Consider the following 223,884-nt stretch of genomic DNA (forward strand, 5'->3'; position numbering starts at 1 on the left):
CCAAGGGAACAACAACCTTGGTACGGTTCGATTACGCGAGTAAAAAAGCGGTGCGTATACCTGATGATATTCGAGCAATGCTTGAAGAGCATAAAATAGATCTTGAGTAGAATCGCACAACTTAAAGTAAAGACAATCGTTTTAGATAGGACATCATCTTGAAGAATACAGATTTCATTAGCGTAATAGACAACGCGCTCTCGCCTGAGCTGTGCCAAGACATCATCAAGATCTTCGAGTCAAGTAAGCATCTAGCGCCCGGCAAAACGGGTGGCGGCGTGGATACAAGTAAGAAACGTTCAACGGATGTCTCTATATCTCGTCACGAAGAATTTAAAGAAGTGTACCAACAAGTAGCCGCTGTCACTGGCCAGCACTTGCTCGACTACTTTAAAACCTATTACTTCGCTTTGATTGGTCCTATTGGCTTAACGATGGCCGATTTAAAAACCGGCGAACCGGTAAAAATCACTGCCGATAACTTCGATGAGCAATTACTACCCCGTTTACCACAAGTTGTTAACTACTTATTTCGACTAGGCGAAATTAACGCCCAAAAATATACTTTAGGCGACGGTGGTTATCCGTATTGGCATTCAGAGAATTACCCCCAGCAAGGCTCCAATGATGCGCTTCACCGTAACTTGTTATTTATGTTTTATTTGAATGATGTAGAAGAAGGTGGAGAAACCGAGTTTTATTATCAGGATAAGAAGATTAGTCCTAAAGCAGGCAGAATGGTAATTGCGCCAAGTGGTTTTACACATACTCATCGCGGCAATATTCCAATATCCAACGACAAATACATTCTCACGTCATGGGTATTATTCAATCCCGCTGAACGCATTTACTCGCAAGGCTAAAAAAGAAAAAACGCCGCGTCAAACTAAATGAAGCGGCGTTATTTTTTAGCGAAGTAAAAATCTTAGTATTTAAATTGCTGCATGATTCGGTTGAAATCTTTCGACAACTGCTCTAGCTCTGCACTCACTAAAGTAAGCTGTTCAGAACTTGAAGTCGTATCTTCGGTACGGTCATTGATCTCATCAACGTTAGACGAAATCATATCGGCAACTCTCTGTTGCTCACTGGTCGAATTGGCAATTTGATCATTCATGCGAGTAATACGACTAATTGTATCCGTAATGGCATTTAAGCTAGTGCCCGCTTTGTTAGCTTCATCAACACTAATAGTTGCTTGCTCTGTTCCTTTCGCCATTACTGATACCGCTGAACGCGCTGCGTTTTGTAATTGCTCAATCGTTGCTTGTATTTCTTCCGTCGATTTCTGTGTGCGTGATGCTAATGTTCTAACCTCATCGGCTACAACAGCGAACCCGCGACCTTGCTCACCGGCTCTCGCTGCTTCAATGGCCGCATTCAGGGCAAGTAAGTTAGTTTGCTCTGCGATGCCTTTTATCACATCTAGTACTACGCCTACTTGATTTGAATCTTCTTCTAGCTTTTTGATAACAACAGCGGTTTCTTCTACCCGAGCCGCTAAACTTTGAATACTGTTAACTGTTTGATTCACGACACGTTGACCATCATCTGCCGCAGTTGAAGCTTCACCGGCTGCCATAGCGGCCTCATTCGCACTATTCGCGACTGCATCAACACTTGTTGTCATTTCATCAACCGCTGCCTTAGCATCTGCCGCAGCCGTTTGTTGCGAAGAAATTGTTTGTCGAGCTTGGTTTGAAACTTGATTTAGATTTTCAGCAAGGTTCGATAAAGGCTTACTTGAATTACCAATATCTTGGACTACACCCTGAAGTTTCTCGATAAATTGATTGAACCAGTAAACTAAATCACCAATCTCATCAGCATTTTCAGTTTTGATGCGTATAGTTAAGTCACCATCCTCTTGCGCCATATCTTTGAGTGATTTAACGACGTCGACAATGCTTTTTCGAAGGTTATTAATGATAGGCAAGGCCGTCAAGAACAGTATCACCATTGTCGCGAGACCCATTATGATACCAAGTGTAATCAATGATTTAGCTGAGTCGTTAGCGCCGGAAATTGCTTCTTCAAACGAAATTTCGCGCTGATCACTAAATGCTTTTAGGTCTGCGCTTGCTTTGTCGTATAAAGCATTCATTTCTAATAGCGAGGACTGCAGCTTCGAAAAATCTGCAGTATTGTCAACCATCGACTTACTCACGTCGTAAGCAATTTGAAAATAAGAATCGAAATCTTGTAATATTGGGCTAACCTCTGATGCCATACTGTCATCAAGGCGGACAATGAATTTAAGGTTATCAGAGGTTTTTGTTGCAAGGGTTTCGGCTTTCAGCAAACTTTCTTCGTCACCGGTGGTCACTGCTGCACTCAAGCTTTCCTTCACACTTTCCATTGAATTCAGGGCTTCGCGTGATTTCAATAGAGCGGGAGTTTGCTTAGTACGTGCGTCGTCTAGCAGTGCAACATTATTGTAAGCAGTGTAAGTACTTATACCAATGTACGTCGCAAAACTGAGTGTTCCAATAATTGGAATCAAAAACAGTTTCTTAGCAATCGAAAGCTTAGCCAAAAAATTCATACTTCACCTAACTTATTTTATGTTTGCGCACTTTTACTAGTACAAAATTGGTGTATGTCTATCCCTCGAACTCAGTAACTAGTTGACCTTTTAAGGTATAGCCTACTGTTGCGATATCCCCTTTCCAACCGTCTGTAGAGAGTATGCCTGTTACCCAAACGGCGTCGTATAGATTGTTTATCGGCACACCTTCAGAAAATTTTACATAAACTATCTGATTTGACGGTGGCGGTGGTACATGGATGCAAGCACCAAAATAAGGAACTAGCAAAAATTCCGTAATATTATCGGCATCGCCTTCCAAAGGAACCACGAAGCCAGGAATCTTCACAAACTGCCCATTTAATTCTTCAAGCAGGGGAGCGTCAGGTTCAAGCTGGGTCATTTGTCCGTTATGATCGACGGCACTAGGCGGAACAATATAGTCTTTAGGAACCATATCTTCCCAGTACAATTCTTTAGGTTTTTCATCCGCCGTTGCAGAAAAAGCTACGGTAAACAAGCACCAAGTGATTAATAATAACCCAAATTTAGATTGATTTTTCAACAAGCTGTCCTTTATCACATATTATTATTGGATCAATAGTATAGACTTTAGTACTCAAATATCGAGCAAAAAAAAGCTCGCTAAAAGCGAGCTTCTATATTCTTACTATTGAGGGTGTACAAAAACGACGCTTAAGCCGTCTTATTATAACGCTCAATGCTTTCTGTAATTTCAGCTTTAGCAGCATCAATATCAGCCCAGCCTTCAATCTTAACCCATTTGTTTGGTTCAAGATCTTTATAGTGAGAGAAGAAATGCTCAATTTGATTCTTTAACAAACCAGGGACATCTTCAATATTCTGAACATCATCGTAAATTTTAGTTAGTTTAGATACTGGCACCGCAATAACCTTCGCATCTTCGCCTGACTCATCAGTCATTTTAAGTACGCCAACAGGACGACACTTAATAACTGAACCCGCAATAAGTGGGTGTGGAGACATCACTAGTACATCAACTGGATCGCCATCGTCAGACAAGGTCAAATTTACATAACCGTAGTTCGCTGGGTATTGCATGCAAGTTGCCATAAAACGGTCAACGAAAAGTGCGCCAGTGTCTTTATCTACTTCGTACTTAACTGGCGTTGAGTATGCTGGGATTTCGATGATAACGTTCACTTCATCAGGTGCGTTTTTGCCTACTGGCACATCATTTAAGCTCATGGATATTTCCTATTAATAAAATAATTGCCGCGATTATAAGAAAATATCGGCATACTATCTACATAAAGCGCCTAAGAGTTTCGTCTCATGCGCTTCAAGCTCCTATATCTTTGTTATTTCTTTGCTAATTCTTTATTTCGCCGACTTGTAATATTCCAAGCAAGCTAATATTTCGTTTTTCGAACCTAACAATGTGGGTACGCGCTGATGAATTTCTTCAGGCATCACTTCAAGAATACGGCCGCTTCCAGTATCAGCTAATCCACCTGCTTGCTCCATTAAGAACGCCATTGGGTTTGCTTCATAAAGAAGGCGCAATTTACCCGGCATTTTGGGGTTACGCTTGTCAAAAGGATAGGCAAAGATACCGCCACGACAAAGGACACGATGAATATCACCTACCATCGCTGCCACCCAACGCATATTGTAATCTTTTCCACGAGGTCCTTCTGAACCCGCGATTAAATCCTTAACATATTGCTGAATTGGTTCTTCCCAATGGCGCTGGTTAGATGCATTGATAGCAAACTCTGACGTGTCTTCTGGCACTTGGATATTCGCCTCTGTCACTAGGAAACCACCATGGGTTTTATCAAGCGTATAAAGGTGTGTGCCTCGGCCTGTGGACATCGCTAACATCGTTGAAGGGCCATACAATACGTAACCTGAGGCTACAATTTGTGTGCCTGGTTGTAAGAATGCTGATGGGTCATCTGGCTTCATCCACTGTGGCGCATGAGTAATAGAAAATATCGTGCCTATAAGACTATTGATTTCGGTATTAGAAGAACCATCTAATGGGTCGAAACTAACTAAATAATTTCCATCTGGATTACACGGAACAACGGTATCTTCTTCTTCAGAAGAAATGGCTTTAACGTAGCCTGATTCTCTTAAAGTATCTTTCAAAATTTGGTTGGAGATAACGTCTAACTTCTTTTGCGTTTCACCCTGAACGTTTTCAGACAAAGTAGAACCTAAGACACCAGCCAAAGCACCTTGGCTTACGCGGAAAGAAATTTCTTTGCAACCGGCTAATATAGTACGTATTAAAAGAATGAGTTCGAGTGGGGCGCCATCTTGTTGAAGCTGGGAGTTTAAGCGTTTCATATTACCAAGTGTTCCTTAGGTGAGAGATCAAACCATTGAGTTTTTGCAATTTACACAGCTTGCTACTTGCACAGGCAATGTGTGTAAAAGGGTGTTTCCTTGCATATCTTGGTTAACAATTGTATCTGGGAAGTGCTTAAAATGCGACCTTGTTATTGCATACGTATGCAAAAAATAGCTGTTTAAGCATAAGTGAATACTAGTAAAAGTTCGGAAAATCCAAAATTTAATAAAAAGACGATCCTCAAGTCCTCATGATTTGATACAGTTAAACAAATAATGACTAAACAAATTAATAAAAACATGCACGTACATATTTTGGGCATTTGCGGTAGTTTTATGGGCGGTATCGCAGCCATTGCAAAGTCACTCGGCCATACTGTGACCGGTTCCGACACCAACGTTTATCCGCCAATGAGTACTCAACTTGAACAGTTGGGCATCGAATTGACAGCGGGTTTCGGTACTGAGCAATTTGATCCCGCTCCAGACATGGTAATTATCGGAAACGCGATGTCTCGAGGAAACCCCGCAGTGGAGTATGTCCTTAATCGCAATCTTCCATATACCAGTGGCCCTCAGTGGTTATTAGATAATTTACTCACTAATCGCTGGGTGATAGCCGCTTCTGGCACGCATGGTAAAACAACGACTTCAAGTATGATTGCTTGGATACTTGAGGATGTTGGTCTCAATCCTGGCTTCTTGATTGGTGGTGTACCTGAAAACTTTGGTGTTTCTGCTAGAGTTGGCGACTCTCCTTTCTTCGTAATTGAAGCTGATGAGTATGATTCGGCGTTTTTCGATAAGCGTTCTAAATTTGTGCATTATCGTCCTCGTACACTAGTGATGAACAACTTAGAATTTGATCACGCAGATATTTTTGAAAACCTTGATGCTATTAAGAAACAATTTCACCATTTGGTGCGTTGCGTGCCATCCACCGGCTTGGTTATTTCGCCCTTCGAAGATCATAATCTTGATGAAGTGCTACAAAAAGGTTGTTGGAGTGAAGTTCAAAGCGTCGGACTTACTGATGCTAGTGATTGGCGCACAGAGTTAATTGAAGCTGACGGAAGCGAGTTTAAGGTATTCCAAAAACAACAGCTTGTAGGTTGTGTAAAGTGGGACTTGATTGGCGATCACAACATTAGCAACGCTGTGATGGCTATTGCTGCGGCACACCATGCAGGAGTGCAAACTGCGGATGCAATAAGCGCATTGAGTCGTTTTAAAAACGTAAAACGCAGAATGGAAACCAAAGGAACCATCGCGCAGATAACTGTTTACGACGACTTTGCGCACCACCCTACCGCTATTCAAACCACATTAGCTGGGCTACGAAAAAAAGTCGGAGATGCGAAAATAATCGCAATTTTGGAGCCTCGCTCAAATACAATGAAGATGGGTGTGCACAAGGAAACCCTTGCGAATTCATGGCAACAAGCTAATCAGGTATACTTGTTTGAACCCGCTAATGTTGATTGGTCGATGCAAGAATTGGTCGAAACGAGTATCGCCCCCGTACATCTATATCAAGATACAGATAGCATCGTTGAAAGTGTTGTAGAACAAGCTGAGCCTGGCGACCAAGTGCTTGTAATGAGCAATGGCGGCTTCAACGGTATTCATCAAAGTTTACTCGATGCATTAGCGTCGAAATTTAAGGATTCACATTGAATAAATCAATCACGCTGGCAATAACAGGTGCTTCTGGCGCTCCATACGCCTTAAGGTTGCTGGAGCAATTAGTGAAAGCTGATTATAAAGTGTTTTTACTTATATCATCGGCTGCTAAAGTAGTATTTGCCACTGAAGAAGACTTAAAGATCCCAAGCAAGCCCGAGGACGCCGGACGTTTCTTTGCTGAAAAATTCTCAGCGCAAGAAGGTCAAATAACCGTATGCGGTAAAGAAGAATGGTTCTCCCCCGTGGCATCTGGCTCTGCCGCGCCAAAGCAAATGATTGTATGCCCATGCTCAACAGGCACTTTATCTTCAATTGCCGTAGGTGCGAGTGACAACCTTATTGAACGAGCGGCAGACGTTGTGATAAAAGAACGAGGGCAGTTAATTTTGGTCCCAAGAGAAATGCCATTTTCAACAATTCATTTAGAAAATATGCTGAAATTATCACAAATGGGTGTCACTATTATGCCAGCAGCTCCAGGCTTTTATCACCAACCAAAAACCATTGAAGACTTGGTTGATTTCGTTGTTGCACGCATTCTAGACCACGTGGGTCTTGAGCAAGGATTAGTGGCACGTTGGGGCTATGGAAAAAAACATAAATGAATAACAGCTTTGGCCTGATTACAGCCCGGAGCCAAAAACAGCCATGAGCTATTAACAGCCCTGAGCTATTAACAACCCTGAGCTAATAACAGCCCTGAGCCAATAAGAGCCCTGAACCAATAAGAGCCCTGAACCAATAAAACACCAGACAAATAAGTACAATAATCAACGAGACAAACTATGAAAAAACTATTAATCGCTTCAGCCATACTAGCCGCGAGTTCGTTCCAACAAGTGCATGCTTGGGGCCAAACTGGGCATCGTATAACAGGTGCAATTGCCGAACAGTACCTCAGTGCTGAAGCAAAAGCCGCTATTGCAAAGTTACTACCTAATGAAAGCCTAGCTGAAGCATCAACTTACGCCGATGAAATGCGTTCAAACCCTGATGATTTTTGGCAAAAAGAAGCTGGTCCGTATCACTACGTAACCGTTCCGGAAGGAAAGCACTATCATGAAGTAGGCGCTCCTGAACAAGGCGATGCATATACCGCATTAAAGAAATTTTCTAAAATTGTAAAAGATAAAAATGCCTCACTTGAAGATCGCCAAGTTGCCTTGCGCTTTATTGTGCATATTATCGGTGATTTGCATCAACCTCTTCATGCCGGTAATGGCACTGATAAAGGTGGTAACGATGTGAAAGTATCATTCTTCTGGGATGACTCAAACCTGCATCGTGTATGGGATTCTGGCATGCTAGATAGACGCCAATTGTCTTATACAGAATGGACTAATTGGTTAAGCCAAAAAATCACCGCTGAACAAGAAGCAAAGTGGAATACGAGTGACCCACTCGTCTATATTGCTGAAAGCGCTGCTATTCGTGATGTGATTTACCCTGAAACTGAAAAACTCAGCTGGGACTACCTGTATCAGTATTTACCTGTTGCAAGTGAGAGACTTCAAGAAGGTGGTGTTCGTATCGCAGCGTATTTAAACGATCTTTTTAAATAAGAAAGTAGTTTTAAAAAAATGAGAAGTACCCGTTAATTAACGCAGGTTTTATTTAACGCAAGCGCATTAGTTAACGGGGAAATCAAACTTTCCAAACTCCGAGCGAAGTTGTTCAATCAACTTTTCATCAGTGCCTAGGCTGACTGCTAAGTAAAATTCTTCTGATAGATCTTTAAATGTATAAATCGTTTTGAAGTCGGATCTTGAACAGCCCGCCGTTTGACAGTAAAAATCAATGACTTGCTGGTTCGAAGGGACGGTTTCTATTCGGCCTCTTTCCAGCATTCTCATAGTCGACATGGTGTATGCAATCGCAACTAAATTCTTATCATACTCAAAACCTTTTTCACTGAGTAAAGTAGCTACAGCATCTTGCCGTTTTACACCTATAGTCAGATTTTTTAGTTCATCAAGAGATTTTACAGGATCTATCTTACTGTCTTTTAGAACAATTAACTCTGTCGTTACATCTGCAACCTTGCCAATCCAAATAAACTTATCTTCACGTTCAGGCGTTCGAACTAATGAAAATATAACAGTGTTGGGTCGCCCTAATGCAATTTGGTACGTCCGTGCCCAAGGCATCACTTCTATATTGGTATTCGGTAACACTTTGCTTACTAGCTTTTGCATTTCAATGCCAACAGTTCCACCAATCAACTTATTATCCATATTGATTTGATAAGGAGGAAGATGCTCAGTAACAATACGAACTTCAGGTGTTGTGACTTCAGCGTTACTTTCGACGGCCATCAGTAAAAACAGAGCACATATTGCGAACTTCAAAAATGAAAACATAAATCTAAAAGCCTTAAAACAACTCGCTGTAATGGTAGATTAAAAAAAATGCTGATATTTTCTTCTATGTTCCTATTAATAATGATGAAACAATAAGCTAATAAGCCGGATTCTAATCAATATCTAACGCTTCAGGTGACAAGATGATTCCCGTTCCGTCAGCATATAAGTGATCTTCAGGTAAGAAAGTGACGCCAGCAAAATTAACGGCAATATCAAGATCACCAATTTCTTTACTTTCTGAATTAACCGGAATGGCCGTTAATGCGTGGATACCTATTTCAACATCTTCAAGTACATCAATTTCGCGAACGCTACCGTAACAAACGATCCCTTCCCAGCCATTTTCAGCGGCCATTTGTGCATTGTAGGCATCAATGAGTGCGCGCCTTGTTGAGCCACCTCCATCAATCAACAGTACTTTACCTTTACCATTAGTGGCTAAGACCTTGTCTACTAGACCTTTGTCTTCAAAACATTTGATAGTGGTGACTTCTCCGCCATAAGAATAACGGCCACCAAAGCTAGTAAAGATAGGGTCAAGTACATCAACACTATCTGCGAATAAGTCACATAATTCAGAAGTATTGTATTCCATGATTTTCCTTAAACTGTTGTTTTAGCGTGTATTCTGGAAAGTCTCCAAAAGCACTTTTCATAATACTAGCACTTTTACTCGTAGATGAAAGGCAATTAGCAGAGCAACTTGCTTGAATACACTCGTTTTACGTATTCCCGGTGAATTTAACACACACGCGGCAAGTGCTTAAATTTATAGACGAATAAGCTATAAAACTCAATATTCTAAGCTAGCAATTATTTACTTTTACGCCTAGAAAGGTATTGCTTTTTAAGCCATTGCAGTGCAATGTTAGACGCATATTAAGCTAGTTATTTTCCGTCCATGAATCGAAATTATAAATTAGCACTTCTGATAGTGCTGGGCCTATTTTTAGGCGCCTGTGGCCAACGCGGTCCACTTTATCTTCCAGAGCAAGCACCGAGCAATGAGCCTAGCTCGGAGAAAGCCCCTGAAGCTTCCCAAAACCCTAGTATTAAAGAGGGTCAATAACATTGGATTTTTTCACCTATAAAGATAATCAACTGTTCGCCGAAGATGTAGCGGTTGCGGATATTGCAAAAGCTCATGGCACACCTGTTTATATTTATTCACGTGCAACTATCGAGCGTCATTGGCATGCATTCAATAATGCCGTTGCAAAGCATGATCATTTAGTTTGTTATGCGGTAAAAGCAAATTCAAATTTAGGCGTGTTGTCTGTATTAGCTAAGCTTGGTTCTGGTTTTGACATCGTTAGCAAAGGCGAGCTCTGCCGGGTGATAGAGGCTGGCGGTGAACCAACGAAAGTCGTATTTTCTGGAGTAGGCAAAACTTCGGAAGAAATTCGCTTTGCTCTACAGCAAAATATTATGTGCTTTAATGTCGAATCAGACGCTGAGCTTGATCGAATTAACACAGTTGCAGGTGAACTTGGGTTAAAAGCCCCAATCTCGATTCGAATTAATCCAGATGTTGATGCGAAAACTCACCCATATATTTCCACAGGCTTGAAAGCTAACAAGTTTGGGATTGCTAGAGATGACGCACTGCGCGTATACAAACGTGCTGCAGCAATGCCGCATTTAGATGTAAAAGGAATGGATTGTCATATTGGTTCTCAATTAACCGACATTAGTCCTTTTGTTGATGCTTTAGAACGCCTGTTAGTTCTAATTGATGAACTTGCGCAACACGATATTATCATTTCTCACTTAGATGTTGGCGGTGGTTTAGGCGTTCCATATAACGACGAAACACCACCGCACCCAAATGAATACGCAGCAGCCATGGCAGCGAAAATGCAAGGGCGCGAGCATTTAAAACTGATTCTGGAGCCTGGCAGAGCAATTGCAGCAAATGCCGGTATCCTTGTGACAGAAGTTGAGTTTTTAAAGCAAGGTGAAGAGAAAAGCTTTGCGATTGTGGATGCCGCCATGAATGATTTATTACGCCCAGCTTTATATAGCGCCTGGCAAGCAATTATTCCCGTGCAACCGCGCCAAGATGTCGCTACACAAAAATACGATGTTGTGGGTCCCGTGTGTGAAACCGGCGACTTTTTAGGAAAAGACCGTGATTTAGCTATCGCACCGGGTGACCTGCTTGCTGTTAGAAGTGCTGGTGCTTACGGGTTTACTATGGCGAGTAACTATAATAGCCGTTGCCGACCACCAGAAATAATGATCGATAAAACAAACACCATTGTTGTTCGTGAAAGAGAAAAACTAAAAGATCTCTGGAAAGGTGAGCATAAAATTACGTAAACTAAGGTAACAAGCCTTAAATTCATAATAATAATTATAAGAAGCAAATGCTGTTAAATTTTTCAAAAATGCACGGGCTCGGCAATGATTTTGTAGTTGTCGATAACGTAACTCAAAATGTGTTTTTCTCGAAAGAGAAAATACAGCAACTTGCTGACCGTAATTTTGGCATTGGCTTCGATCAACTATTAATTGTCGAACCGCCCTACGACCCCGACCAAGACTTTCATTATCGAATCTATAACGCGGATGGCACCGAAGTTTCACAATGCGGAAACGGTGCACGTTGCTTCGCTAAGTTTGTGAAATTAAAAGGCCTAATAAATCGCAACAAAATTGTCGTGAGCACTAAAGCGGGTCGCATGGTCTTGTATCTTGAAAGAGATGGCAATGTCACCGTTAATATGGGTCGCCCAGTGTTCACACCTGAACGCATTCCATTTAAAGCCAACAAACAAGAAAATATTTACATCATACGTGATCAAGAACACACTTTTTTCTGTGGCGCAGTGTCCATGGGAAATCCTCATTGTGTCATTGAAGTCGAAGACGTCGATACGCACGATGTAGAAGGGATAGGGAAAATCATTGGCAGCAACGAGCGCTTTCCAGAAGGCGTAAATGTTGGTTTCATGCAAATAATTAGCCGCAACGAAATAAAATTACGAGTATTTGAACGCGGTGCTGGCGAGACATTAGCCTGTGGTAGCGGGGCTTGCGCAGCCGTTGCAGTAGGTATTATTCAAGACAAGTTAGATAAAGAAGTGAATGTCACGCTTCCTGGTGGTAGACTAAGTATAAAATGGCATGGGGAAGACAGTCTTTTAAAAATGACGGGCCCCGCAGAACACATTTATGACGGACAAGTAACGCTATGAATAAATCAGGTGTTAAGGGAAATACTGCGCAAGCGCTTGCGCGAGACTTCACTTCAGAAGAATTTTCTACAAAAGCAGTCACGGAAGAAGAAGTGCGCGAGTACATTCTTAATAACAGAGATTTCTTTGTTAAAAATCCAGACCTTGCAGAAAAAGTGCAGATCCCACATAAACAAAAAGGTTCAGTCTCTCTTGTTGAACTGCAAAGCGATCAACTTCGTAAAAAAGTCCGTCAACTCAGCTTTAAACTTAGCCAACTTATCTCCATTGCGAAACAAAACGAAGAAATCTACCGTGTCTATGCCGACTTAAATCTGCGTTTATTGCGTTGTACTGATTTTGCTGAAATGCAATACACCATTGAAGAAACCCTACAAGACGAACTGGATATGTCAGCAGCTGCTATAAAACCATTTAAAGGTTTATTCGCACTACCGGAAATTCAGCAACGCTTGTTTATGGAAAAACGTTTTAAAGATAGTGACTTCTTTTTTGGTCGTTTAAGCCAACATGAAAAGCAGTTACTGTTTGGAGATGCAACTGCCGAATCTGTTGCTCTCGTATTGTTGGGTGATAAACGCGATCTTGGCATTTTGGCCATTGGCAGTGCCGACCCAATTCACTTTACACCAGACATGGATACCTTGTTGATTAAACAACTTCAGGAGTTCCTCAATGTTTCAATGCCAGACTTGCTTCACTATTAGTCAGCTCACTATTAGCCAGCTCACAACTAGTCAACTCACTACTAGTCCGATTATTATTGCTAAAGCCACTAGCATTCGTCAAAGTCAGTTTTGATAGACACAAGTTCGAAGAAAATGGAAATATCACCACAGCTAAACTCTTGGCTTGTCGATTTTATCCACCATATCCGAGTTGAACGCCAGCTCTCAGAACACACTTGCAAAAATTATCAACGTCAAATAATAAGTGCTTCAAAAGATCTCAATATTAATAGTTGGTCTGATCTGACTGCCGGCCATATTAAAATGATGTTGATGCATTGCAGTAAAGCAAAGCTATCAACAAGAACTATCAACCTCAGACTTACTGTTTTACGTAACTTTTGTGAGTTCATGGTAAGCAAAGAGTATCTCAGCAATAATCCCGTCGCTGCTATTCAATCGTTAAAACAGTCTAAGCCCCTACCGAAGCAACTTAACGTTGATGAAATGAATAGCTTACTTAACTTTGATACTACAGAGTTTCTAGGTGTGCGAGACAAGGCCATGTTTGAATTGCTGTATGGTTGCGGCATGCGTTTATCAGAATTGACCGGTCTTAAATTAAGTGACATTCTAGCAAGTGATGAAATAAGAGTGATAGGTAAAGGCAACAAAGAGCGTCGACTGCCTATCGGTAGGCAAGCAAAAGCGGCCATTAATCTATGGTTAATTGAACGTGATAAACTCGTACCTGCTGATGATGAAGAGGCACTCTTTTTATCAAAGCGTAAAACGCGAATTTCAAACCGACAAGTACAAAATAGACTCGATCATTGGGCCAAGCAACAAACGCTTTATCAGCAAATAAGTCCGCATACTTTGCGCCATTCTTTTGCAACCCATGTACTTGAGTCTAGTAATGATTTAAGAGGGGTTCAGGAATTGTTAGGGCACGCGAATTTATCGACCACACAGGTATACACACATCTGAACTTCCAACATCTCTCTCAAATTTATGATCAAGCACACCCGAGGGCAAAGAAGAAGTGATTATTTACAAACCTACGCCAAAAATTAAGGCAATGACCTTCGACTTAGATGACACTCTATACGATAACTGGCCATATATTATTGAAGCTGAAAAAGGTTTGCTCAATTTTATAGCCAAGGAATATCCCGACTCCTCACATCTCACGAAGGATGATTGGCAGCAATATAAACGCTCCGCTTTGCGCGATGACCCTGAGCTATTTTCAGACATGGGCGATTTACGTCGCGTTGTGTTAAGCAAAGGTCTTGAAGAGGCTGGATACCGTGGCCAAGCTTTAGAGAGAGCAGTTCAGACATGTTTCGATTGGTTTTACTTTGAGCGGAGCAATTTTAAAGTGGGCGACGCCGAATGTCAGTTATTAGCTAAATTGTCTGAACAGATCCCGTTAATTGCTATCACCAATGGCAATGTGAATACGCAGCAAATTGGCATAGATGGCTATTTCCAAAAGGTCTTAAAAGCAAGTCGTCAAAGCCCAATGAAGCCCAGTCCACACATGTTCGACGAGGCAGCTAAATTATTAAGTATAGAGCGCGCCAGTATTCTCCATGTGGGCGACCATTTAATAAAAGATGTTTGGGGAGCTTGTAACGCAGGGTTCTCAAGTGCATGGCATGCTTGCGATCGCCCAATGAAGTTGCGTAACGAAACCGTCCAAGTTCTACCGAATGTAGAAATTAAACACTTAAACGAGTTACTCGCATTTATTAAGTCATAGGATTAAAAGAATGAATAGACACACAATCAAACGCAGTGCACTTTTCTTGTTATTTTTCAGTGCCATTAACGTGCCCGCTTTTGCACAAATGACAGCATTTAAAACCGGCCCTTTAATTGAAGTTTTCGGTAAAAATGCAGAAGTGACAACACATACCGTAGCTAAAGACGCTAAATTCAAAGTGGCTTTCGATGTTGCTAGCGGCGCAGATGCGGGTGACATAAACAGGAAGTTTGATAGCCTAGCTCGTTTTCTGAACATGCATGTCAATGCTGGAGTGAATAAGGACAACATCGAACTCGCTTTAGTCGTTCATGGAAAAGCGGTTTTTGATTTATTAAATAATGAAAACTATCAAAAGCGAAACTCACAAGATAATCCTAACAAACCGCTTTTACAGGCTTTAATGAATAATAAGGTACGCGTTATTGTATGTGGCCAAAGTGCAGCGGCCAATGGGATTGATATCAGTCAATTTGTAAAGGGAAGTGAAGTAGAACTTTCAGCAATGACTGCGCATGCCCAATTGCAGCAAGCTGGATACACTGTTAATCCATTTTAGTTAAACAGCCCTAGTTTAGGGCAGCTTTTCACCTTGGCATATTGCTAAAAATATCGAAACAATCTAGTCTTTAGTCATTCTCGATTAAAGGCTATCCCATGACAACGAATTCCCCCTTTCCGCATTTACTTGAACCTTTAGACTTAGGTTTTACTACCTTAAAAAATAGAACCTTAATGGGTTCGATGCACTTGGGCCTAGAAGAAGAGAAAGGCGGCTTTGATAAATTGGCAGCTTTTTACGCCGAGCGTGCTCGTGGTGGTGTTGGCCTGATCGTGACCGGTGGCATCGCCCCTAACATCGCTGGTTGGGTTGCTCCGTTCGCTGGGCGTATGAGTAGTGCCAAGCACGCTAAAAAACATCGCGTCATTACCGATGCCGTGCACAAAGAAGACGGTAAAATTTGTATGCAAATATTGCATTCCGGACGCTATGGCTATCACCCTTTAGCAGTTTCAGCTTCTGGCGTGAAATCACCGATAACGCCATTTAAGCCAAGAGCACTTTCATCACGGGGAGTGCGCAGCACCATTAAAGACTATGTGGAATGTGCTAATTATGCGAAATCGGCGGGCTACGATGGCGTTGAAATTATGGGCTCTGAAGGCTATTTAATTAACCAGTTCTTTTGTGAGCGAACGAACCAAAGAGACGATGAATGGGGCGGCAGTTTAGAGAATAGAGCGCGTCTTGCGATTGAAGTAGTTAAACAAACTCGTGAAAGAGTGGGCAGCGACTTCATCATTATCTACCGCTTATCTATGCTAGATTTAGTTGAAGGTGGCGCCCCTTGGGAAGAGGTTGTCTATCTTGCGAAAGAAATCGAGAAGGCCGGTGCGACCTTAATCAACACGGGTATCGGTTGGCATGAAGCAAGAGTCCCTACTATTGCAACCTCAGTGCCTCGTGCTGCATTCACATGGATCACGAAGCGAATGAAAGCGGAGCTTAGTCTTCCTCTGATCACAACTAACCGCATCAACACACCCGAAGTCGCAGAATCGGTATTAGCGCAAGGACACGCAGATATGGTTTCTATGGCGCGTCCATTTTTGGCTGACGCTCACTTCGTTGCAAAGGCAATGCGCAATGAGTCCGATCAGATCAATACTTGTATCGCGTGCAACCAAGCTTGCCTCGATCATGCTTTCGAACAGAAGCGCGCGAGTTGTTTAGTTAATCCACAGGCCTGCTATGAAACCGAACTCATTTTCAAATCCGTCGCTGCACCTAAGAAGCTAGCCGTTGTTGGCGCAGGACCCGCTGGTTTAGCATTTTCAACCTATGCGGCAGAGCGAGGTCACGAAGTACATTTGTTCGAGCAAGCCAGTGAAATTGGTGGCCAGTTCAATTACGCAAAACAGGTGCCGGGCAAAGAAGAGTTTTATGAAACCCTTCGTTATTACGGTAAACGCATTGAAGTCACCGGTGTGAAGCTACATTTAAATACGCGAGTAGACGCCAACTTACTAAAACAACAAAGCTTTACTGAAGTAGTGATGGCAACGGGCATTAAACCGCGTCATTTGGATATTCCAGGCAGCGACCACCCTAAAGTGTTGAGCTACATAGAGGTACTTCGCGATCACAAGCCAGTTGGCGCCAAAGTAGCTGTCATTGGTGCAGGCGGTATCGGTTTCGACGTATCTGAATATTTGGTTGAGCAAGAAAACCTAAGCACTAACCTAGACGACTGGTTAGCTCACTGGGGAATCGACAAAGAATATAAAAACCCGGGAGCGATTACCGAAAAAGATCTGCACGAGCCGCCAAGGCAGGTGTATTTGCTACAACGTAAAACGACCAAAGTGGGTAAAGGCTTGGGTAAGACGACCGGTTGGATCCACCGCAATTCGCTTATAAATCATAAAGTGCAAATGATGAATGGCGTGAGTTACGAAAAAATAGATGACCAAGGGCTTCACATTACTGTTGGTGAAAAAGCCAAAGTATTAGATGTGGACAATATTATTGTATGCGCCGGACAAGAGCCATTGCGCGACTTGCAATCCAGTTTGGAAGAAGCTGGTATGCAAGTACATATTATTGGAGGCGCTGATGTTGCTTCAGAATTGGATGCGAAAAGAGCTATACGTCAAGGAGCGGAGTTAGCGGCTCAGATTTAGTCGCGCTATTTCACAATTAGCTACAGACTTAATAGCGGCGAAAGGCCTACAGCTTCGCCGCTTGAATCGCTAAACCTTCACATACCGAATTAAAAGCATCGCCTTCAATGACAGGTAGGTTCGGCAACATTTCTTCCGTAAGTTGTTTTCTAACAATCGGTGACAAACTCATTCCACCTGTTATAAACAACATTTCCGGTTCTTCGTTACTGTTTTCCAAACATTCAATTACCAGACGCTTAACGCGGCTCAACCAAGATTTCATTGAACGATTCAAATCGTCTACCGACAAATCAACATCATAATCAGGCTCAATGTAATGCAGCGGTAAGGTAATTTCAGTTTTGGAAGAGAGCATTTCTTTTGCCAAACGAGACGAGTTTACCAATCTAGCTGAGAGCTTTTCTTCTTGCACCGTTAGTAAGCGATTCAAAAGGCTTGGGTCTTTTATAATCGACATAGTTTGTGCGATGTCTAAGCCATAATCGTCAGAAAAGAAGCGGTTAAGCTTAGGAATATCATCCACCGCACACATATCTGAGAAATACAAAGGTGGCACTGGCAGACCATTCTGCATCTTTAAGCCCTGCCCCATGGTCGGTGCGATTGACTTAACTATCAGGTTTTTGTCACATTCCATTCCGCCGATCCGTGCGCCCGTTACAGAAAGTACATCTTGCTGACGGTTAAGATTAGCGCGTTTTTCTGGCGAAAGCTGGATACAGCAAATATCTGTTGTGCCGCCACCAATATCCACAACTAGCACATTGGTTGGCTTACTCAAATTTGGTTCTATTTTATAGGCCGCTGCAATTGGTTCTTCTAAAAACTCAACGCGGGAAAAGCCGGCTTCCTTTGCGGCTTCGGCCATAATCTCAATGGCTTGGCTATTCCCTTCTTCCCCTCTTGTTCCATGAAATTTCACAGGGCGACCAATAACCGCAGTATCGACGGTTTTATTCAGTTGTTTCTCGGCACTTTCGCGAAAATATGCTAACTGCTTGGCGATCATCCCAACGAAGGCCTTTTTCTGGCCATCTACCAAATGCGCACCTAAGAAGTTTTTGGGTGAATATATTAAGCGACCTTTATCTGGCATTTTAAGGAAGCGTTTAAAGCCCTCTTCGCCAAAGGCAAACTCACCGGTTTCAACAAGTTGATGCAAAGACAAATCTTGCACTGTCATGTGCTTAAGAAGAAGTTGTATTGCTCGGCGTTGCAGCGCAGGTTTGTTATGGTACTCGGCACGCAAGTCGTCGATTTTTTCGCTAAAAACCCGTTGCTCTCTAGGGTCTTTCGCTTCGTAATAGCTTTGCTTTGCTTTATCTATTTGCTCGTTAATAGCGCGTTGAATTTGAGACACTTTCGCTTCAATCGCAGACGCAGGAGGACGTGGTAATTCATCTTTGTAATAAACGAAAACAGATGAACGGATCTTGTTCGAATTCTCAACATTAGGATCAAGTTTGATAAATTGATGTTGCGTCCCATCAAAGTAGACAACTTCTGAATTTGATGTGCCGTAATCTATGCCTATTGCTGCCATCTGAGTCCCGAACGAATGATAAATGATTAAAAAAAGTGGAGCGCGATTGTAAGGTAAAAGGACGCGCAATTCACTAGTTGATTTGCAATATGCGCCGTTTTGCTTTGCAGTTTAAATTTGCGGCTTTAGCTAAACGTTTAGAATAATAGAATCTTGAACCCAATCACAATGAGAATGACCCCACCTAACACATTTGATATCGGCGCGAGTCTCTTACTACTTGAGCTGCCCAAGTAAAGACCAATCAGGGTAAAAGAGAAGGTTGTCATACCTATAATTAAGCATGCAACTAAGGCCGGTACTGTCAATAAAGCCAAAGTAAACCCCGTCGCCAAGGCATCAATACTGGTCGCTATTGCAAGGATGAGTAAAGCACTATGCGTAAGTGAGCTTGTAAGCTCATTTTCATTGCCTTGGTACGAATCATAAATTGACTTAAGACCCAAAAATACCAGAATGAAAAAGCCTATCCATTGGGAGATGCTCTCAAACCATGAAAATAGTGTGATTCCGCCTAAGTAACCCAAGAGCGGGAAAAATGCGTGAAAAGCACCAAAATAAAACGCGATGATAAAAGCACTGCGTAGCTTCTTTTGATTAATTAAAATTTGCCCGCTTCCATTCGCAGCGACACCAAGACCAATTGAAACCGCGAACACATCCATGCTCAAGCCAAGCGCTAATAAAATTACTTCAATCATGTGCATCATTCATAAGAGACTTTTCACAACAGGTCACGTAAGTTTCTAAACGCCCAATGATACCTATAATCATCTCAAATATCATCGACTAATAATCTTAACTTAATAAGAGTAAGAAATTAAAGAATCCCAAACTTAAATTCTCGAATAAACTCGTTTATGCTGTATAAACACACAGGTTTATTGTTATACTTCGCCCATCTGATGCAAAACAATAAAGAATTTTAATGGACGTAACTCGACTACTCGAAGACCTGAACGACAAGCAACGTGAAGCTGTCGCCGCACCCGCTCAAGACATGTTGATATTGGCCGGTGCTGGCAGCGGTAAAACCCGAGTATTGGTGCATCGTATTGCTTGGTTAATGGAAGTTGAGTCAGTTGCCCCATACAGCATTCTAGCCGTAACGTTTACGAATAAAGCAGCGCGCGAAATGCGCGGGCGTGTCGAGCGATTGATGGGCCAGCCACTAAATAGTATGTGGATTGGTACATTCCATGGCCTAGCCCACCGTTTATTGCGCGCTCACTATGAAGAAGCAGGCTTGCCGGAAAACTTCCAAATACTCGACTCTGACGATCAATACCGTTTAATTAAGCGTTTGTTAAAGTCGATGAATCTCGATGAAAAGCATTGGCCACCTAAGCAAATTCAGTGGTACATAAACGGCAATAAAGACGAAGGCCTGCGTTCAAAACATATCGAAACGCATGGTGATCACACGCAGCAAAAAATGAAAGAAATATATACGGCCTACGAACAAACTTGTCAGCGTTCTGGGCTCATCGATTTTGCAGAATTGTTGTTACGCGCGCACGAACTTTGGGCTAATAATCCTCAGGTATTACAGCATTATCAAAAACGCTTTCGCGCGGTTCTGGTAGACGAATTCCAAGACACCAACAACATTCAATATGCATGGTTAAAGTTGCTGTCTTGTGAAAACAATAACATGATGATTGTAGGCGATGATGACCAATCCATATATGGCTGGCGTGGTGCGAATGTTCAAAACATCTCACACTTTTTGAAAGACTACCCTACAGCCAATACAATTAAGCTAGAACAAAATTACCGCTCCACTTCTAATATATTGAATGCGGCGAATGCTGTGATTGGTCACAATCCTGGTCGTTTAGGAAAGGAGTTGTGGACCGACGATGGTGAAGGCGAGAAAATCGCGCTCTACGCTGGCTTCAATGATTTAGACGAAGCGCGCTTTATCATTTCACAAATAAAAACCCATTATGAGCAAGGTGCGGCCTTGTCAGATTGCGCTATTTTGTATCGCAACAATGCTCAATCACGTGTACTGGAAGAAGCCCTTTTGCACGAAGGTTTAGCTTATCGCATTTATGGTGGTTTGCGCTTCTTCGAACGTCAAGAAATCAAGGATGCCCTTGCTTATTTGCGTCTGATTAATCAGCCAATTGATGACGCAGCTTTCGAACGTGTTGTGAATACACCGACCCGTGGCTTAGGCGACAAAACATTATCAAACATCCGCCAGTTTGCACGTGAAAATGATATTCCAATGTGGCAAGCGAGCAGTAAAATGTTAGCGCAAAATATGCTTTCAGGCCGCGCCGCTAATGCATTAAAAGGATTTGTAGAGATGATCCTACAAATGACCCAGGATGTGAAAGACTTAGCGCTTGAAAAGAAAGCCGATCACGTCATAAAACATGCTGGCTTATATGCAATGTATCAAGCAGAAAAAGGTGAGAAAGCCAAAGCAAGAGTAGAAAACTTGGAAGAATTGGTCACTGCTTGTAAGCAATTTGAAGCACCAGATGAGGCCGAAGAAATGAGCCCTCTTTCTGCATTTTTAGCGCATGCTTCTCTAGAAGCTGGTGATGCGCAAGCTGACGCCAATCAAGATGCCGTGCAAATGATGACGATTCATACTGCAAAAGGCTTGGAGTTTCCATTTGTTACCCTTGCAGGCGTTGAGGAAGGCATGTTCCCTAGCCAAATGAGCAACGACGAACCTGGCAAGTTAGAAGAAGAGCGCCGCCTATGTTACGTCGGTATGACACGCGCCATGGAAAAGCTACTCATTACTTACGCTGAAACTCGTCGCATTTACGGTCAAGATAAGTACCACACGCCTTCACGATTTATTCGAGAGATACCGGGTGATTTCATTGAGGAAATTAGACTGAGAACGGTTATCAAACAGCCTGTGCATAACCGATTTAGCTCAGCCACCTCACACGCTGCGTTTCAAGATAGCGGTTTTAAATTAGGTGAGCGCGTCGAGCACAAGAAATTTGGTGAAGGCACTGTGTTAAATTACGAAGGCTCGGGTGAACACGCAAGAGTCCACGTCAATTTCGATTCAGTAGGCACAAAAATACTGATGTTGGCGTATGCCAAGTTAACTAAAATTGCTTAAGATTTAGTTTGAAAGTCGAATTAATGGGTTTGCATACATCCTCAAAAGCTTCTCTTGCTCTTGAGGATTAAGCATCTCCAAACGTGAATCGAGATAAACTCTCGCCTTTTCAAGTTCAGCAGCTGGCGCAGTGTTAAGCTTAGCAGACACTGTTTCACCTAAGCGTTGAAGAGCGATTTCTGAAGTAGCATAAGTTTGATAACCAGCCAGAATTTCTTTATCAAGGAAGGCAGCGACTTCTTTCGTACTCGCAAACTGATCGCCGACTAGTTTCCCAAAGTGCACATTCACTCTGCCCTTCTTTCCGGTAATACCGTTAACAATACTCTTCATATCTTCGTTGTCGGGCTTATCATAAGCACCGTCTTGTTCTTTCTGGCATAGCTCTTTAGCCTTGCTTACATCGCATGGGTCGAATTCGTAGGAAAGTGAAACAGGTACAATTCTTAGTTCTGCAATATAGTCTGCAAAATCCACACCCTTGGGTTTATTCATTGCGAGCATTGAAACGATGGCTGGGTTAGTCACATCAACTCCATCTTTTGCTCTTCCCTCTCGCTGTGCGATCCAAATATGTTGTTTCTCACTGGTCAATGAGTGATGAATGTATTCACTAAGCAGTTTAGCTGCTGCTAACTTTTCCCTGCGCCCTTCTACCGAACGTTGCACGACAAAACATTTGTTTAAGCGAATGACGTCAGCAACCCAATCCTTGCTAAGTAAGTTATCACCAACAGCAATCCTAACCGTGTCCTGGCCATTGATATGCAATGCCCAATTAACAAAAGCAGGATCAAGGGCGATGTCTCTGTGATTACTCACAAACAAACAAGGTTTTGATAAATCGAGGGTTTCAAGGCCAGTAATATTCAAACCTTTGGTAGTTTTGCTGATCATGCGATGCATGTAAGGTTCAACCAATCGCTGAAATTCACGCAGGCTGTTGATCGTTTTTATCTTTTTACTGACGATACGTTTGATCACGAAGCCAATAAAGGGCTTGGTGATTTTCGGCCAACGCGCAAAACGAAAGGCTACCAGCGTTTGTATAAACTCTTTATTGTTTACGAGTTTTTCTAGTACATCAGGCAAATCTTCGTTGTTGTATGGCCTGATTTCGTCAAATTTAGACGTCATAAATTTATTCTAACCTTTGTTTTTGTTTCTTGAATATAGGAGTTGTACTCCCTATTTCTATCTTCTGCGGTAAGTAAGCGTTATTTCAAAGCTATCCAGTTGACTTCAAACTGCTCACTCGCCGTCGTTACAAAAATTGATTCATCACTAATTGTGATTGACCATGTTGATTTACGTTCAATCTCTTTCGCTAGCAACTTGATTTGCTCCCATTCGAACGCAAAAAATTTTATGGGAAGCGCTTCAAGTTGTTCTCTGTTTTGCTTCCACCAAACATCAGATTTGGAGTTAAAGCTATATACAAATGTACTTTTAGAAAGTCGGCAAGCCTTTTTCATTCTATCAAAACTTGGCTCACCTACATCAATCCAACTAAGCAGTTGGTCATCAAGTGTCTTTTGCCACAAATCTGGCTCTTCAACAGAACTCAAACCTTTAGTAAAGGCCAGCAAGCCTTCATTATCATCGAAGGAGTGAAGGCAAAATACCATCACTCTCACCAACATGCGCTCTAATGTTTCAGAGGGGTGTTGCGCCACCGTCAAACTAAGATTTGGATAATGATGATTGTTTAGGTCCGCTAGCGTGACATTAAATTTGTATATAGTGGGTTTGAGTGCCATTTCTTTTCAGTTCTTCCGTTCAGTTTGGCGATTGCATTGATTTATTAAAAATCAAAATTCAACCCGCTTTTACTCGCTATTTATCGGCGGATTGTACACTACATATGAAATGATTTTTAGAAGATTACATTGCTACACTTAAAAATGTGTGGAATTTTTAAGCTAAAAAGGAGTAGGCTAATAAATGGGTGAAGGCATTCAAGCCTATTGGCTTACATTTCACTTAATCAATTAAAGCCTAACTAAATGAGCTCATTTCATTACCTAGGCTTACAATTAAAAGGAAAATGATTATGAGTAATCCAGTAGGTTGGTTTGAAATTTATGTGAATGATATTGAAAGAGCCCAAAAATTCTACGAGTCTGTGCTGAAAGTCAGTTTTGAGACAATTGGCGACCCAACGGATGCCAGCGTTAAGATGCGTGCGTTCCCAGCAGATATGGAACAGTATGGTGCAAGTGGCGCCTTAGTGCATATGAACGGTTTTCCTGCCGGAGGTAATAGCACTTTGGTTTACTTCTCTTGTGACGATTGTGCACAGGAAGAATCCAGAGTAGAAGAAGCGGGTGGTAAAATTCAGCGGTCGAAAATGTCTATCGGTGAATACGGTTTTATTACCCTTGCGAACGATTCAGAGGGAAACATGTTTGGTTTGCATTCCCAAAAATAGTCACCTTCAAGTGCCAAATATAGAGCGTCTCGTTTTTGGGGCGCTCTAATGATTTTATTTGCGCTAACTTGCGCTGATGCAATTGACTAAAATATTAATAATCGATTCGAAAACACTAAAAAATAGCAAAAATGACCAATTTGAAAAAATAAAAATTAATTAAATTATTGTTTTTATTGAATATATTTTTCTGGTACGAGCTTTGCTTTATCGTAGCATAATCAATCTTTCATCTGACTAAGTGATAAAAAAGGAATATAACCATGACTGTTAAATTAGAAGATAGACCCATAGAACAAGTTAAAGAAGAAGTTATTGACGTTCTAATTCATAATTATAGCCATGGCATTATTTCTAATGCAGCATTTGAACGACGACTTGATGCTGTTATCGCAACTTCATCACACCAAGAGATGATGGACCAAATAGAAGACTTAGGTCCAGCCCCAGACGACACATTGAAGCAGCAAAAAGAGCAACAATTTCAAGTTAACTATAGCAAAACGCCTGCTGAAGAACAGGAAACTATGGTTAACATTCTGGGTGAAACTGACCGTAGCGGCATTTGGACGGTACCAAAAGAAATTAAATTATTTACTTTACTTGGGGGATCAACTCTCGACTTTACCAATGCACTATTTACTGGCCCAAACGTGAAGGTACAGGTCATTAGTATTTTAGGTAGCGATAAAATTTATGTTCCAGAGAACGTAAACGTTGTATCTAAAGCTTTTTGCATTTTAGGTAGTGCAAAAAACAAAGCCCCTTCCGTCGCATCAAAACATGCCCCTACTATCACCATTGAAGGCGTCGTATTGTTATCTGAACTCAGTGTTAAGATTAAAACGACGATGAAAGAAAACTTTGTTGCCTTCGCAAACAAAATGAAAGCGATGTTTGATTCTAATCCTAAGATGTAAACTTAAGCCAAAATAAAGGCTCTCTTAAATCGGTATGAGGTGGATCTAGATCATTAAAATTCAAATTTAGATGATCATTCTTTGTAATTATTTTATTTCGGCTATATGCTAACAACTCATACTTATGAACCACGACTTTACCGTCTAACGTCAACCTAAGAAGAGAAGCCTATGCCATTCAATAAAGAGCTTACAGAAGAATTAAACCTTATCTTAAAATTCCCAAATAAAAGTTTAATGCAAGGCCTGAAAATACATCATGATGCGGATCCTAGTTTAGTATCAGCAGCACAACGCTTATATAGCAAAGGCATTGTTGATCAACCAGATGGCGGTTACCTAACTGACTTAGGTCATGATCTGGCAGAACATGCAGCAGTCATTCAATCAGCGTTGACGCATAAGTAGTGTGAATACGGCGCTGACTAACACTCACATGAGTTGAGAAAGCGTCGTCATTTTACAAGTTATATTGCCTTTGCAAAAACCTTTGTCGTAAAGAAGGTCATGCCGACCAAGTAGCACTCCCCTGAAGCTGAAAGCATCTATTCAAAAAAGGTGTAATTTCCCCATAAGAAACCTCATCTAAATATATAATTCAATGCCTCTGTATCATCACGATACAACACTTTTAGTAATATATTGTTTATCCTGTAGTAGTAAAATTGCCAATGACAGTATCTGATCTCACAAACAAAAATGAGTAAACGCACCACTGTTTTTTCCTAACAAACATAATAAAATAAGTTAATCATAAGCAGTAGTCGTTAAAATGACAGAAGACGCAGCAGTAGCGAACATATATATCGAGATTATTAATAATCAGAATTTACTTCATCGTATGTTCAGAGGGTTATTTGCGTCTGCTCGAATCTACTTAGGTCACCGCCCTAATTGCCATCAATATGTTTTTGAGACTGAGCTGATTTTGCATTACCACTTCCCAGCCGAAAAACTTGAAGAATTAGATAAAGAAAGCGTAATTGTTGTGCCCTTCGCGGGCAAAAAATCCAAAGATCACCTAGTACTCAGGTGTCCTAGTATGGATGCACTCCCCTTAAACAGTTTGTATGCTGAGTGTTTGCAAAGCTTGTTAAAAAAAGGGTTCGATGAGGATAAAATCAACGAGCTGAAACAGGCCTTTTGCCCTAAGAAATTTGCCAAAACAATCATCGGTATGTTTTGGCTAGACATGGTTATTTTTGCCAAAAGCAATACCGATTATGATAAGAATTGGCGTGACTAAGCGAGCTCTCTATCGCCTATTCTGTATTAATAGACGATACTTGAACTCGATTTCGACCTCTTTCTTTAGCTAAGTAAAGCGCTCGGTCTATTCTTTCAATGAATTCGATAGAACTGTCATTTGCATCTCGCATGCCCACACCAATACTAACTGAAACATAATAGCTTTTATTATTAATAATAAACTCGTGTGCGCTGAAAGATTCTCTAGCTCTCTCCGCAATTTCCACTAACTGCTCAACAGAAGAACAGGCGATGAGTAGACCAAACTCTTCACCGCCAAGCCTTGCGGCTAAATCACTTTCCCTTAAAGTGTTACGCAATACATCACTCAATACTACCAGTACGTTATCGCCTTCTACATGACCGTGAGTATCGTTAAACTCCTTAAAGTTATCGATATCGACAAGAAGCAAGCCATAACTGATTTCAAGTTGTTCGTAATATGATAATTGCTTATCAAATGCTCTTCGATTGGATAATTTAGTGAGCGGATCAAGCTGACTTAAGTTTTTATAATGGCTATTACTCGCTTCGAGTAACTCCGTTTGTTCATTAAGGTTCTGAATTCTATATCCAAGCGCTAGGGACAGAAGTACGCTTTCTAAGACAGCGCCAGCCAATAAAGGCAACTCTACGTAGTGATTTAATGGCAGTATCCCCAACCAATAACTTAGCCAAATTGAGCCACCTAAAATATAACCAAGCCAAGCGAGTGCAAAATAGCCAGCCTCTCTTACTCCCTTATATCGAGCCCACAAGGTTAAAACGAGTGAAATAGTCAGTATCGGACCCGATATCAATAACAATAAGTTTAAAGCCGCATTTGCGCTTATGAAGAGCATCGTGACTATTGCCAAGACAACAAAAAGAATCAGTGCTCTAAAATACTTTGCCACCATTGGGAAGAAATAACGAAAATTTGCGTAGCGATAAAGAAAATACATCGCTGCGGCAATTGCCACTAATGATGCCATATTTAATGATTGGTTAACCGAGTCCCAATTCAAATGAAAGAAAATTCGAGCATGTCCATGAGCGAAAAACTGATAATACAATGCAGATAAAATGGCGAAGGAATATAAGTAATAGATGGAGTCCTTGAGATACCAACCTAATATTAAATTGTAAAGCACCATAATTAAGACAACGCCGTATCCTATCGCGTAAATAAAGTTAATTATCGAGGACATCTGCAGGTAGTCGAAGTAGTCGTAGGTATTTACTTGAATATGTAACTTGCTAGAGGATTCAACTCTAATGTATAAGGTTTGCTCCAACATGTTTTCGGTTAAAAGAAATGTAAGGAATCTAGAACGGTAACCATTAAGATATTCTGGATCATCTGTATTAATTGAACGTTGCGTTCCGTCCTGATCTGTATAATAAAGTGAAGCTCTAGTAACACCGCTTGACGCCAGTTCGAACCAATGCTCACTACTTTCAGACGCCGCTTTATACTTAAGCCACGCAACTTTTGGGTGGTCGCCAAGCCAAAAACTTGAGTCGAAAAACACCTCTCTGATCCAGCCATCATCTGAAACTAGCCACTGTCCCTCGGCTTCGATATCCTGCAACTCTAAATGGCTACTCACTCCAATTTGGTATTCTAATGTGCCTGCAAACTTATGTTGGTTTTGTAGAAATTCAGTATCTGAATTTTTCGCGCCATCGGTAGCGACTACATTCGAGCTAAAGCCGAAATGTATGAAGACTAAAAATAATAAAAACACACCTTTGGTGGTTTTGTTCATGTTCTACCTTTTGCTGAATACTTGCGCTTAAGTATGGTATGTCTATTAAGAAAAAAGAGCACCCTTCCTTAAACTATTTGTTTCTTTAACCTTGTAGATGATTAGACCACTACACTCAGCTCTCTTTCTGATGGACCAATATCACCACAGTTACGGCCTCCTGATTTTACGCAATTAATATATGCTTCTTGTCGACGACTGTCAGCTTCCATTTCTTTCAACTTTGAATTTCCCAAATCTTCCGTTTTGTCGGTAAATTTATATACGCCATAACCTACCGCAGCTGCTCCAGCGCATGCCAACGCAGTCCAAGGTGTAAGGCAAACTGGATTTTCGCCATTTGGATCTGTGTATTTGTATGGATTATTGTTTGCATATGCGTAACGGTTAAACCCTTGAATATTTCCTTTTCTTATAAATGTTGCAGCATCTAGCGGGTCATTTGAGTAAAACCGCCCAATCACTGGATCATAGTATCGTGCCTGCATATAAAATAATCCGAAACTTGATCCAGATTACTTTCTTTTTGAAATGGGAATAAAATGCTGTATAAAGAGGGCCTTACTTCCTTGGCAATATTTGAAAGAACAAGTTAATTCGTCACTGAATCGCATCAATCTTAGCATATTTATTGAACAGTTAGTAAGTATTATCTCTTATACATGTCTAACTGCTCACTGACAAAATGGCTCACTTAATCAAGTAAAAACACTTCCTGATATTTATTCTCGATTTCTTTTACTTCGGTTTCAGTTAGTGCTGAAAACTCCTTAGTTTTGGCTCTCTTCGATAATTGCCCATTACTCTGACGCAAAAAATTGAGTAGTAAGCTTAAGCTTTTCTGAGGCATGTCAAATCGATTATTTACATAGTTCCAAACCTCATCGTATCTTTCTAGATAAAGAACTTCCTCTGGAAGAACAGTGTCTACCGTATCTTTTACGCACTCAAATAAAAACTCCACTTGGCGCGTCATATCTCCATATCGATACAAGTCAGCCGTTTCATTGGTTACATGAACATTGTTATCTTCAGTCGGTTGCCATTCAACATACTTCAAACGTGGTTGAGTAAACTGCTCTAACACGGCTTTGTACTCTTCTATTTTTTCTAGAATGACTGCTGATACGGGGAAAATAACCCCTTTAGGCGTGAAGCCACTCTCAGCTAATACGTGATGAATTAAGTAGCGATGAATTCGTCCATTACCATCTTCTAACGGATGAATAATAACAAACGAAAAGGCAATGATTGCAGCAGCTAAAACAGGATGAAATCCTGAATCTTTCATTAATTCATGCGCATTTAGATAAGCAGCGAGCAGCTCATCAAGATCTTCTGGCTTTGCTGATATATGTTCAGGTATTGGTATATTGGTCACACGATCATGCTCCCCAACAAAACCGCCAACGCAACGAATTCCCGGCAGGATAAATCGACCATCAGGAATAACAACTTTCTGTAAACGTTCTATCTCTTCTACGGTTAATGGCTGCATGCCTGCTTGACCGATAATTTTCCCCCATCGCTCTATACGATTATGAGGAGGCGATTCTCCTTCAATGGTATATGAAGCCTTAGAGTCTGAAAGCAGTAAAAATGCAGCCGCTCTTGCAAGTAAGTTACTGTGAACAGTCCCTATATTTTTTGCCGCTTTTTCATCTAGGTTTTCACCAATATACTGAACTAATTTCTCTGTTCTTCTAATTAATGGACAAAACCCATTAACACCCGGTAAGTTATTATTTATTCGTTGGCGTGAAACCTTGGTTTTGGCGCAGCCAAATTGTAGTTCTTCATTTAGCGCGTCAACATAATTACCAGTAGTAACATCCCCAATGGGTAACATATGCGCAGTAAGCCATTCATAGAAAAACCAAATTCTGCGGCTATACGCGCCTGTTATTTCATTTTCAACTGAAGCAGTAATATCTTCGATTGCTAAAGCGCCAAATAAGCTTTTCATAATTGCTAAATCAGCACCTTCATATTTCAACGCAAATGTTAACTGTGCAAACCAATGAGCGTCAGGCTGATAACGGCTTCCCCATATTAACCACCTTCCTTTGCTTCGTTTAGCGTTTATAGCTGGAACAATGGCGCATATCGCATTAGGAGCAGGAACGCTTAGTTGGAATTCATTGATAAGCCAAGCATATCCAACCAGCTCAGCTTCAGGCTCTGGATAAATTTCTTCATCGAAGAATTTTGCGCGTTTAGCCAATACCATATTACCCACCTAAAAATGAGGATTTACCGTGAAAAACGATTACCAATCATGAAAAATGATTATATACAGTGTCATGTCATGAATTATGATTACAAACTATATTATGATTGAAAATTTAAATCAACTGCGTGAAAAACAATTATAAGGTGTGAAATATGATTATATTTGATATCTTGGTGTGAATTATGATTATTTATTAGTAAATATCATAGTAACCCATTACTAACTAAAATTATAAAAAAAGGATAATGCACTCGCCTGTGTGTTCCTTTTTTTGCAAATGGAATTTCGCCCGTTTCGAGTAATTTAACAAGGTAGGGTCTTGACACATTTAGAATGTCAGCGGCTTGCTGTGTAGTTAACTCAGCATGAATAGGCATCAAGGTCATTGCATTACCCTGTGCCATTTGTACAAGAATACTCTTCAACAACTCAAGTGCAGACGCAGGCAATACCACTTGTTCACCTCTTTCATCGACGAACTCTATACGCTCATCAAAATCTAGCTCTTTTCTTTGTTTCCAATCAGGTTATATATTCTCAAATAGACAAATCTTAAAATAGTCGCATTAATTGTAAATCCAATTGCATAACTCGATAGCCTCAAAACCATATAGTCAGCTTTTAGAATTTCGTTAAGTATTAGCTGCAAGAGATCAGACCAAGGCTTTGAACCTAAAACTATTATCAACCCTAAAACATTGTATAACTTTGCCCATTCAGAGCCTCGCCCTAAAAACCACCATAAAAGATAAAACGCGCCAATCAGAAGAATACAAAAAAACGGAAACTTATATGTAAATTCAACTTTTTTATTTCTCATCTGGTTCATCCTTTTCTGTTGCAGCCTCAAGTACATCATCCTCTAAATTTCCTGGCAAAAAACTCGGTTCTGCGTCTACTACACTGTAACCCTCCCTTAAAATCAGAATTGCCTTAGTAGTTCATTAGGTCGATGATGTAATCTTTATATCACAGCCCTGCGTTTGCAGTAACTTTGATTTCAAGTATGTGAGGGCACGCTATTCAGCGATATCTTAATAGTTCAAAGAGGAACATCTATTTGCTTTTGATGAACCTGTTTCGCCGCTTGAAGGTCAATACAGATAAAAGCAATAAAAAATGCAAATTGATTATTCCACCACCGGAACCGTCTTTACCACCAGCATCTGGAGCAGGGCTTGGCGGCGGTTCAATTGCAGGCGGTGCGGTAGCACCAGAAGCATTTTCAAAGCGCGTTGCGTCAAATGGGTATGAATCATTCCAATCGGTAACACCATCATTATCATCGTCTAAGTCAGCTAAGTCACCAATACCATCATTATCATAGTCGGCCCACACCATCGGATCAGTTGGAGCTAAGTCGCTACTGTCGGGAATGCCATCATTATCATCGTCGAGATCAGCAATATCACCTAAGCCGTCACCATCAGAGTCCATTTGCTCTAATGTGTGCAGTGGAAACGCATCGCTACCATCCAGCACTCCATCGCCATCAAGATCGTCTCCAAGCGACTTTGCACTTACGAATATATAGCTAATAAAATCAATAAATTGAGGTATATCCTTTGCTTCTCCCAAAACGAAAAATTTGTTTGCCATAGTGCGATATCTGACAGGTTCCATTTCGCCTTCATAAAGCATCGAAATATCGTTACTTTTAAGGTTTGTTCTATATGTGATTTCTTTGTCGTCAATTCTACGACTGGCCTTAACATACAAATCATCTCCAATTACAGCAATTGGAATGTTAACGTCGTAACCCTCAATTACCGACACCAACTTGGTGTCAGCTCGGTTACCCTCCGATTGCCACAATTCAAACATTTGGTTCGCATTACCGGTCTGATAGAAAAAGTAGTTTGAATTATAGGTTGGTGTAAGATAGCTAAAGTTGTAATCGGGGTCAAAAACATCTAAAAGAACCGTATTTTCCGCACGTCCGTCACTGATATATAGCTCCTGGTCAATGCTAAACAATACCTTGCCATTAGTCTTATAGAGTGTGAAATCATGAAGCGAAGGTCTTGATATCACTTCATGAACGCCTTGGGCATTCCAAAACCACAGTCGACGATTGGCCGGTGAATATTCAACGGTCGTAAAGAAAATGCCATCGTTATAAGCAAGATAATTACCGGCAGTTGCGGCATTAACAATATCATAATCATTGCTATCCAATACTTCGATAGTACCTTCGGTGGTTCCGTCGGTTGAAAACAATTGAGCACTGGTGTTATCTCCGCCATGACCATTTACTGAGTGAAAGTGCATTACATCATTGAGAATATAGTATGCGATTGCACCTGATTGGTTGGCATTATTGTCAGTAAAGTTTGACAATTGAGTAGCGTTATTACTATTGCCGTTAACTGACCAAATCTGGCAATCTCTGGTAGTTTCGCTGGCACCGTCACTAACGAAATAAAGTGTTTCACCTACCGTGCTACCAAAATCAAAATCACAATGAATAGAATCAACTTGGTTAAGCACTTCATTCAATGAATTAGATTGGAAGTCAAAAAATGAGAGTATTCTACTGGTTCCCCCAACATTGGTGTTTGTAGCCCAAATAAAGATCCCATTTGAGGCAAGTTTAAGTGTGACAGAGAAATCTTCGTCGGTATTGATAGTTGACAGTTTTTCTGTTGCAAGTGTCGCGAGGTTGGACCGCCATAACTCTTGTGTATATTGCCTTTCTTGATCGTTTGAAAAGTTAATAGGCGTTTTTATGAAGTAGAAATACTCATCGTTATTTACAAAGTGTTCTTTAGCAAGCGAAACGTGATGATTGCTGGAAAAACCAATATCTTTTGAGATAAAGGTGCCTTCTGCTGTGCCGTCACTTTGCCACAGTTCTAAACCTTGATTTTCAGTTGGAGCTGAATAGTAAAGTCTAGAGTTAAAAACGGACCAAACACGTTCATTGTGAAGCTCAATAGGAACTGAGTTATCTGATATTATTTTTGTGCCGTCTTCAGTTCCATCGCTAACCCAAATTTCTTTGAAGTAGTGTTCGCCATCGCTACTGTGTTCTCGAGTGAAAATAATGCGCTTCCCCTCTGACGCCATTATGTTTACAGAATCATAGGACCTTTGTTGAAAGCTAAAAACAGAGCGTGTTCCTTCTTGTGTGCCATCAGAAACAAACAGTTTAAAAACACTTCGTGTGTTGAGAGGTTCAGTTGTTCGAACAAAAAAGTAAACGAGATCTCCAACCAAAGTGAATGAAAATGGATATGTGGAGTAGCGACTTTCATTAGGATCATCTGAACTTAGATCGAGTTGAATAACATTCTCTGAATCGGCTATAGATACGAATACCTCCGAACGCACTGCCGTAAATATCTTGTCATTTAATTCTAGTAACTCGCGAGCATCATTTTCAGCGACTTCTTCATCTAGGGCAACAACTACGGTTCCATCCACAGTTCCATCTGAGTGATATAATGCTTTATTGGTTTGGAAGAAAATGCCTTCGTTCGCAATTTTGACTGCCGAATTATTTCTGCGAGCGACATCCTGAGGAAGCTCGATACTTGTCCCTTGAGCGTCAATCACCCTAATTTTGGTGCTATCTTCAGCATTTGTGCTAACTATATAAAGCTTATTGTTTGAAGCAAACAATTGCTGAAAATTAGGAGCCCTATCAACTCTACATATATCAGTTTTAGTTGTGCCTTCTGCACTTCCATCTGTTTTCCAAAAACAAAAAGAGCCGGTCTGCATATCGACCCTGCCTTTGAAGTACAAATGCTTATTAAATGCCACAAATGAGAGTTCAGATCCCCAATTAATTTTATCTTCTCCAGATAATAAATTGGCGTGAGAGCCATCTTCGAGTGAAACAGCTTTAAGACCATCCCGTGAAAAATAAACCAGCTGTTGATTCACGATTTGGAAAGGATGACCCCAAGTGTAATTGCCGTAAATTGGGCCAGTATCGATTGAATGTAGCTCGTTTTGCTTATTTAGACGCCAAACTCTGTTTCCGGCCTCGCTAAAAGATCCGTTGCTGGTGAAGTAAAGGTGTTCTTCATGTATTAAAAAGTTGCGCGGAAAGCCCGAACTTGAATAATCCCGAATCCCCTCTATCTCCAGCTCATGCAAAATCGAGTTGGCTTGGGTTTGTTGCGAGAAAGCACTAGCAGAATAAAAAAGGAGTCCAAATATAATAAAGATAAGGTTTTTCACTGTAGCATCCTTGTTCAGTGTTGTAATACTTGCGAGTAAACAGCATATTTCTATCTGCTTCACTTGCATATCAAATTTTGTGTAGGGTGCAAGGTTACCGTCAACAAACTATAAAATGCAAGATAAATACAGAAAGGTAAAGCCTAAGTACCGACTACTCAGGGCGCAAAGCCGCAAGCTTTTTCTCTTTCTTCTCTTTTCGATAATGTTTGAAACTATCGTAAGTAAATAGGGCCAACGCGGCCCAAACAAAACCGAAGGTGACTAGTCTGCCAGTGCTTAAGGGTTCATCGTAAAGTGTTACCGCTAAAATGAACATGAGTGATGGACCGATATATTGGAAGAAACCCAATGTTGAATAGCGAATGCGTCGAGCCGCAGCCGTAAAGCATAACAGTGGTGCAGTTGTTACTACGCCAGCTAGCAACAGCAATATGTTCAAGGATGACGAATTCGTTGTTAAGTCACCTACTTCGCTTGCAAAGAATACCCAGTAAATAACTGCAGCAGGCAAAAGGAATAAGGTTTCAACAAACAAACCTGGTAATGAGTCTACCGACACTTGCTTGCGCAATAATCCATAAATACTAAAACTAACCGCGAGGGTTAAGGCAATCCAGGGTAGATAGCCAAAGTTAAAAATCATGATCAGTACACCCGTTACCGCAATTCCGACGGCGATTTTTTGCGGCATGCGCAAGGTCTCGCCTAAAAATAAACGACCTAGGAACACGTTGATAAGCGGGTTGATGTAATAGCCTAAGCTCGCTTCAAGAATATAATCATTGTTCACCGCCCAGATATATAAAAACCAGTTGCAGGCTAACAGGGCGCTTGCTGCCATTAAAGTAAACATCACACGCTTATTCGTTATCGCGGCTTTCACTTTACTAATATGACGTAAGCCAACTATTAAGAATGACAACAAGACAACCGACCAAACCACACGGTGCACTAGAATTTCGATTGGAGGCACGTGCGCAAGCGCTTTGAAATAGAGAGGCGCGACACCCCACATTGTGTATGCACACAGCGCAAAAATAACGCCTGAACGGACTGAACTGGTTTGGCTCAATTGATTCTCTTTAAATGTTATCGAGAGAAAGTATTAGCTCACTCTCCAGTGTTCACAGATCATTACTCACTAAGCCTTAACAACTGGTATTTTTAAGTTTCCCAAGGGCTGATAGTGTGTAATTTGATATGTTTGTAATCTGATGAATGACGAGTCACTAGGCTCATATTATTCACCAAACAAGTGGCTGCGATCATGGCGTCTCTTTCTGACTTTGGATTCGCTACATGCAACGCGGCGCAATATTCTGCCATTTCGGCATCAAATGCAACAATTCTCCCTTTAAAAGCTTGTAAGACATGCTGTTGTAGCCAAGTGTTGAGAGCTTCACCTTCTTTCGCATTGATTTTTCGTTTCTCTAAGATAGCGATTTTCAATTCCAAAATACTAAGTGAAGAAATGTATAGATTGAAAACTTGTTGCTGACTCGCCCACTCTACAAGTTTGGCGTCATCCTTACCGGGATTTCTCAAGGCCGACAAAACACTGGTATCAAGTAAAAACATCATCGTTTGTTACTCCTATCAGTTTGAGGTATTTAATTTATGCACCTTTAACTCTATATCAGCAGTCTTGGGCGCACTTAATAAATCACAAATGGAATTGGCTTTTCCGCTTACTTCCAAATAATCATCAATGCTCATCATCATGAACGACACAACACCTCGCTCGGTTATTTTAACCGGCCCCTTCTTAGCGGCTCGCTTCACAGAACTGGGGTCTTGATTGAATTGTCGGCTTGTAAAAGTATCTACACTCATATTGGTTGCTCAATTTATGTACACGTAGCTACATTACTACAATTCGTTGAATGTGCAAATAATAAACAAAAAGAAAATAGTCTGTTGGTACAGCATGAATTCGGCAGCAAAAGCGCGTAAAATAGCAAAATTGAATTTGAATGAGATATCCATTGAGCCTAATTGCAGAAAAACCCGGTGATGTTAGCGATACTAGTACTTCTGTAGTGGACACAAGGGCGGCAAAAATAAGCGCACATCCACAAGAGCAACAATGCGCCAAAATCCTAAAGGATACATTCGGTTATTCTGAGTTTCGTCCTGGGCAAATGGAAGTAATTGGCAAAGTACTCGATGGCCAAGATGCGCTCATACTATTACCTACGGGTGGCGGAAAATCTTTGTGTTACCAAGTTCCCGCCTTAGTATTGGACGGTATCACAATTGTCGTCTCCCCTTTGATTTCACTGATGCAGGACCAAGTGCAGCAAATGACCGCACAAGGTGTGAAGGCTGCATATTTGAATTCATCTCAAGATATTGAAGAGTCACAGAAGATTAGTGCGCAGCTATACAACGGTGAACTTGATTTGTTATACGTTGCCCCAGAGAGACTGTTAAAACAGTATTTTTTAAACTCATTACAAAACCTCAAGATCAGCTTAATTGCTGTTGACGAAGCTCACTGTGTTTCACATTGGGGCCACGACTTTCGACAAGACTACCGTCATCTTGGTCGCTTGAAGTCCCATTTCCCAAACACACCTTTTATTGCCCTCACTGCAACAGCCGACCATGCCACTCAGGTTGATATTCAGCATCAGTTGCAATTAGATAATCCTTTTGTGTTTAAAGGGGGTTTCGATCGCCCGAATATTCGCTACAACCTACTCGCTAAATACAAAGGCTTTGAGCAAGTCGTGACTTTTGTGAAGCAGCAAGAAGGTGCCGCAGGCATCGTTTATTGTAATAGCCGAGCAAAAGTAGATGATTTAACACAACGTTTGCAAAGCGCAGGCATCAAATGTGATGCTTACCATGCCGGACATGACACCGACACTCGAGAATTTGTGCAAACTCAATTCCTCAAAGACGACTTGCAAGTTGTGGTTGCAACCGTGGCTTTTGGCATGGGTATCAATAAATCGAATGTGCGTTTTGTTGTGCACCACGATGTTCCCCGCAGTGTAGAGTCATACTATCAAGAAACTGGCCGAGCTGGTCGCGATGGCATGCCCGCAGAAGCATTATTGTTGTTCGACGAGCGTGATTCAGCAAGAATTAAACAATGGATTTCAACTGGTACGGCGCCAGATCGCTACGAAATTGAGATGCATAAGTTTGAAGCGATGGAATCTTTTGCTGAAGCACAAACCTGTCGACGTCAGGTCTTACTAAACTACTTCTCAGATTATCGCCAAGAACAATGCGGCAACTGCGATATTTGTCTTGATCCACCTAAAGTATTTGACGGGACAACCCAAGCTCAACAGATTTTGTCTTGTGTTTTTCGTCTACGCCAAGACACCGCCGTGCAATATGTTATCGATGTACTGCGTGGCAAAAGCATCCGAAAAATATTAGACAATAAACACAATGAATTAAGCACTTATGGCATAGGTAAGGAGCAATCTGATAACTACTGGCATAATATTATTCAACAACTTATTCATCAGGGCTTGTTGCGCATTGACATGACTTTGTCGGGTATCTTACGTATTAACGAATCGGCGCGTTCGGTATTGAAAGCCGAACGTCTGGTACAACTTGCTGTTCCTAAACTCAGTGTCGATACAAGTAAGCGTAATAAAGCCGAACCTGCCAATATAGATCGCCAACTATTCGCGAAATTGAAGCACCTACGCAAGAACATAGCAGAAGAGGAAAACGTCCCCGCATTTGTTATCTTCAGCGATGCAACACTTGCTGACATGGCTGATAAAATGCCCGTGGATAAAACTCAGTTTATTGGCGTTACCGGTGTCGGGCAGACCAAGCTTGAGCGTTATGGAAGTGCTTTCATTACCTTAATCGAAGATTATTTGGCTACGCGTTAGTTTTTTTGTTGATGGCTTTTTTTGCTGATGGCTCTCTTTGCTGTTAGCTCTCTCTGTTGTTAGCTCTCTTTGTTAATTGCGTTCTCTACTTATAGTATTCCCTGTTTATCGTTTTCTCTTGCAATAAGTATCCGCTTTCTTTAGTTTTAATTTAATCGCGTAATTATTCTGCAAAAGAGAAAAAATGAAACAATTATTGGTTTTTACCTTAGCGACAAGTATCGCTCTATCTGCCTGTTCACCAAATAAAGAGGACACATCTACAAGCTCTACAAAGGAAGTTGAGAAAGATTTTCGAGCTACAGGAGTTATTGCTGGCTCATTACCGGATATTGTAAACGCTCTCGATAGTGGCCAAATTAGTTCACAAGAATTGGTTACACTTTACCTAGAACGTATTGAGCAAGTTGATAGAAACGGACCTAAGCTACAATCGATAATTTCAATAAACCCCGACGCGTTAGAAAATGCCAAAAAGCTTGATGAGATGCGAGCTGCGGGGCAAGTTTTGGGTGCTTTGCACGGTGTACCTGTTTTACTCAAAGATAATATTGAATCAAAAGACAACATGCCAACTACTGCCGGAGCGCTAGCATTAAAAAATAATATCACCCTTAGAGACAGCCCTTTAGTCGATGGCTTGCGTGCTCAAGGGGCGATAATTTTAGGTAAGACTAATTTGAGTCAATGGGCCAATTTTCGCTCTGAAGGATCAATGAGTGGTTGGAGTGCTTTGGGAGGACAAGTAAGAAACCCTCACATGTTAGATCGTAACCCGTGTGGTTCGAGTTCAGGTTCGGGCGCAGCAACCGCAGCTTCACTTGCGGCTGCTTCTGTGGGCACGGAAACAAATGGTTCGATTATATGTCCATCAAACGCTAACGGCATTGTCGGATTTAAACCAAGTGTGGGTATCGTTCCACAGCAATATATTATTCCTATCTCACACACTCAAGATACAGCTGGCCCTATGACAAAAACAGTAAGAGGCGCAGCGTTAATGCTAAACGCTATGGCCACTACTACGCCGAATGTCGACTATACCGCAGGCCTAAACAAGAATGCATTGAGAGGTGTGCGAATTGGCGTACTTAATTTTGCCACTGGTAAATCGCAAGCAATATTGGCTCACTTTAAACAAGCACTGGCAGACCTTGAAGCTGCAGGGGCGATATTAGTTGAAATTGATGAGCGTCCTGACACTCCCAAGCAGTATGGCAAGATGTCTTACGACATACTGAAATTTGAATTTAAGCATGGGATAAATGAATATTTAGCGAGCACCTCCGCTGAACAAGTGGCACCTCGCAACTTACAAGAGTTGGTTGATTTTAATCTAGCCCAAAAAGACATTGAATTGGCATTATTTGATCAAAGCATTTTTGATGCGTCTCTTGCCATGGACTCCTTGGAAAGCGAAGAATATCAAACTGCGCTAACAACTGTGCAAAAAGCCTCTGGTGAAGATGGCATAGACAAATTGTTGAAAGCACATAGTGTACAGGTTCTCATAGCTCCATCTGGTCTGGTTGTGCCAAGAATAGACCCGATTAACGGAGACGTTTGGCCAAACGACTGGCCCGGATTTGGTGGTCATGCTGCCCGCGCAGGATACCCGCATGCTACCGTTCCGATGGGCGGTATCCACGGACTATCGGTTGGTTTGTCTTTTATTGGTGCTAAAAATACCGACGCAGATATTCTGTCTTTTGCCTATGGATATGAGCAGCACTCCATGCGCAGATTAAGTCCAGAATATCTTAAAAATGCGGAAGACATTCCTTATATAAGTGATGCTATGGACGGCCATAAAAAATAACGTCTGTTCGCAACTTTTCAATTAGCAACAAAATCTTTGTATATTTGATCAAATTAAAATACCTTATTGGTACAAAAGTATATAAATTCCAACAAGAACACTGAACAGATTCGAGCACTTTGTTTCTTCAGGATTAAAATGAGTTGTAATTAATGAGTGATGAAAAAAGTCAGCTAGAGTCAGAAGCGACGCACTTCAAAATTGTGAGTCGATTTGCTACTGAAATGTTATCGCTGAATACAGAAGATGATGTCCTATGGCACTTAACTCACAATGTGGCCACCACATTGGGAATTGAAGTTGTTTCCGTCTACCTTTTTGATGAAGAAACGCAGTGTCTACAGAAAAAAGTAACGCCAAGCAAAGAAGAACCCAATGGTAAGTCGAAAACGATTAAGCCGCTTAACATAAAGCTGGGACAGGGTCTTATTGGGAAAGTTGCTGAATCTATGGCTCCCATTATCATCCACGATGCTCAGACGAATGAAGAGCTGGACCTTTACGAACATAATATCCTCTCGATATTAGCCATTCCGTTGTTTGACAATGATCGCTTGGTGGGTGTTATAGAGTCTACCCATCATGAAGTGAATTACTTTACTGAGATTCATGCTAAAACATTGAGCGCTATTGCCAGTATTGCCGCGACTAAAATTATTCAAAATAGAGATTTAAGAAAGCTCCACGAAACCGTTAACAAATTAGAACAAAGTAGCAAAATCCAAGATGCCTTGTTTGAAATTGCAGAATTAATATTTGAGACTGAAAACATGTCCGAATTTTACGAGCAATTGCATACTAAAATTTCAAGCCTGACCTTTGCCAAAAACTTCTATATCGCTTTATCAACTAGTGATGGTAAAGCCTTCACTATTCCCTATTGTGTTGATGAAGTCGACGACGTTGCTGATAATGAAACGACCATCATGATTGATGATCCGCCCAGTATTACTGGATATGTATTGCACAACAACGAACCCTTATTGGTTTACAAGCAAGATATTAGCCGCTTAATTGAAGACAAAGTCATCTATGTAAAAGGCTCACTGCCAGAGGCTTGGCTAGGAGTACCGTTCGGTAATGAATCCCTGCGAGGAATTGTGGTTGTACAAAGCTACAACGGAAAATTTGTTTTTACTGAAAAAGATAAACTATTACTATCCTTTGTCGCCAAGCATATTCGTAACGCCATTGAGCGCATGCAAGCACGCTCTGAACTCACTAATTTAGCGCTGCATGACCCATTAACACAACTTCCTAACAGAATACTGTTTAACGATAGATTGAAAAGAGCATTGGTCGACTTGGATCGACGCCAACAACATATCGTGGCCCTGCTCTTCTTAGATCTCGATAAATTTAAATTTGTGAATGACAAATATGGTCACTTTATTGGCGACCAACTTTTGAAAATCTGTGCCGAGAGACTCAATGAGTGTGTGCGTGAATCAGATACTATTTGTCGGCAAGGTGGTGATGAGTTTGTTGTGTTGTTGGTCAACGTACGTAATGAACAGAATATTCATGATATTGCCAACAAAATAGCACGTGCTATTAGCGAACCGATAATCATCGAGGATAAGGAGCTAAACGTATCTACAAGTATCGGCGTGACATTTTGCAAAGCTGAGGGCCATGCCGGACAAAAGAATAAGAGCAAAAAAACAACACCCGAGAAAATGTTCTTAGAAGCAGATGAAGCGATGTATCAAGCCAAAGAAAATGGTAGAAATCAGGTATGTTTTTATCAAGCAAAAGAAGGCGGAGATAATTTTAGTCATTTCGATCTTGATAGTGAGTTTAAAGTTGCACTAGCGGAAGAGCAACTGCACTTAGTCTTTCAACCTATTATCGATATCCGGTCTGGAAAGGTCATAGGCGGTGAGTCGCTTATACGTTGGCAGCATCCAACATATGGAGTGATGCCTCCAGCATCTTTTTTACCTGAATTAGAGAAAGGTAACCAGATTATTGCGTTAGATGAATACGTGGTCTGGACCTCAATACAGTACCTCAAAACTTGGCACGAAAAATGGCCAAATCAGTTCCGTTCTCTCAATGTTAATGTATCAGGCAAAGGCTTTAATTCTGAATCGATTATGCAAATACTAGAAAGCACGTACCATACCTTTCCGGAAGTGCTGAATTATTTGACGCTTGAATTAACCGAAAGAAGTATTGTGTCAAACGTAGAAGAAACCCAAGTTACGATGCAAAAGATTCGTGAAATGGGTGTGCAACTTGCCCTCGACGATTTTGGTACTGGGTATTCTTCTCTCAGTTATTTACACCAGTTTAATTTTGATGTTTTAAAAATTGATAAGAGTTTTATTAGTAGCAACAGAGCAAAGTCAGAAGAAAACATCGTTCTGGAAGCCATTATCAACTTAGCAAAGGCGTTAGGCATTAAAACTACGGCTGAAGGTATAGAAACCTTAGAGCAGTTAGATTCAATGAAGAAACTCGGTTGTCACTATGGCCAAGGGTATTATTTATCGAGACCGGTGGAAAAGGATGTTTTCGAAGGTATTTTGTTAGAAGGTATAGCAAGTTTGGACAAATGAAATTCTGGGAATTCGGCATATCAAACACCGGACACGTATTGAGGTATTCCAAGGAGATTCTTGCCTTCGCAAGAACGACTGGCTCTTGAGCGAAGGCTTTAATCTCTGTTTATTTACTACCAATCAAAAGTGGAACTATCTAATACTAAGCACAACTAGAACGATTGATTGGTAGTACTTAAACGCTCAACCTTTAACTATTGTCTTCAGCGTGTTTCATCTTAGTCATAGCCGTTCGATGGCTATCTAGGTTTCGAAGTTGTTGCACGTAAGCAGTCATATGTTTGAACGGCTTAAGTTTGCCAGCATCGAATAAAGCTTCTAAGCCAAAACTCATTTGAATATCAGCGAGGGTTGGAGAGTCACCAACAAACCACTTAGAGTTGCCCAAGTGAGCTTCCACAAACATTAGATTGCCTTCAATGTTCTTCTTAAAATAAGCATCCATTACACCATCGATCACCTTGTCGGCAATATAGCGAACGAAAAATGGTTTCGCTTTTGCACGCGCCTTCTCAAGTACCATGCTCGTCACCAAAGGCGGCATAAAGCTTCCTTCCGCAAAGTGAGACCAAAATTGAACATCATTGAAGCTGTCTGAGTCTGCCGCTGGGAGCATGTTCGAATCAGGGAATTGTCGTGCAATGTAATCACAAATAGCCCCTGATTCGGCGATCACATTACCCTCATGTGTAATCACTGGAGCTCTGCCTAAAGGATGAATTTGCTTGAGCTCAGGTGGCGCAAGATTTGTTTTAGCATCTCGTTTGTAGACTCTAATGTCATACTCGGCGCCAACGCTCTCTAATAACCAAACAATACGTTGTGAGCGCGATCTATTTAAATGGTGTAGTTGAAACATAAAATTTCCCTTAAGCAATAAGTTGCTCTGTGATTGATTGAGTTAATTTCAACAATCAAAATAATCTTTTAGAAAGCCAATAATGATGTTGGTCAAAAACTAAGTCTTGGTTTAAATACTCTGAGTCGCAATATTTAGATTGAAAATAGTTTATTCCGGTTTTGGGTCCAACTTCGCATAATATGCCGACAAATCAGCAATATCTTGGTCTGTCAGTTTTTGAGCATGCGAAGTCATGGCCATATTCACGCGTTCGCCGCTGCGGAAGGCTTTTAACTGTAGCACCATATATTGCTCTTTTTGGCCTGCCAAATTTGGGTAAATAGGTACATTGGAAATGCCAGATACACCATGGCACATAGCGCAAACCTTTGACTTCTCCTCACCTCTCTCGACATCACCGACTAAAACCGCTTCACCACAAGCCGACAAACTCACCGTAGAAAAAGCGATTAATGCGACAAGCCTTTTATTTAACGATATCCTTGTTCTGTTTTTTGTATTTATTTTTTTCACCAATGATTCCTTTGCACAAAACTAACGTATATTGGCATCATACTAATTCAAACGAGATAGCATGCAACTCTTTCATCATTACGCCTCAGAACTTAGCGAAATTTGCAGCCAAGTAAAACCCTTTCCGGTTACGCGTGCTCGAGTAGCCATGCGCAATGAAACACTAGCAAAAGACTTAGGCATTGATATAGCTGAGTTGGAAACACCTGCTTTACTATCTGCTTTATTTAGCAATGATGGCGAGTTACAGAAAAACAGCATCGCACAAAAGTACGGTGGTCATCAATTTGGCCAGTGGAATCCGCATCTTGGCGACGGCCGTGGCCTACTTCTAGGTGAAATTAAGTCACCTGCAGGTCAATTTTGGGATTTACATCTAAAAGGCGCCGGCCCTACTCCCTATAGCCGTCATGCCGATGGGCGCGCAGTGCTACGCTCAACCATTCGCGAGTACCTTGCTAGTGAAGCCTTGTATGCTCTTGGCATCCCAAGTAGCCGTTCATTGTGTTTATTAACCAGTGAAGAACCCGTGCAGCGAGAGCAATTAGAGCGCGGTGCGATGATGATTAGGACTTGCGAAAGCCATTTACGCTTCGGCCATTTTGAATTTTTCCATCACAGTAACCAGCCAGAGCAACTAGAGGCCTTGTTTGCTTATTCGTTTAAATATCATTTCCCAGAGTGCCTCGATTCAGATTCGCCGCACCAAGCGATGTTCCAAACTATCGTCGACAACACTGCGCTGATGATAGCAAAGTGGCAAGCATATGGTTTTAACCATGGCGTGATGAACACCGACAACATGTCGATTCATGGCATTACCTTTGATTATGGCCCTTATGCCTTTCTTGATGACTTTATTCCAGAATATGTATGTAACCGTTCTGACCATAATGGAAGATATGCCTTCGACCAGCAGCCTAGTATCGGCCTATGGAATTTGAATGCCCTAGCTCATGCCTTCACTCCCTTTATGCAAATAGAGGATATTAAGACGGTGCTAATGAGCTATGAAGTCACTCTTTTAAATGAGTATCAAACCTTGATGAAGCGACGCCTAGGTTTGTATGAGCAAGCCTTTAACGAACAAAAACTTGCCGCGGAAATTGACATCGTTGTTTCAGAATGGATGGATATTCTTAAAGACGAAACAGCCGACTTCCATCAATCCTTTCGAGTAGTTAGTGAGCATTTACTCTCAATTGAAAACCAAGAATATAATAATATTTCGGATTTTTTTGTTAACGCCGAGCGAGTAAAATCATGGTGTGAAAGCTATCGTGACATTCAACAAAAACTGTTTGATATTTCCGGTAACAACTGGGCAAAAACTCAATCAAACATGTTAGCTGTAAACCCTAAATTTATACTACGAAACCATTTAGCTCAAGAAGCCATTGCCGCTGCTGAAGACGATGATTTCTCCCTATGTGAAGCTTTGATCACTGTCTTGTCATCGCCCTTTGACGATCATCCTGAGTTCGCGCGTTTTGCAAAACCACCTGCGGATCCTGAGAAAGGCATAGCATTATCATGCAGCAGTTAAATCTTGGCATGTTTGTTTTTCCTTCACAGCGACCGTGTTTTGGGACTACACTAGGTATCCAAGTAGCAAAAAGGACAATATAGATTGAAAGGAACATTTGCGAAGTACATACTTTTTGGACTGATTTTAGTGTTGAATGCTATTTCACTAAAGGCATCCGGCCAAGATGAACTTAGCATAACAGCTCCTACTTCTAGGATTAGTATTGTTGACGCTAATGAAATTACACGCTCGTTTAATTTGCAAGAAGTTGCAGATGTGCATTACACCAGTGAGGGCTTGCTTTTATCTGACGTTGTTCAGCTTACTCAATGGCAGCGTGAATACTCACTCAACCCCATTCCCGAAAACAAAGTGATGTGGTTGCGCTTTCAAATTCAAAACACGGGCAATGACAACACACCATTAGTACTCATTGCGGGCAATACTTTTGTTGATCGTATTGACGGCTTTTTACTTGATGAGCAAGGCCGAATTATTCAGTCGATACAGCGAAATAACGCTAATCCGAATGCAACGTCAAGCGGCATTCACGGCTTCAGAATGTCGATATTGGCTCGTCCCGATCAAGCACTCAGCGTGTATTTAAGAGTTTATGATGATGGCCCCGCAATTTTGCCAGTTGAGCTATGGAATGAGAGCAGCTTCGAACAGCAAAACGGCATTCGACTCATTTTACTGGGTGCCTTGAGTGGTGGTTTGTCCTTACTAGCTACGTATTTTCTAATTACTTACATGCTAAAGAATGCACCAGCACGCTTCTGGTTCGCGATTTTTGCTGTTGCTTCAATGACCACCTTGTTAAGCGCTGAGGGTATTTTACCTCGACTATTTGGTCTGCCCGCTTACTCCGCTGAAATCACAGCTTTTAGTTTAACCATTAGTTTATTCGCAGCCATAAAGATAGGACGCGATATTTTCGTGCCTGTATCACGACTGTGGTTAAGAGCTCACTATATTTTACTATTCATCCCCGCGGTCACTTTATTTTTATATAACGACTTCTGGCAGCTTGTTTCAATCCTCGTGGTCATCATCGCGTTCTTATCCAGCAAGCTTTTTGCGACCTTAATTTATCGCTCGCGAATAGATTTGCGAAGCACCATCATTTACTTCTGCGGTTGGCTTGCGCTCGGTTTAGTCGCGGTTTTAGAAGTGATCACGTTCACACAAGGTGCTAGCCATTTGAGTTATTCATCAGCACTGCCTTTTGCTTTTACCTGCTTTGGTATTATGTTGATTGGCGTTGCCATTATTAGCCGTGAGCATTCCAGCGTCTCTCGGCATGAACAAGAGCAAACAGATGTCACAGAAGATCTGAGGCGAGTCGCAGATGTTTATCACAACACGGCTGAAGGTTTATATGCGGCGACGTCGGATGGTACTTTAGTGCGCGCAAATTCAGCCTTCGTCTCGCTTTTTGGCTTTGAATCAGAAAAAGAACTACTAAATCAATTTTGTAAAATTCATGAGCTGTTTTGCGACCCTATCGAGGCCGACTTATTACTAGGCGAGTTATCAGCTCAACGTAAGGTCTTAGGCAAAGAATTCAAAGGTAAGCGAACCGATGGAGTAGAATTCTGGTTTTCTATCTCTAGCCAACTTATTGAATCGAAGAGTGAAGCTACACATTATGGCAGTGTCTTTGATATTACTGAGCGACGCGCAAATCAAATCAACATGGAGTATTTAAATACACACGATCAATTAACGGGCTTTCTCAACCGTCGTCACTTCATGCAACTTTTAAGCGACAAGATTAACGAAAGTCATTTAAATAATGATCAACTAGCTTTGTTTTATATTGACGTAGACCAGTTCAGAATAATCAATGATTCATGTGGCCATACCGCCGGAGACGTATTCATCAAGGAGCTAGCGCACGAGCTGTATGAAGTGTGTGAGCCCAAGTCCATATTTGCACGCCTGAGCGCTGATAAATTTGGTTTATTGTTCCATTATCTGGAACAAAGCAAAATTAGTGAGATGACCCAAAATATTCTAGACCAAGTGCGTGATTTTGAGTTTAAGTGGGATAAGCATCGATTCAGCCAAAGTGTCAGTATTGGCATTGCTAAGTACGAGGGCACCGCAATCAGTGCTGAAGAACTGCTAAGTTCAGCTGATACTGCCTGTATAATCGCCAAGGAAAATGGACGTGATAAAGTTCATGAATTTTCCAAAGAGATGCGCATCAAGAATAACTATGAGAGAGAACTTTATTGGGTTGAAGAGATTAACCGAGCGCTTGACGAAGATGCATTTGAATTATTCTATCAACACTATCGCCCTCTCAATAAAGCAGATGAATGCGACTATTACGAAATATTGATCCGCCTAAAAACAAAGGAAGGCGATTTCATTGCACCAGAGTTTTTCATGCCTGCAGCGGAGCGATACAATTTAAGTAACAAGATAGATAAGTGGGTCATTGAAACTTATTTTAGCTGGATAAGCGGAAAATTGGAGCAGCTAGATTCATTGGCTAGATGCAATATTAATATCACCGGCCCGTCATTAGCGAACGAAGATTTTCAATTCTTCCTCCTCAATGCTTTTGAGAAATATAAAATTCCACACAATAAAATCTGTTTCGAAATAACAGAAAAAGTCGCCATTATGAAAATGAACGATGCCATCTCTTTCATCAAACAGTTTAAGCGCTTGGGTTGTACTTTCGCCCTCGATGATTTTGGCAGTGGCTTTTCTAGTTATGCGTACCTAAAAAACCTCCCTGTCGATTATTTGAAAATCGACGGTAATTTCATACGAAATATTTTGACAGACTCGATAGATTTAGCCATGGTCACTTCAATTCGAGACGTTGCTAGCGCTATGTCTATTAAGACTGTAGCCGAATTCGTCGAATCAAATGAAATAATGGTACAACTCGGAAAAATGGGTTTAGACTATGCTCAAGGATTTTCTATTGCAGAACCTGCACCTTTAATCACGTTTGTGTCGTATAATACGGTTCGAACGGAATAATCATTGTTGGAAAATACTTTTTCATCCCCACATATCGCTTACTTCGAGGTCAAACAACTAGCAATATGAGTAATCCATATACATCATTTAAATTTGTCAGTAGTGCAAAACTCCCCACTCGTTTTGGGCAATTTGTTATTCATGGTTTTTTGGATGAATCAAATAATCAAGAACACGTCGCTTTGTCTTATGGTGAATGGGCAGAAGATGATGTGGTTCCGATCCGCATCCATTCCGAGTGTTTAACCGGTGACGCACTGTTTAGTACTAAATGCGATTGTGGATTTCAATTAGAGAAAGCCCTGCAAAATATTGTAGAAAACGGCTCCGGCGTTTTACTCTATTTACGTCAGGAAGGCCGTGGCATTGGTTTGTTGAACAAAATCAAAGCCTACAGTCTGCAAGATGAAGGTTACGACACCGTGGAAGCAAACGAGCATTTAGGCTTTGATGCAGACCTTCGAGATTACAGTATTTGTAAAACCATGCTGGACACTTTAAAAGTGAAACGCGTTGAGTTAATGACAAATAACCCAAAAAAATGCACTGCATTACACAATATGGGAATTGATGTTGTTCGTCTGAAAGCGATCGATCACGGTGTAACCGACGCTAATAAGGGCTATCTAAAAACCAAAACAGAAAAATTAGGCCACACCTTCAATACAGACCATCTCAAATAGCCGGGTCTTAAAGCTCGGCATTCTAATGGACTTTTATTTCTTAGATTAATTTGTGTTCAGTTTCAGTTAAGTTTACTTATTGTATAACTAAGGGTATCCAAGCAGGAGGATATCGTTATGAATACGAATCAAAAAGTAACAACAAGAAAACCAATACTATCAGCAGGTGCGTTAAAAGCACTTGGCTATACAGCCTTGTTGACTGTGTCGTTAACCGTGGGAATGCACCTTGCCCAAGCGACCTCATTGCAATCGAACAAAGTATACGGCTACAAACAAAGCCAAACTCAAAATGACTATGATCAGATTGATGCTGCGTTAGCACCTATTGCACTTTATCCAGATTCATTGTTAACGCACATACTCATTGCCTCAACTTATCCTTTGGAAGTGATAGAAGCGGCGCGCTTCATTCAACAACATCCACAGTTTGATGTAGACGATTATGAGCAGAACGGTTTAGATCAGAACACCATCGAGGACATTCAAGAAGATGCACTGGAATATGGTTGGGATGCTTCTGTCGTTGCTCTAACAGCCTTCCCAGATATCTTAAACAACATGAGCGATGATTTAAGTTGGTTGAGTGACCTAGGTGATGCGTTTGAGAATGATCAAGAACTCGTGCTAAGTCGTGTTCAAAGGCTGCGAGAAATGGCTTATGACCAAGGTAATTTGCAAAATGATGACCAAGTAGAGGTTGTTGTTGAGCGTGAGCGCGACACGCGTGTGATTGTAATTCAACCTCGTCGTCATGAAGTGGTTTATGTTCCTTATTATGATACAGCTTACATCTATGGTCCTAGCTGGCACGTAAGAACGTCTTACCGTTGGTCCAGACCTTATTATGCGCGTCATTATCGTCATAACTATGTGTACTTTTCGCCAGGTGCTTACATAGGAACTCGCTTACTATTTGGTGGTATCCACTGGAGTAATCATCATATTTCAATCAACCGTGATTGGTCTTATAGAAAAGCTCGTCACTATAGTTATAGAAATACTCATTACAAACGTGTTCACCATAAAGAATATCAACGTTGGACTCCAGTAAAACGTCATACACGCCACGTTGAACGCCAAAGATATGTAGGCAATAGATCAGGCAACGACACATATAAACGTAACAAATGGGTGACCAATAAACATAGTGAGTTTGCCAAAGTACGCACCGCAGATAGACCTGTAGTTCGCGCTAGCTCAAAACCTCAGCGTCAGTTTGCCAAACCTGTGAGTAACAATGATAAAAAGGTAAGGCTCACTAGAAAAGCAGACAAATCGGTGATGAGACAAAACAAGCCTCTTGAACGAACTTATGTTGAACGAAAGGACAGAGGCTTTAATCCGGTCAACTCTAATACGCAAGTAAGAACCAGAGTGGAAAAGCCACAGCGTCAAGTGCTAAAGCCACAGCGCCAGGTATCAAAACCACAGCGCCAAGTTTCAGCACCACAACGTCAAGTGTCAAAGCCTCAGCGTCAGGTTGTAAAACCACAGCGCCAAAGTGCTAAGCCACAGCGTCAAAACATTCAAAGAACGAAAATAGTGAAACGTTCGAAAGATTAGAAGGTAAATAGCAATACCTGCTCGGTTTTGCGGCAACTTTAGGACTCGCTGATAAAGCAATGGGAGAAGTTTGTCGCAGGCGCCTATGCTATCGCCAGATTACGGGTACTAATCTGATTACGAGATGCATAGGCGTTTTTTCTTTAGCTTTTTAATTTACGTTGGCGAATTAGCAGAAACATCGCCAAACTTGCCATAAGGATGTGACTCGGTTCAGAAACACTCGGAATTTGTCGAGTACTTTCTGCGAAGCCATAAGCATCAATCTCAATAATAAACTCGGCAAACCCGTCTACATCTATACTGATATTGTCTACTGTTATAAGTTCATCGTCTGCTAAAGTGAACGCGCCTGCTCCTTCAATAAGACTGTCTAAGTCATAAACAGAATCTACTACAATATTTCCATCGCCATCTTCGATATAGATTAAAACGCTAGCGTAAGCCTCTTCTGCGAGACTATCTGTAAAGACATTAAATAGCCACGATAGGTTAAAGCTGACGTCTCCCGTGATTACATCATTTGTAAGGTTTTCGATACTAAAGTAGCCATTGGCCGCCCAGTTACTATCCACATAGCCAACACCATCGTTTATAAGGCCGCTAGCAAAAGCATTCATGTTGGATATTGTATTTGGTGCTAATGAATCTGGGCCACTATCACCGGTTCCATTAGCGCTACCTGATGTATTTGCTGTAACGTTTACGGAGCTATTGAAAAACTCAGTTTCAATTGTATTGTCATCAAATGTTGATGATATATCCACATCGATACGTGCATCATAGCTTGCGATAATAGCCGCTTGAGAGACACCGCTAAACAAGGCTAAGCTCAATAAAAAAGCACTCAGCCCAAGGTTTTTAATTTTTTGTCTATATTTCATATTTCTATCCTTTAATATTCATTCTTTAGGTATTTAATTTCTGCTTGGATAAATACCAGTAAGGGCAATGATGCAATTAAGTGTTAAAGAGGGTTGCATATTAATCACCGAGCTTGTGCCGCTAGTACTAACTGTTTCACTATCTAAAGTTACATTACTCGCTGAACTATCATAAACTTTCAAATTACTCCGCGTCCTTGCTAGAACATTACCGCTTGCACTCGAGGTTCTTGCCGACGATGTACTCGCTGTTAAATCATGGCTATGCTGCGGGACATGGGAGGCATTCAACGTTGCATTCTCTTGACCACTTTTTTGACCCAAGCTGTAATTTAATAGTCCAGGACTTGAGCCTTCATGGACAGGCGTTCTTCCTCGCATATCGGGTAATCCAAAAGTCGTTCTGCCGTCACCGCCATATGTGGTGCCTAGTATGGAAAATAAAGCATTGTTTTGAGCGATGGGAAGTAATTGCCCATCACACTTCGCCCAACCCCTTGGTGCAAAATTGAAAGCGACAAACCGAACTTCGCCTATTAATGGCGTATCAAGCGCAATAACCTTGGTAGACAATCCACTCAGAGTAATGAGCAAAGATGCAACTAAGGTACTTTTTAATGGAAGTTTCATAATAAGCTCCTATGATCTGCTAGGGTACAAGCCAGAAGTGGCTATAATGCAATTAAGTGTTATTGTGGGCTGGATGTTGTTGATAGGCTCAGGAGGAGTATTACCGGTCTCTGTAATACTACTACTGTCCATCGTTACTGTGGGTGAAGTGCCAGCTTTAAACATTCTCGCCTCAGCTATTGCGGCATCGCTTGGATTGTCGGAATCTGCAGCCCCTGCAGCAACTTTTAGCGAATGCGTGTGAGCTTGCATAGTTGCTATAGTTAGAGTGTTTTCTTCAACACCGGTTTTAAGACCTTGTGAGCGTGGTGTTAAACCAGGGCCGTTACCAGCATGCATTAAAGCTCGGCCTCGCATATCAGGGAGAGCAAATGTCGTTCTTCCGTCTCCACCATAAGTGGTACCTAAGAGCGAAAAAAGTGCCGAGTTTTCAGCAATCGACAACAGCTGGCCATCACAAAAAGCATAACCTCGTGGTGCGAAGTTGCCAGCAAAGTAGATCATTTCACCAAGATATGGTTCATCTGCAAAAGCTAAATTAGGTGTCGCCAAACCCGCTATGCAGCTAAACAGTATACAAAATAATTTTTTCATTTTTGAATCCTCTAAAAGTAATAAGCATGTTTAGTTTCGTGCAGGGAAAGTGCCAACCAAAGCAATGATACAGCGTGCAGTGATGCTAGGTTGTACATTGTCTATTTGTTGACTGCCACCCGCAGAGCCTATCGTGCTTGCATGCAGACTTTGATTTGGTGTCTCGCTGTTAAATATCTGGGCAGTAGCTAAAGAGCGATTTGTGGCTGTTGTTGTCGTTGCCGAATCACTCGAAACTCTCATGTCGTGATTATGTGCTGGTAATGCTGTCGATCTCTCGCTTCCCACCTTGGTTCCGATTGGTCGGTTCGACAGCCCCGGTCCATTGCCGTAATGCAATGCGATCCGTCCGCGCATATCAGGCAAGGCAAATGTAGTTCTACCATCTCCCCCATAAGTGGTGCCTAAGAGTGAAAAAAGTGACTGGTTTTGAGCAATTGGCAACAACTGACCATCACAAAAAGCATAACCTCGAGGTGGAAAATTCCCGGCAAAATAGCTTATTTCACCGAGTGTTGGTTCTGATCCTGCGTAGGCTTTCTCTAATGAAAGTAGGGGTGTAAATATTAGTGTAATGAGTGACAAGATATGTAGGTGTTTTTTCTTCATGACTTAGCCTTTTATTTGAAATAATTGAAACTAAATACAACAAGCACGGGCACAGTTGACCGTTATTTGTACAATCTGCATATATTAAGCCAAGAATTTAATGTTCTTTTTTTACATGGTGTTAACAAAGAAATTAAGATTGTAGCTTTGATAAGATTGTAGATTTGTAAAAAAACCTGACGCACACTGAGCAATGTCAGTCCTCAAATCTGCGACCGACCTTAACCGTCTGCTCAAGCCCCAATCTCAAAACCAGTGAATTATGCAATCTTGAATACAATGTCGAAAATGAACCTTTCACTTTAGGTTTTCACGATGATCTACTTACTCATTTGTCCAGAATTTCTGCCTTGAATGCGATTTCACGTACTTCCGTTATGGAATACAAAAACACGACTAAGAAGATTTAAGATATTGCAGCAGAATTGGGTCTGACGAGTATATTAGAGGGTGGCGTGCAGCGCTCTGGCAATCAAATCCGCTCAAACGTGCAATTGATTGACGCTAAAACCAATGAGCTCCTATAGGCAAAAATGGTGGCCTCTAAAGATACCCATGGCTGGTACTAGTTTGATCGTGACCCTTACTTTTTAGACATACAAATCAATAGCCCCGCTTCAGGAGCAACTTTCCCCTCACATAAATCGGGATAAATTGCGGCCATTCCTTGTAGTCCATCTATATTGGTCATCTTCAGCCACTCTCGACTTTTCGCAAACGAATGGGCTAAATATTTACCACTGTGTTTTTCAAAGCCTTCCATGCCCCACTCTTTTATGCGCTTTTGCAGTTGCGATGGCGCGAAGAAGAACTCACTACGTGATGTAATGAAATCTGGGCCCGTTTCCATCTCCTTCCAATGTGTCAAACCAACATTGGAACAAAACTTCATGTTGTCACCCAAATGTTTATGTAAATCATTTAGCACTTGACCATTGCCTGACATATCTACAATTAATGTGGGCTGCGTGGCATCAATTTCACTTATTTGTTGGTAAGTGAGCGTTTGCTGATACACGCCTAAGCTCTCAACCATCTTTACATTACGCTCACTGGTTAAGGCTACCTGTGCAGGTGCTTTCTCGTCGTTCTGAAGACCATATGCCAAGCCTGTACTGGTTTTACTCGATGCGCTTATCATCACGAGTTGTGTGGCGCCAAACCAGTCATTACTTTGAAAATAATCATAAAGTGCAAACGAAGTGACGTGCAGCGGATAAAGCAACATTCTCTCATCTTCAAAGGCTTTGTTATAACCAGGCTCCGCTTCAACTTTTCGATAAAGATTATAGGCAGTAGGTAAATCCGCTCTGTGCTTCGATGAATCAATCCACGCCACCGGACTTACGTTGCTAGGGTGCATTATTAAATGAGTCGCAGGCGGGAAGTAACCAAATAAACGCTCACCTACTGGCACTTCTGCATTACTTGATTTTACAACATCGGCATAACCCCAAACTGGCAGTACGCCCCAGTTTGCCAAATCAGCCTCACTTTCTTTGCTCGTTGCATGTGGCGGGAAGAATTGCCAGTAACCAATTTGATCGGCAACGACTGCATAGGTGATATTGTTCGCCGTTAGGGCAAACTTGTCTACTTTGACTAGTACTTGTCCGTCGTTAAGTTGCTGCTTACTGAGGTCGTTGTTTACAATTCTGCATTCTACATAGTTTTGTTTGCTAACTTGAAATTCGCTCATGTTGATTATCCTTTTTGAATTGCGACTACATATCCCGTTCAGGCTACTTAACTCACTACACTCACACTGTTTAGTTAACTTTAAAGAGTCGCTAACCGCCAGTTACTGGTGGGAAAAATGCAATTTCATCACCATCATTCACCGCAGTCGTCTCGCTGCTTAGAGTTTGATTCAAAGCAATTAATACATCTTCTTCAGCCAACAAGGTCCAAGGCTCACCTTGTTCAATGAGTTTATGCTTTATATCCGTTATTGTTTTTTCGCCCGCATATTCATACTCGATCTCATCAAAACCCAATTTTTCCCTAAGGCTCGCAAAAAACCGAATTCTAATCATCTCGTTGCCACTTACCTGATTTACCGCCTTCCTTAGTCATCACTTTGATGCTGCCGATGATCATATTTGGATCAGCAGCTTTACACATATCAAAAATGGTCAAGGCTGCCACTGACACGCCAGTTAAGGCTTCCATTTCAACGCCGGTATTGCCAAGCAATTTGCACTCACAACGTATATTAACTTTTGATTGTGCCTCATCAATATCGAAGTCGACTGCTACTTTTGAAAGCATGAGAGGATGACATAAAGGGATAAGTGAAGGACATTGCTTTGCGCCTTGAATACCAGCTATTCTTGCAGTTGCAAGCACGTCACCTTTAGCGACATTGTTGTCCTTAATTAGCGCTATTGTCGCAGGCGTCATTGATACAAATCCCGTCGCGACTGCGCGTCTGGTCGTTGGCGTTTTAGCACTGACATCAACCATGCTCGCTTGTCCACTTTGGTCGACGTGCGTTAGCTTACTTTCGTTTTCCAATTCGTTATTCATGGATCCTCTGGCAATAGATAGTTTGAAACATATTCGAAGGCGAATCTCAATGCTACCAATCCCCACCAAATAAGCAATTCAAATGGTGGCTAATAAGATGCTAGTAAGCCTAATTATTTCACTTCAACAGCATTTTTAATCACATTTTGAATGCGTTTAGCGCTGAGCATTGGCGAGCCATCTTGCTCTTGTTCAGCTGTTTTTATTAAGTTCACGATGCTTTGATTAACTGGCGCGCTTACACCATGCTGTTTGGCTAAACTAACGATTTCACCATTTAAGTAATCTATTTCAGTTTTGCGGTTTAACATTAGATCTTCGTACATAGACGAACGCGCTTGAGGGTCAATTTTTAAGGTTGCGCTCGCAACGCGTTTGAATAAGAAATTAGGCAGTGCGAGGATATACGGCATCAGACTGGGAATGACCTTACCCGTTCTAGCCGGTTTAATCCCTGCCACTCTCAATACGGCTAGAGCTTCTGCGATGACTTCTTTCATCACCAAGCGATAAGACCGGTTATTTAGTTGTTCCAACAAAGGCACACCAGAGAGCGCATTGACTGCATTATTTAGATTCATAATGAGCTTCCCCCATTGCACGCCTTCAATATTTTCATACAAATCCACAGGCAAGTTTGCGCGCTCGAATGCTAAGATCAAGTCTGCATGTTCGTCATTATTTGCTTCTATGGCTAAGTTACCCTCTGTGCCGCAGTGAAAGTGTCCCTCTCCGTTATTTAATACATTGAAGGGGACCATTGCTTTTATGACCTTATGATGAGGCAAATTAGATTTGAGAATCGCTGCGTTTTGCGTGCCGTTTTGAAAACTCAAGATCACCGCAGATGCTTTAGCATGTTCGCGGATTGATTTAGCTGCCGATTCAGTATCACCACTTTTTACAGTTAACAGTATATAGTCGGCATTACTAATGGCATTCATTGATAATGAAAATTGAATTTGCTCAATCGATCTTACGCTGTCACGGCCTCTCCAGTCTGTTACTCGAAGACCGTGTTCGATTATTTGATTGCGAATTCGCTCGCGCCCTATCAATGTGGTACTGAAACCTGCAGCATTAAGACAGGCACCAATGTAACAACCTATACTTCCTGCGCCTACAATCGCGATGTTTCCTTGCATTTATATATGACCCTTTTAGTTTTTATAATGTGAAAACGCGACATCGCAAGTTTGTAGATATAAAAACATTTTATTTTGAGCTTATTTAAATAAGTACTGTAACGCAAAATAATAAGCTAATTAATGTAATTCAGACTATATTATGTGATTATATAAACAACAGTTAACACTCATTAATCAGTTGTGTTAGCCGATAATATTAGAAGTTTAAGGCTTCATCGTGATATTCGATCTCACATCGGACACCTTTAATTTAGTAATATTGGAAAGTGACTTATAGTGGAAGATCCCGCAACCCTTTTAAAAAAAATGAACATATTAGTAGCTGATGATATGGACTCAATGCTGGGCTTAATAACGACTTGCCTAAGAGAATTGGGCGCTGAAAATATCTTCACTGCAACCAATGGTCAGAACGCATGGAAACTCCTAAATAGAAAAGCCATTGATTTAATTATATGCGATTGGGATATGCCAGAATTGACTGGGCTGCAACTATTAAATTTCGTTCGTGAATCGGATATGCACAAGCATATTCCGTTCTTATTGCTTACGGCCTCAACCGAAAAAGCAAGAGTCTTAGAGGCTGTGAAAGCGGGCGTTGACGATTATTTAGCTAAACCTTTCCAACCTAAAGAACTTGATTACCGAGTGATTAAATTACTTCGCAAAGTAGATTTAACTAAAGGTCATTAAGTCACTCATTGCTCATCATAGATCTAAAAATTCGTGTGCTTTTTTGAATTTCAAATAGAGTAAATCAATTCGTTTGAATTCTATACACGGGCAATACTCAAGGTTTTGGAAGATTTTAGAAAAACGACAAAGCAAGCAGCCGAAAATCGGTCGCTTGCTTTGTAATTTTTAAGTGGAAATTTTTGCTTAATACTCAAAGCTCTTTAACCACTCGTATTCTCTCAGCAGGGTATGCATGAACTTTTTCTTAATTTAAAGCAAAGTCTAGCTGTACTAATACATTTTGATAGCCTTGCTCAGACGGACTGTATTTCCATTGAGCTAAAGACTTTTTAGCTTCGCGGTCAAATACGCCTGAAGGGGTTGAATTTACGACACTTATGTTCGATGTAGCGCCAGTGGGCGTAACGTCAAATTTTAAAACCACATTACCACTAAGACCTTGTTCGACCGCCTGTTTTGGATAAACTGGTGCTACCCTTGATATAGGTGCAACATGGTCCGCTTTACTTTCTTCGTGTGGAGCTGATTTCGCAATCGCTAAAGTGCTAAGCATGCACGCTGCCGCCAATAACAAACCTCCTTTCGCAATTTTGGAATTAGCTCCAATGTGTTTAATGTTTGTAAGTCTTTGTAATATCATTTTTTTATCTCCGTAGTGTGAATAGGCCATTAGTGTTGTAGGCGAATTTGCCGTGCAACTTACTAAAGCTTTGCTGTATAAAATGTGTTGTTCGAAAGTCTTATTGCTAAGCACTCTTTCATCGCATGAAAGCTCTTGCAGACGACGAAAGCTGCCATAAGCAAGCCATGCAATTGGGTTAAACCAAAGTAAAACTGTAAGCAAAAGAAATAGAGTATTGCTTAAGTTATCTTTGCGCTGAATGTGGATAGATTCATGCTCTAATATTAGCTTCAGCGAAGATTCTGAGAAGTGCTTGTCGTAGTCTATAGGTAGTGCAAGTTTGTTATTGAAAAGCCCTATTACCATAGGCGTTTTAATCGAAGGACTAACAAATGTGCTAGTAATATTTTTCCCTTTGATTGACTCTTTAAGATCAATCGGACTTAAATCTAGGTCGCTTACAAAGCGCATATGCACTTTGAAAATGTACACGAGAAGCACGATGGCAACCGCAGAATATGCGTATACCCATTCCCAACTGGCTTCGGTCAAATAGTTACTATCTGGCGAAATTAGATAGTAAGAAATTTGATTACTTACTGAGGGTTTAAAACTGTCTGGTAAATTGCTCAGTAACACCGCAAGTGGAATTATAAAGACAAGTTTGTAAACGAAGCTTGGGCTAAGTGCTTTCAAGCAATATCTTTCCAACAAAACAATTGTCAGCAGTAATAAACTGAGTAGAAGTTGCTGCTCGATAAGCCATATGAAAAAAGTATCCAACATAATAGTTTCCTTATTTTTTCTGATTATTTTCCCAATCAGAAATTACTTTTTTTAGTTCGTTAATATCTTGTTGAGATAACTCTTCAGACTTTGCGAAACTGCTAACCAAGGGAGCAATCTGGCCGCTAAACAGTCGCTCGATAAAGTTTCGACTTTCTTTGAGGGTATAATCAGCACGCTCAATGGTTGGCGAATAGATATAGAGGCGACCTTGTTTAACGAAGCTAACCGCACCTTTCTTATGCAATCGGCTGAGCAATGTTTTTATCGTTTTTTCATGCCACTGCTTGTCATCACTTATACGCTCTATTATTTCGCTAGCACTCGCGGGGTAATTTGCCCAAAGTGCATCAAGTACTTCAAATTCTGCTTTAGAAAGTTCTATCAATTCTGTTCGCCTACAAATGTAATCTTTAAGTTTAGATTACGCTTGTAATCGATAAATGCAAGCTTTTTTTTGGTTTCTTATACACATGGACTTACATAAATTTATTTAAATCATTAGCAAACCTTTAGGCGCCTAGCTAGTCTAGGTATTACTTCGAATATTAATTATCAGAATTTTGCAAAAAGCAGGGATGTTTATGAAAATCAAAACAATACTATTTATCACCGCCTTAACATTTAGCCTTAGCGCCTGTATGAGCATGCCGTTTAGTACTATGTACAAAATGAGCCAATTCTCCCCTCTCGATATAAAGCCGCATGAATTGAGGGTAGCTATTCGCACCGATGAAGCGATTTCTATTCAAAATGGCGCTGTAAAAGTGAGTTTGAATGCGAAAAGTGAGGGCATGCAATTGCCAGATGGTACTTTCCAAACTAGTAACGATGAATTTGGGCCATTTGATATAAACTTGAACATGAATGTTCAAATATCCTCTGAGACTGAAACTAGCCTTCCGCCTTTTTTGCTTGAGGGGATAGAAGATAAAGAACGCGTAACCGTATTGAGCCTTTCTGATGAAGACGCGCAATCAATGGCTGACACCTTGGCACTTATCCGCTTGTACAAAGCGCAAGGTTTAAAACCCCATGGAGGGTTCGGCATATCAACACAAGCTCAGTGCTTTGGTGATTTTTCTGCGTTTGAAGAGCTTGAAGTCGATATCTTTATTCAAGTTGATAAGCAAGAAGGCTATATTATGTTCTTGGAAGATATAGATATTATTGAGGAAGCTAATGATCGAGAAGTTGATTTATTAACGCCGAATAAATGTGAATAAGCAAGTTTGCAGGCCTTGAGACAAATCACTTACTTTTTAATAGACCTGTGGCTTTGTCGTCAAATTAGCGAGCAATAAAGATAGCCTCGCCAATTCGGTATCATCACTTTGGAAAACTAACATCAAAGCCAAGTGTCAGCGCCTAGATGTTAGTTCAATCACACAACGGTAGGTTAAAACACAAAGTCAAAGTGAATACCGATATTACGACCAATTTCCGGTACTTTTTCTCCAACACCAATATCAGCATTAGCCACTCGATTAACGCCACCGAGGTGTTGGGCATAAAATTTGTCAGTAAGGTTTTCAATAACAAGGCTTAGATTCATCGCTTCATTTAGCTCATAATCAAGGGCAAAATTGAGCACACCATAACCGGCTGTCGGACGCTCGTTTTGTAAGCTAGACACTTCATCTTGCTTCGCTGCAGCAACAAGGGATAAGGTCGCATCAATTCTATCGTATTGCCAACTGACGTTAACATTCCCACTGAATGGAGCTATGCGATACAAAGGTAGTTTTTCGCCGTTAATCGCTTCAGTCAAATTACCATCTATCCATTGCGCACTTGTGCTGATTTGCCAATGTTTATCGATTTCGTAAGAGGTGTAAATGTCTAAGCCATATATTCGTGCACCCAAGTTGTTCCATTGCAAAGGACCTTGCGCGCCCATCATCATTGCAATCATGTTTGCAGCGCTATTAGTAGAAGGGGTGCCGATAATGTAATCGTCAATTTTTTGATAGAAAACACTTCCCATCACACTGAGTCCAACTTCTTGATATTGAATGCCGATATCCACTTTCTTGGCTGACTCTTTTTTCAGTTCTAAATTACCAATATAGTTTCTACCGTCCGCTAGTCCGGCTGATACACCTAAAGGGAACCACGAATAAACTTCACTGTAGGTCGGTGCTCTTTCTTTTTGTCCCAGTGAAAAGGTAATATCAGTCTGCTCAGTAAGTGGCATTTGCGTTTTCAATACAATATCAATTAACTGATAATCGAGCTCTCTTTCTGCATTATTAAAGCCCATGACCAGAGCCGCTACATTTGGATTCATCATTGCCATGTTTGAACCAACTTCATCTGCATTCAAAGAAACTTCACTTGCACGAAATCCAATTTGCCAAGGCATATCTTTCTTTTCTTTTAAACTGAAATTACCATCATATTCGAGATAAGCACTCAATAGATCTCGTTCAATATCATTGAAATTCTGGATGAAAAACATGGCGTTGTTTGGATTGGTGATCCGTGAATTATGAACTTGTTGATAATAACTTGCGCCAACACGCCAACCACCTTCAATTCTCAAGGTTTTGCCATTCTGCCCAAACTGAATGAGATCTATGTCAAAGCCTTGTGCTTCGCTATCGACACTATTCAACCTCTGCATTGCTGGCATAGGAGCCGAGCGCAACTCGTAGTTATTCATGTCGTGCTCATTCTGGTTGCCATATAGTTTTAATTTTGCTTGCCAATTATTATCGAACTCGCGATCGACCGCTAGTTTGTACCAAAGAGAATCAACGTAAATAATATCCATCGCCAATGCTGGCGTCCCTGACTCGTCGGTGTTTCTGTAAGCTACCAGGGCGTTAATTGCTGTATCATCGGTAAAGTAACCAGCGCCTAGCTTGAAGCCAGTTCTATCGTAAAAGGTCGACGGAACTTCATCACCACTGCCACTTTCATAGTTATTAGCCCTTTGCAACTGACCTTGCACTGAAACGTAGGCATTATCTGTGGCTGAAAGCACCTCCGCATTCACGTTCTTTGCCTCATTGTTAACGAAGTAAGTAGCAGATAATGCGGCCGTCGATTCCCATTGGTCTTGTGTATTTAGGGTCGGTTTATTATTTCGAATAACTAAGGCGCCGCCCAAACTCTCAGCCCCAACAGATACTGGGGCCACGCCTTGATACAAAATAACTTCTTGTTGTGTGCCAAGGACATGAGATAAGGGGCTATCCATCGCGTTTGGACCAGCTCCAGCAATATCAATATCATCAACTTTGACTTTCACTCTGTCACCAAAAAGTCCGCGATATTGAACAATGCCACTGACTAAGCCATTGCCATTTACTGACACACCCGGTAACTGACTCAGTTGGGCACGTAAATCAGGTGAGCTGCTATCTTCAAAGTCTATTTTCGACTCAAGCAAGCCACTATTAATCTGACCAAGAACTTCAATTCTTTCAATATGCGATTCGTCAGCAACAGCACTTGGTATAATTGCGCCTAAGGCGATATAAATCGCTAGTGAAACGGCGGAAGGTGTGTGATGGCCCATAACGCGGCCATTATTTTGTGTGTGGTTTAACATTTTTTATTCTCTAAGCCTTGTCTCAAAAGTGTTTGAGACAACAAATAAACGATCACAGTAAAACAGCTACTGTGACACTCTAATAACAGGAGTAATTTTTAACTTAGAGAATGAGGTGGTGCTCTGGCTAAATTGACAGATTGGATGCTTGTGCAAAAGCGACAAACAAGGGTGTAAAGAATTTGTTCATGACCTGCTAATACCACACTTAAGGTATAGGTGTTTTCTAAGGTATTTGGCAGATCAGAAAGTTGCGCAAGCACACAGGAGGCTTCATGCAAGTTTTCCGGCGCGGCTTCAGGTGCTTCAACTTCAACAAGCTCACCGCTCGTGAAATATTCTTCGGCGGATATCCACTTTACACTTTTACCGGTACAGATAGCTAAGACGTCGTCGCTCGCTAATGACTGCATAGCGGACATTGCAGTTGAGCTGGATGCTAAACCGAGTCCTTGGTTAAACGCCAAACTGATGAGAAGGATAAACCTTAGCAACAGTGACGAATGTGTGGAATTCTTTTGCATAGAACTATTGAACAGAATAAATCGGATAAAGACAAGGGCTTTTGAATTGATTTTTTAAATTCAACCTCTTTCCCCAACTTTTTTTACTGCAATACATAGGTAAGCAATTAGTAATACGGGAAACAATAAAGCAGAGCCAAATGATAGAATTAAGACCGTTAGATAAGCACCGTCCGCTGATGTTTTCTGGCTCGGATTTATGCCGGCCATTATTTCAAAAGTCGCATGTTCCAAATTCAGCAAACTCAATGTCACTATAATCAGCGTTATAGGTAATAGACTGGCAACTATAATGACTGCGCCTGATAGTCTGGCCATAGATTTAAGAAAATAAACATAGAGTGCAACACGCCAAAGTGCCACGATGGCCAAAAACCATACATTGATCGTGGCTGATGTATCCATGCTTAAAAACTTCTCTACCGGAATGGCATATAAAATCGCAGGCGGCGAAGTGAGAGTGACAAAAAGTAACACATTTTTGTACGTCCAACCATTAGGCTTAAATGGCAATAATAGAACAAAGATAATAGCTGCAAGGAGAAGCACATACATCAATGAACCCAAACCTAGATACTGCCACCAGTAAGCATTCGGGTGGTCCCAATAGCGTCCTAAACCCGCAATCCACGTGCATAAAAAACCTAGCTTCAGCAGCATAGTTGAGTGCTGCTGAATGAAGCGCCCATTCGCTCTGAATGTGAGAAAATTATACGTTTCTTTAAATAGGGCTTTAATCAAATTTGAGTTTCTCGTTAATGAGCTAATGGTTTTTCAAAAGATCTTTTAAGGTCTTTTGAGATTCCTCATTGTGACCCGTAAGACGCAATGCACTTGTGATGTTTTCTTTTGCTAATTCAACTTCATCAACGGCTAAGTAGACTTTAGCTGCGGCAAGCCTTGACCAATATTGATTGGGTGCGTAATTAAGCATTGCAGCCACAACATCCAATGCCGCTTCTTTACTTTCGTAAATAGCGGCATGATTCGCTAAAGCTACATAACTAGGAAGATATTCAGCTACTTGCAAGCTGCTTTCTAAATGCTGTTTTACTTTATTATTGAGCGATAGTGCCCTTTCCGAGTCGTTAGCATTTTCTGCTCTTTCTTCCATCGACATAAACGATAAAGCAATATTATGATGCACTGCATGGTTTAGGTCAGCACGAGTTTTTAGCTTATTAATAATTGCCAAGCTAGCATCATCGTTACTTTGCTTAGCAAAATGCAATGCTTGAACGGATAACGCAAAGCTGTCACCGCTGGCAGCCGCTTCTGTTAGATACTGACGCCCTAAGCTATTTTTATCACTCCAGCCAAAAGCTGGAGCTAATGCAGACTTTATCTGTGTTGAACTTAATCGAGTAATTATCGACGATACATCTACTTCAGGAATAGGCAGGGCCACTCCTTCTTTAGAACCTGTGCGAGCATATTTCTTGATTTCTCTTTGCAAGTCACGCATGGAAATATCAAAACTTTCAGCGTATGCATCATCAAAATCTGCTCCTTGGCTTTGCAGCTCTAATAGCTTCATGCTATTGGCATAGCGGCTGGGAAAACCATTTCTAGCACCTAAGGTAAAATAGTGAGTGGTTAACCAAGCAGATGGATAGAAAGTGCGTTTAAACCTAGAGTTTTTATCAAAAAGTGAGCGAGTTCCTAGGACATCTTTGAGTTTTAAAAGGCCAACCCTTGATAGTGCTTCTGCTCGGTCAGAATGTAACTTGCCAATGTAAACGAAGTCATCCTCAATCAACATAGTTGCAAAGAAATCGGCAATACCTTCGTTGTACCAAGGCGCAATTGCAATAGGCGAGTTAGTATTTAATAGGTAATGAACATACTCATGGTATAAGACTTCTAAGTTAACTTCATGATCAAAGGGCTTCACAAACATCTGTGGCCCATAAACGCTGTTATAAAAGTAACCACCATTACCTGCCGCGTATTGCAGGTTTTTCCACATATTTTCAGTTCTAAATAAGAAAATCTTAACTGGCAAGAGGTTTTGCTTCGTGTCGCTTTTCAGAAGATTGATTGTTACCGCTCTAAAAATCTCAAATTTCTCGAGAGTTTCAATAGCTATGTCGTCATCATAATCGGTGTACAACTCCATGTTTGCCGATTTCACTAATTTCCAGTCATCAAGTTCATCGGCGAATACGGAGCCCGCAAGCAGAAATTGGAAAAACAGGATAAGAAGGCCAGAATTGAAATAAATCGCGGGGTTTCTTGTTGCAAGGTTGGTTAATTTCATTAATTCATTCCATGAATAGTTGATTCGTCAAAGAGTCTGCCTATTTTTGTGTTTCACTTCAAGTTAATTTCTGTGCAGAACATAGTTATTAGGGCTCAATATCAATAATTCGCTTACTTAATACTTTTGCCCATTCCTTATAAATATCCTCTCCCGGATGGAAACCATCTTTTGCCATCGCGCTTTTGTCTAAGTTGAAGGTTAAGGGTTCGTAGCTTTTATTTGCGCAAGTTGCTATGTGACTGAATTGCAGTTTATCAAATGCTTTTGCTCTGCTTCCGATTACCCATCGCAGTGGCTGCGGCAATAATGGAAATTTGTGCATTGGCGGCATACCACTCACAATAATGTGCTTAGTATTGAAGGTTTCAAAGCAATGTTTGTGCAGCTTTTGTTGAGCTGCCAACCAATCTTTAGAAGTTTGTAGTGACGTAACGTCATTGACACCTAAACTCGTTATGATGATGTCAAAACTATGCTCTAGCTTTTCATCGTTTAGCATTGAAATCATATCTTTCGTTTGTGCACCAGTCTTCGCAATCAAAGCCCAATGCAAGTCAAAATGCTGCTTCAGGTGTTTAATTAATTGCCCCAGTAAAGCCTGTTCTTGATGGCAGACACCCACGCCGGCCGCAGCAGAATCACCTAATATCAATATGGAAAGTTTCGGTTTTGATAAATTTTGCGCGATGCCACAACGTTCACCATCAGCTTCAGGCAAAATCAACGCCCGCTTTCTTAAGTGTTTCCCTTGTGCAATCAACAAAGGGAACGCTAATAATGCCACCAGTTTGTACAACATAGATTTAATTCATGACTCCGACTCGTTACTTGGCCAACTATCACGATCAGTCCAAGATAAGAATTGTTTAAGAAACAAAATGTAAGCAAACACGCAGACTATGGTGCTTTTAAAGTGATTTTTAGCGGTTCAAGAATTCGTCAATTGTTTCTGCGATGCGATCCTGTAATTGCTCTTCAAACTCGTCGAGGTTTTTGCCAAGCGCGTTCAGATAAAGAGCTGCTTGTTGCTCGCTTAAACCTTTGCCATTTATCCGGTATTCAGTTTCTGGCAGTAATTTATCGTATCGGGGAATCAGCTTACATTGCACGAAATCCTCGTCCAATTCAGCAAATAGGTTTTGAGCATGCGCACAAAAAGCTTCTATATGTGCTGCGCCGTCAGGGCCTAAACAGCCGGGTTCAACGCGAAATGTGAGCGTTAATTTTTGCTTTGCATCCATAGGCAAGTCTCGGTTCATAGTTCGTCCATATAACGCCTTTGCAGAGCTAGACTAGGCGAGCTCTAAATTATCCTAAACATTACAGCTAAATTACTGTATATCACACTTTGGTTTATTGAAAGACCTTGCAACATAATCATGAATGTTTGTTTGATCGCGCACTGAAGTTAACATTTCTTTATAACACAGGAATGAACTCTCTAACTTCTGCATAATTAAGCTTGATTGCTCCACATTTTTATTAAGCATGAAGAATAATTCAACTTCACCGACAATGGTCGACTTAAAATCCGCTGGATTATTGTTGCCAAGACTAAACTCGCTAGACGTTTTATAGAGCAAAGCGTAGTCTCCTCTTTTTAACTTCAATCCTTCGATAGCACGGTTATGATTGTCCACATTAAAGGTATTAGCAGCTATCTCTTCAAATTTACCTCGTAAGCCGCCATATGTGTAACCACTTAACAGTACCAAGTCCTTTCCTTTCAATTCTTCAATCGAATTGACAGCCTCTGTCTCTTCTAAATGCACAATCAGTAATTGGACTTTAGAGACAGGAAAGGTGCTTGTTATAAAACCCTCTTTGTTGTCTATCAAAGATTTCATACCAATGGCAAAATTGATTTTCTTTTGATTAAGGTTGAAAATGGCTCTGGCATTTGGGAATTGCATGGGTTCATGAGCGATGCCGCTGAGCTTGCTAACTGCCGTCATCATTTCAGCTAACTCACCTTTTGTTTTACCTTCTTCATCTTGGTATGCCAAAGGTGGCATGTACACAAATCCCCACTGAAGCACAAATGATTCAGGTACGCTGGGCTCGTGCTTTCCGTTTAAGCACAAAGCTGATGTTGTCGTAAGTACGAAAGTAATTAAAACCAGCAACAATTTATGCAAACTTAACTCCGCTTTAAGTTAACTCAAATTTAAAAGAAACGAATGTGTCGAAGATCTTAAGCTCAACTTTATAGCATGTTCATCGGTAGATAAAGCTGTCAAAAAGACTTCAAACATCTATTTGCAGATCCTAGAATCCCGACTAGCTTTGGAGCGCTCATTTTATGAGTATAGCAAGAACATTAGTTTATGAGATAAAAAAGCCCACAAATGTGGGCTATATCTGAACTTAAATTTTATCAGTTACTTAGGTAGAATCACTGAATCAATTACGTGAATGACACCATTACTAGTTTTGATATCAGTAGCGGTTACTTTAGCACCGTCGACATAGACCACACCATCTTTAACTTCAATACTGATTGATTGGCCTTGCACTGTTTTAGCACTAGTCAACTTAACAACATCTGCCGCCATTACTTTACCAGCAACAACATGGTAGGTAAGTACATTGCTCAGTGCTGCTTTGTCCGCTAACAGGCTATTCAATGTTGCTTCCGGTACCTTTGCGAAAGCTGCATCGGTCGGCGCAAATACCGTAAATGGACCCTTGCCCTTCAACGTTTCAACAAGATCTGCTGCTTTTACTGCGGTTACCAAAGTATTAAAATCACCAGCGGCAACAGCGGTATCAACGATGTCTTTCTTCATTCCGTGATGCCCTGCTGCTGCTGTGAAAGATAATGCTAAAGTAAAAAAACTAGCTGAGAGTACTTTAAATAACTTATTCATATAATATTGCCTCGTAGTATTTAAATTAAAGATTTCACTCGATGGTGCTTCATGAGTTAACTCAAGTGAATGGTGATTTCTACGGCCTTATTGAAATTAAGATCTCGAAAAGAATAAATCTGCTAATCTTAATAGGGATTGTGCTTTGGATTGTTGCCCATAGAATAGAGCTAGGAAGAACCTAGGAAGCATGATCGAATTAAGCAAGGCACTCGTAAGTTAGAGTGATTATTAATAGTAATGCTAAGGAGGCAAAATGAACGAATTACAAAAGGTTTTATATACTGCTAAAACGCACACCACTGGAGGTCGTGACGGTGGTTCAGCGAAGTCAGATGATGATAAATTGTCAGTGAAATTAAGCGCACCAAAGTCTTTGGGAGGCAATGATGGCCCGGGCACAAACCCAGAACAATTGTTTGCTGCTGGCTACTCAGCCTGTTTCATCGGTGCCTTAAAAGCAGTCGCTGGCCCTCAGAAAATTGAACTACCTGAAGACTCTTATGTCGATGCAAGTGTTACTATTGGCCCCATTGAACAAGGTTTTGGCATTGAGGCAGAGTTGAATATTTCACTAGGTGACATGGACAAAAAGCAAGCGCAAGAGCTAGTAGATAAAGCTCACGAAGTATGTCCATACTCGAATGCGACTCGGGGCAACATCAAAGTCACTCTGAATGTGATTTAGAAAATAGCTTTTATTTAACGCGGCTCCTCGACTCCGCACTGAGCGAAGAGCCGTCTATTCATACCCAGCCACACTCATACCTAGCCACACTCGTACCCAGCTAGATTAGTGCAAAAGAAGGATTTAATGTAAAAGCAGTATTCCAGTTTCTATCTGGACAACTTCATGTCTTTAGCAAATCGTATTAGCTGAATTTATTCGCAAAGACTTCCGCAAAAAACGCTGGTGACGCAGCATCCATGTTGAAGTACAAACTTGGCTCAATTAATTCCACCTCAATAATCATCAACACGTCATCAAGCGACACAATATCAATTCGTGCATACAATGATTCATTTGGCAGAGCGTTTATAGTTTGCTGTGCTAAAGCCAACATTTCTGGCGTTGGCACTATTTTGCTTAGTTGCCCGCCATGCTCTTCTTGAACACGAAAGTCACCTTTTGCAGGCTGCTTGCAAATTGTGTGACTGTATTGAGAATCAAAATAAAATAATGAGTATTCCCCCTGCTCAACAATACTTTTTAGGAATGGTTGGATCATTGCAGAGCGATCTACATATTCTGCGAGTATTGAGGGTAAGTGTTTAGCAACTGAAGCTGGAGTAATTCGATAGGTAAAGTCGGCGTTGGCACTAACATACGGCTTAATGACTATTTCATCACACTCAAATTTCTCAAAGGCTTGAGGAAAATGATGTTCTTGAAGCTTTTCAGCCCAAAGCGTTGGAATAATCGGCACACCTTTATCTTCGAGTTCTTTTAAGTATGTTTTAGAGATATTCCATTCTATTAACGACATTGAGTTACAAAGCGTAGCTGATGAGTTCTCAATTTCTTGTAGGCAAGCTAGAAATTCTTCACAATGCGCCTGATAATCCCAAGTGCTGCGAACAACAACCACGTCATATTCATCCCAATTATGATTTTTTGCGTGCCAAGAAACTTCAGAATAAGCCCAACCCAACTGTTTCAGCGGGGCCTCAAGCATTTGATCATAAACAAAAAAGTCTTCGAGTTTGTCAGTAGTTAAGATAGCTACTTTGCGCATTTGATTCCTTGTTTACATTGGATTCGTGTTGCGATTTGTATTGATTAATTTGAGGTAAACTGCGCTGCATGCCCAAGTTTGCATCACTTTGCTGTGAACCAAATAGAACGGCGACAATGATAATAGTTGCGCCTGCAAAGCTTAACCACATATTGCGTTTGAAATGCATAAAGTTCCCTTTTATTTTCAGACCATATTCCGTATATGTCTGTGAGCTAGTTTGTTAGGTTTGTATGTTGCGATTTTTCTTTTTTTAAATAATAAACATACTTCACGTGCAAGGATACCAAAAATCCCAATGAAAGCACTAAAATAGTAATGTTTGATTTACAACAAATACGAATATAGAAAAGTAAGTCATAGCAACGCTAGCTTAGTTGCTATGACTTATTTGGCCTTATTGGGAATAGAAGTTAACCCTAGGACCTAATTGAATACTTCGCTTAGCATTACAATTCGTCCTTTCTAAATTGAGAATTGACGAATAATTGTATTGATGGTGTCCTTGGCATCTCCAAAGATCATGCGTGCATTGTCTTTAAAGAAAAGTGGATTTTCAACACCCGCAAAACCGGAAGCCATTCCTCGCTTCAGAATGAAAACATTCTTGGCTAAGTCAGCATTGATAACTGGCATTCCATAAATTGGGCTTCCTTCCATCTCTCTTGCGGCGGGATTAACAACATCATTTGCACCAATTACAATCGCTACGTCAAAAGTTTCCATTCGCGCATTCACGTCGTCCATTTCTAAGAGCAATTCGTAAGAAACATCAGCTTCGGCTAACAATACATTCATATGTCCTGGCATACGACCTGCTACTGGGTGAATCCCATAGACAACTTCTGCGCCATTCTCTTCAAGTAATACCTGAAGCTCTTTCATTGCATGCTGAGCTTGCGCAACAGCCATACCATACCCAGGAATGACCACCACAGATTGAGCCGCTTCTAATACGTAATATGCATCTTCAGCAGGCAAGGGCTTAACTTCGCCCTCAATTTTCATCTCAGTGGTTTTTACTGCTTGGAAGCCAGAGAACAAGACGTTAGTGAGTGAGCGATTCATCGCTTTGCACATGACACTCGTTAATATGATGCCACTTGCACCAACCAATGCACCGGCCACAATCAATAAGTTGTTATCGATTGCTAAACCCGCGGCACAGGCAGCTAAGCCTGAATAACTGTTCAGAAGAGAGATAACAACGGGCATGTCAGCGCCGCCAATTGGAATGACTAGCATTACCCCTAGCACGACACATAAGCCCACGAATGCATAAAGATAAAGCCCGCTAATTGCGACAGTAGGAGACAACACGAACAGCGTTCCAAACGTGACAATAGCGATAACAATAAAGCCATTTACTATTGCTTGCCCTTTAAAAACTGTCGAACCGCTGCTTACCAACTTCGCCACTTTGCCACTGAGTTTTGCCCAAGCAATAACACTTCCCGAAAAAGTAATACCACCAATTGCGATGGCCAACAGAACAATGATTAGCAAATGACTTGAAATGGCTGCATCTGTTTCAACCATAGCCAATGCCACAAGCAAGCTAGCCAAACCACCGACACCATTTAGAAGAGATACCAACTCAGGCATTTCTGTTAATTGCACTTTTTTAGCAATGAAGGCACCGACCGCACTACCTGCAAGTATAGCCGCGAGTATCCATTCATAGGCAAGTATGTTCTGATCAATGAGAGTGACACAAATAGCAACTAGCATGCCCAGAGCAGAAAGCATGTTTCCGCGTCTTGCGGTTAAAGGATGGCTGAGTAATTTCAGCCCTAAAATAAATAGCGCAGCACTGAGTACATATACCGCGTTGATGATAAATTCTGTATTCAACATAGTGATCCCTTACTTACTTTTGAACATGGCAAGCATACGGTCTGTAACCATATAGCCGCCAACCACGTTAATCGTTGCAAGGAATACTGAAACAGTGCCAAGAATTTGCGCTAGTAGTAGGTTCTCATTACCTGAATACGCTATTGCCCCTATCAAAGTAATACCTGAAACGGCGTTTGCACCGGACATTAAAGGTGTGTGCAAGGTTGCAGGTACTTTTCGAATGAGTTCAAAGCCTAAGAATATCGCCAACATTAAGATCATTGAAAGATATATAAATGACATTACGCTTTCTCCTCTGTTAATAGCGCTTTGATTGTAGGATTAATCAACTCTCCAGCATGAGTGATAAGCGCGGTTTGCAGAATATCGTCCTCTAAATTAAGCTGAATAGTTTTGTTTTCGCTATCCCAGAATTCAAGCAAAAGTGCCTGTAAATTGTTTGCATACATTTGGCTTGCGTCTAGTGCAACTTCGCTCGCCCAGTTCCCTGTGCCAATGACGTTAACACCCTCTACATTCGCAATGCTGCCAGCTACACTACCTTCCACATTGCCACCATTTTCTGCTGCCATATCAACAATGACACTACCCGGTTTCATCTTCGCAATAACGTCTTTTTTAATAAGTAATGGCGGCTTTCTGCCGAATAGTTGTGCCGTGGTGATCACGACATCAGAGTCCGCAATACAAGCTGCTTGAGCTTGTTGTTGAATTTCGATTTGTTCTGGTGTGAGTGCTTTCGCGTAACCTTGTTCGGTTTGTCCGGTTTCACCAATATCAATTGCTAAGAATTTTGCACCGAGCGAGCGAACCTGCTCAGCAACCACTTCTCGTGTGTCATAGGCGGTTACTGAGGCACCAAGTCGTTTGGCTGTCGCTATCGCTTGTAAGCCAGCGACACCAGCGCCAATCACGAAAACTTTCGCTGGTTTCAATGTACCGGCAGGCGTCATCATCATTGGGAATACGCGAGGCAACGTTGACATGGCTTTAGCAACCATGACATATCCGGCGAGGCTGGCTTGTGAACTTAATGCGTCCATTTTCTGACAGCGGCTACTGCGTGGTATCATCTCAACGCTTAAGGCTGAGCGCCCCGTTTTTTGTAGCCATTTAATATGGTCGTGTGCATTGAAAGGGTCTAAAAAACTAATGCAACAGACGCTCGTTTTAGTCTTCTCTAAATCCGCCTTTGTTAAAGGATGGATGGACATTACAAAATCCGCTTTTGCGAGTAATGCTTCTCGATCAGCCTCAACAGTTGCGCCCGCTTCTGCATAATCTGAATCTTGAATATTTACCGTTTCTCCAATTCCCGATTCAATTAAGATCGTGGCGCCAAGCTTAGTATAAGCTTTCACATTTATTGGAAGTAAACTGCACCGACGTTCATTCTCTACCTGCTCTCTGACAAACACTATAGTGCTCATTTCGCCTCCTTCTTTGGCTGGCTCAGATTGTTAAAATACGTTTCTTAGGGCGTAAAAATACCGCCTATATTCTGCGTAGGTTTTTCTGTCGGTTTTATGGTTATCTTCTAGAGATATTATTATTATTTTTTGTTGCTCATCTCTCTACGCGCGAATATGCAGTAGAAAAGTGGCTTAGAGTAGGCATTCTCTGCGAAAGAGAAGCATCCCTTTTTGTTATAAGCGTTTCTTGTAATCGTTCCAGAACTGATCAAACAAATCTTTAGGCATAATAGCGCCAGGTGTCTCGATTACTTTGCTGGCAGCTGAACTTGCAGCAAGCGCCGAGCTACGAATATCTTTACCCGATGCGCGTGCACCTAGATATACGCCATTGAATGCGTCACCAGCCGACGTAGTATCAACAACATTGTCATTAGCTACTACTGGAATGCTTTCGCGGCCAGACTCAGTGATTATATGAACGGTCTGTTCACCTTGTTTCATCACTAATTCGGAAGGTTTAAACTGCAAGCAAAATTGGATGCATTCTTCCACATCGTTCATGCCATAAAGCTTGTCGAAATCATCAACACCTGGCAACAGCCAATCAGCTATTTGAAATGCTTTTTCGATATTAGCTTTGGCAATATCAGCGTTTTCCCAAAGTTGGGGACGATAATTGGGATCGAATGCAATACTCACGCCCGCAGATTGCAATTCTTCGAGCAACAACCAAAAGGCTTCGCGCTCTTCTTGCAACAGAATAGCGATCGAGATGCCGGAAAAGAAAAACAGTCGCGCTTGTTTAAGTAGTTGCTTTTGCTCATCACTTAAAGCCGTGACCATGCGTTTAGCCGCCGAATCACTGCGCCAGTATATAAAGGAACGTTCGCCGTGCTCATCAGTTACCACCATATAGGCGCCTAAATGATGAGTATCAATGGATGCTAAGCAGTTGGTGCCTACCGACTCGCCAGCTAAACGCTCAAGTAATTGATCGCTCAGGGAGTCTTGTCCAATACAGGACATGAATTGAACATCTTGTTGTGGGAAAGCACGCTTTAAGTAAACACTGGAATTATACAAATCGCCCGCAAAGGATTTACGGATTGTATCGGGGTCTTTGTTAACTAACTCCAGCATGCACTCGCCAGCAAAAACCAAACTTCCTGTTGGATTAGATTCTTGCGCTGAAGCTAACTTTTTATTTTTAAACACCATGGATGCCTACTCTACTTACCCAATACAATTTGTATTTTCTAATTAAAAATCTCGAAACTGATCACGATCAATCTCTACCTTGATTTGTCTCGTGCTTCGGCATTCATTAGTTAAACATGAATGTTACGCGAGAAAGTCTTCTCTGCATGGACTAAACACGTCAATCAAAACGCCTGCTTTGAGGCATATTGCACCGTGCTCTGCGTTAGGCTCAACATAAAAGCAATCGCCCGCCTTTAAAATTTCTTTTTCGCCGTCAACCATCACCTCAAACTCGCCGCTTTCAACATAGCTTACTTGTGAGTGAAAATGCGTATGCACATATCCAATGGCGTTGGTTTCAAACCAGACTTTGGCCATTAAAATTTGTTGGTTAAGGCCCATTAACTGACGTTTTATACCGTCGCCTAAATCTTCAATCGGATGCGTTGCGCCAAATATAAACGTCTTACTTTGGTTCATAAAATATCCTCACAAGTATGCAATTTTAAAACCCCAATAACTTATCTTATTTGATGGTCTTAAGTCCTGTTTTACCAGACTAACACATACTAATACAGTTCGTTTTATTCAGTGGGCGTCGCTGAATATTTATTTCACGGCAATATATAACCAATATGAGCAGTTATTGTCAACCATTTTAAAGAATAGGTTATTACCAATTTGAATTTTATTGGTAATATCACGCAAAAGATGTATGATTTATGTTAATTACTGCGATATTTTATAAACTTTACAACAATTAAGTGGTTTTAAATACGTCCGTTTGAGTTAAAATATCGGGTCATAATAGTAAAATCCTAAAGTGGGTTAAAACAGAAACTCTTGCGTTCGCGTAGGTAGAGGTAAACCAATGAAAAACCGCCGCATGTTCTGGCAGATTGTCGAAAAAATTGAAGCACTAATTGATTCGGGTATGTATCCACCAGGAAGTCGCTTGCCTCCTGAGCGCGAGCTCGCTGAAACCTTTAAAGTAAGCCGCCCAACAATACGAGAAGCGATCATTGCACTTGAAGTTAGAGGGCGTGTTGAAGTGAAAACTAGCTCTGGCGTGTATGTGCTAGAAAACCCGGCAAAACGAACATCTGAGCGTAAAGTCAGTGCATTTGAGTTAACTCAAGCAAGAGCCCTAGTAGAGGGTGAGGCAGCAGCATTAGCCGCGGTTACTATTACTGAAGACGAACTAGTTGAATTAGATAAAACCCTCATTGCGATGGAAAAAGGTGTTGAGCCCGAGAAAGCCGATCGTGAGTTCCATCTTATTATATCCAAAGCGACGCGCAATAATGCGGTACTCATCGCTGTAGAAAAATTTTGGGAACTTCGTGACTCAGAACCTGAAATCATCAACGCATATAAAAATGTTTGTGATCGCAGCGACAAAGATCGCTTAGACGAGCACAGAAATATTTACCTAGCCTTACAAAAACGTGATTCGTCTGAAGCTCGCGCAGCGATGCATTTGCACTTCAATCGTCTCATTAATACTTTGTTCGCGATAAGTGAAGCGAAGGCACTAGAGGAAGTTAGAAAGCAATCGAATCAAACGCGTGATTTGTATTCACTAAATCACTTGGTTGGCTAAAAATAAATTAACTAGTTAAATTTGAAATGGGCTCTTAATTGAGCCCTTTTAGTTGGAGCCTTCTTTTACTAATAAATTGTTCTCTCTGGTTACGCGTTGCTCAACCTTTGTTTGCATCATTTCCAATCCACCCAACTCATTTAACAGTGGATCAACACTGGCTTTTTCGCTGTCACTGTAACTTCCGTATAAATCAAGAATACGCTGCAACTTCCAATGACTAAACGATCTCACTGCGCATTTTTCGCTGATATCGCCAATTTGAATAGTGTGTTCACCAAGCATTCTGGGGAGCTTTTTCTTTTCAGGATTTTCTTTCATCCACGCTTGGCTGCGCGCTAAGGTGGTTATTTGTAAAGGCCAAAACTCAACAAACTGACGCTTTAATAGCGCAAACAAGGTATCAGGTATTTCATCATCTGCCAGCCACTCACCACAAGCAGCGCTGGTTTGATTCATTCGCTCTACCCACTTCGATACATTAGGCGCTATCTGCTTCATTAATCTACCCGAAGCTGGATCACGATATAGATGCGCGTAAAGCGGGCCCATAAGACCAAAATCGCCAGTACTTGGACGGCCACCAAGTAAATACTCATGCTTAGCAAAATGTTTATCTAATATTGGCAGCACATGATGCTCATACCAATCCTCAATGGCGGGAATACTGTTTGGCGTTATTCCTAACATTGGAACAAAACCTTTGAATTTCGCGCCTAGTTTTTTACCTACAAAACGACGAATAAAGGCGGGCATATTCGGTAAGGCTATTTCGCCAAACTCTTCATAAATAAAGGGGAAGTTGTCATGGTTCCAGCGATAATGCATTGCGGCAAGAAGCAAGCATTCATCACCCCACATTTCCAGAATGGCTGAAATGAGTTTTTGTTTAGGTGTATTTGGTATAACTGAGCGTTCTTTGAATTCAAGCTCTAAGACATCCATGATTGCAGAAGTATCTTGCAAATACTCATCTTGCGGTGTCTTTAATACAGGGATAAATTGAACCCCTGTTTTTGGAATAATAATATCCTTATAGACTTTTCGTGAGGAAAAAACCTCCTCATATGGAATTTGCTTATATCGCAAATATGAACGTAGCTTGCCCGTATAAAGCGACAGTTGGGCGCCATAAAGCGTGTACTTATTTGCCATTGTTTCGATTCCTTTAGCCTATTCGTATTTTTGTTGCTAATAAACAAACATACCATAACACTGCGAAATCTATAACGTTGCGCTTTCTAAAACCTTGCGTCTTTAAAAAAGTTCCGTCCTCTATAACCTTGCGCCTTTCATAACCTTGCGTCTTATATAACTTTACCTAATCCATAACACAGCCTAATCCATAAAGCTACGCAGCAATAAACGCTATTGTTAAATCCCAAAGCTGAAAGCAATCTAGTATTAATAGCTTGAAATCACCGCATACAAAGTCATAGAAACAAGATAGGCCAGCAAGCCGTAAGCAACAAATGCTCCCCATGCGTAGCGATTTTTACCTAACTCCGCTTTGAGTGTCGCGACGGTAGCCACACACTGCAACGCGATAACATAGAATGCTAACAGCGCTACGCCCGAAGCGAGTGAAAGCCCATCAGCTTCTAGGTTCGCAGCCAAACCCGCAATATTTTCATCAGCATTTTCTATGCTAAACATAGTTCCTAACACTCCCACAAACACTTCGCGTGCAAGGAAAGAAACAAGAATAGCGACACCATAACGCCAGTCTACGCCCATAGGCGCGAAAACGGGTTCGATCCACTGTCCTATTGCCGACAGGTATGAGTTTTGTAAATCGCCGTTGTTAGGAAAATATCCTAGGGACCAAATGACCAATGAAACAACAAAAATAATTGGACCCGCTCGTTTAATAAACTGTGTGCCGCTGTTCAATATTCGGTAAAACAAAGGTTGCCAATGCGGTAAACGGTAAGAAGGAAGCTCTAAGATAAACGGCATATCCTGGTACTCTTTCGAATCCTTCGTCATCTTATTTAATACCGCGCTAACTATCAGCGCTGTCAAAATACCAAAGAAATATAGGACGAAGAACATTACACCTTGCAGGTTAACCCAGCCTCCCAAATAACTTACATCAGGCACCAATACAGCGATGAGAAGCGCATAAACCGGTAGTCTTGCGGAACAGGACATCAATGGGACAGTGAGCATGGTCACAAAGCGTTTACGCGGCGATTCTATTGTTCGCGCCGCTAGTATTGCAGGTATTGCGCAGGCGTGGCCCGATAAATAAGGAATAAAACTGCGGCCAGACAATCCAAAGAAACTTAGAGGCTTATGACAAATCAGCGCTGCTCTAGCTAAGTAACCACTATCCTCTAGCAAACCAATGATGAGTGTTAAGACCATTATTTGTGGCACGAAAACAAGGAATGAGCCTAAACCACCAAATATCGCATCGCGGATGAAATCATTTAACAAGCCTTCACCGACAAAACCAGAAACGAGATTCGCCAAAATGCCTATTCCGCTCTCTGTAGCATCCATGAGAGGAGTGGCCCACGTGAATATGGCTTGGAACAAGAAGAACATAATTAGCAAAAAGGCTATTCCACCAAACACGGAATTTAGTAAAAGGCTGTCTATCTTATTTTGTCTTTTAAGCACAATGTCGGCTTGTATCGCAAACTCTTTCGCGAGAATTTTGGCCGCCACCCCACTAGCTTGTTGATTGATCTCCGTTGCTTTCACTCGAAATTTTTCCGGGGATACCGCTATTTCACTCAATCCCTTTTGTAATTCGTTGATGCCAATTAGCGTCTTGGCAGACACAGCAAAGACTGGGCTTCCCAACTTTTTGCTCAATTCAATGGTATCAATCGAATGATTAAAGCGCAGCAACTCATCAATCATGTTCAATGTGAAAACGACCGTTTTATCATACTGTTTAGCAATTTCTTGCACCTGCAACGCAAAGACAAGTGAACGTTCCATGCGGGTAGCATCGAGGTTACATAAAATGACGCTGGTTTCTTCATCGGACATTGCGGCCAACAGCTGTTCAATCGCAATTGACTCATCCTTCGATAAAGACTTTAGAGAATATGTGCCAGGGTAATCAATAAGTTCGAATTTCTGCTCTGCTTTCCCATCATATGCTTCACCCGTTTTAGGGCTGGCATTATGCGAAAAAGCATTGAATACGCCGCTTTTCAGCTCTACGGTTACACCGGGGAAATTAGCGACTTTCTGCCTTAATCCTGTTAATTGATTGAACAGCAGACTTTTGCCCGAATTGGGCTTACCAACAAGAAGAATTTTTTGCATTTTATATCGCGTTAACGTTTACATGATTAGCTATACTTTGTTCCAATGAATAGACGCAATCACCCAGTTGAATGATAGTCGGGCCGTTAAATGCGGTTCGTTTGATGCAGGTAATTAACTGCCCTTCTTCAAAACCCATTTCCTGCAATCTAATTGCAACATCAGACTGCATCGAAATACAAAGATCTGTTATCGAAGCCGATTTTTTTGAAGGAATATCCCAGACAGTCATAGTGCTCTCTTCATAATTACTGATTTACACCTTCATAGTGTGTGGAAAACGGCGATCCAATGCGGTTGCCGTGAGGTAATCAGTGTCATTAAAATTAGTTAAATAAGAATAATTCTTATTCTAATTAGTATCAAGAGCCATTGAGTAATTAATCACAATAAGCAGGCCAATACTTGATATAGCGCAAACCTTAGGACATTTACGCGATTTTCATGTGAACCATTTGACTATTTAGGATATATACAAAGCACACTCACAGCACTTTGCGATATTGTATTGGCTATATCTAGTTCAGCAATCGCCATTCAGCAATCGCAATTCAGCAATCGCAATAATGTGTGATTCTATACGGTAAACAACGGACTAATAATGAAAATCAACGCGAATTTCCAAGAAGTAGCTTTAGTGCATACCAGCAAGGAGGAATGGATTCCATCACCGATGGCAGGTGTTCATAGAAAACCCCTCGACCGAGTGGGTGATGAGCTTGCCCGTGCCACCAGCATTGTAAAGTATGCACCAAACAGTCATTTCTCCCCCCATACTCACGGTGGTGGTGAGGAGTTCATCGTGCTCGAAGGTGTTTTTCAAGATGAAAATGGGGATTATCCAGCTGGCTCATACGTTCGAAACCCTCCTCAGTCAAAGCATCAGCCTGGCTCAAAAGAGGGTTGCGTGATATTCGTAAAGCTATGGCAATTTCAGCCAGAAGATCGCCAGCATGTAAACGTCATAATGGACGAAGCGGAAATCGCTTTTAAGAATGAAGAGAACACAGTGCTTGAGCGTCTTTTGTTTAGCGACCAATATGAACAGGTAAAACTAGTGAACTTGCAGCCAAATACTCGGTGGAGTAGCGAAGCTTGCGATGGTAATGAAGTTTTAGTGATGGAAGGTACAGTTGAGCACGATAAGGTAAAACTTCAGCAATTTGACTGGTTACGCGTTCCCGCCGGAGAGTTTTTGAAGCTCAGTACCGGCGGGCTTGGCGCAAAAATTTGGGTGAAAACAGGCAACTTGCTAAACGTTGCGCAACAAATCGAAAGGCTTCAAGAGGCTTAATCTAAGCCTCTGTATTTGATGCCTTCTCACTTGTTATCAAACTCACAATTTGCCATCCAGCTTTTGGTTTCATATCGCTAGACGTTGTAAATAACTTTAGCTTCCCTTCCGCATTGATCGCACACAATGGTAAGCATCTATCTTTATATTCTTCCTTATAATCGTCATAACTGAAGTTTTCAGACAGCTTTGTGGTTTTGATACTTGCACCTTTCGATGTAAACCCAGCTAACTTCCCATAGGAAATATTTTCCGCAAACAGGCCCAACTTTTTGGAATAAGATTCAGATACCTGATGGCTCGGACGCTTCTGCAACTCACCATTACTCAAGCCTAAAACTGAACCTTTACCCATTTCATGCTCAAAGTGATATGTAACAAGTGGGTTCAATTGACGATAAGGTGACATCACTAAAACTTTACCAAGACCGGTTAAATCCAAGTTTCGCTCAGCATGTTCAGACATCGGATTCCCAAAGTAAGTGGGAACACCGTCCATTCTTGCTAATTTTATAGTTTCATAGTTAGTGTCGGCCAAACATACAGGAACGTTGTGAGTCATGAGTTCTTTTGCAAACATGCGACTAAATTGGGCTCCTCCAAAGATCAAATATCCTGTAGGTGCCGGCGCTCGAATACCTAAGAGTTCAGCCACTTTTGCACTTGTTAGACTTTGCAAAACAACTGTTGTGATGATGATTAAAAACACCATCGGGACGAGCATTTCAGCTTGAGCATAATCCAAAGCTTCTAATTTCAAAGCAAACAAAGCAGATACTGCCGCAGCCACGATCCCTCTTGGTGCTATCCAACTTAGTAGAGCCAATTCTCGCCATTTTAGTCCAGTACCAATGGATGATAAAAACACGCCTAATGGCCTCGCTACAAACATCACCGCAACGAGCACCAATACTGAACCCCAACCAACATCAAGGATCGCGTTCAACTCAATACGAGATGCGAGAAGAATGAACAAGCCTGATATTAACAAAACACTCAGAGTTTCTTTAAATTCCAAAATGTCGTCGACATCCACATCCTTCATATTCGCCATAAGAATACCCATTACCGTGACGGTCAGAAGTCCCGATTCATGCGCAATAAGGTTTGAAATTGCAAATGCGCCTAACATAATGGTTAGAACAGCAGTATTCATTAAGTAATGAGGGATCCAGTGATGACGTAACACCAAGCCTAAGAAATACCCAACGGCTATACCGATTCCAAATCCGACAGAAACAGTTAAGCCAAAAGCATACAGAGTATGGGTAAGCGCATCTTGTGTGGATATGATGTACTCGAATACAAGCACCGCTAGCAAGGCACCGATAGGATCGATGATGATCCCTTCCCAACGAAGGATATTGGAAACTTTATTGCTGGGTCGAACCGTTCGTAGCATAGGGACAATAACGGTCGGACCCGTCACAGTAACTATTGCTCCTAGCAAAAACGACATTTCCCACGACATATCCAATGTAAAGTGCGCCACAGGTGCTACCACCAACATGGTCACCAATGTTCCAATGGTACAAAGATTTCGCACCATCGAACCATGGCCACTTAAATCTTGCCTACGCAGCGTTAACGCTCCTTCAAATAGAATAATGGCAACGGAGAGTGAAACGACAGGAAACAGCAAGTCGCCAAACAGACCGTCGGCATCAATAACTCCGGTAACAGGGCCTGCGACAATACCCATAATTAGTAAAAATAATATGGCAGGTACGCGAACTTTGTAAGCTAAATATTGGCAAGCAATTGAAAGCAAGCCGACAATGACGAGTGGTATAATTAAGTTGTCCAATGACAATCCTGTTTGCATGTGTAAATCATAAAGTATTTATAACCCAAACTTGTTGTTTAGTCTCGAATTTTACAGTTTTTGCAAGCTTTGCATAATCCACTGCTTGATTTGTGACTCACTCAAGCCCCCAGATACACGGTCAATCTCCTTCCCTTTGTGAAAGAAAATCAAGGTTGGTATCGATCGAATAACGGCATCGGCTGAAACACTTGGCGCATTCTCTGTATTAACTTTGGCGAACAAAATGCCGTCCGATTCTTTTGCAACGCTCTCAAAAGCAGGCCCCATGGCTTTGCATGGACCACACCATTCCGCCCAAAAATCGACAATGACGGGCATGTGATTTTTTTCAACAAATTGGTAGAAGCTAGCATCATTAAGATTGACTGGCGTGCCACTGTATATTGCTTCACCACACTTTCCACACTTAGCACCAATATGCGTCTTATCTTCTGGGATTCGATTGGTAGATGAACAATGCGCGCAAACTATATGCATAGTTTTTCCTTACGTTCAAAAAAATGATACTTCACTATAAGAATTAGAATGTTGCAAATCTGACAATAAAGCGCAACAGTAGTTTAAAACTTTTGACCACAGTTGAGATAATAAAATGCTTAAATTATACGGATTTGACGTTAGTAACTATTACAACATGCTGAAACTAGCAATGGCAATAAAAGGTATCGAATATGAGGCTGTTGTTACCTACCCCAACCAAACGCCAGAATATCTCGCAATTTGTCCCACCGGCAAAGTGCCAGCCTTAGAAACAGAGGACGGTGTGCTGATTGAAACCAATGTGATCATGGAGTACTTGGATGAACTGTCTCCCGAAAAACCGCTGATCCCAGGCACAGCATACGAACGAGCACGAGTACGAGAGTTAATGAAGATGATTGAGTTATACATTGAATTACCTGCTCGACGTTGTCATACAGAAGCATTTTGGGGCGTGCCAGTTCATGAGCAGACCAAAACAGAAGTAAAACGTGCCTTACTCAATGGCATGCAAGCGCTATCTCGTGCAGCTTCATTCTCACCTTATCTAGCTGGAGATAAACTGACAGGTGCAGATATTTTCTTTTTGTATTCTGCTAGCTTAGCGTCCGTTGTTGCGAAAAAGCTATTTGATATTGATTTATTGGCTGAAGCACCTGGTTCGAAAGAGCTGTTTGCGAAGCTAAATGCAATGCCAGAAGTTCAGGCGATAGCGAAAGATACAAAGGCTGCTCAACCTGAATTTGAGGCGTATTTAGCAAAGGCCTTTGCGAAAGCGAAATAAACCTAGTTAAACCAAAAAAGAGCGCTAAGCGCTCTTTTTTATGTCACCAGGTATGCAGCTAATGCGGAGATTACGGCTCCGTAAGCCTACTAAGCTATTCTTACTTAAGCTATCCAGCCTCGCTGCTTCGCCATTCTAGCTAGAAGCAATAAGCCAATAGCAATAATAGCCACACCACTTTGCATGAATAACACCGTATTGCCTAATACCGCAACAGCATCTACAACGATAAAGATTCCGATATTTTGCACTATTAAACCGATAAGCGACAAGGCGAATAAAGGCACGGCCCAAGCTTTTTTCATGAGCAAGGCAACACAACCTAAAGAGCCAGTTACCACTGCTAACAAGGAAGCATATGAAGACCAACTAGGTGTATCTGCGTACATTTGCTGCTGCGCTGTGGACATGGCCGCTAGCGCCTCAGGCGAGATCATAAAGTTCATGATGACCGCAGCGGCGCCTATCAAATTCCAAAACAACGCGACAACGGCAACAACAACCAACCACATAGGTGTTTTATTCATAATGCTTTCCGTGTTAAATATTTGTAAACAGTAGAATATATTGAACGTGAGCAAAAGTAAAAAAACAAGCTTGAATTGGATATCCTCATTGTTTGATATAGGATGTTGGCACAACTCATAAATCGGTGATACCTTGCAAGCAATAATTGATGAAATAGCGCAGAAAATGGCGGCCTCGCCAGATAAAGGTAAGGTTGCGTCCTACATTCCTCAACTTGCGCGTGTAGATCCAAACCAGTTCGCAATTAGTGTTGCTTTACCAAACGGAGAAACCTACAGCGCGGGGTGTGCACAAACTTCATTCTCTATTCAAAGTATTTCTAAGGTATTTACGTTAACACTCGCCTTAGGGAAACTTGGTGAACACATTTGGACTAGAGTTGGTCGAGAGCCATCCGGCGACCCCTTCAATTCAATTGTTCAACTAGAGCATGAACATGGTAAGCCGCGTAATCCTTTTATCAACGCCGGTGCAATAGCTATTGCGGACACGATAATACAAAGTAGTCAGTCAGAAGAAGCCTTAGCTGAAATTGTACAGTTCATGCGTTTTCTAGCGGACGATGACAGTATCGCCATTGACTATAAAGTAGCACGTTCCGAAGTTGAAACGGGTAACAGAAATGCGTCATTAGCCTATTTTATGGCATCGTTTGGGCACTTTAATAACCCTGTCGATGCCGTCTTGAGAACGTATTTTCATCACTGCTCCATTGCCATGACTACCCAGCAATTAGCCAAAGCAGGCTTATTTTTGGCAAATGACGGAATTAACCCTGCCACAGGCTATGCCATCGTGACGCCGCAGCGAGCAAAACGAATCAATGCGCTTATGCTGACCTGTGGACATTATGATGGTTCCGGTGAGTTTGCTTTCAGAGTAGGACTTCCTGGAAAGAGTGGCGTTGGCGGCGGAATACTCGCGATAGCACCAGGCAAAGCATCTATAGCAGTGTGGTCACCTGGTTTGGATGTTATTGGTAATAGTAAACTAGGTACTGAGGCGCTAGAGTTATTCGCAAATAAAACAGGTTGGTCGGTGTTTGGCAGTTAATAACAATATAAATAATTATTGGGGAGACTACTGTTTCCCCCTAACTGCAGAAACGAAACTAGCGATAATCACAAATACCAGTGACAACATTAAAGATAAAGAAATAATCTGCATTAATGCTGGGTTATTTTCCGGCGTAAACGTGGCATCTCCCATGTAATAGTGCATCATCAGATTAACGATACTCATACCAACTAGATTCCCGATTGTGCGCGATAAATTCATCGAAGCTGAAGCAACACCAACCTCTTGCTCCTTTACTGCGCCCATAATTGCACTATTATTTGGTGTTGAAAATAAACCAAAGCCTAAGCCTACTAAACCGAGCGAAGCGGCTATATAAATAGCCGTTGTACTGGAATCGATTTGGTTTAGAAAGAGGAAGCCAAGAGCCACGATACTGCAGCCTAGAGTGGCAACTATTCGAGCTTGAAAACGATCCGCTAACTTTCCTGCAAATGGGGCGACGATAGCCATGCACAATGCCTGCATTAGGAGTATTTGACCCGCATATGCTGGACTAAACCCTTTAATATATTGCAGGTATAAACTCAGTAGAAAGATAATGGCAAAATTACTTCCATACATAAGGAATGAAGTAGTTAATGACATACTGAATACGCGACTTTCTTTAAACATTTGCACACGGATCAGTGGCTGTTTATCCCGACTTTGATGCACTATAAAGCTAACTATGCTCAGGAGAGAAATTAAGAGTAAGCCAAAGCCAAATAAACTAGGTAGGAGACTAAGCCCATACACCAGTGTTCCGGCGAAAGTCATGAATATGGCAGATCCAATCCAGTCGAAACGCGAGTGATGCTCATTCTTCCATTCTCCATGCAATTTTAGCTTAATGAAGATAAGTAATATCAACATCAAAGGTATTTGAAAATAAAATACCGATCGCCAACCTAGCCACTCCGTTAGCCATCCACCAATAGCAGGTGCTAAGGTTAGCCCAATGTAAACACACGCAGCTAAGACACCAAGTGCCGCACCTCTTTTATGCGACGGCGTAACCGAAGTAATAATTGCCACACCCGTGCTGAAGATCATTGCCCCCGATGCACCTTGCACAAATCGCCAAATTAAAATCCAATCAATATTAGTCGCAACAGCACACATCAATGCGCTGAGTGCATTAAGAAATAAACCCAGTGCATAGATACGTTTACGACCGTAGTTGTCTGCCAATTTTCCGAAAGGCAACATGAAAGCGACATTAGCCAAAATATAGAGTGTGGGAAGCCACGAGACTTTGATAGCGTTCGCTTGCAAATCTTCAGCGAGAGCTGGGATCGCAACATTCACGGCAGCCATTCCCATAGGTGCAATGAGATAGCCGATGCAAACGGCAATTAGCGCAATTGTGGTGACCGGCATTTTTGACAATACAATATCCGAATTTTTAAAATGACGTCAAAGTGCCATTTTTAATGAAATAGAAACCTTAGGGGCGTAAAGACATACGAGGCTTTATCTTTTAAGGAGCATAAACTTTTAAGAAGAGTTTCCTCCTAAGGAGTGCTTACTTTCAAAAAGGCGCATTCTCTAAAGGTGCATTCCCGAAAGACTGTATTATCGCATGTAAATACAATGCATAACGAGCATAAGTTATAAGAAGAGCCTAATTGATTTTAATATTTGCATAAGCATGTATTGCACCTAGTATTAATTGTGTTTATGCTCGCGAAAATTGTCGCTGCCTACGCAGGACATTTTAGATGCGTTTTTACTAAGTGCTCTATATTGGAATCACCTACATGACCCCTACTTCTCAGGGTAAAGCTACCGTTTTTGGCACCTTATTAGGTGTGGCGGAAGGTAATGTTTGCTCGTACTCAAGCGACTATGATACCGCCGATGATAAAGAATATCCCAACCGAAGTTCTTATCGTAGCTACTACGACGGCATTTACATGGGCTACAAATGGCAATGCGTTGAATTTGCTCGACGCTGGTTATACATCAACAAAGGCTATATTTTTAATGATGTCACCATGGCCTACGAAATATTCAACTTGCGTGATGTGCGAGAGATCCACAGCAATCAAAATTTACCCTTAAACGCATTTAGAAACGGCTCTTTGCGTCATCCAGAACCTGGTGCCATGATTATTTGGGATGAAGGCGGTGATTTTGAGAATACTGGTCATGTCGCGATCGTAAGTGAAGTGTTGCCGCACGCGATACGCATTGTAGAGCAAAATATGGATTTTGTGCCGTGGAAAGATCACAGAAACTTTTCGAGAGAGATTGCTTATAAGATAGGCGAGCAAGGCGACTTTTGGCTCCATTGCTCACCAAAAGAAGGGCATATTCTCGGCTGGATGCTGCAAACTGAAGATGATCTTCACAGTGAAGGTACGCCTGAAATTAATTCACAATTGTACAATGTGCATTTGGCCGAACACACTACGAACACAGACGCTTCTCGGCCATGGCTAAACATCGCCAACGAAGACGAAGCTGCTTATGTTGAGATGATGAAAGGCCATTGGCTTACCTCTGTAAAAGAAGACTTCAATCAGTATTACACTGTGTCACAAAGTGCAGAAGCACTATTAGAAACCGCAACAGATGAGTTGCACGGTATGTTTATGCATGCCACCGATTACGTACTTCAACATCCTGAGCTCTTAGAGTCTTTTGGTTTCCCGGAAGCTATTATTCCAAGAATTCGTCAGTCTTGGGACAAGCGCGTAAATCAATTGATAACTAGTCGCTTTGATTTCGCTTTGTCTGATGCAGGCTTGAAGGTTTACGAATACAACTGCGACTCTGCTTCTTGCTATATGGAAGTAGGCAAAATACAAGGTAAATGGGCGAAGCATTTAAATATCAAACGTGGCCATGATGCTGGAAAAAGCCTGTTCTCTGATCTCGTTAGTGCTTGGAAGAAAAGCGATGTAAAAGGCAAAGTACACGTACTTCAAGATAGCGACCCTGAAGAAGACTATCATGCCTTATTTATGCAAGACGCCATTCAATCAGCAGGCTTGGAATGTGAGCGCGTCGTTGGACTCAGCTCCTTAAAGTGGAATGCTGACGGCATCATTGTCGATTCGCAGGGAGATCCTATTCGTTGGATTTGGAAAACGTGGGCTTGGGAAACTGCGCTTGAGCAGCTTCGGCATGAAATAGTCGACTCACCCGATGAGAGCTTTATTAACCATCCAAACGTTAGAGAAGGCAAAACGCCAAAGCTGGCAGATGTGTTGCTGCATAAAGACATTATGGTTTACGAACCTATGTGGACACTCATCCCAAGCAACAAAGCAATACTGCCAGTGCTGTGGACTTTATTCCCTAATCACCCATGGTTACTAGAAACAAGTTTGCAGTTAAGTGATGAATTAAAACAAAAGGGCTTTGTATCTAAGCCTATTGTTGGTCGTTGTGGTGCGAACATTCAACTAGTGGATGAGAACAACCAAACGCTCGCTGAAAAAGGCGGCAACTTTGGTGAACGAGATTACGTGTATCAACAGCTATGGCCTTTACCTAAAATTGGCAAATACTATGTACAACTGTGTACATTTACGGTTGCTGGGAATTATGCAGGTAGCGGTGTTCGCGTTGATCCATCCATGATCATTGGCAAAGACAGTGATTGCATGGCCCTACGCGTGCTTGAAGATGATGTGTTTGAGATTAGTCAGCGACAATCTTAATAGAGCGTATATACTCAATAACGAACTTTCGGCCAACGCAACAGGCCGTGAATATTTGAATACCGGAGCGAATACTTGAAGACCTTTACCTGCCAATGTGGAAACACCTTACATTTTGCGAATACTAAATGCGTACAATGCGGACTTTTCCTTGGCTTTATTCCTGACGTACGCCAGCTTAGTGCGTTCACCAAAACCTCTAATAACGCAATGCTAGCTTCTAACAACGGCAAGCTGTACAAGCCATGTAAAAACTATTCCGTTCAAGATGTGTGTAATTGGATGGTTGAATTGGATGATCCTAATGAGCTTTGCGTATCTTGTCGCCTTACAGAAACGATTCCTAATTTAGATGAAAATGATAATCGTCAATTGTGGTTCTTATTAGAGAAGGCTAAACGTTCATTTCTTTACTCGGTCATCAAGTTACAGCTACCAATATCAAGTCGAACTGAAGACCCGGAGAATGGCCTTGGCTTTGATTTCTTGCAAGATCAAACCGAAGACGAGTTTGGCAATGAGTTAACCATTAAGAACTTTGTAACGACAGGCCATAGCAACGGTTTGATAACAATAAACATAAACGAAGCAAACCCAGCTAAGCGTATCAAGTTGCGAGAAAAAATGAATGAAAGCTACCGCACTTTACTGGGTCATTTTCGTCATGAATCGGGGCATTATTATTGGGATAGACTCATTCGAGATTCCGATCATTTAAGTGAATTTAGAGAGCTTTTTGGTGATGAGACCTTGGATTACCAAAGCGCAATGAATAATTATTACGCCAATGGCCCAGCAGCGAATTGGCAAAGTGTCTGGATTAGCGCTTATGCGACCATGCATCCATGGGAAGATTGGGCGGAAACCTGGGCTCATTATTTACACATGGTGGACACGCTCGAAACGGCAAACAACTTCGACCTAAGTATTTCAAACATAGAAATAGTAAGCCCTTATACAGCGACAAAAACTCACAGCAAGTTAGACACGGAGATAAGCTTTAGCAAATTATATAATGATTGGTGCGCATTAACCGGCGTCATTAACTCATTAAATAGAAGCATGGGAATGGATGATGCTTACCCATTCGTAATATCGATTACTGCACTGAATAAACTCAGGTTTGTACATCAGGTAATTATGGAGCGTTCAGAAATCGCATAAACACCCAAACCAGCATGCTCAATACACATTTTTCTGAAGCGTGCTACTCTGTTAATAGAATTATTAGTAAGCAAGGAATGTTATGGCTATTCGTTGGGGTAATTACAAAGTTTCTCATTTGCATGATGAACTGATTGAGAAAGCGGGCAAACCTAGAGATTATTCACAGGATTTATGTGACTACCTTTATGCCTTATCAGACAAAGAAATCAATGAATTGAAGGCGGCTTCAGAGTCGGCCATTCATACAATGGGCATTACGTTTCGCGTCTATCATCAAGAAGAAGGCTCGATTGACCGAGCTTGGCCTTTTGACATTCTACCGCGCTTAATTGACGCTAAAGAGTGGGCCGAAATTGAACGTGGCTTAAAGCAACGAGTGAAAGCCCTCAACATGTTCATTGATGATCTTTACAATGATCAGAACGCTATCAAAGACGGCATATTTCCAGCAGATTTATTGAAAAACTCCAAAAATTTCCTGAAAGAATGCAAAGGCTTCAGCCCGCCACATGGAATTTGGGCGCATATTTGCGGATCTGACTTAGTCCGTGATGATAAAGGTCAGGTGTACGTACTTGAAGATAATTTGCGAGTCCCTTCTGGTGTGTCGTATATGCTTGAAAACAGACAGGTGATGAAGCGAGTGTTACCTGAAATGTTTCAAAAATATAATATTTTACCTGTCGACGACTACCCTTCTCAGCTATACGACATGTTGGCAGAGATGTCGCCTCGAGATATTGAAGAACCTGAAATAGTTGTATTAACACCCGGGATTTACAATTCAGCCTATTTTGAACATGCTTACCTTGCCCAACAAATGGGCGCTGAATTAGTAGAAGGCACTGATTTAGTTGTCGAAGATGATGATTGCGTTTATATGCGAACCATCAATGGCTTAGCGCGTGTAGATGTTATATATCGTCGTATTGATGATTGGTTTATCGATCCAGAAGTATTCAGTCCAGATTCCATGTTGGGCGTTAGCGGCTTAATTCGAGCGTGGAAAGCTGGCAATGTTGCTTTGGCCAATGCACCTGGTTCTGGGGTGGCAGATGATAAAGTTGTTTACGCCTATGTACCTGCTTTAATTGAATATTATCTAGGTGAAGAAGCGATCATACCTAACGTACCTACATATAAATGTAACAACAAAAAAGAACGCGACTATGTACTCGAGAACATAGAAAAAATGGTCGTGAAGCCAGCCAACGAATCGGGTGGTTATGGCATGTTGATTGGCCCTCACTCTGATAAAAAAGAACATGACAAATTCAGAAAATTAATCAAAGCGAACCCTCGAAATTATGTGGCTCAACCGATGTTAATTCTCTCCACAGCCCCTACGATGGTTGGGACTAAAGTTGAACCGCGACATTTGGATCTACGTCCTTTCATTCTATCTGGAAAAGACGTCACGGTAACCACTGGAGGGCTAACAAGAGTAGCCTTAGAAAAAGGCTCAACAGTAGTCAACTCATCACAAGGTGGCGGTAGTAAAGATACTTGGATAGTTCAAATGGAGGAGAAATAGCATGTTATCAAGAGTCGCAAACAGCTTGTACTGGCTAGCCCGCTATCTAGAAAGAGCCGAGAATACCGCACGTTTAGTGAATGTTAACTCTCATCTGCTTTTGGATTTACCATCAAGTGTAAAGCTTGGTTGGGAACCAATTATTGATATCTTATCGTTCAGGGATACCTTCTACGAACTTCATGAAAACGCAGATGAAGAGAGTGTCATTGACTTTATGATAGTCGACAAAAAACACTCTGGTTCTATTGTTAGTTCACTTTCTGCTGCACGAGAAAACGCGCGCACCGTAAAAGAAATTATACCGCGCGAGGCTTGGGAGCAAATAAATGAACTTTATCACTATGTTACCGAAAACAGCGCTATTGCATTTAAACGACGCACTCGTTATCAATATTTGTCGAAAATTATTCTAGCAAACCAAACCATCACGGGTTTACTAGCGGGTACCATGACCCATGATGAAGCCTATTTATTCATGCGCATCGGCAGAAACTTAGAACGAGCAGATATGACAACGCGTATTATTGATGTGCGTTCTGCGTCACTTTTACCTGAGCTAGAAAATGAACTTCCTGCTTTTAGAAACATTCAATGGATGGGCGTACTAAAATCGATGACAGCCTATCAAATGTATCGTAGAGAAGTTCGAGTGCGCATTAATCGCAAAGATGTGTTGGAGTTTCTATTACTCGAATCAAGGTTTCCACGCTCATTGATCCATGCAATTGAGCAAGTTGAGCGCTCATTATCTGAACTACCCCATAATAAAGTGGCCGTCGAAAAAACGAGAATTTTGCGCAATTATCTTCTGAATGCCAAACCTGCTGTACTGGAGCAAGAAAAATTGCATGATTTTATTGATGATATACAACTTGGTTTAATTGAAGTTAATGAGAAAGTGTCTGATACTTACTTTTAGATCAACAAATGGAGAAGCTGTAAATGGATATATTATTTGATTATATTTTAACAATTGAGATGGCGTTTATCGTCCTCGTTTTAGTGCTGTTAAAAAGCAGCATTAAATTTGTCCCACAAAACCGTGCTTACGTTATTGAACGTTTCGGTAAATTCCAGTCCACGAAAGAAGCGGGCTTGAACTTCATACTACCCTTTATCGACCGTATCTCTGCAGATCGTTCTCTAAAAGAACAAGCTGTCGATGTGCAAGAACAAAGTGCTATTACCAAAGATAACATTTCACTCATGGTTGATGGGGTTTTGTACTTCAGAGTAATGGATCCATACAAAGCAACCTATGGTGTAGAAGATTACGTTTTTGCCGTTACTCAATTGGCACAAACTACGATGCGTTCTGAGTTAGGTAAAATGGAGCTAGATAAAACCTTTGAAGAAAGAGACATCCTAAACTTGAATATCGTCACTGCAATTAACCAAGCCGCAGGTCCTTGGGGTATTCAGGTAATGCGATATGAGATTAAAGACATCATTCCACCTGGTTCCATTATGGAAGCGATGGAAGCACAAATGAAAGCCGAGCGAGTAAAGCGTGCGCAAATTTTAGAATCGGAAGGTGATAGACAAGCGGCAATTAACCGCGCTGAAGGTGAAAAAGCGTCTGTTGTTTTAGCCGCTGAAGGTGATAAGTCAGAGCAAATATTACGTGCTCAAGGTGAAGCATCAGCAATCGTCGCCGTTGCAGAAGCTCAGGCCGAAGCTCTGAAAAAAGTAGGTGAAGCAGCCAATACTGACGAAGGTCAAAAAGCCATTCAACTCGATCTCGCTACCCGAGCTATTGAAGCGAAAAAGGCCATCGCCAAGGAATCAAGTGTGGTATTGCTTCCCGAATCAGGTACTGAGGCCGCATCTGTGGTAGCACAAGCTACCAGCATCATCAGCGCACTGACGAAAAAAGGAGTTTAGTATGGAATGGTTTGCTAACAACTTAATCGAAACAATATTAATTATAGGTGTCGTGCTTCTAATCATTGAAATTGTGGTTTTGGGTTTTAGCACATTCTTCCTGTTTTTTGCAGGCTTGGCAGCTATAGCCACTGCAGCGATCATGTGGGTGGGATTAATTCCAGAGACCGTGTCTTGGGCATTAATTTCAACCGCTGTTTTTACAGCCGTTTTCGCTGCATTGTTATGGCGAAGACTATACAGCCTGCAAAATAGTGTTGATCATAAACGTGCGGACTCTGATCTTATAGGACACACATTTATTTTGTCCGAGAATGTTGAAGCAGCCTTACCGCTGAAAGAGAAGCCTTTGTATGAATATTCAGGCGTGAATTGGCATTTAGATGCGCTTGAAGACATTGCGAAAGGTACACGTGTAGAAGTTGTGCAAGCGGATGTTGGGACGCTGTTAATTAAAGCCAAATCATAACTATCTGTTGCACTATTAATTAATGCTTATAAGTACTTAGCTTATTACTACAATATAATTTGTAAAAGTGGCCTGCACACTCAACAAGTGCAGGCACTATTACTATCATTCAAGCGGGTTTGGAATAGAAGCATTGCTGCAAAGCAATAAAACTGCTTTTATAAATTATGTTCCGTTATTTCTCCAGCACTGCCACCATATGTTTGACCGCCATAAGAGAAGCTGGATACATCACGAATGTAGTAAGCGAAATGCGGTAAATCCCCATCAGCGAAAGTACGATCGCCGAACTGCTTACCAAATACGCAAAAATTCGCGTTACCCAGTGAATTCCACCCCGACGCTAATGTCGCGCTAGGATTCGTTTGGCCCGTAACACTTTCAGATTGCTCCAATAAACTGTTCCAAAGGTTTACGCAAAACTGACTGCCACTACCGCTACCCGTTGGCCATTCAGAAACAGAATCGATAGGAACCGTGCTGCCTCTAACCACTACAGGATTAGTTTCACGCAGTAAGTAAGTGCTACGCACTAGGGAAACCGATGATTTGAATGCACCTGCGACGGCTTTTGTGGTCTTTAAATTGGCATCATCCGAGAGATCAATAAATTTCGGAACAGCGATGACTGTTAATATTCCCAAAATGACAATGACGACTATTAACTCAATTAATGTAAAACCTCGTTGCTTTAACGCGCGCTCAGAATTCAAACTATACAAACCTTTAACTCTCCTACAACTATTATCACCTCAAGAAATAAGCTGAGGTTATTCTAAAATTTGAGGCGGAATACTAAAGTCCAAAGCTTAATTTAGCCAGTATATCAATTCATACCTAATGTTCTTAATTCATTAATATGACATATTTTGTCAGTGTTTTTCATGCCGTGTTTAAACACGCTTTATGCTATATTGCGCCCAGAAAGCTTTAATGAGTATAGATTAGTGAAATTTGATGTAGTTGTAATTGGAGCAGGTGCTGCAGGCCTGCATTGTGCGGCAATAGCGGCAGCTAGAGGCAAAACAGTTTTATTGTTAGATCATGCGAAACGCCCTGGTAAAAAGATCCTAATTTCCGGTGGAGGCCGCAGTAACTTTACTAATTACTTTATTGAACCAGAAAAGTACATTTGTGAGAATCCGCACTTCTGCAAGTCAGCCCTCAGTCAATACACACAATGGGACTTCATCGCCCTAGTTGAAAAATACAATATCGCCTACCACGAGAAAACCTTAGGCCAACTGTTTTGTGACGATTCAGCAAAAGAGATCGTCGCCATGTTGGTGAGTGAATGTGAAAAAAACAAAGTCAATTTCAGCTACCAGACCGAAGTTTTGAAGGTTGGAAAATTAGATGATGGGCAATTTACGATTACGACAAACAAAAGCGATTACATTTGCTCTAACCTAGTGATTGCATCCGGCGGTTTATCCATGCCGAAGTTAGGCGCGACACCTTTTGCTTACAAAGTTGCTGAGCAATTTGGTCTAAGGATCGTGCCCACTAAAGCTGGTTTAGTGCCATTTACATTGCCTCCCGAATTGAAAGATCCGCTAGCATTGATTTCCGGTGTATCGATGCCAGTTTCAATTTCATCAGACACGGCTTCATTTAAAGAAGATATGCTCATTACTCACCGAGGGCTTTCCGGGCCCGCAGTGCTACAAATTTCATCTTACTGGAATTCGAGCGAAAATATCAGCATCGACCTATTACCTGCAGGGGATTTTTCCGCTGAATTAGAAAAAGCAGTTCAAGAACACCCTAACTCACAATTGAAAACGTTTTTAGGCAACCTTTTCGCTAAACGCTTTGTAGACACTTATCTAAATCTCATCAATTTTGATAGCGTGCTACTAAAGCAACTTGATCATAAGCAGAAGAACTTCCTGACTGAAAGCATACACAATTGGAAAGTAAAGCCATCTGGAACAGAAGGTTACAGAACAGCTGAAGTTACATTAGGCGGTGTGAGCACTGAGCACCTATCATCCAAAACAATGGAAGTTAAAAGTTGCCCCGGACTATACTTTATTGGCGAAGCGATGGACGTCACTGGCTGGTTAGGAGGCTATAATTTTCAGTGGGCTTGGAGTTCTGCTTATGTGGCGGGGATTAATGTTAGATGATGGTTTATTAATTGGCACTTCATACCCGTCACCACCCCGCAGTCGGTGGTCTCCTTAGAGGCAGTTTTTTACCCGTCACCACCGCGCAGGCGGTGGTCTCCTTAGAGGCAGTTTATAGTCGTTCAACCTTAACAATCTATACTTAGATTGGTTTGGTTATGTACTCTTTGCATACGAATATGAGGCAGTTAACATTTTATGAACGCCGGTTTCTTTTCGATGCATCGAGTATCTTTACTCAAAACGAATACTCAGGGCTTGCTTTAAAACGCTGTCTATATTCTTTTCGAAGAGTAAGGAGTACATAACAAATTTCACTTTTAGGAGATTTGTAATGAACAACATTAAACGTAAATTTGCAGTGCATATAGGGCTAGATTGGGCAAACAAAAAGCACGATGTCTGCGTGCAAATAGGTGACAGCAAAACACGTAGTTTTGAAGTCATCCCTCATTTTCCTGAAGCGATTGATACATGGCTACATAAGTTACATGTTGAAACAAAGGGCGATATAGCAGTTGCCGTTGAGTTAACGAAAGGCCCTATCGTATACGCCTTACAAAAACACAGCTTCGTTACAGTATTTCCTATTCATGGACTGACACTGTCTCAGTATCGCAAAGCATTATATCCAAGCGGCGCTAAAGATGATCCAATGGACGCAGAATTAGCATTAGATATGATGCTGAATTATCCCGATAAAGTGAAACCGCTTAAACCGAGCAGTGGTGATTGTCGTGCGTTGGCTTTGCTAGTTGAACAGCGTCGCGCACTCGTCGACGACAGGCGCAGCAATGCAAACAAACTTATAAACGCGCTGAAGCAATACTATCCGCAGCCTCTAGAGTGGTTCTCTCATAGAGACAGTGAGCTATTCTGCGACTTTTTAATCAAATGGCCTACACTAGAATCAGTCAAACGTGCAAGAAATATAACGATTGAAAAGTTTTTTATGGCGCGCGGCGGTAACTCGCTTTCCAACATTACTAAACGGGTCGAAGGGATTAGCTCCGCTGTACCATTAACAGAAGACAATAGCGTTATTCTACCCCACAAGATGCTAACGATAGCGCTATGCAAACAGATATTGACACTTATCCAAAATATCCGAGTGTACGACAAGCAGATAGCTTTATTGTTTAAGAGCCTTCCCGATGCTGAGTTGTTTGAATCTTTGCCAGGTACAGGGCCATGTTTAGCGCCCAGACTTTTAGCCGCTTTAGGTGAGGATAGAACTCGGTTTAATAGTGCTCAGGAAATTCAAAACTATGCTGGCTTATCTCCTGTAACAGAGCGAAGTGGTCAAAAAAGCTGGGTGCATTGGCGATGGCAATGTTCAAAGTTTATCAGGCAAAGTTTTATTGAGTGGGCTGCTAAAAGTGTAGCCTTGTCATATTGGGCAGGTCTTTATTATGCACAGCAAAAGGCGAAAGGAAACACACATCAATCAGCAGTAAGGTCGTTAGCTTACAAGTGGGTTCGGATTCTATATAGGTGTTGGAAGACCAAAACGCCTTATGATGAGTCTAAATATTTAAAGGTACTGAGAGAACGAAATTCTCCGCTTTTAGTAGCATAAATTACTTGTTGAACGACTCAGGGCATGATCCGGACAGTCACCTTTTGGGGTTTTGCGATGTTACGCTTATTTTCAATCAGCGGTAAGATGCTGCAACAGCAGAGATTAAATAAATTTAACACACGTCACCTGATCTTTTCTCCAAGAACTAACCTATAATTTTATCAAGGTAAGAGCAGAACTATTTTTTGCTCATTTAAACAATAGAGATATTAAAATGAAAAACAAGTCAGTCTTGTTATTGGTTTTAGCTATATTTACCATCCTATCTAACAATGCGATGGCGCAATCAGACGATATCGGCTTCACCTACATCGAGGGAGGAATTATCGGTGGCTTTGTCAACGACATAGAGACATCAGGAGCGGTCATGGGAAGTGACCCTCTAGACGTAGAGAGTGATGCCGATGGTGGTGGGTTTATTGTCGGTGCATGGCAGTTTAGCAATCAAATGCACCTGTTTGGTGAGTATGCTTCTCTCGGCCAAGAACTGGAAATCCGCACCGACATCAACACTGCTACAGGCGAGTATGATGTGGTGCGTTGGCGCTTTGGGGTTGGTTATCAACACAATGTCTCGGAAACATTGGCTTACTATGGCCGCCTGAGTCTTGACCAGCTAGAGTTAAAGGATGCAAGCGTTGAAGGTTTCAATCTTGATATCGACGCCGACGATAGCGGCATCGGGTCAGAGGTTGGTGTTATCTGGGCAGCAACTCCGACATTTCATCTTCAGGGTCATGCGCGGTATACCGCAGTTGGGGATGTCGCCTCTGGTGGTTCTGACCCCTTCGAAACAGATATCTTGCTCGGCGTGAACGCACGTTGGAACTTCCGTCCCAACATGGCGCTGGTAACAGGCTACGAGTTAGGAAAAATCACAACGTTCAACGTAGGCGTGCGCTTTGCTTTCTAATTGTTAATCAAAATCGTACAGAAAATTGGGTGTCGCTATCAGCTTAGGTGTTATTGAACGTTAGGTAACGAGTAGTGATACCTTAATTATCAGTTTGCGAATGACTGCTTGTGGATGACACTTGCCAGTCGAATAATTGAAACTCAATGAAGAAGGTTTACCTCGTCATTCGACGCATCACTCTAATAACCTTTCACATCTTATTTCTTGCATAAAGCATTTTATTTGTTCTATTGTAATACTAAAAACGTATCAGATTGATAATTCGACATATTATCAATATTCGTTTTCACCCAATAAAACTCCAAGCGTGACAGCACTGCCTGAAGGATAGATTATGTTTTCATTTGAAACCGCAAAACAAACATTACAAGATACTGTAGTCAGCATATGGCAGGACTTTTTGTCCCACACGCCGTACATCGTTTCTGCACTTGTCATTCTTCTGTTTACAGGTTTAATCAGCTCAATAATTGGTAGAGTTGTTCATGGAGCACTTAAACGCAGTAAAATGAGAGGATCGCTAAAAGAACTCATTGAAAGAATGATCAATATTCTAGTGTGGATTCTCGGTGTTCTTTTAGCTGCTATGGTCGTATTCCCAGGTTTAACCCCGACGAAAGCGCTGGGCGGACTAGGTTTGGCATCGGTGGCAATTGGCTTTGCATTTAAAGAAATTTTTGAGAACTTTTTTGCAGGTGTACTCTTACTCTGGAAATACCCTTTTGAGAAAGGAGATTTCATAGAGTGTAATGGGCTGCTAGGCCGCGTTGAAAATATTTCTGTAAGAATGAGTGAATTACGGCAGCCCAATGGCGAACTCGTAGTTGTGCCAAATTCATTTTTATTTAAAAACCCAGTTAATGTGCTGACGCATGAAAAATACCGCAGGATACAAATCATGACCGGTGTTGCCTATTCTGAGGATGCAAAGGCCGCCCTTCCAATTATTAAAAAGGCTGTTGAGTCCTGTGACTTAGTGGTAAACGAAAAAGAGGTCGAAGTATTCCTAAATGGCTTCGGCGCAAGTTCAATAGACATCGAAGTAGCTTGGTGGTCTGATCCGACGCCGTTAGGAGAACGCAAATCGAGAAGTGAAGTAGTAGGGGCAATCAAAGAAGCACTAGACTCTGAAGGTATTGAGATCCCATTCCCATACAGAACTTTAACGTTCAACGAGCCGGTTCCTGTGCGCAACATTGAAAGCGCAGAGAATTCTGATGGTTCTAAAGGATGATGCTAAATGTTTCTTGACCGTCACCACTGCTTAGGCAGTGGTCTCCTTAGAGGCATTTCTTACTCTTCACCACCGCGCAGGCGGACGGCCACAGACCGCCCCCACCGCCAGGTGATGGACAGTCTGATGGAGGCATCGATTTGTCTTCAGTAATGGATTATTTAGACGAACTAGCGAGTGAAGACGAAACAAGTAGCGCTAGCACATCTAGCATAGCCGCTATGTTAGCTGAAAAGTTTGGTTTATCAGAAGGCCAATCTTTGATTAACGTAACAGCATAACGGTTCTTAATAATTAGGGGGCAGTGTTAAATTGCAGGTCATTTATTGCAACTTAACACTGCTCCCTTTTTTATACTCTCAGCAAATATAAGCTCTTGAAGAGCTCTATTTACCTTTTCCATCATGCCGTTGCTTCTTCTTCACTGGATCGGCAAACTGAAATATCAAAAAACCAATCACAGAAAGAACGATGGCAATTTCATAGCGACTGTATGCGACTGACACTCCAATCGCTCCGGTATTCCAAATGCCTGCCGCTGTAGCCGTACCACTCACTCCGTCTTCACTTTTGAAAACAGCACCGCCACCGATGAATCCCATTCCGGTAATGATCCCATACATTACTCTAGCTTCGGCATCGGGTTCTGGGAAAACACTCATCCCCACCAGCATAAAAGCGCAAGATGCTATGCAGACCAAAGGAAAAGTCCGCAAACCTGCTCCGCTTTGCTTGGCCTCCCGGTTTAATGCAATAGGAAGCGCCAGAACGAAGGCGACACTCAAATGAATAAAGTGATGTATTATTAATGAAACATCGATATCGATATTTGGCATGAACACTCCAAGTTTCTTAAGCCGTTGATAAAACTCTAAAACATTCTAGTATTAAAAAGTAGTAGCATTAATCACACGGTCCATTTCGGTTTCGACTAATCAATCAGTTCAATAAAACCACAAACCGCCACAAAGGTGCAAGTGAGTTGAATATAAGGAAAAGTAATAGCTATCATCTTAGTACCTTGTATTTTGTACAAATGGGCAAAAAAATGACAATGGAACGATTGAGTTAAAACCCTCCACAAACGAGCTATAACACTATGGTACTACTTTTCTAGATTAAGAATTTTGGTAGAGTGTGCCAACGAAATTGATTAGGTAGCAGTAGTATGAATTTGTCACTAAGCGAACAGTTGTCAGGCAGTAAAGGTCTGAAGGGAAAAGTAGCGTTAATTACAGGGTCAACAAGTGGCATTGGTTTGGCTGCGGCACACATGTTGGCGGCGCAAGGGGCTAATTTGGTTATTCATGGCCTCGTAAGTAAGGATGAGGGGCTTGAATTAAAGGCCGAATTCGAACGCATTTATAAAATCGATGTTATGTTTAGCGATGCCAATATTGCTGAGACTGAACAAATCGATCAATTGATGAGTAATATCAAGATTGAATTCTCAAGGCTGGATATTGTCGTGAACAACGCGGGTATTCAATATACGGAGACGCTTGAAAACTTCCCTAGGGACAAGTGGAATGCGATTATTGCCATTAACTTGTCAGCGGCATTTCATATCATGCAACAAGCAATTCCTTTGATGAAACAACATAATTGGGGCCGAATTATTAATATTGCTTCCGTTCATGGCTTAGTTGGTTCTGCTAAAAAATCTGCCTATGTTGCCGCCAAACATGGCCTTGTTGGCTTGACGAAAGTAGCTGCGATTGAAGAAGCACCAAATGGTATTACCGTAAATGCTATTTGTCCCGGTTGGGTTGAGACACCTCTGATCAACAATCAAATTGAAGATTTCGCAAAACAACAAGGCACGGATATTGAGACTGCGAAACATAAACTTATCACGAATAAGCAAGCGCTACCGGTCATGGCAAAGCCCGAACAGATCGGCGATTTGATTTTATTTTTATGCTCAGATACTGCGCGTTCAATTACAGGTTCATCCCTACCAATTGATGGGGCGTGGACTGCTCTGTAGCTTAGCATTTTGTTTGGGTGGACTGTTTTCTTTTGAGTGCTCTTCTTTCAAAACGAGAAATCCACCACCAAGCAATCCCTGAGAACACCAAGGTCATAAATACGTTTACGAAGAAAGAGTCCAGAAAATCAACGTCGCTTGGGAAGGCAGCAGCGATGATTGTGGTTATACCAACAAGCATAAGAACCGATATCACACTCAAGCCAAAAGTGCGTGAACCCATGCGAAAATCTCTCGGTGTATCCTCATATTTCAAACGCAGCACTAAATAAGCCGCCATAATTGAGACTGGGGTTAACATTGCTGTTCCTGCGGTTAAATTTATCGCCGTATTCATCATCTGCTGAACCGTATCAGAACCAAAACCATTCACTACCAACATGAAAAAAACAAAGGCAAATTGCCACCATGCTGCTCGCACCGGTACACCATATTCATTTAATTCAGTCGTCTTTTCACCGTACACGCCTTCGGGGATCTCTGAGAAGTGTGCCTTAGCAGGTGCCGCTGTCCACATCATTAGAGAACCAAACATAGCGATAAACAACACGCTACCAACAAAACGACCAACTAAGGTTTCAGATATGCCGAAGTACTTCGCCATCCCTGTAAAAATTTCAACCATACCACCGGCAAAAGTTAGCGCTTCTCTTGGCACAAAGACGTTAACTAGCAACGAGCCTGTTGCATACATTACGCCAATTAAAATACCCGCTGCGATAATCACCTTTATAAACGTTTTTTGACCACCTTTAACATCTTTAACATAGGCTGCGACGCCTTCAGCCCCGCCCGTTGCATGAAATATCCAGCAGATAATGCCAATCGTTGCCCAGTTGATGGTCGGTGTCATGGCATCGGCGGTAATTGCTTGGGTAGGTTCATGGCCCGTACATAAAGCCAGAAGTGCGCCGATGACATAAATAGCAAATAGCATTAAGACACCAGAAGCAACAATTGCCGAAATCTTTCCTAACCAAGAAGCGCCCTTTGTCGAAATGTAAGTGGTAGTCGCAAAAAGTAAGATAGAGATAATTGAAGTGTGTACTGGAGAAAATTTGTATTCGTAACCCAATAGACCATATGAGGCAAAAGCAATTATGCTTGGTAGCAAGGACACAAACCAAAATAGGTTTGCGAACCAGTATATGAATGAGCCTAAGTATGCGAACTTCGTGCCCAGAGGTTTTTTGAGCCAGTCATATAAACCTGATTCCGACTTCTCATTTGCTGAAACAAACTCAGATATGATCAATGAATAAGGAATGAAGTAGAGTAGTGTCGCGACTAAAAAAATTGGCGCTGAGCTAAGTCCCAATTCGATGTTGTTGTTGATAATATTGCGAACGTTAAATATAGCGACAATCGCCATAGAAAGAAGCGCAAAGCTACCAATTTTACTGCGTATCAAAGCAGACATAAAATTCTCACAAGTGGAGTACCTGTGGGTTTGAAGTAGCCACCGCTTCGGAACTGCACATTTTCACTAGTTTATCCTGGTTAACCTTAAACGATACTAGTTATAAAAAATAAGCCCTGAAATTACAGGGCTTTTTTGTCTTTAGTATTCATCCTCTAAAATCTTGGCGATCTTACTAAAAGCTATACCTTCAAATTCTGAAAGATATTTAACTGTTGCGTTTTAGAGTTGCTTTAAAATAGTTTCCGCATCGCTAACTTCAAAACGACCTGGATCTTCTACATTCAGCGCGCTCACAACGCCATCATCAACAATCATGCTATAGCGAATCGAACGAATTCCACCGAAAGAGTCGGTATCCATGTTCAAGCCAATTTGCTCAGCGAAACTGCCATTACCGTCTGCTAGCATAATAATCTCGTCTGCGTTTTGTGATTTCCCCCATGCATCCATAACGAAGGCATCGTTCACCGACACACAAATAATTGAGTCAACACCTTTGGCTTTAATCTTATCTGCTAGCGCAATATAGCCCGGCAAATGAGCCGCTGAACACGTAGGGGTGAATGCACCGGGAACAGCAAACAAGACCACCTTTTTCTCGCTAAATAAGGTGCCTGTGTGTGGGTTTCTAATTTCGCCATCTTCTAATATGCTAAATACTGCTTCTGGCAATGTGCCGCCTACTTCAATCATGGTCACTCCATTTAATTATGTTATTTGTTCCAGAGTATCAGTGTTGTATATACACATCAAATCTGTGCTTTTTGGATTCTATTGCAGTGTTTGGTTTACGCCCAGAAGCCAATTCAATCGGCTCTGCGTAGCTTGGCCTTTTTACTACAACTCGATTACCCGCGTATTGCAGTGCAGCTTCTAGAAGGCGCTCGCTGTCCATGTCTTCACCCAACAACTGCTGAAACGCCCGCATTTCTTTTTTTACTAAAGCGGATTTCTTCTTGTGTGGAAACATTGGATCTAAATAGATCACGTCGGCTAAAGCTTCATTATTATTTGCACCGCGCTCTAAAATATAATCTGTCGCATCACCTTTTACCAATGAAAGTCTCTCGGATAATTCAGGAAGTTCTTCAATTCGTTTTAAGGCATCCTCTAAAAGCGCAGCTATTACCGGGCTGCGCTCCAACATCGTAACAGACGCACCTACACTGGCCATTACAAAACTATCGCTGCCCATCCCAGCTGTGCAGTCGATTACTGATAGTGCCTCTTTGCCTTTAATACCAATCGCTTTTGCAAGGGCTTCATTTCGTCCACCACCGTGTTGCTTGCGATAATTCAACGCGGCTGAATTGAAATCCACCATGATATCGCCCCATGTCGGCTCATTGCTCAAACGCAAAACCAAACCTTCACTGGTGTAAACAAGTTGCCATTCGCTTTCTATCGCAGGCTTACCTTCCGCATAGCTGTCCGCTTTGTTGTTCTTGCGAGTGTTTTTTAGTTTTGCTTTGGATAAGTGAGCATTTGGATTTTTCTGGTGATGCTGAATGCCACGCTTAACAATAGGAAAACCAGTTTTTGCCGAGAGAACGTTTGCATCTTCGCTTGGCGACAGGCGTTCATTGTCTTCAATAAGAATTACTATTCTCAATTCACGTTGAGCAGATCTTGAGTCCTCTTGCGATTCATCGGTGCTACGCATTCCCATACTCCTCTTTGTAAGCAAGCCATCTATTGATGAGAGCTTGAGAGTTACTAGGATATTCACGCCACACGTATTCAGCCATATTTTTGATTTCTGGCACCAGCGCAGCGTCACGTATTAAGTCGGCTATTTTTAGATCGGCGATGCCAGTTTGTTTAGTTCCCAGCATTTCACCAGGGCCTCTAATTTCCAAATCTTTTTCTGCGATATAGAAGCCATCACTCGATTCGCGAAGCACCCCTAAACGTTTGCTGGCGGTTTTTGAAAGTGGACCTGAATACATTAGAACACAATGGCTTTCCACAGAGCCTCGCCCGACCCTACCTCGCAATTGATGCAACTGAGCTAAACCTAAACGTTCTGGGTTTTCGATGATCATAAGGCTAGCATTTGGCACGTCGACACCTACTTCTATTACCGTGGTGGCCACCAACAAATCGAGCTTCCCTTCTTTAAAATCATCCATGACTTGCTGCTTTTCTGCAGCTTTCAGGCGACCGTGGACTAATCCAACTTTCAATTCTGTCAGAACCGTGCGCAATGCAATTGCCGCATCTTCTGCCGCTTGGCACTGCAAAACTTCCGATTCATCAATTAAGGTACACACCCAATAGGTTTGCCGTTTCTGCTCTACCGCCGCCTTGCGCACTCGCTCAATTACGTCACCACGTCGAGTATCCGGCAATACGACGGTTGTGACAGGCGTTCTTCCCGGTGGTAACTCGTCGATGATAGAAGTATCAAGATCGGCATAAGCGGTCATTGCCAAAGTACGTGGAATTGGCGTTGCGGTCATAATAAGTTGATGCGGTTGTTTGCCTAGCTTTTCGCCCTTTTTACGCAAGGCTAAGCGCTGATGAACGCCAAATCGGTGTTGCTCATCTACAATCACTAAAGCTAGGTGCTTGTATTCTACTTGCTCTTGGAATATTGCATGCGTACCAACTAACATTTGAATCTCACCTAATGCTAATTGCTCCAGCGTCTCGTTTCTCGCCTTGCCCTTTAATTTGCCCGCCAACCATCCGACTTTAATGCCCATGGGTGTTAGCCAATCATGAAAGTTTCGCGCATGCTGTTCTGCTAGCAACTCCGTCGGAGCCATTAAAGCGACTTGATAACCAGCACTTATCGCTGACAATGAACTCAGCGCCGCCACTAAGGTTTTACCGGAACCTACATCACCTTGTACCAATCGCATCATAGGTTGTGAACGTTGCATATCTTGTTCAATTTCGGCTACGACCCGTGCTTGTGCGCCCGTCGGTTGAAAAGGAAGCGTTGCCAAGAATTTTTGTTTCAGAGCTTCGTCGATACGCACCGCAATACCTGGCTCAATATTTGACTGTGAACGGACTTTCAACATACTCAAATGATGCGCCAGCAATTCTTCAATCACCAAACGCTTTTGTGCAGGATGTCTCCCTTCTTCTAGTTCCTCGATAACTATATCTGGCGATGGTCGGTGTACAAGATGCAATGCGTCCGTCAGTGATATTTGCTGCTCGTACAAGCCATTGGGTAAAAGTTCGAGCAATGCACCTTTATCGAGCTGTTTCAGAGCTTGTTCAGTCAAATTACGTAAAGTGAGTTGTTTAACGCCTTCAGTCGTTGGATATACCGGCGTGAGCGACTCTTCCAAACTCGTATTTTCAGGATCATCCACAATTTTATATTCGGGGTGCATCATTTCTAAATTGGACTTACCTGTGCGCACTTCACCAAATGCACGGATGATGTTGCCAATTGCGAGTGATTTTGTTTGCGCAGCGGAAAAATGGAAGAAACGCAAAGTGATAGTTGCAGTGCCATCACTGACTTTTACCAAGAGCATACGACGTTTGCCATATTGGATATCGGCCGCCATAATTTCACCTTGTATCGACACGTGCAAAAATGCGTGCAAATCGGCAATTGGATATATCCGAGTGCGATCTTCATATCTAGCAGGTAAGTGAAAAATCACGTCTTGTAAGGTAACAAGCCCGAGTTTTTTGAGTTTTTCTGCAACCTTAGCCCCGACACCTTTTAGCGTGGTAACCGGCGTATCGGCCAGTGACTTCATATCATATTATTCTTTTTAGTTTTGAGCTTGAGCGTATAGCTAAACTTTACCAGACCTTTGCAATTAAGCCACCTGTTCTATGATTCAGGTTGAGAAAAAATAAGCTGACTAGTACTATCGTGCCAGTATTTTTATTATTTAAAGGCTATATCATGAATCTTGGAACTAGGCGCGAGTTAAACACGGGCGTTGCTCTAAAACTTATTTCAGTAATTGGCTTAATTCTTTTCGCAATATTTTCAGCACAAGCTGAAGGTGAAAAAAAACTAAGTCATACTGAAATCGCTCAAAACTTCGCTCAAGCACTAAATAATCAAGAAGTTGATGCAATCGCTAATTTCGTCGATTTTCATGAATTTGGGAAACTGGTTGCGTCTAAGCTATCGACAAGTGACTCAATTCGACATGCAATTATAGAGCAATACCAAACAACGAACTTTGCGCGTGCTTATACTAGTTCTACGTTTATCTTGCCCGAAGGTGAAGTAGGAAGCTTTGGCTATAAAAATATCGTTTCAACAACTGAATTCGGTGATATGCCAATGGTTCGTATTGATTATGAAACTGGCGGGCATGAGTTCATGCTTTTGTTTATTAATGAAAAGAACCTTATAGAAGACTTTTTTTTCGCCTCCAAAGGCAACCGTGTTAGCGCAGCTGTTGCCGGAGCAACACAACTAATATTGCCAGCACAAAATGGATTTATTTCACGACTGCTTGGCACATCGGACAACAGCAAAGAGGTGCTAACCAAGTTTCAAAAAATGCTGGCACTGCGTCAACAAGGTCGATTTAACGAAGTATACGAAATCTTGCAAAGCCTTCCTGACGAAATACAATCAAAACGTGAGCTCATCGATTTCAAGATTCTGATTAGTCAGAGCGTGAGTGATGAGGCCTACACTGAAGCATTAGGTCAACTAGATAAATATTTCGGTGAAAACGAAAGTACTTCGTTCATGCTGGTCGATCTGCATGTGACGAATGAAAACTACGAAGCGGCAATTCGAAGTGTCGAAAAGGCCATGCAGTTTTGGGGCAACGATTCCGCTCTTGTTCATTTGAAGGCAAATATTGCTTTCATGATGGGCGACAGTAAAAAAGCGATTGAATTGTCGAAAGAGGCCGTCAGCATTGAACCAAGTTATGAAGAACCCTACTGGACCTTGGTGACGCTGCAAGAACATGAAAAAGACTTTGAGGGGATAAATAAGACGCTTGCGCTAATGCAACAACAGTTTGACGAAACGTTTACTCCAAGCCGTGTAAGTGAGTTCTTTGTGCTTCCTGCATATGAAGCCTCAAGTGCGTATAAAGCAGCATTAGAGCGTAATAGTTTCTTACCTTAAACGCTGAGTTTTTTATGGGCAATTTTGTATTTGCTATGGACGATGAGCTATGAGCTATGAGCTATGAGCTATGAGCTATGAGCTATGAGCTATGAGCTATGAGCTATGAGCTATGAGCTATGAGCTATGAGCTATGAGCTATTTTCTTAAGAATAAATTGCTTTGTTTAAAATGCAAAAACTAAAGCCCGTAGCTATGATCCAATAAAAAAGGCAAACGATATCGTTTGCCTTTTTAGTATTAATTATTTGTACAACAATGACTTAAGCTTTAGCTTTCACCAACTTCGCCGCACTCAATATGAGTTCAGCAGAAGGGCGCACTGAATAATCTGGATTGACGTAATTAAACTGTACTTTACCTGACTCATCCAAGATAAAAACAGCAGGAGCTGGCAAGACAGCTTGCTCTGTTGTATCTGCAGTTAAATCAACATCCATGCGATCTTTGTATAGCTTACGCGTTGCGCTAGGCACATAGTAACCCACACCGAAACCACGAATTGCGGCTAAGCTGTCATCTGAAATTAGTGTTACAGCAAATTCAGTTTCAAGCTTTTGTGATTGTAACTTTTTTGGGGACTCAGGTGAGATAGCAAGTATTTGATAGCCTTCATCCACTAAGTCTTTTTCAATGGACTTCAGCTCTGCCAACTGGCGGCTGCAATAAGGACACCATCCACCTCGGTAAAATATCACGACGGTTGGCTTTTGCATCAGCATAGCTTGCAAGCTTACCGGTGCACCATCTGCCGTTTTTAAGGTAACATTTGGTGCCATCGTACCGTTCAATATAGGTGTGACGTTTTCAGCTTTATCCGCAATTATCGTTCTATCGAGGGACATTGCTGAAGTTGAAACTACTGCAAGCATTGATAATGCCGCCATTACTAACCATTTTTTCATCTTGTTTCCTTTTTAACTGGTTTCTTGTTTTTACGTTTAATACGAATAAATTAGATCGTTACGCTAAAAGACCTGCTCAGCCATTAAATGATTTCAACGAAATGGAATTAATTAGAGATATTGAGGCTGATGTTGGGTTGGGCTTCCTGTCATGTTTACTTGCACCGTCACAAGTGCGGTAGGTGAAGGAGTTTCTTGACTTCGGGTAGTACTGTTCATTTTAGCCTTTTCCGGAGTCTGTTTATATTAGCATCGTAGTAGATTGAGGGAGATTACTGCCTTCGCAGTAATGACGGTAGGTATTTCAACCTTAAATGAACAATATTGAGCCTTCGCAGTAATGACGGAACGGGGCTTCAGTCATGTTCCAATGTTTCGTCAAACATAAAGGCTAGCTTGAAAATTGAAGGGCCTTCCACCAAGCCTCATCAGCTTGAATATAGCCGTTTTCATCAATTTTCGGAAAGGGTAAATTTCTGCGTTTGCACTCTTTAAACAACACAGGAAAACCACCTTCGAATAGAACGTTTTGGCACTCTTGCTCGCTTAAGGTTTGTGTCTCGTACATACCAGCAGCTTGGCGTTGACGCTGGGCTTCATACATCACAATTGCTGCGGCAACCGACACGTTCAAAGACTGCACCATGCCGACCATTGGCACAATGATAGAGCGATCTGCTAAAGCAATTGCTTCAGGTGTGGCACCCGTTTTTTCTTGTCCTAACAGGACTGCAGTTGGCTTGGTGTAATCGATTTCACGAAAGTCACACGCATTGTCATCCAAGTGCGTAACCAGCACTTGCATTCCTTGTTCTTTTAGCTCGCCAACCGCTTTTTGGATTGTATTGTGCGGCTTGGTTTTCACCCAAATTTGACTGCCCATAGCAGTGCCTTTGCGTAAATTCTCCGACTCATCCCATACGGCATGAATTTGATGCACACCAACGGCATCGCATGTGCGAATAACGGCAGAAACATTATGAGGCTTCGTTACTTCTTCCAAACAAACCGTTAAATCAGGCTGTCTCAACTTCAACAATTGGCGAATGCGATTATAACGTTCCATCGACATGCTTTGATTCATTACCAGGTCTCCAACTTTACTCAGGTAGCACCATCACGCCATCAATTTCAATTTGTGCACCTTTTGGTAATTGAGAAACACCAATTGCCGCGCGTGCTGGATAAGGCTGCGAAAAGTACTTCGCCATAATTTCGTTAACAGTGGCGAAATGGCCTAGGTCAATTAAGAATATGTTGATCTTCACTAAGTGGGAAGTATCGCCACCCGCCGCTGCACAAACTGCTTTTAAGTTTTCGAATACCTGAACTGCTTGCTCTGCGAAATCCTCAGATACCATCATCATAGTGCTAGGCACTAGTGGGATTTGACCCGATAAATAAACAGTTGAGCCTGATTTTACTGCCTGACTGTAGGTGCCGATAGCAGCAGGAGCATCGTCGGTCTGAATAATAGACTTAGTCATAAGTTTTCCTTTTTTCGAATGAGTTACTTTTGTTTATATTGGCTGTGCCGCGACACTTTTTGAAGCTCGGGCATACTGCGGATTTTGCGCATGATCTTTGCGAGGTGCAGACGGTTCTTGGTGGTCAGCTCAATGTCGATAACATAAATGCTGTTCTCACGCTCTTCCGTTTGTAAATTAATGATACTCGACTCGCTACTGGCAATGGTGCTAGTGAGCGCTGCTAAAGTACCTTGATGATTAAAAAGTTCCAATCTCAAAGCTGCCTTGAAGTCGCCTTGTGGTTCATCATCCCACTCCATTGGTAACACGCGTTGTGGCTCTTCTCTGCTCAGTTTACGAATATTTGTGCATCCAGTTTGGTGGATGACTATGCCGCGTCCAGGAGACAATACAGCAACAACTTCATCATCCGGAATTGGGTGACAACAACGAGAGAAGTGAACCAACAAGCCTTCCGTGCCACGAATGGCGACATGTGATTTTTTCTCTGGAATTTCAGCGTTTTCGCCGACTAAGCGTCGAGCAACAATGGCACTTAATTCATTGCCCATGCCGATATTGGAAAGCAAATCATCGAAGCTTTCGTATTTTGTTTCTTCTACAACGCGAGCAATTTCTTCTGGATTTATTTCATCCAACTTGATTGTACCTAGCGCATGTCGCAATAAGCGATTACCCATACTAATCGCATCTTCTGACTGTTGACGCTTAAGGAAATGACGAATATTGCTTCGAGCGCGCGCACTCACTACAAAATTCAACCAGTTAGCATTAGGTTTAGCTCGTGGGGAGGTAATTATTTCAACAACTTGGCCATTTTCTAATGGCTTACTCAAGGAATAGTTACGACGCTCGACTCGTGCGCCAACACAGGTATTCCCTACATCGGAATGCACTGCATAAGCAAAATCAACTGCGGTGGCTCCAGTCGGTAACTCAACAATAGTACCTTTAGGTGTAAACACGTAAATCTCGTCAGGGAACAAATCTGATTTCACGCTTTCAATAAATTCGGCGGAAGTACTTGAGCGTTGTTGTAACTCAATTAAGGACTGTATCCATTGATTCGCGCGAAGCTGAGCAGTGGTATTATTGTCAGAACTTTTCTTATACAGCCAATGCGCCGCGACGCCTTTGTCGGCCATATGATCCATTTCGGCGGTTCGAATTTGCACTTCAACAGGAATACCATGAGGGCCCTTTAATGAAGTGTGTAAAGACTGATAGCCATTTGTACGAGGAATGGCAATATAATCCTTGAAGCGATTTTCAATAGGCTTATACAAGCCATGCATTGCACCTAACACGCGGTAACAATTATCAACCGTGTCTACCACTACTCTAAATGCATATATATCCATGACTTCGGTAAACGAAAGCTCTTTGCTCTTCATCTTTCGATAAATGCTATACAAATGCTTTTCGCGGCCTAGTACAGTTCCTTTAATCTTATAAGAGTCTAAGCGTTGAACCAGTTCGTTTTGTGTATTCTCAATAATCTCTTTACGATTACCACGCGCTTGGGTTACCGCTGAGCGAAGGGCTCGATGACGCATAGGATACATGGCTTGAAAACCAAGATCCTCAAGTTCATTTTTAATATCGTGAATACCAAGTCGGTGCGCTAATGGTGAATAAATTTCGAGCGTTTCTAGTGCGATGCGTCTGCGTTTGTCTGGTCGTAAAGACCCTAGAGTACGCATGTTGTGCGTGCGATCTGCTAGTTTGATGAGAATGACACGGATATCTTGCACCATGGCCATTAACATTTTGCGGAAGTTTTCAGCTTGTGCTTCTTGCTTACTGCTGAATTGAAGCTTATCGAGCTTACTCACACCTTCAACGAGTTCCGCTACCGTTTCGCCAAAGGCTAGGCTTAAATCTTCTTTACTGTAATGGGTGTCTTCGATGACGTCGTGCAATAAAGCAGCCATGAGTGTCTCGTAGTCGAGATTCATATCGGCTAGGATGCCTGCAACGGCGACTGGGTGAGTAATATAAGGATCGCCACTGCTGCGAGTCTGACCATCGTGAGCATCGCGCGCGAGAACGTAAGCCGCTTGAATATATTCGACTTGTTCAGGTGGTAAGTATTCACTTACCTTTGTTTTTAAACCTTCAAAAAGATACACAGATGATAATTAAGAAAAAAATGAGTTAAGACCACTAGAATACGGTTATTTTCGCGCTTTGCAAACGCAAAAACGCCGATTTTCATCGGCGTTTTATAATTTTATTGCTTTTTCAGACTTAGAGCTAATTTAAACGCAATTTTTGTATCTGTTTTTAGCTACACAAATCGCAGGTTTAATGTCTAGTTTTCTGAAAGAATACTCGCTACTGAAGCAAACTCTGCTGCTTCTTGTTCGCGCTGGTCATGCAAATCAGATTGCTCAACTGTTTCAGCAGTAACTAAACCTAACTCAATCTCACGAAGAGCGACAACTGTTGGCTTATCATTACCCATGTCAACTAGAGGATCTTTGCCTTCTGTAGCAATTTGTCTAGCGCGACGAGCTGCAACTAATACTAAATCGAATCTGTTGCCAATTTGGTCTACAGCGTCTTCAACTGTTACACGTGCCATGTAGTGCTCCGATAAAATCAATAGGTATTTCAAAAAATGGTCGCGAAGTATACTGTAAAATATTCCTAAAGCATAGTGAATTCGTCTACTTCGAGGCTAATAATCTTGCAAAAAGTGAATCGTGTCTAATTTGTTGGTTATCTAAGCGAGTTCGCTGAGCGGTAATAATCGATTCGAATTCTTTATGGGCCGTTTCCAGGTGATCATTTACAATCACAAAATCAAACTCGTCGTAATGTGAAATTTCCGACTGGGCTTCAGCCATACGTTTGGCAATCACTTCGTCCGAATCTTGACCTCGCCCTGACAAGCGTGCTTGAAGCGCCTCAACTGACGGTGGCATGATGAAAATGCTGATCACATCTGGGTTTTGCTTTTTAACTTGCCGAGCGCCCTGCCAATCGATATCTAAAAATATATCAATACCTTGTTGAAGCTTGTCACTTATCGCCGCTTTTGAAGTGCCGTAATAGTTGCCGAACACTTCAGCGTATTCGTAAAAAGCATCTTGCTGAATCATGCTTTCAAATTCAGTATGATCAACAAAATGATATTCAACGCCATTTTGCTCACCCTTTCTTGGTGCACGCGTAGTATGAGAAACTGACAGCTGCATGCGATTCTCATCACTAGATTTGCGCAAAATCTCTTTGATCAAAGTTGACTTACCAGCGCCTGAAGGAGCGGCAACGATAAAAAGATTACCTAGAGGTTGTGTAGGTCTTTTGTCTGTTCTTTTATCGGTATTGTGTGGAGTGATATCGGGCATATTAAGGAATTTTTGCTAATTGATAGTGTTGCTATATTTAACAATGGTAGCATATGCAAATATAAAGTGCGCAAAATGGAAACCAAAACGATGAAAGATTCTGAATATCACGAACTTATAGACACCCTTTTTATTGCAATTGAAGAAGCATTGGATGAATGTGAAGTAGATATTGATTATGAAGGTGCGGGCGGAATTTTGAGCTTAACATTACCTGATCATTCCAAAATCATTCTGAACAAGCAAACGCCATTGCAGCAACTTTGGGTGGCAACTAAATTCAACGGGCATCATTTCAACTATACTGATGGTTTATGGATTGATGAACGCACAGACGCTGAGTTTTACGCGTTTATCGATGAAGCCATTAGTAGGCAAGCTGGGCAGCCCGTTAAGCTAAATCTGCAAGGATAAATCAACATGTCACAAGAATTACTGCCTGCGGTTGAAATCAAACCAAAAGGCGAACACAAAGCTACGATTATTTGGCTTCACGGTTTAGGCGATTCAGGAAATGGCTTCGCTCCAATTGCACCAGAATTGAAATTGCCCGATAACTTGGGGGTTAAGTTTCTTTTTCCGCACGCTCCTATTCGACCCGTCACGATTAATAACGGCATGGAAATGCGTGCCTGGTATGACATTAAGTCGATGGATATGGATTCTCGAGCAGATCTTGAAGGTGTTATTGATTCAGCGCAACGCGTTGAACAGTTAATTCGTGCTGAAATAGAATCAGGCATAGATGCAAGTAAGATAATGTTGGTAGGCTTTTCTCAAGGTGGCGTGATTGCTCTACATTTGGGCGCTCGATTTAAACAAACTCTTGCTGGAATCGTCGCATTGAGTACCTATATGTGTGCTCCGCAAAGCTTAAGTGCAGAGAAATCGGCTGAGAACCAAAACACGCCTGTATTCTTCGCACATGGTCAACAAGATGAAGTCGTTCCTCTATTTTTAGGTAACGCTGCATTTATGACAATGAAAGAAAATGGTTACCCGGTTGAGTGGAAAGAATACATGATGCAACACAATGTATGTATGCCAGAAATCGAAGATATCTCGAAGTTTATCCAAGATAAACTTGCTTAAAAAAGACAACAGATGAGTAATATGAGTAATACCCAAACTTCACAACGCGTTATTCGAATTGCCACTAGAAAAAGTGACTTAGCTATGTGGCAAGCAAAGTATGTACAAGCAAAACTGCTTGAACACCATCCTCATATTGCCGTGGAATTACTCCCGATGTCTACGCAAGGTGATCGAATACTGGACACTCCTTTGTCGAAAATTGGTGGCAAAGGATTGTTTATAAAAGAACTGGAAATCGCCATGCAAAACGGAGAAGCCGATATTGCCGTTCATTCAATGAAGGATGTGCCAGTCGCCTTTCCTGATAACTTTGGTTTGCATGCTATTTGTGAGCGTGAAAATCCGTTTGATGCCTTTGTCTCGAATAAATTTGAATCACTAGAAACTCTGCCCCACGGAGCAGTTGTCGGCACATCAAGTTTGCGCAGACAATGTCAGTTACGCGCATTTCGCAGCGATTTAATCATTAAAGACTTGCGGGGCAATGTGAATACTCGTTTAGCGAAACTAGATGACGGCCAGTATGACGCGATCATTTTGGCTTCAGCAGGCCTAATTCGCTTAGGTATGTCAGATCGAATCAAACAAGAAATAGATGCCGATCTTAGCTTACCCGCGGTTGGGCAAGGCGCTGTAGGCATTGAATGCCGTAATGATGATGCTGAACTCATTACGCTTTTGGCAGCACTGAACGATACACCGACGGCAACAAGAGTTAAGGCTGAAAGAGCCATGAATGCCCGTCTTGAAGGTGGTTGTCAGGTCCCTATTGGTAGTTACGCAGTACTCAATGGCGATCAATTGTTGTTGCGTGGATTAGTCGGTACTCCCGACGGTAAAACGATGCTGAAATCTCAAGTCGAAGGACCGCTGATTGATGCTGAAAAGATTGGCGAAGCTGTGGCAAATGAATTATTGGATAAAGGCGCTAAAGCAATTTTGGACTCACTCAGCGCCGACTAAAAAATAAAGAGGCATTGGCAAAATATGTACTTGATACTGCGACCCAAAGCTAAATTACTCAGTTCTGTCGCTTGTTTTGAAGAAGCGTCATTAAAGGCAATTGGTTGCGGACTGATTGATACTGCAGCCACTGCTAGCGCCACTACTTTTTTACCGGAGCTTGAGGCTTCAAAACCAGACATCATTGTTGTTACGAGTACTGTCTCCGCCGATCTTTACGTTAACGCCCTATCTCGACAGGCAACAAGTCAAACAGACGGCGTTCTCAATCAACAAAACACAAGCGATGAGCTAAAGGAGCCGGTGTTTATCGCTGTCGGCTCAAGCACCGCAAAAAAACTATTGAGTCAGCATTCACGTGTATTGCAGGCCAAGCCATCCAGTTCTGAAGGAATATTAGCGTGTATTGCGCAACTCAGACTTGAAAAAGCAAATGTTGCTATACTGAAAGGCAAAGGTGGCAGGAACCTAATTAATAAAGCACTTAGCGAAAAAGGCTTCAAGGTTACAGAATTTGATTTGTATGAGCGCGTTTTATTAAAAGAGGCCTATTATACGCAACGCTTTGAGGCTGATGATATTCAATGTATTATTGCAACGAGCGCAGAAATCATCGACGCTGCATATAACTTTTTTGAACCAGATTGGTTAAATGAGCTCCAATGGATAGTCGTTAGCAAAAGAACCAAACAACACCTTAGCGCATTAGGCGCTAAGCATATTTTCACCAGTAATGGTGCTACTGACAGCCATCTCATCGCTGCCGCAAATCAAGTTAAAGGATCACAACATGAGTGACAAAGAGCCGACACATTCTGAAACAGCGTTAGAAAACACAGACAACGTAATGGAAGAAGCGGTGATTATTGAATCTGACTCTGAACAAGAAGAAACGCCCAAAAAAGTCAAAACTGGCGGACTTTGGATATTCAGCATATTCAACTTTTTGTTAATTATTGGCATATGTTGCGCCGCCGTATGGACGTGGTACCAATGGCAGCAAACTCAAACCAACAAAACGGATAACAGCGCTAAAATTGAAGCGCAGATAGAAAGCATGGAGTCTTCGATTGCAAAAATGGACTCAAGACTTGTTTCCTCTGGCTCTGTTTTAGCCGATGCGAAACAAGAACAAAACCAACAGCATGAAGTCTTGCGCAGTGAAATTGATGAACTCGCCCAAAAAGTTGCTTTAGCGAGTGATGAGAATAAAGCTTTAAAATCACGTATTGCAGACCTTTCAGGTCGACGTCCTGCAGATTGGTTGCTAGCAGAAGCAGATTATCTTGTTCGCATAGCTGGTCGAAAATTGTGGCTTGAAAGTGATGTTAGCACTGCCATATTAATGATGCAGTCGGCCGATTCACGCCTTGAAGATATTGGCGACCCATCGCTATTTCCAGTTCGCACATTGATTGCAGAGGATATTGCGGCACTTCAAAAAGTTAACCCTGTTTCAACGAGCTCACTCGCATTATCTTTATCGGGTATGATCTCACAAGTACAAGATTTACCTCTCAATGCTCTAAAAATTCCTGAAATAGAAGAAAACGCTGCGCAAAATGAACTCAGTGACAGTGTCAGCGATTGGCGCACGAACATTAGTAAAACCTGGAATTCTCTAGTGGATGACTTCATTCAAGTAGAGACCAGTGATAAACCCATATTGCCTTATTTATCCACGAAACAGCGCTGGTTGATTACAGAGCAACTAAAACTTGCGCTTTCTCAAGCAAAAAGCGCCGCATTAGCTGAACAAGAGAGTTTATACTTGAACTCTCTGCAAGAGGCTGCGTTTTTGCTCAAAGAACACTTTCAACTAGATGATAGCGCGGTAATGCAGTTTGCTGAAGCAATACAGGAGCTTCGCAGTACTTCAATATCAAAGGATTACCCAAGCCAACTAAAATCCGTAAATGCTTTAAAAGACCTTATCGAAGAACGGATGCAAAATGTCTTTAATAATAGTGCTTTTAAGAATAATGATTCCAGTAATGGGGATATGAATAATAAGCTTGGCGAAGGTGCACTATGAGAAAACTACTGCTTTATATCTTCCTGCTTGTTCTATTTTTCGTAGGGCTGTTATTTGGTCATGCAGCGATAGGTGAAAAAGGACGGATCTTTATCGCGATGGGCGAATGGCGTATTCAGATGACAGTCGTCAGCGCGCTCATTAGTTTCATTATTGGATTCGTTGTCATCACTGTTGTTTGGTGGCTAGTAAAACGCATTTATCGCATGATCGCTGGCTCACGCAATTGGTTTGGTGTGTTGTCAAAAAGAAAACAAAGCAAAGCCCTTTTCAATGCGATCAACGCGTGTGCTGTTGGCGATTATGAAAGCGCTCAAAAATATATTAATAAGACTTTCCCAGGGGATTTCGATGGTGCCAACTATATGCTGGCAGCCGATATCGATAGGCGCGTGAATGGCGGTAAGAACGTAAACAATTTACTAGGAATAGCAGAAACCTTTCCAGAGACTGAAGCTGCGGCCAAAACACAGCAAGTCGCTTGGTTCATTCAACAGCACCAGTTTAAACAAGCTGAAGCTATTTTGGATACTATCGATGCTAAATCTCAGCAACAGGCTGTTGTTGTTAGATTATGGTTGTCGGTGCTTGCGGCACTCGGCAAATGGCACCTAGTGAAAGAGAAACTTCGCGCACATAAAAAAGTGTTAGGCGATGATTATGTGCAGTGGGCGCAACAAGCAATGCAAGGAGAATTTGCTGAGATTGCGAGTAAACAAGGTGCGAATGCCTTAAAAGAAAAATGGGCATCATTGCCTCGAGCTGCGAAAAAAGACATCGCCAATCAAATTGTTTACATACAGCTGTTAATCGATCAAGGCTTATCAAAAGATGCTGAGCTTGTTTTGGTTGAACTTGCCAAGAAAACTAAGAACCCAGCATTCCATGGTTTGTTTAAACAGTTAAAGCATCCGTCGCCACATCAAGCCATGCGTTTGATTGAAAGTTGGATCAAGGCAGATATGAACAATGCTCAACTGTATTCAGTGCTTGCGCATTTGGCTTACAACAGTGGTGATAATGAACTTGCAGAGAAGGCGGTTAGAAAGGCTTTAGAACTTGCCAGCAATCCAGAGGATGGACGCTTATTAGCTAGGTTGTTAGAGAAACAAAATGCATTTGAGAAAGCGAATAATGTATATAAAGGCTTACTAACTTCGTAAGCCTGTATATAATTTAAGCGTATGCTTCTTGCTCTGTTTCAACAATGGAATCAAGCACCATTGCTAAAGCGTAGTTATCAATTGGTTTTGCCAATTTAAATACTTTCGCATCATGCTCTGCAGATAATCTGCTATCGGTAAACTCGTCGAACACTATAATATGTGGCTTGTATTCGAGTTTTGATTCGATCACTTCAGTCAGCGCTGCAATATCCACGCGAGACGTTTGGCTATCGATCATAATTAACGACGGTTTATGTTGTGCAATTTCAACCCCTGACTCAATACCATGCTGATAGACTTGTGTTACAAAGCCGGCATTTCTGGCGATCCGTTGCGCATTTTTAACAAGTTGTTTCTCAACAGATACAATGAAACAAGACTGCTCTTGTTCAACGATCAATTCAGACGGCACTGGAATTTGGTTCTGCACTAAGAAATCGAGTAGATCACTGTGCTTCACCCGGTTATTTCCGCGGCCTGGCAACTTAAATGCCTTTAATTTTTTCGCTTCTATCCAGCGAATTACTGTTCGTGGGTTAACATCACATATTTTTGCAACTTCGCCACTTGAGAATGACTTCATATTGTTTCGACTACATCAATCTAATGAAGGTTGGAGATTAGCAGAAGCCTTTTATAAATGCGACATTCAGCCCGATTTGCTAATATACTTAGCTATTAATTTATATACCTACACCTAGGTATTAGCCTCCTTTTTCGGTCCTGAAGTTTATGTATTTCTATACCTTTCAAGTCAACAGGGACAAGCGTTTCGCGAGTCAAGGTGTATTGTTTAATTATTGTTCAATCGTAAAATAAAAAAAGCCCACAATTTACGTTAAACGTATTTATTGTGGGCTTATAATTTTTGACTTAATGTTTTAGGCTTTGGTGAAGCGACGTCTGATAACAAACATTCCTAGTAAGCTAACTAATAATGCCCCCATTGAGCCACCTGAGTCGCTATCTCCTTCGCTATCATCGCTTGTATCAAGTAGTGTGTTGCGTACGGGACTCAGATTTGTATCAGTTACCACTGTGGCATCTACAACCACTACATCGGTGACCATAACTAAATTGCTATCAGTAGGAACAGTACCTGCGTTTTGATCAGCAGAAGTATAGTCTCTTAAAGGAATTGTGGTAAACGCGCCGCCAAAGTTGAAATTAGGTGTGTTCGTAATTGCATCAACGATATCCATACCATCTCCAATCACTTGACCGAAAACAGTAAATCCACCGTTTTGAACATCTAGGTTTGACGCATTATTGTTTACGTTAATAAACCACTGTGAGGTTGCGCTATTGGGATTGCCACCTAACTTAGCCATCGCTATTGTGCCGCGAACGTTAGAATAGATTGGTTCATTCACAACAGGAGCACCAACCTGGATTGACGAAGGAGGAAAGCTATTATTATAACTAAAGCCACCTGACTGCATCACAAAGTTTGGTTGCGTGCGATGCACAACAGTGTTCGCATACGAGCCCGAATTCACGTAACTCAAAAAGTTTTCTACCGTTTCAGGCGTAGTTTGATCGAAAAGATTAACCTGGAAGTTACCTAATACTGTTTGTACCTCTACTACTGTGGCTTTAGCAGCACTTGAAGCCCCTAGCGCTAATGAAAATAGAACGGCCGAGAGTCGTTTTGATTTGCTTAGTGTCATGATAATTTTCTTATTTTTTATATTTGTATTGTTCGAATTAGAATAAAAGTTAAATACTCATTGCGTGAAGCACTTTTATGCCAAAGTGGAACGGCTCGATTGAGCGTAATTCCTTTATTCACTTAAGCTCAGGTTAATCGAAAAGGCCTTGTAAAACCAGTAATGAAAGGACGAATTTTGTCTTTTTTATTCCCAAGTAATTCGCGTCATCAGTTTGAGTTATTTTACTGCCTGAACTTGTACTGAAATAGAGGTGCTTCGACCAAAGTCATCGCTCACTTGCACCTCATAAACACCCGGTTTAGCCTGCCAAACCAGAGGAGCTTTACTTCCCATAGTCCTAAGATCTGTCGAACCAATAAATTGCCCGTTGGCAAACCAATATAAATGACTCACTTCAGCATCTGCATTAGCTTGCAAAGGAATGCTTGCCGTCTCTTGTTGACTATCTTCGAGCACATAACTTACACCAGCTTGTGGTGATTTGATTAGGGGCTTTTCTCCAAGTGCTGCGATTTGTGTGCTATCACAGTTAGGCATAAAAGCTGGCGGCTTTTCATAATGCACACCAGCCTTTTCGAATAGTGATTGGAAATCGCTTGGCCAAAAAGCGAATACTTTTTGGCTCGACTTTTCCGTATCATTGTCACAGCGTCTTAATCCGGTTTCGTTATCTATCCACACCTTACGATAAATATTCGCACTTTTGATGGGGGATACACCCGGTATAAACAGGGTTTTGCCTTTTTCAGGACAATCAGCTTCATATAAATCACCCGTTGTTTTGCATATATCGACCCACTTTAAGTTGAGCGTTTGCATTTGATTAGATGAATAAGGGCCTATTGCAGCTAGTGTCTCTCGCACAGATGAAGGCTCTAGCGCAGATGAAGACCCTTGCGTAGATAAAAACACTGCTTGCTCATCACTCAAATCAGATGTGCTTGTTAGTACCTTAGGTGCTGTTACATGAGTACGCTCAGCTAGATCTTGGTTTTGAATAACATCAAATAAGCGAAACAAGAGAGGCCCTGCCGCTGTTCTGCCTATGAATGCATTATTACCTTCGCCCGAAAAGTTACCGATCCAAGTCGCAAGCACATAATCACCCGATATTCCTATGGCCCAAGCGTCCCTGAAAGCCCAAGAAGTTCCCGTTTTCCACGCTATTTTCTTTTCATTAATTCGAACCGGTGCTGTTGGCGCATAATTTAATGCATTTGGTTTAGGGTTTTTGCTCAAAATGTCGAATATCAGAAATGCCGCTTCGGAACTAAATAGCTGTTTAGCATTTTCCGCCTCTTTAGCTACGTTTAAACCACTCACCCAGTAAGTGCTTACTACGCTCCTGTGCACACCCATATTTGAAATCATAGCATATAACTCTACTAGTTCTAACATACTCACTTCGCCACCGCCTAAAGCGAGTGCTAAGCCATAAAAGTCAGCGTCTTTTAGCTCAGATATACCGGCATTCTGAAGAAGTTCGTAGAAGGTTTGTACTATCCCTACATGGGCTTGTTTATCTTCTTTTAATTGCAGTAATTGGGACTGTAAATCTACCGCAGGAACATTTCGACTTTTTATGAGTGCGTCTTGTGCAGATATTGGTCCTACAAAGCCTTTACCGAAATTTTCAGGTGCGAAACCACCGTATTTCTTTGGCAGATCCTTGAGCATTGTCATTGGATGTATGAGACCTGCATCTATGGCTAAAGCGTACACAAATGGCTTTAACGTAGAACCAGGCGAACGTTTTGCTAAGGTGCCATTTACTTGCCCATGAATTGCTTTGTTGTGGAAATCAGCAGATCCAATCATCGCTTCAATTTGCATAGTTTTGCTGTTGAGTAGCAATGCACTTGCATTATTAAAGCCCTTACTCCTATTTTGGCTAATGTAAGCTTGCAAGACATCTTCTAAGCGGCTTTGTAAGTCAAGATCAATCGTTCCTTTAACTTGTTGCTGGGTTTTCGCCGCGCGGGATGAAGCTAACATATAGCTTTGTGATTGCTGAGCTAATAAGTACTGAACGAAGTGCGGCGCTTTGTATGGCAAGTCTTTTGGCTTTCGCACCTTCAACGGCAGATCTATCAAAGTCGATAGTTCCGCTTGCTCTGGATAGCGTTCAATCCAGCGTTCAAACAAAATTTGTTTTGCAGGAGCTATCGCCAGCATGCCTTTTGGCCTTGATGGATTTCGCTTGCTTGGATTCTGAGGCACAACGGCTAAAGTTAAGGCTTCTACCACACTCAATGCTGAGGCCGGTTTGTCAAAGTAGATGAGACTCGCTGCGCCGATACCTTCAATGTTACCACCGTAAGGCGCTAAATTTAGATAGGCTTCCAAGAGCTCCTGCTTTGAATAATGTCGAGAAAGCTGCAAGGCTCTCAGAATTTGCTCTACTTTTCCGCCCAATGTATTTGAAGGGATATTCCAACGCAGTCTCGCCACTTGCATAACGATAGTAGAAGCTCCAATGCGACGCTCCTGAAGCACATAGGTTTGCCAAAAAGCTCGTAGTAAGGCTAAGTAGTCGACGCCCGAATGGCTATAGTAGTTCTGGTCCTCATAAAGCACAGTTGCATGTTGGAGATGCTCTGAAATATCTTCTAAAGGTGTGTACAGACGATAGCGCTCATCTTCTGAGAGTGAGATGCGCAGCAAATTATCATTACGATCAAAAATAGCCCTTGAGTAACTTTGATAGTTGATCAAATCCGGTTTAGGAATGAATACATAAGTCAAAGCGCCGATAGCTAGCGCAAGGAAAACAAGTAAGCTTAGCTTAAAGCGAAACGTTAAGTTTTTGTTTAAGCGCTTGATTGCATGCACTAGGCGAATCGACATAATTGCTAACTTTCCCTTTATGAACGATCTTAGTCCGGCACTTCAACTTTATTTATTGCATCGTTTGCCATTTCTACGTCTGCCATTGTAACGTTTACCTTCGACGCCTTTGAATACGCTTTTAGAGAGCGATCATACATGGCTTCAGCAAAACTTGGCGGCACAGTGAACTGGCCTGCCGCTGTCACTTTCACTTTATATGTAATTTCAGTGATGCGGTTTGTAATGTTTCCGTAAAACACGATACGATCCTCACGAATATCAATGTAATCTGACTCCCATCTGCCCGCACGTCGACTGATAGATTCTCTGATCACTTCAAACCCACCGGGTAGTAGATCAACGATGGCCACATTCTCAATATTTTTGAGCTCTGTAGCTCGTACGCGTAACCTAACTGTTAATTCGTCTCCCTGCTTGATATTACTTGCCAGTTCACCCTGCTTATCTAGGAAAGCACGCTGGATCTCTATACCATTCGTTTCAGCTACTTTTGGTAATTGGCTTTGATAACCCGCCTGCATATTCACATAATAAAGTGCATTATCGTTCGACAAAGCAGGATTTGGTATTGTCGCTTTTATTCGTTGCGTGCCAATGGGGTAAACCGCGCTAGCGAAGGGACGCATCGCTGGTTCAAGTGAGACATCGCCCTGCAAAGAGCTAGCAACAAATGCAATTGTCTGATCAATTTCAGCAAGCTTGCTATTGCTCCCATTCGAGTCACTCGCAAGGGCTGAGTGGTATGCTCCTAGTGCAAGCATGCTATAAGCAGCTGAGTTAGTATTGTACTGGCCTTTGTATATAGCTTGAGTGATATTCAGCAAGGCTTGTTCAGAGATTGCTTCTAATTGCTCAGGGAAATGTTTAGCCACAAGGAATAAGTACTGTGCATCAGAATTGAGGCGCGGTGCCATACCCGCAAATGCTTGCTGAACCTTTAAATCTTGGTCGCTTAAATCATATTCGACTATTAGTTTATTCGCTTCTTTGTCTTGCTGCATCAATGCATAACTAGCTGCGATATAGGCGCTTAGTACATCTTGCTTCCAAGTATTTTTGTTTTGTTTGTTGAGAGTACTGACTAAGTCAATTAGCAAGTTACTGGTGACAACGCCGCTACGCGTTAGCAAGTAAATACCTTGCGCTCGATTTCTCAAACTTAGAATGCTCGCTTCAGAGTTGCTAGGCTTTGCGGCGCTAACGTACTTACTAGCAACATTGTCTAAATAACGTATGCCAGCTTCTAACATATCTTGTGGCACTGGGTAAGACAATGCCTTCGCTTCAATTAAGAAATGCATCACGTACAAACTCACATCGAGATCATCGCTTTGAGAATTTGGCCAGTAGCTAAAACCACCCGCGTAGCTTTGGCGTTGACGTAATTTGGTGATCACTTCAGCGAAATGAGCTGCCACCTTTTCATTAGCAGGTGCGTATTTGTCTAGATTCGATAAACCGACCAATGGGAATACCTGACTCACAATTTGTTCGGTGCAACCGTGAGGATATTCATCCAGATAAGCACTCAAGCCCTCGGCAATGACTAATGGACTGGCCGATGCTTTAATCATTTGTGCTGATTGTGCTTCAAACAATTGTAATGGCGTATCAATCGATATGTTTCCATCACTCGCTGCGCCAGTTTGAATATTTACTTCATAAGGCATTGCCGGACGAACGCTTAAGGTCGCATTTCTATTGGCGCTCCACGTTTTACCCGTGGCGTCCGTCATGTTGACTGTAAAGGAAATCGTAGCGCCGCCAAGTTGCTCGTTTGCTTTTACTCTAAAGCGTACGGCTTCTTCTTGATTTTCACTCAGCTCCATTGTGGCGCTTGCATCACCGACGATACTCACATGCTCACTGGTGTCTACCGCTATACTAACCTGGGCATTGTCTGCAGAGTCTTTCACTACATTAGCGACACTTAGCGTAATATCAAACTCATCGCCTGGTGCTGCTTGATTCAAAACGTTCGGTGTGAGCACGAAAGGCCCTCTGACAATCGTGTTCTCTTGAGCGCGTCCCATAGTTTGCTCACCTACTGCAATAGCCATCACTCGTAAACCACCTGCAAAATCATTCGGTACATTAAAATGATAGGTGTTCGTACCTTTTGTGGCTTCAACTACGCCCGACCAATATACCGCGGGATCTTGCACTTTTCGTTCGAAGGGGTTTTCTGAACGTCTCATCACGCTGCCTGTTACCATCACTTTTTCAAAGAGCTCCATATCCCCACCAGCCGCAGATAACATCTTCGTTAAGGCGAAATCAGGTAAAATCAAATCCAAAATTTGCATGGTGCGCACGCTTAGTGCACGCTTTTTAAGGAAGTGTTCAAGAGGATTTGGCGTGCTATAACTGGCAACTTGCAGAATGCCTAAATCAACCGCAAAAACGGCTACTTTAGCGTCTTCTGACAACTCTAGATTGATAGCCATCGGCTTGCCGGGCTGAACAAGTTCTTCAACCTGCAAGTTAATATCTAAAACGCGCTTTGAGCGATCGATTGAGAACGGCGCAATGGCATAACTAAGCGGGCTGGTAAATATCTCCTTCGAATTCACATCGCGCACAAAGGTCACATTCACATAGGCATTACCTTCAATGCCTTTCGGTATTTTAATGCTTTGAACACTGCTTTTCGTTTCACTCGAAAACCAACTGAATGCGTGCAATTTATTGCTTTCAATTGTGATTAACCCACTACCTGCGTATGGCGCTTGAATGCTGAGCTCAATCTCATCGCCCACCTGATAATCACTGGCATCAAGTGTGACTTTGAGTTCTGCATTTTTGTCTATTTGACCGCTATCATTGGTCGCGCCTACAACTGTATATTTGACGCTCATTAACACTTCATCGTCAGCATTAATAATATCGACCACGAACGTGCCCGCTTCCTGCGTGTCTAGTGTAAGTTGCTGATATCCCGCGCTTAAGGCGTACTCATCCTCTTTAATGACAGATTGCTTCTCGATACTTTCGTATTCGTAGCGCCCGTTATACTGCTTTACTAGCGTAGATATTGTCTGAACTTTACTAATGCGCTTCGATAGCTTTTCCAACGGAATGGCTTGTAGCTCATTGTTAATGGCAATGACTTGCAAGCTCCGTTCGCTATCCATGTTCACAAAGTCGAGTTTACCATCCGCTTTGTAGCCAAGTAAGTGTGAGGAAGGGGAATACAGTAAGCTTGTCGATGTGCTTACAGAGCGTCCACCAGAGGCTTCAAATCCTTTAGTTAGTAGGGCAACTCTGTAGGTCCCTTTCGTGAAGCGACCTAAATCGACATCAACGCTGGCCTGTCCGTCAGCATTCGTTCTTACATCATTTAAACTTTCAGTTACGCGTGATAGTCCATCACTTGACTCGTCTTTTGCTTGCGCGTTGTAAAAAGTCACCCCCTTGTATTCTTCGAAGGAGAAGGCCATCGGCCACAAATTAAGCTCGCTAGATATTCTACGACCTTGAGCTGGCACGCCAAACAAATTGCTTAATGTCACTTCATTGCTGAGTTTTGCTGATGTTGTCCATCCCTTGTTCGGTAAGCCTTTTATTTGGCTTGAAATCGACATTGTATCTGGCTGGAACTCCTCAACCATAAAGCTTAAGGAGCCAACTTGTCGTTCACGATAGTGCGACCCATTTTTACGGTCTCTCACTAAATGTAACGATGCCGAGTAAGTACCCGTTTTGAAGTTCTTTTCAGTCTCAAATTTTGCGTCCATGAAACCAAATTTCGCCAGTTTCAGTTTTTCGACATGTACTTCATTATACTGTGAGTCATGAATGACCAACTCAAGCGGAATGCTTTCAAGGTTTTGTAAGTTCTTACCTTTTACAATCATACCTAAGTTCACATCTTCACCAGGACGGTATATCCCTCTGTCGGTGAACATGTAGGCATTTACGCCCTCTTTATCGTTGTTGTAACTGTATTCGCCACCTACATTGAAACGTGAGTAGTTGATTTGGCGTGTATAACGATCATAGGGAATAAATGATACATCGCCTTGATGTTTAACCACGTAAACAACCGGCGTTTTTTCACGTTCGTAGCCGCTAGCAGAAGGAAACGTTACATGGCCAGCTTGGTCAGTTAGCTTGCTAAATAGTTTAGTCCCATTCTTAGCGATTAACTCTACCTTAGCTCCCGCAGCTGGTTTGCCTGAACTGATAGATTGAACGAATATGTCTTGGCTTTCATCTTGGCTTTTCTTAACAATCACGCCTAGATCGGTCACTAATACGAGTAACTTATCACTCACACCATAGATTTCACGGTTGTGTGTTTTACTCCAGCCTTTTATCTCAACGAAAAATAGGCCAAGGTCTTCTTTTGTTTTAGATACAAGACCATTCAAGTCAACCGACGCATAGTTTGCGGTTTTTAAGTCAGCACCATTATCGTTCATGCTAATGTACTGCTTGGTAAATTCCGCTAAATTACTTTCGTTAAAGCTCCAATCGTAAAAATTAGGATTGCTAATATCACCATGTGTTTGTGACACTAAATGATAAAGTTCATCGTCTATGACTTTACCTATGCTGACTTGTACATCACTAATTCCACGGGTTAAAAATGCAAGACGCTGGTCTTTGCTATGAGTCAATACTGAGCCTTCACCGGAAATTATCACTTCTTGCGGATATTTAGGCGTTGTTAATATGCGATCAAAGTAAGCGCGATGCACAAATCCGTTAACTGAAGTGAGACCCGAGTCTATTTTCATGTACAGTTGACGTCCTACTTGCTCATCTATTTTTATTTGGTAGTTCTTTGCATCTTCTGAGGCATTTGGCATCACTTCAAAATCAACCTTCTCTGCACTTTCAAGTACTCTTGATGTGATTTCGCGTGGGCTTTGCCAATAATTTTTACCGTTAATTTCCTTGGCTGTGGGCAAAAGATATAAACTAAATTTATTCAACAATTCTGATCGTGAAATTGCATCTGTAAAGCTTAGTAAAACAAACTGTTCAGGCTCGTTATCTAAGTTACGCAGAACCTCCACATTCGATTGCTCTACTTTTAAATAGCTGTATAAATCGGGCACCATAATTTTACGTTCATACACATCAGTACTAGCGTCACCACCATGAATGCTCTTTATTCCTTTATCGAACTTCACTTCAATTATACGCGGTTCATCGGGTAACTTGGTCACTGGCAGAATTGCAGTCGCATAGCGCATATCATCACTTAGACTTAAGTTATAAGCTTCTGGCTTGCCCAGTTTATTGCCTTCTACTTGATACGCCATTGTTAAGGCTTGCTGCACGCTCTGTTTATCAACGGGATAATTAAAGAATATTTCGACATAAACTTGCTTGAGCTTTTCTTCAACACTCAACTCAAATTCACTTATCTCAATTTGCCCTTTTAGAGGATGGGTGACGAAACTGAATTGATCACTAGTAAATTCTTCATTTGTATCAAATACCTGAGGAGCGAAGCTGACTTCGTATTCTTGCCCAGCTGGCCAAGGAGTTTCAGGTACAAAGCTTATTGTTCTGTCATCTTCCCATTTCCACGTTCCTGCCTTACTTGGGCTTATCTTGATCCCTGATTTAATTTCCGAGCCTACTAAGTCAATTGGCGCAATAGATGGAAATTCAACAAATTCTGAGGGCGGCGCTATGCGAGAGTCACACAATAACTCGGGTGGCGAGTCTGGTGGTGAGCCAGGTGGAAGCTCAGGTGGTAAGGCATTTGAAGTGTAGACAAACTGTATACGTAAAGCGGGTAAATGCTTCTTACTGCTACTTGAAACCCCTGTATTATCAGAGCCGTCTGCATTGGAACCACTAGTGAAAGATACATCTTCGCCGTACTCTTCACTATAAGCTTCATCATAACCTTCACCATCGGTATAGTCCGATACCTCCGGGATAATAATGACGGCATCCACTAAAACAGGTTCAGGTAAAGATTGATAATAATAGTAGGCTTTGAAAGCCCCAGCGGTAAGGCCGACACCAAGTATGATAATTAAGACTAACTTAAGAGGGCTGGTTTTTCGTAAACCATCTAAGTATGCCATCCAAGGTGGTATTGTCCAATTGATTTTGCCAAAGATAAGACTTAGAAATTTGCCAACAACGACGAATGGAAAAAGAAGTATTTTTAACAAAATGTGCATGAAATTCATCCTAGAATGCATAAGTGATTAAGACCCAAAAAATGAGCCTTTGTTCATTTTTAAAACTTGTAAGCTAAACTAAGCCCCATTGAAAATTGAGTGTCTGGTTCTCTGTTTGGGCCTAACAAGACAACACCATCGTCCCTGCGCAGCCCCATATTCACACCAAGTTGAAAGCCGCTCTTGTAAAAACCTGAAAAATGATAATTGTATGTTGCCAATAAATATCCTTTATCCGCTGCGACTGGAATGATGCCAGTAACGACACCTAATGCATGCTTTTTATCATCACTAACAACTCGCTCGTAGCCTACCGCAACACCAACTAAGCCTATAGCTGCATAGTACTTTTGGTCGTCCTCAACATAGCCATACTGTACTCCTATGAGTCCGGCGTTTTGGAAACCACCGCCGATAGACCATTGGTTTTCTGCGTAAGCACTTTGTGATGCCAGCAGTATTAAACTTATAAGTATTACTTTAATCTTCATGAAATCCCTTTGAATACCTCAGTTTATTCGAGCCTTATTCGGCCGAACTTAATAGCCATCATACTAATATAGCAGGTGTTTTTAGTCACGATAAAAGCTAAATAAAACAATTATTTATATGAATTTCATTTAAGTTGTTTTTTGACTAGAGGTATTTGTATCCCCTTCAAGATGCAATTGGCACAAAACGAAAAGTGACAACAAGATAGGTGCAAATATGAAACCTGCTGAGATATCCAGTTTAAGAACCGATAGTAATACCATAAGCATGATGAATTTAGGCCATTCTAACCAAAGTGCAGTGCTCCTATTTTCCATTATCCACGCCAAATTGACGCTAGAGAATATCACCAAAAACGCAATGCCAAGCTGCAAGCTTATGCTTAATCCACTTGCATTAATAAGCAGAAAAAGCACCAGCAACGAGATAACGATGTACTGTAATAAAGCGTAGATCTTAGTCTTCCATGAGATTTCAGTCTGATAAGCTGAAAACTTACTGAGATCTACTTTTTCAATTGGAAACTTTTCAGCCACATCGCTTGGCCTCCACCCTGTTCTTCCAAACCAAACTCTTAATTTGTCAGACCAAAGCTTAGTGTGGAAGCTGTCGAACATAAGAAGCTTGTAGACTTGCAGATTCGCAAAGAATGGATTCCAGCTACTTAAGGCTTTTCGTACGCCATATATAGGCACTTCACTATCTAATTCTTCTTGAAATGTACCAAATAAACGATCCCAAATAATAAACACGCCACCATAGTTGCGATCGAGGTAAATTTTATTTTGTGCATGGTGCACGCGGTGATTTGAAGGCGTCACTAAAAACCACTCTAGTATTCCGAGCTTTTTAATATGACGAGTATGTACCCAAAATTGATAAACTAAGTTGATGGATGCAACACTCAATAGTAGAAGGGGATCGACACCTATGAAGGCTAAAGGTAAGAAGAAAATGAAGTTGAAAAAGCTACCAGAGGTTTGTCTTAAGGCTGTGGTCAGATTGTATTCTTCGCTTGAATGATGCACGACATGAGCAGCCCAGAATAAACTCATTTCATGTCCGAAGCGATGATTCCAATAATACAAAAAGTCATAAAGGACAAAAACACTCACATAAATCCACATTGATTCCTTCAGTTCAAAGAATGCAAAATGTTCGTAAATCAGTATATAGAATGTGAAGGGAGCAAGATTCTTCATCACGCCAGTAACTCGACTTAAGCCACCGATACTCAGGCTGGTTAATGCGTCGTTCAAGCGGTAATACTGAGTTTTTCTTATCTTTTCAGCAAGTAGTTCCGCTCCGATTAATAGGAAGAATACGGGTATGGCGAAAAGGATAATATTCATAATTTTTCGTGTGCGAATAATTCACATTTATTGAAGAATTCCCATAATGTAGTGCCAAAGCACCGAAGTCAAATTATGGCATTTAAACCTTTTATACTTTTGCTGCGACTCATTTCATACAAGGCACTTCATACAAGATACAACGGCGCCTATGTAATAACGGTTTTAGAGTGGTTTATTTGACTAAAGATTAGTGGAATAAAACGAAAAAAGAAGACGCCCACTCTTAAGTTTCAACATTATTGCAATAAAAACAATTAGTTAAGAACTGGCACGTTGAATGCAAACAAGCAGAAAATAGATGGTTTTGTGATGAATAAAACCAAACTAAAAATAACGAATCAAACATAAACAATGGAGCTAGTTATGATTACCAAAATTCGCCGTCCTATTTACACTTTTATCGGCATCACTCTTCTTAGTTTTTCACTCAGCGGGTGCATTATTCATGTTAATGCAAAAAGCAATGATTCAGATAGGGGCGACTCAAGTTACTCCACTGACCTAACGACAACGAACAAGAGTGTCAGGGTGGCAGAAGGCAGAACTGTTGAAAATATTAGTTCGGTAAATGGTAGTGTTTCGATTGATGACAACGTGACTGCCGAGCGGGTTAGCAACACAAACGGTCAAATAAAAATAGGTGATAATGTTAAGGTCGATTCCGTCAAAGCGGTAAATGGCCAAATTAAGATAAAAGAAGGTTTCGTATCTAAGGGTGATGTAAGCACTGTGAATGGCCAAATTAAGATAGGCGAGAATGGTCAGGTTGGTGGTGAATTATCCACGGTAAATGGCAGCATTAACATTCACAATGTTGTTGTCGAAAAAGATATTGTGACTGTAAATGGTCATATTTATTTGAAGGAAGGCAGTGTCGTTAAAGGGGATATACACTTTAGAGGCAACAACAATAATAACAACAGAAAACACACGCCCGTGTTGTACATCAGCGCAGACTCAAATGTTGAAGGCGACATTATTCTTGAAAGACCAGTTGAGCTAGAGCTCGAAAATAAGAGCTTAGAAAGTAAAGTTAAGCGCCTTTATAAAAGCCAATAGAAATTACTGATTTACTGGTGTTGCGGCAGAGATAACTTTATTTCTGCCCGCTTTCTTCGCCACGTACATCGCTTTATCAGCAGCCTCAATAAGTAACTCTTTCTCTTGGTCTACATTTGGCATCATAGCAGCAACACCAATACAGGCAGTGACTGAGAGGCTTCTACCGTCAAATTCGAAGGGTTTGCTTTCTATCGCATGGCGAATTTTCTCTGCTAGCTTTGCAGCATCTTCTTCATTGCATTCCGTCAGTAGAACAACGAACTCCTCACCGCCATATCTTGCCACCATGTCAGTTGTACGTTTAATTTTCTCACTAATTAAGTTTGCAACATGAACTAAGCAAGCATCGCCACACAAATGCCCGTGCTTATCATTGAATTTTTTGAAGTGATCAATATCGATTAGTAACAACGCTGTTGAAATATTGTGTCTAATACCGTTTTGCCATTGGTTTGCAAACTCTATATTAAAATAACCACGGTTATATATTTCAGTAAGCGCATCCACTTTATTGAGTTGTTCCAACACCTTTCTCTGCTCATCCAACTGCGTTTCAATCTGGAAAGAACGCTGGTATTCCTTTGACGAGCGAAGGCCCATTAAGGCAATAAATGATACATAGACTAGTATCATAACCGCATAAGCGGTTTTATCATCGAGATAAAAACCTGCAATGATTGAGGGAACAAGTAATATCGCTAAATTAACTAACGCTAAAGTTATTCGTGGCATCAATGCCACAATAGCACTACTCGCAATTCCGCCAATTGCAAGCATAGTGACATTTAAAATAGGTTCAAAGCGGGGGTCATACATTGCCAATGCAAAAAAGAGACTGAGTATACTTGCATGAGACAGTGAAAATAATGTGAAAAAACTACGCCATAACTGAGGGGAATATTGATATAAACGCTCGGTGTTGTACCAATGAACGAGCCTAAATAAGCTTATAATTAGCATGCTGGCCGCAAACACTAGGCTTAATTGTGGTTCGCTTTTGTGAAAGTCAAAAGGCCAAAAAACAGCAGGAAACAAAACAGCGTAAACAATATTCCCCGTCATTGAACGACGGAGAAGATCCATATCTATCCGCTGTTGTATCTCATGAAGTTGTTTGATGTCTATTCCTTAGAATCAGAGTTACTTTCGTTTTTCATCATAAATCCTTGCATTCACCGTCGGGGACCAAAAAGAAACGCTGATAAAATAATTTTATAACAGCCACTTACTATCAATGTCAACAAACTCAGAGCTTGCGTTAATTAAAGAGTTTGCCGTTAAATTGAGCACACCAAAAACGATTGTTTTACAGTTGTAATCTTGTCTTGCTTTTGTCAACAAGCGATCAAAGTCACCGTCACCAGACAGCAAAATGATAGTATCAACATGAGGGGCTGATTCCAAGATATCGATAGTGATACCCACATCCCAATCCCCTTTTGCAGAGCCATCAGCCCGCTGAATAAAGGGCTTTAGTTTTACTTCAAAACCTATGTGTCGCAAAGCACTTTGAAATTTTTGCTGTTGCGCATCACCGCGATCGATAGCATAAGCAAAGGCATCTACTATTTCATATTCACTTTCTAATGATTGCCAAAAGTGACGATAATTGAACGAGCGCGAGAACGTTTGTTTAGTCGTATAGTAAATATTTTGTACATCAACAAAAACGGCCGCTTTCTGCATTTTTATGCCTTAGCTTTTAGCATTATTATGTCTTAGACAATAGTCAAGGATTCTTAAAAGCGCACTATATCATTTAATAACTATGGATAAGCTTTGGCTAGCGTAATTTTCTCAAAGTGAGTATCATGCGCCTTCGAATTATTTGTATAATCCCCAAAAGCGAAAACCAATATTGATGAAATACTGTAAACCCTTCTATTTTGTTTTATTCCTATCCTGTTTCGCCATGCTTTCACCTCACCATTCTAGTGCGGGAGAGCTCAGCGTATCATATGGAGAGGGAGCGTCTAGATGGTCTTTTCCAGTGGGTGGAGAGTTGACTCCTGAAGCCTTTCGTATCGGCTATATTCACCCCACTGAGCTATCTTGGAATTTTGCGACAGATCACACTTTACGCTTGGAACTTGAGTTTGCCGCACATCATTGGAAAGATACGTTTAGAAACCAAAGATCAAAAACTGGCGTTATCTTCAACCCAATGTGGCGATATTACATTCCCGTATTTGAGCAAGAGCTCTACTTCGGCATTGGCATTGGCCTCGCTTATACTAACAGTGACATATGGATGGATCGCCAACTGGGATCGAGACTTTTGTTTGAGGACAAATTTGAAGTGGGTGTGAAAATTTTCAAGCGCCATCGACTATCTTTCAGCGTAAATCACTACTCGAACGCTAAATTAGCCAATATCAACCATGGCGCAAATGTTCACTATATTAATTACGCTTATCAGTTTTAATGGGTTTTAAAACTCAATAACAAAAGCACTTAAGCGTTAAAGTTGATAAAACCTAAGGACGCAGGCTCAGTTTGTCCTTGGGTTTCTTAATCAGTTCAAATAGGCGTTATTTTTTCAAATATTTATCCAGCGATATTTGCAGTTGGCCATTGAATTCATCTCTTTTGCCACATGCACTGCTTCCTGTCCATACTGCTGCTCCCCTATAAACTTTATCATCTAGTGCCGTCTCACGTACTTGGTAGCAAGATTCACCATGCAAAATGAGTGTTTCGCTTCCCATTTGCGAAACAACCGTTATATCCGCACCAAGTGGAGCAAACGACTCATCTAGGTCTTTTTGTATTCTTTTAGCTGCGGTAGAACTTGAGTTAGTATTTATCGGTTTAGGTTTGAGAAATTTACTTAAGGAACTGCTTGAGAGTTCATCGAGAGCCATGTTATTAGCTTCCTGAATATATCGAGATGTCGCATTTTTAATGCTTGTAACAGGCTTCTCAGCAGCTACTATTGAGTTCTCTTGCACTTCTGCCGCGGCAGCAACTGTTGTTTTCTCTTTCCCATTATCTTTTACAAGAGGCGCTACTTTAACTTCAGATTTAATTGCTTGCTTTTCCGGCAGTTGCTCATTTTTCTCATCTGCAATCTTAATCGTGTTGTCTTGTACTTTAGGCAACGTGGGCTGTTTGAAAATGATATAGCTAGCTATATTTTCCTTTCTAGTGTCCTTTATATCACTTGATAGTTTGCCTCTAGCAATTAAAAAAATAAGCGCTAGATGCACGATAATCGAAATCAATAAAAACTTTGATGGTTTGGTTTTAAGTGATATCAAATGCGACAAAAAGAAGAATGAAAGGTAAGCATACGAATCACTAAATGCCTAAAAGTTCAATTTATCATACAGTTACTAAGGGCAGTATGCTCTTATACCGTCCTTGTCATCCATGCGCTTGAATGCGGCTTAACTCCCGCCGCAGCCACCTCCGCAGCTTGAACCACAACTACTGCTAGAAGAATCGGAAAAATCAAAACCTCCCCAGCCAGAATCTGATGATGTACTTGCTGTGTCGACGAAAACGCTATCGTTATCCCATGACTCGAAATTATCCACGGCGAAAGCAGTCATATCATAATTTTTCTCATCTAAATCCGCATAAAAATAAGGCAGGTAAATATACGTGTCGTCGTAACGCACATTGTGAAAAGTATTCTTGCTTTTAAAGCTGTCTTTCTTGATAGTTCGTTGTATTGGGCTTGTAGATGACTTTGATGGAAATAGGCTGTCTATTCTGGCTTGTAGGTTCGAGACTTCTTGATCAAATTCTAACTCAAGTATCGCCAATTTAGCTTCCCTCTCCTTTTCATTACCCCATGTTTTTGCCATCAGTTGCTTAACTCTATCAGAGAAAATATCAATTGATTCAGCGTCGATACGCTTAAACTCGTCAATGAAGCCATAGACTTGCAAGCTAATCGGCGACACACCGGCTTTAGGTTTGCTTACAACCGATACGTGGATCAGATAATTCAAACCACCTTTAACCGCATCTACCGTTAGCGCTAAAGTGTTCACTTTTGTGATATCGCCCGTCTCAAAACTCTTAGCCAAGGCGTCATTGCTATTTTCGAGGCTTGATGTGCTAACACTTTCGTAAATGGTTTGGTCGTTAACTGCAACGCTTGCAAGGTTATTAAATTCTGATTGACGCAGTGCAATGTTGAGCCGCTGCAAGATTGACAACATCACTTCAGATTGACGCTGCTCAGTTGGGGTCATTCCGCCGTGAAAAATCGCTTTAATCGAATTAAAGATTTTTGAAGGGCGCTTCAGAATGTCAGCATTTTCCTGTGTGACATTAACGTCTATTTTTTGAAGTAAATACATTTTAGTCCTTTTAAGTTTGGCTTCAAGCCTATCAATTATGTCTTAATTTATGCGTTTTCGCACGGCCCGCACTGCGCCACATCTGGCTCTACTTGTGGCCAAAACCTAGTATCAACCACACCAAATTGCTGTTGATAAAAGTTCAAAGTGTTTTGGTATTGGGAGCGCTCCTTGCTTGTATTATTAGAAGGTTGATGATGCACAAACTGGTTCAATCGATTCTCGCAAAACCTAAGGTAAGTGCGTGTAAATAAGATAAATTCATGCCACACCTCATCAAGCAAGGCAGAGGGCGTTAAAGTGCGCTGGTTACGCGTACACAAATACATAAAGCGCATCACCTCGAATAAGCCCTGCTTTGCCAAGTCATGCGAATCACATGGCGTGTTGCGCATGATTTTAGTAACCAGCAAGGGAGCTTCGTTCAATACATCGGTAAGCCAATGCTGAATATCCGGTGCCTCGTTAATACGGCTTTGTATCTTAGTTGCTTGCATATTGGCAGATCAAGTTAAGTTCTTCAAAAACTACTCTAGCTATTTGAGAGGCTGTTGTCATTTTTGATTTTGAAACAATTCATGAATCAAAATGCGAGGAATTAGATAGGGCTTAGGCCAATGACTGGAAATTACATGGTAAACATGGGAAATTATAGATAAGCGTACTCGAAAAATGGGAGCTAATATGACTGATAAGAATGAACATAGTATCGCCAACTTTGCAGCCTTGAAAACAGCGATCGTTAACGGTGAGAAACAACGAGTAGAAGAATTACTACCCAAAAAAGCAATTCAGGATCTTGAGAAAGGCTACTTGCTTGATTTAGCTAATGTGAATGGTAACAAGGATATTATTAAGTTACTCGAGGCTATTCCTGTCAACAAATAGCCGAGCTGCAGGTCTAAAACAAAGTTGTTAACTAGACAGAATAGTTTCTAACTTTTTAATCGGTCAGCTTTGCCCCAGTCTCATGCCCGTCACCACCGCGTAGGCGGTGGTCTCCTTAGGAGTGAAAAACGGAAGCTCAAACTACCTTGGCCAAACGGCTGCTTTGCCCCAGAAACCGGACGTAGCGATTTATTGTGGTTTAGTCTGCTAAGAGCGATAAGTCGACCGTCAACGCTAATCTGGCGGCAGTCTGCTTCAGACAAGGAGCAGACGATCAAGTTTCTTAATAGCGGCAGATGCTTTGTCCAATACCTGTCATTATTGAATTTAAATATTTAGTCGATAAATATTGATACACCGAGCATCCTTTAGCACGTGTAAAGGTGATGATACCGATTGAGGGAATAATAAATTGGTGCTTATGAGCCAATTACATCTTTAGTACTAATTAAGTATATCAAGTGATGTCCCTCGTCATGTTCTCCTGATAAGAATGTACCTTTTTTGCTTGCTCCAAAGACACTATTTTCGTCCAAAAACTGTATTAATACTTTTTCGGTAACTTTGCTTTCCATACTAAAAGCAGCTGCACATAAAGTATCGGAACACTTAACTTCATTTAAAATTGCAACAACTTCTAGGTTGCCACTGTGTTTGTAAAACCTTTCTGTAATATTTACTGATATTTCATAACTTTCTGCGCGTGTTGCGTGGCTTTGGAGGCTAGATATTGCAGATAATTTTTCTTCATACGATGCAGACATAAAAGGAATTAGATTGAAGTTAGAATCATTCTCGCTATCAACGAATAAGGAGTCCAAATTTAATGGGTCCTGACTTTTGACGTCAGTTTCGTTGGAGTCTCCACTGATATTCAAGCTTGTTTTCGTTTCGACTCCATTAAAATTGGCACTTTTAGTTTTTAAAAAGTCAGTATCAATTAGCTGTGAATCAGGTGCCATACTCTCACTATTGTCTGGCGTCATCCCAGTTATATTTACTACCTCAGGTATAGATTTGATTGGATTATTGGTCAACGCAAACGCTACGTAACCAATAACGATACCTAAGCTTAAAATGGAGAATCTCTCTATGTTTTTCAATATCGTTTACATCCCTTTAATATTAGTAATAGTGTAACTATATACGCTAATTGGCATAAACTATACCGACGTAGTCTACAAAATAACTCGCCTCGTAACGATAACATTCTTTGTGCGTTAGATGTGGCAAGAAAGTCCGCTTAACGTACTCAGCAGCCATTAAAACTTACCAGTCTGAGCGGCAGCAAATGGCACAAAGTTCTCCTTCAGGTTTAACACTCGACTGTCCGGTATAGGTTCCAAGGAGACCACCGCCTACGCGGTGGCGACGGGCAAGAACCTGCCCCACGGCTGCCAGTCAAAAAACCTCTGTTTAACAACTGCAAATGGTACAAACTATTATTGACGACCTTCAAAGCCCTGTATGTGAATTATTCGCCCAATAACAAACCAATGATTATCATTTTGGCCTTTTGAATTTCAATGGCTTCAACAAAAATCAACAGTCGAACACTGATTAAACTCAGCATACCGCTGTATTTCATTATTCAATTTCAACATAAGTTGTTTTGAATCGCGCCATTCACCTTCAAAATTCAAGCTAATGACTTCCAAACGCTTCTCGGCACGGTGGGCTTTGCAGTCAATACGAGCGACAAACTCATTGCCATACATAATGGGTAGACAAAAATAACCGTACTGCCGCGTAGCTTTTGGCACATAACACTCAATTTTATAATCAAAGTTAAATAGAGCGTTTAGCCGTTCGCGGTGAATGAGCACATTGTCAAAGGGTGAGAGGATCTTAAGCTTTCTGTTTGCTCTTGGAGTAGCTTCAAGTGAACTTGCATTTGCAAAATAAAAAGGCGATTTTTCTGAAAGCGATTTTCCTAATTTTAAGGGTAAACGGGGATTATCTATTGGTGTTCCAGTCTGATCGAACACATGAACATCGCCGTAATCAATCCCTTCCTCAAGCACGCGAGTCAACGCATCTCGAATAGGTTTTCCTGTTTTCAAATGTGCTAGTTGCTTCCAAGTGATTACGCCATGAGAACGGAGATTCGTCGCCAATAGATAAGTTGCATACTCATCAAGACTGGGCATTCTTGTATCAATATCTGCTGGGAGGCAACGCTCAGCGATGTCGTAGGCCTTTTCCATACCTATACGCTCACACACCATTAAATCGCCCTGCATGAATAGCCTCTCAATGGCCAGCTTAGCTGGCCCCCAGTTCCACCAACCTCCTTTTGTCTTATCTCCCTTATCGAACTGTCGTGTTCGCAATGGCCCCTCGGCATGAACGCGAACAAGTACTTCATTCATCACTTGCTCATCGACATTGTTGTAGTAACGGTTCTCTCCCCGTCTTACCGACGCCATTTGAGGCAGAGCAAAGCGATAGTCTCGCATTGGTAGGTAAGAAGCTGCGTGCGACCAATATTCAAAAATTTGCTTGTTGGCAACGAGTTGATTGAGCTGCGTTGGTGCATAATCGGGTACTCGGTTCCAAAGCACGTGATGATGCGCGCGCTCTACTACTGATATGGTATCTATCTGCACGTAGCCAAGGTGTTCAATCGCATTCAGTGTGCCCGATAATTTGCTACCAAATTTGGGGCCACTTATAAGGCCTTGATTGCTTAATGTCAGGTTCCGGAGTGATTCACTCATTATTAAAATCAATCGCAGGATTTAATGCACGCTGAATACTAAGTGCCGGCGTTTCGACAACGTGGATTTGCTCATTGCAGATTCTATTTTTATCGCTCAGTGCCTTTTCAAGCTCGCCATTATCAAGCGTCGTTTTTATCAAGATGCCTTTCTTTGACGCTTTTACTTTCATTGCACTAGTTAGCAACTGCGCAGCCTTTTCCACAGTTTCACTGTTCTTTTGTATTTTGACCAATACTGGAGCACCTTGATAAAGCTCCTTCAAAATGGCATCAATGCCTTGGTTTCGTTGAACTGGGTTATATGCTGCACCAGCGAGACACATCAGGGCCTCAGCATTTGTATTCTTGTAGGCACTTCTTCCTTTTTCTAGCAAATGAGATTCTGTTTTTACAGGGTTTTGCAATCTGGAGTGAGCTAAGTCAATGGCATCCTGGGATTCATCAATACCAACAAATTGTCTGTTCATTAATTTTGACGCGACACAGGTAGTACCGCTGCCGCAGAAGGGATCAAGCACGAGGTCATTCTCGTTAGTGACAAGCTCAATAATCCGCTCAAGTAGCAGCAAGGGCTTTTGTGTTGGATAACCTACTCGTTCTTTAGCTTTCGGATTCAAATACGGAATATCCCAAACATCACTCAATGGCACGCCTTGCTTCACGTCTGCTTGTTGCGTATTGCCTTGTGCGTCTCGGGCATAAACCGACTTGTTGTGTTTGTCACGAGTGCGACGTTGTAAAATTTGGTCCAGGTTGGTTGCCTCAGAGTAAGGCATGAAAATCTTATTGAAAGTGAAATCTTTGGTTTTGCTGTAAAAGTAGATATTCTGATGGCTTGGCAACAAGCCTTTCTTCGCATTAGACCAACGTTTGTACTGCCAAATTATCTCTGATTGAAAATGCTCCGCACCAAACACATCATCAAGCACTCCTCGCACAATGTGATTAGCCATCTTGTCGCAATGCACGAAAATAGAGCCCGTATCTTTCAATAAAGAACGCATTTTAAGTAATCGCTTGTGCAGGAACTCAGCATAGCTTGATTCCTGCTTCCAAATATCGTCGAAGCTGAACTCTTTGGTGCGCTGGCGATTTTTGAGTTTGTGTTTACGCTCAGTAAAGAACGGCGGGTCTAAGTAAATTAAATCAACACTAGCCTCATCCAGCTCGTTCATTTTCCCTAAGCAGTCTCCGAGCAAGAGTTGCTTTTTATGTGTGCTCATTTTAGCTGCAATTCCCCGCCGGTCGAAAACGTGTAAAGCTGAAAGAAACAACATGTTACCTATGTGCCTTGTATACAAGCAAGCGTTTTAATCTCTTGTTTATGCCAATTGAACTCACTATGATAGTTTCCAATTTGGTGCAACTAACAAATTTAATAGCACCTCAATCAATAAGGTAGTTTTGCATGATTGACGACCCAAATAGCCCACCACAAGGTGGAAATCGACTTACTGCTTGGATTGGCAATTCATTGCTTAAAATCACTGGTTGGAAGTTTGAAGGTGAGCTACCTAATCATCCTAAATTGGTGATTGCCGTGGCGCCTCACACCTCGAATTGGGATTTTTTCTTAGGCGTTGCTGTGCTTTTCGCCTTACGCATCAAAATCCGTTTCTTGGGAAAGCACAGTATATTCGTGCCCGTTGTAAAGCAGTTGCTCGAACTGATTGGCGGAATACCTGTTGATCGTAAATCGGCACATGGCGTTGTCGGTGAGGTAGTGAAGCAATTCGATTCACAAGAAAAGATGATTTTGGCCGTAGCTCCGGAGGGCACTCGCTCGCCGAAGTTTCCATGGAAAACCGGCTTCTTAGCAATTGCTCATCAAGCCAAAGCACATGTTGCGTTAATCGGCTTTGACTTTGCGCGCAAGCGAGTGATTTTTGGGCCGGTATTTCAGAGTGAAGGTGACTTTGAGAAAGACATGAAGGTGGTGTATCAATTTTATGCAACCGTGCCCGCTAAATACCCTGAGAAAGTGGTGTTTCCGAATAATATTAAGCAGTGAATAGAGATACGAAAAGGGCTTCATATTGAAGCCCTTTCTATTAATATCATGTTGAGTATTGCTTAGTATTTGACTGAAATCGATTCACGTTTAGTCGATTTACGCTTTGTCGACTTACTCAAAACCCATTACTTTGTAGGATTTATCAAGAATTTCTCGCCCGTTTTCTTAGCGTTATATCGAGCGATGTTCGCAGGTTGCATCGCCTCTTCTAAACTGATCTCATCGCTAAAGTTTAAGGCGAATGTCGTATTAATTTCATCAGCGACTTTCTTGTGCATAGCGAGTACATCTTTTACGTCTAATTTACCCAAGAAACGCATCAACAACCACCCACCAATGCCCCAAGTCATACCATATGCACGATTTAGTACGCTAGGCGAGAAGTCTAAGTTACCGTAAATATAAACTTGCTTAAGTTCAGGCGAGCCATAGGTATTCAAGCCAGTCGCATCTTTACTACCAACCGCTTCCATTGCAGTGAGAATGTCACTCACCAGCGTTCCACCACCAATTGCATCGAAGGCTAAAGTAGCGCCTGTTGCATCAATGGCTTTATATAAATCTTTCTTGAAGCTCTCATCGCTTGAATTAAGTACATACTTAGCACCCAGACCTTTCAGAATATCCACTTGTTCCTGCTTTCGAACGATGTTGACTAAATCAATTCCTTCATTGATACAAATCTTGTTCAACATAATACCTAGGCTTGAAGCGGCAGCTGTATGCACAAGGGCTTTGTGCCCTTCTAATCGCATCGTCTCTACCATACTTAATGCGGTAAGAGGGTTAACAAACGACGATGCGGCTTGCTTAGCCGTAGTTCCTTCATTGTGAACCATACATGCTTGAATAGGCACGCAGCAATATTCCGCGAAACTAGCGCCGGTTAACACAGCAACAGTTTTACCAACAAGCGATTGAGCTTGCGGGCTATCGCCGGCGGCAACTACTGTTCCAGCGCCTTCATTTCCTACAGGAAGCGTTTGGTCTAAACGAGGCTTTATTCTCGGCAGCATAGTTTCATGCACAGGTGCCTTTAAGGTTTTACCATCGTCGGAGAAACTCGCTTCACGCAAATCAGCAGGACCAAACATTGGCCACATGTCGGATGGGTTAATTGGAGCTGCTTCCATTTTAACGATGATTTCATGCGGCTTAGGCGCAGGTACGTCAGTTTCTACGAGTGAGAATGATAATTCTCCATTAGATGAAATAGTACTGAAAAGCTGTTTAGATTTATTCATTTCGTTTCCTTTTAAAAGACGCACGGCCAACATTGATGTGCGAAAAAGTAACACGGAAAAACGGCATATACGAGTTCAAATAATTGTTATATGACTATCACCAAAATCAATTCAAATGCAAATAATTTATAACTCTACGTAATTCGTGAAGCACTTATACAATTGTGTTCCACTGAGCACTGAGGCGGAAGGAAAATGTAATATGGGGATAAGATCACAAGGAGCGATGACTGTTCTAACCGCCTGCTCATCGTCTAGGTTATCGATATTTAATACTCGTGCCATTACATCACCTTGCTTCACCTTTTGCCCCGGTTTGACGCAGTATTCCACCATGCCACCGAAATCTGTAAAGAGGGTTTTATAATTAGCGAGGCTAACACCTAAACGCTGCATGTTTGCCGGTTTAAATTGCTGCGTATCGAGCACACCTTTACAAGCTAAGTAACCTAAGATACCGAGTGCATCTTTTTCGCCTTCAGCAAAATCAATTACCTCTTGGCTGCCCATTTCTAAAGTAAAGGCTTCGACGCCAAAATCAAAACCTCGACCGAAGCGTTCCTCTAAACGGTCTTGTAGCGACCACCAAGTGCAGAAGCAGGCTTCATCTAGTGCGCCCGCAAAAACGTTAGGAATAAAGATACAGTGCGGAATGGAAAACTGATGAGCGGCTTGTTTGGCGTATTCTGGTATATACACATGACGCGTAGACACGGGGCCATTATGCAGATCAAGCACAATATCGGCGTTCACGGCCAATTTTTGCAATTTAAGATTGAGTTGCTGCGCTAATCCTAAACCCCAAGGCTGACTCAGTTTAGCTTCGATAGAAGACCGCAATAAACCGCGAAATTCTGATTTTATGTCATCAGAGGAAGTCGCTTGATCAACGGATGAAGCGAAGTCTCGCACTTGTTGCTCATCGTAAAAATAGCCACGATTCCAATTCGTTCCGTTAACCGGGTCGAATCGACCCATTGTATATTCACCCGCTTTTATGTTCGTGCCGACAGGGTTGCAGTTCGGTACGAGAATAATTTCGCCGTTAATTTGGGTCTTTTTTAGGGCTTGAAGTAGATGATAAATGACCACGTTGCCCTGCACTTCAGCTCCATGAATCGAGCTTTGAATATAGACAGTCGGACCAGGCCGCTTGTCTGATATTTTATAGATAGGCACATTTAAGCTTCGACCTGAGGCATTCTGTGCTACTGCAATGTGGTGCTTGGTAAGGCGTCGCGACTCTGCTTCCGGCATTCTCAATGTTCTCAATTTGCTTGTTAGAAAATTTACGTGTTTATTGCTTGGTAAACCCCACACCATCAGGATTATTACCTGTGGGATACTCTGCAATAATCTCTCGCGAACTAATATCAATAGCAACTATTTTGTTTTTTAAGTTTAAAGATAAAAAGGCAATATCGAACTGTGGATGAAGTGTTATACCCTGAGGGCCAGCTCCTTCTTCAAGCACTAAGCTTCCAATTTCCTTGAATGTTGTTGTATCAAAAAACCGCACTTGATGTAGACGAAAGTCCGGTACGATTGCTACCTTTTCATCATGCGAAAATAATATTCGATAGGGAAAGCTAAAGCCAGAAAACTGCGCTACAACTTTCTCGTTATTCGTATCAATCACGGTCACTAAGCCCTCTTTATTAGCGCCATACCATAAATACTTTCCATCTCCGCTAATATTGATTGCCTCTGGCATTTCCTCTGTGTCTATCTGCTTTACTAGGCTATTATTTTTTAGAGATATTTTTGAAATACTATTTGAACGAATGTTTGTTGTGAACGCATATTCTTCGTTATTACTTATCGCTAGCATGTGAGTCGTTTGTTGCTGGGTATTAACCGCCGATAACACTTCACCAGAATGAATATTAGCAATAACAAAGTGCTGACTCTTTCCTGAGGTGAACGCGACTCGCTCTTGGTCATTCAAAAATTTTATGCCATGAGGGCCCGGATACTGTTCAAGATTAATTGTTCTTGCTACTTTCTGCTGCGCTAAATCAAATACCGTTAAACTATCTCCGCCAACAAAATCAGTGCTAACCGCCCATTTTCCATCGCGACTAACAATGAGTTCATGAGGACCTTTCCCCGTTGGTAAAGTATTGGTAATTTTCTGTGTGGCCAGTTCGATAAAACTAATAGAGTTGTCTGACTTATTCACAACAACCAGAGTACCTTGCAATGTCGATGCTGTCTCTTTTTCCTGCGACATTGAAACCGGTGGGCACAATAAAAAACTCAAAGTCGCGATAAGCAAAATAGTAAAGCGTGATCCTTTCATTGGTGTGTCTCTTCTCTTGGTTGCTGATTTTTAACAACTGGCTGCGTGTTCAACTTAATAAGCGTTCAACTAAGTTAATGTATAACTAGTTAAGTTGTAGCTGGCTATGTTTTTTCCTGCCAAGTAATACGTTGTAAGCCTATAACAAGTTACAAAAATTGGCGAATAACAAAATGTAAGCAAGCTTGTTTATATCAGACAAGTTGTAAGTAGGCACTGATAACAAGCGCTCTATTTCCAGAAATATTGAGCTTGAAAGTTGAGGTTTTTGACATACGTCACAATAGGGCAACAAAAACTTAAAAAATAAAGAATAGTAGTTGGCAGTAAAGCCGTGATCATTTATGGTTTGAATATATTGGAATAAAAATAAAGATTGTGTGGGAATTGAGCAAAATAGGCCCTTTTCAACATATTCACCAAGTTCAGGAATACAAATAATGAAGCGAAGCAAGAGTGCCAAAGCACAGGTTAGTCAAAGTCGTCATTCAAAATCAATAGTAGTCCATTCAGTAATAGCCACTCTCGTTCTATTATCCTCAGTCGCGCAAGTGGGCCAGCTATCAGCTCAAGAGATTGAGAGAAAAGGTGTCGCACATCCATTTTTTCAAGCTGAGGATATATTCGAATTAGAGTACGCTACAGACCCACAGGTATCGCCAAACGGTAAAGACATTGTTTACGTTAGACGTTCCAATGACATTATGACAGATAGCACGCGTTCCAGTTTATGGATAGTCGATGCTAAAGGAGAGAAGCACCGCCCTATCGTATCTTCAAAAAAGAATCACTATTCTCCAAGATGGTCTCCAGACGGTAAACGCTTAGCTTTCGTTTCTAACTCCGAAGGTAAGCCTCAGCTTTATGTGCGTTGGATGGACACTGGCCAACTAGCCTTAATAACAAACATTGAATCATCACCTTCATCAATCACTTGGTCACCCGATGGCAAAAACATTGCGTTTACGATGAGCGTGAAGTCGGACGAAAAACCGTTTGAAGTTAAGATGCCCAACAAGCCAAAAGGGGCTGATTGGTCTGAATCTTTCCAATATATCAGCAAAACTAGGTACCAAGCTGACGGCAACGGCGTACTTGAGCCCGCGTATACGCACATATTCATAGTACCTGCGGAAGGTGGCACAGCAAGACAACTTACCTCGGGTAACTATCACCACTCTGGTGATTTGAGTTGGGCTGCAAATAACCAGCAAATCTATTTTTCTGCTAATCGCTCGGATAACTGGGAGTATGAGCCTGGTGAGTCTGATATCTACAGCGTAGACATGTCGGGAGAGTTCAAGCAACTGACCAAAATGGCTGGCAAAGAGGACGACCCAATTGTATCACCAAACGGTAAGTATATTGCCTACGCTAAACGTGATGATAAGAAACTCGCGTACAGAAATACCTATTTACATGTGATGGATGTTAACGGTAAAAACGACCGCAACCTGTCTGCAAGCGTGGATAACTCGGTATCCAACTTTCATTGGAGGGGCGATTCAGGGCTTTATTACCAACAAACACTAAGAGGCATTACGCAAGTTGACTATGTGTCTTTGTCTAGCACAAAACATAGCAATATTGCATCAGGTTTAGGCGGAACGACTTTAGGCCGACCATATACAAGCGGCACTTTCGATTATGCTGACGGTACCTTTGCATTCACGAAAGGTCGACACGATCGTCCTGCCGATATTTTTGTTCAGCAGGGTAAAAAGCAAAGGCAGGTGACTGAGCTCAATGAAGATTTACTTGGACATAAAACCTTAGGCGCAATTAAAGAAATAACCTACAAATCCGCCATTGATGGCGAGGAAATACACGGCTGGTATATTTTACCTCCGGACTATGACAGCTCGAAGAAGTATCCACTGATCACTGAAATTCACGGTGGCCCTCATTTGGCTTACGGCCCTCACTTCTCTGCTGAAATACAACGGATGGCATCTGAAGGTTACATTGTATTCTATGATAACCACAGAGGTAGCACGGGTTATGGCGAACGATTCGCGCTTCTATTACAGAATAAGTATTCTTCCAAATATGATTTTTCAGATCATATATCGGGTGTTGATGCACTCATTGAAAAAGGATTAGTAGATCCCGAAAAGCTTTATATTACTGGTGGTTCGGCGGGCGGCATTGCCACAGCCTATGCAATTGGTTTAACAGATCGATTTAAAGCCGCTGTTGTAGCCAAGCCAGTCATCAATTGGTTATCTAAAGTGCTTACTGCCGATAGTGGCATGCATCAAATTCAACATCAGTTTCCGGGTATGCCATGGGAAGAAGTTGAGCACTACTGGCAGCGTTCTCCACTTTCCTTAGTAGGCAATGTGAAAACGCCAACGATGCTAATCACCGGTATGGAAGACAAACGCACCCCAATGTCAGAAACCGAGCAATACTATCAAGCGTTGAAGTTGCTTAAGGTCGATACAGTTCTAGTTAAAGTACCCGGCTCTTCGCATGGTATTGCTGGAAGACCATCTCGATTAATTGGGAAAGTTGAAAACATCTTGGCGTGGTTTAAGAAATATCAATAAGCTAAAAGGGCGTTGCAAAACGCCCTTACTTTAACTTGATATGACAAGCTTATCTCTACCCGACTTTTTAGCTTTTAATAGGGCTTGATCTGCACGTTCATTCACAGTGAAAAAATCAAGCATTACAAAATATATTAAGATTATTCAGCAAATTTCTTCTTAAGATAGTCACTTTGTAAATGCTTTAATATATTCATTGGCTCACATTTACCACCGTCTTCATTGAAATCAATCGGCCCTACTTTTGTCGCGACTTCTATCGCACGTTCATTGAGTACTTTGTTTCGTTTACCAATACCCATCAACGCTGCTCCCATTGCTAAACGCAGACTTGGTGAAATAGTAGGATCAAATATTTTCTGATTAATATCTTCAATGCAACTTAGGAAGTATTCATCCGTCAGCGCTTTGTTGCGTTTGTTTTTGGATAGCTCGTACAGCAGTCCGTAACCGCAACTTCTTCTCGTTTCATGTTTTGTTTGCGTCCATTCATTCGCAAGCTCAAAGGCGAGTGGTGATTTTGCTAACGTTGCGTCGCACGAACTAAAAACATGGGATAACAAACCGGCATTCAGCTCTTCCACCTGCTTTTCCGCTTGTTGTTTAGTGATTTGTTTGGGGTCGTCAATAAGTAAGGCTATTGTTTTCAGATCGTAAATATCCGACTCCCATAGTTCGAGGGAAAGCTCACGATTACGGCCTATTTGTTTAGCAAATTTTCTTAGCTGCGTAAGCCCAATACCAAAACTTTTAAGGCCGCTTGGATTCGCCATTTTAGCCCAATGCTCAATACCGCGTTGGTTTTGATTATCGTTGAGCAGTTTTATTAATTCGGATTTTTTCATAGTCTTAAGAATAGACTTCAAAGAGCACAAAATCTAGTCGTTTAGTAAGTGATAAAATCTACACTGTCTTACTTAATATAGATTAATTCGGAGTGATAAAATAAAAAACTTCTTTGACGATCATTCGCTATACTTAAACTTTATAAATCTACCAATATTACATTCGAACATATAGATATGCGTAAATGGATATTAACTAGCTTTATCAACTAATAGCAAAAAGGTAACTCAACATGGCGAAAGTGACAGGCTTAGGCGGTATTTTTTATGTCGTAGAAGATCCCGCTAGCACACGTGAATGGTATAAGGAAAAACTAGGCATTGATGGCGAATATGGGCCTCAACTTAATTGGTCGCTAGAAAAAGGTGAAAAGCCCTACTCTCTCATTAGTCATTTTAAAGACAATAACTACTTAAAACCCAGCTCGGCCAACTTCATGATCAATTTACGAGTAGACGACTTAGATGAATTCGTTGAACTGCTGAAAAGCAGAGATGTCGATATTATTGATGTGGTTGATGAAGGTTACGGAAAATTTGCCTGGTTACTCGATCCTAATGGCATCAAAATCGAGTTATGGCAGCAGATGGAAGCGCCTTAGACTCTAAAGAGGCGCTCAGCCTGCGTCACTAAACCTGATGTTACGCTACCAAAGTGATCACCAATGACAATTTCGAAATTGGGGAAAATAGACTTAATCCAATTTTGAATAACGGGCGACATCGCTGTGCCCCCCGTCACATATAGCACATCGGGTTCAGTCCCAGCTAAGTTAATAGCCTCCTTTAATAGATGCTCAAATTTATTGAGTTCATCGGCGATCGCATCACTCAAATCTGTTCGTTGAACGGGTATGTGCAAATCATTTTCAATGTAATCGAGCGATAGATCGATACTCGTTTTATCTGACAACAATATCTTTGCTAGCTCGGCACTGCGACTAACTCTAAGTCCTAACTTTTCATCCCTTAGTGTTTTTAGTCGGCGTAAGTTTTTATCCTTGCTTAACCTACAATATTCAGTCAATTCCTTGCCTGTTCTCGGTAGGTTGAAATCTTTTTGAGCGGCAACGTCATTCACGCTCACCGCTTGCCTAAACAAGTTATTAGGGACTGGAAGACCGTTGCTTAACATCGCATTTTTACCGAAGTGTGGCATCAAGGACATCAGCGCTAGCTTGTTATCTAAATCAATACCACCAATCCTTTGTCCGGTGTGACTTAGAATGCAGCTCTCTCTGTCTTGAATATGACGATAGCCTGGTCCTAGCTTGATCATCGAACAGTCAGTGGTTCCCCCACCTAAATCGAGAACCAACACCACTTTGTCTTCACTAAGTTGTCTTTCATAGTCATAAGCTGCGGCCACCGGTTCCATCAAAAACTCGACTTGTTTAAAGCCAACATTGGCAGCTGCATTGCCAATAATATCAAGCGCTTGTTGATTGCCATCTTGACCTAATAATCCATGAAAGTTAACTGGTCTCCCAATCACGATATCTGCTAGTTCGTTTTGTTCAATGAATTCAACTTCGCCCTTAATAAACGCCAGCATCTTTTCGACGATAATGGTAAACACCGCTCGTTGAGTGGCATTAATGTCTGCGCCTAGAAAAGACTTCGGTGATTTAATGTAAAAGCCACTTTCAGGAACTGCAATATGGCTTAACTCAGCCTCCTCTCCAAAGATGATCTCTCCGCCTAAACGCAAAGCTTCTGCCATGTTATTAACGGTTTGACTGATGCTTGATGTTTGCCTGTGTTCTTTTCTGAGTTGATGTCGGGCCGAACTAATAATAGCCTCATGGTTAGTAATACTGCCGTTTTTCAATTGAATTTGCTTGATTTGGGCAACCCTTGCCGCGATCTCAGAATCTAACAGTTGAGCAGGAGGCATGATTTCGTTTTGAACGAAAAGAGCAGAAGGCATCCTATTTTTGCCATTGTCTAGAGGGACTAATTTCGGCTGTTGCTCCTTCATTACACCGATGGAACAATTCGACGTACCGAAATCAAGACCTGCAAACATATACTCTTGTCCTTTTTTAAAGTGATGAATAGATAAATAACGCGGGGTAGTATAAAGATATATACAAAAAAATCCCGCGCTAATGTACGAGATTCTTAGCTAGAGCTTAATTTAATAAAAAATTTTTAGAAGCTAGCGCTTACATTTATAAATGCACTTACGGCCAGTTAAATCATATACAGTACCTAGTGGATTACATTTGTGAAATTAGAGTTTACTTCAGGTAGCACGGGTCGTCTGGTAAACACCAGTAATCGCTTTAGACTTTTAGTATCACGCTCGTTATATTAGTAAAAATCACATCCATTGAAGCATATTCTGGCGGTACTTAATGTTGAAACTAATTTTGTTTGTCGCTTTAGTTAGCGTGTTCTTACAAGCACAGGCGAATCAAAACCTAAGATTCGAATCAACGCACGAAATAAAGTCAAAAGTACTAGAGGAACAACGCACATATTATGTGTATTTGCCTCCTTCATATCACTCTTCGAACAATCGCTACCCTGTTATTTATGTACTTGATGGTGACATGCATCGCTTCAAAGCGATTAGCGGTATGCTCGAGGGTTTAAGCACGGATACGCTTGAGAAGCAGGTTCAAGAGGCAATTGTTGTCGCCATCCCTAACAGCGAGAATGCCATTAGAGAGCGCGATCTAACGCCAACAAACATTAAGCAATGGACGTTTAAAGATAAAGTTTTGCAGGAGTTTGATGGTGATATTGGTAACGCTAACAAGTATATCTCGTTTTTTTCGAACGAACTTATTCCTGAAATCAATAAAACATATCGAACTTCAAGCAAACGCGTTTTGATTGGCGAATCGTTTGGTGGCTTGTTTGCGGCATATGCATTGATTTCTGAACCGTCGACTTTCAGTGATTATTTGATCATTGATCCGACCTCTTTGTGGGACAATAACTACTTAAACAAAGCAATAGCCAAAGCAAGATTTTCTAGTTTAGAACTTAGTGCCGACGTATTTATTGGCTTTGCTAATAATGCCGCTCTCGGTGATATTGGTTTGACTAACCTCGCTTGGGGTAGAGAGTTTTATACCAATCTGAGCATGAATAAATCGGAACAATTTAATGTCAAAGAGCAGTACTTTGAGCAAGAAACTCATGGTACGGTGGCATTATTAAGTTGGTATCATGGCTTGCGATATCTACTAGCAAGTAACGACAACTAAGTTGTGCAATTGGGACATGACCGACAATTATAAGTCGGGAGACTCCGCTAGGTAAGTCTCCCGTATCTTAGATTTCGATATAAAGTGCACATCAACTACCACACTTTTTTATTTTGAACCAAAAGCTAGTGCCAGAGCACTTAAGGCTTGGGCTCTCTCTTCTATCATTTTAGCCTCAGAATATACAGTTTCGCTTTGAGCAAGGTTCTCATTCGCGGCATCATTTATGCTGGCAATGTTCATTGTTATTTCTTTAGAAACCATACTTTGCTCTTCAGACGCCGCCGATATTTGTATAGTCAAATTGGCTATGACTGAAACATCGTCATACACCTTAAAGACGATATCTCGTGTCGATGTCGTTTCATTTACACAAGCATCAGCGGCCTCCTTACCTTTAGCCATAGAATTCGACCAAGTCAGTAAGGTCGATTGCATTTCACCAACTGATTTTTGTATTTGTTCTGTCGCTGAATGAGTACGACTCGATAATGCTCGAACTTCATCTGCTACAACCGAGAATCCTCTTCCTTGCTCTCCAGCCCTCGCCGCTTCTATTGCCGCATTCAGTGCTAGTAAATTTGTTTGATCTGCAATACCCTGAATTTCCTGCATGATAGATCCAATACGCTCAGCTTCCGTTACTAGTCCATTCGCAGTCTCTGCCGAACTAGACACATCAACCGCTAGATCAGCAACTCGCTCCATTGTTTTCGCCATTGAATCCGTTGCGATACGACAATCCTTATGCACAGAATCTACCTTTTCAGATGTGTTGACTGTATTGATCGCTACTTCAGCTATCGACGCTGACATTTCTTCCATCGCCGAACTGACTTGCAATAACTCATTAACCTCAGTTTCGACACCATTCTTTGAAGCCGCAGAGGTTTGTTTAAGTGATGTTACTCTTCCTGTTAGTGATTTCGTGCTATCCGTAATACGACCCAATATAGTTTTGACATTTCCCTCGAGTATTTTAGAGTTAAAGTCAAAAACGCTAAGAGCGCCTCTCCCGCTGAATATATACCTAGAGATACTGTCATATGACTGACGAATTTGCTTAACATTTTCGCCCAGGCTAATAAGTTCTTGCTTGAAGAATAAATACGGTAAAAATACAATCAGCAAAGCAAAAAATGGCTGCCAAAAAGAGAGCCCCGCAAGACCTAAACCAAGTCCGATATTAATTGAATGACGAAGGGTAAAGTTGAAAGCAAAATCATCGTTTCGGTGATTTTTTTCATTGAGTTGTTTGTAAATTTTTTCAGCTTGCTTGCGGTACTCTGGCTTCAAAACAGTCCGCACAGATTGATAGCCCGTTAGCTTATTATTTTCAAACACAGGTGTTACAAAAGCATCGACCCAATAATAGCGACCGTCTGTGCACCTATTTTTTACTGCCCCTCTCCAAGCTTGACGCGCTTTAAGCTTTTTCCATAAATCAGCAAAGGCTTCTTTAGGCATGTCAGGGTGGCGCACTACATTGTGATGTTGACCGATTAGGTCGGATTTTTCGAAACCTGCGACTCTGCAGAATTCAGAGTTAGCATACGTAATGACACCTTGTGTATCAGTTACCGACACTAATTCTTCATGCTCACCAAATGTAACTTCCTCATCTATTATGTGCTGATTTTTTTTGCTCATAAATTAGGATACCTATGTAATTTTATGTGAATTTTGATAGTGGTGAATACGCTTTATTTTATTAACACCCGTTTATCTGTATCTGTTTTAGTCTAGACTTCTTGAGTGAAATTTGAGCATTTATTTTAATAATTTCAATAAAAAAACAAAAAGAGCCCCCTCGGTTCACTAGTAGCTAGTAAATTACTCAGTGAAATTAATAAGCACCTTCAGCATAAGTTAATTCATAACTGTGACTATAAATCTCTAGGATATTACCAAATGGGTCTTCCATATAAATCATACGATAAGGCTTTTCTCCTGGGTAATAGTATCTAGGTGCCTTCATGCGTTTTTTGCCGCCGGCAGCTACAATTTTCTCTGCAAGTTCCTCTAAGTTAGGATCTTGCACGCAAAAGTGGAAAACTCCTGTTTTCCAATATTCAAAATTGTCTTCAGGATCCTTTTGATTACTGAATTCGAAAATTTCAACACCCACTCTGTCTCCCGTCGATAAATGCGCGATCCGAAAGTGCTTCCAGCCTTTACCGAAAACATCCGTGCACATTTCACCAATTGCTGAATCATCTTCCACAATTTCAGTAGGTTTCATAATTAAATACCAACCAAGTACTTCTGTATAGAAACGCACTGCAGCTTCTAAATCGGGAACGGAAATACCTATATGTGAAAATGTTCTTGGGTATGCCTTGCTCATAAAATTATCCTCATATTGTTTAGTGGCGCTTACTATAACGCCCATGATAAAGTATAAAAAATTATGTTTAATTATGAATTTAAGTATTTTTTGTAATGATAAATCAAACTTGGTTAAAAACCTTTTGTACACTCGTTGAAACCGAGCATTTCACGCGAACGGCTCACAAACTATTTATGACTCAGTCTGGTGTCAGCCAGCATATTAAAAAACTAGAGCAGCAACTGGACCACCAATTGATCGTGAGGGAAGGGAAATCGTTCTCCTTAACGCCAACAGGACGGCAGCTATATACAAAAGGCCTTGAGTTATTGCGCTCTGGCGAAGAGCTGAGCGCTTTGATAAAGCAAGACAATGCATTTGTAGGAAACATAAAGATAGCTTCTCCCGGTAGTATTGGCTTATCCCTCTACCCCCATTTAATGAGCCTTCAAGAGAAGCATTCTAAGTTAAGCATTGATTTTACTTTTGCGCCAAATAAATCGATTGAACGCAGTTTAGTGGACGGTGAAGTTGATGTTGGACTAATAACAATGCTATTCAATAACCCTAAATTACGCACAGAAAAGCTAGCAGAAGAGCCACTAGTTCTGGTGACATCCAGTGAAGTCAAAATTATTAATTGGCAAATACTACAGGACATAGGATTTGTTTCGCATCCAGATGCCGCTCATCATGCCAGCTTATTACTCAGCGAAAATTTTTCCGCGTTTAGTCACGTTGATCAGTTTAAACACCGTGGTTTTTCAAATCAGATTAGCTTAATTTTAGAGCCTGTTAGCAGAGGGGTTGGTTTTACCGTCTTGCCACTAAATGCAGCGAAGTCCTATCAAAAGCAGGGTTCGATAAATATTCACAGACTTCAAAATACCGTATGTGAAACTCTCTATTTATGTGAAAATAAGCAAGTCGTTTCATCAAACCGAGTAAAATTAATTAAATCCACAATCAAAGACTTCTTACGAAAAGTAGGTGCGGCTTAGAGTTTTTACACAAGATATTTCACTAATTTAAATATACTATAGCCGCAGATTTTTATGTTAGAAGTCATCAAAACGGTGGTATGCAAACACACCCGTTTTACCATATTTAAACACTTAGGAAGCACCTTTTGATCCCAGTTGAATTAATACTATTGGCACTCAGCCCCATTTTCGTTGTATGTGTTGTATTGGAATTCGTTAAGGCTAGACAATATTTCAATATTAAAGATAGCGTGAATAATGCCGTGCTAGCTGCGCTTCACCAGGGCTCAGATGCGATTGCTTTGCTCCTGCTAATGCCATTTTTCATTTGGCTTCATCAGTTTGCATTCTTCAACATTGAACTGAGTATTTGGACGCTTTTGCTTGGTTTTCTTATTCAAGATTTTCTTTATTATTGGTTTCATCGAGCGTCACATACCATTCATTGGTTTTGGCTCGCACATGTGGTGCATCACAGCTCGCCCTTTATGAACTTCACGACGGCCTTTAGACAAAGTATTTTTTACCCTATTGTTGGCATGTGGCTGTTTTGGATGCCGATGATCATTATTGGTTTTTCTCCCAGCATTGTCTTTTTGATTGTTGCGCTAAACTTAGGCTACCAATTTTTTGTGCACACACAGACCATCCGCAAATTAGGCTGGCTTGAAAAGATATTTAATACGCCTACACATCACCGAATTCATCACGCAATTAATCCGCCGTACATTAATAAGAATTATGCTGGCGTGCTAATAGTGTGGGACAAATTATTCGGCACATTTGTTGAAGAAGATCCGAAATTAACGATTGAGTATGGCATTGTAGGTGAGATGCCAAAGGCCAACCCGATAAGCGCCAATTGTCATCAATTTGTGAAGATGTTCAAGGCCCTCAGACAAGCCAGTGGATTGAAAGCGAAGTTGAAAGTCGTTTTCTCTGATCCGACTCATAGTGAGCAATTGTAATCCGCGTTTACCCTTAAATATTCTATCGGCTTTGAAGATCCTAGGTCGCCTGATAGTATGAGTTGATTATTTTAAACATAAGATCATTAGCGAAGTTATTAAGATGCAGAAAACACTAGTACTGACCGGTGGCAGTTCAGGGATAGGGCTTGCTATAGCCGCAAAATTTGAGGCCAATGATTATCGAGTTATTAATCTCGATATTCAGTCAGGTAAACATGGCGAGTATATTCATTGCGATGTCACTGACCACGCGCAGGTCAGCAGTACCATAGCAAGCATCGCTACAAATAACCCGATAAACGTGCTTATCTGTAACGCGGGTAAGCATGTTTCGGCGAATATTGAGGAAACAAGTGAAGCTGAACTTTTGGCGCTTTTCAATTTGAATGTGAAAGGGGCCTTCTCCGCCACACAAGCCGCTTTACCTTCAATGAAGCTCAATGGCGGGGCGATACTTTATATCGCGTCTGAACAAGCCTTAGTGGCCAAAACTAACTCCTTCGCCTACAACTTAAGTAAACACGCATTGGCATCAATGGCTAAAACAACTGCCCTGGACTATGCGAAGTTCAATATCCGCGCGAATGCTTTATGTCCAGGTACCATAGAAACGCCCCTTTATCACAATGCGATTGATCGGTATTGCAAGCAAAGCGGTGCGGACAAAGCAACCGTACACGCTGAGGAAGCTGCAGCTCAGCCCCTTGGCCGCATAGGTCAACCTGAAGAAGTGGCCGCAATGGCATATTTTTTAGCGTCTGATGAAGCAAGCTTCGTTACTGGCAGTCTGCAGGTAATGGACGGCGGCTATACCGCGGGCTAAAAAAGCAAATAGGGAGAATCATAAAGGTGAGCAAAGTCCGTATTATCGATCCCCACCTACACCTTTTCGACCTGCAACACGGCGAGTACCACTGGTTAAAGCCTGAGAACCCGCCTTTATGGCCTGATAAACATGTCATTCGTAAAACCAATAGCGATAAGTATCTGCAAAAGCAATCATCCTTCGAACTTGCCGCTTATGTGCATATTGAAGCGGGTTTCGATAATCAGTCTGGCGAGCGAGAGATTGCGAACATTGAAGCTCGAGCGAGCCTGCCCCACCGCTCAGTAGGGTTTATTGATATCACTCTTGATCCCGAAGTGTTTATGATCCAGCTCCGAACTCAAGCGCAACACAAAAGTACCATAGGCGTTAGACATATCTTTGAAGATACCGAATTACCTGAAAAAAGTACCGTTATCACGCTGTTAGAGAATATTAATTCTTTTATAAATTTAACGCTTCTAGCGAAGCATAACGGCGTATTCGAGCTACAATTTGATATGAATAACCCAGAGCTAGTGGTTCAGGTTTTTACATTCTTTCAGCGCATTCCAAACTTACAACTAGTAATCAATCACGCTGGTTTCGCACCAACTGCTTATGAATTGCGGAAAACAGAAGATTCTGATCGGCTAAGCTCAGCCTTTATGGATTGGAAAGCCAACACTCAATTACTAGCTAGACTGCCTAGGATTGCGGTGAAATGCTCAGGCTTTGAGATGATGGCACGAGATTACTCTGTAGAGCACATTCAAGCAGTTATAAGTCACTGTATCGACGCCTTTGGTTACGAGAACGTGATGCTGGCGAGTAACTTTCCTTTGTGCGAGCTGTCTTTATCCTATGAAGCGTATTGGCTGCAGCTTTTCTCTATTGTCGAGTCATTAACTTCAAATGGTAACTGCTTACCTGAGCATAAAAAAGCGTTGTACTATGACAACGCTTATCGTATTTACCAGTTTGATAGAATCAGCTGAGTAGCCAATTAAAGCTTATTTTACAGTCACATGAGGTGAGCGTTTCACCAGATCATCATTTAACTCTATGCCGATACCGGGTAAGTCTGGTACTTTGAACTTGCCGTTAACTGGTTGATAATCTTGAATACATAACTCACGATTCCAAGACTTAATCGCATATGTGTGGTGTTCATGAATTAGGAAGTTTGGAATGGCCGCTTCTAATTGCAAAGACGCCGCCGTCGCAACAGGCCCGCCGCAAACATGGGCTTGCACTCGAATATCGTATACATCTGCATAGTCACACACTTTCTTAGCTTCAGTGAATCCGCCACATAAACCAACGTCCGGTTGCAGGACGTCGATGCTTTGGTCCTCGAAATACGGTCGGCAATCCCAGCGATGATATAAACGTTCTCCACCGGCAATAGGCACTTTCACGTTCTCCGATACTTTTTTATGCACCGCTGAATTGAGGTAATTAACAGGCTCCTCGAACATCATGCAACCCACTTCTTCAACGATTGCACCCATTTGAATCGCAGAGGCGCATCCCATTAGGGAGTGTGCTTCAAAGATAATATCAACCTCATCACCCACTTCTTGGCGAATAGCACGCAAGCGATCGCCAAATAGCTTCATTTGTTTTGGTGTGAATAATTTGGTGCGATCGTAACTAGAATCACCATTCTCATCGTAAACGATAGGGTCAACTTTCACCGCGTCATAGCCTTCTGCCATGGCTTTGCTAGCTGCGCGTGCATAGTCTTCAGGCGTCAGCATTTTAATGCAATCTTGGCTCCAATCGAATTGCAGTTGGCTGGCGTAAGTACGCAAATTGTCGTTTGTTTTGCCCCCAAGCAGCTGATAGACAGGCACATTCAATGCTTTACCCTTTATGTCCCACAAAGCTGTATCAATGGCGCTCATCGCCGCGTACAAGACTGGACCGCCACCTAAACCCCAAAAGCTTTCACGCAACATGCGCGACCACAGCAGTTCAGTTTTAAAAGGGTCAAAGCCGATGAGCACCGCTTCCGCTATTTCTTTGATCATCGCTGCAGCGGCACTGTGCCCCCAATCATAAGCTAAACCTGCCTCGCCTACCCCATGAATGCCTTCGTCGGTATGAACGCGCACGAAAATTGGGTTCCAAGGTGGACGTTCCGGGCAATGAATATCAAAAATTTCTACATGGGTAATTTTCATTCTTAACTCTCTGTTCTCATATATTTCGTAAAGACAATGTGATGCATCGATAACGGTATGCTTCGATAACGGTATGATTCTATTTAAAGATCAAAATCAGGATAAGCACGTTTCACTCTTCGCATCATTGCTGGCCAGGCTTTTTGACCACCTGTTAAACCCGTGTGCACTATGTTTGCTTGCGCTTTAATACCATCAATAATGCTTTGGTTTACGGTAGTCAGTTGGTTGTTGGTGTTCTGCATTTTTACTTGTACTTCACATGCTCGAAGTAAGTCATACATATGCATAAACGCATCACCAATGGTGTTGCCCATGGTCAAAGCGCCATGATTTCTCAATAGCATGAAATTGGCATTCCCTAAGTTATTTTGCAGACGTTTAATCTCATCAGGGTTAACAGCCAGACCTTCATAGTCGTGGTAACTCATACTAGCCAAGGCAAAAGCCGAATATTGGCTGTATGGTTGGAGACCATCTTTATAACTAGCAACTGCAATTGCATCGGTGTGATGAAGGTGTAATGCACATTGGGCTTCTGGACGAGCAATATGCACAGCGCTATGAATGGTAAAGCCTGCAGGATTGATAGAGAACGAAGATTCTTTATCAATTACATTACCTTCAATATCAATTTTTACTAAATTTGATGCAGTCACTTCCTCAAATGCTAAACCAAATGCATTTATCAGCAAATCTTCAGTGCCTGGAATACGAGCCGAAACGTGAGTGTGAATTAAATCGTCCCATCCATGCATAACGAGTAGTCGATAACAGGCTGCTAATTCGACGCGAGTTTGCCACTCTTCGGCTGGCACTTTGCCTTTTAAATCTATATGAGGAATTTCGTACATAAGCCTTTTCAATCAACTCAATTAGGTTTGAAGATATAACAAAGATGATAGCACGCGGTAAAAACTTGGGAACAGAACTTTGTGAGATATGATATTCAAGTGCTTTAAAGAGAGGAATAGAGAGCTTAAAGGCATATTGAGAATTTGAAGATTGTGGAATTAATGAAACAGGCGTATCTACGCCTGTTTCTGGGTACTAAGTTTTATTGTTACATTGTTGCAAATATCGCTGTACCAATGCTGAGCACGATACCCAGCACAAAGAACACTAAGTAAATAACCATCAAAATACCAATAAACTTCCAAAATGACTTTTGGTAAGTCAATGCCTGAGTTAGTTCGGCCATGCTACGCGTTTTATTTGCTACGCCGATTGCTTTTGAATATTTGTATAAGTAAAAAGGTGGAATGAATGCAATCAGCGCAAATACTAAATAAAGTAAGCCCATACCGATGCCAAAGCCAGCACCTATGCCCGCTCCGTTTGCACCCCCCATCAGTGCAGCCCCCATACCGAACATCATCGCAAGTCCACCGAGTACCATGAAAGCACATGAGATGAATCCCAAAATAGCGCAAAGGCTTACCCAGGGTTTGGTTTGTAGCAAAGGTGCGATAAGGTCATCGAAGGATTGCTGCTCTGGCGTCATAGTTGTGTTTTCTATCGTGTCCGTAGTCATATTATTATTTCCTTTTTATAGATGTTTTTATTTTCATAAACGTTAAGCTTCTGAGCATATTATCTTAGTTTGTTATTCTTGCGCAAATTAAGCAAATAGCGAGTGAACAGTATCTTTTCATTGTTTGCTCTTTCATAAAAAAAGGGTCTGCAAAGCAGACCCCTTTCTGAATTTACCTAAGCTCGCCGCATTATTGTGTTTGCAACGAGACTAACTTTTTTATAACTCTTCAATACCCATGTTGTACAACACAAAACCATAGATATCAGCATACTGTTCTATTGTTTTGCTAATTGGCGTTCCCGCACCATGACCTGCATCGGTCTCGATACGGATAAGCGTTGGGTTATTACCTTCTTGGAACTCTTGTAGTACCGCAGCAAACTTGAATGAATGCGCAGGAACAACGCGATCATCATGGTCAGCTGTCGTCACCATCGTCGCTGGATATTCAACGCCTGACTTCACGTTATGTACTGGCGAATAGCCTTTCAAGTATTCAAACATTTCTTCGCTTTGCTCAGAAGTACCATAGTCATATGCCCATCCTGCGCCTGCGGTGAATGTGTGATAACGCAACATGTCCAAGACACCCACTGCTGGCAAGGCAACTTTAGCTAGATCAGGGCGTTGCGTCATAACCGCGGCCACTAATAAGCCACCGTTTGAGCCGCCACGTAATGCCAAATAGTCACTGCTAGTGTACTTATTATCAATGAGGTATTCGGCCGCAGCAATAAAGTCGTCGAACACATTTTGCTTTTGCATCTGTGTACCGGCTTTATGCCATGCTTTACCATATTCACCGCCACCACGGATATTAGGTACTGCATATATACCACCTAGTTCAAGCCACGCAGCAACCGTGGAGCTAAAGCTTGGTGTTAGGCTAACGTTGAAACCACCATAGCCATATAGCATGGTTGGGTTTGTACCATCCAACTTAGTGTCTTTATGATGCGTAATGATCATGGGTACTTTTGTTCCGTCTTTCGACGCATAGAATACTTGCTTGGAAACAAACTTAGAGCCATCAAACTTCGATGCAGGTTTGTTGAACAAGGTCGACTTGCCGCTTTCAATATCAAGCGCATAAATCGTTGTTGGTGTGGTGTAGTTGCTAAAGGTGTAATAGCTGGTTTTTGCATCAAACTTCGCACTACTCATACCTGCTGAACCAATGTCTGGCATCTCGATAGTACGCAGCTGTTCGCCTTCAAGGTTGTATTGATACACCTTTGAAATAGCGTCGACCATGTATTCTGCAAAAATGTAGCCACCCGCAGTGCTTGGCGACAATACATTTTTGGTTTCAGGAATGAGATCTTTCCAGTTTTCAACACTTGGAGATTTCGCATCGACCATCACGATTTTTCTGTTTGGCGCATTATGGTTGGTAACCAAATACAACATATCGCCTTTACTCGTGAGCATAGACACATCATTTTCAATAGTGTCTATCAGTGTTTTCCAGCCAGCGTTAGGCTGCGATAAGTCTTTTAAGTATGCTCGGTTGCCTGAAGTAGAGTTGGCAGCTGAAACAAGTAAGAAACGATCATCTTCGCTTACTTGAGCACCCACATAACGATGTTTCTCAGCATCCGTGTGGCCATAAACTTTCAAGTCATCAGCTTGTGTTGTACCAATCTTGTGATAGTACAATTTATGCTGATCTGTTTTTTGACTTAGCTCTGAACCTTCTGGCTTATCGTAACTAGAATAATAAATCCCTTCGTTTTTGTACCATGACAAACCGCTAAATTTAACATTCTCTAATTTGTCGGCTAGTAGCTCTTTGGTGTCGGTATTCATCACATAAACTTGACGCCAATCACTGCCGCCAGTCGAGGTCTGATAAGCAGCTAAGGAGCCGTCAGCAGAGAACGACAATCCGGCTAATGAAACCGTACCATCTTCACTAAATTTATTAGGGTCGATGAAAATTTCTGGCTCACCGCCGTCTTTTGAACGATATACAATGCTCTGGTTTTGCAAGCCATCATTTTTGTAGAAGTAAGTATATTCACCTTCTTTAAAAGGAGCAGACACTCTTTCATAGTCGAGTAAGTCTCTCACGACCTCAGCAATTTTTTCTTTGTATGGAATGTTAGCTAAGTAGGCTTGTGTTGTTGCATTTTGGCTTTTTACCCAAGCTTCTGTCTCTTCGCTACGATCGTCTTCCAACCAACGGTAAGGATCAGCCACTTGCTGACCGAAATAAGTATCGACCACTTCGCCTTTGGCTGTAATCGGATAATCAATGCTGACTACCTGTTTCTTTTTACTCGCTGTTTCAGCCACTGCTGCCTCCTCTGAACTTGGCTGACAAGCCATTAATCCACCGGCTATTGTTAATGCCAATAACGCTTTTGCTGTTGTTTTCATGTCGCTCCTCTTGTCTTTGTTTTTATTCTAATTGTAGTTAAGGGAATATCAGTTTTATGCCTAAATACCTGTTCAGGCCTCGTTAGCTATTTGTGTAAGGGCTTGTTGAAAAACTTCAACAGGCTGGCCACCACTAATTAAGTGTTTATTATTAACTATTACCGCTGGTACCGATTGCACACCGGCGCTTTGGTAGTGATGTTGTAATTTACGAACATCATCTTCAAATTGATCTGAATCTAGTACTTTTTTTGCTTCGTCACTATCCAAACCAACACTTTTAGCTGTTTGAATTAACTGGGCATGATCACTCGGGTCGCCACTTTCTTTAAAGTACAAGTCGAACAATGCTAGTTTTAATTCAGTTTGCTTGCTCAGAGACTTCGCCCAATGCAGTAAACGATGTGCGTCGAAGGTATTGTAAATACGACCGCCACCGCGGTTGCCAAATTCATAACCAACACTCAAACCACGTTGCTTTATTGCCTCGCGGTTTTGATCAGCCTGTTGCTGTGAAATCTGGTACTTCTGCGTTAGATGCTCATTGATTTCTTGCCCCTCTGGCGGCATTTGAGGGTTTAACTCAAAAGGCTGCCATTCAATGCTTGCCGTAATTTCGGGCGAAATATTAGCCAAAGCTGTTTGTAAGGCTTTGTATCCGATAATACACCAAGGACACGAAACGTCAGATACAATATCAATTTTTAATTCAGTCGCCATTCTTATTTACCCTGTTGAACTGTGAATCGAGGGCGGTAGTAGCAAACATCTAAGTTTCCAGTTCCTTTATAATGAAAGAAGTCATTGTCTAAGGTGCGAGCACCTTGCAATCGTGCTTGAAAATCCTCACTGTCAACATAGTTACGCGTAAAATTCATTTGTTGCTCATTTGTAAGCTGGCTGCCAGTCCTTACTTTCAGAATTTTACTGCGTTTAGTTAAGTCTTCTATTACACCACCACCCACATTTGGATTGCCACGCTGCATAGCTTGCACTTTATCCATGCCATATATGACCTGGGCAAACACCGACATATTTCGATCTAAATGACGAGGAGCCTGACCAATCACGATATAAAATTCTGTGGAGCCTGAATCTGCTTCATTATTCCTAGCCATCGCTACTGCACCAGGACAATGCAATAACCATTCTTGCTTGTCTGTCACATTGCGCCCTGCCGGAAAGCCCTGAATGAAACCTGTTTGCTGCGCTAAAAGTGCTGGCGATTGAACGGTAATGAAATCAGAGTTGTTTGTAAAAGGGCGAGTAAACTCTGGCGCCAAATTCGCACGATGCTTAGCAGGCTTCTTTTCAGTCACATCACCACCTTGAGCAACAAATCCATCTATGACTCGGTAGAAGTCTAATCCATCATAAAACCCTTCCTCTACTAGGCCCTTAAATTGCGCGACACTTTTTGGTGCTATGAAGGGAGCTAGCTCCATCACTATCAAGCCCGTATCAGCATATAGGTAAATTAAATTCTCTTGTTTCACCTGATACTTAGCCTGTGTTTTCTCTGCATCTTCAGAATAGGCATTGAAGGCTACGGTAAAAAGCGAACTTAAAAAAGCAGCCGCCATGAGGCTTGTTCGTGTGGTTTTCCAGCGCATATATATTCCCTTTAAGTTGGGTTGTTATCAACGAATAATAGATAAAAACTCTTTGAATTTCGAGTCCTTACAATTTTTCATTAATTCGAATAAGCACATTTCGGCACTTGTAATGCTCACTCCCTGTGCTTGTAATTTATTGATTGCGACTTGCCTATTAGACTCTTCTCTAGAGCTTACGCAATCGCTCACCAATTCCACTGATTTCCCCATAGCCTTTAAACCCATCACCGTTTGATATACGCAAACATGTGCTTCAATACCGCAAACTAAATAATGCTCAAGATCTATTTTGTTCAGCTCATCAACAAAATGCGGTTCAGCACAAGCATTGAAAGCGAACTTTGTGATACATGGGTAAGAGGCCAGTAAGGGCTGTAACTCTGAGTCAGTTTTGCCTAGTTTTTCAGGATTCTGTTCAACAACAATGATGGGGATCTCTAAAAGTGAACAAGCTTTTATGAGCTTGGATACATTTGCAAACATCGCATCACTGTTATGCACCAGGCGTGAAAGTTTGCCCTGAATGTCGACAACGATTAAACCAGTATTTGTTCTTTTTAACACTTTATTTAATCCTTATGAGGTCAAGCAAAAAGAGTTAATAATTGAGCCTGCAGATGAATAAGCTGATTTAAAGCTTAGTGGAAAATATGAGACTTGTACATCCATTACGCTTGTTAGAAGATAGCTAACAAATGTGAAACGAATAGCGATAACAACTGAACCATGACTGCCTATTTTGCAAATGCACTTTTTGATGGTGAATCGATACATCAATCCGTTTTTTTTCAGCTTGAAAATGGTTTTATCACGTCAATAGAAACGAATGTTGAACTTGATGCTTTGCAAAAAGGCACGACTCATCTGGACGGTTTAGTGAGCGCAGGATTCATTGATACACAAGTGAATGGCGGTGGTGGCGTTTTGTTTAATCATGAACAAAGCGTCGATGCCTTAGCTGAGATGGCGGCCGGTCATGCACAGTTTGGCACTACATCTATGCTTCCTACATTAATAACAGACAGCATGCAGAAAATGGATTCTGCGGCAAATGCTGTTGCTCTTGCGATCGCTCAGGATATTTCAAGTATTGTCGGTATCCATTTTGAAGGGCCACACATTAGTTTGCCGAAGAAAGGAATACATTCTGCACAACATGTGCGTTCCATTTCAGATGCGGAACTGCAAACATTTACTCGTAAAGACATTGGTAAAGTACTTATCACTGTTGCGCCAGAGAATTTACCCACCGACATTATTTCGGAATTGGTTCAAAATGGCGTAATCGTCTCCCTTGGTCATTCAGCGGCAAGCTTAGAAACCACAATGCAAGCCATTGATGCCGGAGCACGCGGCTTCACGCATTTGTTCAATGCAATGTCCGGACTCACCGCTCGCGAACCAGGCTTGATTGCCGCGGCATTAAATGATGTACGCGTAAGCTCTGGCTTGATAGCAGATATGCACCATGTTGCACCTTACAATTGCTTGTTAGCCTACAAATGTATTGGTCCCGAACGATTAATGCTCGTCACCGATGCCATGGCACATGTAGGATCTGATATCAGCACCTTACCTTGGCTCGATTCAACAATCACACGTCACGATAGCAAGTTAACACTCAATGACGGTAGTTTGGCTGGCTCTTGTTTAGATATGGCAAGCGCGGTTCGTAATATGTATGGCTGTATTGCTGATGCGAAAACTGCTGAGGTGTCAATAGCTGAGGCGCTAACGGCTGAGACACAAATAACTGACACCAAAACAGCTCAGTCGAAAATGAATGAGGCGACAATAAATGAGGCGAAAGAAACTGCTTTGAAGAATACCCTAAACATGGCGAGCAAAGTGCCAGCGAGGTTTTTGGGCTTAAACAATGTCGGCACTTTAAGAGTTGGCCAACAAGCAGATTTTGTTCTGCTTGATGACCAACTTTCAGTGGAGGCTAGTTGGCGTAAGGGACTACTTCTCCCCTAGCCATTCCACTCTAAACAAGTCACGTCGCTTATCCAGATAGTTGCGCACCGAACCTTCATTTTGAAGCTTTGTGAGCTTATCAAAATCAAGATCGACAATTAGCATCATCTCTGTATTTGGCGTAGTTTCAGAAACGATAGCATCATGTGGGAAAGCAAAGTCAGACGGCGAGAAAACTGCCGTTTGAGCATACTGAATATCCACGTTATCAACCTGCGGTAAGTTACCTACACTACCTGCAATTGCAACGTAACATTCGTTCTCTATTGCTCTGGCTTGAGCACAACGACGCACACGCAAGTAACCATTTTGAGTGTCTGTCCAGAAGGGCACAAACAGCACCTGTATCTCTTGTTCTGACAGCAAACGAGCCAGCTCAGGAAACTCAACGTCGTAACAAATCAGTATGCCAATTTTACCAAAATCGGTATCAAAGGATTGCAATTTATTACCGCCCTTCATGATCCATTCTTTCTTCTCATGAGGCGTTAGCTGGAGTTTATACTGGCTTTCAATTTGACCATCGCGGTGACATAGATACGACACGTTAAACAGCTCTTCACCTTCCACAACTGGCATCGAACCAGCGATGATATTGATATTGTAGGAAACCGACAAACGTGAAATTGCCGTAAGAATCTCTTCTGTATACTCTGCTAAATGCCATATTGCATCAATAGAGCTTTCACCATCACTCAAACCCATGAGTGGTGCGTTGAAGAATTCAGGGAATAAAGCAACATCGCACTTGTAGTCGGACAAGGCATCCACAAAATACTCTACTTGCTGGAGCAAGCCTTCAACATTCTCAAAGTAGCGCATTTGCCATTGCACGCAACCTATTCTTGCCGTTGAGCGCTTACCACCAATTAAACTTGGTTTTTCAGCATCGTAATACATGTTGTGCCATTGCAACAAAGTAGCGTAACCCAAAGAGTCTTTATCTTCGGGTAAATAGGCTTTCATCACTTGTTTCACGTCAAAACCATTAGACAATTGAAAAGTGAGGATCGGATCCACAAGATCCTTAGATTTCACTTGTTCAATATACTCATACGGCGTGAGCTCATGTGCGTGCTTTATATAATTAGGAATACGACCACCGGCCATAATCGAACGCAAATTCAGGTTTCGCACAAGCTCTTTACGCGCTTCATATAGGCGTCGACCTAAGCGCAAACCGCGGTATTCTTTAGATACAAACACGTCTACACCATACAGCACATCGCCATTTGGATCGTGCGTGGTGATGTAAGCATCACCGGTAATTTCTTCGTAGGTGTGCTTGTCACCAAACTGTTCGTAGTCAACTATCACCGACATGGCAACAGCCACTACCTTACCTTTATCTTCGATACAGATTTGGCCATCGGGAAAAGTCGAAATTTGTGCTTTGAATTGTTTGAACGGCAGTGCACCACCGACACGTTGATATATCGACTCTTGAAGCTCTCGAATATCATCGTAATCATCTAAGCGACATTGCCTGAGCTCTAATAAGTGCTCACCTTCTTCATTCGAATTTACAGTTTCTTTAATTGGCATGCATTCCTCAAAAACGTAATTACATTTACACCGAATTTCGTAGTCTAGCAGGAATTTGAAGTTTGAATAGTCGAAGTGTAAAGCCACCTAAGTTTAGCTCGAGAAAAAGCATCTTACTTAGGTGACTAAAGTAGGTGTTTTGTATCAAGTCGATGCTATAAAACCACCGGCTTTCTTACGACAACATCGATTACCGCGTAGTCGAGCACCTCAAAAGAAGCTGCATCAAAAGGAGGTACACCATACATGCCCACATTGTTACTAAAGCCATAACCGTCTTGTGGTAAACCTGCGGCATTTATATCCATTTTACCGTTGCTATTGATGTCATGTAGTACTTTAAGTGCATAAGTTCCCTCAGCGAGGTCAGTGAAGCTGATGCTCACCGTATCACCAATTGCCTCTACAGTTGTGTACTGAACAGGCTTTCCTTCGTTGTTGTATGCTTCAGCATTATCATAGATTGCGACCATAAGCTGACCAACTGGGCGATCGATTTGCGTGAAGTTAACATCTAAGTTACCTGCTTGTGCGCCGATTGCAGTAAGCGAGCAAAGTGCTAAAGTTGAAGTAGCGATAATGTTTTTAAGTAAGTTTGTTGAAGTTTTCATTTTGTCGTTTCCTGTATTTAGTTGACAGGATTAGAATAGCGCGCCGCGCAAATCAAGGAATGTGCCATAGGTACTTTTATTTAGTATGACTTTTGGCCTACTGCAATAAAGGCCTAAGTGAAATGTTTGTTAGTCGCATTTAACGACGCTGATGTCTGCCTTAATTTCTTCTGGCTTGAACCATGTAATGGTTTTGACAGGTTCGTTCATTTCAAATACGTAAGGTGTTGTTGAGGCTTTCATCGTGTCTGTTGATTTACGCAGAGGATGTGCCGTCTTGTCACAATAGAGATAAAACTCGGTCTGCTGCAAATTACGCTCTTGGTGTGCTTCCTTGCCCTTGAACAATCCACAAAACAATTCAGTATCGCCATTCGTTTGATTAACAGAATCGGTAAATTCACCTGAAGGAAGAATTAATTCATAACTTACGTCGCCGTTACTATCCTTATTGGGGCTGAGTGAATAACTGCGTCCACTAGGGGTTTTGATCACAACCGTTGTTGCTTTTCCTTCTTTATCGAAGGGGTGGCTGGAATCGTTCCAATAAACCAACGAATGACAAGTTTTGCCATTGTACTCATACGACGAGGTTCCGGAATAAAGGTGACTTGTACAGCCAGAAACTAAAACAATTAAGCCCAGTGTTAGTGTATTTTTCATCATCATTCCTTAAACCATCATATCCAATAGACCATCACCAACAACCGCGCTATCCCAATATGCGGTATGCGCCATAAGCCAATTTTTCCCTGTATCAACAGGATAGTCTTTAATAAACCAGCCAAAGTCTGAGCCTGTCTGTTTGTACTTTTCGGCTATATTAAAATCACGCAGCTTAGTGCCCAGAATATCACCTGAAACCACTGGGTCTGTCACATCGAAGTAATTAAGCCAACGCAAGCTGTAGTCACCCGTACCTAATTTACTGGCGTGACTTCTACCCGTCTTTTTAAACATTTTTAAGCCCAAGGGTGAACCAATCGTAACCAAGCCTTGCACCGGCCATGTGAGCGGATTATCACGTTCAAACAAATCGCTGCTTTCAATGAGCTCGTTTATAACATCAAAAGCATATACGCTGCCTAGACTATGGGCGACGATGTATAAGGGGTTTCCGGCTTCATAGTAGGACATAATCTGCTCACGCAGTCCTTGCCTGATTTCATTGGCGGTGGAATTCTTAGATAGTGAAATTGCCACATCGCCAACAATATCGATGACTGCTGGCGCGACAACAGCCCCCACTCCAGTGCTTAGTAATAAGAGCGACAAGCTTTTAAGTCTTTGTAGGCATGCGTCCGATAAGTTTTCATATCGGTATAAATCGACATCAAACTCAAAGTCTAGGTGGTTTAGCCTAGATTCAATTGAACGACGGATCATTTTATCTTGCTGCTGAGAGTCATCATCGGCCAATTGAACGCCGTGGACAACTAAAATAACTCTCTTATTATCTGGGGATACCGGCACCTTTTATTCCCTTGTGAAAAATGCTTGTATAGAAACAGTAGTCAAAGTGAGCAATAAATCAACAATATTTCATTAATAAATATGAAGGTACAAAATTAGTATTAGTAGAATTAGTTGCGGTAAAGCCTAACTTCCAGGGCTAGGCACCTTGTTTTTATTTACGTTTTTGGCATTTTCAATGTCGTCGGCGAACACTTCATCTTCTTTTGTGGCCTCTAAGCCATTTTGCGCAGAACCGTGTCTAGGCGCATAGGATAGTCGAGTAAGTAATGAAAAGTGATCAGAGCCTATTGATGGCAAACGCTGAATAGATTGAACTGTAAAGTGTTCACTATGAAATAAATGATCGAGTGGCCAGCGCATAAAAGGAAAGCCCACATGGTAAGTGTTGTACATGCCTCGACCTATGCGCGGATCCAACAAGCCACTGAGCTTTCGAAACAATCTTGTTGTACGAGACCAAGCCACATCATTAAGATCACCCGTTACGATTGTAGCTTGCTCACTATCAGCAACACTACGAGCCACTATTATGAGCTCCGCATCTCGCTCTTTTGATTCCGTATTCTCTGTTGGGCTAGGCGGTGCTGGATGCAAGAAATGAACGCGAACCCAATCGCCCGTGCGCAATTTTAAAAGGGCGTGCATAGACGGTACATTTTCTTCTACAAGAAATGATACTTCAACGTCATCCAATGGAAGCCGAGAGTACACGTGCATGCCATATAAATTATCGAGGGGACAGCTAATAGTATGCGGCATCTTATCTTTAAGTACATCGAGTTGCTCCTGCCACCATAAATCAGACTCTAGCGTCACAAGTACGTCTGGCTGATGCTCATGCATTAGCTTTATCAGTTTGTCAGCACCGCGATTGGGTGTAAGCACATTCGCTGTAATGAAACTAAGCTGGCGCTCAGACTGATTATCTTTAGCCGCTAGCACTTCGACGGGCCAAAGCCTTGTATACGGCAATATCCACCATGAATGGTAGCAAGCACACAGAAAAACTATCGAGCTTAGTAACCAAGCTGTCGCTTCATTGAAATCTAAGAAAAGGTATTGCAACACTAAGAGTAGAATCGCAAATACGGCAAGTTGAAAACGTGGGAAATCGAAGCCACGCACAAGCCAATGTGAGTTGCGCAATAAGGGTAACAGCGTCGCACTTAGTATAATAAGACTCAGGAGAGACAGTACGATCAGCATAGTTCGCCCACTGAGTGAGTAAAGGACACGCCTATACTATTTTTCATAATGATGCGCTCCCATCACAGATGTGACCAATGCTCGTCGCACTTTAACCAACATATGTGGGATCAAAATGGTGATTGGCATTTTCAATAGGTGGCCTCGAATATACATAATAAAGCGTGCAAAATTATTCCATGAGTTAAATACAATATCATGAGATGGCATGATTGCTCGATATAAAATCTTCCTCACAAAAAATTCAGTGATGAAAGAAAGCTTAGGACTTTTAAGCTGATATTGCTGTACGCTGTTAGTGTGAAAAACCAAGTCTCGCACACTAAGGGCATAATACACTTCTTTATAGAAACCCATCGATTCAGACAACTTTATAATTCCGTCTAAGCCTTCTGAGGCTTCTAATTGCTCGATAAGTAAATGAATATCCAGCACATCCCTAAAGCTCTTGCTGAAATCTTCATTAAAAAATAAGTGAATAATACAATGCAACACTAAAAGATTGGGTGGTAGCGCCCAGCTTCCGTCTTTTGTAACTTGTACATTTGAGAACAGTGATTCTTCATCGATATCAATTCCAGAGACGGGTGGTAATAGAGTGAAATGTATATCTAAACTGGTGCCTCTGTAGACGTGCTTGTAGGGCGGCAATTCATGTGCCCATTTGCGATAGTATTGTTGGTCATAATCGTCGAGCTTTGATTCTGCCCAATCATTTTTTTGTAACACCGCTTCAACAGCATTGAGTTGGGACTTTTTCACTAGAATATCGATATCGGACATCACACGCCCAAAGTGATTAATATCCTCTCGCAACACATAGGCAGCGCCTTTTAAAAAGACCGGTTGAATATCGGCTTTCGCCAAAACAAGATTAAGCGCTTGTGATTCGTTGCGTACTTGATGAGCTTGCCTGTCCGCATAGATTTTTGCAGACTCTATGTGTTTAAGTGCAAAAGGCGGAATGCTTTCTAGTAAGGAATTGCGCTCCAGCAAATAGTAGAACGTTGCCAGTAAATCGGCACCGCGAAGGATCCTGATGAAGCTTTGCCAGTGTGACGAGTCGAACTCTTTAACTTGCTTTGGCTCAGAAAACACTTCAAATACGGTATAGATACTGATTGCATTTTTCATGTTTCAATCACACTCAGTAAGAACTTTTCTAAGCCTTCATAAGAGGAGTAACTTGCAGTGTAAAAATCACTGTTTTCTACTACTTTTTGTAAAGTTGAGAAGCCGCTTTCGCCTAGGACGCTGTAATTAAAAGAGTGATGGATTAATTTTGCGAAGCCTTCAACCTGACTAACTTGCTCAACAACTAAGTCATTTTCAGCTTTGTATTTAGGAAACACGACCGCTACTATTGTAGCCTTTTTGAGAAGCTCAAACTCCGCCCTGCTATGCAATTTTACATGCGCGATGTCGCCCTTGTGAGTGCCAATTGTTGTCGGTGAAAAAGTCGCATTTGGCGAGCTTTGTTTAATGACATCGATTGACCTATTCTTAAGAGAGGCAGCTCTATGCATAGGTTGAACAGAGTTAGTGCCGAGTGGAATAATAGCCATCTCGTCTGAAAAAAGCTCCCAGCCATGCAATCCAAAATGAGTCGCTAGTGTACTTTTTCCAGATCCTGGAGTGGCAGGGAAGATAATTGCTTTACCATTTTTAACTAACACGGAAGAATGAATGAGTAATTTCGAATAATCTAAAGACGCAATACACCAATTCATGCCCCATTCAATTGAAGGCATTAAGAGCTTAGGATTAACTGGATTGAAAGGTCTTTGATTATCAACGTAAATACACACTTGAGGTTTTATGAAGCGGCGCCAGAAAGATGTGTACTTAATGGTTAATGTAAAATCGACGGGGGCGTCCACTGAGTAGTTAACGCTCTCATCATACATATCGACAAGATAGTCGACGATAAAAGATGGGCAGTTTTCAAAACAAAAGCGGTAAGGCCCGACGTCAACAATTGGATTCAAACTGTTTCCAACATAATATTCTTATTCATTAATTCCAGCCTCAAATCATTAATTAAAGTATCAGCCTCTGGCACAGAGCTGAAAAAATCACAATTCAAAGAGCCTTTAGAACTAACAATTAACGGGTATTGACGTAAGTCAGATTGGATAAAAACTGTGGAATAATCGCTCTTATCGAATGCAATTATTCCACTTAGGTCTGGCGGTACAAAAACTAAATGGTTGTTAGAAAGTTGATGCACCTTTAATGCCTGCGCCTATTATGAGCATGAACCATTTTGAGGGATCGACATGTGAGTAACTCCGTCGTTAAATGACGATTTCAATGAGTCAAAGTTTGTCGGCTCCATGTTGTTATTTGTGACATAAAGTACACCCCAAATATGTTCAATTAGTTCATCAGCTCCACTAAACTCGGGAGGAATGTTATAAAAACCAAAACGAGCGTTTAAGTAAACTGCAGCCAAGTTCCAAATGCCTCCAGGATTTGCTAGCGCATTGCCTAGGTGCAACTCTTTAAATGGAATAGAGCCTTTACCATCGGATAACATGATGGTCGTATTTTTGATATATGAATTCAAATAACAAAAATTATGATTTAGTGCACCATCGCTTGCAGTTTTATACGCGGAAAACATAGCTTTGATTTTATTTCTACCCTTGTTAGTGGGTTGAGGAGCAATAAATTTGGCCCAACTGCCCGGAGAACGACCATTAGACAATACAGGCATCACACACGTTGTAGTTGACGTCGAACCACCTGAAATACCAGACGCATTACAAGCACCCCAAACAGATTGAGCTGGCATCGATGAAGCCACTAAGCCTATCGCAGATTTCTTAAGAAAACTCCTACGTACGCTTGTTTTAGTAATTTCAGAAACTTGTGATTCCGTTTCTTTTGATTTATCGATACTCATAAAAAGTTTTCCCTAAAAATGGATATTCTCCATACATTGCAAAAATCATTCCAAAAACTAAGTCATTGAAATTTTTGCAATAAAATTATACCGGTACTCGTAAATGTAAAATAACCCGACAATCGATAACGCATGAATTGAGTAAGAAAAATTAGATGCTACACCAAAGCGTTATTAGATTTATCAGCCTTACTATCGAAGCAAGTGACTTTCGAAGTGATTTACATGCATAGAATAATGAGGAAAGGTTATACGATAACGCTGAATTATTCAACTAAATTCATTCTGCATAAATCTAGAAATCAGGGCATAGATGACTATTGGAAAACCTTGAAAAGCCCCATAGATTGCGCCCATAAGATTAACTATTTAAGCTTTAGTTTGTTAAAAACGTTTTCACAACATCCTTGTAATTACGACTGACTTTTATTTTGTCGTATTCGCCCATCATCAAGAAAAACTCACCCTTTGTATGAGGAATAACTTTGTCTATAAAATTGAGGTTTACGATGGTTGAGCGATGCACTCGCTTGAACACATCCTCATCTAAATATTCTAGCATTTCCTTTAATGTACAACGTTTAACATGCGTCTCACCCAAAGCATGCACACAAACATAGTCACCCGCAGCATCAATCCACTCAATATCATGTTGCTTTAGCAAATGAATTTCGTCTCGTTCTTTAATAACAATCTTTCTGTTTTTTAATTGTAGGTCTTCTTCTTGACCCGCGTTTGTATTCTCTGTTGAATCGTCATCCTGCGGATATGAATCATTCGCCTGCCAAGTAACTGTTTTATTCTGCTTCTTATCCATTTGCGCGATAGCTTCAATGACGTCACTTTTATTGTTTGATGTTTCATTTGTCATGACTTGCATGCGCTGAGCTGCTCGACCGATGGCACGTTCAATACGCACATCATCAATGGGTTTTAGTACATAATCCACGGCATTTGCATCAAAAGCCTCAAGCGCATATTGCTCATAAGCAGTAGCAAAGATAATAAGAGGCATCGCGTCATTTTGTAGGTTCTTGACCACCTCCAGCCCTGTTATTCCTGGCATTTGAATGTCTAAAAAAAGTAAATCAGGTTTTAATTCTATTACAGCTTCAATAGCCTCACGACCATTTGAACACTGTGCAATAATGTCAATATTTGGTAGTTTGTTTAACTTGGCCGCTAGCAACTTCAATGCTAAAGGCTCGTCGTCTACAATTATCGTTTTTATTTTAGTCATATGTTTTTTTATCTTACTTCCGTTCAGTCATGTAAGCGCTCAATATAGACTTACTATCAAGTTTTTAACCAGCCTCTTTTCACTTTAAGCTGACAACTCGAATGGCATATTGATGCGGCTAATTCGCCCACCTTCAATCCCTTTCATCGCATTGAATTGGTAATCATTTTCGTATAGTACGGCTAACCTTTGCTCTATGTTTACTAAACCAACCCCAGTGCTACTATCTTGCTTAGACACTTTTTCTTTTCGTTTATTTTCAGCGCCCGTATCTGAAATTTCGATAATGAGCCGCTTATGCTTGATTTTCGCGCGCAGGCTGATGGTGCCACCAGCCTCACTTTTTGAAATAGCGTGCTTCATAGAATTTTCAATAATTGGCTGTAAAAGCAGACTCGGAACTAACGCTTCTTTAGCATCGTCATCCACCATAAAATCGAGGTTTAATCGATCCGCAAATCTGGTTTTCTCAATTTCTAGATACAAGTTTAAAGCTGCAATTTCATCGGCTAAGGTCACTTTTGTATCGGGGTCATTGTCTAGGGAATGGCGTAAAAACTGACTCAATTGCACAGTCATCGTTTGCGCTTTCTCAGATTCTTCAATTTCAATGAGTGAATTAATAGCGTTGAGAGTGTTGCATAGAAAATGCGGATTAAGTTGGTATCGAAGCATTTTTAATTTCGCATCTCGTGCCACACTTTGTGCCTCAATGCGTTTGATATGTTCTTTTCGTGTAGCAGCTTCTGCAACTAGCATGGTTTCGTGTTCCGATTGAAGTAGCTCATAATAGCGAATACCGTGAAACAAGCCGGTCCAACACAAAAAGATAAAGATACTTGCGAAATACCAACCGCCAAACTCGTCCCACAATTCGCCTGCTGGGGTAAGCCATGACAAGGCTTGCATGCGAAAAATAGTCCACACAAAGGCGACAAAGAAAACCATTAGCATGCCGATGGTTAATCGATAAGTTATCGATTTTTCCCATATCCTATCAAAAGTGCGATATAGCAAAATTGAAAACAGCAGGCCCAATAATCCTTGCAACACGGTATGAGTGATATTTCCAAACGTAAACTCGTTATACCAAAGAGTTAAGGTAATGAAACTAACGACGCTAACAAACAACCAAAAGCTCGCCTGCCAGAACCAAAAGCGATGGGACGCATCGTGCTTGATCGCCGTTTTTATTGACTGGTTGAAAGTCCTGATCATGCCCTAACTAATTTACTTAATATTAACATTTGTCTAGTTTACACATCCTATCTATTCATATCTATGTATATGCTGATTTAAGAGTTAATAGACGTAAAAACTCTAGAATCAAAAATAGAGTTATTTGCGATGTTGAGGAGGAAAGCTACCTCAAAAATAGTCCGTTTTACCTTATTTCACTGGACGCTAACAATTCCAACGCTAATGTAGTCAGTCGTCAAAAGCACAGCCATGCAAAGTCGAATTTGGCATGTCGAGACAACATAAAATAAGAGTACGAGTATGACAACCAGCCCGATAGAAACAAAAGCAATGCAACTGTTAAGCAAAATGACCTTAGATGAAAAGCTTGGTCAATTATCTCAAACCTGCGGAGCTGGCGGACATATACCGCAATATCTTGTTGAAGGAATACAAAAAGGCCGAGTCAGTTCTGTCATTAACGAAGTAGACCTTGCAACAGTTAACGAACTTCAAAGGATCGCCAAAGAGGAAAGTCGCTTAGGCATTCCATTGCTCATTGGGCGTGATGTTATTCATGGATTTAAAACGATTTTCCCCATTCCATTGGGGCAAGCAGCAGCTTGGTCGCCAGAGCTGGTAGAGAAAGGGGCACGAATTGCAGCCCTCGAATCTGCTAGAGCTGGCGTAAATTGGACCTTCGCGCCAATGATAGATATTGCTCGCGATCCTCGCTGGGGACGCATAGCAGAAAGCCTCGGCGAAGATCCTTTCCTATGTTCGCAGCTTGGCGTAGCGATGGTAAAAGGATTTCAATCTGATGATTTATCAACAAACGGCGCTATTGCCGCTTGTGCAAAGCATTTCGTGGGTTATGGCGCGAGTGAAAGTGGCCGTGACTACAACACTACCAACATACCTGAAAATGAACTTAGAAATGTGCACTTACAGCCCTTCTATTTCGCTGCAAAAAGTGGTGTCGCCTCGTTTATGTCGTCGTTTAGCGACTTGAATGGCGTGCCTGCCAGTGGCAATCAATGGTTGTTAAAGCAAATACTGCGCGACGAATGGCAATATAAAGGTCTGGTTGTTAGCGATTGGGAATCGATTAAGGAATTAAAAGTTCACGGGCTGTCAGCAAGTGACAAAGACTCCGCTCGTTTAGCCGCAAAAGCAGGTATTGATATAGAGATGCAAAGCACCTGTTACATCGATAATATGAAGGCTCTGATTGATGAGAGTAAAATTCAAGAATCCGAAATTGACAGTTTGGTATTGAACGTACTTCAGACCAAGTTCGCCTTGGGTTTGTTCGATCAGGCTTATACTGATCTATCAACGTTACCTGCCTACCTAAACCATGAACATTTAAGCGCTGCAAAAGAAGCTGCGCAAAAAAGTTGTGTCCTTTTACAAAATCAAAGCAGAAATGGAGCTTCGCCAATATTACCTTTGAATAAAAATGACACTAAGCGTATAGCCGTAATCGGGCCCTTAGCAAACGATGGATATGAACAATTAGGCACTTGGGTTTTTGATGGCGAGGAACAGCACAGCATAAGCTGCTTAAGTGGCTTGAAAGAAATTGTAAATGAAGGTACTGAGATAAAATTTGAACCTGTTTTTGCAAGCTCAAGAGATAAAGACACTCAACAGTTTGAGAAAGCGCTATCCATAACGGAACAAGCTGACGTTGCGATCCTATTTTTAGGCGAAGAATCGATTTTGTCGGGTGAAGCACACTGCCGTTCGAATATCGATTTGCCCGGCGCACAGAATGAGTTAATTGAGTATTTGTCGCAATCTAGTACCCCAATCGTGTTAGTCATTCTTGCGGGGCGACCATTGACTATTCAACCCATAGTGAACAAAATCGATAGTATTTTATATGCTTGGCATCCCGGCACGATGGGCGGCATAGCCATTGCCGAAATATTATTTGGCGACGCTTGTCCTTCAGGCAAACTACCCGTTACTTTTCCACGAGTTGTTGGTCAAGTGCCTATTTATTACGCGCAGAAAAATAGTGGTCGGCCTGCTGCTGAATGGAGCTATGTGCATATTGACGACGTGCCTCAGCGTGCACCGCAAACATCCTTAGGAATGGCTGCAACTCACCTAGACACACATTTCACACCTTTGTACTCTTTTGGCTTTGGTTTGTCCTATGCTGAGTTTGCATATCATGATGTAAATATTAGCGACAATAAAATTGTCATTGGTGAATCGTTCTCGGTTACCTTAAAAGTGGAAAACAAGAGTGAGATTGACGCAGATGAAATTGTGCAACTCTATATTCGCGATTTGGTCGGCTCAGTAACGCGGCCCGTCAAGGAACTCAAAGGGTTTCAACGAGTTTATGTGAAAGCTAAGTCTATCGTAAACGTTAATTTTGAGTTGCATACCGATGATCTGGCTTTTTACGATATAAACAACAAGTTGAATGTTGAAGCAGGTGACTTTTTGTTAGGAGTTGGAAAGGATAGTTCGCTTGAGTTGAATGTGGCTTTTGAGCTAATAAATTGAACTGAAGTATTTTTAATACTTAGCTTTACAGTCATCGCTATTTTTGGAGTAAAAATCGTCAACTTTCTTTACAAAAAATTAACAAGATGACTGCGTAGGTGACTATTCCCCTGATTTTGTTGTAGTTTATTTTAGGTCTACATTTTGCATATTACCTCTGATGTACAAGATTAGAAATAAAATTTAAAAGATCGCTTTAGAAGGAATTAGGAAATGAAATTTTTGAAATTATCGGTTTTTCTCTGCGTAGCTTTGTTGCTCAACCCAGTGCAGGTTATGGCAACGATTATTACGTTTGATGATATTGACCCTGTATTTGTAGTACCAGAAGACTATGGAAGTAACATCTCTGTGGCAACTGGTTCGTTTCTGGAAGGGAACGGTTTTACGCCAAATGTCGCTGTTAGCTATTTGCGGGATAGTACAGCGCAAAATTTTTCTGTTTGGGATGGATACAGCACACTAGATAACGCTTTGGGTCACAATAGTTTTGCAGTTCCAGGAGAAATGATTCTTACTCCCGACGCCGGATTTGTCGTGCGACTAAATGAATTTGATTTTGCTGCTTGGTCAGGTGAATATAACGCGAGGATTACCATATTTAGTGGTCCATCAAATATTTTATTCGACTCTGGGAATTTCATTTTAAATGAAAACCAAGGTGTTCAAAATTACACTTTCTCAACGCCTTTAGAGTCTACGAATACAATTCGGATTAGATTTGAAAATTTTGGCGATTTAGCAATTGATAATATAAATTTTGATCAAAGAAGAGTTGCCGTTCCGGAACCAAGTTCTTTGGCGCTTTTGGCACTAGGCTTTTTGACCTTCAGAAGACTTAAAAGCAAGCGTGGTTCAAAAGGAAGTTAAGCCATTTTGTAACTTATTGGATTAGGCGGTATTAAGTTATAAAGTTCAGTCGCTTAACAATTCTGTTTTCAGATTTTTTGACTTCCTTGTATAACGAAAGCCTAGCTTTCGACCTCATAAAAAAAGCACAACCGGTTTCCCTGTTGTGCTTTTTATTGTCAATGCTTAGTTACTTAGTTTAACGCGTCTCTTAGTTCGCACTAAAAGTAATGTTATCAAAGTAATTCACCGTTTCGGCATCTCTAGCGTTAAAGTCTGGGAAAACAATCACATTGGTAATGTTAACTGTTTCCGCTGTTCCAATATAGCTTGAGAAATCGAATGTTAACTCTTCCCATTGGTTGATTTGCGTGTTGGCCACTTTCAACTCTGGTTGCGCTGCTGCACCAACGGAGAACTTGATACCGACATCACTAATGACCGATTTCCACACCATAATTCTCACAATTTTGTTGCTTGAATCTAATGTAAAAGTAGGGCCTGAACTCGTTTCTGTGCCAGCAAAAGGTTGACCATCCACTCGAGCAGTAAATTTAGCTACGGTTGCTGAATCATTGACACCGGAAGAATCTGGATTAGCAATAATTTCTAATGCTGGATTATCACCATTTTCAAAAACGGCCCACACATAACCAGCGTTACCAGCACCACCCTCTTCAAAATCAATATTCAGCTGTGTATTTACAGGCGTTTCTACTGCTCCCGTCGATAACACTTTAAAATTGTCGATGCGGAATATAGCACCGTCACCTGGGCCAAACGCTGGGAAAACCATAAACAAATCGATAAGGTTTACGTCTAAACCAGCATCTGCCAAATCAGAGATATTGAAAGTATATGTCTGCCATGTATCAAGCACTGGTGCCGCATGTCCTTCTTGGCTGCTGGACAAATTCACTTCTGCAAATGTCGCTGCTGCGTTGCTTTCAACTTTTAATAACCAGTTAGTTGGTCCTGCGGTCGCTTGTTGAACCAGTTTCAAATCGAAAGTAATTACACCTTCATCTGCAATAGCTGAAGCATTGAAGGGTTGGCCATCAACTGCACCATCAGCATCGCGGGCAGTGTAACCAACAACTGTGCCACCAATAATGGTAAATTCGGTGACTTGGTCATGCTCTGCATCGTCAGTTTCAATCGTAATCGTTGAACCACCACAGCAGTCCCAAGGTGCCCATGCAGGTACGATGGCATTTTCAAAGATAACAAGATCAGAATCTGCTGGCGGTGGTGGCTCTACTGTATTAGCCCCATCTGGAAACACTTTTACATTGTCGATTCTAAAAATAGCACCATCACCCGGACCAAAGGCAGGGAAAACCATCACCAGGTCGATGGCGCTTACGTCTAAACCAGCTGTCGCAAGATCGGCAATATTAAATGTATAAGTCAACCATGTATCAAGCACAGGTGCTTCATGCCCTTCTTGGCTAGAAGATAAGCTAACTTCACCATTCGTTGCAGCACCATCACTTTCTACTTTCAACAACCAATCAACTTGACCACCAGTAGGCAGTTGAGTCATTTTCAACTCAAAAGATAATGTTCCGTCAGCAGCAATAGCTGATGCATCAAATGGCATGCCACCTACTGCGCCATCAGCCTCTCGTGCTGTAAAGCCAACAACCGTTCCGCCATTAATAACAAACTCAGTGACTTGATCATGCTCAGCATCATCTGTTTCAATTGTTGGTGTTGTTCCACCACAACAATCCCATGCAGCCCACGCTGGCAATGCGGTATTTTCAAAAATAGTGAGTACAGGGGCAGATGCTTCAGTAACCACAATCGTGAACGCATCAGAAACTGAGTCAGTACCATCTGACACTGACAGTTCAACTGGATAGCTATCTGCTGCATCAGGAGTACCACTTAGAATACCCGTTGAGGTGTCAAAAGCGCCCCAAGTTGGCAAAGTAACTGAAGAGTAAGTTAGGTCATCACCATCTTCGTCAGTCGCCGTTAAGGTATAGGTATAAGATGTTCCCACCGTCGCCATCGTAATCGCATTACTGGTAATTACTGGCGCATTGTTTTCTGATACGACTGCTGCAACTGTAATCGTAAAGTTTTGACTAACAGAGTCTTCACCATCTGACACACTTAGCTCAACATCGTGATCGCCAACATCTGCTGTTGCAGGAGTACCGCTTAAAACACCAGTGCTCGCTACGAATGTCAACCAATCTGGTGAAGTCGTGGCTGACATCGTGAGAGTGTCACCGTCTTCATCTGTTGCGGTTAATGTATAAGAGTACTCGCTACCTTCAGTCGCTGCAGTTGGCGCCACTGAAGTAATTAGCGGTGCAACATTAGGAATTGCTGTCACTTCAACGGTGAATGATTGTGTTTGTGTATCGGTACCGTCTGACACGGTTAGAGTCACAGCATGATCACCGACATCATCTTCACTTGGCGTTCCACTCAGCACGCCGGTACTTGCCTCAAACGATAACCAAGCTGGTAGGCTAGTCGCCGCTAAAGTAAGTGTATCGCCGTCGGCATCCGTGGCTGCAAGTGTATAGGAGTAATCTTGCCCTTCTTCAACCGTTAGAACCGCAGTACTACTAATAACAGGTGCATTATTCGCGGGCGGTGTTTCTGGTGGAGCAGGATCATCATCGTCTGAACCACATGCGCTCATTCCCATTACGAGCCCTACAATGAGTGCTAGTTTTTTTATTCGGTGTTGCTGTGAATTGTATTTCATTTTTTTATCCTTGATAAGCGTATCTGACTATTCAATGCGCTCGTTGACTCAACCGTGAGTGTTACATTTGTTTTACTTTATATTTACATTTCACCTTATAGATGAAGAAAAAGTGAGCAACTTAAAAGCGACTAAACGAACTTAAAAGAGGTTTAAATGGATAGGCCCGCGTCTTTCATGCGAAGGCAAGAATCTGCTTCATACATCGCACGATGTTTTTAATATTCGATGATGATTTGGGAGATTACTGCCTTCGCAGTAACGACGGGTAGGATGAGATCGTGTCTTAGTTGCGAAGGTTAAAATCTGCTTCATTCATCGCAGGATGTTTTTAATTTTCGATGATGTTTTGGGAGATTACTGCCTTCGCAGTAACGACGGGTAGGATGAGATCGTGTCTTAGTTGCGAAGGTGAGGATCTGCTTCATACAGCGGATGCATTGATGCACCCGCAGCACTATTGTGAAGATTTTATTGCTGTATTAAACAATGAATTTTGCGGCTACGTAAAACTCACTTCTCAGCGTAAAGTTGACTTCTACTGATCGAAACATCAATTCGAACAATATTCCCTGAACGCGAAAACAGCATCTTACTGAAGCTTGAATCAAGTTCATTGCTTAACACGCTATGGTTTTGGCCATCAACAGTAGTAATTGTGATGCTTGTATCCTCGTCATTCGTTAAGGAATAAACGATCGGCACTTGGCACCAGGTAAAGGCAAGGCGTTCACTTTCGAGCTCAATGCTCTGCCAAGTATCACTAACATCAAGGTATCGGAACTCATTGGCTTCGGTTGTGAACTCTTGAGCTCTCAACAAGAATGGATCGAAGCTAACCCTACCGTCAGAGACAAAGCAACCAAGCTCTCCCATACGAGTTATTAGCTCTTCTTTAACTTGACCTGTCATACCTGGCTGCTGTGCTCCAGCATGCTTTGGAGTGTGTGAATAAGGATCGGCTGGGAACGCGCCATATTCTTCAGGTGTTTTATTAAAACCAATGCCTTCACGTACTTTATAGTAGCGTGCAATTAAGGCTTGTGATGTATGTGATTTACCCTGCTTATTAAAACTTTGAATAGCCACTTCCTGAACAGCAAGGAGCAGCTTAGATACCATGTGCCAATAAATACATCCTAAACCTTCAAATCCAAACATCCCGCCAGAGCGGCCGGTGAATGCGCTATGATTGAAAACTGATTCGTAAATCTTTAGTAAGGTTTTCAACGCACTATCATTGGCGAAATCTGGGTATTCTTCAACGATTGAAGGCCAAAGTGCTTTAATAGCATTCGCGTTGGTCAACTCGCTAGCGAATCGATAGTTGTGGTCGGCATCGTGTTTAATCAACCTATAATCGCCGTTCTCCAGCATATGAGTTAACAGTGGATGACTGCTAACGTCGTGCTTTGGAACACAGTTTTTATTGATAAAACTCTGTTGTTTTCGATCTGGGTACAACATGAATGTTTTTTGATCTTCTCTATACATTTCGCTCGCATATAAAGCATCCATAACCTGCAAAGCTCGCTCTGGGCTTAATGCGCCAGAACTTAGGGCCGCCACCTGCCCTTCTAACATCTGATTTAAATGACTAACCTTGAGTGATGCTTGGTCAATATCAAGAATATTGTAGGCATGGTATAAACCCGATTCATCATAGTTAGCTTCTATACTGCGCTCTATTAGAGGCTTCGCCGCAGACAGCAAAGCTTTTAATGCGTCATTACTGAGTGATTTTTTGCTGAAATCACCTGAATGCTGATACATGTTTTCGCGATAATTACTGGCTAAAGTACCCAGGTCATGGAGGATTGAAAATTGCAAACTAGGTGGCACAGAACCTTGGCTCAATTGTTCATTCGCCTTTTGCAAAATAGCCGTCGTTCCGGTCAACCAATCTGCAACTTCCGCTGTCAGCAAAAACTGCTTGTTTGAAGCTTCCACAGACTCCAGTAGTTGACTAAAGAAAGATAAATAACGATTTAGATAACACAATGTCACCATCGATAAGCCTTGGCCAACTAACGCGTTATTAGCATCATTCCATTCAGGGCGTTGGGTGTTTAACCAAATTCCACCATCTATAACCAAGTTACTTAATTTACTTAACAGTGGGATGAATAATTTTTCAACGAGTGAGACTTGATATACTTGACCATTCGCATCCAATACTAACTTGCCGTCTGCGCCAATGTTTTCGACATTGCGTTCAATGACTTCTGACAGTTCATTGTCGAACAAAACTGTGTCTTTCGGCGAATCAATGATCGCATTTAGTGGTTTAATGCGATACGGAACGTTCGCATAGCTGTAAACCGATTGTTCGAGCAATGAAGCTAATTTGCCAGGATGGAAGTTATTTGATGACTCCAGCAGTTTAAGCAAGTAAATGATTTGGTGATCGCCCCAGTAGCCAATATAACTCCAAGGATCATCTGGCTCTTCAACTTCCCAATCAATACCTTGTTTCGTGATGCGGTATGGGTTGTAACCATCCAGCGTTGAGGCGTTCACGAATTTCGCGATAATTGATTCAATAAATGATGGATAGCTAAGCGTCAAGGCTTCCCAGTTTTGGAATATATCTCGCCAATTGCCTTGGTATGACAACAGTGGCTGTCCTCTGTCATCTTTTAACTCAATGGCAAATTGATTCCACGGGCGGCTCGGATCACCGTGGCGGCGACCGAAAGTAATGGGTAAATACTCGTATACTAATCTGCTCAACTGTTTGTCGCGCAACTCATCGATGAATGACATGAGAACATCCACACTCACATCTTCTGGCAGATGTTCTAAAGCGTCTTTGTTACTTTGATAAACGTGATTATTAAAGTGCTTCAAAGTATTGAGTAGATCAGTACGTGAAATCTGATATTGGTCTGAAAAAATACCGCCACGAAGCACATTAAACAGGGTGTTTGCATAATGGTGCAATGAAACATCCTCTTCACCGCTCACTTGAAAACCATCAGCTGCAGCCATGATGCGGGCTAAATTATCATTCCCCTGCAGAAATGATTGATGCAGCTTTTCAGCTAATTCAACTTTGTTTTCTAAGGCATGTTTTAGCGCAACCACATCCGCTTGGTCCTTTTCGACATCAACATTAATGGACCAACGTTCTTCGCCTAAAGCCGGTAAATTCAATTGGCTGTGCACGATATAAGAACTGCGAACACCACGAGTGTGCTCGACAACCTTAGGCGTTTTACCCGCTTTAAATTCCTTAAAACTATTAGCATTTAAATGCACGGTGGAGTTTGCTAAGCCCAGACGAAAAACTGTATTTGCCCGAAGTGACTCAACCGGCTCAGCTCGATCGGTAATGGCAGAGTAAAGAGTGAATAACGCTAAACCGGTTTGGTCATCTACTTCAGTCCATTTGTAGGCGTCAACCAAGTTACTTGATTGCGATTGTGTAAAACGAGGGGTGCCTGCAGGAAGAATATTCTGTAAACCATCCAGTATTTCTAAAGAACAATCTTGCTCTGCCAGATTTTCTAATTTACATTGTCTGCTAATGCCGAACTCACTCGAAAACTGCCAAGAGTAGCGAAACGCGAGTTGCAAATCGTAATTAATCTCTTCAAAGCAAAGTACATTGCCCAATAAGTTTTTGTACAAATTACGGCTGACTTGGTATCTGTCGTCGTGCTCCCGATTATACGGTTCCCAATAAACACTTTGACCTGATGTTAGCAAAACCTTAACGATAGTTTTTGGTCCAGTATGCGGCGTGCACTCATACAATTTGTCTACGGTCTCATAAGGAAAAACCGCTTTATCAGGTGACACTCTACCCATAGTCAAGCCACCGGTTGAGCCGGCAAAAAGCCAGTGATCTTGATCAGAAACCACACTGATAAAAAATGCAGGCATTTGATCGACATCACTAATTTTGTAATAGGTGTCACCATCCATTTTTACGAATGTACCTTCCACGCCCTTCTTTCTTGCTTCTTTGCTATCGTTGAATGACTCAATACTCATATCAAAACTCTCTTATTGATTCGGCTCATGGCTTAGGGCTAGAACGTACCCTAAGATTTAGAAGAAAATGCCGCTTGTTTGTTTCGCGCAACTTGTTTTTCATAAGTTACTGCATATGCAGTTCAAATAGTCCATCTGGCAATTGATAGCAAGCCAAATAAGTTAAAACGGACTGTTTTAGGGACAAAGTGATTCGTTGAATTATTCATTTATCCCCCTTTATTAAAGGTAAAACGAGCTCGGTTAGAAAATCAAATCGGAGCTCGAAATTAGATAATCCACTTTATCTCTGTAGGTGACCAACTTACCGCATTTGTTAAAAATTGATTAACATTTATGCTAAAAATGTTACAAATTAGTTGCGTGTTGTTGATTTAGCGCTCGTAATTAACCAACTTTGGCTAGCGCATCTTTGTTCTAGGCAGCGTGAATATTAATACGGAGAAAACCATGGTGAAAAGAGACTTTAGCTCGTTGTCCAAGATATGCGCGGCGACCATTCTCTCGCTTTCCTTAGCAGGATGTGGGGGAGTTGATACGACTGATACTGATATAGCTGTCATCGATACAGCTGTGCCGGTAAGCGACTGGGAACTAGTGTGGAGCGACGAGTTTGATGGCGACGCTGTTAACATGAACAACTGGTCTTATGAAGTGAATTGTCAAGGTGGCGGCAATCAAGAGAGACAGTGTTATACAGATGATCCTGCAAACTCGTTTGTAAGTGAAGGTATGCTAAACATTGTGGCTTTGCCTGCTCCTGAGGGATCACAACTGCCCTACACTTCAGCTCGAATTAACACGAGCGAGAAGTTTGATTTCACTTATGGCCGAGTTGAGATGCGCGCGAAGCTTCCTTCTGGTCAAGGTTCATGGCCTGCATTTTGGATGTTGTTCAGCGATGGTGTTTACGGTGATACATGGCCGACATCTGGCGAAGTGGACATCATGGAGGCTGTTAACTTAGGTGTTCCTAGAGCTGATGGCACTCCACAAACACAAATTTACGGCACATTGCATTACGGTAAATTGTTTCCGAATAATGAACAGTCAGGCAAAGAGTACACACCACCTAATGGTGTTAATCCTGCTGATGGTTTTCATACCTATGCGATAGAGTGGCAAGAAGGCGAAATCCGCTGGTATATGGATGATTATTTGTTTGCGACTCAAAGACAATCTGATGTTCGCTATAATAGCCAAGGTGAGCCAGTCGGATTGAAACATCGCGGTTGGTACGTTCCGGGATTCGATCCAGTGACAGGTGAAGAGAAAAACTTTTATAACGCCGCACCTTACGATCAAGACTTTTTCCTCATATTAAACTTAGCTGTTGGTGGAAGTTGGCCTGAAAATGTAAATGAAGGTGGTATTGACGCCGATGCATTTGCAAATGGCCAATCTTTTGAAGTTGATTACGTACGTGTTTACGAATGTAGCTTGAACCGCAGAACTGGTAAAGGTTGTGAAACTGTTCGTCCTGGTTACGATAGCCTAGACGATGCATTAGTAGAAGGCACTGCGCCATCTCCTACTCCTCCACCTCCTGCTGTTGCAACTCCAATTACTATCTTCGCTGACGCGGTTAATCCAGGCTGGCCTTTATGGGACTGCTGTGGCGGTACCACGCCTGAAGTTGTTATGGATGATGCTGAACACGGTGCGGTAGCAGAGTTTCAAATCCTAGATAATGCTGGAACGGTACTCGGTTTTTATAGCCGTGATGCTGGCGAACCTTTCAATGCTTCAGGAATGCTCACAACAGGTAGCCTTAAATTCGAAATGAAAGTGGTTAGTCCACCAAGCAGCGACACTACTTGGTTGTTAAAAGTTGAAGCGGATAACAATACATCGTTTGCTGAATTGCCCCTCAGTGCAAGTACTGAAGGTGAAGTCCCAGCAACGGGCGAATGGCAAACTTATACATTCCCACTACAAGCTTTGTCTGACGCTGGTTTAGATATTAGTAACATCGACGTTATTATGATTTTCCCCGCTTGGCAAACAGGTGGCGGCGCGATCTACCGCGTAGACAACGTAACAATAGCACCAGATGGCGAGCAAACGTTCCCAGAATTGGTTATGTTTGAAGATGGTATAAATCCAAGCTGGCCATTATGGGATTGCTGTGGTGGAACAACTCCTTCAGAAGTATCAGACGATGCAGATCGCGGTATTGTTGCTGAGTTTGAGATTTTAGATAACGCTGGAACGGTATTAGGCTTTAACGGTCGTGATGCAGGTTCAGCCTTTGATGCCTCCGACTTACTTACGGTTGGCGTACTGCAGTTTGATATGAAGTTAGTAAGTGCCCCTTCTTCTGATACCACTTGGTTATTGAAAGTGGAAGCTGATGGCAATACCTCATTTGCTGAAGTAGAGCTAAGTTCAAGTACTGAAGCTCAAGCACCAGCTGTAGGTGAATGGCAGACATATACATTCCCATTACTTGCTTTATCGGACGCAGGTCTTGATGTCAGCGCTATTGATATTGTAATGATATTCCCAGCATGGCAAACAGGTGAAGGCGCGGTATATCGAGTTGATAATGCAAAAATCTACAACCCAAATGCAGGTTCAGGCGGCCAAAGTGGACCAGTACTAGCAGGCTTCGTAGATGGTGTTAATCCAGAATGGCCTTTGTGGGACTGTTGTGGCGGTACTACACCAACAGTTGAAGTTGATGACGCGGCACACGGCGCAGTTGCTGAGTTCCAAATCTTAGATAATGCAGGCACAGTGCTTGGCTTCTATAGCCGCGATGCTGGCAGCCCATTTGATGCAAGCTCGATACTAACGACAGGTGTGTTGCAGTTTGAAATGAAGGTGGTTAGCGCGCCTTCGTCTGACACGACTTGGTTATTGAAAGTAGAAGCTGATGGCAACACGTCATTCGCTGAAGTTGCTTTAAGTGCAAGTCAAGAAGGTCAAGCACCTGTTGAAGGTGAATGGCAGACATATACTTTTGACTTGTTAAGCTTAAGTGACGCAGGTTTAGACCTAGGTGCAATTGACGTTATCATGATATTCCCAGCTTGGCAGACCGGTGCAGGCGCAGTCTATCGTGTTGATAACCTTTATATCGGTAACCCTTCTGACATAGATGGTTCGAACAGTGGTGGTTCAGGCGGCGGTGACAATGGCGCTGTTGAAACATTGTTTGCTGACCAAGTGAACGAAGGATGGCCATTATGGGATTGCTGTGGCGGTACTACACCGACAGTTGAAATGGACGATGAAGCACACGGTGCGACAGCTCAATTCCAAATAAATGATAATGCTGGAACGGTACTTGGCTTCTACAGCCGTGATGTTGGTACTCCGTATAACGCTGAAGATATTTTAGTAAATGGTAAGTTTCAATTTGAAATGAAAGTGGTTAGCCCTCCTTCTGGAGAGACAACTTGGTTACTGAAAATTGAAGCTGACGGAAATACCTCATTTGCAGAACTTGCATTAAGCGCAAGCAATGAAGGTGCAGCACCAGTAACAGGTGAATGGCAGACTTATACATTTGATTTAATTACATTATCTGATGCCGGTTTAGATGTAAATGCTATCGATGTTGTAATGGTCTTCCCAGCTTGGCAAACAGGTGAAGGCGCAGTATACCGTATCGATAACGTGATCTTTACTGAACAGTAAAAGATTCACTTACCCGATTATTAAAGGAGTCCCAGCTCGTTACAGTTTGAATTAGATAATGAATTTAATTGTAACGAGCATAAGCTGGGACAAGAAAGCATACAGAATAAAAGTAGGTCAATAATGAGACACACTAAATTTTCAAAAAAACGGTTGTCAGCCACCATCTCAATGTTATTGAGTACAGCTGTCATTAGCCCCGCTATTGCGCAAGAAGTTGATGCTGACGAAGTCGCAAGTGGACAAGTTGAAGTTATCGAGATTCAAGGTATTCGAGGCAGTTTAGCTCGTTCACTTGATATAAAGAAAAACTCTTCTGGAATCGTTGATGCGATTTCTGCAGAAGAAATGGGAAAATTCCCTGACACTAACCTAGCTGAATCTTTACAGCGAATTACGGGTGTAACAATTAGCCGTAATAACAACGAAGGTAGCCAAATTACTGTTCGTGGTTTTGGTCCAAGCTTTAACCTAATCACTTTGAATGGTCGTCAGATGCCTGGTACAGGTAACTCACGCTCGTTTGCCTTAGAAAACCTAGCATCGACTGGCGTTAGTGCACTTGAAGTTTATAAATCAAGTCGTGTTGATGTACCGAGTGGTGGTTTAGGTGCAACGGTTAATATTATTACAGCCAAGCCATTAGCGAGTCCCGGATTAAAGTACTCTTTCTCTGCTAAAGGTATTTATGATCAGTCAAACGTTGCAGGTGATGATGTATCCCCTGAGTTTGCAGCTCTATATAGCCAAACATTCGCTGATAATACTATTGGTGTCTCACTTTCTGCTTCATATCAGGAACGTGATTTCCAACAGCAAAGTGCGAATATTCCGGGGTGGCAAGCGAATACAGGGCCATTCAATTCTGCGACAAGTTTCGTTGACCCTCGCCCAGATGCAGCAGATGAAGACGCTGATTTAGCGCAGGATCCTGTGCGCGATGGCAAAGTAGGCAATACCTTTTTACCTCGCCAAATCTCATATGATATATATGACAACCAACGTCAGCGCACCAATGCACATTTAACCTTGCAATATGCGCCAACTGATTCAATGACTTTTACCGCCGATGCGATGATAGCTGATACGGAACAAGCCGTTGAAGGTTATGGTTTTGGTATTTGGTTTAACTTTGGTGGCAACGTCAACAGTTATGAACTTGATGAAAACGGAACTGCGATTCGCTTTAATGAATCAGATAACGATTTCGCTCATTCGCGCTCGGCATCAACAACTGTTACTGAACAGCAATCAATTGGTTTCAATTGGGAATGGATCGTATCCGATACATTAGAGCTAGAACTTGATTACCATGATTCTAAAATTGAGATTGATAATGGTCGCGACAAAGGCACTAACGCAGCGTCACTGTTAATTCTAGGCCCTAACAATATTGTAAATAAAACCTACGACTTTACGTCTGGTGGAGTTCCAAACTTCGATATCGTTTGGCCAAATGGAGAAGATGAGGCGCAAGCGGGCGATTTTGATCCTTTGTTTGCTCAGTTTTCTCGCGGCATGGGTGAGTCTAGTGTAGAGCAATTGCAGTTACATGGTGTGTGGTTACCCGTTGAAGATATGTTCCTAACCAAGGTGAAATTCGGTGCTTCAATGACCGAACAAACTTTTGGTGGACGCTCAGGGTTTAGTGGCAACCAAGGTCCGAATGGCTACAATGGCAACCAAGCTATCTTCCCAGATAGCATGTTTACCAGAAAAGATACCGGTGACTTACTAGACGAATTCACTGGCAGTGGCGGCTTAACAACCGACTATTACTATGACTTCAATTTAGCAGAAGCACTTGGTCGCATGGCCGGATATTTCCCTGGCTTTACGACTGATCCGTTCAACTCTGCAGGTCAAACATCTCAAGTACTATTGACTGAAGAAACAGAGTCAATTTACGTAACCACTGAAATGTTCTTCGAATTCTCAGACATGATACTTGATGTGAATGCCGGTCTTCGCTATGAACAAACTGACGTGCTAAGTACTAACTTGCAACGAGCAGAAGACTTCTTAGTTTGGTCCAACCCAACAGAATGGCAACTTCGTTTCCAAGAAGGCGGAGATACTTCAGTATCAGGTGGCGCGGACTATGATGTTCTCCTTCCTGCAATCGATTTGCGCTTAGAAGTAATGGAAGATATGTTCGTAAGAGCATCTTGGGGTAAGTCAATTACTCGTTCTTCTCTTGGTTCATTGATCGCTGGTCGCTCATTATCACCTAACCCTAAACCAGGCAGCCGAACAGGTTCAGCCGGTAATCCAGGTTTGGAACCTTATGAAGCGACTAACTTTGATTTGGCTTGGGAATGGTACTACGCGGATAGTAGCTACACATCAATCGGCTATTTCCGTAAAGACGTGAAAAACTTCATTTCTAACGGTCTTAACACTGTGACGTTTGATGGTTTACGCGACCCCTTCATTGGGCCTCGCGCAAATACAGCTCTTGCTCAGTTAGAGGCAGAAGGAACGCAACCGACTGTTACTGCAATTTGGGAGCGTATCATTGAAAATGGCGGCGGTGTAGACGATGCATGTTGTCAAACGCAAATCGTTCGTCAAAATGAAGATGACCCATTGGTTGAGTGGTTAGTAAACCAGCCAGTTAACAACCCTGAAGGTCAAGTTGTTGATGGTTTCGAAATGGCTATTCAGCATATGATTGGCGAAACTGGTTTTGGTATTTCAGTAAATGCTACGGTCGTTGATAGTGACTCTGCATACGATGTAAATAGCTTAGCCGTTCAAGCACCATTAACTGGCGTGAGTGACTCTGCTAACTTCCAAGTATTCTATGAAGATGATCATTGGTCAGTGAAGTTGACTCATACATGGCGTGATAGTTATTTGTTAGGTGTAGGTCAAGCGCAAGGTTCAGCTGATGCTCCTCCGCAGTTTGTTGCTGAAACCAATGTCACTGACTTTAGTGTGAACTATGACATGACTGAAGAACTCACGTTCTACCTTGAGGGCTACAACATTACGAACGAAGTTGAAGAAGGTTACGGTCGTTACCGCAATCAGTTCCTCTTTGCTCGTCAATATGCACCTCGTTATGCTTTGGGAGCACGTTACACGTTCTAATTTAGGAACGTTCCAGAGGAAAATAGAACGAAAAAAGCCGATTTATCGGCTTTTTTTTTACCTATTTGTTGAATGATACGTAATAGATTTCATCGAGTATTCGCGTTAGATTATAGTTTGCAGTAGTATCGAAGCGCGTTTCTTATATTAAGAAATTTAAGGCAAGGCAATGGATAAAAAAATCAAACGAATCGTTATACTTGGTGGAGGCTCGGCTGGCTGGCTAACCTGCGCAGTAATCGCTGCCGAACACTGTGCGAATGCTGAAAACGGTATACAGGTAACCTTGGTTGAATCACCTGATGTAAAACCAATCGGTGTTGGCGAAGGCACATGGCCGACGATGCGCGGAACGTTAAGAAAAATAGGCGTTCGTGAAACTGATTTCTTCAAAGAGTGTGACGCCTCATTTAAGCAAGGTGCCAAATTTGCTAAATGGGTGACGGGTGCCGACGATGATGCTTACTATCATCCACTCGTGTTACCACAAGGCTATAGCGAAGTTAACTTAGTGCCCTTTTGGAATGAAAATGCTGATCGCGTTTCCTTTGCCGATGCAGTGTCATTTCAGGGGCAGTTGTGTGAACACGGACTTGCCCCAAAACAGAATACAACGCCTGAGTATGCGCATATTGCCAATTACGCGTATCATCTTGATGCGGGTAAATTCTCGAGTTTTCTGCAAAAGCATTGCACCACAAAGTTAGGTGCGAAACATATTTTAGATCATGTGGTCAGCGTCAATAGTCATGATAACGGGGATATCCGTTCACTCACGACCAAACAACATGGCGAGATTGAAGGCGATCTATTCATTGATTGTTCTGGCTTTAAGTCCATGTTACTAGGCGAGCATTACGGAATTGAATTTCTTGAATGCAAGTCAGTGCTATTCAATGACACTGCACTCGCTGTTCATGTTCCTTATCCACGTTTCGATAGCCCAATTGCATCACACACCATTTCTACCGCGCAAAAAGCGGGCTGGATTTGGGATATTGGTTTACCGACTCGTCGCGGTGTGGGTTACGTTTTCTCTAGCGCACATACAACAACGGCCGCAGCGGAAGATGAGCTTCAGCGTTATCTCGATGGTATCAAAGGTGACAATGCTGGCCAATTGAGCCCACGTAAAATTAATATTAATCCTGGTCATCGCAAAGTATTTTGGCATAAGAACTGCGTTGCAGTAGGTTTGTCAGCAGGATTTTTGGAGCCTTTAGAGGCTTCGGCACTGGTATTAGTTGAACTTTCGGCAGCGATGATCAGCGAACAACTACCAGCCACCCGCAATGTAATGGACATTGTCGCAAAACGCTTTAATGAAAAGTTCCAATATCGCTGGGATCGCATTATCGATTTCTTGAAGTTACATTATGTCCTCACAAAGCGCACCGACAGCGACTATTGGATTGATAACTGTCGTGAAGAAACTATCCCTGATGGCTTATTAGAATTGTTAGAATTATGGCAACATCAGTCACCTTGGCACCATGATTTTACGCATGTTGACGAAGTTTTCCCCTCTGCCAGCTATCAGTATGTGCTTTATGGCATGGGTTTTCATACCGATCAGCAGCTCACGGCAAAACAAGCACAAAATACGAAAATGGCCCACCAGCATTTAATGAAAAACCAAGAGCTCACGCGTAAACTGGTAAATGGTTTGCCAACGAATCGTGACTTAATTGAAAAAATAAAGACATATGGTCTTCAAATGGTTTAAGCCATTTTTACACCCTATGAATTTCTAAAATAATAATAAAAGAGAGTTTTTATGGCGAAGCACCAACCACTAGATAATGTGACACACAAAGACCTTAAGGTGAATACATCACATCACCCAAGCATGCTTGATAACGATAGTTACGCCCGCGTAGTACTTTCAGAATTAGCTTTCGCTCAAGCTGATTATCCCTTATTTTTGCGCAAAAATGGCGAAACTGGGAAGTTTGAAATCATTGCAATGCTAGGTTTGAAGGAACAAGAAAATTTATTCGTTGATGACAAGGGATGGCATGCGCAATACGTACCGTTGAGCATTAGGCGTCGTCCATTTTTAATTGGTTTCCAAGGCTCTGATAACAACCAACCGACTGTTCATATTGATATGGAAAGCCCAAGAGTGAATGAGTCGGAAGGTGAACAAATATTTATGGCACAAGGTGGCCAAAGCCCATACTTGCAAAATATAAACTCCATCCTGCAAGCCCTGCATGAAGGTCTACCTCAAACCGATACCTTTGCTGATTTATTGCAACAAGAATCGCTCATAGAGCCGGTAACACTCAATGTCGAGCTAAATAGCGGTGAAAAGCTCTCTATTGGTAGTTTGTACACCATTCATGAAGAAAACGTCGCTGAGCTTGATAAAGAAGCCTTAGGTCGCCTCCACCAGCATGGTTACTTACATGCTGTTTATATGATGATAGCGTCGGTGCAGAACGTAACGAAACTGATTGAAAGAAAGAATCAACGTGACTGAGACAAAGCTGCCAGTAAGCAATAGTATTCCTGAAGTTAAACTAGATTGCGCTCAGGACTTCCCCGACGATATTGTTGAGGCTGGACTGCCGACTGTATTGAAAGGATATGTTGCGAACTGGCCAATTGTCGAAGCTGCGCTGAAATCGCCAAGTGCGGCGGCAGATTATATCAGTTCATTCTACAACAAACGTCCAGTTCACCTAATGCAGGCAGACTCTATTTGTAAAGGGCGTCTTTTTTATAACGAAGCACTTAATGGGTTTAACTTTACTCGTTCGCAAGTTGATTTAAGTGCAGTAATGCAGGAAATCCTAGCCACGGCTGATGACGTAAACTCATCGACTCGATATGTTGGATCAACCGCAGTTGATCACATTATGCCTGGGTTTAGAAATGAGAATGACATAGAACACTTGTCAAATAAAGCACTCATTAGTATTTGGATAGGTAATCAAAGTCGTATTTCTGCTCACTACGATGCGCCAGACAATATCGCCTGTGTTGTGGCTGGAAAACGTCGCTTTACCCTTTTCCCACCTGAGCAAATTGAAAACCTATATGTTGGACCGCTTGATTTTACACCCGCGGGCCAATCGGCGAGTTTAGTGGATTTTCATAAACCCGATTACGCGCGCTTCCCGAAATTCAAGGAAGCATTAAAGCACGCATTCGTGGCCGAATTAGAGCCCGGTGACGCGATATATATCCCCAGTATGTGGTGGCATCATGTAGAAAGCCTAGCGCCGTTTAATATCTTAATAAACTATTGGTGGCGACAAGTTGAAAACTTTGTGGGTGTGCCAAATGATGCCCTTTATCACGCGCTACTTAGCATCAAATCATTACCTAAAAATCAACGCCAAGCATGGAAGCACTTATTCGATCATTATGTGTTTGAACCCGATGAGCAAACGCATATTCCAGATGAACGAAAAGGGATATTGAGCCCGCTAAAAGACTCAACAGCGCGCCAATTAAGAGCGATGCTGATCAACAAACTGAATCGTTAGGTTAACTTCAAGCAAAATAATGGCTGCAGAATTACTCTAAAAATAGTAATTAATCCCAAGCCCCCCACTGTGACCAAAGGCATCTCGAGAAATATTCATTTGAATCCCAAAGTTCTTTGAAATTCTCTTGTGACTTGATATTTCGTAAGTTACTTGGTTGCTTTGTCCTGCAATTCGGCTTATTTCATATCCCAAGGAAATGTGTATTGGGATATTCGAAGTTAAACTCCCCACAATATTCACTTTGGGCGTCACTTGAAAACTACCATTGTCTTCCACATTGTTACGAATACTGGCCTCAACACCATATTGCAGCCAGAAGGAGCCAGAAATATGCATGTTATCGCCAATATAGCCTTTTGCAAAAAAGAGACTGGCAAAACGTTCGGTGTCTAAATAGACGCTTTCATATCCAAGGTGCATTGCCCATTCGTGCTCATCATCACCGTACAAGCCGGTTTTACCAATTTCACTCTTGTAAACATCAACAAGATCAAGCTTGCGTAGTCTCAACTCAGGAGAAACTATAAGCTCAGTTTGCAAGAATACGAGCTTTCCTCCTTGCGCAACATCATCTGGCTTATCGGTTTGATTATAGTGGGCAGGCCTGAACTTTAAGTTAACACCATGAATACCATTCAGGTTCAGATATTCACCACCAAACATGATGGGTGAGCGACTTAGAAGGTTTTTCTCTAAAAACGGCGATTGGCTTGATTTCTTTCGTAACGGGAAACTCAAGCGAAGCTTTTTGATATTATCGAAAAACTTTTTATCAGTATCTTCATCCAAGTGAGCATATGCGTATACCGACAAAACTTCAGCTAAATCAGCATCAATCGTTTTCGCAATTTCACGCACAGGCGCCTTGCTGTCATCTAGTTGTGAGAGAGTATATTGAAGTTGCCCTTTTTCCTCTTCGGAAAGAGCATAATATTGACTAGAAAACTTAGTCTTATTGGAAGGTAAATAACTTGAATCCGCGATCATATCGTTATTGTTTAGGTACTCTATCAAATGCACTGGATAGAACAGCGGCTTGAATGACATCTCGGGCAACTCAGATGAAGCCTGAATAAATTTCAAAATTTCATAAGCGCAATTTCTATGAGTAAAGTAATAGGTAAAGTGCATAGATTCTAGTTCTAGCAAGTGCAGCGCTAAAAGCTTTTGGGTATAGGGATCTAACTTAAGTTTATACTCATAAATATCACGACCTTCTAATTGAGAATAGCTGTGAGCCTGCTTATAGTATGATGTCTCTTTGTATTCGGTTGTATAAGATCCCCACAATCCCTTAAGCATATACGCAACAGGATTCTCACCCTCAGGAACAGTAGCACCAATGTTAAAAGTAGCGGATTTTAGATTTGCTTGACCTTGATCTAATTTGATAAACATGTGGCCAAAATATGAAGCTGGATTTCCCATATAACCAGCAGCAAAAATGATTGAAATGTTTTGAAGATTATCCAACTTAGACGCTATGGAAGGACACTTATTGAAGTTTGTTGGAGGCAAAGTGTTTACATGTGCTTGCAAGACTTCATAGGTGGCAGGGAACTGACAGTAATACTCTTCAACTAGGTTTTGCTTTGATAGTTCTGCCAAATAGGCAAGTGTTGCTTCGATTTCTTCTGATGGACGGAAATATTGTGTTGAAGAACTGAACAGCTTTCGATTAGTAAATTCAGTTTTGAAAATGCCATTGGATGTTTCGGAAGCGTGAAGCAGCCTGACAAATTGCTTGGTAAAATTAGTGTTAGATTCTGAGCTTTGGCTGTGGAAAGCCAAAATAATTAATAGAAAGGCCGATAATAATCGGCCTTTTATTTGGTGCCAAATCATGGGCTAAACGTTTGTAGAACAGCTTTTCGCTGCTTGTGTTCCCATAATATTTAGGTACATATTTTCAGCTTTTTCAAGACGAGTTTTATCCGTATTGTCTTGATCAATCATCATTTCGCGCACTTCTTGAGTCAATGCAGTGCTTGAGTCTGTATCACAAGACATAATTGATGAAAGAGTATCGATAAACTGCCCCTCGCCTTGAACAAAATTTTGCTCAAGTGATTCGTAAGTTTCATTGATAAAAACAGCAGTTGCATATTCAGAACCGCTGCAGGTTTCAGGACTAGCGGTTGCAGAAATTACAGCAGTAGTACCAACATCCCATATTACGTTAGACGTAACAGCCGCCCATGGTGTTGATGCAAACAAAGCTGCTCCAATGCCGCAATCTTTATAAGGGTTAGGACCGTTTTGAGCCATTACTGCTGAAGAGCAAGCTAGGGATAAAAGCGACACTAGTATTAATTTTTTCATTAAGAATCCTTGTTGTTTTTTATGATTTAATAGACCAGTTTCCTTGGGCCAAGGTAAAATATTGCATAATCATTTTTCGAAAGCAATAGCAATGAATACGAAAACTGATTGCAACGAATTGAAATGTATATAATTTAGACTATTTCACCACGGCGCTCGATCAATTCTTCTTTAATCTCATGTGCCTTATCTTCAGTAATATCGTACTTCCACATGATCAATATCGCCAGTGCTGCTGTGCTAGAAGGAATAATGATATCGGCGAGTCGTAAATTGGTCATCGTTTCCACCGTTTGACTAGCAACACCTGCATCAAAACCAACAAACTTCAGAACTACACCACCCAATATTAATGCTAATGCCTGACCTAATTTCACCATCAGCCAATAGATTGCAGCAAAGGTGCCTTCCTTGCGCGGCATGCCATTTTTCAATTCATCTAAATCGCATACATCAGCGGTCATGCTCAGCATAAGGGTAAATAAACCACCGATCCCGAATGACATCAAAGGAATTGGCATGAATATCATCCACGGGTTTTCGGGGTTGAAGCCATACCATTTCAATGTATAGCCAATAATGGAAAGCACTGTTGAAATGATAAACGCATTGCGTTTGCCCCATTTATTAGCCATCCAACTGACAACAGGAATGACAAGAAAAGCAGTCACAAATGCACTCACTGTTGAGAACCACGCGGGCCACGAACCAGTAGCACCATAATCCCCATCAAACATATGAAATACAATGATGAAGTAACTAAATGAAGAGACTAGCATAAAGCCATTAAACACGAAGAAAGTAGCTCCGCACAGCCTCACAAATGCTGCATTTCTATAGGCCTGCCCGATACTTCGAAAAACGCCCATCACATTGCTCGATAGTGCTCTAAAAGAAATCTCGGCTCTACTTTCAATTTGCGAACTATCAATTCCTTTGCAGAATAGGCCAGGAACGATACCAAGTACAATACAAACACCGGCAACATATATGGAAAGTTGCCTGACTCCTTCGGCCTGACTCTCAAATAAATCAGGGTCGGCGATCATGACCCAAAACCACGGCACAATCATCCATGCTATTTGCCCCATAAATTGAGACACAGCCATTAAACGCGTCCGCTCTTTATAGTCAGCTGTCATTTCGTAGCCTAAGCCAACAAATGGCGTAGCGAACATCGTATTACCGATAGTGAAGGCCATTGAAAACAACAAGATATACCAGAATGTATAGTTTTGAGAATTTTCAGGGTCTAGCTGCCATAGCAAGGCGAAGCAAGTCCCACTGAGGATTGCACCTACTACGATATATGGTCGGCGTCTGCCCCATCTTGACTTCGTGTTGTCTGTGATGAAACCCATGATTGGATCTGTGATTGCATCAAACAAGCGAGGCAAGCCCCCTAGTAAGCCAGCTAATACAGGGTCGACACCAAATGCTGTTATTAAGAAAAATGCAAAGATGCCTAAAGAGGCGGGTAACAAGTTGAGTACCAGTGTGCCTGTTCCATATGCGGCTTTTTCACCTAGAGGGACGCGATCTTTTTCTGCAGTTTCGTAATGCGACATTTTTGTATTCAGCTTAAGTTGTAAATGGAATGTAAATATATGTCATTTGAATGTCATTTTCTAAAAAAACTGGCTATAAATCGGTAACTTGAACTTTTTACGCGGTGGCTTGGACAAAACCGAAAAGCGACATTAATCTTCCTGCAAAAGTAAGGTCGCAATTGGCCATTTTGGGTCTGCCCCCTAAGATCCTAATTAACCTATTTAAAGTCCACTTAAACTCAAATGGCTTGTCTCTAGCAGTGGAAAAAGCTGTACTTACCGGCTATTTTTACGTTCAGATTCAGTTTAAATGGCATTACAATTCAATATCATTTTCATTTTTATAATTCGTTAGTTGTCAATTACAGGCTGTACACATGATAAAACAACAGAGCAAATCACACTTCCCCAAACCCGTATTCGAACCAATGATAGATGGTCAGTGGATTGGTTTAGGCATTGCTTATGGTTCTTATCGTGACGGCGAAAACCCGCATGATGGCAGCGTGTCTTCCGAAAAAGACATTCTCGAAGATATGAACTTGTTAACCAAGAACAGCAGTTTGTCATGGAATCTTATTCGTATGTACGGCGCCGACCCTGCAAGCGAGCAAGTACTCAAAACCATTAAAAAGCATAAGCTACCAGTAAAAGTAATGCAGGGAGCATGGCTTTCGTCTATTCAAACTGAAGAGCAAAATGCACAACAAATTTCAGAAGTCATCCGGCTCGCTAACGAGTACGAAGGCATTGTTGTTAGTGTCAATTTAGGTAACGAAATATTTGTCGATTGGTCTGCACATAAGTTTGAAGTAAGCGAAATTCCCATGTATCTAAATTGGGTAAAAGAAGTAAAGGCAGCGGTGAGCGTGCCTGTCACCCTTGCAGATGACTATAATTTTTGGAATAAGCCTTGGAGTCAGGAAGTTGCCCAAGAACTTGATTATATTGTGTTACATGCTTATGCCATGTGGAACTCACAAACGCTTGAGAATGCCGTACCTTGGACTGAAAAAACTTATCATGACATTTGTGCATTGCACCCAAGCAAACAAATAGTACTCGGTGAATCTGGCTGGGCAACCAACTCTGATAATAGCAATGGTGATGAAAGTTTGATCATTGCTGAAGCCAGTGAAGAAACGCAAAGTATTTTTTTCCATGCCTATCGCCAGTGGTTAGATGAAAACCGCATCGTTTCGTTCTATTTTGAAGCGTTTGATGAGAAATGGAAGGGTGGTGAAGACATGGGCGACAATATCGCTGAGAAAAACTGGGGCGTCTTTCGTTCAGATAGAACGCCCAAGCTTGCGATTCAATTATAATCCGACATTTCTCGGTCTTAGTTAATTAATTGCTTTGCAAAACCAGTTTGAGTGTTCTATTTAAATAAAATAGGCCCCAATGTTTTTCAGGTTCATTCGGATCATCCGAGCCCTTCCAAGGTTCGTCAAAAGCTTCAAACACGAAAGTTAATATTTTTTCGCTATTCGTCCATTCCATCAGTTGACGATAATACTCAGCTTGCAGTTCAACTGACGCATTCCAAGCCTCAATACCACAACCATTCGACTGCGTTGTCCAGCCTGCCTCTGTTATTACAATAGGCACATCAGGATGACATTCTTGTACCGAGTAATAATTTTGCTTTGTGTATTCCAAGGCATTTTCAATACTTTGATATTCCCAAACCGGGTATGTGTGAATTGAAATGAAATCGAGTTCAGCAACCAAGGGCATCAATTTATTGGTCCATGGTACGTAGTTTTCGCAAAACGTCACAGGTACATCAATTTCGCTTTTAATGCGTTGCGCGAATTCGATTAGGCGCTCTACGGGGACCATGTGATCGGTCCAATCAACACTAGCTTCATTGCCAATTGATACGGCTATCACATGCTTTGGATAACGACGAGTTAAGTCGATTAAACGCTCAATATCATCATCATTTTTTTTACGATTGAGCGCCAATTGCTCTTCGCTATACTCCGCTCCCCACGGACAGTTTGGGTTGCTTACTTCAGCACATATATCCACCCCAAGCATTAACGAAAAATCGAGTTCTTCTTGGGTAATAACCGACAACACCGTTTCAGCGTGCTGACTACAGTCGTATAAGCGCAAATAAGACCAATCTGATAACAATAATAAGTCTTCTTTAATTTCTTCGTAAGTGGGATAGATGTCCTCTCTCGGATTCTGCCCTTCTCTATAGCCTGAATAGCAAATAGCATTTGCGTGGGTTCGGCCAAGCATTTCCTCAAGCACTGTTAGTGGCCTACTCTCATTTGGCATATTTATGCTTTCCATCTTTATCGAGAACGCCCCAATATGCGCCTACATCTCCTTCATCCGCAACCTTCCAGTCTTCATCGAATGATGAAAAATAGAATAGTGGAATGTCTTCTTTCTGCGTCCAATGATAAGCATTAACAAAATAACGAAGTGCATTTTCGTATGAAGGCACTGCAGCTCTGTCAGGCGAGCCTTGATCTGGCCAACCTGTTTCGCTTATGACAACCGGCTTGCCATTCGCCACTTTGACGGCGCGGTGATACATTTCTTTCATATATGTAAGAGCATGCTCTGCTGGGTAGCCTTCCCAAAATGGATAGCAGTTTGCAAAAATCACATCACAAGCTTCGGCGACTGGCGGGTGATCTTCAAACAAGAAATAAGCATCAACATAGCCTACCGGAATACCCGGAGCACCTTGTTTAGCGCGATTAATATAGTCAACTAACTGCTGCTCGCTCATCTCTTCGCGTAGCATGACTTCATTTCCAACTGCCAACATATCGGCATGACCTGCTTGGGCTATCTTAATCGCGTTTTGAAGTTCTTTTTCATTGTTAGCGAAGTTATCATCCAACCAAACGCCAACCATTGTTTTAAGGCCGTATTCAGCCGCAATTTTAGGAATTAGCTCGTTTCCTTCAGTGCATGAAAAGGTTCTGATCCACTCAACGTAAGGTAGAATTAATTGAATGCGTTGATGAATTTGTTCCTCGGTAATTTGCGTTCCCGGGCCCTGCCCTGCGATATAGGGGCTAAATGATAAACCATGGATCTTGTTATCGAGTAGACTTTTCGCTTCTGCCTGCAACTGTGGAATCGTTAATTGCGCTGCATTTAGTTGCTTGTTTCGATAATATTTTCCAGACATAGTCATCTCAATTTAGTGGTTCAGTTGTGAATGTGCAAACGGTGCATTCTTCTGTTACGGCTCTGACAGTTGTGATAGTGCCGACAGCTGTAATAGTGCCAACAGCTGTAATAGTGCCGAAAGCTGTATCAGTGCTTTAAAAGTTTGAAACGAGTATAGCTAAAGTAGCAAAGCAAAAGATTTACTATGCGATATTAGGTATGCCAAATGCGATGAATGGGAAATGAAGATGCTTTTACAAGATTCTCAGATAACAATTTAGCGTATTTAGAGGGTTTAAGGGCATTAAAAATGGGAGACTCAACAAAAGCTAAAAGTTATGCCAAGAGGATGTGGGACATTATGGAGCCTATGAAAGACGCGGCAAAACACGAACAATATCATTTACTTGTTGGGTTAATTGCGGCTGAGGATGAAGACTACAAAGCTGCAGTAGAAAGCTTTGAAAGATCAGACCATACAGACATTTATGAGAAGTATCACAAGGCGTTAGCCTACCACAAGATGCAAGACTCAGAGAAAGCAAGCAAGCTGTTTATGGAGTTAAAAGATTTTAACTTTAATCAAGTTGATTACGCTCTCATCAGAGCGGATACAATTGCCATGGCAAACAAAGTTCAATGAGTACAAAATTTTGATTTATAAAGCCAGCTTCATTGTAAGCTGGCTTTTTTGTCACGTTATCTAATAGTATTTCTAAGCCCCAGTGAATAGTTAAATAGCTCAAGAAGTTCTTGCGCTTATAATTTTGCTGATGCCGTAAAATGGCGCACCCAACTAGATTCGAACTCATCGTTTTTAATTGTGGTCTGCGAGTAATTCCAGACTCTACATCTAACTTTCATTCCAAAGATTCAATTACAAATATCGCCAAACGGTAAGTGTGAAATAAATTAGAGTTAAACTGAGCTTTGTTATATCTTAGAGCTACGGTCGTCAGTCTTAATAGTTTATCCAAAGCCAAAAAGGGAATTTGCTTTTAATATGAATGCATATAGCGACAAAAAGATATATATGAAACTCACGGTAGCTTCATGTATTTTGCTTTGCTTCTTATTACTGTCTTGTCAGCCCAAACCTCATGATCATATTTTAAGAGTATCTGTCACTAACTGGATAGGTTATATGCCTCTTTTTTATGCAAAAGAAAAAGGATTACTCGAGAGCATTAACGTTAAACTGATCAACGCAGTCTCGTTAAGTGAGAATATGTATCTTTATAAAGCGGGAAACTCTGATGCTTTTGGTGGCACGCAATACGAGCACTCAATTTTAAAAGCGCAATTCCCAAGTCTTGTTCCCATTATGTTATTTGATCGCTCAAATGGCGGTGACATGGTAATGAGTAATCAAACTATTTCTTCTCTGCAAAATAGTGACGGTCAAATTGACACCTATTTAGAGATGGATTCAATTAATCTCATCGTATTAAATGATTTTATTCAAAAATTTAATATTGATGAAACCAGAATAAATTATATAGACAAAGACCAAAGCGAAATCTCGTCTCTACAATATATTAATCCGGCTCAAGCAACCCTTATTGTTACGTATATTCCTAATGACATAAAACTCAGAAACAATGGTTTTCAGGAATTGATATCTACAAAGAATGGCCTCGACCTTCTCGTATTAGGTGCCGTGTTTGCTCGTCAAGAAGAACTCATAGAACATAAGCAGCAATTCATTCAGTTAAAGGCAATCGTTGATGAGGCAATACTCTCACTTGAAGCCGATCCTAAAGAGTTTTATGAGACCATAAAGCCTTACTTCACAGAATTGAGCTATGAAGAATTTAACAAACAGATTAATGACATAGTATGGGTTAATAAGGACCTCGACCCATCGCTCAAGATGCGTTTGCAAGAGGCTTCATTTTCAATAAAAGACCTTTTATGAACCTAACAATTAAACAGCTTGTCATTAGTCTCATTTTTTTCATTGTAATTGTTATGTACTCTGTTTTTGGGAATCACTACTTTGCTCAACGAGATAATACCGCGCGGGTAATATCTAGTAGAATTCACAATGAGCTTTCCGAACTATCTTATTTATTATCGAAACACATTAAGAGTTCGCCTATTTCAAGCGCTCGACCTTTGCTCGACAGAAAAGCGGCTAATAATATCTACCTCAGTGCTATCGCTATTTTTGATAACGACCAACTCGTTATGACAACGGACCCTGGTTACTCTAAAGTTCCGACAAGTGCAGATCTGTATGTTGTGGCCCATGAAAGCAACTTCTCCTCGCTACAAACTATAATGGCGTTGAAAGAAAATGTTCACTACTACGAGGGTAAAAATCTTAGAAACTATACGCTTATTTTTTATCTTGATAAAAAAACGATAGAAACTGAATTTACACAGGTAAAACGCGACTTCTTGCTCCTTCTTGTTGTCATGCCCGTTTTTATCGTATTCGTTATTTGGATGGTTGTTGGTCGTCTTGTTGCTAAACCACTCGAAGTTTTGCGTCAATATGCTTATTACAATTCGCAGGTTCCATCGGCCTTCAAGGTTAAAGAAATCGAATACATTAGAGCATCAATGGTCCAAACGTTTAATCGTCTCGATCAAGAACGCAAAGAGCTCTTTAACCAAGCGCGAACCGACTCTCTGAGTGGTTTGGCAAACAGAAATTACTTACAGGAAAGAGTGGAGCAAATTATTGATTTGAGTGAGAGGGAAAATAAGGAATTTGCCTTACTATTCCTCGATCTCGATCACTTTAAAACGGTAAATGATTCATTAGGGCATGATATCGGTGATGAACTACTCAAGAGTATTGCAAAAACAATTCACGATATTTTGCGTGTAAATGATGTTGTGGCGCGCATTGGTGGAGATGAATTTGTCATTGTATTAACGCATTATAAGAATGAAATTGAGCTATATGAAATTATAGAACGCATTCAAACTCAATTGATGAAACCATGGTTAATAAAAACATTTCCGATCCACATTACAAGTAGTATTGGCATTACCGTTTACCCGAAGGATGGAAAAGACCTTTTATCATTAATGAAGAATGCAGATATTGCTATGTACGAGGCAAAGTCTCGCGGGCGCAGGAGCTATCACTTCTTCACAGAGAGTTTAAACATTAAGACTCAAGAATACATTGAGCTTACCAACGCCTTGCGACAAGCACTCAAGAATAGCGAGTATGAACTCTTTTACCAACCACAAAACGATGTGAAAAACGGTCAGATAATTGGGGCAGAAGCTTTGATCCGCTGGAACAAACCAGGTTCTGGGTTTGTTCCCCCGAACACTTTCATTCCTATTGCAGAAAAAAATGGTTTTATTATTGAACTTGGTGCGTGGGTACTCGAAACGGCTATTAAACAACTAAGAGAATGGCAAGACCAAGGCTTCGATTTAAAAATGTCGATTAATGTGGCACCGCAACAAATAAAACACCGTGACTTTGTAAGCCAGTTGGAAAGTCTTTTACTAGAGCATAAGGTTGTTGCAAAAAATGTGTTTTTAGAAATTACAGAATCTATATTTTTGGACGGTAGTAATGCCATTCATCAGACGTTTTCTGCAATTAAAAAGCTTGGCGTACAAATTTCATTAGATGATTTTGGAACAGGATACTCATCACTATCTTATTTGAAAAAATTCCCTATCGACATCATAAAAATTGATAAGGCCTTTTTAGATGATTACGCCACTGAAGATGGTTCGGTGTTCATTGAAACCATCCTGAATATGGCAAAGACGCTTAAACTAAAGGTGGTTGCGGAAGGAGTGGAAACACACTCTCAAGTTAGCTACTTACAAGGCTTAAGCTGCAATTACTATCAAGGTTACTTTTGCAGTCCTGCTGTCGAGATAGATGCTTTTAACAAGTTGTATTGTGAGCATAATAAGTGAGATTGGATTTAGAATGCGGTTGTGAGCTTGACTGTTTTTGAAGTGATCAAGTCATTTTGGTCATGGAGTTTTAGTATTGCCGATTTCTTTAAACTCAATTCACTTTTGCATAAATACGAGCAACAAATTGGCGTACCCGGCGAGATTCGAACTCACGACCTCTGCCTCCGGAGGGCGATCCCACGAACGCGGCTTAATTGGTGTAAATCAGAATTATTGGTTGTTTATAGTAAAGGTAGGGCTTGTAGCCAATTGGTGGGAGTGAACAAATTAGCTCTTTTAACACCGATTTAGTGAGCGCACAAAAATTTGGTCACACTTGGGGCACAGAAAAAGTGGCTAAATTAACCAGTTTGGTGTCCCACCAATGTTTATCCTTACCTTAAGGTTCATATTCATACTCACTAGAATAGCTTGAGAGCATCAATAGAACTGACTTGCGTTTAAAAAACTACACTACATGAGACTAAAAGAAAACCCATTAGTATTTGCAAGAGTTACCAGAGCTTCACTACAAGTCAACAGGTTTACTTAAAAACTCTGCAGAAAGCCATGGTCGCATCATATCTACGAGATATTGTTGTTCAAACCCTAGTCGGCTGTCAGCGGTCGTATCGCATGAGTTTGTAAGAGAATTTAAACCTAGCCAAGGCATAAAGGATGTCTAGATATTGAGGAATCGGTCATAGTTACCTATTTTTGACATGAACACTAGCTGTTGAAAGAGCTGTTTAACTTTAACGTTAATATTTTACTCTTCCGTCGTCACCGTTAGACAAACAACTAGAATATTTCTAACACTTGTAAATTTATATTTACTTTGTTATTTTTTTGACACTTTATGTATGGTTCAATTTTTAATAAAGACTTCATTAAGGTTATTAATCTGTTTCTAATAATCTAGCCGTCGAAAACCCTTGTTTAATTTTGTCGCAGAACCTAAGTGTTTAATGACTTAACATTAGATTATGACTTGAAAGGTTAGTTATACAAGGACAGGCCATCATGAAAAAGACACTTTATACAGTGCTAATTTTCACTTTTATTTTAATTCTTATCCCTTCTATTATTGAAACATTTTCTGATTTTTTTAGTAGCCGCCAACAAACAACAGATAAATCAGAAATTATTAAGGAAATAATCGTAGTCCATAAAGAGATTGGACACGACGCCAGTAACAAACAGTGGGATACTATTACCTCTGCTGTTAACTACTTGACAGAACAAGGCATAAAAAACAATCAGTTTACCTATTTAGGTCAAAAGTTTCAGTTATCAAAGCTTTATGAAAAAGATGCTCGAGAAATCATCTGTTCAGGTGACGATCCAAATAATAGGTTACAAAATGTCATTGCTATATTAGGCCCTATTACATCATCATGTGCCCTAGAAATGATTAACAATTACGAAGTTGAAATCCCCGTTATTAGTTCATTTGCAACCCTTCCTTCCATCAATACCATTGGTAGAAAATTTTTCCATAGAACCGTTCCAGGAGATAACTTTAGAATTGACAAACTGATCCAACTTTGGAGGCAGGACGCTACGAGGAACATACGCAATAGAGACTTAATTATTTATGAAAGCGGTAATATTTACTCAAGTGATTCATTTACAGAAGTGCATAACGAAGTTAGTAAATTACATACCGTCCACTTTATAGATGTATCGAGTAGTAATGCGGATACTTACGATAGCGCACAGCGTTATGAATCTATATTTGTGATGGCCAATCAAGCAGATCCAAAAATATTAAATGCAATTAAACGTGTAAAAAAAGAACAGTATTATAACCATGGGGAACATCGACCAAAGTTTTTTGCAAAAACTGAATATGCTGATTCATTGCTTTTTGACAGTCCAGGCTCAATCGTTGCTATGACTCCTTCATTGCTTTCATATAACAATACCGACTCAAGTACTTTTTTAGACATCGAAAGGAAAAACCTTAGCCAACGCTCCGCATCTTCATTTTTAGCTTTTGAAGCTTTGTATACGGCTATTGCTCGAACTATACGATTAGACTCAAACTGCAACACCGAAAATGCAATTCAGCTTTTTAGGTGTGGCATAATTGAACACCTAAAAACCCCCTATAACTCCAACCTTATTGGAAACAAAATAGAATTTATAGCTACCACCGGCGATATTGATATGAAATTTCTCGTAAAAGCCGAGATAAGAGCATTTGGAACTCAATTTAAATATGCGCCCCCAGATCAAAGCCTACCCTCGTTGGTTACTATAAATTATAAAAAGCAAAATAAAGGCGTGTGGCTAGGGGACCCTGTAGAGATATATGTAGAATCTACTAAGAACACCCCTTTTTTAGTGAACTTCAGATATTCGGCGCCTAATTGGATACCCAATGGTAAGTTTAAACGCATACTCGAAAGTTTATTTTCATTCGACCATACTTTTGAAGTAAGTGAAAAAGAATATTCTTTTCACCCTCGCTTTATTGGCGCTTATACCGTTGAAGTTGCAAAATTAGGCCCAGATCTGAGGCAGTCTGCGGGTAAGCATGTAGTCAATATTGTTCCGCCAAAAGGCCTTTTTTTGATGATTCTTTTGTCTTTATTGGTTGCCGCTGTAGTTTCATTTATTACACCTCCTGTGAATCAACGCTTAAATAAAACTAGGTTAATACTGGAAGTCATTGGTGCTGCATTATTCTTATACTTTATAACAGTGACTTTGCGGGGGTTTAACTTACCTGCAGCACCAACGCTATCATTCAGTAATGAACCCGTCACCAATTTGGTATATTGTGCAATTATAGCGGGTACAGTAAGACTGAAAATCTTTGCTTACTTCATTAATCCAATTATTAAACGGTTTACTCCTCAAAGTGAAAGTGCAGAACTACCTAATAAGGAAGCTTAAATTGGTGCTGCTATATTCTAGGATGTATTAAATCCTCCCCTGGTAGGCTATGTAGCTGATTAAAATACAGGTTTCGCTCTGTATGGTTAAAGACAACGGCACCTTTGTTGTGGAAGCAGCTTTAAGAGTGGCGATTCAGAGGGACTATTTTCTTGGATAATTTTTCATTCAAAATTGTAACAATTTAAAAGATTATGGTTTCTTTTTAAAATTAATGAGAGACACAAAACTAGAAGCTTTATCAAGTTGATGTTACGCGAGTTAAATTTATTTTGATGAGCTTATTTATAACTTTAACGTCGAACAATTAAAAAAGTCTCAAAACAGAATTCACGTAATAATAAATTGACGAAATGTACGCTTCAAATATCAAGAAAACGTTAAAGAGTAGTGGAGGAACTGCAGGTCAATATATCGAAAACTGTTAAGACTCACACAATTTTGTCACGTCCTTGTCACATGCACTTTTTAGAGAATCTGTGACAACATTAATAAAACTCAAAACCATAGTAGAAATTTGAGATTAAAATATAATCAAAGATGTTAAAAAAAGCAGAAATGGCGCACCCGGCGAGATTCGAACTCACGACCTCTGCCTCCGGAGGGCAGCGCTCTATCCAGCTGAGCTACGGGTGCTTATTAATTTTGCGGCGCGAATGTTACCACATAAAAATAGTTTGATGCCACGACCTTTAACTATCAATATTAAATGAACATGCGGGAATAGATATCTCTACCACCAAAGCATGCTCAATGTTCACAATTATGGTTGAGCCTCGCTTACCAACTCAGCGCCCACAATCTCATCCAACAAAGCAATCATGAACTTAGTCCCCGTGCCAGATGCTATTGCACCAAAAACGTTTTCATCATTCTGCCCTTTTTGACCACCAGCTAAATCGCTTACAGAGCGAATGACAATCCAATCGACTTCGTTAACGAAGCTGACTTGACCAACGGCTGCCGACTCCATTTCAGTGACTTCTGCGTTGTATACATCTTGCAGCCACATACGATATTTTGCGTTATCGGCGAACACTGAGCCGGTCACACCATTTCCGCCTATCCTAATTTGAATTGGCTTTCCAGACGGCATTTTAATTGTATCGACCTCGGCCAATGCTTGCTTGGCGAGCGTTAAAAGCTCAGACGATACGGTGAAATACGGCATCTTTTGTGGTTTATCTATGCCTGCTTTTACTACGCCAACTTCCTTCGGAAATTGAAAACCAAAGTTCTTGTATTTGGGTTCGTTCGGGTCAACGAGTGCACGTTGTTTGTGGCGAATAACAGCCTCTTCGAAATACCCCGGAAGAATGTATTCACCTTCTTTATCTGGGTCAGGATTTACGTATGCTGACTCATCGTGATAGTACCAACGCTCCGGAATAGCAATGTCACCGGGCTCGAAGACTGGATTGACGGCGCCTGCTATTCCCATCATTACTATCTTATCTATCGGAAAGTAATCGAGCGCCATTTGAATTGTCATTGCCGCATTGACCACGCTCACACCAGTTGTGAAGATAACGACCTTCTCCCCCTTATATGTGGCTAGTTGATATTTGACGCCTTTAATGGTCAGTATTTTATCTACTTTTGCTTCTTCAATTTTGGCAAAGGCGGCGTCGATGGCTTTTATCTCAGGTTCATAAGCAGCAACAACGGCAATCCATTTTTCGTCATCTGGAAATTTTCTAGGGCCATAATTTTCATCAGCACCTGACGAAGCCGATGCGCCGAATAAAGCAATCATTAGCATCAAGCTGGTCAAGTTACGCATAACGCCCATCCTTCTAATTACTCGTGATTTCTTGAATTTTATTTAGCCAATGCTGCTTTTCATTTTCTGGCAGAAAGCTCGCGGTAATACTATTGCTTGCAAGTGCCACGATATCCTGTGAACTCAATGACAGTTTATCGATAAGCGCATAAAAGTTCTCATTCAAATAGCCGCCAAAGTAAGATGGATCATCCGAATTGACCATCACTAACAAACCATCATGCAGCAATTCGACAATATTATGTTGGCTAATATCATCCACTACACAAAGCTTTAAATTGCTTAGAGGGCAAACAGTGAGTGGAATTTGTTGCTCTTTTAGATAGGTCATCAGTTTTGGATCTTCACTGCTGCGAACACCATGATCAATGCGATCGACCTTCAGCAAGTTGATCGCTTCCCAAATATACTCGGGTGGCCCTTCTTCGCCAGCGTGAGCTACCAGATTAAAGCCGAGCGCAGCTGATTGCGCAAAAACGCGCTGAAATTTGGATGGAGGGTTACCCAATTCAGAACTGTCCAAACCAACAGCGCTTATCATCGAATAATATGGCTTGGCTTGTTCCAGCGTTTCTATGGCGCTGTCTTCGCTCATGTGTCGTAAAAAGGATAGAATGAGATACGCGGACATATCCAATTCCGCCTTCGCCTTTTCAATCGCTTTTGCGAAACCCGGCATAAATACATCATAGCCAATGTCGCGTGTGGTATGGGTTTGTGGATCGAACATCACTTCAACATGCACAATGTTTTGCTCGTGACATTTGCTCAAATAAGCCCACATGAGTTCGAAAAAATCGTCTTCGTCACGCAGTACGTCAGCGCCCTGATAATAAAGGTCTAAGAAGCTCTGGAGGTTATTGAACTGATAGGCTTGTTGAATCGCTTCAACGCTGGAAAACGGCAGCGCAATATTATGTTTCTTCGCCAAGCGCCACATTAGAGCAGGCTCTAGTGTCCCTTCAATATGTAGATGCAATTCAGCCTTAGGTAATTGCTGAACAAGTTGTTTAAGCTCATTTTTTTGCATTGTGTAATTGAACCTCTTTGTACTTTCATAATGAAACTAGGACTTTGCTTGATAAGGCTTTTCATTCACTTACCAAGTCTTACTCTCGAAATGCATAAGCACAATACTAAGTTAAGCAATATTTTGGTAATTGTTTTTAACTAAACCTTTAACTTTTATCTTCTTTCGCGTTGAAACACATTCAGAAATAGCAAACCAGACGCAATCAAATCTTCTAAAACCATCGATATTCAGCAATACTTAGCGCCTCAAAACTTTCCATCTCGAATTTAGTGATGAACACTTGCTATTAAACTCACCACTAATTGCAACCAAAAGCTATTAAACGATAAGCTTATAAACAGCACTTACAAGCAGCGATTAATAAAACAATGCGATTGGCAAAAATAAAAATAATAAGGAAAGCCAAATGATAAGTCAGTTTTTAGATAAAACATTTGCACTCAAAGAGCACGCCACAACAGTAAAGACTGAAATTATTGCGGGCTTAACGACCTTCGCTGCAATGTCGTATATCTTAATTGTTAACCCTAGCATCTTGGGTTTAAGCGGTATGCCAGTAGCCGGCCTCATTACTGTTACTGCACTGGCAGCTTGCATCGGTACATTGCTGATGGCGTGGTTAACTAACTACCCGGTTGCTTTAGCCCCTGGCATGGGCTTGAACGCGTTTTTTGCTTTCACCATTTGCTTAACTCGCGAAATCCCTTGGGAGGCCGCCTTAGGGATTGTGTTTTACAACGCCCTTTTGTTCTTGCTCCTCACCATTTCAGGTTTGCGAGAGAAGATAGCCCATGCGATCCCAACAGCGCTTAAAATTGGTGTGCAATGTGGTATTGGTTTATTTATTGCCTTCATTGGTTTGAAAAATGCCGGTCTCATTGTAGATAATCCCGCTACCTTCGTTGGCCTTGGTGACTTATCAGAGCCTGCTGTATTGTTTGCGTTTTTAGGTGTGATTTTCACTATCATTTTAGTCATTAAAAAAGTGACTGGCGCGATACTTATTTCGATTGTCGCGCTTACTTTAATTGGGATGTTTATTCCTACAGAGGGCGGTTATTTAACCGCGACACCGAATGGTATTGTAGGACTGCCTGCACCAATTTCAGATACCTTCTTCGCAATGGATTTAATGTACCCTATCGTCAATTTTGCGAGCACTTGGGATCTCATTTTTGCACTTATGTTCGTGAATATGTTTGACACTATTGGCACTCTTATTGGGGTTTCGAAGCGAGCTCAATTAGTCGATAAGCAAGGGAAACTCCCAAAAATGGGACGCGCAATGACAGCCGATGCAGCCGCAGGTGTTGTTGGTGCTGCTTTGGGCACCTCTCCTGTCACCAGTTATGTTGAATCTGCAGCCGGAGTTTCTGCTGGCGGGCGAACCGGTTTAACTGCCATCGTCGTAGCGATTTGTTTCTTACTTGCCCTGTTTTTATCTCCACTCATGCTTGTGATCCCGATAATGGCTACCACTCCTGCATTGGTGATGGTGGGTATATTTATGATGGAATCAATTAAGGAGCTTGAATTCTCCGATTTAGCAAGCGTTGCCACAGCCACTATCGCTCTGATGGCAATGCCCTTAACATTCAGTATTAGTGAAGGAATAGCACTAGGTTTTATTACTTATGTTGGTATTAAAATGGGTACTGGTGAGTTTAAGAAAGTAAGTGTCATTACTTATTTCATGGCGGCTGTATTTTTGTTGAGATATATTTTTGACTTGAAGTAGTCACTCTTTTCAAATTGTATCTATACTGAATAAGTTGCGTTTGCGAAGAATATGTTTTGAACCATCACAGATGCTAGTGTCGTATATTGTTAAATTCATGCAAATTATTAAAAAAGGTAAACTATGTCAGCTAAAAACCTCAACGAGCAACTCGACGCTAAACTCATTCCACAGCAAGCGTTTGACTGGTATGACGAATATGCACACGGTGACATTAACCGCCGAACTTTTATGACGCGATTGGGTTCCTTATCAGTTGCAGGTTTATCTCTTGGCCTAATCTCCTCCGCCTTGATTCCTAACTATGCCTTAGCCGAGCAAGTAAGCTTTAACGATCCCGATATCAAAGCAAGTTACGCGGAATTTGATTCCCCTAATGGACATGGCAAAGGTAATGGCTACTTAGTTGTACCAAGCAAACTGAATAGCAAAGCACCTACTGTGCTAGTCGTGCATGAGAACCGGGGTTTAAATCCTTATGTGAAAGATGTTGCACGTCGCTTAGCGAAGCAAGGTTTTATTGCATTTGCTCCTGATGCTTTATTCCCATTAGGTGGATACCCAGGTAATGACGACGATGGTCGTGCAATGCAACGTAGTCTAGACCGCGATAAGATTGAGCAAGACTTCATGGCTGCTGCAACTTGGCTGAAAAAACATGAGAACGGAAGCGGTAAACTGGGTGTTGTCGGTTTTTGTTTTGGCGGGTACATCAGTAATTTGCTCGCAGCTGCTATGCCTAAGCAGATTGATGCTGCAGTGCCCTATTACGGAACGCCAGCCAAAGCTGAATTGCAAGCGGAAGTAAAAGGCCCCATTCTGATCCATTTTGCAGAGCAAGATAAGCGAGTTAATGCCACTTGGCCTGATTACGAAACAGTACTGAAAGCAAATAATGCGAATTACGAAGCCCATTTTTACGCAGGCGCTCAGCATGGTTTTCATAACGATTCTACGAGCAGGTTTAGCCCTAAGGATGCAGAATTATCTTGGCAAAGAACTGTCGATTTCTTTAAAAAACATCTTAGCTAAGAGTCAAGCTCGATGTATTGCTTTTACGTCATGTATCAGCAATACATTTTCATTATGTACAAACTGATATATGATGATCCGTTCCGCGTGTGTTTCACTTAAACTGCGCCTCAACCATTGAGCTTAAATAAAATACACTTATGCCAGATAGCAGCCCCATATTACAGTTACAAAAACTTGCTGGAAGACGCACTTTTGACAAGGGCGAAATGCTGTATTTTCAAGAGGCTGTGCATCGATTTTCGAAAGATCAGTTGATCATAACGGCTATAGTTCAAGAAATTCAAGAGTTTGAGGTCAAGCTTTCCATTGTTGATGGTGAATACGAAGGCAGTTGCAATTGCTCCGACTCAGAAGGCTTTGATTTCTGTAAGCACTGCGTAGCGGTTGCACTAACCGATATTTCGCGTGAAGCCGAATTAGAAGCACTCCAAGAAGGTGATGAGATCCAGCGTATCACCGGATATATTGAAGCTATGTCGGAAGCTGAAGCGAAAGCCATACTACTTGAGCAAATTACTAGCGATATTGATAAAACAGAGCAATGGGTCTTATTTGCTGATGTCACCAATGGCAAAGTAAATAAAAAGGCTTTAGTCGACATTATTAATAAAGCCTTGCCTTTGCGTGAGGTATGGCGTCAAAACAGAGTGAAAACTTATTTTGAAGCAGCTATCGAAAAGTTTAATCGTCTAATCTCAATATTACACAAATTACCCACAGACCCTGCTTTTGAACTGACACAAACAGCATTGCTGCGCTATAACAAAGCGCTAAGCAAAATTAAAGACGACAAAGGTTATCGACTTAAAGTTGAAGTTACACTTGTGCAAGCATTTGCGACCTTTATCAGTGAGTTGAATTGGACTGAACAAAGAAAAGTCAGCTTTTTGATGTCGCTTTATCAGCAACCATTTTCTAATTTCTCGTTACCATCAGTCTATAAAAGGTTTGCGAAAAAACAGCCTGACCTTATTCCGTTTTTTATCGAAAAATTAGTGAACCTCGAAACTCAGTTTGAACAAATTGACGTTAGCACCATACAATTAGATAAGACTATCGAGGATAATCATCGTTTAGTACTGGAAGACCTTGCCTTTTATTACGCGGAAGATGCTAAAAATGCCAATAACGAACACCTCGAAAAGCTAATCGAGTGTAAGCATAAACTTGCATCTGACATTAATGAATACATTGAACTCGCAGAACTATGTTTGGAATTAGGTCGTAAGGACCTTGCGAAGAAATATATTTCTGAAATTGAATCTCATGACCTGAACTACAGACAAGAAAGTAAAATTCTGACCTTGAACGCTAACACCCAAGAAGCTTTAGAAGACATTGATGCTTCTCTTGAATTACATTGGTCTGCCTATGAGCATTCCTTAGAGGCAAAGGATTTTCAGACTGTTCTGTCCTTATTAAAATCGTCTGATAAGAAGGGTGATGTTGATATTCAATATTGGTTCGAAAAAGCCCACGCCCTTCTAGTTGAGCAACTGCAAGATGCAGACAATCACGATGCATTGTTTGAGTTGTACTTAGCATGTGATAAAAACGAAGAAGCAATAACTGAAGCGCTTGAAGCTAATATTTCTAATGCCTTACTGCATAAGATCGCGAAGCTTGGAATGACCTTGCAACCAGAAGCAGGTTTTGCACTTTATCGAAGGTTGGTTAGAACTTATCCAAAAAATACAGATACGCAGGGTTACGAAACTGCAATTACTTTATTGAAAGAACTTAAATCGACATTAAAGAGTAAAAAACAGCACCAATCTTTCGAATTTTTAATCAGCGAGCTGAGTTTTGACTTTAAACAGAAACGAAAATTTATCGCATTATTACAAGGCCAATTTGGCTTGTAATACAAAATATTAATAAAAACAGATTGTTAACCGATAATAAATAAATAAACAAAACTTTTACAAATAACGTCGTCAGGGATATTGCAACAAATAGTTGTTAACCACTGACTAATGTTTATAATTGCCCAAAGTGGTTGTATGCCATAGCAAATTGCAGGAGAGAGTAGTGAAATTAAGAGTAGTGTTAAGCCTTTTCATATCCGCGTTATTTTTCGTTAGCGTAAACGCACAAGAAACGACCGATGAAGATATTGCAGAGCGTATAAAACCAGTAGGTAAAGTTCATGTAGCCGGTGCTGCACCTGTTGCCGCTGCTGGTCCTCGTTCGGGTAAAGAGATTTATGACAGTGCATGTGTAGCATGTCACACTTCAGGAGTTTTAGGCGCGCCGAAGCTGCAAGTTGCGGCAGATTGGCAACCAAGACTAGATGAGAAAGGCTTCGACCAAGTATGGAAGAATGCTGTGAACGGTATTAATGCAATGCCAGCTATGGGTACGTGCAATAGTTGTTCTGAAGATGATATTAAGATAGCAATTGAATATATGATTGAAGGCATTTAGTCATTTTTCGATGCTTAAAAAGGATCTCCCTAGCAAATCTGCAGTATAGAGTTGGTAAGGTTAAAAATTGAAATGAAAGAACAAGAGTCGGTAATTGGTGATCTTTCTGAAGAGGAATTGCGGGAATTAATTCCACAGCTTCAGAATTTAACCGAGAAGTATAAGCGCGCTGAGAAAGTCCAAAAGGCGTTATTTGAAATCAGTGAACTAGCAAGTTCAGTGAGTAATCTCGATCGACTCTATAAAGCAGTTCATGACATCGTCAGTGATTTCATGACAGCGGATAACTTCTATGTCGCCTTCTTTGACCGCGGCGACAAAAACGTTGATTTTGCCTACTTTGTCGATGAGTTAGATCAAGAAGTACTAAGCACGATCCCTTACGAAAAAATCATGGACGGCATTACTGGCTATATCCTCAGAAATGGCACTAGTATTGTAATGACGAAAGAAAATACCGAATCTGTTTTAGCAGATACTGGTATTCAAATGCTAGGAACTCCGCCAGTAGATTTGATTGGTGTACCTTTAAAGCGCAGCACTGATGTAATCGGTGCAATGGTCGTTCAAAGCTATACCGACGATGTGCGATATGACCAAGACGACTTTGAAGTTCTGTCATTTATCTCTCAGCACATTGTAACAACGGTGGATCGCGTTAAAAGTCGCGAAGTCACTGAACGCACTATTCGTGAGCGTACTAAACAGCTTCGCAGCATTAACGATGACCTTCAAGAAGAAATACTCGAACGCCAAAAAGTGGAATCACTACAAACCGCTTTGTTTGAGATATCCGAGCTATCTGTAGCACTTGACGATGACATGCCACGTTTTTACTCAAAATTGCATGCCATTCTTGCTCGATTAATCAGTGCGCCAAACTGTTTTGTTGCCGTCTTAAATGAAGAAAAAGATAAACTAAATTTCCCTTACTTTAGTGATGAACTGCATGAATCTGCGGATGAACGCCCCCTTGGTTTAGGCTTAACCGAATATATCATTCGCCGTGGTGAAGCCTCGCTTATTGATAATTCAAAAATCCTTTCCTTAGTAGAGGAAGGTGAAGTAGACGTTAGCGTTGCCCAAAATTTGATGGAGCACAATAACTCCTGGCTTGGCTCTCCTTTAGTCATTGACGGTGAAGTGCAAGGTGTCATCGGGATACAAACCTACGGTAAGCTAAAAGACTATAACCATAAAGATTTAGAAATACTTCGCTTTGTATCGCACCATATTGCCGTTGCAATGGAACGACGACGAAGTGCTGAAGCCTTAAAAGAATATAATCAGCAATTAACAAACAAAGTACAAGAACGTACTGAAGAACTGAATAAAACCAACGAATACCTGAAGAAACAAATAGAACAGCGTAAAGAAATTGAATTAAAACTCATTCACGACGCTCATCACGATGCTCTCACTGATTTGCCAAATCGCGTCATGTTTAATAGTCGACTTGAACTTGCCATCGCAAATAAGAAACGTCACCCAGAAAACCAATTTGCAGTTCTGTTTATCGATCTAGATCGGTTCAAAGTGATCAACGATACCATGGGTCACCATGCTGGCGACGAATTTTTAGTAGAAGTAAGTCATCGTATTGCCTTGTGCAAACGCGGCCATGATTTGTTAGCCCGCTTAGGTGGTGACGAATTTGTAATCTTGTTAGATAACTTCGAAGATGTAAAAGCGGTAGAAGAAGTAGCTTCACGCGTCATTAATTCAGTATCCATGCCTTTCATTTTAGACGGCAAGGAAATGTTTAGTGGTGCTAGCCTTGGTATAGCTCATGTTGATAGCAGTTATGCGTCAGCAGATGAAGTCTTGCGCGATGCCGATGCCGCTATGTATCAAGCGAAAAGCTTGGGCCGTGGACGCTATGTCACATTTGATAAGAGCATGCGTGAAAAGCTGCTTGAAGATATTCAGTTGGAAGTCGAGTTTCGTAAAACACTCAAGAACAAAGGCTTTGATTGTGTTTTACAGCCTGTTGTTAAACTTGAAGACGAATCGATACTATATTTCGAATGCACATTGCAGTGGCATAATCCAACTTTCGGTAAAGTAAACCGTGAACAATTTTGGCAAATCGCAGAACAATGTGGTTTAACGCTTGAGCTCAACCAATTTTTACTAGATGGCGCTATTGGTCTATTAAACCAGTGGCAAGAAGATGCTGAATACGCAAACCACCGTATTGGCGTAAGTTTGTCAGTTGAGCACCTCATGCAGCGAGATCTGGTTAATGAACTTATATCCAGCGTCAAAGAATCACAGTTTGGGCCAAATAAGCTCCTACTGGAGTTTGCTGAGAGCGCATTAAACAATCGCTCACAATTTATTTTACCTGCAGTGAAAAAGTTAAAACGAAATGGCTTCGGCTTAATTTTGGATAACTTTGGTAGCGGCGCGGCTTCATTAAACTACCTGTTTTCATACCCCTTTGAATTTATCAAAATTGACGAACGTTTCGTGCAATCTTTCACCCGTTCAGAAAAAAACTTACGTTTTATTGAATCGGTCATATTAGTTGCTGAAAAGGTTGGTTTAATAGTTATTGCTGAAGGTATTTCTAGCCAATCGAAACTCGAAGGCCTGAAAGGCTTAGGTTGCGAATACGGCCAAGGTGACATACTTGGCAGTACGATACAACTTGATTTCGTTGACGATGAATTGGATGCGAGCAACGCTGAAGCTTAACGCACTTATTAAGTGTTGGTGCAATACGCCGTTTTCTTTGTGAAGTGCTCCGTCATCCTTGCGAAGGCAAAATACTTTGTTCGTTTAAAGTTTTAAAGCCTCTCGTCTTTACTGCGAAGGCAGTAATCTCCGTCTATTTAACCTATGCTAAGATTGATAAATTCAGTAAAAAGGCTTCAGCGAACAGTATTGTGCAACGGAAAGTGCCTCCAACTACTTACATCTAACTCACAAAAAGATTTGCTGTTGATTCAGGAGGTTCCTGCCTTCGCACTGAGGGATCCCCATTTTTTACGAGGCCATGCTATATATTCGTTTTTTATAGTCTTTGTTAAGATTTCGCACCCCTTGACTGAATAATGCAATCACTCTCCTAAAGGTGAAGTGAATGAGTATGTTTTTGGCGAGACT

Annotated in this window: 190 protein-coding genes, 1 tRNA gene and 2 pseudogenes (1 of these 193 cut by a window edge); 80 read left to right on the forward strand and 113 right to left on the reverse strand. The window is 41.5% G+C overall.

The window, feature by feature from the left end; genetic code table 11:
* Together ACKLNX_RS12220 and ACKLNX_RS12225 are read left to right on the forward strand one after the other, a co-directional pair.
* Positions 1–110, forward strand: the 3' end of a protein-coding gene (locus ACKLNX_RS12220; protein ID WP_411692549.1) for an acyl-CoA thioesterase. The gene continues 289 nt to the left of window position 1, outside the view; 110 of the gene's 399 nt are visible here — the last part of the coding sequence; the start codon falls outside the window, past its left edge; its stop codon occupies positions 108–110.
* Between the two features lie 45 nt (positions 111–155).
* Complete coding sequence (locus ACKLNX_RS12225) at positions 156–863, forward strand: 2OG-Fe(II) oxygenase (protein ID WP_412972703.1); 708 nt, start codon at positions 156–158, stop codon at positions 861–863.
* A gap of 62 nt (positions 864–925) precedes the next feature.
* On the opposite strand, the gene ACKLNX_RS12230 is transcribed toward ACKLNX_RS12225, so the two are convergent.
* The 4 genes from ACKLNX_RS12230 to ACKLNX_RS12245 all read right to left on the reverse strand — a co-directional run bounded on the left by ACKLNX_RS12230 (position 926) and on the right by ACKLNX_RS12245 (position 4,867).
* Positions 926–2,545 (reverse strand): methyl-accepting chemotaxis protein, encoded by a 1,620-nt coding sequence (locus ACKLNX_RS12230; protein WP_412972552.1) that lies wholly within the window; start codon positions 2,543–2,545, stop codon positions 926–928.
* Positions 2,546–2,603: 58 nt separating this feature from the next.
* Positions 2,604–3,092: a DUF3299 domain-containing protein gene (locus ACKLNX_RS12235; protein WP_412972553.1), complete on the reverse strand. Its 489-nt coding sequence runs from the start codon at positions 3,090–3,092 to the stop codon at positions 2,604–2,606.
* Between the two features lie 131 nt (positions 3,093–3,223).
* A complete protein-coding gene (gene ppa, locus ACKLNX_RS12240) occupies positions 3,224–3,757 on the reverse strand; it encodes an inorganic diphosphatase (RefSeq protein ID WP_411692546.1) in 534 nt (177 codons plus the stop codon).
* Between the two features lie 132 nt (positions 3,758–3,889).
* On the reverse strand, positions 3,890–4,867 hold the full coding sequence (locus tag ACKLNX_RS12245) for a class 1 fructose-bisphosphatase (protein ID WP_411692545.1): 978 nt from the start codon (positions 4,865–4,867) through the stop codon (positions 3,890–3,892).
* A 303-nt stretch (positions 4,868–5,170) separates the two neighbouring features.
* On the opposite strand from ACKLNX_RS12245, the gene mpl reads away from it, so the two are divergent.
* From mpl to ACKLNX_RS12260, 3 genes are all read left to right on the forward strand, one after another.
* A complete protein-coding gene (gene mpl / locus ACKLNX_RS12250; protein WP_412972704.1) occupies positions 5,171–6,547 on the forward strand; it encodes a UDP-N-acetylmuramate:L-alanyl-gamma-D-glutamyl-meso-diaminopimelate ligase in 1,377 nt (458 codons plus the stop codon).
* A complete protein-coding gene (locus tag ACKLNX_RS12255) occupies positions 6,544–7,161 on the forward strand; it encodes a flavin prenyltransferase UbiX (protein ID WP_412972554.1) in 618 nt (205 codons plus the stop codon). The genes mpl and ACKLNX_RS12255 overlap by 4 nt, the downstream gene beginning before the upstream one ends.
* A gap of 180 nt (positions 7,162–7,341) precedes the next feature.
* Positions 7,342–8,118 carry a S1/P1 nuclease gene (locus tag ACKLNX_RS12260; RefSeq protein WP_412972555.1) on the forward strand — a complete coding sequence of 259 codons (777 nt, stop codon included), beginning with the start codon at positions 7,342–7,344 and terminating at the stop codon, positions 8,116–8,118.
* Positions 8,119–8,184: 66 nt separating this feature from the next.
* Here the strand turns inward: ACKLNX_RS12260 and ACKLNX_RS12265 are convergent, their stop codons facing one another.
* Positions 8,185–8,916, reverse strand: a complete 732-nt coding sequence (locus ACKLNX_RS12265; RefSeq protein ID WP_412972556.1) for a substrate-binding periplasmic protein — start codon at positions 8,914–8,916, stop codon at positions 8,185–8,187.
* A 112-nt stretch (positions 8,917–9,028) separates the two neighbouring features.
* Positions 9,029–9,514: a ribonuclease E activity regulator RraA gene (gene rraA / locus ACKLNX_RS12270; protein WP_411692541.1), complete on the reverse strand. Its 486-nt coding sequence runs from the start codon at positions 9,512–9,514 to the stop codon at positions 9,029–9,031.
* 306 nt (positions 9,515–9,820) lie between these two features.
* Between rraA and lptM the strand changes: the two genes are divergently transcribed.
* The 8 genes from lptM to ACKLNX_RS12310 all read left to right on the forward strand — a co-directional run bounded on the left by lptM (position 9,821) and on the right by ACKLNX_RS12310 (position 17,244).
* Positions 9,821–9,988 (forward strand): LPS translocon maturation chaperone LptM, encoded by a 168-nt coding sequence (gene lptM / locus ACKLNX_RS12275; protein WP_411692540.1) that lies wholly within the window; start codon positions 9,821–9,823, stop codon positions 9,986–9,988.
* Positions 9,989–9,990: 2 nt separating this feature from the next.
* Positions 9,991–11,241, forward strand: a complete 1,251-nt coding sequence (gene lysA, locus ACKLNX_RS12280) for a diaminopimelate decarboxylase (protein WP_411692539.1) — start codon at positions 9,991–9,993, stop codon at positions 11,239–11,241.
* A 47-nt stretch (positions 11,242–11,288) separates the two neighbouring features.
* Positions 11,289–12,119: a diaminopimelate epimerase gene (dapF, locus tag ACKLNX_RS12285; protein WP_411692538.1), complete on the forward strand. Its 831-nt coding sequence runs from the start codon at positions 11,289–11,291 to the stop codon at positions 12,117–12,119.
* Entirely contained in the window at positions 12,116–12,826 is a 711-nt protein-coding gene (locus tag ACKLNX_RS12290) for a DUF484 family protein (RefSeq protein WP_412972557.1), read from the forward strand. Before dapF ends, ACKLNX_RS12290 begins: the two co-directional genes overlap by 4 nt.
* A 114-nt stretch (positions 12,827–12,940) precedes the next feature.
* Positions 12,941–13,837 carry a tyrosine recombinase XerC gene (locus tag ACKLNX_RS12295; RefSeq protein ID WP_412972558.1) on the forward strand — a complete coding sequence of 299 codons (897 nt, stop codon included), beginning with the start codon at positions 12,941–12,943 and terminating at the stop codon, positions 13,835–13,837.
* The gene (locus ACKLNX_RS12300; protein ID WP_411692535.1) at positions 13,834–14,556 is read left to right on the forward strand and encodes an HAD-IA family hydrolase; all 723 of its coding nucleotides are present in this window, start codon (positions 13,834–13,836) and stop codon (positions 14,554–14,556) included. The genes ACKLNX_RS12295 and ACKLNX_RS12300 overlap by 4 nt, the downstream gene beginning before the upstream one ends.
* 10 nt (positions 14,557–14,566) lie before the next feature.
* A complete protein-coding gene (locus tag ACKLNX_RS12305) occupies positions 14,567–15,118 on the forward strand; it encodes a DsrE family protein (RefSeq protein WP_411692534.1) in 552 nt (183 codons plus the stop codon).
* Positions 15,119–15,216: 98 nt separating this feature from the next.
* Positions 15,217–17,244: an FAD-dependent oxidoreductase gene (locus ACKLNX_RS12310; RefSeq protein WP_412972559.1), complete on the forward strand. Its 2,028-nt coding sequence runs from the start codon at positions 15,217–15,219 to the stop codon at positions 17,242–17,244.
* 46 nt (positions 17,245–17,290) lie between these two features.
* On the opposite strand, the gene ACKLNX_RS12315 is transcribed toward ACKLNX_RS12310, so the two are convergent.
* Entirely contained in the window at positions 17,291–18,790 is a 1,500-nt protein-coding gene (locus tag ACKLNX_RS12315) for an Hsp70 family protein (protein WP_412972560.1), read from the reverse strand.
* A 137-nt stretch (positions 18,791–18,927) separates the two neighbouring features.
* Complete coding sequence (locus ACKLNX_RS12320) at positions 18,928–19,491, reverse strand: manganese efflux pump MntP family protein (protein ID WP_412972561.1); 564 nt, start codon at positions 19,489–19,491, stop codon at positions 18,928–18,930.
* 227 nt (positions 19,492–19,718) lie between these two features.
* Between ACKLNX_RS12320 and uvrD the strand changes: the two genes are divergently transcribed.
* Entirely contained in the window at positions 19,719–21,890 is a 2,172-nt protein-coding gene (uvrD, locus tag ACKLNX_RS12325; RefSeq protein WP_412972562.1) for a DNA helicase II, read from the forward strand.
* 3 nt (positions 21,891–21,893) lie between these two features.
* Here uvrD and ACKLNX_RS12330 read toward each other — a convergent pair whose 3' ends face one another.
* Positions 21,894–23,027 carry a 1-acyl-sn-glycerol-3-phosphate acyltransferase gene (locus tag ACKLNX_RS12330; protein WP_412972563.1) on the reverse strand — a complete coding sequence of 378 codons (1,134 nt, stop codon included), beginning with the start codon at positions 23,025–23,027 and terminating at the stop codon, positions 21,894–21,896.
* A gap of 80 nt (positions 23,028–23,107) precedes the next feature.
* Positions 23,108–23,650: a YaeQ family protein gene (locus ACKLNX_RS12335; protein ID WP_412972564.1), complete on the reverse strand. Its 543-nt coding sequence runs from the start codon at positions 23,648–23,650 to the stop codon at positions 23,108–23,110.
* Between the two features lie 293 nt (positions 23,651–23,943).
* On the opposite strand from ACKLNX_RS12335, the gene ACKLNX_RS12340 reads away from it, so the two are divergent.
* The 4 genes from ACKLNX_RS12340 (at position 23,944) to ACKLNX_RS12355 (ending at position 26,487) form a co-directional block, all read left to right on the forward strand.
* Entirely contained in the window at positions 23,944–24,321 is a 378-nt protein-coding gene (locus tag ACKLNX_RS12340) for a VOC family protein (protein WP_412972565.1), read from the forward strand.
* A gap of 263 nt (positions 24,322–24,584) precedes the next feature.
* Positions 24,585–25,241 carry a LiaF domain-containing protein gene (locus ACKLNX_RS12345; protein WP_412972566.1) on the forward strand — a complete coding sequence of 219 codons (657 nt, stop codon included), beginning with the start codon at positions 24,585–24,587 and terminating at the stop codon, positions 25,239–25,241.
* Positions 25,242–25,412: 171 nt separating this feature from the next.
* The gene (locus tag ACKLNX_RS12350) at positions 25,413–25,649 is read left to right on the forward strand and encodes a TIGR02647 family protein (RefSeq protein ID WP_412972567.1); all 237 of its coding nucleotides are present in this window, start codon (positions 25,413–25,415) and stop codon (positions 25,647–25,649) included.
* 364 nt (positions 25,650–26,013) lie between these two features.
* Positions 26,014–26,487, forward strand: a complete 474-nt coding sequence (locus ACKLNX_RS12355; RefSeq protein ID WP_412972568.1) for a hypothetical protein — start codon at positions 26,014–26,016, stop codon at positions 26,485–26,487.
* Between the two features lie 16 nt (positions 26,488–26,503).
* Here the strand turns inward: ACKLNX_RS12355 and ACKLNX_RS12360 are convergent, their stop codons facing one another.
* From ACKLNX_RS12360 to ACKLNX_RS12400, 9 genes and pseudogenes are all read right to left on the reverse strand, one after another.
* A complete protein-coding gene (locus ACKLNX_RS12360) occupies positions 26,504–28,240 on the reverse strand; it encodes a diguanylate cyclase (RefSeq protein ID WP_412972569.1) in 1,737 nt (578 codons plus the stop codon).
* Positions 28,241–28,341: 101 nt separating this feature from the next.
* A pseudogene (locus ACKLNX_RS12365) lies at positions 28,342–28,731 on the reverse strand (RHS repeat-associated core domain-containing protein); the annotation flags it as partial.
* A gap of 203 nt (positions 28,732–28,934) precedes the next feature.
* Positions 28,935–30,470 (reverse strand): Fic family protein, encoded by a 1,536-nt coding sequence (locus tag ACKLNX_RS12370; RefSeq protein WP_412972570.1) that lies wholly within the window; start codon positions 30,468–30,470, stop codon positions 28,935–28,937.
* A gap of 206 nt (positions 30,471–30,676) precedes the next feature.
* Complete coding sequence (locus tag ACKLNX_RS12375; RefSeq protein WP_412972705.1) at positions 30,677–30,877, reverse strand: excisionase family DNA-binding protein; 201 nt, start codon at positions 30,875–30,877, stop codon at positions 30,677–30,679.
* 95 nt (positions 30,878–30,972) lie between these two features.
* A complete protein-coding gene (locus tag ACKLNX_RS12380; RefSeq protein ID WP_412972571.1) occupies positions 30,973–31,293 on the reverse strand; it encodes a hypothetical protein in 321 nt (106 codons plus the stop codon).
* Between the two features lie 236 nt (positions 31,294–31,529).
* Positions 31,530–34,664: a thrombospondin type 3 repeat-containing protein gene (locus ACKLNX_RS12385; RefSeq protein ID WP_412972572.1), complete on the reverse strand. Its 3,135-nt coding sequence runs from the start codon at positions 34,662–34,664 to the stop codon at positions 31,530–31,532.
* A gap of 154 nt (positions 34,665–34,818) precedes the next feature.
* Positions 34,819–35,739: an EamA family transporter RarD gene (gene rarD / locus ACKLNX_RS12390; protein WP_411692519.1), complete on the reverse strand. Its 921-nt coding sequence runs from the start codon at positions 35,737–35,739 to the stop codon at positions 34,819–34,821.
* A 92-nt stretch (positions 35,740–35,831) separates the two neighbouring features.
* Complete coding sequence (locus ACKLNX_RS12395; protein ID WP_412972573.1) at positions 35,832–36,248, reverse strand: type II toxin-antitoxin system VapC family toxin; 417 nt, start codon at positions 36,246–36,248, stop codon at positions 35,832–35,834.
* A 15-nt stretch (positions 36,249–36,263) separates the two neighbouring features.
* Entirely contained in the window at positions 36,264–36,500 is a 237-nt protein-coding gene (locus ACKLNX_RS12400; RefSeq protein ID WP_412972574.1) for a prevent-host-death protein, read from the reverse strand.
* Positions 36,501–36,640: 140 nt separating this feature from the next.
* Between ACKLNX_RS12400 and recQ the strand changes: the two genes are divergently transcribed.
* The 3 genes from recQ (at position 36,641) to ACKLNX_RS12415 (ending at position 42,919) form a co-directional block, all read left to right on the forward strand.
* Entirely contained in the window at positions 36,641–38,536 is a 1,896-nt protein-coding gene (gene recQ / locus ACKLNX_RS12405) for a DNA helicase RecQ (RefSeq protein ID WP_412972575.1), read from the forward strand.
* Between the two features lie 184 nt (positions 38,537–38,720).
* Entirely contained in the window at positions 38,721–40,355 is a 1,635-nt protein-coding gene (locus ACKLNX_RS12410; protein ID WP_412972576.1) for an amidase, read from the forward strand.
* Between the two features lie 152 nt (positions 40,356–40,507).
* On the forward strand, positions 40,508–42,919 hold the full coding sequence (locus ACKLNX_RS12415; RefSeq protein ID WP_412972577.1) for an EAL domain-containing protein: 2,412 nt from the start codon (positions 40,508–40,510) through the stop codon (positions 42,917–42,919).
* Between the two features lie 193 nt (positions 42,920–43,112).
* Here ACKLNX_RS12415 and ACKLNX_RS12420 read toward each other — a convergent pair whose 3' ends face one another.
* Complete coding sequence (locus tag ACKLNX_RS12420) at positions 43,113–43,781, reverse strand: glutathione S-transferase family protein (RefSeq protein ID WP_412972578.1); 669 nt, start codon at positions 43,779–43,781, stop codon at positions 43,113–43,115.
* Between the two features lie 150 nt (positions 43,782–43,931).
* On the reverse strand, positions 43,932–44,297 hold the full coding sequence (locus ACKLNX_RS12425) for a c-type cytochrome (protein ID WP_411692512.1): 366 nt from the start codon (positions 44,295–44,297) through the stop codon (positions 43,932–43,934).
* Between the two features lie 61 nt (positions 44,298–44,358).
* Here ACKLNX_RS12425 and ACKLNX_RS12430 point away from each other — a divergent pair, with 61 nt between their 5' ends.
* From ACKLNX_RS12430 to ACKLNX_RS12445, 4 genes are all read left to right on the forward strand, one after another.
* Positions 44,359–45,843: a protein adenylyltransferase SelO gene (locus ACKLNX_RS12430; protein ID WP_412972579.1), complete on the forward strand. Its 1,485-nt coding sequence runs from the start codon at positions 44,359–44,361 to the stop codon at positions 45,841–45,843.
* Between the two features lie 84 nt (positions 45,844–45,927).
* Positions 45,928–48,831 carry an EAL domain-containing protein gene (locus ACKLNX_RS12435; protein WP_412972580.1) on the forward strand — a complete coding sequence of 968 codons (2,904 nt, stop codon included), beginning with the start codon at positions 45,928–45,930 and terminating at the stop codon, positions 48,829–48,831.
* 65 nt (positions 48,832–48,896) lie between these two features.
* Positions 48,897–49,514, forward strand: a complete 618-nt coding sequence (ribA, locus tag ACKLNX_RS12440; RefSeq protein ID WP_412972581.1) for a GTP cyclohydrolase II — start codon at positions 48,897–48,899, stop codon at positions 49,512–49,514.
* A 117-nt stretch (positions 49,515–49,631) separates the two neighbouring features.
* Positions 49,632–51,080 carry a DUF3300 domain-containing protein gene (locus ACKLNX_RS12445; protein ID WP_412972582.1) on the forward strand — a complete coding sequence of 483 codons (1,449 nt, stop codon included), beginning with the start codon at positions 49,632–49,634 and terminating at the stop codon, positions 51,078–51,080.
* Between the two features lie 143 nt (positions 51,081–51,223).
* On the opposite strand, the gene ACKLNX_RS12450 is transcribed toward ACKLNX_RS12445, so the two are convergent.
* The 8 genes from ACKLNX_RS12450 to ACKLNX_RS12485 form a co-directional block, all read right to left on the reverse strand.
* The gene (locus ACKLNX_RS12450; RefSeq protein WP_412972583.1) at positions 51,224–51,964 is read right to left on the reverse strand and encodes a hypothetical protein; all 741 of its coding nucleotides are present in this window, start codon (positions 51,962–51,964) and stop codon (positions 51,224–51,226) included.
* Between the two features lie 33 nt (positions 51,965–51,997).
* Positions 51,998–52,594, reverse strand: coding sequence for a phage tail protein (locus tag ACKLNX_RS12455; RefSeq protein WP_412972584.1), 597 nt, complete (start codon positions 52,592–52,594; stop codon positions 51,998–52,000).
* A gap of 9 nt (positions 52,595–52,603) precedes the next feature.
* Entirely contained in the window at positions 52,604–53,188 is a 585-nt protein-coding gene (locus ACKLNX_RS12460) for a phage tail protein (RefSeq protein WP_412972585.1), read from the reverse strand.
* 30 nt (positions 53,189–53,218) lie between these two features.
* The gene (locus ACKLNX_RS12465) at positions 53,219–53,797 is read right to left on the reverse strand and encodes a phage tail protein (RefSeq protein WP_412972586.1); all 579 of its coding nucleotides are present in this window, start codon (positions 53,795–53,797) and stop codon (positions 53,219–53,221) included.
* A gap of 583 nt (positions 53,798–54,380) precedes the next feature.
* Positions 54,381–55,496: a DUF2855 family protein gene (locus ACKLNX_RS12470; protein WP_412972587.1), complete on the reverse strand. Its 1,116-nt coding sequence runs from the start codon at positions 55,494–55,496 to the stop codon at positions 54,381–54,383.
* A 91-nt stretch (positions 55,497–55,587) separates the two neighbouring features.
* Positions 55,588–55,833, reverse strand: a complete 246-nt coding sequence (gene moaD, locus ACKLNX_RS12475; protein ID WP_412972588.1) for a molybdopterin converting factor subunit 1 — start codon at positions 55,831–55,833, stop codon at positions 55,588–55,590.
* Positions 55,826–56,326, reverse strand: a complete 501-nt coding sequence (gene moaC, locus ACKLNX_RS12480) for a cyclic pyranopterin monophosphate synthase MoaC (protein ID WP_412972589.1) — start codon at positions 56,324–56,326, stop codon at positions 55,826–55,828. The genes moaD and moaC overlap by 8 nt, the downstream gene beginning before the upstream one ends.
* Before the next feature lie 113 nt (positions 56,327–56,439).
* Positions 56,440–57,471 (reverse strand): 2-dehydropantoate 2-reductase, encoded by a 1,032-nt coding sequence (locus ACKLNX_RS12485; protein WP_412972590.1) that lies wholly within the window; start codon positions 57,469–57,471, stop codon positions 56,440–56,442.
* Between the two features lie 279 nt (positions 57,472–57,750).
* On the opposite strand from ACKLNX_RS12485, the gene ACKLNX_RS12490 reads away from it, so the two are divergent.
* Positions 57,751–58,167, forward strand: a complete 417-nt coding sequence (locus tag ACKLNX_RS12490; protein ID WP_412972591.1) for a response regulator — start codon at positions 57,751–57,753, stop codon at positions 58,165–58,167.
* Between the two features lie 247 nt (positions 58,168–58,414).
* Here the strand turns inward: ACKLNX_RS12490 and ACKLNX_RS12495 are convergent, their stop codons facing one another.
* Positions 58,415–59,581, reverse strand: coding sequence for a TonB family protein (locus ACKLNX_RS12495; RefSeq protein ID WP_412972706.1), 1,167 nt, complete (start codon positions 59,579–59,581; stop codon positions 58,415–58,417).
* A gap of 7 nt (positions 59,582–59,588) precedes the next feature.
* Positions 59,589–59,966, reverse strand: a complete 378-nt coding sequence (locus ACKLNX_RS12500) for a BlaI/MecI/CopY family transcriptional regulator (RefSeq protein ID WP_411692498.1) — start codon at positions 59,964–59,966, stop codon at positions 59,589–59,591.
* A gap of 196 nt (positions 59,967–60,162) precedes the next feature.
* Between ACKLNX_RS12500 and ACKLNX_RS12505 the strand changes: the two genes are divergently transcribed.
* On the forward strand, positions 60,163–60,804 hold the full coding sequence (locus ACKLNX_RS12505) for a hypothetical protein (RefSeq protein ID WP_412972592.1): 642 nt from the start codon (positions 60,163–60,165) through the stop codon (positions 60,802–60,804).
* A 173-nt stretch (positions 60,805–60,977) separates the two neighbouring features.
* On the opposite strand, the gene ACKLNX_RS12510 is transcribed toward ACKLNX_RS12505, so the two are convergent.
* The 8 genes from ACKLNX_RS12510 to ACKLNX_RS12545 form a co-directional block, all read right to left on the reverse strand.
* On the reverse strand, positions 60,978–63,137 hold the full coding sequence (locus ACKLNX_RS12510; RefSeq protein ID WP_412972593.1) for a TonB-dependent receptor: 2,160 nt from the start codon (positions 63,135–63,137) through the stop codon (positions 60,978–60,980).
* Positions 63,138–63,235: 98 nt separating this feature from the next.
* Positions 63,236–63,661, reverse strand: a complete 426-nt coding sequence (locus ACKLNX_RS12515) for a hypothetical protein (RefSeq protein WP_412972594.1) — start codon at positions 63,659–63,661, stop codon at positions 63,236–63,238.
* Between the two features lie 60 nt (positions 63,662–63,721).
* Entirely contained in the window at positions 63,722–64,321 is a 600-nt protein-coding gene (locus tag ACKLNX_RS12520; RefSeq protein ID WP_412972595.1) for a hypothetical protein, read from the reverse strand.
* Positions 64,322–64,424: 103 nt separating this feature from the next.
* Positions 64,425–65,921, reverse strand: a complete 1,497-nt coding sequence (locus ACKLNX_RS12525) for a hypothetical protein (protein ID WP_412972596.1) — start codon at positions 65,919–65,921, stop codon at positions 64,425–64,427.
* 88 nt (positions 65,922–66,009) lie between these two features.
* The gene (locus ACKLNX_RS12530; RefSeq protein ID WP_412972597.1) at positions 66,010–66,723 is read right to left on the reverse strand and encodes an SGNH/GDSL hydrolase family protein; all 714 of its coding nucleotides are present in this window, start codon (positions 66,721–66,723) and stop codon (positions 66,010–66,012) included.
* A 121-nt stretch (positions 66,724–66,844) separates the two neighbouring features.
* On the reverse strand, positions 66,845–67,183 hold the full coding sequence (locus ACKLNX_RS12535; protein WP_411692492.1) for a hypothetical protein: 339 nt from the start codon (positions 67,181–67,183) through the stop codon (positions 66,845–66,847).
* Positions 67,184–67,255: 72 nt separating this feature from the next.
* Positions 67,256–68,062, reverse strand: coding sequence for a hypothetical protein (locus ACKLNX_RS12540; RefSeq protein WP_411692491.1), 807 nt, complete (start codon positions 68,060–68,062; stop codon positions 67,256–67,258).
* A gap of 243 nt (positions 68,063–68,305) precedes the next feature.
* Positions 68,306–68,794 (reverse strand): fasciclin domain-containing protein, encoded by a 489-nt coding sequence (locus tag ACKLNX_RS12545; protein ID WP_411692490.1) that lies wholly within the window; start codon positions 68,792–68,794, stop codon positions 68,306–68,308.
* 256 nt (positions 68,795–69,050) lie between these two features.
* Here ACKLNX_RS12545 and ACKLNX_RS12550 point away from each other — a divergent pair, with 256 nt between their 5' ends.
* Entirely contained in the window at positions 69,051–69,482 is a 432-nt protein-coding gene (locus tag ACKLNX_RS12550; protein WP_411692489.1) for an organic hydroperoxide resistance protein, read from the forward strand.
* 184 nt (positions 69,483–69,666) lie between these two features.
* Here ACKLNX_RS12550 and ACKLNX_RS12555 read toward each other — a convergent pair whose 3' ends face one another.
* The 7 genes from ACKLNX_RS12555 to ACKLNX_RS12585 form a co-directional block, all read right to left on the reverse strand.
* Positions 69,667–70,530, reverse strand: coding sequence for an ATP-grasp domain-containing protein (locus ACKLNX_RS12555; RefSeq protein ID WP_412972598.1), 864 nt, complete (start codon positions 70,528–70,530; stop codon positions 69,667–69,669).
* Positions 70,502–70,699 (reverse strand): hypothetical protein, encoded by a 198-nt coding sequence (locus tag ACKLNX_RS12560; protein ID WP_411692487.1) that lies wholly within the window; start codon positions 70,697–70,699, stop codon positions 70,502–70,504. The genes ACKLNX_RS12555 and ACKLNX_RS12560 overlap by 29 nt, the downstream gene beginning before the upstream one ends.
* 296 nt (positions 70,700–70,995) lie before the next feature.
* Positions 70,996–72,387 (reverse strand): NAD(P)(+) transhydrogenase (Re/Si-specific) subunit beta, encoded by a 1,392-nt coding sequence (locus tag ACKLNX_RS12565; RefSeq protein ID WP_412972599.1) that lies wholly within the window; start codon positions 72,385–72,387, stop codon positions 70,996–70,998.
* 9 nt (positions 72,388–72,396) lie between these two features.
* Positions 72,397–72,672, reverse strand: a complete 276-nt coding sequence (locus ACKLNX_RS12570) for an NAD(P) transhydrogenase subunit alpha (protein WP_411692485.1) — start codon at positions 72,670–72,672, stop codon at positions 72,397–72,399.
* Positions 72,672–73,820, reverse strand: coding sequence for an NAD(P) transhydrogenase subunit alpha (locus ACKLNX_RS12575; RefSeq protein WP_412972600.1), 1,149 nt, complete (start codon positions 73,818–73,820; stop codon positions 72,672–72,674). Before ACKLNX_RS12575 ends, ACKLNX_RS12570 begins: the two co-directional genes overlap by 1 nt.
* Positions 73,821–74,036: 216 nt before the next feature.
* Entirely contained in the window at positions 74,037–75,020 is a 984-nt protein-coding gene (locus tag ACKLNX_RS12580) for a sugar kinase (RefSeq protein WP_412972601.1), read from the reverse strand.
* 126 nt (positions 75,021–75,146) lie between these two features.
* Complete coding sequence (locus ACKLNX_RS12585) at positions 75,147–75,485, reverse strand: cupin domain-containing protein (RefSeq protein ID WP_411692482.1); 339 nt, start codon at positions 75,483–75,485, stop codon at positions 75,147–75,149.
* Positions 75,486–75,876: 391 nt separating this feature from the next.
* Here ACKLNX_RS12585 and ACKLNX_RS12590 point away from each other — a divergent pair, with 391 nt between their 5' ends.
* Positions 75,877–76,608 (forward strand): FadR/GntR family transcriptional regulator, encoded by a 732-nt coding sequence (locus ACKLNX_RS12590; protein ID WP_412972602.1) that lies wholly within the window; start codon positions 75,877–75,879, stop codon positions 76,606–76,608.
* 48 nt (positions 76,609–76,656) lie between these two features.
* Here ACKLNX_RS12590 and ACKLNX_RS12595 read toward each other — a convergent pair whose 3' ends face one another.
* From ACKLNX_RS12595 to ACKLNX_RS12605, 3 genes are all read right to left on the reverse strand, one after another.
* Complete coding sequence (locus ACKLNX_RS12595) at positions 76,657–77,763, reverse strand: glutathione S-transferase family protein (RefSeq protein ID WP_412972603.1); 1,107 nt, start codon at positions 77,761–77,763, stop codon at positions 76,657–76,659.
* Positions 77,764–78,012: 249 nt separating this feature from the next.
* On the reverse strand, positions 78,013–79,896 hold the full coding sequence (feoB, locus tag ACKLNX_RS12600; RefSeq protein WP_412972604.1) for a ferrous iron transporter B: 1,884 nt from the start codon (positions 79,894–79,896) through the stop codon (positions 78,013–78,015).
* Between the two features lies 1 nt (position 79,897).
* Positions 79,898–80,128 carry a FeoA family protein gene (locus ACKLNX_RS12605; protein WP_411692478.1) on the reverse strand — a complete coding sequence of 77 codons (231 nt, stop codon included), beginning with the start codon at positions 80,126–80,128 and terminating at the stop codon, positions 79,898–79,900.
* 369 nt (positions 80,129–80,497) lie between these two features.
* Between ACKLNX_RS12605 and ACKLNX_RS12610 the strand changes: the two genes are divergently transcribed.
* On the forward strand, positions 80,498–81,190 hold the full coding sequence (locus ACKLNX_RS12610; protein ID WP_412972605.1) for a cupin domain-containing protein: 693 nt from the start codon (positions 80,498–80,500) through the stop codon (positions 81,188–81,190).
* 1 nt (position 81,191) lies between these two features.
* Here ACKLNX_RS12610 and ACKLNX_RS12615 read toward each other — a convergent pair whose 3' ends face one another.
* Together ACKLNX_RS12615 and trxC are read right to left on the reverse strand one after the other, a co-directional pair.
* Positions 81,192–82,997 carry a cation:proton antiporter gene (locus ACKLNX_RS12615; RefSeq protein WP_412972606.1) on the reverse strand — a complete coding sequence of 602 codons (1,806 nt, stop codon included), beginning with the start codon at positions 82,995–82,997 and terminating at the stop codon, positions 81,192–81,194.
* A gap of 69 nt (positions 82,998–83,066) precedes the next feature.
* Positions 83,067–83,495 (reverse strand): thioredoxin TrxC, encoded by a 429-nt coding sequence (gene trxC, locus ACKLNX_RS12620; RefSeq protein ID WP_412972607.1) that lies wholly within the window; start codon positions 83,493–83,495, stop codon positions 83,067–83,069.
* A 115-nt stretch (positions 83,496–83,610) separates the two neighbouring features.
* On the opposite strand from trxC, the gene ACKLNX_RS12625 reads away from it, so the two are divergent.
* A complete protein-coding gene (locus ACKLNX_RS12625; RefSeq protein WP_411692474.1) occupies positions 83,611–84,282 on the forward strand; it encodes a glutathione S-transferase family protein in 672 nt (223 codons plus the stop codon).
* 104 nt (positions 84,283–84,386) lie between these two features.
* Here the strand turns inward: ACKLNX_RS12625 and ACKLNX_RS12630 are convergent, their stop codons facing one another.
* Positions 84,387–84,809, reverse strand: coding sequence for a hypothetical protein (locus tag ACKLNX_RS12630; RefSeq protein WP_412972608.1), 423 nt, complete (start codon positions 84,807–84,809; stop codon positions 84,387–84,389).
* 133 nt (positions 84,810–84,942) lie between these two features.
* Here ACKLNX_RS12630 and ACKLNX_RS12635 point away from each other — a divergent pair, with 133 nt between their 5' ends.
* Entirely contained in the window at positions 84,943–85,863 is a 921-nt protein-coding gene (locus ACKLNX_RS12635; protein ID WP_411692472.1) for a glutaminase, read from the forward strand.
* A 27-nt stretch (positions 85,864–85,890) separates the two neighbouring features.
* Here the strand turns inward: ACKLNX_RS12635 and ACKLNX_RS12640 are convergent, their stop codons facing one another.
* The gene (locus ACKLNX_RS12640; RefSeq protein WP_412972707.1) at positions 85,891–87,249 is read right to left on the reverse strand and encodes an MFS transporter; all 1,359 of its coding nucleotides are present in this window, start codon (positions 87,247–87,249) and stop codon (positions 85,891–85,893) included.
* Between the two features lie 380 nt (positions 87,250–87,629).
* On the opposite strand from ACKLNX_RS12640, the gene gss reads away from it, so the two are divergent.
* From gss to ACKLNX_RS12670, 6 genes are all read left to right on the forward strand, one after another.
* Positions 87,630–89,540, forward strand: a complete 1,911-nt coding sequence (gene gss / locus ACKLNX_RS12645; RefSeq protein WP_412972609.1) for a bifunctional glutathionylspermidine amidase/synthase — start codon at positions 87,630–87,632, stop codon at positions 89,538–89,540.
* Positions 89,541–89,615: 75 nt separating this feature from the next.
* The gene (locus ACKLNX_RS12650) at positions 89,616–90,704 is read left to right on the forward strand and encodes a putative zinc-binding metallopeptidase (RefSeq protein ID WP_412972610.1); all 1,089 of its coding nucleotides are present in this window, start codon (positions 89,616–89,618) and stop codon (positions 90,702–90,704) included.
* Between the two features lie 82 nt (positions 90,705–90,786).
* Positions 90,787–92,241: a circularly permuted type 2 ATP-grasp protein gene (locus tag ACKLNX_RS12655; protein WP_412972611.1), complete on the forward strand. Its 1,455-nt coding sequence runs from the start codon at positions 90,787–90,789 to the stop codon at positions 92,239–92,241.
* A gap of 1 nt (position 92,242) precedes the next feature.
* On the forward strand, positions 92,243–93,163 hold the full coding sequence (locus ACKLNX_RS12660; RefSeq protein WP_412972612.1) for an alpha-E domain-containing protein: 921 nt from the start codon (positions 92,243–92,245) through the stop codon (positions 93,161–93,163).
* Positions 93,164–93,186: 23 nt separating this feature from the next.
* Positions 93,187–94,128: an SPFH domain-containing protein gene (locus ACKLNX_RS12665; RefSeq protein ID WP_412972613.1), complete on the forward strand. Its 942-nt coding sequence runs from the start codon at positions 93,187–93,189 to the stop codon at positions 94,126–94,128.
* 1 nt (position 94,129) lies between these two features.
* Positions 94,130–94,597: an NfeD family protein gene (locus ACKLNX_RS12670; protein WP_412972614.1), complete on the forward strand. Its 468-nt coding sequence runs from the start codon at positions 94,130–94,132 to the stop codon at positions 94,595–94,597.
* Between the two features lie 158 nt (positions 94,598–94,755).
* On the opposite strand, the gene ACKLNX_RS12675 is transcribed toward ACKLNX_RS12670, so the two are convergent.
* Positions 94,756–95,319, reverse strand: coding sequence for a Tfp pilus assembly protein FimT/FimU (locus ACKLNX_RS12675; protein ID WP_412972615.1), 564 nt, complete (start codon positions 95,317–95,319; stop codon positions 94,756–94,758).
* A 162-nt stretch (positions 95,320–95,481) separates the two neighbouring features.
* Between ACKLNX_RS12675 and ACKLNX_RS12680 the strand changes: the two genes are divergently transcribed.
* From ACKLNX_RS12680 to ACKLNX_RS12700, 5 genes are all read left to right on the forward strand, one after another.
* Positions 95,482–96,729 carry an NAD(P)/FAD-dependent oxidoreductase gene (locus ACKLNX_RS12680; protein WP_412972616.1) on the forward strand — a complete coding sequence of 416 codons (1,248 nt, stop codon included), beginning with the start codon at positions 95,482–95,484 and terminating at the stop codon, positions 96,727–96,729.
* Between the two features lie 334 nt (positions 96,730–97,063).
* On the forward strand, positions 97,064–98,308 hold the full coding sequence (locus tag ACKLNX_RS12685) for an IS110 family transposase (RefSeq protein ID WP_412972617.1): 1,245 nt from the start codon (positions 97,064–97,066) through the stop codon (positions 98,306–98,308).
* A 217-nt stretch (positions 98,309–98,525) separates the two neighbouring features.
* Positions 98,526–99,224 carry a hypothetical protein gene (locus ACKLNX_RS12690; RefSeq protein ID WP_412972618.1) on the forward strand — a complete coding sequence of 233 codons (699 nt, stop codon included), beginning with the start codon at positions 98,526–98,528 and terminating at the stop codon, positions 99,222–99,224.
* Between the two features lie 337 nt (positions 99,225–99,561).
* Positions 99,562–100,461 (forward strand): mechanosensitive ion channel family protein, encoded by a 900-nt coding sequence (locus ACKLNX_RS12695; RefSeq protein WP_412972619.1) that lies wholly within the window; start codon positions 99,562–99,564, stop codon positions 100,459–100,461.
* A 140-nt stretch (positions 100,462–100,601) separates the two neighbouring features.
* Positions 100,602–100,742: a hypothetical protein gene (locus ACKLNX_RS12700; RefSeq protein WP_412972620.1), complete on the forward strand. Its 141-nt coding sequence runs from the start codon at positions 100,602–100,604 to the stop codon at positions 100,740–100,742.
* Positions 100,743–100,847: 105 nt separating this feature from the next.
* Here the strand turns inward: ACKLNX_RS12700 and ACKLNX_RS12705 are convergent, their stop codons facing one another.
* Positions 100,848–101,297: an MgtC/SapB family protein gene (locus ACKLNX_RS12705; RefSeq protein ID WP_412972621.1), complete on the reverse strand. Its 450-nt coding sequence runs from the start codon at positions 101,295–101,297 to the stop codon at positions 100,848–100,850.
* Between the two features lie 332 nt (positions 101,298–101,629).
* Between ACKLNX_RS12705 and ACKLNX_RS12710 the strand changes: the two genes are divergently transcribed.
* Positions 101,630–102,451 carry a 3-hydroxybutyrate dehydrogenase gene (locus ACKLNX_RS12710; protein ID WP_412972622.1) on the forward strand — a complete coding sequence of 274 codons (822 nt, stop codon included), beginning with the start codon at positions 101,630–101,632 and terminating at the stop codon, positions 102,449–102,451.
* A gap of 1 nt (position 102,452) precedes the next feature.
* Here the strand turns inward: ACKLNX_RS12710 and ACKLNX_RS12715 are convergent, their stop codons facing one another.
* The 4 genes from ACKLNX_RS12715 to recG form a co-directional block, all read right to left on the reverse strand.
* Positions 102,453–103,871: an amino acid permease gene (locus ACKLNX_RS12715; protein WP_412972623.1), complete on the reverse strand. Its 1,419-nt coding sequence runs from the start codon at positions 103,869–103,871 to the stop codon at positions 102,453–102,455.
* A 222-nt stretch (positions 103,872–104,093) separates the two neighbouring features.
* Positions 104,094–104,567: a peroxiredoxin gene (locus tag ACKLNX_RS12720; RefSeq protein ID WP_411692450.1), complete on the reverse strand. Its 474-nt coding sequence runs from the start codon at positions 104,565–104,567 to the stop codon at positions 104,094–104,096.
* Between the two features lie 37 nt (positions 104,568–104,604).
* Positions 104,605–105,537, reverse strand: a complete 933-nt coding sequence (locus ACKLNX_RS12725; RefSeq protein WP_412972624.1) for a class I SAM-dependent methyltransferase — start codon at positions 105,535–105,537, stop codon at positions 104,605–104,607.
* Entirely contained in the window at positions 105,530–107,605 is a 2,076-nt protein-coding gene (gene recG, locus ACKLNX_RS12730) for an ATP-dependent DNA helicase RecG (protein ID WP_412972625.1), read from the reverse strand. Before recG ends, ACKLNX_RS12725 begins: the two co-directional genes overlap by 8 nt.
* Before the next feature lie 152 nt (positions 107,606–107,757).
* On the opposite strand from recG, the gene ACKLNX_RS12735 reads away from it, so the two are divergent.
* Positions 107,758–108,954 carry a tetratricopeptide repeat protein gene (locus ACKLNX_RS12735; RefSeq protein WP_412972626.1) on the forward strand — a complete coding sequence of 399 codons (1,197 nt, stop codon included), beginning with the start codon at positions 107,758–107,760 and terminating at the stop codon, positions 108,952–108,954.
* A gap of 263 nt (positions 108,955–109,217) precedes the next feature.
* On the opposite strand, the gene ACKLNX_RS12740 is transcribed toward ACKLNX_RS12735, so the two are convergent.
* The 6 genes from ACKLNX_RS12740 to gmk all read right to left on the reverse strand — a co-directional run bounded on the left by ACKLNX_RS12740 (position 109,218) and on the right by gmk (position 114,705).
* Positions 109,218–109,859 (reverse strand): peroxiredoxin-like family protein, encoded by a 642-nt coding sequence (locus ACKLNX_RS12740; protein ID WP_412972627.1) that lies wholly within the window; start codon positions 109,857–109,859, stop codon positions 109,218–109,220.
* Between the two features lie 391 nt (positions 109,860–110,250).
* The gene (gene trmH / locus ACKLNX_RS12745; RefSeq protein WP_411692887.1) at positions 110,251–110,931 is read right to left on the reverse strand and encodes a tRNA (guanosine(18)-2'-O)-methyltransferase TrmH; all 681 of its coding nucleotides are present in this window, start codon (positions 110,929–110,931) and stop codon (positions 110,251–110,253) included.
* 28 nt (positions 110,932–110,959) lie between these two features.
* Positions 110,960–111,346, reverse strand: coding sequence for a RidA family protein (locus tag ACKLNX_RS12750; protein ID WP_411692445.1), 387 nt, complete (start codon positions 111,344–111,346; stop codon positions 110,960–110,962).
* Positions 111,347–111,369: 23 nt separating this feature from the next.
* A complete protein-coding gene (spoT, locus tag ACKLNX_RS12755; RefSeq protein ID WP_412972628.1) occupies positions 111,370–113,481 on the reverse strand; it encodes a bifunctional GTP diphosphokinase/guanosine-3',5'-bis pyrophosphate 3'-pyrophosphohydrolase in 2,112 nt (703 codons plus the stop codon).
* Positions 113,482–113,663: 182 nt separating this feature from the next.
* Entirely contained in the window at positions 113,664–113,936 is a 273-nt protein-coding gene (gene rpoZ, locus ACKLNX_RS12760) for a DNA-directed RNA polymerase subunit omega (protein ID WP_411692443.1), read from the reverse strand.
* An 85-nt stretch (positions 113,937–114,021) separates the two neighbouring features.
* Positions 114,022–114,705, reverse strand: coding sequence for a guanylate kinase (gmk, locus tag ACKLNX_RS12765; RefSeq protein ID WP_411692442.1), 684 nt, complete (start codon positions 114,703–114,705; stop codon positions 114,022–114,024).
* Between the two features lie 90 nt (positions 114,706–114,795).
* Between gmk and cyaY the strand changes: the two genes are divergently transcribed.
* The 6 genes from cyaY to ACKLNX_RS12795 are packed head-to-tail and all read left to right on the forward strand — an operon-like array spanning position 114,796 to position 119,961.
* A complete protein-coding gene (cyaY, locus tag ACKLNX_RS12770; RefSeq protein ID WP_411692886.1) occupies positions 114,796–115,119 on the forward strand; it encodes an iron donor protein CyaY in 324 nt (107 codons plus the stop codon).
* A gap of 6 nt (positions 115,120–115,125) precedes the next feature.
* Positions 115,126–115,797 carry an alpha/beta hydrolase gene (locus ACKLNX_RS12775; RefSeq protein WP_412972629.1) on the forward strand — a complete coding sequence of 224 codons (672 nt, stop codon included), beginning with the start codon at positions 115,126–115,128 and terminating at the stop codon, positions 115,795–115,797.
* A gap of 21 nt (positions 115,798–115,818) precedes the next feature.
* A complete protein-coding gene (gene hemC / locus ACKLNX_RS12780) occupies positions 115,819–116,763 on the forward strand; it encodes a hydroxymethylbilane synthase (protein WP_412972630.1) in 945 nt (314 codons plus the stop codon).
* Positions 116,764–116,787: 24 nt separating this feature from the next.
* Positions 116,788–117,561 (forward strand): uroporphyrinogen-III synthase, encoded by a 774-nt coding sequence (locus ACKLNX_RS12785; protein WP_412972631.1) that lies wholly within the window; start codon positions 116,788–116,790, stop codon positions 117,559–117,561.
* Positions 117,554–118,798 carry a uroporphyrinogen-III C-methyltransferase gene (locus ACKLNX_RS12790; RefSeq protein ID WP_412972632.1) on the forward strand — a complete coding sequence of 415 codons (1,245 nt, stop codon included), beginning with the start codon at positions 117,554–117,556 and terminating at the stop codon, positions 118,796–118,798. The genes ACKLNX_RS12785 and ACKLNX_RS12790 overlap by 8 nt, the downstream gene beginning before the upstream one ends.
* Positions 118,795–119,961, forward strand: a complete 1,167-nt coding sequence (locus tag ACKLNX_RS12795) for a heme biosynthesis HemY N-terminal domain-containing protein (RefSeq protein ID WP_412972633.1) — start codon at positions 118,795–118,797, stop codon at positions 119,959–119,961. The genes ACKLNX_RS12790 and ACKLNX_RS12795 overlap by 4 nt, the downstream gene beginning before the upstream one ends.
* 13 nt (positions 119,962–119,974) lie before the next feature.
* Here ACKLNX_RS12795 and ACKLNX_RS12800 read toward each other — a convergent pair whose 3' ends face one another.
* The 6 genes from ACKLNX_RS12800 to ACKLNX_RS12825 all read right to left on the reverse strand — a co-directional run bounded on the left by ACKLNX_RS12800 (position 119,975) and on the right by ACKLNX_RS12825 (position 132,483).
* On the reverse strand, positions 119,975–120,547 hold the full coding sequence (locus tag ACKLNX_RS12800) for a helix-turn-helix domain-containing protein (RefSeq protein ID WP_411692436.1): 573 nt from the start codon (positions 120,545–120,547) through the stop codon (positions 119,975–119,977).
* A 298-nt stretch (positions 120,548–120,845) separates the two neighbouring features.
* Complete coding sequence (locus tag ACKLNX_RS12805; RefSeq protein WP_412972634.1) at positions 120,846–121,634, reverse strand: peptidylprolyl isomerase; 789 nt, start codon at positions 121,632–121,634, stop codon at positions 120,846–120,848.
* A gap of 219 nt (positions 121,635–121,853) precedes the next feature.
* The gene (pbpC, locus tag ACKLNX_RS12810; protein WP_412972635.1) at positions 121,854–124,484 is read right to left on the reverse strand and encodes a penicillin-binding protein 1C; all 2,631 of its coding nucleotides are present in this window, start codon (positions 124,482–124,484) and stop codon (positions 121,854–121,856) included.
* A gap of 29 nt (positions 124,485–124,513) precedes the next feature.
* Positions 124,514–130,639, reverse strand: a complete 6,126-nt coding sequence (locus tag ACKLNX_RS12815; RefSeq protein WP_412972636.1) for an alpha-2-macroglobulin family protein — start codon at positions 130,637–130,639, stop codon at positions 124,514–124,516.
* A 59-nt stretch (positions 130,640–130,698) separates the two neighbouring features.
* The gene (locus ACKLNX_RS12820; RefSeq protein WP_412972637.1) at positions 130,699–131,130 is read right to left on the reverse strand and encodes a hypothetical protein; all 432 of its coding nucleotides are present in this window, start codon (positions 131,128–131,130) and stop codon (positions 130,699–130,701) included.
* Positions 131,131–131,259: 129 nt separating this feature from the next.
* A complete protein-coding gene (locus tag ACKLNX_RS12825) occupies positions 131,260–132,483 on the reverse strand; it encodes a sterol desaturase family protein (RefSeq protein WP_412972638.1) in 1,224 nt (407 codons plus the stop codon).
* 366 nt (positions 132,484–132,849) lie between these two features.
* Here ACKLNX_RS12825 and ACKLNX_RS12830 point away from each other — a divergent pair, with 366 nt between their 5' ends.
* Complete coding sequence (locus ACKLNX_RS12830; protein ID WP_411692430.1) at positions 132,850–133,545, forward strand: hypothetical protein; 696 nt, start codon at positions 132,850–132,852, stop codon at positions 133,543–133,545.
* 3 nt (positions 133,546–133,548) lie between these two features.
* On the opposite strand, the gene ACKLNX_RS12835 is transcribed toward ACKLNX_RS12830, so the two are convergent.
* Together ACKLNX_RS12835 and ACKLNX_RS12840 are read right to left on the reverse strand one after the other, a co-directional pair.
* Entirely contained in the window at positions 133,549–134,631 is a 1,083-nt protein-coding gene (locus tag ACKLNX_RS12835) for a GGDEF domain-containing protein (RefSeq protein ID WP_412972639.1), read from the reverse strand.
* A 129-nt stretch (positions 134,632–134,760) separates the two neighbouring features.
* Positions 134,761–135,234, reverse strand: coding sequence for an NYN domain-containing protein (locus tag ACKLNX_RS12840; protein ID WP_411692428.1), 474 nt, complete (start codon positions 135,232–135,234; stop codon positions 134,761–134,763).
* Positions 135,235–135,409: 175 nt separating this feature from the next.
* Here ACKLNX_RS12840 and ACKLNX_RS12845 point away from each other — a divergent pair, with 175 nt between their 5' ends.
* Complete coding sequence (locus ACKLNX_RS12845; RefSeq protein WP_412972640.1) at positions 135,410–135,973, forward strand: acyloxyacyl hydrolase; 564 nt, start codon at positions 135,410–135,412, stop codon at positions 135,971–135,973.
* Between the two features lie 106 nt (positions 135,974–136,079).
* On the opposite strand, the gene ACKLNX_RS12850 is transcribed toward ACKLNX_RS12845, so the two are convergent.
* The 3 genes from ACKLNX_RS12850 to ACKLNX_RS12860 all read right to left on the reverse strand — a co-directional run bounded on the left by ACKLNX_RS12850 (position 136,080) and on the right by ACKLNX_RS12860 (position 138,358).
* Positions 136,080–136,649: a hypothetical protein gene (locus ACKLNX_RS12850; protein ID WP_411692426.1), complete on the reverse strand. Its 570-nt coding sequence runs from the start codon at positions 136,647–136,649 to the stop codon at positions 136,080–136,082.
* A 288-nt stretch (positions 136,650–136,937) separates the two neighbouring features.
* Positions 136,938–137,861, reverse strand: a complete 924-nt coding sequence (locus ACKLNX_RS12855) for a hypothetical protein (protein ID WP_412972641.1) — start codon at positions 137,859–137,861, stop codon at positions 136,938–136,940.
* A 47-nt stretch (positions 137,862–137,908) separates the two neighbouring features.
* On the reverse strand, positions 137,909–138,358 hold the full coding sequence (locus ACKLNX_RS12860) for a glycine-rich domain-containing protein (protein ID WP_412972642.1): 450 nt from the start codon (positions 138,356–138,358) through the stop codon (positions 137,909–137,911).
* A 187-nt stretch (positions 138,359–138,545) separates the two neighbouring features.
* Here ACKLNX_RS12860 and ACKLNX_RS12865 point away from each other — a divergent pair, with 187 nt between their 5' ends.
* Entirely contained in the window at positions 138,546–138,749 is a 204-nt protein-coding gene (locus ACKLNX_RS12865) for a hypothetical protein (protein ID WP_412972643.1), read from the forward strand.
* Positions 138,750–139,168: 419 nt separating this feature from the next.
* Here ACKLNX_RS12865 and ACKLNX_RS12870 read toward each other — a convergent pair whose 3' ends face one another.
* From ACKLNX_RS12870 to ACKLNX_RS12880, 3 genes are all read right to left on the reverse strand, one after another.
* On the reverse strand, positions 139,169–139,852 hold the full coding sequence (locus ACKLNX_RS12870) for a hypothetical protein (RefSeq protein WP_412972644.1): 684 nt from the start codon (positions 139,850–139,852) through the stop codon (positions 139,169–139,171).
* A gap of 429 nt (positions 139,853–140,281) precedes the next feature.
* On the reverse strand, positions 140,282–141,469 hold the full coding sequence (locus ACKLNX_RS12875) for a winged helix-turn-helix domain-containing protein (protein WP_412972645.1): 1,188 nt from the start codon (positions 141,467–141,469) through the stop codon (positions 140,282–140,284).
* The gene (locus tag ACKLNX_RS12880) at positions 141,462–142,694 is read right to left on the reverse strand and encodes a DNA-methyltransferase (protein WP_411692421.1); all 1,233 of its coding nucleotides are present in this window, start codon (positions 142,692–142,694) and stop codon (positions 141,462–141,464) included. Before ACKLNX_RS12880 ends, ACKLNX_RS12875 begins: the two co-directional genes overlap by 8 nt.
* A 185-nt stretch (positions 142,695–142,879) precedes the next feature.
* Here ACKLNX_RS12880 and ACKLNX_RS12885 point away from each other — a divergent pair, with 185 nt between their 5' ends.
* Positions 142,880–143,482, forward strand: a complete 603-nt coding sequence (locus tag ACKLNX_RS12885) for a 1-acyl-sn-glycerol-3-phosphate acyltransferase (RefSeq protein WP_411692420.1) — start codon at positions 142,880–142,882, stop codon at positions 143,480–143,482.
* 128 nt (positions 143,483–143,610) lie between these two features.
* Here the strand turns inward: ACKLNX_RS12885 and ACKLNX_RS12890 are convergent, their stop codons facing one another.
* From ACKLNX_RS12890 to ACKLNX_RS12900, 3 genes are all read right to left on the reverse strand, one after another.
* Positions 143,611–144,729 (reverse strand): zinc-binding dehydrogenase, encoded by a 1,119-nt coding sequence (locus tag ACKLNX_RS12890; RefSeq protein WP_412972646.1) that lies wholly within the window; start codon positions 144,727–144,729, stop codon positions 143,611–143,613.
* Positions 144,730–144,855: 126 nt separating this feature from the next.
* Positions 144,856–145,986 carry a succinylglutamate desuccinylase/aspartoacylase family protein gene (locus tag ACKLNX_RS12895; RefSeq protein WP_412972647.1) on the reverse strand — a complete coding sequence of 377 codons (1,131 nt, stop codon included), beginning with the start codon at positions 145,984–145,986 and terminating at the stop codon, positions 144,856–144,858.
* Between the two features lie 40 nt (positions 145,987–146,026).
* Complete coding sequence (locus tag ACKLNX_RS12900; protein WP_412972648.1) at positions 146,027–147,031, reverse strand: YncE family protein; 1,005 nt, start codon at positions 147,029–147,031, stop codon at positions 146,027–146,029.
* A gap of 440 nt (positions 147,032–147,471) precedes the next feature.
* On the opposite strand from ACKLNX_RS12900, the gene ACKLNX_RS12905 reads away from it, so the two are divergent.
* Complete coding sequence (locus ACKLNX_RS12905; RefSeq protein ID WP_412972649.1) at positions 147,472–149,583, forward strand: prolyl oligopeptidase family serine peptidase; 2,112 nt, start codon at positions 147,472–147,474, stop codon at positions 149,581–149,583.
* Between the two features lie 140 nt (positions 149,584–149,723).
* Here ACKLNX_RS12905 and ACKLNX_RS12910 read toward each other — a convergent pair whose 3' ends face one another.
* A complete protein-coding gene (locus ACKLNX_RS12910; RefSeq protein ID WP_412972650.1) occupies positions 149,724–150,428 on the reverse strand; it encodes a DNA alkylation repair protein in 705 nt (234 codons plus the stop codon).
* 233 nt (positions 150,429–150,661) lie between these two features.
* Here ACKLNX_RS12910 and ACKLNX_RS12915 point away from each other — a divergent pair, with 233 nt between their 5' ends.
* Entirely contained in the window at positions 150,662–151,030 is a 369-nt protein-coding gene (locus ACKLNX_RS12915) for a VOC family protein (protein ID WP_412972651.1), read from the forward strand.
* Here the strand turns inward: ACKLNX_RS12915 and yegD are convergent.
* Positions 151,027–152,457 carry a molecular chaperone gene (gene yegD / locus ACKLNX_RS12920; protein WP_412972652.1) on the reverse strand — a complete coding sequence of 477 codons (1,431 nt, stop codon included), beginning with the start codon at positions 152,455–152,457 and terminating at the stop codon, positions 151,027–151,029. The genes ACKLNX_RS12915 and yegD overlap by 4 nt on opposite strands.
* A gap of 331 nt (positions 152,458–152,788) precedes the next feature.
* Between yegD and ACKLNX_RS12925 the strand changes: the two genes are divergently transcribed.
* Positions 152,789–153,649, forward strand: a complete 861-nt coding sequence (locus ACKLNX_RS12925; protein ID WP_412972653.1) for an alpha/beta hydrolase — start codon at positions 152,789–152,791, stop codon at positions 153,647–153,649.
* 108 nt (positions 153,650–153,757) lie between these two features.
* Here the strand turns inward: ACKLNX_RS12925 and ACKLNX_RS12930 are convergent, their stop codons facing one another.
* Together ACKLNX_RS12930 and ACKLNX_RS12935 are read right to left on the reverse strand one after the other, a co-directional pair.
* Positions 153,758–155,299 carry a methyl-accepting chemotaxis protein gene (locus ACKLNX_RS12930; RefSeq protein WP_412972654.1) on the reverse strand — a complete coding sequence of 514 codons (1,542 nt, stop codon included), beginning with the start codon at positions 155,297–155,299 and terminating at the stop codon, positions 153,758–153,760.
* A gap of 196 nt (positions 155,300–155,495) precedes the next feature.
* Positions 155,496–155,996, reverse strand: coding sequence for a lactoylglutathione lyase family protein (locus ACKLNX_RS12935; protein ID WP_412972655.1), 501 nt, complete (start codon positions 155,994–155,996; stop codon positions 155,496–155,498).
* Positions 155,997–156,091: 95 nt separating this feature from the next.
* Between ACKLNX_RS12935 and ACKLNX_RS12940 the strand changes: the two genes are divergently transcribed.
* The 4 genes from ACKLNX_RS12940 (at position 156,092) to ACKLNX_RS12955 (ending at position 159,735) form a co-directional block, all read left to right on the forward strand.
* Positions 156,092–156,979 carry a LysR family transcriptional regulator gene (locus ACKLNX_RS12940; RefSeq protein ID WP_412972656.1) on the forward strand — a complete coding sequence of 296 codons (888 nt, stop codon included), beginning with the start codon at positions 156,092–156,094 and terminating at the stop codon, positions 156,977–156,979.
* A 128-nt stretch (positions 156,980–157,107) separates the two neighbouring features.
* The gene (locus ACKLNX_RS12945; RefSeq protein ID WP_412972657.1) at positions 157,108–157,929 is read left to right on the forward strand and encodes a sterol desaturase family protein; all 822 of its coding nucleotides are present in this window, start codon (positions 157,108–157,110) and stop codon (positions 157,927–157,929) included.
* Between the two features lie 103 nt (positions 157,930–158,032).
* Entirely contained in the window at positions 158,033–158,755 is a 723-nt protein-coding gene (locus tag ACKLNX_RS12950) for an SDR family NAD(P)-dependent oxidoreductase (RefSeq protein WP_412972658.1), read from the forward strand.
* Between the two features lie 26 nt (positions 158,756–158,781).
* A complete protein-coding gene (locus tag ACKLNX_RS12955) occupies positions 158,782–159,735 on the forward strand; it encodes an amidohydrolase family protein (RefSeq protein WP_412972659.1) in 954 nt (317 codons plus the stop codon).
* Between the two features lie 15 nt (positions 159,736–159,750).
* Here ACKLNX_RS12955 and ACKLNX_RS12960 read toward each other — a convergent pair whose 3' ends face one another.
* The 7 genes from ACKLNX_RS12960 to ACKLNX_RS12990 form a co-directional block, all read right to left on the reverse strand.
* On the reverse strand, positions 159,751–160,926 hold the full coding sequence (locus ACKLNX_RS12960) for a mandelate racemase/muconate lactonizing enzyme family protein (RefSeq protein WP_412972660.1): 1,176 nt from the start codon (positions 160,924–160,926) through the stop codon (positions 159,751–159,753).
* A gap of 83 nt (positions 160,927–161,009) precedes the next feature.
* Positions 161,010–161,780, reverse strand: coding sequence for a class II aldolase/adducin family protein (locus tag ACKLNX_RS12965; RefSeq protein WP_412972661.1), 771 nt, complete (start codon positions 161,778–161,780; stop codon positions 161,010–161,012).
* 209 nt (positions 161,781–161,989) lie between these two features.
* Positions 161,990–162,460, reverse strand: coding sequence for a DUF5362 family protein (locus ACKLNX_RS12970; protein ID WP_412972662.1), 471 nt, complete (start codon positions 162,458–162,460; stop codon positions 161,990–161,992).
* A 219-nt stretch (positions 162,461–162,679) separates the two neighbouring features.
* Positions 162,680–164,845 carry a prolyl oligopeptidase family serine peptidase gene (locus ACKLNX_RS12975; RefSeq protein ID WP_412972663.1) on the reverse strand — a complete coding sequence of 722 codons (2,166 nt, stop codon included), beginning with the start codon at positions 164,843–164,845 and terminating at the stop codon, positions 162,680–162,682.
* 72 nt (positions 164,846–164,917) lie between these two features.
* On the reverse strand, positions 164,918–165,565 hold the full coding sequence (locus tag ACKLNX_RS12980; RefSeq protein WP_412972664.1) for a DsbA family oxidoreductase: 648 nt from the start codon (positions 165,563–165,565) through the stop codon (positions 164,918–164,920).
* A 2-nt stretch (positions 165,566–165,567) separates the two neighbouring features.
* Positions 165,568–166,458: a peptidylprolyl isomerase gene (locus ACKLNX_RS12985; protein WP_412972665.1), complete on the reverse strand. Its 891-nt coding sequence runs from the start codon at positions 166,456–166,458 to the stop codon at positions 165,568–165,570.
* Between the two features lie 27 nt (positions 166,459–166,485).
* The gene (locus ACKLNX_RS12990) at positions 166,486–167,025 is read right to left on the reverse strand and encodes an isochorismatase family protein (protein ID WP_412972666.1); all 540 of its coding nucleotides are present in this window, start codon (positions 167,023–167,025) and stop codon (positions 166,486–166,488) included.
* A 162-nt stretch (positions 167,026–167,187) separates the two neighbouring features.
* Between ACKLNX_RS12990 and nagA the strand changes: the two genes are divergently transcribed.
* A complete protein-coding gene (gene nagA, locus ACKLNX_RS12995) occupies positions 167,188–168,438 on the forward strand; it encodes an N-acetylglucosamine-6-phosphate deacetylase (RefSeq protein ID WP_412972667.1) in 1,251 nt (416 codons plus the stop codon).
* Here the strand turns inward: nagA and ACKLNX_RS13000 are convergent.
* From ACKLNX_RS13000 to ACKLNX_RS13045, 10 genes are all read right to left on the reverse strand, one after another.
* Positions 168,424–169,983, reverse strand: coding sequence for a bifunctional GNAT family N-acetyltransferase/carbon-nitrogen hydrolase family protein (locus ACKLNX_RS13000; protein ID WP_411692399.1), 1,560 nt, complete (start codon positions 169,981–169,983; stop codon positions 168,424–168,426). The genes nagA and ACKLNX_RS13000 overlap by 15 nt on opposite strands.
* Positions 169,984–170,138: 155 nt before the next feature.
* A complete protein-coding gene (locus ACKLNX_RS13005; RefSeq protein ID WP_412972668.1) occupies positions 170,139–170,594 on the reverse strand; it encodes a DUF2141 domain-containing protein in 456 nt (151 codons plus the stop codon).
* Positions 170,595–170,723: 129 nt separating this feature from the next.
* A complete protein-coding gene (locus ACKLNX_RS13010; RefSeq protein WP_412972669.1) occupies positions 170,724–171,257 on the reverse strand; it encodes a hypothetical protein in 534 nt (177 codons plus the stop codon).
* 9 nt (positions 171,258–171,266) lie between these two features.
* Positions 171,267–172,067 carry a hypothetical protein gene (locus tag ACKLNX_RS13015; RefSeq protein WP_412972670.1) on the reverse strand — a complete coding sequence of 267 codons (801 nt, stop codon included), beginning with the start codon at positions 172,065–172,067 and terminating at the stop codon, positions 171,267–171,269.
* Positions 172,068–172,193: 126 nt separating this feature from the next.
* The gene (locus tag ACKLNX_RS13020; RefSeq protein WP_412972671.1) at positions 172,194–173,276 is read right to left on the reverse strand and encodes an endonuclease/exonuclease/phosphatase family protein; all 1,083 of its coding nucleotides are present in this window, start codon (positions 173,274–173,276) and stop codon (positions 172,194–172,196) included.
* Positions 173,277–173,312: 36 nt separating this feature from the next.
* Positions 173,313–174,410, reverse strand: a complete 1,098-nt coding sequence (locus ACKLNX_RS13025; RefSeq protein ID WP_412972672.1) for a nucleotidyltransferase family protein — start codon at positions 174,408–174,410, stop codon at positions 173,313–173,315.
* Positions 174,407–175,264, reverse strand: a complete 858-nt coding sequence (locus ACKLNX_RS13030; protein WP_412972673.1) for an HprK-related kinase A — start codon at positions 175,262–175,264, stop codon at positions 174,407–174,409. Before ACKLNX_RS13030 ends, ACKLNX_RS13025 begins: the two co-directional genes overlap by 4 nt.
* 260 nt (positions 175,265–175,524) lie before the next feature.
* The gene (locus ACKLNX_RS13035) at positions 175,525–176,184 is read right to left on the reverse strand and encodes a hypothetical protein (RefSeq protein WP_412972674.1); all 660 of its coding nucleotides are present in this window, start codon (positions 176,182–176,184) and stop codon (positions 175,525–175,527) included.
* A 376-nt stretch (positions 176,185–176,560) separates the two neighbouring features.
* A complete protein-coding gene (locus ACKLNX_RS13040; RefSeq protein WP_412972675.1) occupies positions 176,561–177,424 on the reverse strand; it encodes a LytR/AlgR family response regulator transcription factor in 864 nt (287 codons plus the stop codon).
* Between the two features lie 84 nt (positions 177,425–177,508).
* Positions 177,509–178,642, reverse strand: coding sequence for a sensor histidine kinase (locus ACKLNX_RS13045; RefSeq protein WP_412972676.1), 1,134 nt, complete (start codon positions 178,640–178,642; stop codon positions 177,509–177,511).
* 282 nt (positions 178,643–178,924) lie between these two features.
* Between ACKLNX_RS13045 and ACKLNX_RS13050 the strand changes: the two genes are divergently transcribed.
* Positions 178,925–181,129 (forward strand): glycoside hydrolase family 3 N-terminal domain-containing protein, encoded by a 2,205-nt coding sequence (locus ACKLNX_RS13050; RefSeq protein ID WP_412972677.1) that lies wholly within the window; start codon positions 178,925–178,927, stop codon positions 181,127–181,129.
* A gap of 213 nt (positions 181,130–181,342) precedes the next feature.
* Positions 181,343–181,999, forward strand: a complete 657-nt coding sequence (locus tag ACKLNX_RS13055; protein WP_412972678.1) for a PEP-CTERM sorting domain-containing protein — start codon at positions 181,343–181,345, stop codon at positions 181,997–181,999.
* A 190-nt stretch (positions 182,000–182,189) separates the two neighbouring features.
* On the opposite strand, the gene ACKLNX_RS13060 is transcribed toward ACKLNX_RS13055, so the two are convergent.
* Both ACKLNX_RS13060 and ACKLNX_RS13065 read right to left on the reverse strand, forming a co-directional pair.
* Positions 182,190–184,709 (reverse strand): putative Ig domain-containing protein, encoded by a 2,520-nt coding sequence (locus ACKLNX_RS13060; protein ID WP_412972679.1) that lies wholly within the window; start codon positions 184,707–184,709, stop codon positions 182,190–182,192.
* Between the two features lie 513 nt (positions 184,710–185,222).
* Positions 185,223–188,708, reverse strand: coding sequence for a hypothetical protein (locus ACKLNX_RS13065; protein WP_412972680.1), 3,486 nt, complete (start codon positions 188,706–188,708; stop codon positions 185,223–185,225).
* Positions 188,709–189,158: 450 nt separating this feature from the next.
* Between ACKLNX_RS13065 and ACKLNX_RS13070 the strand changes: the two are divergent.
* From ACKLNX_RS13070 to ACKLNX_RS13090, 5 genes and pseudogenes are all read left to right on the forward strand, one after another.
* Positions 189,159–191,801, forward strand: a pseudogene (locus ACKLNX_RS13070) (family 16 glycosylhydrolase); the annotation flags it as partial.
* Positions 191,802–192,476: 675 nt separating this feature from the next.
* Complete coding sequence (locus ACKLNX_RS13075; protein ID WP_412972681.1) at positions 192,477–195,449, forward strand: TonB-dependent receptor; 2,973 nt, start codon at positions 192,477–192,479, stop codon at positions 195,447–195,449.
* A 169-nt stretch (positions 195,450–195,618) separates the two neighbouring features.
* Positions 195,619–197,175, forward strand: coding sequence for a tryptophan halogenase family protein (locus ACKLNX_RS13080; RefSeq protein WP_412972682.1), 1,557 nt, complete (start codon positions 195,619–195,621; stop codon positions 197,173–197,175).
* Positions 197,176–197,226: 51 nt separating this feature from the next.
* Positions 197,227–197,934 (forward strand): SapC family protein, encoded by a 708-nt coding sequence (locus ACKLNX_RS13085; protein ID WP_412972683.1) that lies wholly within the window; start codon positions 197,227–197,229, stop codon positions 197,932–197,934.
* On the forward strand, positions 197,927–198,946 hold the full coding sequence (locus ACKLNX_RS13090) for a cupin-like domain-containing protein (RefSeq protein WP_412972684.1): 1,020 nt from the start codon (positions 197,927–197,929) through the stop codon (positions 198,944–198,946). The genes ACKLNX_RS13085 and ACKLNX_RS13090 overlap by 8 nt, the downstream gene beginning before the upstream one ends.
* Positions 198,947–198,982: 36 nt before the next feature.
* On the opposite strand, the gene ACKLNX_RS13095 is transcribed toward ACKLNX_RS13090, so the two are convergent.
* The 3 genes from ACKLNX_RS13095 to ACKLNX_RS13105 form a co-directional block, all read right to left on the reverse strand.
* A complete protein-coding gene (locus ACKLNX_RS13095) occupies positions 198,983–200,794 on the reverse strand; it encodes a DUF4105 domain-containing protein (protein WP_412972685.1) in 1,812 nt (603 codons plus the stop codon).
* A gap of 3 nt (positions 200,795–200,797) precedes the next feature.
* Complete coding sequence (locus ACKLNX_RS13100) at positions 200,798–201,271, reverse strand: DUF3015 family protein (RefSeq protein WP_412972686.1); 474 nt, start codon at positions 201,269–201,271, stop codon at positions 200,798–200,800.
* A 134-nt stretch (positions 201,272–201,405) separates the two neighbouring features.
* A complete protein-coding gene (locus tag ACKLNX_RS13105; RefSeq protein WP_412972687.1) occupies positions 201,406–202,839 on the reverse strand; it encodes an MFS transporter in 1,434 nt (477 codons plus the stop codon).
* 359 nt (positions 202,840–203,198) lie between these two features.
* Here ACKLNX_RS13105 and ACKLNX_RS13110 point away from each other — a divergent pair, with 359 nt between their 5' ends.
* Positions 203,199–204,146 carry a glycosyl hydrolase family 17 protein gene (locus tag ACKLNX_RS13110; protein ID WP_412972688.1) on the forward strand — a complete coding sequence of 316 codons (948 nt, stop codon included), beginning with the start codon at positions 203,199–203,201 and terminating at the stop codon, positions 204,144–204,146.
* A 25-nt stretch (positions 204,147–204,171) separates the two neighbouring features.
* Here ACKLNX_RS13110 and ACKLNX_RS13115 read toward each other — a convergent pair whose 3' ends face one another.
* Both ACKLNX_RS13115 and ACKLNX_RS13120 read right to left on the reverse strand, forming a co-directional pair.
* A complete protein-coding gene (locus ACKLNX_RS13115; RefSeq protein ID WP_412972708.1) occupies positions 204,172–205,116 on the reverse strand; it encodes a glycosyl hydrolase family 17 protein in 945 nt (314 codons plus the stop codon).
* Positions 205,106–205,987 (reverse strand): glycosyl hydrolase family 17 protein, encoded by an 882-nt coding sequence (locus ACKLNX_RS13120; RefSeq protein ID WP_412972689.1) that lies wholly within the window; start codon positions 205,985–205,987, stop codon positions 205,106–205,108. Before ACKLNX_RS13120 ends, ACKLNX_RS13115 begins: the two co-directional genes overlap by 11 nt.
* A gap of 216 nt (positions 205,988–206,203) precedes the next feature.
* On the opposite strand from ACKLNX_RS13120, the gene ACKLNX_RS13125 reads away from it, so the two are divergent.
* The 4 genes from ACKLNX_RS13125 to ACKLNX_RS13140 all read left to right on the forward strand — a co-directional run bounded on the left by ACKLNX_RS13125 (position 206,204) and on the right by ACKLNX_RS13140 (position 212,757).
* Complete coding sequence (locus ACKLNX_RS13125; RefSeq protein WP_412972690.1) at positions 206,204–206,611, forward strand: hypothetical protein; 408 nt, start codon at positions 206,204–206,206, stop codon at positions 206,609–206,611.
* Between the two features lie 390 nt (positions 206,612–207,001).
* Positions 207,002–207,886, forward strand: a complete 885-nt coding sequence (locus tag ACKLNX_RS13130; protein ID WP_412972691.1) for a hypothetical protein — start codon at positions 207,002–207,004, stop codon at positions 207,884–207,886.
* Positions 207,883–209,871 (forward strand): putative bifunctional diguanylate cyclase/phosphodiesterase, encoded by a 1,989-nt coding sequence (locus ACKLNX_RS13135; protein WP_412972692.1) that lies wholly within the window; start codon positions 207,883–207,885, stop codon positions 209,869–209,871. Before ACKLNX_RS13130 ends, ACKLNX_RS13135 begins: the two co-directional genes overlap by 4 nt.
* A gap of 1,005 nt (positions 209,872–210,876) precedes the next feature.
* The gene (locus tag ACKLNX_RS13140; RefSeq protein ID WP_412972693.1) at positions 210,877–212,757 is read left to right on the forward strand and encodes a hypothetical protein; all 1,881 of its coding nucleotides are present in this window, start codon (positions 210,877–210,879) and stop codon (positions 212,755–212,757) included.
* A 559-nt stretch (positions 212,758–213,316) separates the two neighbouring features.
* Here the strand turns inward: ACKLNX_RS13140 and ACKLNX_RS13145 are convergent.
* The 3 genes from ACKLNX_RS13145 to ACKLNX_RS13155 form a co-directional block, all read right to left on the reverse strand.
* A tRNA-Arg gene (locus tag ACKLNX_RS13145) sits at positions 213,317–213,393 on the reverse strand.
* 127 nt (positions 213,394–213,520) lie between these two features.
* Positions 213,521–214,540, reverse strand: a complete 1,020-nt coding sequence (locus ACKLNX_RS13150) for a purine phosphorylase (protein WP_412972694.1) — start codon at positions 214,538–214,540, stop codon at positions 213,521–213,523.
* Positions 214,541–214,553: 13 nt separating this feature from the next.
* The gene (locus tag ACKLNX_RS13155; RefSeq protein WP_412972695.1) at positions 214,554–215,570 is read right to left on the reverse strand and encodes an adenosine deaminase; all 1,017 of its coding nucleotides are present in this window, start codon (positions 215,568–215,570) and stop codon (positions 214,554–214,556) included.
* Positions 215,571–215,979: 409 nt separating this feature from the next.
* Between ACKLNX_RS13155 and ACKLNX_RS13160 the strand changes: the two genes are divergently transcribed.
* From ACKLNX_RS13160 to ACKLNX_RS13180, 5 genes are all read left to right on the forward strand, one after another.
* Entirely contained in the window at positions 215,980–217,311 is a 1,332-nt protein-coding gene (locus ACKLNX_RS13160; protein WP_412972696.1) for an NCS2 family permease, read from the forward strand.
* Between the two features lie 123 nt (positions 217,312–217,434).
* On the forward strand, positions 217,435–218,343 hold the full coding sequence (locus ACKLNX_RS13165; protein ID WP_412972697.1) for a dienelactone hydrolase family protein: 909 nt from the start codon (positions 217,435–217,437) through the stop codon (positions 218,341–218,343).
* Between the two features lie 140 nt (positions 218,344–218,483).
* On the forward strand, positions 218,484–220,211 hold the full coding sequence (locus ACKLNX_RS13170) for a hypothetical protein (RefSeq protein ID WP_412972698.1): 1,728 nt from the start codon (positions 218,484–218,486) through the stop codon (positions 220,209–220,211).
* 166 nt (positions 220,212–220,377) lie between these two features.
* Complete coding sequence (locus ACKLNX_RS13175; protein WP_411692369.1) at positions 220,378–220,773, forward strand: c-type cytochrome; 396 nt, start codon at positions 220,378–220,380, stop codon at positions 220,771–220,773.
* A gap of 72 nt (positions 220,774–220,845) precedes the next feature.
* A complete protein-coding gene (locus ACKLNX_RS13180; protein WP_412972699.1) occupies positions 220,846–223,473 on the forward strand; it encodes an EAL domain-containing protein in 2,628 nt (875 codons plus the stop codon).
* Positions 223,474–223,884: the final 411 nt, after the last annotated feature.

It is taken from the genome of Glaciecola sp. MF2-115, assembly GCF_047250385.1.
Taxonomy (GTDB): domain Bacteria; phylum Pseudomonadota; class Gammaproteobacteria; order Enterobacterales; family Alteromonadaceae; genus Glaciecola.

Excerpts from the sequence above, each read along its gene's own strand:
- ACKLNX_RS12230 (WP_412972552.1), bottom strand. The coding sequence starts at position 2,545 with ATGAATTTTTTGGCTAAGCTTTCGATTGCTAAGAAACTGTTTTTGATT.
- ppa (WP_411692546.1), bottom strand. The coding sequence starts at position 3,757 with ATGAGCTTAAATGATGTGCCAGTAGGCAAAAACGCACCTGATGAAGTG.
- ACKLNX_RS12245 (WP_411692545.1), bottom strand. The coding sequence starts at position 4,867 with ATGAAACGCTTAAACTCCCAGCTTCAACAAGATGGCGCCCCACTCGAA.
- mpl (WP_412972704.1), top strand. The coding sequence starts at position 5,171 with ATGCACGTACATATTTTGGGCATTTGCGGTAGTTTTATGGGCGGTATC.
- ACKLNX_RS12260 (WP_412972555.1), top strand. The coding sequence starts at position 7,342 with ATGAAAAAACTATTAATCGCTTCAGCCATACTAGCCGCGAGTTCGTTC.
- ACKLNX_RS12265 (WP_412972556.1), bottom strand. The coding sequence starts at position 8,916 with ATGTTTTCATTTTTGAAGTTCGCAATATGTGCTCTGTTTTTACTGATG.
- rraA (WP_411692541.1), bottom strand. The coding sequence starts at position 9,514 with ATGGAATACAATACTTCTGAATTATGTGACTTATTCGCAGATAGTGTT.
- lptM (WP_411692540.1), top strand. The coding sequence starts at position 9,821 with ATGAATCGAAATTATAAATTAGCACTTCTGATAGTGCTGGGCCTATTT.
- dapF (WP_411692538.1), top strand. The coding sequence starts at position 11,289 with ATGCTGTTAAATTTTTCAAAAATGCACGGGCTCGGCAATGATTTTGTA.
- ACKLNX_RS12290 (WP_412972557.1), top strand. The coding sequence starts at position 12,116 with ATGAATAAATCAGGTGTTAAGGGAAATACTGCGCAAGCGCTTGCGCGA.
- ACKLNX_RS12295 (WP_412972558.1), top strand. The coding sequence starts at position 12,941 with ATGGAAATATCACCACAGCTAAACTCTTGGCTTGTCGATTTTATCCAC.
- ACKLNX_RS12305 (WP_411692534.1), top strand. The coding sequence starts at position 14,567 with ATGAATAGACACACAATCAAACGCAGTGCACTTTTCTTGTTATTTTTC.
- ACKLNX_RS12310 (WP_412972559.1), top strand. The coding sequence starts at position 15,217 with ATGACAACGAATTCCCCCTTTCCGCATTTACTTGAACCTTTAGACTTA.
- ACKLNX_RS12315 (WP_412972560.1), bottom strand. The coding sequence starts at position 18,790 with ATGGCAGCAATAGGCATAGATTACGGCACATCAAATTCAGAAGTTGTC.
- ACKLNX_RS12320 (WP_412972561.1), bottom strand. The coding sequence starts at position 19,491 with ATGATTGAAGTAATTTTATTAGCGCTTGGCTTGAGCATGGATGTGTTC.
- uvrD (WP_412972562.1), top strand. The coding sequence starts at position 19,719 with ATGGACGTAACTCGACTACTCGAAGACCTGAACGACAAGCAACGTGAA.
- ACKLNX_RS12330 (WP_412972563.1), bottom strand. The coding sequence starts at position 23,027 with ATGACGTCTAAATTTGACGAAATCAGGCCATACAACAACGAAGATTTG.
- ACKLNX_RS12335 (WP_412972564.1), bottom strand. The coding sequence starts at position 23,650 with ATGGCACTCAAACCCACTATATACAAATTTAATGTCACGCTAGCGGAC.
- ACKLNX_RS12340 (WP_412972565.1), top strand. The coding sequence starts at position 23,944 with ATGAGTAATCCAGTAGGTTGGTTTGAAATTTATGTGAATGATATTGAA.
- ACKLNX_RS12345 (WP_412972566.1), top strand. The coding sequence starts at position 24,585 with ATGACTGTTAAATTAGAAGATAGACCCATAGAACAAGTTAAAGAAGAA.
- ACKLNX_RS12350 (WP_412972567.1), top strand. The coding sequence starts at position 25,413 with ATGCCATTCAATAAAGAGCTTACAGAAGAATTAAACCTTATCTTAAAA.
- ACKLNX_RS12355 (WP_412972568.1), top strand. The coding sequence starts at position 26,014 with ATGACAGAAGACGCAGCAGTAGCGAACATATATATCGAGATTATTAAT.
- ACKLNX_RS12360 (WP_412972569.1), bottom strand. The coding sequence starts at position 28,240 with ATGAACAAAACCACCAAAGGTGTGTTTTTATTATTTTTAGTCTTCATA.
- ACKLNX_RS12370 (WP_412972570.1), bottom strand. The coding sequence starts at position 30,470 with ATGGTATTGGCTAAACGCGCAAAATTCTTCGATGAAGAAATTTATCCA.
- ACKLNX_RS12375 (WP_412972705.1), bottom strand. The coding sequence starts at position 30,877 with ATGGCACAGGGTAATGCAATGACCTTGATGCCTATTCATGCTGAGTTA.
- ACKLNX_RS12380 (WP_412972571.1), bottom strand. The coding sequence starts at position 31,293 with ATGAGAAATAAAAAAGTTGAATTTACATATAAGTTTCCGTTTTTTTGT.
- ACKLNX_RS12395 (WP_412972573.1), bottom strand. The coding sequence starts at position 36,248 with ATGATGTTTTTACTTGATACCAGTGTTTTGTCGGCCTTGAGAAATCCC.
- ACKLNX_RS12400 (WP_412972574.1), bottom strand. The coding sequence starts at position 36,500 with ATGAGTGTAGATACTTTTACAAGCCGACAATTCAATCAAGACCCCAGT.
- recQ (WP_412972575.1), top strand. The coding sequence starts at position 36,641 with ATGAGATATCCATTGAGCCTAATTGCAGAAAAACCCGGTGATGTTAGC.
- ACKLNX_RS12410 (WP_412972576.1), top strand. The coding sequence starts at position 38,721 with ATGAAACAATTATTGGTTTTTACCTTAGCGACAAGTATCGCTCTATCT.
- ACKLNX_RS12415 (WP_412972577.1), top strand. The coding sequence starts at position 40,508 with ATGAGTGATGAAAAAAGTCAGCTAGAGTCAGAAGCGACGCACTTCAAA.
- ACKLNX_RS12420 (WP_412972578.1), bottom strand. The coding sequence starts at position 43,781 with ATGTTTCAACTACACCATTTAAATAGATCGCGCTCACAACGTATTGTT.
- ACKLNX_RS12430 (WP_412972579.1), top strand. The coding sequence starts at position 44,359 with ATGCAACTCTTTCATCATTACGCCTCAGAACTTAGCGAAATTTGCAGC.
- ribA (WP_412972581.1), top strand. The coding sequence starts at position 48,897 with ATGAGTAATCCATATACATCATTTAAATTTGTCAGTAGTGCAAAACTC.
- ACKLNX_RS12445 (WP_412972582.1), top strand. The coding sequence starts at position 49,632 with ATGAATACGAATCAAAAAGTAACAACAAGAAAACCAATACTATCAGCA.
- ACKLNX_RS12450 (WP_412972583.1), bottom strand. The coding sequence starts at position 51,964 with ATGAAATATAGACAAAAAATTAAAAACCTTGGGCTGAGTGCTTTTTTA.
- ACKLNX_RS12455 (WP_412972584.1), bottom strand. The coding sequence starts at position 52,594 with ATGAAACTTCCATTAAAAAGTACCTTAGTTGCATCTTTGCTCATTACT.
- ACKLNX_RS12460 (WP_412972585.1), bottom strand. The coding sequence starts at position 53,188 with ATGAAAAAATTATTTTGTATACTGTTTAGCTGCATAGCGGGTTTGGCG.
- ACKLNX_RS12465 (WP_412972586.1), bottom strand. The coding sequence starts at position 53,797 with ATGAAGAAAAAACACCTACATATCTTGTCACTCATTACACTAATATTT.
- ACKLNX_RS12470 (WP_412972587.1), bottom strand. The coding sequence starts at position 55,496 with ATGAGCGAATTTCAAGTTAGCAAACAAAACTATGTAGAATGCAGAATT.
- moaD (WP_412972588.1), bottom strand. The coding sequence starts at position 55,833 with ATGATTAGAATTCGGTTTTTTGCGAGCCTTAGGGAAAAATTGGGTTTT.
- moaC (WP_412972589.1), bottom strand. The coding sequence starts at position 56,326 with ATGAATAACGAATTGGAAAACGAAAGTAAGCTAACGCACGTCGACCAA.
- ACKLNX_RS12485 (WP_412972590.1), bottom strand. The coding sequence starts at position 57,471 with ATGCAAGGAAACATCGCGATTGTAGGCGCAGGAAGTATAGGTTGTTAC.
- ACKLNX_RS12505 (WP_412972592.1), top strand. The coding sequence starts at position 60,163 with ATGAAAATCAAAACAATACTATTTATCACCGCCTTAACATTTAGCCTT.
- ACKLNX_RS12510 (WP_412972593.1), bottom strand. The coding sequence starts at position 63,137 with ATGTTAAACCACACACAAAATAATGGCCGCGTTATGGGCCATCACACA.
- ACKLNX_RS12515 (WP_412972594.1), bottom strand. The coding sequence starts at position 63,661 with ATGCAAAAGAATTCCACACATTCGTCACTGTTGCTAAGGTTTATCCTT.
- ACKLNX_RS12520 (WP_412972595.1), bottom strand. The coding sequence starts at position 64,321 with ATGCTGCTGAAGCTAGGTTTTTTATGCACGTGGATTGCGGGTTTAGGA.
- ACKLNX_RS12525 (WP_412972596.1), bottom strand. The coding sequence starts at position 65,921 with ATGAAATTAACCAACCTTGCAACAAGAAACCCCGCGATTTATTTCAAT.
- ACKLNX_RS12530 (WP_412972597.1), bottom strand. The coding sequence starts at position 66,723 with ATGTTGTACAAACTGGTGGCATTATTAGCGTTCCCTTTGTTGATTGCA.
- ACKLNX_RS12535 (WP_411692492.1), bottom strand. The coding sequence starts at position 67,183 with ATGAACCGAGACTTGCCTATGGATGCAAAGCAAAAATTAACGCTCACA.
- ACKLNX_RS12545 (WP_411692490.1), bottom strand. The coding sequence starts at position 68,794 with ATGAATAAGTTATTTAAAGTACTCTCAGCTAGTTTTTTTACTTTAGCA.
- ACKLNX_RS12550 (WP_411692489.1), top strand. The coding sequence starts at position 69,051 with ATGAACGAATTACAAAAGGTTTTATATACTGCTAAAACGCACACCACT.
- ACKLNX_RS12555 (WP_412972598.1), bottom strand. The coding sequence starts at position 70,530 with ATGCGCAAAGTAGCTATCTTAACTACTGACAAACTCGAAGACTTTTTT.
- ACKLNX_RS12560 (WP_411692487.1), bottom strand. The coding sequence starts at position 70,699 with ATGCATTTCAAACGCAATATGTGGTTAAGCTTTGCAGGCGCAACTATT.
- ACKLNX_RS12565 (WP_412972599.1), bottom strand. The coding sequence starts at position 72,387 with ATGTTGAATACAGAATTTATCATCAACGCGGTATATGTACTCAGTGCT.
- ACKLNX_RS12570 (WP_411692485.1), bottom strand. The coding sequence starts at position 72,672 with ATGTCATTTATATATCTTTCAATGATCTTAATGTTGGCGATATTCTTA.
- ACKLNX_RS12575 (WP_412972600.1), bottom strand. The coding sequence starts at position 73,820 with ATGAGCACTATAGTGTTTGTCAGAGAGCAGGTAGAGAATGAACGTCGG.
- ACKLNX_RS12585 (WP_411692482.1), bottom strand. The coding sequence starts at position 75,485 with ATGAACCAAAGTAAGACGTTTATATTTGGCGCAACGCATCCGATTGAA.
- ACKLNX_RS12590 (WP_412972602.1), top strand. The coding sequence starts at position 75,877 with ATGAAAAACCGCCGCATGTTCTGGCAGATTGTCGAAAAAATTGAAGCA.
- ACKLNX_RS12595 (WP_412972603.1), bottom strand. The coding sequence starts at position 77,763 with ATGGCAAATAAGTACACGCTTTATGGCGCCCAACTGTCGCTTTATACG.
- feoB (WP_412972604.1), bottom strand. The coding sequence starts at position 79,896 with ATGCAAAAAATTCTTCTTGTTGGTAAGCCCAATTCGGGCAAAAGTCTG.
- ACKLNX_RS12605 (WP_411692478.1), bottom strand. The coding sequence starts at position 80,128 with ATGACTGTCTGGGATATTCCTTCAAAAAAATCGGCTTCGATAACAGAT.
- ACKLNX_RS12610 (WP_412972605.1), top strand. The coding sequence starts at position 80,498 with ATGAAAATCAACGCGAATTTCCAAGAAGTAGCTTTAGTGCATACCAGC.
- trxC (WP_412972607.1), bottom strand. The coding sequence starts at position 83,495 with ATGCATATAGTTTGCGCGCATTGTTCATCTACCAATCGAATCCCAGAA.
- ACKLNX_RS12625 (WP_411692474.1), top strand. The coding sequence starts at position 83,611 with ATGCTTAAATTATACGGATTTGACGTTAGTAACTATTACAACATGCTG.
- ACKLNX_RS12630 (WP_412972608.1), bottom strand. The coding sequence starts at position 84,809 with ATGAATAAAACACCTATGTGGTTGGTTGTTGTTGCCGTTGTCGCGTTG.
- ACKLNX_RS12640 (WP_412972707.1), bottom strand. The coding sequence starts at position 87,249 with ATGCCGGTCACCACAATTGCGCTAATTGCCGTTTGCATCGGCTATCTC.
- gss (WP_412972609.1), top strand. The coding sequence starts at position 87,630 with ATGACCCCTACTTCTCAGGGTAAAGCTACCGTTTTTGGCACCTTATTA.
- ACKLNX_RS12655 (WP_412972611.1), top strand. The coding sequence starts at position 90,787 with ATGGCTATTCGTTGGGGTAATTACAAAGTTTCTCATTTGCATGATGAA.
- ACKLNX_RS12660 (WP_412972612.1), top strand. The coding sequence starts at position 92,243 with ATGTTATCAAGAGTCGCAAACAGCTTGTACTGGCTAGCCCGCTATCTA.
- ACKLNX_RS12665 (WP_412972613.1), top strand. The coding sequence starts at position 93,187 with ATGGATATATTATTTGATTATATTTTAACAATTGAGATGGCGTTTATC.
- ACKLNX_RS12670 (WP_412972614.1), top strand. The coding sequence starts at position 94,130 with ATGGAATGGTTTGCTAACAACTTAATCGAAACAATATTAATTATAGGT.
- ACKLNX_RS12680 (WP_412972616.1), top strand. The coding sequence starts at position 95,482 with ATGCCGTGTTTAAACACGCTTTATGCTATATTGCGCCCAGAAAGCTTT.
- ACKLNX_RS12685 (WP_412972617.1), top strand. The coding sequence starts at position 97,064 with ATGAACAACATTAAACGTAAATTTGCAGTGCATATAGGGCTAGATTGG.
- ACKLNX_RS12690 (WP_412972618.1), top strand. The coding sequence starts at position 98,526 with ATGAAAAACAAGTCAGTCTTGTTATTGGTTTTAGCTATATTTACCATC.
- ACKLNX_RS12695 (WP_412972619.1), top strand. The coding sequence starts at position 99,562 with ATGTTTTCATTTGAAACCGCAAAACAAACATTACAAGATACTGTAGTC.
- ACKLNX_RS12705 (WP_412972621.1), bottom strand. The coding sequence starts at position 101,297 with ATGCCAAATATCGATATCGATGTTTCATTAATAATACATCACTTTATT.
- ACKLNX_RS12710 (WP_412972622.1), top strand. The coding sequence starts at position 101,630 with ATGAATTTGTCACTAAGCGAACAGTTGTCAGGCAGTAAAGGTCTGAAG.
- ACKLNX_RS12715 (WP_412972623.1), bottom strand. The coding sequence starts at position 103,871 with ATGTCTGCTTTGATACGCAGTAAAATTGGTAGCTTTGCGCTTCTTTCT.
- ACKLNX_RS12720 (WP_411692450.1), bottom strand. The coding sequence starts at position 104,567 with ATGATTGAAGTAGGCGGCACATTGCCAGAAGCAGTATTTAGCATATTA.
- ACKLNX_RS12725 (WP_412972624.1), bottom strand. The coding sequence starts at position 105,537 with ATGCGTAGCACCGATGAATCGCAAGAGGACTCAAGATCTGCTCAACGT.
- recG (WP_412972625.1), bottom strand. The coding sequence starts at position 107,605 with ATGAAGTCACTGGCCGATACGCCGGTTACCACGCTAAAAGGTGTCGGG.
- ACKLNX_RS12735 (WP_412972626.1), top strand. The coding sequence starts at position 107,758 with ATGAATCTTGGAACTAGGCGCGAGTTAAACACGGGCGTTGCTCTAAAA.
- ACKLNX_RS12740 (WP_412972627.1), bottom strand. The coding sequence starts at position 109,859 with ATGAAAAAATGGTTAGTAATGGCGGCATTATCAATGCTTGCAGTAGTT.
- trmH (WP_411692887.1), bottom strand. The coding sequence starts at position 110,931 with ATGTCGATGGAACGTTATAATCGCATTCGCCAATTGTTGAAGTTGAGA.
- ACKLNX_RS12750 (WP_411692445.1), bottom strand. The coding sequence starts at position 111,346 with ATGACTAAGTCTATTATTCAGACCGACGATGCTCCTGCTGCTATCGGC.
- rpoZ (WP_411692443.1), bottom strand. The coding sequence starts at position 113,936 with ATGGCACGTGTAACAGTTGAAGACGCTGTAGACCAAATTGGCAACAGA.
- gmk (WP_411692442.1), bottom strand. The coding sequence starts at position 114,705 with ATGCCCGATATCACTCCACACAATACCGATAAAAGAACAGACAAAAGA.
- cyaY (WP_411692886.1), top strand. The coding sequence starts at position 114,796 with ATGAAAGATTCTGAATATCACGAACTTATAGACACCCTTTTTATTGCA.
- ACKLNX_RS12775 (WP_412972629.1), top strand. The coding sequence starts at position 115,126 with ATGTCACAAGAATTACTGCCTGCGGTTGAAATCAAACCAAAAGGCGAA.
- hemC (WP_412972630.1), top strand. The coding sequence starts at position 115,819 with ATGAGTAATACCCAAACTTCACAACGCGTTATTCGAATTGCCACTAGA.
- ACKLNX_RS12785 (WP_412972631.1), top strand. The coding sequence starts at position 116,788 with ATGTACTTGATACTGCGACCCAAAGCTAAATTACTCAGTTCTGTCGCT.
- ACKLNX_RS12790 (WP_412972632.1), top strand. The coding sequence starts at position 117,554 with ATGAGTGACAAAGAGCCGACACATTCTGAAACAGCGTTAGAAAACACA.
- ACKLNX_RS12795 (WP_412972633.1), top strand. The coding sequence starts at position 118,795 with ATGAGAAAACTACTGCTTTATATCTTCCTGCTTGTTCTATTTTTCGTA.
- ACKLNX_RS12800 (WP_411692436.1), bottom strand. The coding sequence starts at position 120,547 with ATGAAGTCATTCTCAAGTGGCGAAGTTGCAAAAATATGTGATGTTAAC.
- ACKLNX_RS12805 (WP_412972634.1), bottom strand. The coding sequence starts at position 121,634 with ATGACACTAAGCAAATCAAAACGACTCTCGGCCGTTCTATTTTCATTA.
- pbpC (WP_412972635.1), bottom strand. The coding sequence starts at position 124,484 with ATGTCGATTCGCCTAGTGCATGCAATCAAGCGCTTAAACAAAAACTTA.
- ACKLNX_RS12815 (WP_412972636.1), bottom strand. The coding sequence starts at position 130,639 with ATGCACATTTTGTTAAAAATACTTCTTTTTCCATTCGTCGTTGTTGGC.
- ACKLNX_RS12820 (WP_412972637.1), bottom strand. The coding sequence starts at position 131,130 with ATGAAGATTAAAGTAATACTTATAAGTTTAATACTGCTGGCATCACAA.
- ACKLNX_RS12825 (WP_412972638.1), bottom strand. The coding sequence starts at position 132,483 with ATGAATATTATCCTTTTCGCCATACCCGTATTCTTCCTATTAATCGGA.
- ACKLNX_RS12830 (WP_411692430.1), top strand. The coding sequence starts at position 132,850 with ATGATTACCAAAATTCGCCGTCCTATTTACACTTTTATCGGCATCACT.
- ACKLNX_RS12835 (WP_412972639.1), bottom strand. The coding sequence starts at position 134,631 with ATGGATCTTCTCCGTCGTTCAATGACGGGGAATATTGTTTACGCTGTT.
- ACKLNX_RS12840 (WP_411692428.1), bottom strand. The coding sequence starts at position 135,234 with ATGCAGAAAGCGGCCGTTTTTGTTGATGTACAAAATATTTACTATACG.
- ACKLNX_RS12845 (WP_412972640.1), top strand. The coding sequence starts at position 135,410 with ATGAAATACTGTAAACCCTTCTATTTTGTTTTATTCCTATCCTGTTTC.
- ACKLNX_RS12855 (WP_412972641.1), bottom strand. The coding sequence starts at position 137,861 with ATGTATTTACTTCAAAAAATAGACGTTAATGTCACACAGGAAAATGCT.
- ACKLNX_RS12860 (WP_412972642.1), bottom strand. The coding sequence starts at position 138,358 with ATGCAAGCAACTAAGATACAAAGCCGTATTAACGAGGCACCGGATATT.
- ACKLNX_RS12865 (WP_412972643.1), top strand. The coding sequence starts at position 138,546 with ATGACTGATAAGAATGAACATAGTATCGCCAACTTTGCAGCCTTGAAA.
- ACKLNX_RS12875 (WP_412972645.1), bottom strand. The coding sequence starts at position 141,469 with ATGAGTGAATCACTCCGGAACCTGACATTAAGCAATCAAGGCCTTATA.
- ACKLNX_RS12880 (WP_411692421.1), bottom strand. The coding sequence starts at position 142,694 with ATGAGCACACATAAAAAGCAACTCTTGCTCGGAGACTGCTTAGGGAAA.
- ACKLNX_RS12885 (WP_411692420.1), top strand. The coding sequence starts at position 142,880 with ATGATTGACGACCCAAATAGCCCACCACAAGGTGGAAATCGACTTACT.
- ACKLNX_RS12890 (WP_412972646.1), bottom strand. The coding sequence starts at position 144,729 with ATGAATAAATCTAAACAGCTTTTCAGTACTATTTCATCTAATGGAGAA.
- ACKLNX_RS12895 (WP_412972647.1), bottom strand. The coding sequence starts at position 145,986 with ATGCCGGAAGCAGAGTCGCGACGCCTTACCAAGCACCACATTGCAGTA.
- ACKLNX_RS12900 (WP_412972648.1), bottom strand. The coding sequence starts at position 147,031 with ATGAAAGGATCACGCTTTACTATTTTGCTTATCGCGACTTTGAGTTTT.
- ACKLNX_RS12905 (WP_412972649.1), top strand. The coding sequence starts at position 147,472 with ATGAAGCGAAGCAAGAGTGCCAAAGCACAGGTTAGTCAAAGTCGTCAT.
- ACKLNX_RS12910 (WP_412972650.1), bottom strand. The coding sequence starts at position 150,428 with ATGAAAAAATCCGAATTAATAAAACTGCTCAACGATAATCAAAACCAA.
- ACKLNX_RS12915 (WP_412972651.1), top strand. The coding sequence starts at position 150,662 with ATGGCGAAAGTGACAGGCTTAGGCGGTATTTTTTATGTCGTAGAAGAT.
- yegD (WP_412972652.1), bottom strand. The coding sequence starts at position 152,457 with ATGTTTGCAGGTCTTGATTTCGGTACGTCGAATTGTTCCATCGGTGTA.
- ACKLNX_RS12925 (WP_412972653.1), top strand. The coding sequence starts at position 152,789 with ATGTTGAAACTAATTTTGTTTGTCGCTTTAGTTAGCGTGTTCTTACAA.
- ACKLNX_RS12930 (WP_412972654.1), bottom strand. The coding sequence starts at position 155,299 with ATGAGCAAAAAAAATCAGCACATAATAGATGAGGAAGTTACATTTGGT.
- ACKLNX_RS12935 (WP_412972655.1), bottom strand. The coding sequence starts at position 155,996 with ATGAGCAAGGCATACCCAAGAACATTTTCACATATAGGTATTTCCGTT.
- ACKLNX_RS12940 (WP_412972656.1), top strand. The coding sequence starts at position 156,092 with ATGATAAATCAAACTTGGTTAAAAACCTTTTGTACACTCGTTGAAACC.
- ACKLNX_RS12950 (WP_412972658.1), top strand. The coding sequence starts at position 158,033 with ATGCAGAAAACACTAGTACTGACCGGTGGCAGTTCAGGGATAGGGCTT.
- ACKLNX_RS12960 (WP_412972660.1), bottom strand. The coding sequence starts at position 160,926 with ATGAAAATTACCCATGTAGAAATTTTTGATATTCATTGCCCGGAACGT.
- ACKLNX_RS12965 (WP_412972661.1), bottom strand. The coding sequence starts at position 161,780 with ATGTACGAAATTCCTCATATAGATTTAAAAGGCAAAGTGCCAGCCGAA.
- ACKLNX_RS12970 (WP_412972662.1), bottom strand. The coding sequence starts at position 162,460 with ATGACTACGGACACGATAGAAAACACAACTATGACGCCAGAGCAGCAA.
- ACKLNX_RS12975 (WP_412972663.1), bottom strand. The coding sequence starts at position 164,845 with ATGAAAACAACAGCAAAAGCGTTATTGGCATTAACAATAGCCGGTGGA.
- ACKLNX_RS12980 (WP_412972664.1), bottom strand. The coding sequence starts at position 165,565 with ATGGCGACTGAATTAAAAATTGATATTGTATCTGACGTTTCGTGTCCT.
- ACKLNX_RS12985 (WP_412972665.1), bottom strand. The coding sequence starts at position 166,458 with ATGCGCTGGAAAACCACACGAACAAGCCTCATGGCGGCTGCTTTTTTA.
- nagA (WP_412972667.1), top strand. The coding sequence starts at position 167,188 with ATGACTGCCTATTTTGCAAATGCACTTTTTGATGGTGAATCGATACAT.
- ACKLNX_RS13000 (WP_411692399.1), bottom strand. The coding sequence starts at position 169,983 with ATGCCAATTAAAGAAACTGTAAATTCGAATGAAGAAGGTGAGCACTTA.
- ACKLNX_RS13005 (WP_412972668.1), bottom strand. The coding sequence starts at position 170,594 with ATGAAAACTTCAACAAACTTACTTAAAAACATTATCGCTACTTCAACT.
- ACKLNX_RS13010 (WP_412972669.1), bottom strand. The coding sequence starts at position 171,257 with ATGAAAAATACACTAACACTGGGCTTAATTGTTTTAGTTTCTGGCTGT.
- ACKLNX_RS13020 (WP_412972671.1), bottom strand. The coding sequence starts at position 173,276 with ATGCTGATCGTACTGTCTCTCCTGAGTCTTATTATACTAAGTGCGACG.
- ACKLNX_RS13025 (WP_412972672.1), bottom strand. The coding sequence starts at position 174,410 with ATGAAAAATGCAATCAGTATCTATACCGTATTTGAAGTGTTTTCTGAG.
- ACKLNX_RS13035 (WP_412972674.1), bottom strand. The coding sequence starts at position 176,184 with ATGAGTATCGATAAATCAAAAGAAACGGAATCACAAGTTTCTGAAATT.
- ACKLNX_RS13040 (WP_412972675.1), bottom strand. The coding sequence starts at position 177,424 with ATGACTAAAATAAAAACGATAATTGTAGACGACGAGCCTTTAGCATTG.
- ACKLNX_RS13045 (WP_412972676.1), bottom strand. The coding sequence starts at position 178,642 with ATGATCAGGACTTTCAACCAGTCAATAAAAACGGCGATCAAGCACGAT.
- ACKLNX_RS13050 (WP_412972677.1), top strand. The coding sequence starts at position 178,925 with ATGACAACCAGCCCGATAGAAACAAAAGCAATGCAACTGTTAAGCAAA.
- ACKLNX_RS13055 (WP_412972678.1), top strand. The coding sequence starts at position 181,343 with ATGAAATTTTTGAAATTATCGGTTTTTCTCTGCGTAGCTTTGTTGCTC.
- ACKLNX_RS13060 (WP_412972679.1), bottom strand. The coding sequence starts at position 184,709 with ATGAAATACAATTCACAGCAACACCGAATAAAAAAACTAGCACTCATT.
- ACKLNX_RS13065 (WP_412972680.1), bottom strand. The coding sequence starts at position 188,708 with ATGAGTATTGAGTCATTCAACGATAGCAAAGAAGCAAGAAAGAAGGGC.
- ACKLNX_RS13075 (WP_412972681.1), top strand. The coding sequence starts at position 192,477 with ATGAGACACACTAAATTTTCAAAAAAACGGTTGTCAGCCACCATCTCA.
- ACKLNX_RS13080 (WP_412972682.1), top strand. The coding sequence starts at position 195,619 with ATGGATAAAAAAATCAAACGAATCGTTATACTTGGTGGAGGCTCGGCT.
- ACKLNX_RS13085 (WP_412972683.1), top strand. The coding sequence starts at position 197,227 with ATGGCGAAGCACCAACCACTAGATAATGTGACACACAAAGACCTTAAG.
- ACKLNX_RS13095 (WP_412972685.1), bottom strand. The coding sequence starts at position 200,794 with ATGATTTGGCACCAAATAAAAGGCCGATTATTATCGGCCTTTCTATTA.
- ACKLNX_RS13100 (WP_412972686.1), bottom strand. The coding sequence starts at position 201,271 with ATGAAAAAATTAATACTAGTGTCGCTTTTATCCCTAGCTTGCTCTTCA.
- ACKLNX_RS13105 (WP_412972687.1), bottom strand. The coding sequence starts at position 202,839 with ATGTCGCATTACGAAACTGCAGAAAAAGATCGCGTCCCTCTAGGTGAA.
- ACKLNX_RS13110 (WP_412972688.1), top strand. The coding sequence starts at position 203,199 with ATGATAAAACAACAGAGCAAATCACACTTCCCCAAACCCGTATTCGAA.
- ACKLNX_RS13115 (WP_412972708.1), bottom strand. The coding sequence starts at position 205,116 with ATGCCAAATGAGAGTAGGCCACTAACAGTGCTTGAGGAAATGCTTGGC.
- ACKLNX_RS13120 (WP_412972689.1), bottom strand. The coding sequence starts at position 205,987 with ATGTCTGGAAAATATTATCGAAACAAGCAACTAAATGCAGCGCAATTA.
- ACKLNX_RS13125 (WP_412972690.1), top strand. The coding sequence starts at position 206,204 with ATGGGAAATGAAGATGCTTTTACAAGATTCTCAGATAACAATTTAGCG.
- ACKLNX_RS13130 (WP_412972691.1), top strand. The coding sequence starts at position 207,002 with ATGAAACTCACGGTAGCTTCATGTATTTTGCTTTGCTTCTTATTACTG.
- ACKLNX_RS13135 (WP_412972692.1), top strand. The coding sequence starts at position 207,883 with ATGAACCTAACAATTAAACAGCTTGTCATTAGTCTCATTTTTTTCATT.
- ACKLNX_RS13140 (WP_412972693.1), top strand. The coding sequence starts at position 210,877 with ATGAAAAAGACACTTTATACAGTGCTAATTTTCACTTTTATTTTAATT.
- ACKLNX_RS13150 (WP_412972694.1), bottom strand. The coding sequence starts at position 214,540 with ATGCGTAACTTGACCAGCTTGATGCTAATGATTGCTTTATTCGGCGCA.
- ACKLNX_RS13155 (WP_412972695.1), bottom strand. The coding sequence starts at position 215,570 with ATGCAAAAAAATGAGCTTAAACAACTTGTTCAGCAATTACCTAAGGCT.
- ACKLNX_RS13160 (WP_412972696.1), top strand. The coding sequence starts at position 215,980 with ATGATAAGTCAGTTTTTAGATAAAACATTTGCACTCAAAGAGCACGCC.
- ACKLNX_RS13165 (WP_412972697.1), top strand. The coding sequence starts at position 217,435 with ATGTCAGCTAAAAACCTCAACGAGCAACTCGACGCTAAACTCATTCCA.
- ACKLNX_RS13170 (WP_412972698.1), top strand. The coding sequence starts at position 218,484 with ATGCCAGATAGCAGCCCCATATTACAGTTACAAAAACTTGCTGGAAGA.
- ACKLNX_RS13180 (WP_412972699.1), top strand. The coding sequence starts at position 220,846 with ATGAAAGAACAAGAGTCGGTAATTGGTGATCTTTCTGAAGAGGAATTG.